Source organism: Streptomyces sp. NPDC052036, from assembly GCF_040680495.1.
Taxonomy (GTDB): Bacteria; Actinomycetota; Actinomycetes; order Streptomycetales; family Streptomycetaceae; genus Streptomyces.
In genome coordinates this window covers 57,672-283,316 of the sequence record NZ_JBFAWW010000004.1, presented here as the reverse complement: position 1 = coordinate 283,316, position 225,645 = coordinate 57,672, and the positions used below count along the sequence as shown (strand labels likewise).

The following is a 225,645-nucleotide window of genomic DNA, read 5'->3' as shown; positions in this document are numbered from 1 at the left end:
CGTCCGTGCGGCTCGGGGACGGCGCGCTGCGGCAGATCGCGGCGACCTGCGCCGCGTTCGAGGTGGACGGTATGCGGGCCGACATCGTGATGGCGCGTACGGCGACCGCGCTGGCCGCGTGGGCCGGGCGGACCGATGTGCTCGCCGAGGACGTACGGCAGGCCGCGCTGCTGGCGCTGCCGCACCGGCGGCGGCGCAACCCCTTCGATGCGCCGGGGCTCGACGAGGACAGGCTCGACGAGACGCTGGAGCAGTTCGGGGGCGGCGACGAGGACGACGACCCCGGTCCGGACGGGCCCGGTGGCGGGGGCGGGCAGCCCGCGCCGGACGACGGTCCCCAGAGCGGCGGTGACACGGCCGCGCGGCCCGAGGCCGGGGAGAGCGGGCAGCCGCAGTCCTCGGGTGCCGGGGAGCAGCAGGCCGTGCGGGCCTCGGAGCCCTTCCGCACCAAGGTGCTGACCGTGCCGGGGCTCGGCGACGGCGCCGCGGGGCGGCGCTCGCGGGCGCGCACCGAGCGCGGGCGGACCACCGGGGCCCGGCGGCCCCAGGGTGCGCTGACCAAGCTGCATCTGGCGGCCACCGTGCGGGCCGCGGCGCCGCACCAGCGGGCGCGGGGACGCTCGGGACCCGGGCTCGTGGTGCGCCGGGACGATCTGCGGCAGGCGACGCGGGAGGGGCGCGAGGGCAATCTCGTGCTGTTCGTGGTCGACGCCTCCGGGTCGATGGCGGCCCGGCAGCGGATGGGCGCCGTCAAGGGCGCCGTGCTCTCGCTGCTGCTCGACGCCTACCAGCGGCGGGACAAGGTGGGTCTGGTGACCTTCCGGGGCACCGCTGCGGAGGTGGCGCTGCCGCCGACGTCGTCGGTGGACGCGGCGGCGGCCCGGCTCGAGTCGCTGCCGACGGGCGGCCGGACGCCGCTGGCCGCCGGGCTGCTCAAGGCCCATGACGTGCTGCGGGTCGAGCGGCTGCGGGATCCCGCGCGGCGCGCCCTGGTCGTGGTGGTGACCGACGGGCGGGCCACCGGGGGCGCCGAGCCGGTGGCGCTCGCGGGGCGAGCGGCCTCCTTGCTGGCCGCCGGGGGTGTCGCGTCCGTGGTCGTGGACTGCGAGTCGGGGCCGGTGCGGCTGGGGCTCGCCGGGCGGCTCGCCGAGGAGCTGGGCGGTACGGCGGTGACGCTGGACGAGCTGCGTGCGGACAGCATCGCCGGGCTCGTACGGAACGTGCAGGGGACGCAGGGGACCGCCAGGAGGGCCGCGTAATGCCGCAGGGACAGCCGAGTGCCGTACCCGACGATGGACTGACGACCCGTCAGCGTCGTAACCGTCCGCTCGTCGTCGTGCACACGGGCATCGGCAAGGGGAAGTCGACCGCCGCCTTCGGGCTCGCGCTGCGCGCCTGGAACCAGGGCTGGCCGATCGGGGTGTTCCAGTTCGTCAAGTCGGCCAAGTGGAAGGTCGGCGAGGAGAACGCGCTGCGGGTGCTGGGGGCGTCCGGGCAGGGCGGGACCGTCGACTGGCACAAGATGGGCGAGGGCTGGTCGTGGGTGCAGCGGGACATTCAGGGTGACAACTCGACCAACGAGGAGAAGGCCCGGGAGGGCTGGGAGCAGGTCAAGCGTGACCTGGCCGCCGAGACGTACCGGCTGTACGTGCTGGACGAGTTCGCGTACCCGATGCACTGGGGCTGGGTCGACACCGACGAGGTCGTGGACGTGCTGCGGGCCCGCCCCGGCACCCAGCATGTGGTGATCACCGGGCGGAACGCGCCCGAGAAGCTCGTGGAGTTCGCCGACCTGGTGACCGACATGTCCAAGGTGAAGCACCCGATGGACGTGGGGCAGAAGGGCCAGAAGGGCATCGAGTGGTGATGTCCTCCCCGTCCTCCGTCCCCCGGCTGGTCATCGCCGCGCCCTCCTCGGGCAGCGGCAAGACCACCGTGGCCACGGGCCTGATGGCGGCCTTCGCCGAGCGGGGGCTCGCCGTGTCCCCGCACAAGGTGGGGCCCGACTACATCGACCCCGGCTATCACGCGCTCGCGACCGGACGCGCGGGACGGAACCTCGACGCGTATCTGTGCGGGCCGGAGCTGATCGCTCCGCTGTTTCTGCACGGCGCGCGCGGCTGCGACCTGGCCGTGGTCGAGGGCGTGATGGGGCTGTACGACGGGGCCGCCGGCGAAGGGGAGCTGGCGTCCACGGCGCAGGTGGCGAAGGCGCTGAGGGCGCCGGTGGTCCTGGTCGTCGACGCGTCCTCGCAGTCGCGGTCGGTGGCGGCGCTGGTGCACGGGTTCGCGTCCTGGGATCCGCAGGTGCGAATCGGGGGCGTGATCCTGAACAAGGTCGCCTCCGACCGGCACGAGGAACTGCTGCGGGACGCCCTGGACGCGTCCGGGGTGCCCGTGCTGGGGGTGCTGCGCAGGGTGGCCCAGGTGGACACGCCGTCGCGGCATCTGGGGCTGATACCGGTGGCCGAGCGGCGGGCGGAAGCGGTCGAGGCGGTCGCCGCCATGGCCGCGCAGGTGCGCCGGGGCTGCGACCTGGACGCGCTGTGGGCACTGGCGCACAACGCGAGTGCGCTGCCGGACGCGCCCTGGGAACCGCCGGTGCACGACACCGGCGCGCGGGAGGTGGTCGCCGTGGCCGGCGGTCCCGCCTTCACGTTCTCCTACGCCGAGCACACCGAACTGCTCAGCGCCGCCGGAGCCGAGGTCGTCGTGTTCGACCCCCTGCGGGACGAGCGGCTGCCGGAGGGTACGGCGGGGCTGGTGATCGGCGGCGGCTTCCCGGAGGTGTACGCCGCCGAGCTGTCCGCGAACGAGCCGCTGCGCAAGGCGGTCGCCGAACTGGCGCTCGGCGGCGGCCCGGTCGCCGCCGAGTGCGCCGGACTGCTGTACCTGTGCCGGGAGTTGGACGGACAGCCCATGTGCGGGGTGCTCGACGCGAGCGCCCGGATGAGCGAACGGCTGACCCTCGGCTACCGGGACGCGGTGGCCGTGAGCGACAGTGTCCTCGCCGCGGCCGGGACACGGATGCGGGGCCATGAGTTCCACCGGACCGTGGTGGAGCCCGCGGCGGGGGCGGCTCCCGCCTGGGGGATACGCGCCCCCGGACGGCGCGTCGAAGGTTTCGTAGAACAAGGTGTGCATGCCAGTTATCTGCACACGCACTGGGCCGCCGCGCCCGGTGCGGCCCGTCGGTTCGTGGAGAGGTGCCGGACGTCATGAGCAGCAGGCTGATCGGAGTCGGGGTGGGCCCCGGCGACCCCGAGCTGGTGACCGTCAAGGGCGTCAACGCGCTGCGTGAGGCCGACGTGGTCGTCGTGCCCGTGATGGGTGACGCCGCGGGAGGAGACGGCGGGGAGCGCGGGCGCGCCGAGGCGACCGTGCTGCACTACGTGCCCGAGGAGAAGGTCGTCCGGGTCGTGTTCGCGCTCAACGAGCGCAGCGACCGGGCGCGGCGCGAGGCGGCCTGGGACGCGGCGGGGGAGCGCGTGGCCGGGCTTCTCGGGCGGCATTCCACGGTCGCCTTCGCCACCATCGGCGACCCCAACGTGTACTCCACGTTCACTTATCTCGCGCACACCGTCCAGGAGTCGGTGCCGGGCGTCCGTATCGAGACCGTGCCCGGCATCACCGCCATGCAGGACCTGGCCGCGCGGTCGGGGGCCGTGCTGACCGAGGGCACCGAACCGCTCACGCTCGTGCCCGTCACGGCGGGTTCCGCGGTGCTCAAGGACGCCCTCAGCGGTCCGGGGACGGTCGTCGCCTACAAGTTCGGGCGGCAGGCGCACGAGGTGGCCGAGGCGCTGCGGGAGACCGGGCGCATCGACGACGCCGTGTGGGGGGCGTCGCTCGGGCTGCCGGAGGAGACCGTCCGGCCGGCCGCCGACCTCGACGAGGGTCCGCTCCCCTATCTGTCCACCCTGATCTCGCCGGCCCGCCGCGACGGCACCCGCGGCGGCAAGCTGTGACCGGCGAGGGACCGGCCCGTTCGCGTGCACCGCGAGGCCGTCGAACCGCAGGGGCCGACCGCGCGCGACGAAGGCCGCCCTGACCCTTGGCCGCCCGACCGCCCCGGAGCGCACCGGACGGGCGGCCGAGTGCGCACCCGTGTTCCGCACCGCCCGAGTTTCCGCAGGAGAGGACCGATTCCCCATGGCCGATGCCCCCACCGGCAAGGTGACCTTCGTCGGCGCCGGCCCCGGCGCCGCCGATCTGCTGACGTTCCGTGCCGCGCGTGCCATCGCCGAGGCCGACGTCGTGATCTGGGCGGCCAGCCTGGTGCAGGCGGAGGTCCTCGACCACGCGCGTGAGGGCGCCGAGATCCTGGACTCGGCGGCCATGTCCCTGGAGGACGTCGTCGCCGTGTACGAGCGGGCCCGTGCGCAGGGCCTGCGGGTGGCCCGTATCCACTCCGGCGACCCGGCCCTGTGGGGCGGTACGCAGGAGCAGCTGGACCGGTGTGCCGGGATCGGCATCGAGACCGAGGTCGTACCAGGTGTCTCCGCCTTCTCCGCGGTCGCCGCGCTCGCGCAGCGGGAGCTGACGATCCCCGAGGTCGCCCAGTCCGTCGTGCTGACCCGGCTCGGCGGCGGCAAGACGCCGATGCCGCCCGGGGAGGAGGTGCGCGAGTTCGCCCGGCACGGCACCACGATGGCGATCTTCCTGTCGGCGGCCCGCAGCGGCCAGCTGGTGCGGGAGCTGCTGGAGGGCGGCTATCCGACGACCACCCCGGTCGTGGTCGCCTACCAGGCGACCTGGCCGGAGGAGCTGATGGTCAGGTGCACCCTCGGCACGCTGGAGGAGACCGTCAAGGAACACAAGCTGTGGAAGCACACGCTGTTCCTGGTCGGCCCGGCGCTGGACGCGCACGGCACCCGTTCGCATCTGTACCACCCCGGGCACTTCCACGGTTACCGCAAGGCCGACCCCGAGGCCCGCAAGGCGCTGCGCTCCCAGGGCGCGAGCACATGATCACGGTCGTCGGTACGGGCACGGTGGCGCCCCTCCCCGCCGAGGCGGTCGCCGGGGCGGACGTGGTGGTGGGCGCCCGGCGGCATCTGGCGGCGGCCCGGCTGCCCGAGCAGGCGGAGCAGATCGTTCTCGGGCCGCTGGCGCCCGCCCTCGACGCGATCGAGCGGTACCTCGACAAGGGACGGCGGGTGGCCGTGCTCGCCTCCGGGGACCCCGCGTTCTTCGGGATCGTCCGCGCGCTGGCCGAACGGTTCGGGCCCGAGCGGCTGGACGTACGGCCGGGTGTCTCCTCCGTGGCCGCCGCCTTCGCGCGGCTCGGGCTGCCGTGGGACGACGCGGTGGTGGTGAGCGCGCACGGCCGCGCGCTGCGGACGGCGGTGCAGGTGTGCCGGGCGCGGCCGAAGGTCGCCGTGCTGACCGGTCCGGGCGCCGGCCCCGCCGAGCTGGGGGCGGCGCTCGCCGGCGGCCCCGGCGAGCGGCTGCTCGTCGTGGCGAGCGCACTCGGCGATCCGGAGCACGAGCGTGTCGAGCGGGTGACGCCCGCCGAGGCCGCGGGGCGTGACTGGGGTGCGGCGGTCAGCGTGGTGCTGTGCCTGGATCCGGCGGCGGCGCTCGGGCCGGTCCGTACGGTGGCGGGGCCGCCGCCCGGGCCGAGCGTCTGGGCCCTGGAGGAGAGTGCGTTCGCCCACCGCGACTCGATGATCACCAAGTTCGAGGTCCGTGCGCTGGCGCTGGCCCGGCTGGGGCCGCGCCTGGGCGATCTGGTCTGGGACATCGGCTCGGGCTCGGGGTCGGTGGCCGTGGAGTGCGCACGGCTGGGTGCGGCCGTCAGCGCGGTCGAGAAGACGGCGGACGGAGTCGCCCGGATCCGCGCCAACGCCACGGCGCACGGCGTCGACGTCCAGGTGGTGCACGGCGCCGCCCCGGACGCGCTGGCCGGTCTGGACGAGCCCGACGCCGTGTTCATCGGGGGCGGCGGACGCGAGCTGCCCGCCATCGTGACCGCGTGCGCGCGACGGGCCCGGCGGGCTGTGGTGATCGCCATGGCCGCGCTGGACCGCGTCCCCGCGGCGCGCGAGGCGCTGATCGCGGCCGGGTTCGACTGCGACGGGGTGCTGTTGCAGTCGTCGCGGCTCGCGCCGCTGCCGGGGGACGTGACCCGGCTCGCGGCGACCAACCCTGTTTTCCTGCTGTGGGGCACGCGGCCTCCGGCGCGTAGCGAAGGAGTTGCTCAGTGATCGGCCTCATTTCCGCCACCGCGGCGGGGGCGGCTGCGCGGGACCGGCTGGCGGCGGCCTGGCCCGGCCGGACGCGGGTGTACGACGGCCCGGTCGGGGACGCCGTACGGGCCGCGTTCGCGGAGTGCGAGCAGCTCGTGTGCCTCCTGGCGACCGGCGCGGTCGTCCGGCTTGTCGCCCCGCTGCTGGGCGACAAGGTGTCCGACCCGGGTGTGGTGTGCGTCGACGAGGGCGGACGGTTCGCGGTGTCCCTGGTCGGCGGGCACGCGGGCGGGGCCAATGATCTCGCCCGGGCGGTGGGCGAGGTGCTGGGGGCCGCGCCCGTGGTGACGACCGCGACGGACGCGGTGGGACTGCCGGGCCTGGACACGCTCGGGCTCCCGGTCGAGGGCGATGTCGCCGGGGTCTCGCGGGCGCTGCTCGACGGGGAGCCGGTGGCCCTGGCGGCGGAGGTGGACTGGCCGCTGCCGCCGTTGCCCCTCGCCGCGGCGGGCTCGTACACGATCCGGGTCACGGACCGGGCCGTCGCGCCCGCCGAGCGTGAGGTGGTGCTGCGGCCGCCGTCCCTGGTCGTCGGCGTCGGCGCCTCCCGGGGCGCTCCCGTCGCGGAGGTCCTGGAGCTCGTCGAGGGCGCGCTGCGGGAGGCCGGGCTCAGCGCCGCGTCGCTCGCCGCGCTCGCCACCGTCGACGCCAAGGCCGGCGAGCCCGGCATCGTGGCGGCGGCCGAGCGGCTCGGGGTGCCCGTGGTGACGTATCCCGCCGAGCAGTTGGCGAAGGTCGAGGTGCCCAACCCCTCCGACGCGCCGCTCGCCGCGGTCGGCACACCGTCCGTCGCGGAGGCCGCCGCGCTGGCGGCCGGCGGTCAACTCCTGGTCCCCAAGCGCAAGTCGGCCGGGACCCCGGCGACGGCGACCTGTGCCGTGGTCCGCAGGCCGGGGCGCGGGCGGCTCGCCGTCGTCGGCCTCGGCCCCGGTGCCCGGGACCTGCTGACGCCGCGCGCGAAGGCGGAACTGCGGCGCGCTTCGGTGCTGGTCGGGCTCGACCAGTACGTCGACCAGATCCGCGATCTGCTGCGGCCCGGCACCCGGGTCCTTCAGTCGGGGCTCGGCGCCGAGGAGGAGCGGGCCCGCACGGCGGTCGCCGAGGCCCGCAAGGGCCGCGCGGTGGCGCTGATCGGCAGCGGGGACGCCGGGGTGTACGCGATGGCGTCGCCCGCGCTGGCCGAGGCCTCCGACGACATCGACGTGATCGGGGTGCCCGGGGTCACGGCGGCGCTCGCGGCCGGGGCGATCCTCGGCGCGCCCCTGGGCCACGACCATGTGTCGATCAGCCTGTCCGACCTGCACACCCCCTGGGAGGTCATCGAGCGGCGAGTGCGGGCCGCGGCCGAGGCGGACCTCGTCGTGACCTTCTACAACCCGCGCAGCCGGGGCCGCGACTGGCAGCTGCCCAAGGCGCTCGCGATCCTCGCCGGACACCGGGCGGCGGCGACGCCGGTCGGTGTCGTACGCAACGCGTCCCGGCCGGACGAATCGAGCCGGGTGACGACCCTGGCCGGTCTCGACCCGGCGACGGTCGACATGATGACGGTCGTGACCGTGGGCAACACGGCGACCCGTGAGATCGCGGGGCGCATGGTCACGCCGCGCGGCTACCGCTGGCAGGAGGAGCCCCGGTGAACCGTGTGGTCCACCCGATCGAACAGGAGTCGTTCCGGCGGCTGCGCGCCCGCCTGGACACCTCGCACTTGCCGTCGCTGACCCGGGCGGTGGTGGAGCGGGTCATCCACTCGGCCGCCGACCTGGAGTACGCGAGCGATCTCGTGCTGGACGAGGCCGAGCTGGTCCGGGCGCACGCCGCGCTGCACGACGGGGCGCCGGTGGTCGTGGACGTGGAGATGGTGGCCGCCGGGATCACCCGGCGCGAGACCGTCTGCCGGCTGAAGGACGCCGGGTCCGGCCCCGGGATGACGCGTTCGGCGCATGCGATCCGGCTGGCGTACGAAGACGTGGGCCCCGGAGCGATCTGGGTGATCGGCTGTGCGCCGACCGCCCTGGAGGAGCTGCTGACCCTGGACGCCGCCCCCGCGCTCGTCATCGGTCTGCCCGTCGGCTTCGTCGGCGCCGCCGAGTCCAAGGCAGCGCTGCGCGAGAGCGGGCTGCCCGCCGTGAGCAACGTGTCCGAGAAGGGCGGCTCGGCGGTCGCCGCCGCCGCGCTCAACGCCTTGCTGTACCACCCCACTTCGAAGGAGACCCTGTGACCACCCCGCCGCCCGCCCTGCTCATCGCCGGCCATGGCACCCGGGACGAGGCCGGAGCCGAGGCGTTCCGCGACTTCGTACGGGAGCTGGGGCGCCGCCACCCCGAACTGCCTGTCGCGGGCGGCTTCATCGAGCTGTCGCCGCCGCCGCTGGGCGAGGCGGTGGCCGAGCTGGTGGAGCGGGGGGTGCGCCGGTTCGCCGCCGTGCCGCTGATGCTGGTGTCCGCCGGGCACGCCAAGGGCGACATCCCGGCGGCGCTGGCCCGCGAGAAGGAGCGGCACCCCGGGATCTCGTACACCTACGGCCGTCCGCTCGGCCCGCACCCGGCACTGCTGTCGGTGCTGGAGCGGCGGCTCGACGAGGCGCTGGGCGGCTCGGCCCGCGCGCCCGAGGACCGGGCCGCGGTGACCGTGCTGCTGGTGGGCCGGGGCTCCACCGACCCCGACGCCAACGCCGAGGTCCACAAGGCGGCGCGGCTGCTGTGGGAGGGGCGCGGGTACGCGGGCGTGGAGACGGCGTTCGTGTCACTGGCGGCTCCGGATGTGCCGAGCGGCCTCGACCGGTGCGCGCGGCTGGGCGCCAAGCGGATCGTCGTGCTGCCGTACTTCCTGTTCACGGGCATCCTGCCGGACCGGGTGCGGCAGCAGACCGAGGGCTGGGCGGCGGCGCACCCGGACGTCGAGGTGCGCTCGGCGGATGTCATCGGGCCGGAGCCGGAGCTGCTCGATCTGGTGATGGAGCGGTACCAGGAGGCGGTGCGCGGGGATCTGCGGATGAACTGCGACTCGTGTGTGTACCGGATCGCGCTGCCGGGCTTCGAGGACAAGGTGGGGCTGCCGCAGCAGCCGCACTTCCACCCCGACGACGATGGTCACGACCATGGGCATGGGCATCACCACCACCACGGTGGGCACACCCACTCCCATGCGCACTGAACACGACGGCGGCCCACATGATCTGCGGCACCACGGGGACGCCGAGGTCCGGGACGACGGGGCGGCGCTGACCGACCTCGCGGTGAACGTGCGCGCGGACACGCCCCCGGTGTGGCTGCGCGAGGTGATCGCCGGGTCGCTGGACGGGCTCGCGGCGTACCCCGACGGGCGGGCCGCCCGCGCGGCGGTGGCGGCGCGGCACGGCCTGCCCGTCGAGCGGGTGCTGCTCACGGCGGGCGCGGCCGAGGCGTTCGTGCTGCTCGCGCGGGCCCTGAAGGTGCGTCAACCGATCGTGGTGCACCCGCAGTTCACGGAGCCGGAGGCGGCGCTGCGGGACGCCGGGTATGCGGTGGGCCGGGTCCTGCTGCGGCAGCGGGACGGCTTCCGCCTGGATGCGTCGCTGGTGCCGGAGGACGCGGACCTCGTGCTGATCGGCAATCCGACGAACCCGACGTCGGTGCTGCACCCGGCGGCCTCGGTCATCGAACTTGCCCGTCCCGGACGCACGTTGGTGGTCGACGAGGCGTTCATGGACGCGGTGCCCGGGGAGCGGGAGGCGCTGGCGGGCCGCACGGACGTGCCCGGTCTGGTGGTCCTGCGCAGTCTGACCAAGACCTGGGGGCTGGCGGGCCTGCGCATCGGCTATGTCCTGGCCGACCCGGGGACGATCGCCGAGCTGGAACGGGCGCAGCCGCTGTGGCCGGTGTCCACGCCCGCGCTCGCGGCGGCCGAGGCATGTGTGTCGCCCCGGGCGCTGGCGGAGGCGGCGCACGCGGCGCACCGGGTGGCGGCGGACCGGGCGCATCTGGTGGCGGGGCTACGGGAGTTTCGGCCCGACGGACTGCAGGTGGTCGAGCCGGCCGAGGGCCCGTTCGTGCTGATCCGTCTGGCGCGGGCGGCGGCCGTGCGCCGCCATCTGCGGGACCTGGGCTTCGCGGTGCGGCGCGGGGACACGTTCCCGGGCCTGAACGAGGAGTGGCTACGGCTGGCGGTGCGGGACCGGGCGACGGTGAACCGCTTCGTGCAGGCCCTGGACCGTGCGGTGACGCTGGCGGGACGGTGAGTCCGGCGCGGGGCGGTCCGTCCGGCGATGGGCGGTAGGGCGGGCGCCGGACGGGCCGGCGCCGGACTGAGGTCAGCCGCGACGGCGGCGCGCCAGGCCCACCGCTCCGCCGCCCGCCACGAGCAGTACGACCGCGCCGCCCAGGACGTACGGGGTCACCGTGCTCGCTCCGGTCTCCGCGAGCCCGGACTTCTTCACGGGCGCCCCCTGCGGTTTCAGGTCCTCGGCGGGGTGGGTGCCGACGGCAGTGGGAGCAGCCGGTGCACCGCCGTTCGCGGTGGGGGCCGCGGGTGCGCCGCCGTCGGTGGCAGGGGCCCCGGGCGCCTCGCAGGTGACGCCGCCCAGCGTCATGGTCCCCTGCACCTCCGCCACGTTCAGCTTCAGCGGGTTCACGGTCACCGTCAGCCGCAGCGCGGCGGCCGCCGCCGTCCGTGAGGTCGTGCTGGTCGGCGACACCTCCAGCCGGACCTCCCCGACACCGGGCACCTTCACGTCCGAGGGGCCGCCCGCCGTCACCCTCACCTTTCGGCCGAGCACCGTCACCGCGCCCAGCAGGTCGGCTGCGGCGACCGGCTTCTTCCCGGCCTCGCACACGGCCTTCGAGGTGACGCCCTCGACCTCGATCAGGGACAGCAGGGGCAGTCCGGGCACATGGACCCGGGCGTGCACGAGGCGGGTGGAGCCCTCCGCCCTGGTCGCGGACACCGTGGCGTTCGCCGTGGCGACGTCGGCGGCGAGCACATTGAACGGTTGTCCGCCGTCGACGCCGTCGAGACGGGCCGACAGGGCGGTCCGGTCCGCGCTGTCCGGCGCCTCCACGGCGTTGAGGGAGACGGTGAGCGGGACGTTCACGGTCTTGTTGGCCAGGGACACCTCCAGCCCGGTGCGCAGAACGGCGGCGCTCGCCCGCCCGTGGTTCTCGGTGGCGGAGGCGGAACCGGCGCCGGCGAGCACGGTGGGACCGGCGGCGAGGGCGGTGGCCAGCGCGACGGTGGCCAGTCGGCAGGCGGGCAGGCGGGAAGTGGTGCCGTTCACGGGTGGGACCCCCAGGTAAGTCAGGCTAGAGCTGCGAACAAAATGGGAGCCGGGCGCCCATTTTGTTCGCAGCTCTTAGGACCCGGAAAGAATCGCGGCACCGCGAGCACACCGTCAGCGATACGGGACCACTTCACCCCATCGTGGATGTTTCGCGCATTTTTTCGAAAACGACGGCACGCCTGTTCACTCGCGCCTCCCGGACATCCCCCACACCGGGGGCGCGAAGGGGGCGTACGGGGTCGTCGGTGGCGAGGGCGACCCGGGGCCCGCCCAGCCCGCCCCTAACCGACGATCCGCCCGTTCAGCACCACGCGCCGCGGCGCCGCCAGCACCCGGACGTCCGCGCGGGGGTCCGCCTCGTACACCACGAGGTCGGCCGGCGCCCCCTCCTCCAGGCCGGGCCGACCCAGCCAGCGCCGGGCGCCCCACGCGGTCGCGGACAGGGCGGCCACCGGCGGGATGCCCGCCGTCACCAGCTCGGCCACCTCGCCGGCCACCAGACCGTGCGCCAGCGAACCGCCCGCGTCGGTGCCGACGTACACGGGGATCCCGGCGTCGTACGCGGCGCGCACGGTGTCGTAGCGCCGCTCGTGGAGCTGTCGCATATGGGCCGACCAGCGCGGGAACTTCGACTCCCCGCCCCGGGCGAGCCGCGGGAAGGTCGCGATGTTCACCAGGGTCGGGACGATCGCGACGCCCCGCTCCGCGAACAGCGGGATCGTCTCCTCCGTGAGACCCGTCGCGTGCTCGATGCAGTCGATGCCCGCCTCGACCAGATCGCGCAGCGAATCCTCCGCGAAGCAGTGCGCGGTGACCCGCGCCCCCAGCCGGTGCGCCTCCGCGATCGCCGCCAGGACGGCCTCGCGCGGCCAGCAGGCGGTCAGGTCCCCGGCATCCCGGTCGATCCAGTCGCCGACGAGCTTGACCCAGCCGTCGCCGCGCCCGGCCTCCTGGGCGACATAGGCGACCAGGTCCTCGGGCTCGATCTCCCAGGCGTAGTTGCGGATGTAGCGGCGGGTGCGCGCGATGTGCCGGCCGGCCCGGATGATCTTCGGCAGGTCGTCGCGGTCGTCGATCCAGCGGGTGTCCGACGGGGACCCCGCGTCACGGATCAGCAGGGTGCCGGCGTCCCGGTCGGTCAGCGCCTGCTTCTCGGCGACGTCCTCGGAGACGGGTCCATGGGCGTCGAGGCCGACATGGCAGTGCGCGTCGACGAGACCGGGCAGCGCCCAGCCCTCGACGGTACGGACGTCCCGGGCCCCGGACGGCCGGTCGTAGGAGATCCGGCCGTCGACCATCCACAGCTCGTCCCGGACCTCCTCCGGCCCGACGAGCACCCGCCCCTTCACGTGCAGCACCGCGTGATCGCTCATGTACCGCACCCTAGTCCGGCCCCCTGGTCCGCCCGCTAGGCCTTCCCGGCCGCCCGGTCGGAGGTCCCCTCCTCCACCTGGGCCATCGCGGGGTCGAGGAGCCGGGCCAGGAAGTGCCGGGTGCGCTCGTGCCGGGGGTCGCCGATGACCTGGTCGGGGGTGCCGTCCTCAACGACCACGCCGCCGTCCATGAACACGACCCGGTCGGCGACCTCCCGGGCGAAGGACATCTCGTGGGTGACGACCATCATCGTCATGCCCTCGTCGGCGAGCATCCGCATCACGGCGAGCACGTCGCCCACCAGCTCGGGGTCGAGGGCCGAGGTCGGCTCGTCGAAGAGCATCACCTCGGGGCCCATGGCGAGCGCGCGGGCGATCGCCACGCGCTGCTGCTGGCCGCCGGAGAGGGAGGAGGGGTAGGCGTCCGCCTTCTCGGCGAGGCCCACGCGCCGCAGGTTCTCGGCGGCGATCCGCGCGGCCTGCGCCTTGTCCCGCTTGAGGACGCGGCGCTGCGGCAGGGCGAGGTTCTGGGTCACCGTGAGGTGCGGGAACAGATTGAACTGCTGGAACACCATGCCGATGCGGCGGCGTGCGGCGTCGATGTCCACGTCGGGGTCGGTCAGCTCGGTGCCGCCGACGAAGACCTGCCCCCGGGTGGGCTCTTCCAGGAGGTTCACACAGCGCAGCAGGGTGGACTTGCCGGAGCCGGACGGGCCGATGACGCAGACCACCTCGCCCTGGCCGATCTCCAGGTCGATGCCGCGCAGCACCTCGTTGTCGCCGAAGGACTTGTGCAGGTCCTGGATCCGGATCTCTGGGGTAGGGCTCACTTGACGGCCTCCTGGGCCTTGGCCTCCATACGGCGTACGACGAAGCCGAGCGGGATCGTGACCAGCAGGTAGCACAGGCCGGCCACCAGGATCGGTGTGGAGTTGGCCGTCTGGCTGGCCAGGTCGCGGCCGAACTTGGACAGTTCGCGCTCTTCCAGGGTGACGCCGAGGAACAGCACCAGCGAGGAGTCCTTGAAGAGCAGGACGAGTTCGTTGGTCAGCGGCGGGAGGATGATCCGGAACGCCTGCGGGATGATGATCGAGACCATGGCCCGGGCGGGCGAGAAGCCCAGCGAACGGGCCGCCTCCAGCTGTCCCTTGGGCACCGCCTGGATGCCCGCGCGGATGGTCTCCGCCATATAGGCCGCCGACACCAGGCCGAGCGCGAGGGCCACCTTGCCGTAGGTGCCGCCGATGATCTCCATCCCGGGGAAGGCCAGCGGCACGGCGACCCCGACGAAGATGAAGATCAACAGGGCGGGCAGACCGCGGAAGATCTCGATGTAGATGCCGGCGACCCACCGGTAGGGCCCCACGGACGACAGCCGCATCAGCGCGATGACCATGCCGAGCACCAGGCCGACGACGAAGCCGGACAGGGTGTAGAGCACGGTGTTCTTCAACGCCAGCGTGATGACGTCGGGGAACATCTGCTTCGCGATGTCCGCCTGCGCGAACTGGTTCTGCAGCCGCCCCCAGTCCGCCGAGACCGCCAGAGCGATCACGGCGGCGACGAAGACGGTGTACTGCGCGCCGCGCGAGAGCCTGCGCTTCTGGCGCCGGGTCAGCCCCTTCCTGCGCGGCGCGAGGGTCGGGACGGCCGTGTCCGCGGGGTCGCTCATGAGGCCGACGGCGAGGCGGCGGACGGGGTGTACGGGCCGATCCACTGCTCGTACAGCTTCTTGTACGTACCGTCGGCCTTGGCACCGGCGATCGCCTTGTTCACGGCCGCGAGGAGCTTCTTGTTGCCCTTCTTCACCGTGAAGCCGTACTGCTCGCCGGTGTTGAGGTTGTCGACCACCTTGAAGGCGTTCGCGTTCGCCTTGTCCTTGAGCCAGCTCTGGACGACCGGGTAGTCGATGATGACGGCCTGTACCTGGCCGGTGCGCAGACCGTTGATGACGGCGTCGGAGGACTCGAAGGAGATGGGGTCGAAGCCCTGCTTCCTGGCGTAGTCCTCACCCGTGGTCTGAGCCTGGGCGCCGAGCTTCTTGCCCTTGGCCTTCAGGTCGGCCAGCGAGTTGACGCCGCTCTTCTTGTCGACCAGGACGGCCTGGGTGGCGTCGAAGTACGGGTCGGAGAAGTCGACGTTCTTCTTGCGCTCGGGGGTGATGGTCATGCCGGCCGCGGCCACGTCGCACTCGCCGGAGTTGAGGAACGCGCCGGTCTTGAAGTTCTCGAAGGGCGTGTCGAGGATCTGCTGCTTCACCCCGAGGTCCTTGGCGACCAGGTCGATCAGCGAGACGTCGAAGCCCTGCACCTTGCCGTTGATCTCCGACTGGAAGGGCGGGTACGGCAGGTGCGTGCAGGTGGTGATCTGACCCGCCTTGACGAGGTCGACCCCGCCGGCGGCCGACTTGCCTGCGCTGCCGCCGCTGCCGCTCGAGGTACAGCCGGCCACGAGCACGGCGCCGGCCGTCGCGGTGACGGCGGCCAGGAAGCGGGCCCGGCGCCCGAGGAGCGTCTTCACGGGGGACCTCTCTGTGGGGTGTGGGGTGATGTGCGGGTTCCGATTATAAGGAAATGTTTGGGTCTCTCAAATTATTCCGATGGCTCCGGGCCCGTCCGACCTAAGAACCAACCAGCCGAAAGGGTGAAAGACCCGCCGGTTACGCTCGACTCGTCCACTCCGCGATCTACCCCGTGATCCCCCTGGTGATCCGCCCCGCGATCCACCCGTGACCGAAGAGAGCACCGCCGTGACGCACCCCTTCCTGGACCTCCCTCCGCTGAGCGCCTCCCGCTTCGCCTCGATCGAGGACCGTGTGGCACGGCTCATGTCCACCGAGCAGAACGTCGTGATCATGCAGGGCGAGGCGCTGCTGCCGCTGGAGGGCGCGATCCGCGGATGCGCCGGCCCCGGCACGACGGCACTGAACGTGATCACCGGCCCCTACGGGCAGACCTTCGGCGACTGGCTGCGGGACTGCGGGGCGACCGTGCACGACCTGGCCGTGCCGTTCCACACGGCGGTCACGGCGGCGCAGATCCGTGAGGCCCTCGCCGAGCACCCGGAGATCGACTTCGTGTCGCTGGTGCACGCGGAGGCGGCGACCGGCAACACCAACCCGGTCGAGGAGATCGGCGCGGTGGTGCGGGAGCACGGCGCGCTGTTCTATCTGGACGCCGTCGCGTCCATCGGCGCGGAGCCGGTGCTGCCGGATGCCTGGGGCGTGGATCTGTGCGTCATCGGAGCGCAGAAGGCCATGGGCGGGCCGGCCGGAGTGTCGGCGGTGTCGGTGAGCGAGCGGGCGTGGGCCCGGATGGCGGCGAACCCGACGGCGCCGCGCCGCTCGTACCTGTCGCTCCTGGACTGGAGGGAGCGCTGGATCGACGGCGGCCGCACCGCGCTGCTGCATGCGCCCGCACAGCTGGAGATGCTGGCCCTGGAGGCCTGTGTGGAGCGGATCGAGACGGCGGGCCTGGACGCCGTGACGGCCCGGCACCGGCGCGCCGCCGCGGCCACCCGGGCCGGCGCGGCGGCGCTCGGCGGGGGTCTGGAGCCGTTCGTACACAAGGACGCGGAGGCGGCGCCGGTCGCCACGACGCTGCGGACCCCGTCCGGGGTGGTCGCGTCGGAGCTGGTCGCTGCGGCGCTGCGGTCGGATCCCACGCTGCCGCTGGCCGCGGGCGGTGGCGCGCTGGCGAAGGAGATGATCCGGGTCAACCACTACGGGGCCGACGCGAGGCCCGAGGTCGTCCAGGCGAGCCTGGCCGCACTGGGGGCCGCGCTGCGCGACTCCGGGGCCACGGTGGACCCGGCGGCGGCCCGGCGGGCGGCGGCAGAGGCCTGGCCGCAGGACTGACGACGGACGGCACCGCCGCCCGTGATCCACGCACGTTCCCGCCCCCTCCCCGAGCCGGGGGGCGGGAACGCGGGCGTGCCGTCCCGAGTATGCCGCTTCCCCGGGTATCGCGAACCGAATAGGCATTGCGCCCGGAATCTTTACGCGCAATTATCGAATTAGCGCGAGGATAGAACCCATATTCTCCTGCCCGCTCCTCCCGAACCTAAACGCAAAGATTTCGCGAACACAGAGCGGCACAATTCGAGCAGATCTCGTGATGATTACATGGGTGTGACCGACTCCACACCCCAACCATTTTGCCCCGGTATTTTCAATGCATACCGGGCAAAAACGCCCTCGATCTCGCATGCCTGCACGCGCCCGCGTGATAACACATCCCTCGCTCGTCCGTAACCGCATTCGGCGATGCAATTTTCCATTCCGCTGGGTAAGTTCCAACGGCATGACCGCCGCACAAGCAGACCTGCAAGCGGAATTTCTGGAAAAGCCGGAGGAGCCCCGGATCGACCGTCCGAAGGTGGCGGACGGGGCCGCGCTCTGGCGCATCGCCAGGGATTCCGGACAACTCGACCTGAACTCCTCCTACAGCTATCTGCTGTGGTGCCGTGACTTCGCCGGCACCTCGGCCGTGGCGCGCAGCGGCTCCGACGGCCGGCCCGTCGGCTTCGTCACCGCGTACCTCCGGCCCGACCGGCCGCGCACCCTTCTGGTGTGGCAGGTGGCCGTGGACGCCGACCAGCGCGGGCGCGGACTCGCGGCACGGCTGCTGGACGGGCTGACGGCACGGGTCGCGGCCGAGCACGGGGTCACCGGGATCGAGACCACGATCACCCCGGGCAACACCGCCTCCGAGCGCCTGTTCGCCTCGTACGCCCGGCGTCATGGCGCGGCCGTCGAGACCGAGGTCCTCTTCGAGCGGGGCCAGTTCCCCGACGGACCCCACGACCCCGAGGTGCTCTACCGCATCGGTCCCCTCCCCGTCTGACTCCCCCACGAGCCCGGACCGCCCGCCGGCACTCCGGACTCCGCACTCCCCGGACACCCCCCCACGCACGAGGAGCGATTTCGCCGTGACCATCACCCAGCCGGACCTCAGTGTCTTCGAGACTCTCGAGTCGGAGGTGCGCAGCTACTGCCGCGGCTGGCCCACCGTCTTCGACCGCGCGCAGGGCAGCCGTATGCACGACGAGGACGGCCACGAGTACCTGGACTTCTTCGCCGGCGCGGGCTCGCTCAACTACGGCCACAACAACCCCGTACTCAAACGGGCGTTGATCGACTACCTGGAGCGGGACGGCGTCACCCACGGTCTGGACATGTCCACCGTCGCCAAACGGTCGTTCCTCCAGACGTTCCAGGACCTCGTGCTGCGCCCCCGCGATCTGCCGTACAAGGTCATGTTCCCGGGGCCCACGGGCACCAACGCGGTCGAGTCCGCGCTCAAACTGGCCCGGAAGGTGAAGGGGCGCGAGGCCATCGTGTCCTTCACCAACGCCTTCCACGGGATGTCCCTGGGCTCCCTGGCCGTCACCGGCAACGCCTTCAAGCGCGCCGGGGCCGGGATCCCGCTGGTGCACGGGACGCCCATGCCCTTCGACCACTACCTGGACGGGAAGGTTCCCGACTTCCTGTGGTTCGAGCGGCTGCTGGAGGACCAGGGCTCGGGGCTCAACCGCCCGGCCGCCGTGATCGTCGAGACCGTGCAGGGCGAGGGCGGCATCAACGTGGCCCGGCCCGAGTGGCTGCGGGGACTCGCCGACCTGTGCGCACGCCGTGACATGCTGCTGATCGTCGACGACATCCAGATGGGCTGTGGCCGTACCGGCGCCTTCTTCTCCTTCGAGGAGGCCGGGATCGTGCCGGACATCGTCACCGTGTCCAAGTCCATCAGCGGCTATGGGCTGCCCATGTCGCTGTGCCTGTTCAAGCCCGGCCTGGACATCTGGGAGCCGGGCGAGCACAACGGCACGTTCCGCGGCAACAACCCCGCGTTCGTCACGGCCACCGCCGCGCTGGAGACGTACTGGGCCGACGGATCCGCCATGGAGAAACAGACCCGGGCGCGCGGCGAGCAGGTCGAGCAGTGGCTGATCTCGATCACCGAGGAGAACCTCGCCGACGTCAAGGAGTACCGCGGGCGCGGGCTGGTGTGGGGCCTGGAGTTCCACGACAAGCAGCGCGCCGGGCGGGTCGCCCACCGCGCATTCGACCTCGGGCTGCTCGTGGAGACCTCGGGCCCCGAGAGCGAGGTCGTCAAGCTGCTGCCCGCCCTCACCATCACCCCGGAGGAACTGGACGAGGGCATGAGCGTCCTCGCCCGCGCCGTCCGGGAAACCGTCTAGCAAGAAGGAAGAACACCACCGTGATCGTCCGCTCGTTCAAGGACATCGAAGGCACCGACCGGCATGTGAAGGCGGCGTCCGGGACCTGGGAGAGCAAACGCATCGTCCTCTCCAAGGAGCGGGTCGGCTTCTCCCTCCACGAGACGGTCCTGTACGCGGGCACGGAGACGTCGATGTGGTACGCCAACCACATCGAGGCCGTCGTCTGCGTCGAGGGCGAGGCCGAACTCACCGACCACGAGACCGGGGAGACGTACTCGATCACTCCCGGCACCATGTACCTCCTCGACGGGCACGAGCGGCACACGCTGCGCGTCAAGGAGGACTTCCGCTGCATCTGTGTGTTCAACCCGCCCGTGACCGGACGGGAGGACCACGACGAGAACGGCGTCTATCCGCTGCTGACCGAGGAGGTGTGAAGTGACCGTGACCACCAGTGATCTGTACCCCAGCCGCGGCACCACCGAGGTGTCCGTCCCCCGTCAGGACCCGGTCGTCTGGGGCTCTCCCGACACGCCCGGCCCGGTCTCGACCGCCGACCTCCAGGCGTACGAGCGTGACGGCTTCCTCGCCGTCGACCAACTGATCAGCCCGGACGAGGTCGAGGTCTACCGCCGTGAACTGGACCGGCTCGTGACCGACCCGGCGATCCGCACCGACGAGCGGTCGATCGTGGAGCCGCAGTCGAAGGAGATCCGGTCCGTCTTCGAGGTCCACCGGATCAGTGAGGTGTTCGCGCGGCTGGTCCGCGACGAGCGCGTGGTCGGGCGAGCCCGGCAGATCCTCGGCTCGGACGTGTACGTCCACCAGTCGCGGATCAACGTCAAGCCGGGCTTCGGGGCCAGCGGCTTCTACTGGCACTCGGACTTCGAGACCTGGCACGCCGAGGACGGCCTGCCGAACATGCGGACGGTGTCCGTCTCGATCGCCCTGACCGAGAACCACGACACCAACGGCGGGCTCATGATCATGCCGGGCTCGCACCGGACGTTCCTGGGGTGCGCCGGGGCCACGCCGACGGACAACTACAAGAAGTCGCTGCAGATGCAGGACGCGGGCACGCCCTCCGACGAGGCGCTCACCGAGATGGCGGGCCGGTACGGCATCAAGCTGTTCACGGGCAAGGCCGGTTCGGCGACCTGGTTCGACTGCAACTGTATGCACGGCTCGGGGGACAACATCACCCCGTTCCCGCGCAGCAACGTCTTCATCGTGTTCAACAGCGTGGAGAACGCGGCGGTGGAACCGTTCGCGGCACCGGTGCGACGTCCTGAGTTCATCGGCGCGCGGGACTTCACTCCGGTGCGCTGAGCCGGTGTCCGCGCCGCACCGACCGCCGGGCCGGGGCCTTCTCGTGTGGGACGGGAGGCCCCGGCCCGGTTCTCATCCGGCCAGCGCCGCCAGCAGCCGGTCGACGTCCTCCGGCGTGTTGTACAGGTGGAAGGCGGCGCGCAGATTGCCCGCGCGGTCGGAGACCTCGATGCCCGACCCGCTCAACTCGCCCTGCCTCGCGCCGAGTCCGGGCACGGAGACGATCGGGGAGGCCGGCGCCGGGAGCGGCTCGTGGCCGAGCGAGGTGAGGCCGGTGCGGAAACGCTCGGCGAGGGCGAGGTCATGGGCCCGTACGGTGTCCACGCCGAGTTCCTCCAGCAGTTCGAGGGAGCGGCGGGCGCCGGCGTAGGAGAAGAGGGCGGGGCTCTCGTCGAACCGCCGGGCGGAATGGGCGAGTTCGTCGACCGGGCCGTAGCAGCTGTCCCAGGGCCGCTCCCCCGCGACCCAGCCGGCGAACAGCGGGCTGAGGCCGCCGAGGTCCTCCGGGACGATCAGGAAGGCCACGCCCCGCGGGCACAGCAGCCATTTGAAGGCGACGGCGGCGACATAGTCGTACGCGCCCGCGTCGAGGTCCAGCCAGCCGGCGGCCTGTGACGCGTCAAGGTAGGTCCGAGCCCCGTGCTCCTGGGCCGCGGCCCGGATCGCGGACAGGTCCGCGATCCGGCCGTCCGCCGACTGGGCGGCGCTCACCGCGACCAGCGCCGTGCCGGGCCGCACGGCCTCGGCGATCTGCTCCAGGGGCACGCTGCGCACCTTCAGATCGCGGCGGACGTGGAAGGGGTTCACCACGGAGCTGAAGTCGCCCTCGGCGGTGAGCACCTCGGCCCCCTCGGGCAACGAGGCGGCGATCAGGCCCGTATAGACGGCGACCGAGGCGCCGGCCGCCACCCGGCCGGCGGTGACCCCGGCCAGCCGGGCGAAGGAGGCGCGGGCGGCCTCGACGTCCGCGAACATGTCGGTCGGCTGCCCGGCGGCCGCCGACTCCACGGCGGTGTGCATGGCGGCCACCGTGCGGGCGGGCAGCAGCCCGGTGCTCGCGGTGTTCAGATAGGTGTTCTTCGGGGCGAACTCCGTGCGGACGAGGGTCTCGAAGGTCTCCATGGGACCACTCTGCGGCCCAGGGAAGTCACAGTCCATCGCGGATTCCTATGGGGTTCCCCGAAGAAACGCTTATGCGACCGTCGTGACCTGCGTCTTCGCTCAGCTCTGCGGAACCGCGCACCCGTCCGGGCCGCAGGCCTCCGCTCCGCCGTCCTCGATGAGCCGCAGCGGGGAGCGCTCGCCCCAGGCCTGGGTGAGCGCCTGGGAGAAGAGCTCGGCGGGCTGGGCACCGGAGACGCCGTAGCGGCGGTCCAGGACGAAGAACGGCACGCCGTTCGCGCCCAGCTCGGCGGCCTCGCGCTCGTCGGCGCGCACGGCGTCCGCGTACGCGGTGGGGTCGGCGAGCACTCGGCGGACGTCCTCGGCGTCGAGTCCGGCCTCCACGGCCAGCCCGACCAGCCGCTCGTCGCCCTCGGAGAAGACGGAGCGCTCCTCGGCGAAGTTCGCCCGGTACAGGATCTGGATCAGCTCGTCCTGCCGGCCCTGCTCCTTGGCCAGGTGCAACAGCCGGTGCATGTCGAAGGTGTTGCCGTGGTCACGGCCGGCGGTGCGGTACTCCAGGCCCTCGGCGGCGGCCTGCGCGCCCAGGTTGTCCTCCCCGGCCTGCGCCTGTGCCTCGCTCATGCCGTACTTCTTGGACAGCATCGCGAGAACCGGCTGGACGTCGTCCTTGGCGCGATGCGGATCCAGTTCGAAGGAGCGGTGCACCACCTCGACCTCGTCGCGGTGGGGGAAGGCCTGGAGCGCCTTCTCGAAGCGGGCTTTTCCGACATAGCACCAGGGGCAGGCGATGTCGGACCAGATCTCCACGCGCATGTCTTCGGCTTCTCTCCAGGTCGTACGGGCGCGGAGACCTCCCCCGCGACCGTAGGTGAACGTTCAAGCGTCCACTTTCATTCCCCCGGCACGGCGTATCGGAGGAAGAGGTGGTGGTCGCCCTCGGCGGGCGGGTTCTCCGGGTCGGGGATCCAGCCGTGGCGGGCGTAGAAGGCCTGGGCGCGCCGGTTGTCCGTGTGCACGTCGAGGACCGCCGTGCGCCTGCCGTCGGCCTGCCACGCCTCGACGCAGGCCGCGTGCAGCTCGCTGCCGATGCCCCGGCGCCAGTGGTCGGGGTCGACATGGAACTGGAAGAGCTTGACGGTCTTCGCGGGAGAGCCCTCCGGGACACGGAAGGAGGCGACGGCGACGATACGGCCCTGTTCGACGGAGCACAGCACCTGGCCGTCCGGCCGCTGGACGGCGCTCAGCCAGGCGGCGGACCAGTCGATGCCGTCCTGCGGCAGTCCGTCCGGGTAGTAGGTCGCCCGGGCTCGTGCGTGCAGTGCGGCGACGGCCTGCGTGTCGGCGGACAGCGCGGTACGGATCACCCGGTGTCCGGTCACACGGTCTTCGATCATGCAACGGAGGACGTGCCGCCGCCGGGGAAGGTTCCCGGCCGGCTCACCGCCGAGGCGGGCGGCGCGTCAGGAACCGTCCCGCAGGCTCTCCGGCCAGGAGTCCCGGTAGGCCAGGTGGTCGAAGGTGACCACGCACCCCTCCCCCACCGGCGACTGCGCCATGAAGCCCACCAGGGCCGCACCCGTCTCCTTCTCCTCCGCCAGCGTGAACAGCCGGACGAACGTCCACCGCTGTCCGTCCCGGGAGGCGTGGAAGGCGAACGCCCGGCCCGTGCGGCTGACCCGCAGCCAGACCGAACTGCCCTCCACGGTGAAGGAGTTCGCGTCGTCGGAGTGCCCGCGCGTCACCACCGTGCAGACCGTGGGCACGTCCGGCGAATACTCCAGGCACAGCTTGGCCCATGCCCGCTCCCCCACGTGCACATAGAGCACGCCCGCGTCGAAGGACGCGTTGAAGCCGACGGTGACCCGGGCGATCAGCTGGAAGTCGCCCTCGGGCGCGCCGAGCAGCCGGGGCGCGTCCGAGGCCGGGTCCAGTCCCTCACCGGTGGGCGCAACGAAACGATCCTGCCGGGCCCCGGCCCAGCCGGTGAGGACCCCGTCCTCGTAGGACCAGTTGCCGTCGGGCCCGTAGGTGCGCAGCAGGAAGGGGAGTCCGGGAAGTTCGAGGTCCATGGGCAGAGTCTCCCAGGTCCTGACGAGGGCTCGCCCTTCCGGGGAGGCGGGACGCCACGCGGAGGACCGCACACGCCCCGCCCGCCCGAAACCCGTCAGCGCTCCAGCCGCCCGTCGAACCACCGCGGCAGCCCCAGCGGGTTGTCGTCCCGCAGCTCCGGCGGCAGCAGCGCCTCGGGGGCGCCCTGGTACGCGACGGGCCGCATCCAGCGCTCGATCGCCGTGCCACCGACCGAGGTGGAGGTGGAGGTCGTCGCCGGGTAGGGGCCGCCGTGGTGCTGGGCGGGCGCCACCGCCACCCCCGTGGGCCAGCCGTTCACCAGGACACGGCCCGCGAGCGGGGTCAGCTCCGCGAGGATCTCCGCGCCGCGGCCCTCACCGGCGGCCTCCTGCGCGGACAGGTGCACGGTCGCCGTGAGGTTGCCGGGAAGGCGGGACAGCACGCTGTGCGCCTCGGACTCGTCCTCGTACCGGGCCACCACGGTGACCGGCCCGAAGCACTCCTCCAGCAGCAGGTCGTAGGCGCCCTCGGCGGTCAGCTTCCCGGCCGGGACGGTCAGGAAGCCCGGGCTGACCGTGTGCTCGCCACCCGCGCCCGGCGCCACCGGGGACTCCACGTCCGGCAGTCCGGCGCGCTCGGCGATGCCGCTGAGGAAGTTGTCCCGCATCCGGTGGTCCAGCAGGACTCCGGCCCCGACGCCGTCGACGGCCTCCGACAGGGACTTCACCAGCCGGTCGCCCGCCGCGCCCGTGGGGGCGAGGACCAGACCGGGCTTCACACAGAACTGGCCGACGCCCAGCGTCATGGAGCCCGCGAGCCCCGTCCCGATCGCCTCGGCGCGCTCGGCGGCGGCGGCCTCGGTGACCAGGACCGGGTTGAGCGAGCCCAGTTCGCCGTGGAACGGGATCGGCACGGGGCGCGCGGCCGCCGCGTCGAAGAGCGCACGGCCGCCGCGCACGGACCCCGTGAACCCGGCCGCCGCCACCAGCGGATGCCGCACCAGCTCGACGCCCGCCTCGAAGCCGTGGACGAGCCCGATGACGCTCTCGGGGATCCCGTGCTCGGCGGCGGCCTCGCGCAGGGTCGCCGCGACCTGCTCGGACAGGGCCGGGTGGTCCGGGTGGGCCTTGACGACCACCGGGCAGCCGGCGGCCAGCGCGCTCGCGGTGTCCCCGCCGGCGACCGAGAAGGCGAAGGGGAAGTTGGAGGCGGAGTAGACGGCGATGACGCCGAGGGGGACCTTGTAGCGGCGCAGGTCCGGGATCGGCGGGGTCGCCGTGTCGTCGGGGTGGTTGATGATCACGTCGAGGAAGGCACCCTCGTCGACGATGTCCGCGAAGGCCCGCAGCTGGTAGCAGGTGCGGGCGAGTTCGCCGGTGAGGCGGGCCGGGCCGAGCGCGCTCTCGGCGTCGGCGGTCTCGACGAGCCGGTCCCCCGCGGCCTGCAGCCGGTCGGCCGCGGTGCGCAGGAAGGCCGCGCGGACCGTGCGGTCGGCGAGGGCTCCCCGCGCGGCGCGGGCCGCGCGGACGGCGGCGTCCACCGCCTCGGTCGTGGCCTCGACCGCAACCTGTTCCCGCTGCTTCCCGGTTCGGGGGTCGACGCTCCAGACTGGTGCTGCTGTCACGGCGGGTCCTCCAGTTGTCATGCCGCAGTTCGTCCGTCAGCCATCAGTGGCGTTCGATATACTGAACGCTGTCTCTGATGATGAATATGCTGCTCGGAGACTATATCTCCGGCTTCCCGTCGAACGAAGGGGTCAAGGGCGATGTCGGCAGGCGAGACAGGCGGCGGAGCACAGGTCAAGTCCGCGGTGCGGACGGTCGAGTTGCTCGAGTATTTCGCCGGACGCCCCGGAATGCACTCCCTGGCCGCGGTGCAGGAGGCGGTGGGCTATCCGAAGTCCAGCCTGTACATGCTGCTGCGCACGCTCGTGGAGCTGGGCTGGGTGGAGACGGACGCGACCGGCACGCGCTACGGCATCGGGGTGCGGGCGCTGCTGGTGGGCACGTCCTACATCGACGGCGACGAGGTGGTGGCGGCGGCCCGCCCCACCCTGGACCGGCTGTCGGACGACACGACGGAGACGATCCACCTGGCGCGGCTGGACGGCACGAACGTGGTGTACCTCGCCACCCGCCAGTCGCAGCACTATCTGCGCCCGTTCACCCGGGTCGGCCGCCGGCTGCCCGCCCACTCGACCTCCCTGGGCAAGGCGCTGCTGAGCACCTACGCCGACGAGCAGGTGCGCAAGATGCTCCCCGAGACGCTCCCCGCGCTGACCGAGCACACCATCACGGACCGGGAGAAGCTCATCGAGGAGTTGCACCAGGTCCGTGAGCAGGGCTACGCCGTCGACCGCGAGGAGAACACGCTCGGGCTGCGCTGCTTCGGGGTCGCCATCCCCTATCGCACCCCGGCCCGCGACGCGATCAGCTGCTCGGTGCCGGTGGCACGACTGACCCCGGCGCACGAACAGATGATCAAGGACGCGCTGTTCGACGCCCGGGACCGGCTGACACTGGCGACGCGGAGGCTGTGACATGCGCGGAGGCTGTGACGTGGAGGTCGTGCTGCGCGAGGTCCACGACAGCGACCTGCCGGTCTTCTACCGGCAGATGAACGACCCCGTGGCGCTCCGGATGGCCGCGTTCACACCCGAGGACCCGGCCGACCGGGCCGGCTTCGACGCCCACTGGGCACGGCTCCTGGACTCCGGTGACGTCGATGTGCGCACGGTCCTGGCGGACGGTGACGTGGTGGGTACGGCAGCGGTGTACGGAGAGCCGGGCGAACGCGAGGTGACGTACTGGATCGACCGCGCCCTGTGGGGCCGGGGCATCGCGACGGCCGCCCTGCGGATGCTGCTGAAGGAGGTCCCGGAGCGCCCGCTGTACGCCCGTGCCGCCGCCGACAACGTGGCCTCCGCCCGGGTCCTCGGCAAGTGCGGCTTCGAGGAGACGGCCCGGGCCAGGGGGTACGCCCAGGCCCGCGGGGAGGAGATCGAGGAGATCGTCCTCGTGCTGAGGGTGTGAGGGCGTGAGGACCGGTCCCTTGTTCCGAGGGCGTGAGGGCCGCGGCGGGCCGGTCCCTTCATGAAGTCCCGATGAGAAACGGGGCGGAATGGAACGTTCCGCCCGACCTTGTTCGTCTTCCGGGCGGGATGAACAAGACGATCAGACGTGCATCCGTCTTCGCGCTGCTCCTCGTGGTCTCTCTGCTGGTCAGGGCAACCTGGGTGCAGTTCTACGACGGCAAGGCGCTTGCAGACGACAAGAACAACCGGCGGAACGCGATCAAGACCTACGCGGGATCGCTCGGAAACATCATCGTGGGCGGTCGGTCGGTCACGGGCTCGGCGCGGACCGACGGCAGCGACCTCGCGTACAGACGCACCTACACGGACGGCAAGCTGTACGCGGCGGTGACGGGCTATGCCTCGCAGAGTTTCGCGCCGACCCAGCTGGAGGGCGTCTACCAGGACGTGCTCAACGGCACGGACACCCGTCTGAAGACCGTCCTGGACACGATCACCGACAAGCGGGCCGACCCGGGCAACGTGGTGACGACCATCGACCCGGACGTCCAGAAGGCGGGCTACCGGGCACTGGGCGACAAGAAGGGCGCGGCCGTCGCCATCGACCCCGCCACCGGCCGGATCCTCGCGGTCGTGTCGACCCCGTCCTACGACCCGTCGTCGCTCACCGACGCCAACACCGCCGGCGCGGCCTGGAAGCGGCTGAACAGCGACCCGGACAAGCCGCTCACCAACCGTGCGCTGCGCCAGCCGCTGCCGCCGGGCTCGACGTTCAAGCTGGTCGTCGCGGCGGCCGCGCTGGAGGACGGGCTGTACTCCTCGGTGAACCAGAGGACGGACAGCCCGAACCCCTACCGGCTGCCGGGCTCGACCCACCCCCTGGCCAACGAGAATCCCGCCGCCCCGTGCGCCGACGCCTCGATCCGGGTGGCCCTGCGCTACTCGTGCAACAACGTCTTCGGCAAGATGGCCGTCGACCTCGGCCAGGACAAGATCAGGGCGATGGCCGACAAGTTCGGCTTCGACGACGACCAGCAGGACGTGCCGGTGCGGGCGTACCCGAGCGTATACCCCAAGGGCATGGACCAGGCCCAGACGGCCCTGTCGGGCATCGGGCAGTTCGATGTCACGGCCACCCCGTTGCAGATGGCCATGGTGTCGGCGGCGATAGCCAACGACGGAAAGCTGGTCTCGCCGCACATGGTCGCGCAGCTCACCGACAGCGGTGGCGATGTGCTGAAGAACTACGACGACGACCCGGGGAGCCGGCGGATCATCAGCTCCTCGACCGCCGAGCAGTTGCAGTCCGCGATGCAGACGGTCGTCGAGCAGGGCACCGGCACGAACGCCCGGATCCCGGGCGCGACGGTGGGCGGCAAGACGGGTACGGCCCAGCACGGCGAGAACAACAGCAAGACGCCGTACGCCTGGTTCACGTCGTACGCCAAGTCCGACACGAGCGGCAAGGAGGTCGCCGTCGCGGTGCTGGTCGAGCAGTCGGACGCGGCCCGCTCGGAGGTCAGCGGCAACGGGCTCGCGGCACCGGTCGCCAAGGCCATGATGCAGGCGGCGCTGAAGAAGTAGGACGGGCTCCGGCGGGGACGGTCCCGGCGGGGCCGTCCCCGCCGGAGCCGTCCGCCCGTCTCACTTGACGCCCAGCAGCTGCTCCACCGGATCGATCGCGAAGAACACGAGGAACAGCGCCGACACTCCCCACAGCAGCCAGTTGACCTCCTTGGCCTTGCCGAGGACCGTCTTGATGACGACGTACGACAGGAACCCGGCACCGATGCCGTCGGTGATCGAGTACGTGAACGGCATGGCGGCGATGGTCAGAAAGGCCGGGACGGCGATCTCGTAGCGGTCCCAGTCGATGTGCTTGACATGCGTCATCATCAGAAAGCCCACGGCGATCAGGGCGGGTGCCGCCGCCTGGAGCGGCACGATCGTCAGCAGCGGGGCGAGGAAGAGCGCGAGGCCGAAGAGACCGCCGGTGATCAGATTGGCGAAGCCGGTGCGGGCGCCCTCGCCGACCCCGGCCGCGGACTCGATGTAGGCGGTGTTGGACGAGCCGGAGGCGACACCGCCGGCCACCGCGGCGGCGCCGTCGATGAACAGGACCCGGCCGATGCCCGGCACCGTGCCGTTCTCGTCGAGCAGCCCCGCCTCCGCGCTGATGCCGACGATGGTGCCCATCGCGTCGAAGAAGTCCGACAGGATCAGCGTGAAGACCAGCAGGACGACGGTGAGCGCCCCGGCCTTCCCGAAGGCGCCGAACAGGCTGAAGTGACCGAGGAGTCCGAAGTCGGGGGCGGCCACGATCGTGTCGGGCACCTTCGGGGTGGTCAGGCCCCAGCTCTTGATGTCCGCCGCGGAGTTGATGACGATGGCGACGACCGTCATGGTCACGATGCTGATCAGGATCGCGCCCTTGACCTTGCGGGCGAGCAGGGCGATGGTCAGCAGCACACCGAGGCAGAACACCAGCACGGGCCAGCCGGTCAGCCGTCCGACGGCGCCGAGTTGCACCGGCACCGTGGTGTCGGCGGCGTCCGGGATACGGCTGACGAACCCGGCGTCCACGAAGCCGATGAAGGCGATGAAGAGGCCGATACCGACGCCGATGGCCTGTTTCAGCTGCTGGGGGATAGCGTTCATGATCGCCTCCCGGAGTCCGGTGACGACCAGCACACAGATCAGCACCCCCTCGATGACCACCAGGCCCATGGCGTCGGCCCAGCTCATCAGCGGGGCGATCTGGAAGGCGACGACGGCATTGAGGCCGAGGCCCGCGGCGATGGCAAGCGGCAGATTGCCGCCGACGCCCATGATGACGGTCATCACACAGGCGACCAGGGCGGTCGCGGTGACCAGTTGCCCCGCGTCCAGGTGGTGGCCGAACTTGTCCTTGCCGCTGCCCAGGATGATCGGGTTCAGCACAAGTATGTAGGCCATGGTGAAGAACGTGGCGAAGCCGCCGCGTATCTCACGGCCGAAGGTGGAGCCCCGTTCCGAGATTGCGAAGAACCGGTCGACAGCGTTCCGCTCGGGGGGCGCTGCGTTCGACTGTTCGGCCACCTGTTGTCCGTCGGGCATGGCGACACTCCTTGTTGCCTGGTGAACCGGTGCGGGATGCTGGCTGGATTGTTCCCTCGGCGCATCGGTTTCAGGTTTTCGCCGTGTTACGGAATCGACGGGGGTGACGCGGGCAACGCCTCCCCGCTCGGCCGGACAGCGGAAACGCCCCCGCCGGTGACGACCGGCGAGGGCGTTCGCCAAGGCGAGCCGAAGAACTAGTGCCCCGACAGGTAACGGACGCCGCCCCTTGACGGGCAAACGCTACCTGCCGGGGTACTAGCTGACGAAGTACGTCGGGTTCGGCAGCTTGTACGTGCGGTCGGCGTGGCCCCCGTCGAGGTCCGAGTACTGGTCGCCGAAGTTGGCGATGATGTCGTACCCGAGGCTCTCGATGTGCCGGCGCGTGCCGGACTTGTACTGGACGGTCGTGCACTTCCAGCTGCCCGGGGCGGCGCAGTCCTTCAGGTACGCCGGCGGGTTGGCCGCGTCCTTGAGGAACATGTGGGCGGCGTCGAGGTTGATGTCGGCGCCGACCTTCTTCAGGTTGTCGACCGCGGCGGAGCGCTGGGCCTCCGTCAGACCCGAGTTGTAGAAGACCTCGACGCCCTTGGACTCGGCGTACCGGACGAGCTCCGGGGTGCCGGGGACGGCCGGGCGGTCGGCCTTGCCCACGTACGCGGCCCATGTGGCCGAGTTGTACGTGTAGTTGGTCTTCTTCTCGTAGTCGAGGCTGAGCAGCAGCGTGTCGTCGATGTCGAACACGACCGCGGGCTTCTCACCGTGGCGGTGCGCCTTGCGGGCCGCCTTGTCGATGTAGCGCTTCGCGGACGCCTCGGTGTGCGCCAGGTCCTTGGCGTACGGGCTGTCAGCAGAGGCCTGGTAGACGCCGTTGCTGTCGAGCGTGGCACCGTAATAGGCGTCGATGTCCTTGACCAGGAGCCCGATGTTGTACGGCTCGTGGGTGGAGTTCGCCGTCGACTGACCGGCGGTGGCCGCGCCGGCACCGTACAGGGCCCCGCCGGCGACGGCACAGGCGGCGACGAGGGCCGCGATGCGAAGTGGCTTATGCATGAGAAGTTTTCTACGCGCGTCACCCCTCCGAGCGCGAGGTCCGTTGCGCGATCGATACCTTCCTGAGGGGTATTCACCCCGCGTACGGGTCGGGCACGTTGCCGGGCCGCGCCAGGAACGCGAAGTCGCATCCGGTGTCCGCCTGGGTGATCTGGTCGGCGTAGAGCGCGCCGTAGCCCCGCTCGTATCGCTCGGGCGGCGGCGTCCACCGCGCCCTGCGGCGCTCCAGCTCCGCGTCGTCCACATCGAGCCGCAGGGTCCGTGCCTCGACGTCCAGGGTGATGGAGTCCCCCGTGCGCACCAGCGCCAGGGGTCCCCCGACATACGACTCGGGCGCCACATGCAGCACACACGCGCCGTAACTGGTTCCGCTCATCCGGGCGTCGGAGATCCGCACCATGTCCCGCACCCCCTGCCTGAGCAGATGGCCGGGGATGGGCAGCATGCCGTACTCGGGCATTCCCGGACCACCCTTGGGGCCGGCGTTGCGCAGCACCAGCACGCTGTCGGCGGTGATGCCGAGGGAGGGGTCGTCGATGGTCCGCTGCATGGTCCGGTAGTCGTCGAAGACGACCGCGGGGCCGGTGTGCCTGAGCAGCCGCGGCTCGGCGGCGATGTGCTTGATGACGGCGCCGTCCGGGCAGAGGTTGCCGCGCAGCACGGCCACCCCGCCCTCGCTCGCCACCGGGTTGTCCCGGGGCCGGATGACATCGTCGTCGTGCACCCGCGCACCGGCGATCTGTTCGCGCAGGGTGTCGTGCGACACGGTCGGCCGGTCCAGGTGCAGCAGATCAGGGATGCGGGAGAGGAACCCGGGCAGACCGCCGGCGAAGTGGAAGTCCTCCATCAGATGGGTCCGGCCGCCCGGGCGGACGTTGGCGAGCACCGGGACCGTGCGGGCGATGCGGTCGAAGTCGTCGAGGGTGAGCCGGACCCCGGCGCGGCCCGCCATGGCGATCAGATGGATCACGGCGTTGGTCGACCCGCCCAGTCCCAGGACGGTGGTGACCGCGTCCTCGAAGGCCTCGCGGGTCAGGATCCGGCTCAGCCGCCGGTCTCGGTGGACCAGTTCCACGATCGTCGTCCCGGCCCTGGCGGCCATCCGCTCATGGCCGGAGTCGACGGCCGGGATGCTGGACGCGCCGGGCACGGTGACGCCGAGCACCTCGGCGGCGGCCGTCAGCGTCGAGGCCGTCCCCATGGTCATGCAGTGCCCCGGCGACCGCGCGAGTCCGCTCTCCAGCTCCGCCATCTCGCAGTCGCCGAGCAGCCCGGCGCGCTTGTCGTCCCAGTACTTCCACATGTCGGTACCGGAGCCGAGGACCTCGCCCCGCCAGTGGCCGGGCAGCATCGGACCGGCCGGCACGAAGACGGTGGGCAGGTCGACGGAGGCGGCGCCCATCAGGAGCGCGGGCGTGGACTTGTCGCAGCCTCCCATCAGCACGGCCCCGTCGACCGGGTAGGACCGCAGCAGTTCCTCGGTCTCCATCGCGAGCAGATTGCGGTACAGCATCGGGGTCGGCTTCTGGAAGGTCTCGCTGAGCGTGGCGACCGGGAACTCCAGCGGGAAGCCGCCCGCCTGCCACACACCCCGCTTCACGGCCTGGGCGCGCTCGCGGAGGTGGACGTGACAGGGGTTGATGTCGGACCAGGTGTTGAGGATCGCGATGACGGGCTTGCCCAGGTGCTCCTCGGGCAGATAGCCGAGCTGACGGGTGCGGGCCCGGTGGCTGAAGGGGCGCAGCCCGTCGGTGCCGTACCACTGATGGCTCCTGAGATCCTCCGGACGCTTCCTCGAAAGGGTCATACCGGCCATCCGGCGACGAGGGCGGCGACCTCGGCCCGCGTTTCCTCGGGCAGCGGTGTGCTCGGCGGGCGCACATCGCGGCGGCACAGGCCGAGCGAGGCGAGGGCCTCTTTGACGACGCTGACGTTGTCGGCGGAACTGTTCGCGGCGCGCAGTTCCTCGAAGCGGCGGATCCGCTCCCAGACCTTCATGGCGCCCGGGTGGTCGCCGGACCGCAGCGCGTCGAGCATGGCGAGGGAGAGGGCCGGGGCGACGTTCACGAGCCCGGAGGTGAATCCGGTGGCACCGGCCGAGAAGTACGAGGGAGCGTACGGCTCGGCGAGGCCCGCCACCCAGGTGAAGCGCTCCAGCCCGGCGTCCCGGGCGAAGGCGGCGAAGCGGACGGCGTCGGGGACGGCGTACTTCACGCCGATGACGTTCGGGCAGTGGTCGGCCAGCTCGGCGAGCCGGGCGCCGGACAGCTGCGCGGCACGGATGTAGGGGACCACGCCCAGTTCGGGCACGGCCTCGGCGACGGCCCGGTGGTAGTCGATCCAGCCGCCGGGCGAGAGATAGGGGTGGACGGGCTGGTGGACCATCACCATCGACACGCCCAGCTCGCGGGCGTGCCGGGCGGAGGCGACCGCGGTGGGCACGTCGTGCCCCACTCCGACGAGGACCGCGGCCCGTTCGCCCGCCTCCGCCACGGTCAGTTCCGTGACGAGGCGCCGCTCCTCGGGGGTGAGGGCGTAGAACTCACCGGTGTTGCCGCCCGGGGTCACGGTGGTGATTCCGCCGTCGAGCAGCCGACGCAGCAGGGTGCGATGGGCGTCCCGGTCCACGGAGCCGTCCTCGGTGAACGGGGTCACCGGGATCGCCACCACACCGGCCAGGGCCGCGCGCCGGGTCGTGAACGTGGTCGTCATGCGGGACCGTCCTCTCCCCGGGTCCCGGCCTCGGGGAAGGCCCGTCGGACGAACGAGGCGATATGGGCGTGCAGGGCGGTGGCCGCTCCCTCGGCGTCGCCCTCCAGGGCCAACCGCAGGATCCGCCGGTGCTCGGCGGCCTCCCGCTGCCAGGAGGGATCTGCGGCCCAGGCGACGGCGGAGACGAGGGCGGCCTGGTCGCGGACCTCGTCGAGCATCCGGCCGAGCAGCGGGTTGCCGCACGGGGCGTACAGGGCGCGATGGAACTCCCGGTTGGCCAGGGAGCGTTCGGCGGTGTCGGCGGCCGCGTCCGCACGGTGCAGTGCGTCCAGTGCGGCGTCCAGCGAGGCGGCCCGGCGCACGGTCCGGCGCAGCGCCTCCGGCTCCAGCAGCAGCCGGACGTCGTAGACCTCACGGGCCATGTCGGCGTCCACCGTGCGCACCGTGACGCCCTTGTACTGGCTCATCACGACGAGCCCGGTCCCGGCCAGGGTCTTGAGCGCCTCACGCACGGGGGTCTTGGACACCCCGTACTGGGCGGCGAGTTCGGCCTCCACCAGCGCCTGTCCGGGCGTCAGCTGTCCGGCGAGGATGCGGTGCTTGATCCCCTCCAGCACGAACTGGGTGCGGGAGGGGATCGGTGTGGGCACAGAGGTCATGCGCGCCTCTCGTATGTCGCGTATCGCGTCTCATATATGACGTATGAAGTACGACGCGACGACGGTAGGCCCGTGCTGATGTCCCGTCAATGCCTCCGGCACGAGGCGGTCGTTCAGACGGTGGCCCGGTCCGGGGCGGCGGCGGGCCGCCCACCGCGGACGAGTTCGCGCAGCGAGGGCCCGCCGCGCAGGCACCACAGGGCGATCACCGGATCGCAGATCGCGCAGCCCAGCGACGAGCTGTGGGCGAAGGGGATGATGGGGCTGCCCTTGAAGTGGTGCAGGACGTCCCACACCGTGTGGAGCAGCCAGCCGATGCCGATGAAGGTCCAGGACTCCAGGCCCCGGTAGGCGACATAGGTGAGGAGCGCGGTGAACGCGAACTCCCAGCCCCCGAGGCCTCCGCCGCTGATGTAGACGGCGCCCGCCCCGGCGATCATGAGCGCGTTGACCCGCCGTCGGTGCGGTTCGCGGAGCAGGGAGTTCAAGAGCGCGTAGAGGACGCCGACGACGACCGGCATCACGTACTGCATGGGGTGCCTCTTCCTGGAGTGGTACGGGCTGCGCGGCCGGCCGGCGCGGGAACGGACACCCACGCTAGGACCGTGCGCCCGCACACCCCAGGGGCATTACTGACAGGTTCCGACGGGTTCCCGTCCGGTGGACCGGGAACCCCGCGACCGACCCGGTGCCGGTCCGTGGGGACGGATCAGAGCGCGGCGAGCGCCTTGCGTACGGCCTCCAGGTCGCCGTCGGAGGCCAGCCCGGCGTGATAGAGCCGCAGTTGGGTGGCGCCCCGCTCCGCCGCCGTCCGCGCGTCCCGCTCCAGGGTCGCCGGGCTGCCGCCCATGCCGGAGACCACGGTGAAGTTAGCCGCGAGGACGGCGTCCGCCCGGCGCTGCTCCGCGAACGGCGTCAGCGGGTCCGTGCCGCCCGTGCAGGGCACCACCACCCCGTCCGCGACGGACAGGATGTGCGCGGGGTCCACGCCGGCGTTCGCCCCGCAGTGGTACGACACCGGGTCCGCGTGCAGCAGCACCTCGAAGCCGTCCGGTGCGGCCGCACGGACCGCCGCCACGGCCGCCTCCTGGAGGGCCCGGGCGGTGTCGTCGCGCCACGCGCGCGTGGCGGACGCCCGGTCCTCGCCCAGGAGCTTCTCGATCTCCGCCCAGCCTGCCCCGGCCCCGCCCGCACCCCCGGCGGACGCGCCGCGCCACAGCGGCTCCAGTGCGGCCCGTACCGCCGCCGCCAGCTCGTCGGCGTCCAGGCCCCGCGCTCCGTAGCCCTCGCGACACACGGCGCAGAAGCACAGCGACATCAGGTACTGCCCGGCGTCCCCGAGCCCCACCCCGCCGATCTTGTCGTGGGCGTGCAGATGCGCGAGGCCATACCAGCCGAGCGACTCCAGTTCGGTGCCCCGGGAGCCCGGCCGCACGGCCGCCTCGGCGGCGAGGTCCACGAGGTACGCGCGCGTGGCGGGCTGCGCGATACAGGGTGCCCAGGGATAGCGGTCGCCGTAGGCGTTGACGACCGAGGTGTCCGGACGCTCCTCGCCGAGGCGGGAGTTGTGGGCGAGGACCACCCAGGAGTGCACCTCCAGCCCGGCGTCGGTGAGCGCCTTCGCCGCCTCGCCGAACGCGTCGCCCGGCGCCCAGTCCCCGGCCGGATACGGCCGCAGATCACTGCCGTCCCAGCGCCCGTCCGGCGGATAGAGCACGGCGGCGTGGCGGGCCGTCACCACACGGTGGCGCGGATGGCGGGGCGTGAGCGCGCGCGTGGAGTGGTACGCGGACGCGAGGGTCGCCTGGCGTACGCCGAGCGCGGTGACGCGCCCGGCCGCTTCCGGGTCCCCGACGACGTCCCAGGGGTAGAGGAACGCCGATGCCCTCACATGCCCTCCCGCAGCAGGGCGTGGCCACGCTCGATGAGGCGGGCGAGCCGTTCGATGTGTTCCGGGGCCGGCTCGTGCAGCGGCGGCCGTACCTCGCCGACGTCGAGGCCGCCCAGCCGGACGCCCGCCTTGACGAGCGAGACGGCGTAGCCACGGCCCTCGGCACGCAGTTCGACGAACGGGCGGTAGAAGCCGTCGAGGAGGCGGTGGACGGTGGTGTCGTCGCCGGCGTTCAGTGCCTTGTGGAAGGCGAGGGCGATCTCCGGCACGAAGCAGAACACGGCGGAGGAGTACAGCGTGATGCCGATGCCGCGGTAGGCGAGCTGGGTCTGTTCGGCGGTCGGCAGGCCGTTGAAGTAGAGGAAGTCGCCGGGGACCTCGGTCCGTACGGCGCTGACGATGCGCTGCATCAGGTCCAGGTCGCCGAGTCCGTCCTTGAAGCCGATGATGCCGTTCGTGCGGGCCAGTTCGACCACGGTGTCCGGGGTGAAGACCGCGTTGTCGCGCTGGTAGACGACGACCGGCAGCGAGGTCGCCGCAGCCAGTTCCCGGTAGTGCCGCAGCAGGCCCTCCTGACCGGCGACCACCAGATAGGGCGGCATGGCGAGCAGTCCGTCGGCCCCGGCCTCCTCGGCGAGCCGTGCGTAGCGCACGGCGAGCGCGGTTCCGTATCCGGCGCCCGCCACGACCGGCACCCGCCCGTCGGCCGCCTCGACGGCCGCCCGTACGCACTCCTCGAACTCCTCGGGGGTGAGCGCGTGGAACTCGCCGGTGCCGCAGCAGGCGAAGACGGCGGCGGCGCCCGCCTCCACCCCTTTGCGCACATGCGCGCGATAGGCGTCCAGGGCGAGGGAGCCGTCGGGCCCGTACGCGGTCACGGGGAAGAACAGCGGCCCGCTGGGGATGCTGAGTCGAGCGGCGAGAGGGGCTGACGTCACGGGCTCTCCCTTGAACAGGCGCTGACACGCGGACCGGTCCGCATCGTGCATGTTTCTGATCCATGTCCATATTTCTGAACGGGCCCACGCTAAGGCGCCACCTCAGGGCGGGTCAAGCGCGCAAACCGGCAACACAGAGGCGGATTCCGCGTCGGCGCGCGACACTTGACGGGCCGGACCGGAGATCCCTAGCGTGTCCATGAATGTGAATGCTGTACACGAATGCGGTCGACCAGAGGAGACCCGAGGATGTCCGCTCCCCGCACCGTTCTGCTCACCGGCGCCGCCGGCGGACTCGGCACCCTGATGCGGGACCTGCTGCCCGCGTACGGCTACCGGCTGCGCCTCCTCGACCTGCGGCGCATCGAGGACGAGCCGGACGCGATCACCGCGGACCTCGCGGACCGGAAGGCCCTGCGGGAGGCCGTGCGGGGTGTCGACGCGATCATCCACCTCGCGGGCATCTCCCTGGAGTCCACCTTCGAGAAGATCCTGAAGGCCAACATCGAGGGCACGTACCACCTGTACGAGGCGGCGCGCGAGGAGGGCGTACGCCGGATCGTGTTCGCCTCCTCCAACCACGCGGTCGGCTACACCCCGCGCCCCCAGGGCGACGATCCGCTGATCCCCGTCGACACCGCGCGCCGTCCGGACACCTTCTACGGCCTGTCGAAGTCCTTCGGCGAGGACCTCGCCCAGTTCTACTGGGACAAGCACGGCCTGGAGACGGTCTCCGTGCGCATCGGGTCCTGCTTCCCCGAGCCGACCAGCGTGCGCATGCTCTCCGTCTGGATGAGCCCCGAGGACGGCGCCCGCCTCTTCCACGCCGCCCTGACCGCCGAGAACGTCGGACACACCGTCGTCTACGGCTCCTCCGCCAACACCCGCCTGTGGTGGGACCTGACCACCGCACGGGCGCTCGGCTACGACCCGCGGGACGACTCCGAGCGCTATGCCGCGGGGCTCATCGCCGAGCAGGGCGAACTGGACCCGGACAACCCGGCCCATGCGTGCCTCGGCGGCCACTTCGTCACCGACCCGCCGATCTGGCCGTACTGACGGAACGCGCCGAGACGGGCGGGCGGGCACCGAACGGTCCCGCCCGCTCCGCTTTTCGGGCACGGAATGCGCCCGATCTCACCGACCACCCCGCTGCGCCGCAGGTCCGAGGCGGGCGTACTTTCCGCCATACGGGCCGGAACGGGCACACTCGGGCAAGCAACAGGCCTGGCCAGCGCCGCACGACCGCTGTAGAACTTTCCCCCATGGAGCCCACCGGGCCCGAACGGGCCCGAACGGGCCCGAACGGGCAACACCGGGTCGGGCGTCGCGAAGGCGCATGAGCACAAGGCGCACGAGCACAGGGCGTAGGGCGCAGCAGGGAGGTGACGGCGATGGCCGCGAAGAGTGCGGAAGAACGCCAGCGTGAGATCGTCAAGGCCGCCCGTCTCGCGGGCTCGGTCGACGTCACCGCGCTCGCCGCCGAGCTGGGCGTGGCCAAGGAGACCGTACGACGGGATCTGCGCGCCCTGGAGGACCACGGGCTGGTCCGCCGCACACACGGCGGCGCGTATCCCGTGGAGAGCGCCGGCTTCGAGACCACCCTCGCCTTCCGCGCCACCAGCCATGTGCCCGAGAAGCGCCGGATCGCGGCCGCCGCGGCGGAACTGCTCGGGGACGCCGAGACCGTCTTCGTGGACGAGGGCTTCACCCCGCAGCTGATCGCCGAGGCCCTGCCCCGGGACCGTCCGCTGACGGTAGTCACCGCATCCCTGGCCACCGCGGGCGCGCTGGCGGAGGCCGAGAACACCTCGGTCCTGCTGCTGGGCGGCCGGGTGCGGCCCGGCACCCTCGCCACCGTCGACCACTGGACGACGAAGATGCTCGCGGGGTTCGTCATCGACCTGGCGTACATCGGCGCCAACGGCATCTCCCGCGAACACGGGCTCACCACGCCCGACCCGGCGGTCAGCGAGGTCAAGGCCCAGGCGATCCGGGCCTCGCGCCGCACGGTCTTCGCGGGGGTGCACACCAAGTTCGGTGCGGTGAGCTTCTGCCGGTTCGCGGAGGTCGGCGCCCTGGAGGCGATCGTCACCAGCACGCTGCTGCCCACGTCCGAGGCCCACCGCTACTCGCTGCAGGGCCCCCATGTCATCCGCGTCTGACACCACCCGTCCAACGACCCGACACCGTCCCCCAGGGGGCACACCCACGCCTGTGTGACCCCGTCTCTCCCCAGACATCCAGGAGCACCCCATGGGAACCCAGAGCCGACGAACGCCCCGAACCCTGTATGCCGTGGCCGCCGCAGGGACGCTGATCACTCCTCTGCTCACCGGCTGCTCGGGCGCCGGCGGCGCCGGCGGAGGCTCCTCCGCCCACACGGTCAACGTCCTGATGGTGAACAACCCGCAGATGGTGGAGCTGCAGAAGCTCACCGCCGACAACTTCACCAAGGACACCGGGATCAAGGTGAACTTCACCGTCCTCCCGGAGAACGACGTCAGAGACAAGATCAGCCAGGACTTCGCCAACCAGGCGGGCCAGTACGACGTCGCCACGCTCAGCAACTACGAGATCCCGATCTACGCCAAGAACGGCTGGCTCCACCCGATCGACTCGTACGTCAAGAGCGACACCGCCTTCGACCAGCAGGACATCCTGGCCCCCATGCGGCAGGCCCTCACCGCCGCGGACGGCAAGCTCTACGGCGAGCCCTTCTACGGCGAGTCCTCCTTCCTGATGTACCGCAAGGACGTCTTCCAGAAGAAGGGCCTGACCATGCCGGCCAAGCCCACCTGGCAGCAGGTCGCCGACCTGGCCGCCAAGGCGGACGGCGCCGAGTCCGGGATGAAGGGCATCTGCCTGCGCGGACTGCCCGGCTGGGGCGAGGTCATGGCGCCGCTGACCACGGTCGTCAACACCTTCGGCGGCACCTGGTTCGACAAGGACTGGAAGGCGCAGGTGGACTCCCCGGAGTTCAAGAAGGCCACGCAGTTCTACGTCGACCTGGTCCGCAAGCACGGAGAGTCCGGGGCTGCCCAGTCCGGCTTCGCCGAGTGCCTGAACAACATGACGCAGGGCAAGACGGCCATGTGGTACGACGCCACGTCGGGCGCGGGTTCGCTGGAGGCCGCCGGTTCCCCGGTCAAGGGCAAGATCGGCTATGTCCCGGCCCCGGTCGTGAAGACGGAGAGCTCCGGCTGGCTCTACACCTGGGCCTGGGGCATCCAGAAGGCGTCCCAGCACCCCGACGACGCCTGGAAGTTCATCTCCTGGGCGTCCGGCAAGGGCTACGAGAACCTCGTGGGCAAGAAGGCGGGCTGGTCCAACGTGCCGGCCGGCAAGCGCTCGTCGACCTATGACATCCCGGAGTACCGCAAGGAGGCGTCCGCCTTCGCGGACGTCACCCGGAACGCCATATCCAGTGCCAAGCCGAACGACCCGGGCGTGCAGCCCCGCCCCGCCCCCGGCATCCAGTTCGTCGGTATCCCCGAGTTCACCGACCTGGGCACCAAGGTCTCCCAGGAGATCAGCTCCGCCATCGCCGGCCGGGAGTCCGTGGACAGCGCGCTGAAGAAGTCGCAGGCGCTCGCCGAGGCCGTCGCCAAGAAGTACGAGGGATCATGAGCATCACCACCTCCGCCCGGATCGCCGCCGCCTCCGCGCGGCCGGCGACCCGGCCGCCGAACCGCATGCGCGCGTGGGCCACCCGGGCCCCGCTGCTGCCCGCGCTGGTCTTCATGATCGTGGTGACCCAGCTGCCGTTCGTGGCGACCTTGGTGATCTCGTTCTTCGACTGGAACGCCCTCTACCCGAAGGACCGTCACTTCACCGGGGTCGACAACTACCGCCAGGTCCTGACCGACCCGGATCTGCGCCACTCGGTGTGGACGACGGTCCTGCTGACGGCCGCGGTGGTCCTGGTCAGCCTGATCCTGGGCCTGGGCATGGCGTTGCTGCTCAACCGGAGGTTCCGGGGCCGCGGCGTGGTCCGCACCCTGCTGATCGCCCCCTTCCTGGTGGTCCCGGTCGCCGCGGCCCTGCTGTGGAAGCATGTGCTCTACAACCCCGAATACGGTCTGCTCAACGGGCTGTTGCACTATGTGGGCGGCCCCCAGCCCGACTGGATCTCGAACACCCCGCTGCTCGCGGTCGAGGCCTCGTTGGTCTGGCAGTGGACGCCGTTCATGATGCTGATCCTGCTGGCCGGCCTGCAGAGTCGGGACCAGCAGCAGATCGAGGCCGCACGGGTGGACGGCGCGAGCGACTGGCAGACCTTCCGCTATCTCACTCTTCCGCATCTGCGCCGCTACCTGGAACTCGGCGCCCTGCTGGGTTCGATCTACATCGTCCAGAACTTCGACGCGGTGTTCACCCTCACCTCCGGCGGGCTGGGCACCGCGAACCTCCCCTACACCGTCTACCAGAGCTTCTACCAGGCCCACGAGAACGGCCTGGCCTCGGCCGCCGGCGTCCTGGTCGTCATCGGCTCGATCGTCATCGCGACCTTCGCCCTGCGCGTGGTGTCGTCCCTGTTCCGCGAGGAGGGGTCCCGCGCATGAGCGCCGTCGCCGAACGGACCGCCACCCGACGCACCGCCACCGTACGCACCCGGAGCCGCCGGGGAGCGGGGCTCGGCCTGCTGGCCTGGCTGGTCGCGCTGGTGTTCTTCCTGCCCATCGCCTGGATGGCCCTGACGTCGTTCCACTCGGAGGCCGACGCCGCGACCAATCCCCCGTCCTTCGGGGCCGCCCTGACCCTGGACAGCTACCGCGACTTCTTCGGCGCGGGCGGCGGCGCGAGCCCCTGGCCCGCACTGATCAACTCGATGACGGCGTCCCTGGTGTCGACGCTGTGCGTCCTGCTGCTGGCCCTCCCGGCGGCGTACGCGCTGTCCATCCGCCGGGTCAAGAAGTGGACGGACGTCCTGTTCTTCTTCCTGTCCACCAAGATGCTGCCGGTGGTGGCGGGACTGCTGCCCATCTACCTGTTCGCGAAGAACACCGGGATGCTCGACAACATCTGGCTGCTCGTCATCCTCTACACCTCCATCAACCTGCCGATCGCGGTGTGGATGATGCAGTCGTTCCTCGCCGAGGTCCCGGTGGCGGTGATCGAGGCGGCGCAGATCGACGGCGCCCGGCTGCCCACGATCCTCGCGCGCGTGGTGGCCCCCATCGCCCTGCCGGGCATCGCCGCCACCGCCCTGATCTGCTTCATCTTCAGCTGGAACGAGCTGCTCTTCGCCCGGGTGCTCACGGGAGTGGTCGCCGAGACCGCCCCCGTCTTCCTGACCGGCTTCATCACCAGTCAGGGCCTGTTCCTGGCGAAGGTGTGCGCCGCGTCGCTCGTCATCTCCCTGCCGGTGCTCGCCGCGGGGTTCGCCGCCCAGGACAAGCTGGTCCAGGGCCTGTCGTTGGGAGCCGTGAAATGAAGGCCGCCGTCATCGAGTCCGTGGGCCGCGCCGTCGTCACCGAGGTCCCGGACCCGACGCCCGGGCCTCGCGAGGTCGTCGTCGAGGTCGCGGCCTGCGGGCTGTGCGGCACGGATCTGCACATCCTCCAGGGCGAGTTCGCGCCCAAGCTGCCGATCGTGCCCGGGCACGAGTTCGCGGGCGTGGTGGTCGGCGTGGGCGCGCAGGTCACCGAGGTGTCGGTCGGTGACCGGGTGGCGGTGGATCCGTCCCTGTACTGCTTCGAGTGCCGCTACTGCCGTAGGGGACACAACAACCTCTGCGAACGCTGGGCGGCGATCGGGGTGACGACGGCCGGCGGGGCGGCACAGTACGCGGTCGCGCCCGTGGCCAACTGTGTGAAGCTTCCCGAGCACGTCCGCACCGAGGACGCGGCGCTCATCGAACCGCTGTCCTGCGCGGTACGCGGCTACGACGTGCTGAAGTCGCAGCTGGGTGCGCATGTGCTGATCTACGGCTCCGGGACGATGGGCCTGATGATGCTGGAGCTGGCCAAGCGCACCGGCGCGGCGAGCGTGGACGTGCTGGACGTGAACCCGACGCGTCTGGAGACCGCGCGCCGGCTCGGTGTCACGGCGTCCGCGGCGAACGCCGACGAACTGGACCGCCCGCAGGGCTGGGACCTGGTGGTGGACGCCACGGGCAACGCGGCGGCGATCCAGGACGGCCTGGGCCGGGTCGCCAAGGCGGGCACGTTTCTTCAGTTCGGCGTGGCGGACTACGCGACACGGGTCGCGATCGATCCGTACCGCATCTACAACCAGGAGATCACCATCACCGGTTCGATGGCGGTGCTGCACAGCTTCGAGCGGGCGGCCGAGCTGTTCGCGGGCGGGGTGCTCGACCCCGACGTGTTCATCAGTGACCGTATTCCGCTGGAGCGGTACCCGGAGGCGCTGGGGCAGTTCGCGGCGGGAGCGGGACGCAAGATCGTGGTCGTGCCGTAGCGGCGGAGATCGTGGTCGCGCCGTAGCGGCGCGGGCCGGGGGTCGGTCGTCTCAGCCATACGGCCGTCGGTAAGGGAACGGTAAAGCGGCCTCGTTCGTTCACGGGGCATGACAGCTATGACCCCCGGCTCGAACATCTCGCTCGGAGCCACCCGCGTGACGGTCGACGTCGCCGCCCCGGTGCGGCTCGATGTCTCGGCCCTGCTGCTCGCCGCCGACGGCAAGGTGCGCTCCGACGACGACTTCATCTTCTACAACCAGCCCTCGGGCCCGGGCGTCACCTACCGCTCCGGCGGCGGCACGAACCCCGACTCGATCACGGTGGACACGGCCGGCGTCCCCACGGGCATCGAGAAGATCGTCGTCACGGCGAGCCCCGACGCCGCAGGCCAGACCTTCCAGGGCATCGAGCCGACGGCCACCATCCGCAACGCGGACGACAACACCGTCCTGGCCACGTTCACACCGCCGCAACTGGGCACGGAGACGGCCCTGGTGGTGGTGGAGGTCTATGCGCGAGGCGGCGCGTGGAAGGCCCGCGCGGTCGGGCAGGGGTATGCGGACGGGCTGGCGGGCATCGCCACGGACTTCGGTGTCACGGTGGAGGAGCCGGCCGCGCCCCCGCAGCCGGTGGCCCCGCCCGCGCCCGCGGCACAGCCCCCGGCCGCCCCGCCGGCCGCGGCCGTCGCCGCTCCCCCGGCGCCGGCCGCACCACCGGCTCCGCCCGTCCCGGCTCCCGGCGCCGGGAAGATCAACCTCGACAAGGGCCGGGTCAGCCTGCAGAAGAACCAGACCGTGTCCCTGGTCAAGGCCGGCCGGCCGCTGCTGTCCCAGGTCAGGATGGGCCTCGGCTGGGAGCCCGCGTTCCGGGGCAAGGACATCGACCTGGACGCGTCGGTCATCGCCTACGGTCCGCAGCGCAATCACGTCGACAGCTGCTACTTCGGCAAGCTGACCATTCTGAACGGCGCGGTCCAGCACTCCGGCGACAACCTCACGGGAGAGGGCGGCGGCGACGACGAGGTCATCACGGTCGACCTCGGACGCCTTCCCCAGGAGGTCACGGGCCTGGTCTTCACCGTGAACTCCTTCTCCGGGCAGAAGTTCACGGAGGTCGCCAAGGCCTACTGCCGTCTCGTGGACGCCGCGACAGACGAGGAACTGGTCCGCTTCGACCTCACGAGCGCCGAGCCGCGGACCGGCGTGATGATGGCCAAGCTGATCCGGCAGTTCTCCGGGGAGTGGGACATGACCGCCCTGGGCGACTTCGTCGAGGCGCGCACGGTGCGGAACATGGTGAAGCCGGCGGCAGCGGCCCTGTAGACAGTCCTACGACCTCTGCGGGCCCTCGGCCGGGGCCCGCAGCACGGCGGAGGGCGCGGGCCGAGGGCCTCGGTGCTCTAGGGCCGCAATCCCTCGGTGAGCAGCGAGAGATAGCGACGGATGTGTGTGCCCTCCCCGTCCGCGAGTTCCGACGCCGTCGCCACTCCGTGCGTCAGCCTCAGCACCTCGATCGGCTCGATGTCCGCGCGCAGGGTCCCCTCTCGCTGCGCCGCCTCCACCAGCCGCGTCGCCGCCCCCTTGATCGAGGTGCCGCAGACCGTGAGCGCCGCCGAACCGCCGTCTGCGACGGCGGACCCCAGGAGGGCCTTGAGCCCGCGCACCTGGATCGTCCCGACGCACAGTTCGTGCAGCCACTGCGTCAGGGCCTCGCCCGGCGGCAGTTCCGCAGCGAGCGCGTCGGCCCTGGCCGCGATCACCTCGATCCGGTCGACGTAGGCCGCCTCCAGCAGCGCCTGACGCGTGGGGAAGTGCCGGTACAGGGTGCCGGATCCGACGCCCGCGCGCTTGGCGATGTCATCGAGCGACGCGTTCTCGCCGTGCTCGGCGAAGGCGACGGCCGCCGCCTTCAGCAACCGCTCGTAGTTGCGCCTGGCGTCCGCTCGCATGGGCCTGACCTGTGACATCCGGACACTCCTTGCGAACCGGGGATCCCTTCCGTACTTTAACGGGAACCAACCGGAGACACTCCCCGCTTATTCCCGGGACCGTACGCCATCGCCCCGGAACGGGACCGCTCCGCGACGACGACCGAAGGGGCCCGACGGCATGTCTCCCACTCCCCCGACCGTCCTCGGCCCTCTCGGCGTACTGGCCCGCTACCGCCGGGCGATCCTCGGCCGGTCCGCGGACGATCTGGCCGATCTGTACGCGGCCGACGCCGTGCACGAGTTCCCGTTCCTCTTCCCGGGCATGCCCGCCCGCTTCCTGGGGCGCGAGGAGGTGCGCGCGGGGTACAGGGCCGCCTGGCACGCGAGCCCGGCGCTGCCCGAGCAGATCCTGGAGGTGGCCGTCCATACCCCCACCGACCCCGAGGTGATCACCGTCGAGCGGACCGTCACGGGAACCGTGACCGGCACCGGAGAGCCGTTCGCGTTCCCGGGGCTTCTGGTGATGCGGGTCCGCGGCGGTGCGCTCGTGCAGGTGCGCGACTACATGGACGGTCTCGGCGTGGCCCAGGCGCTGGGCCGGCTGCCCACCCTGGCCGCCCTGCTCGACGGCCGCCGGTCCGGGTGACCGGATCGAGGCGGGCCGCCCCTCACGGGGCAGGGCCCGCATCGGAGTGCGGGCCCTGCGGGGAGCGGTGCGCCGGAGGTCAGTGGCGCTTGTGGCGCTTCCAGGGGCCGGTGACGGCCAGCATGATGCCGGGCTCCTGGATGTTGGCGAACAGGGTCTTCCCGTCGGGGGAGAAGGTGACGCCCGTGAACTCGCTGTACTCGGGCTCCTGCGCGGAGCCGATGTTCAGCTCGTTGCGGGCGATCGGGTAGGTGCGGCCGCTGTCGGTGGCGCCGAAGAGGTGCTGGACGCCCTCTCCGTCCTCGGCGATGACCAGGCCGCCGTACGGCGAGACGGTGATGTTGTCCGGACCGTCGAAGTTGCCCTTCTTCGCCGGGTCCGGGTTCACACCGAGCAGGACCTTCAGCGTCAGGGTGCGGCGCCGGGGGTCGTAGAACCAGACCTGGCCGTCGTGCTGGACGGGGCTCTCCTCGCGGGCGTAGGAGGAGACGATGTACGTGCCACCGTCGCCCCACCACATGCCCTCCAGCTTGCGGGCGCGGGTGACCTCCCCGGACGCGAACTGCTTGCGCACGGAGACGGTCGTGGCGTCGCGGTCCGGGACGTCGATCCAGTCGACGCCGTAGACCGTGCCGATCTTCGTGGCCCGGGAGAGGTCGTCCACGAACCGGCCGCCGGAGTCGAAGCACTTGAAGGCCTGGAGGCGGCCCGCGTCGTCGGCGAGGGTGCGCAGTCTGCCGCGGCCGTGGTGGAAGCCCTCGGGCGGGGTCCAGCGGTAGAGCAGGCCGTTCGGGCCGGAGGCGTCCTCGGTCAGATAGAGATGGCCGCGCTTGGGGTCGACGACGACGGCCTCGTGGGCGTAACGGCCCAGCGCCTTGAGGGGCTTGGGGTCGCGGTTGGCCCGGCGGTCCTCCGGGTCGACCTCGAAGACATAGCCGTGGTCCTTGGTCATGCCGTTCCGGCCGGCCTTGTCCTCGGTCTCCTCGCAGGTGAGCCACGTACCCCACGGGGTGTTGCCGCCCGCGCAGTTGGTGGAGGTGCCCGCGATGCCGACCCACTCGGCGACATGCTCGTGCCGGACCTCGACGACCGTGCAACCGCCGGACGCGGCCGGGTCGTAGACGAGTCCCTCGGTGAGCGGCACGGGGTGGGCCCAGTCGGCACGGGGGCCCTTCAGCTCATGGTTGTTGACGAGGAGGGTCGCGCCGCGCGGTCCGTCGAAGGCGGAGGTGCCGTCGTGGTTGGAGGGGGTGAACTCACCCGACTCCAGCTTGGTCTTCCCGCTGTAGGTGACGATCCGATAGGAGAACCCGGCGGGCAGCGCGAGGATGCCGTGGGGGTCGGGGATCAGCGGTCCGTAGCCGAGGCCGGGGTGCCGGTCCTCCGTCCGGTCGCCCGCTGTCTCGGTGTCCGTGGAGGCGAGCGCGCCCGGAGCGGTGGCGAGAGCACCGACGCTGCCGGCCAGGGCGATGCCCGCGCCGGTGAGCGCGGACTCTCTGGCGAAGTCCCTGCGGGTGAGCGACATGCTGGCTCCTGGGAGAAGGGAGTGAGTCGGTCGGGGGGGGTGGCTCGGCGGACCTCGTTGCCGGGCACACAGTTCCCCCCGGCCGTGAACTCCGGTTGAACACCGACCGACACCCGGGGGCGCTGTTCCATGAATCCCCCAAGCCCTCCCCAGGAAGAGGGCCCGCGTCTCAACAACGAGCCATGTCAGGGCAATGACGGCGGGGCCCGCCGCCCTCTCCTCCACGACGTCCACCGCCGCCACCGGACCGCGGTTTCAGCCGGCCCGCGGAGTCAACCAGAGGACCGACTCGGCCGACCAGCGAACTCAACCAAAGAACCGACTCGGCCGACCCGCGGACTCAACCGGGCACCCGCCCCCAACCGAACCCCCGCCCCTCAACCCCCTTGCTGGCTGCGCGCCTTGAACGCCGCCTTCCGGGCCTCCTTCGCCAGCTTCTTGTCCGGGTGCAGGCGCCCCATCGCCTCCAGGACGTCCGGAGTCGCGGGGTGGTCCACCCGCCACGCCGTGGCGAAGAAACCGCTGTGCTGTGCCGCCAGGCCCTCCACCAGGCCCTGCAACTCGGCGGAGTTGCCCTCCGCCGCCAGCTGCGCGGCCACGGTGTCGATGGTCAGCCAGAAGACCATCGACTCCGGCGGCGCGGGCACATCGGCCGCCCCGCACTCGGTGAGCCAGACCCGCGCCAGACCGCCCAGTTCGGCGTCGTCCAGCACCTCGCGCAGCGCGGGCTCCGCCTCCGGTCCGACCAGCGACAGCGCCTGCTGACAGCGCAGCCGGCGCAGCGGCGCACCCGCGTCCGTACCGCGCGCCGCACCGAGCAATTCCCGTGCGGCCGCGAGCGGTTCACGGCGGGCGAGCCACTGCTCGGTCTCGGCCTGCGCCGCCGCCGGGGGAAACACCGACGTGCTGTCGAGCAGCGCGTCCGCGCCCTTGTCCGCCAGTTCTCCGACCGCGGGGGCGGCCATCCCGGCCTCCAGCAGTCGCGCGCGCATCCCGTACAGACCGAGCGGGGTCAGCCGTACCATCCCGTACCGGCTGACGTCCGTCTCGTCGACGGGTGCGGCCGGGTCCTCCTCGGGGTCGGCCATCAGCGCCTCGTCGACCGGCTGGAAGTCGACGAGCCCGATCGGTTCGAGGATCCGGAACTGGTCGTCGAGCCGCATCATGGCGTCCGACACCTGTTCAAGCACGTCATTGGTGGGGTCGCCCATGTCGTCGGGCACGATCATCGACGCGGCGAGCGCGGGCAGCGGCACCGGGCCGTCGCCGGGCCCCTCCTCGCTGACCGCCAGCAGATAGAGGTTGGCGAGCACACCGTCGAGGAAGGCGGCCTCCGCCTCCGGGTCCCAGTCGAGGGACGAGAAGTCGATCTCGCCGCCCTCGTCCAGGGCGTCGACGAGGTCGTCGAGGTCGGGCACGCTCGCGTCGGCGAGCACGGTCTCCAGCGCGCCGAGCCACACACCGAGCACGTCGTTCGGGCTGCCGGAGGTGAGCAGCGCCAGGTCGGCGCCCGGGGCGACCGTCCCCTCCTCCTCGTCGACGATCTCGACCAGTCCGGTGTCGACGGCGACCTGCCAGGCCTCGCCGACGAGGGCGGCGGCGTCCTCGCCGGTCAGTCCGAGGGCCTCGGCCGCGGCGGGCAGCTGCTCCTCGACGAGTTCGCCTCCGACGCCGACGCGGGTGTCCGGCCCGGCCCAGCGGGCGAGCCGGGCGGCGTGGGAGAGCAGCGGTGCGGCGAGCGCGTCCCGTGCGAGCTCCGCTTCGGAGCGCAGCCGAACAGGCGGCAAGGGGGAGCTGTCTGACATCGGCTGGGTCTCCTTGGAACGTACGTAGTGGCCGAGGGGGGGCGCCCCGAAACACACGGCTCAGCCTAGACGGATATCCACCCATGCCGCCCGGTTCATCTCCCGGCCGGGCGCCGTACATGGCCGAAACCTTGACAACTGGCCTTGCCACACAGGAGATTGACGCGCGTAGAAGTCGGGGGACACTTGTTCACCAAGATGCGTTCGGTGATCGTGAGCGTGCGGTCCGTGTACGTCAGCGTTCATCGATGCCGTCGGTGCCCATGACGTTCACCGGTGCTCGCCATGCACTCACCGGTGCTCATCGGTGCCCTTCGCCTTCCTTCTGTTCCCTGCGTTCCACGCGTGCAACTTGCGCAACCTGTGTCGCCACCGGCCCACCGGTCGCGACCGCCACCGTTCCACGCTCCACTCTCGTCCCGGCGCCCACGCATGTCCCCGGAGGGATCCCGTTGCCGAGCAAGTCTTCCGCGCGTCTCGCCGCGCTCACCGTCGCTGCTGTCTGTTCCACGCTGTCCGGTGTGGTGCTCACCGCGCCGGCCCACGCGGACACCGTGCGTATCCATGACATCCAGGGCACCACCCGTATGTCGCCGCTCGCAGGCCAGAAGGTCACGGATGTGGCCGGAATCGTCACAGGTGTGCGGACGTACGGCTCGTCGAAGGGGTTCTGGATGCAGGACCCGAACCCGGACGACAACCCGGCCACCAGCGAGGGCGTCTTCGTCTTCACCAGCTCCACCCCGAAGGTCGCCGTGGGCGACTCGGTCACGGTGACGGGCACGGTCTCGGAGTACGTCCCGGGCGGCACCTCGTCCGGCAACCAGTCGGTGACGGAGATCACCAAGCCGACGGTGACGGTCCTCTCCAGCGGCAACGCCGTCCCGGCGCCCGTCGTCATCGGCGCGAGGTCGGTGCCCACCGCGTACACCCCGGCGGGCGACACCGCCGCGAGCGGCTCGGTCAACGGCCTCACCCTGCAGCCGTCCAAGTACGCCCTGGACTACTACGAGTCCCTGGAGGACATGAACGTCCAGGTCGCCGACGCCCGTGTGGTCACCGGCACCGACCCGTACACCGAGCTGTGGGTCACGGTGAAGCCGCATGAGCACGCCAACCGCCGCGGTGGCACGGTCTACGGCTCCTACACGTCCCAGAACTCGGGCCGGCTGCAGATCCAGTCGCTCGGCTCGACCGCCGACTTCCCGGCCGCCAACGTCGGTGACACGCTCACCGGCACGACCACCGGTCCGCTGGACTACAACCAGTTCGGCGGCTACACCGTCGTCGCGAGCAAGCTCGGCACCCTCAAGAGCGGGGGCCTCAAACGCGAGACGACCCGCAAGCAGGCGCGCGGCGAGCTGGCCGTGGCGACGTACAACGTGGAGAACCTGGACCCGTCCGACGCCACCTTCGCGGCCCACGCCTCCGCGATCGTGAACAACCTGCAGTCGCCGGACATCGTGTCCCTGGAGGAGATCCAGGACAACAACGGTGCCACGGACGACGGCACGGTCGACGCGAGCCAGACGGTGAACAAACTGATCGACGCGATCGTCGAGGCGGGCGGCCCGAAGTACGAGTGGCGCTCGATCGACCCGGTCAACGACCAGGACGGCGGCGAGCCCGGCGGCAACATCCGTCAGGTCTTCCTCTTCAACCCCGCGCGGGTCTCGTTCACCGACCGTCCCGGCGGCGGCTCCACGACCGCCGTGGGGGTCACCAAGGTGCACGGCAAGGCGCAGCTGACGGCCTCCCCCGGTCGGATCGACCCGGGCAGCGACGCCTGGAAGGCCAGCCGCAAGCCGCTGGCCGGCGAGTTCGTCTTCCGCGGCAAGACGGTCTTCGTGATCGCCAACCACCTCACCTCCAAGGGCGGCGACCAGGGCCTCACGGGGCAGTACCAGCCGCCGGCGCGCAGCTCCGAGACCCAGCGCCACCTTCAGGCGACCGAGGTGCACACCTTCGTCAAGAACATCCTCGACACCCAGAAGAACGCCGAGGTCATCACGCTCGGCGACATGAACGACTTCCAGTTCTCCGACACCACGAAGATCCTCGAGGGTCACGGCGAGCTGTGGTCGGCGATCAAGTCGCTGCCGAAGAGCGAGCGGTACACGTACGACTACCAGGGCAACAGCCAGGTCCTCGACCAGATCCTGGTGAGCCCGTCGATCCGCCGTGGCTGTGGCCTCGACTACGACAGCGTGCACATCAACTCGGAGTTCCACGACCAGATCAGCGACCACGACCCGCAGGTGCTGCGGTTCCGCCCGTAGTGCAGGCACCAGCACCCGCGGGGTGTGCTGGACGGGGTCAGGCGTAGGCCTCGTCCAGCCACTGCTGCCAGGCGAGTTCGTTCGCCTTGGCGTCGGCGTCCGGGGCGAAGTCATGGACGCTGATGCCCACCGGCGCGCCCCAGTGGTTGCGGCCGAAGAAGCGGATCAGGGCGTCCTCGGTGCGCAGCCCGATGAAGTACGGGTTGCGGAAGTCCAGCACGGCGTCCAGGGACTGTCCGCCGGGTCCCCGGACGCCGACCGGGGACCCCTCGGTGGCGTCCTCGGGCAGGCCGAGGGCCCCGGCGACGACGGTGAAGGCGTCGGCACCGGTGGACGCCTCGGGGCCGTTCAGGGTCGCGAAGGTCACCGGGCGCGGCGCGAAGTGGGTCAGATACTCGCGCAGGGTGTGCAGATAGAAGTCGGTGTGCTTGCTCGCCCCGTCGTACTGGTTGTCCCAGTCGTCGACGAAGATGCCGCTGTGCACGTACCGCACCCAGGCGCGACGGCCCTCGTCACGCGGCTCGATGGTGTGGTCGAGCTGGTTGAGGGTCTGCTGGGAGATGCCCTCGACGTTCGCGACGCGGTTGACGTAGCGGTGGGGCGGATCCCAGGCGATGACCTCGGAGCCGAAGGGTCCGGCGCCGCCCACCCGGGGCTCCGGGGGCTCCATCGGCCACAGATAGCCGCCGGTGCCGTGGGTGATCGCCTCCCACACCTCCTCGGGCGTGACGTCGACCTCGAACTCTCGGGCGATCTCGAATTCCTTGGACATGATGGCTCCTGCGTGAAGTGGGTGGGTCAGTCGGTGAGTTCGGCGGCCGGGGGCGCGGCGGACCCGGGTTCGGGTCCGGCCTCGGCAGGCCCCGGCTTGAGGGTGGGGTGGACGGCGACCACGATCCGGTGGTCACGGCCGCTCTCGGTGTCCGAGGCGTCGTACTTGCGGATCAGGGCGCTGACGCCCGCCGTCAGCTCCTGGATGAACGCGGCACGGTCGGCGGCCGAGGCGAACCGCACCTCGCCGTCCAGCGCATAGGTCGCGAGCGGCTTGCGGGCCTTCGCGGCGCCGGTGATCAGTGAGCCGACGTCCCGCACCAGGCGCGCGCCGAGGGCGAGCAGCCAGCGGGCGGAGAGCTGGTCGCGGAAGCGGTCCGGGTCCGGCTGCACGGAGGCGAGTGCCAGCGGGCTGATCACATACGAGGCGGCGGTGGCTTGCATCAGCCGCTCGGTGACATTGCCCTTGCGGCGCTCGCCGGCCAGTTCGACGAGGCCGTGCCGCTCCAGGGCCTTGAGATGGTAGTTGACCTTCTGCCGGGGCAGTCCGACCCGGCCGGCCAGCATGGCGGCCGACGCGGGCCCGGCCGCCAGTTCGGCGAGCAGCCGGGCCCGCACGGGGTCCAGCGACACGGCTGCGGCTTCGGCGTCCTCGATCACGGTCACATCCAGCATGAACCCCACCCTTCCACCGAAAACTTTTTTTGTCCAGACGGTTGAAGTGTTCGGCGATGGGCGCGGGTGCGGAAAACGGGACGGAGAGCGGGACGGAGAGCGACGGAGCCCGCCGGAGGCGGCTTACGACGCTGCGGCCGTCAGGGCCGGGAAGCCGCGCTCATCGCCGTCTCGACGTTGTGGGTCATACGTTCCAGGACAAGGACGGCCGCACGGAACTCGTCCGGAGTGATACCGGTCATGGCCGTGGCGCGGAACGTGTCGACGCGCTGGGCGACGGCGGTGAGACGCTCACGTCCGCTGTCGCTGAGGGCGAGCCGGTCCGGCGCGGGACGCATCGCCCAGCCGTCGGCGAGCACGGTGCCGACGGCGATGGTGAGCGTGTCCGTGTCGGCGTTGGCGGAGAGGGCCTCCAGGACATCGGCGTCGGCGGAATCGGGGGTCTCCCTCAGGGTGTTGAGGACCTGCCAGGCGATCCGGGTGAGACCGAACTCCTCCAGCGTGGCGTCCATGGAGCGGGTGAGTGCCCGGTCAGTGCGATTGAGCCAGTAGCCGATCGGCTTCATGGAGGTGTCGTGCCTTTCTGCGCGTTTCGGCGTGGTTGCCCTGCGGACTCTCTGCATAGATGCCGCGCGGACCCTCCGCACGGTTGCCACGCGCGAAGGATCCGCACGATTGCCCCGCCCAGACCTGCGGCCGGGCCGGGATGACGCCGGGGGTGCCTCGCCCCCGGGCGGGCGTCACCGGTGGGCGGACACGGAGGCGAGACGGGCGTTCCAGTCCTGGCCGACGGCCCAGTCGGTGAAGTCGTGCCAGCCGACCTCGGGGTAGTCACGGCGCAGCCCGGCCACATCGACGTCCAGACCGGAGGCGGTGATGTACTCGAACATGGCGGCCAGGTCGGTGGACCAGGTCCGCACATCGGTCACCGGCACCTCATGGTGGACGATCGGGCGCCCGATGGCCGAGGCGAGAGTCTCCGCGATCTGGCTCGGGGTACGCCTGTCGGAGGCGATGTCGATGCGCCGTCCGGTGAACTCGTCGCGGCGCTGGAGGGTCAGCGCGGCGAACGCCCCGATGTCCTCGGCGGGGACGAGCGTGAACGGCCGGCCGGAGGGCATGGGCCAGGCGAAGACGCCTTCGCGCAGGGTGTCGAGCGTCCAGCCGCCGGAGTAGTTGTCCATGAACGCCGCCGGAGCGATCACGGTCCAGGGCACGCCGGCCGTACGCAGATGCCGCTCGACCAGGTGCTTGCTCTCGTAGTGCGGAACACCGGTGCCGCGGTCGGCGTGCGCGGCGGAGGTCAGCACGATGTGCCCGAGGCGGGCGGCCGCCGCGGCGTCGACGAGGGCCTTGCCCTGCCGGGCCTCGGCGGCGGTGTCGGCGCCGAACGGGGTGGTGACGGCGAAGAGCGAGTCCGCTCCGGCGAGGGCCGCGTCGAGAGACGCGCGGTCGTCGAAGTCGGCGCGACGCATCTCGGCGCCGAGGGCGCGCAGGGTGTCGGCGGCGGACGAGTCGGGGTCGCGGGTGAGTGCGCGTACCCGGTGACCCGCAAGAAGGAGGGCTCGAACGGTGGCCCCGCCCTGGACTCCGGTGGCTCCGCTGACGGCAACGGTGAGCATGCTTCTCCCCCAGAATAGAATGACTGTGAGACACATTAACTGCGTCACGCAGCAGAATACTGAAACGCTGCGTCACGCAGCAAAGGGGAGTGTGAGCCGGATGGCGGAGTCGCGTCGGGAACGGCTGTCCGAGGAGTTGTCGTTGGAGTCCCGCCGCTACCTCGCGGCGTATGTGCTGTTCAACCAGGCCATCGCCGATCACCTCGGTCTGCATCCGACCGATGTGCAGTGTCTGAGCCTGCTGACGGCCGAGCCCGGGCCGCTGACCGTGCGGCAGATCGCCGACATGACGGGCCTGACCACGGGCTCGGCCACGCGGCTGGTGGACCGGCTCGAACGAGGGGGCTATGTGACCCGCACCCCCGACCGGCAGGATCGCCGGCGGGTGCTGGTCGCCCCGGTCCCCGAGCGCACCGCCCGGGTCACCGCGGTGTGGGACGACCTCGGCCAGGCCTGGCAGACCCTGCTCGACGGCCACACCGAGGACGAGCTGGAGGCGATCACCCGCCATATGCGGCAGGCCTACGACCTCAGCCACGCCCAGATGCGGCACCTGCGTTCCCTGCCCAAGCCGGACTGATCACCGGACCCCGGCCCCGGGGGCATGGACATGGCGCGGCAGCCCTACCCCTTCGGCCCCCGCTCCTCCAGCCGGGCCAACTGGATCTGGAACCAGTCGAGCCGCGCCTGGAGCAGAGCCGCCTCGGCGGCCAGCTCGGACACGTCGAGGCCGACGGGGCGGCCCCCGCCTCCCCGGCCTGTCCGCACCCGCAGCCCGTCACCGGCGAGCCGCGCGAACACCGCGGGCGACAGTGAGGTACGGCCGCGTACGCACCCCGCGCACGCCGGCCGGAGCGCGCGCCAACCCGGGCGCCCCCAGTCGGCGTCGGCCAGGGCGACCGCCGCTCCGCCGCACCCGCACGGGCCGACCGTCATGGTCCGCACCCGCTGGCTCGCATACCGGAAGCCCTGTTCGAAGCGGATGTACGAGCCGAGCACGGAGACCTCCAGCAGCACGGCCGCCTGGTGCTCCTCGGTGCACAGCAGCGCCTCGGCCTCCGTGCGGTCGTGCACACAGTGGAAGCCGCAGTCGCAGCGGCGGTGCGGCGCGCGATGCCGACGCCCGTACACACACCGGGCGTCGTCGAGTACTCCGTAGGGCAGTGCACCGCCCAGGGACACGCCGGTGAACCCGGCCCGGTCGCCATCCTGGGACAGCACCGGATGGGCGATCTTGTACCCGGTCGGCGGCTCCGTCGGGCGTTCCTCGGGGAGCCGCAGTCTCATCGGGCGGCCGGGACCTCTTCAGGGGCGGGCGCCGCGGACTCCTCGACGCCGTCGGCGACGTCCGCCGCGCGAAGACCCGTCTCCTCCTCGGGAACCTCCGGACGCTCCTCCGCGACCCCGGTGGCGAGTGCCTTGCCCAGCTTCATAACGCCTCCCACGGTTGGTGACCGTCCCCGCCATGGTGACCCACCCGGTGCGATTTGGCACCACCGCATGCCGCTCCGCGCCCCTCAACGCGCCCCGAGTGCCTCCGGCTCTCCGCGCTCGCCCCCCCCATACAGCAGAATCCCTGATCATTATCATGTAGAAGAATTAAGTGGAGCTTCACGATCGGCCTGTCGACACTACTCCCATGACGACGACTGCATCCGCGCCCCCGCCCTTCGGCCGCGCCCTCTGCGCCATGGTCACGCCCTTCACCGAGGCGGGCGCGCTCGACCTCGACGGGGCCCAGCGGCTCGCCGACCGGCTGGTGTCCGAGGGGTGCGACGGACTGGTGCTGAACGGAACGACGGGCGAGTCCCCGACCACGACGGACGCCGAGAAGTCGGCCCTCATCGGAGCCGTCCGGGAGGCTCTCGGCGACCGGGCGTCACTGGTGGCGGGCGTGGGCACGTTCGACACCCGGCACACCGTCGAGCTGGCCCTCGCGGCCGAGAAGGCGGGCGCGGACGGTCTGCTGGTGGTCAGCCCGTACTACAGCAAGCCCCCGCAGGACGCCCTCGCATGGCACTTCCTGGAGGTCGCGGACGCGTCGGGGCTGCCGCTGGCGCTGTACGACATCCCCGGCCGCACCGGCACCCGCATCGAGCCCGACACGATGCTCCGTCTCGCCGAACACCCCAGGATCGTGGCGGTCAAGGACTGCTCCTACGACTTCCTCGGTATCCAGAAGGTGCTCTCCCGGACGGCCCTGGCCTACTACGCGGGCTGCGACGAGCACAATCTCGCCCTGTACGCGGTGGGCGGCGCGGGCTGCATCAGCACGGTGGCGAACGTCGCCCCGCGCCGGATCCGGTCCGTGCTGGACGCCTTCGACGCGGGCGACACCGCGGGAGCCGCCCGGCTGCAGCACCGGGCCCTGCCCCTGATCGAGGCGATGATGGCAGCGGGCCTGCCCGGCACGGTCACGGCCAAGGCACTGCTCGGCGCCCTCGGCCTGCCCGCGGGCCCGGTCCGCGCACCGCTGCGGTCCGCGGACCGCGAGGCGGTAGAGCGGCTGATGACCGCGTACGAGCAGCTGACGGCCGGCTGATCAGCCACGGGCGGAGAAAAGCCCCCGGGGCGCGCGCCGCCGTTGCCGTACGGTGGCCGCGTGGACCGGCCTCTGCTCTTCCTCGATGTCGACGGCCCCCTCAACCCGTGGGCGGCCCGGCCGGAGCGCCGCCCGGAGGGCTATACGACGATCACGGTCGCCCTGCACCCGGGGCGGGCGCTGCGCGTCTGGCTGCACCCCGGACACGGCCCGGCGCTGCTGGCGCTCGGGTACGACCTGTGCTGGGCGTCCACGTGGATGGACGCCGCGAACCGCTGGATCGGCCCGGTCATCGGCCTTCCGGAGCTTCCCTACGTCGACTTCGGCGCGGGACTGTTCGCCCTGCGCCCGGACGGCGTGCACTGGAAGACCGAGGCGATCGTGGCGCACGCCCGGGGCCGTCCCTTCGCCTGGGTGGACGACGAACAGACCCCCGCGGACCAGGCGTACGTCGCCGCCCATCACCCGGGGCCGACCCTGCTGCACCAGGTGGACCCGCGGATCGGGCTGCGGCGGGAGGACTTCGCGGCGCTGACGGAGTTCGCGGCCTCCGTGACGACATGAACGAGCGCCCTGCCGAGGCGGCGGGGCGCTCTTCGGACGGGCCGCAGGCCGTCAGTTGTGGCTGTGCAGGATCTCGTTCAGGCCGCCCCAGACCGCGTTGTTGGGGCGGGCCTCGACCGCGCCCGTGACCGAGTTGCGGCGGAAGAGGATGTTGGAGGCGCCGGAGAGTTCACGGGCCTTGACGATCTGGCCGTCGGGCATGGTCACCCGGGTGCCCGCGGTGACGTACAGGCCGGCCTCGACGACGCACTCGTCGCCGAGGGCGATGCCGACGCCCGCCTCCGCGCCGATCAGGCAGCGCTCCCCGATGGAGATGATCACGTTGCCGCCGCCGGAGAGCGTGCCCATGGTGGAGGCGCCGCCGCCGATGTCCGAACCGTCGCCGACCACGACGCCCGCGGAGATACGGCCCTCGACCATGGAGGTGCCGAGCGTGCCGGCGTTGAAGTTCACAAAGCCCTCGTGCATGACGGTCGTGCCCTCGGCCAGGTGGGCACCGAGACGCACCCGGTCGGCGTCGGCGATCCGGACGCCCTTCGGGAGGACGTAGTCCGTCATACGCGGGAACTTGTCGACGGACGCCACCTGGAGGTGCAGACCCTCGGCGCGGGCGGTGAGGCGCACCTTCTCGACGTCGTCGACGGCGACCGGGCCGAGCGAGGTCCAGGCGACGTTGGCGAGGAAACCGAACATGCCGTCCAGGCTCAGACCGTGCGGCTTGACCAGGCGGTGCGAGAGCAGGTGCAGGCGCAGATAGACGTCGTGCGCGTCGATCGGCTTGTCGTCGACGGACGCGATGACCGTGCGGACCGCGATCACCTCGACACCCCGGCGGGCGTCCGGGCCGACCGCCCTGGCGGCGTCTTCGCCGAGCAGTTCGACGGCATGCTCGGGCGACAGCCGCTCGGTGCCGGACGGGCCGGGCTCGGCGGCCAGCTCGGGCGCGGGGAACCAGGTGTCGAGAACGGTGCCGTCGGTGGCGATGGTGGCGAGGCCGGCGGCCACGGCACCGGTGGTGCGGGGAGCAGTCGTGTCGGTCATGAGGGAAACCTAACGTGGCGGGGGGCGCGCGGGCGAACCGGTGAACGAGCCGTCTCACGAGCCGGGCCCGGCACCGCGCACGGGGTGCCCGCGGGGGTCAACCGTTCAGCACCCGTCGGAGCGTCTCCCGCGCGTACTCCTCGTCGTACTCCGCCCCCGTCAGCAGCACCTGGAGACAGATACCGTCCATCAGCGCGAGCAGCGCCCGCGCGGTGACGGGGTCGGTGCGGTGGGACAGCCGCTCGGCGGTCTCCTCCGTCCACTCGGCGGCGACCGGGCGCAGGGCGGGCCGACGCAGGGCCGCGAGGTACAGCTCGTACTCCAGCTCCACGCCCGTGCGGTCGCCGCCCAGCCACGCGCCCAGGGCATGGGCGAGGTCCGCCGCGAGGTCGCTCTCCGCGGACTGCGGCAGACCGCTCTCGGCGAGGGCCTTGGCGAAGCCCTCGTTCGTCTGCCGCAGTGCGGCGACCATCAGCTCGTCGAGGGTCTTGAAGTGGTACGTCGTGGAGCCGAGCGGCACGTCCGCCTCGGCGGCGACGGAGCGGTGGCTCAGTCCGGCCAAGCCCTTCTTCCCCACCACCCGGATCGCCGCGTCCACGATCCGCTGCCGCCGCTCGGGGTCGTAGCGCCGGGGCATCAGTGAGCACCTCCGAGGTTCAGGACCACCACGCCGCCGACTATCAGCACGATGCCGACGATCTTCGCGAGGTTCAGCCCCTCTCCGAAGAGCATCAGTCCGAGGCCGGCCACGGCCGCGGTGCCGACCCCCGCCCAGATCGCGTAGGCCGTGCCGATCGACAGGGTCTTCAGGCACTGGGCGAGCAGCGCGAAGGACACGATGTATCCGAGGAGGGTCACCAGGGACGGCCCCAGCTTGCTGAGGCCCTCGCTGTACTTCATGGCGGTGGTGGCGGCGACTTCGGCAGCGATCGCCCCGGCGAGGAACACATATCCCATGTGTACGAGTGTACGCACGATATGTACGCGCGTACACATCCCGGCCGGATGCCCGTCCCCGCCCAGTCCGAACCGGGCCGACCCGCAGCCGTCAGCGCATGAAAGACCTGGCCAACACGGCCTCGCTCAGGGCGGTCTGGTACGGCGTCAGCAACTGTTCGCCGACTGCCCGGGCGCGCAGATCACAGTGCGGAGAAACCGCTCTCTGAGAGGGTGCTACGAACCCGTCATGTCCACTACTGTTTCACCGGTTGCCCACCCGATATCCACGGCCGCCGCCTTCCGCACGCCCGTGACCGGGTCGCCTCTGCCTTTCCCCCTGCTCCCCTGTTGGGTCACACCCACTCGACGATTCCGCGTACGCCGTCAGGCGACGCCGAGGGAACCGCGCATGCCAGAACAGAACCCCCCACCCACCCTTGACCGCCCCGCCCACTCCCCCGTCTGGGAGACAGGGGTGACTCCGGGCGAGCCCCGCACGCCCGGAGGCCGCAGGCTCTGGGCGTGCGGCCTGATAGCCGTGGCCGTCTTCTCCTCCAGCGCGCTGGCGATCTCCTTGCTGGACAAGAACACTGACGGTCCGTCACCCGGCAGCGCCGGGGACACCGCAGTCGCCCTGAGCGGCCCGGACGGCCTCGGCTTCTCGCTGCCCGCCACGCCCGTCGCGGCCCCCAGCGGAAAGAGCGGCATGACCTCCGTCCGGTCGTCGGCCTCGGCGGACGGATCGGCCTCCGCGTCGCCCGGGACACCCACGGCCGGCTCAGGGTCCGCCGCCCATCCGTCGAAGGGCGGCGCACTCTCCTCCGGCACATCCACCACCTGGCGCTCGGTCCGATCCGTCAACTACCCGGACCGCTACTGGCAGGTGAACGGCGACATCGTGCGGCTCGACCCGGCCGGTTCCGCCTCCGCCCGGCGTGCCGCGACCTTCAAGCAGGTGAAGGGGCTGGCCGATGACTCGTGCTACTCCTTCGCCACGGCCGACGGCACCTATCTGCGGCACCGCGACTTCGTGCTGCGGGCCGAGACCGACGACCGCTCCGCGCTCTTCGAGCAGGACGCCACCTTCTGTCCCCGTGCCTCCTCCTACCCTGGCGCGATCATGCTGGAGTCGGTGAACTACCCGGGACGCTTCCTGCGCCACCAGAACTTCCGGCTGGAGCTGGATCCGTACCAGAACAGCGACCTCTACCGGGCGGACTCCGCGTTCCGGCTGGTGGACGGTCTGAGCTGAAAACAGGAAACGGCGACGCCCGTCGGGCGTCGCCGTTCTTCCGCGGCCGGGAAAGGCCGAAGTGGACCTCAGGGGTCGGTGTGACCGTGGAGGAGTCAGGGGATCTCAGACGTTGAAGCCGAGCGCCCGAAGCTGCTCACGGCCATCGTCCGTGATCTTGTCGGGACCCCACGGCGGCATCCAGACCCAGTTGATCCGCAGTTCGCTCACCAGACCGTCCGTGGCGGACTTGGCCTGGTCCTCGATGACGTCCGTCAGCGGGCAGGCCGCGGAGGTCAGGGTCATGTCGACAGTGGCGATGTTGGCCGACTCGTCGATGTGGATGCCGTAGATGAGGCCGAGGTTGACGACGTCGATGCCCAGTTCGGGGTCGACGACGTCCATCAGGGCCTCGCGGAGCTCCTCCTCCGAGGCCGGCTTCATCTCCACGGTGTCGCTCATGCCGTCTTCCTTTCGGCGTCGGCCCCGCCCAGAGCCTGGGCCGTCGCGTCCTTCCACGCCATCCAGCTCAGGAGGGCGCACTTGACCCGTGCCGGGTACTTGGAGACACCCGCGAACGCGACCGCGTCCTCCAGGACCTCCTCCATCGCGTCGTCGGGCTCGATCCTGCCCTTGGACTGCATCAGCTCCAGGAAGGTCTCCTGGACCTTCTGCGCCTCCGTCACGTCCTTGCCGACGAGGAGTTCGTTCAGTACGGAGGCCGAGGCCTGGCTGATGGAGCAGCCCTGGCCCTCGTACGACACGTCCTTGATCGTCGTACCGTCGTACTTCACACGCAGCGTGATCTCGTCGCCGCAGGTCGGATTGACATGGTGCACCTCGGCGTCGCCGTCCCGGAGACCACGCCCGTGCGGGTTCTTGTAGTGGTCCAGGATGACTTCCTGGTACATCGAATCCAGCTTCACGACCAGCCTCTCAGCCGAAGAAGTTCCGTACGTGCTCCAGCCCCTCGACCAGTGCGTCGATCTCGGCCGGCGTGGAGTACAGATAGAACGACGCTCGCGTGGTCGCAGGAATTCCGTACCGCAGGCAGACGGGACGTGCACAGTGGTGGCCGACCCGGACCGCGATGCCCTGCTCGTCCAGGACCTGGCCCACATCGTGGGGATGGATGTCGCCCAGCGTGAAGGAGATCGCCGCGCCCCGGTCCTCGGCCGTGGTGGGACCGATGATCCTCAGGTCGGGGACCTCGCGCAGCCGCTGCACCGCGTACTCGGTGAGCGCGTGCTCATGGGCGAGGATCTTGTCCATGCCGATCGAGGTCAGATAGTCGATCGCCGCACCCAGACCGACCGCCTGCGCGATCGGCGGGGTGCCCGCCTCGAACTTGTGCGGGGCGGGGGCGTACGTCGACGAGTGCATCGACACCGTCTCGATCATCTCTCCGCCGCCCAGGAACGGAGGAAGGTCCTCCAGCAACTCCTGGCGACCCCAGAGAACGCCGATACCCGTCGGACCGCACATCTTGTGGCCGGTGAAGGCCACGAAGTCGGCCCCGAGGGCCTGGACGTCCAGCGGCATGTGCGGCGCGGCCTGGGAGGCGTCGATGCAGACCAGCGCGCCGACCTCCTGGGCGCGGCGGACTATCGCGTCGACCGGGTTGACCGTGCCGAGGATGTTGGACACCAGCACAAAGGAGACGATCTTCGTCTTCTCCGTGATGATCTCGTCGATGTTCGACAGGTCCAGCCGGCCGTCGTCCGTGAGGCCGAACCACTTCAGCTTCGCTCCGGTGCGCTGCGAGAGCAGCTGCCACGGGACGATGTTGGAGTGGTGCTCCATCTCCGTGATGACGATCTCGGTGTCGTGGTCCACCCGGTAGGGCTCGTCGGCCCAGCCCAGCATGTTCGCCACGAGGTTGAGCGACTCGGAGGCGTTCTTGGTGAAGATGACCTCGTCACGGCTCGGCGCGTTGATGAACTCGGCGACCTTGTCACGCGCGCCCTCGTACAGCGCCGTGGCCTCCTCGGCGAGCACATGCACACCGCGGTGGACGTTGGCGTTGTAGCGCTCGTAGTACTCACTGAGGACATCGAGCACCTGGCGCGGCTTCTGCGAGGTCGCCGCGTTGTCCAGGTACACGAGCTTCTTGCCGTCGTGGACCAGTCGGTCCAGGACGGGGAAGTCCTTGCGGATCGCTTCGGTGTCGAGGAGGCCCGGCAGCTGTGTCACGCGGATGCGCCACCCTTCGTGTATGCCTCGTAGCCCTCGTCCTCCAGCTTGTCGGCGAGCTCGGCGCCGCCGGACTCGACGATCCGGCCGCCGGAGAAGACGTGGACGTAGTCGGGCTTGATGTAGCGCAGGATGCGCGTGTAGTGGGTGATCAGCAGGGTGCCGACCTCGCCGGTCTCGCGGACGCGGTTGACGCCCTCGGAGACGATGCGGAGCGCGTCGACGTCCAGACCCGAGTCGGTCTCGTCGAGGATCGCGACCTTCGGCTTGAGCAGCTCCAGCTGGAGGATCTCGTGGCGCTTCTTCTCACCGCCGGAGAAGCCCTCGTTGACGTTGCGCTCGGCGAAGGACGGGTCCATGTGGAGACGCTCCATGGCCTCCTTGACCTCCTTCACCCAGGTGCGCAGCTTCGGCGCCTCGCCGCGGACGGCCGTGGCGGAGGTACGGAGGAAGTTGGAGACCGAGACGCCGGGGACCTCGACCGGGTACTGCATGGCCAGGAACAGGCCCGCGCGGGCGCGCTCGTCGACGGACATCTCCAGGACGTCCTCGCCGTCGAGCAGCACGGTGCCGCTGGTGATCGTGTACTTGGGGTGACCCGCGAGCGAGTAGGCGAGGGTCGACTTGCCCGAGCCGTTGGGGCCCATGATGGCGTGCGTCTCGCCCTGCTTCACGGTGAGGTCGACGCCCTTGAGGATCTCCTTCGTGGCGTTGTCGGCCTCGACGGTGACGTGCAGGTCTCGGATTTCAAGCGTTGCCATGGGTGCCTCAGGACTCCTGGGTGAGGGAGACGAGCACGTCGTCCCCTTCGATCTTTACGGGGTATACGGGGACGGGGCGCGTCGCGGGAAGGGCGTCGGGCTTGCCGGACCGCAGGTCGAAGCGCGAGCCGTGCAGCCAGCACTCGATGTGGCAGTCGTCGACCTCGCCCTCGGACAGCGAGACGTTCGCGTGCGAGCAGATGTCGTTGATGGCGAACACCTCGCCCTCCGTGCGCACGACGGAGACCGGCGTGCCGTCGAGTTCCACCCGCTTCGGGGTGTCCTCCTCCAGCTCGCTGAGCCCACAGACGCGTACGAACTTCGACGAGTCAGTCATGCGACCGAGGCCTCCAGCTCCTCTTCGATCTTGGCGAGCAGCCGCTCCTCGATGTCCGCGACACCGATCTGCTGGACCAGCTCGGCGAAGAAGCCGCGCACCACCAGACGGCGGGCCTCGTACTCCGGGATACCGCGGGCCATCAGGTAGAAGAGCTGCTCGTTGTCGAAGCGGCCGGTGGCACTGGCGTGGCCGGCACCGACGATCTCGCCGGTCTCGATCTCCAGGTTGGGGACCGAGTCGACGCGGGCGCCGTCGGTCAGCACGAGGTTGCGGTTCATCTCGTACGTGTCCGTGCCCTCGGCCTTGGCCTCGATGAGCACGTCGCCGATCCACACGGCGTGCGCTTCGTCGCCCTGGAGCGCGCCCTTGTAGACGACGTTCGACTTGCAGTGCGGGGTGTTGTGGTCGACGAGGAGCCGGTGCTCCTGGTGCTGGCCCTTGTCGGTGAAGTAGAGCCCGAACAGCTCGGCCTCGCCGCCGGTGCCCGCGTAGGTCACCCGCGGGTGCAGGCGCACCACGTCGCCGCCGAAGGTCACGACGACGGACTTGAAGGAGGCGTCCCGGCCGACCAGCGCGTTGTGCTGGGACACGTGCACCGCCTTGTCGTCCCAGTCCTGGACGGAGACGACGGTCAGCTTGGCGCCGTCGCCCAGCAGGTAGTCGACGTTGGCGGCGAGCACCGCGTCACCGGTGTGGTCGATGACGACGACGGCCTCGGCGAAGGCACCGAGCTCGATCACCTGGTGGCCGAAGGCGGTCCCGCCCTGGCCGTGCACGGCGATCCGGATCGGATCGGTGAGGACGGTCTCCTTCGGGACGGTCACGACCGAGGCCTTCTCGAAGGCGGAGTACGCCTGGGCGGCGACGCGGTCCACCGGGGTGCCCGCCTTGCCGAGCCGGGCGTCGTCACGGCCGACGGTCTCGACGGTGACGCCCTCGGGGGCATCGACGGTCACCTTCACGCCGCCGCCGTTCGCGACGGCGGTGCCGTCGTGCAGACCGCGCAGGCGCTCCAGGGGCGTGAACCGCCATTCCTCCTCGCGGCCGTGCGGCACCGGGAAGTCCGCCACGTCGAAGGACGGCGGCGCACTCATGCGCGTGGCGACGGTCGACTCGGCGGCGACCGCGATCTGGCCCGCGGTGGTGGAGCCCACGGGGATGTTCTGAGCCTCAGCCATGGCTGTCGGTCTGCTCTCTTCCTACGTCAGAAATCTGCGTGCTGCTGTCGAGGGACGGGTCTTAACCGACCGCGCCTTCCATCTGCAGCTCGATCAGCCGGTTGAGTTCGAGTGCGTACTCCATGGGCAGTTCCTTGGCGATCGGCTCGACGAAGCCGCGCACGATCATCGCCATCGCCTCGAACTCGGAGAGGCCGCGGCTCATCAGGTAGAAGAGCTGGTCCTCGGAGACCTTGGAGACGGTCGCCTCGTGGCCCATGGACACGTCGTCCTCGCGGACGTCGACGTACGGGTACGTGTCGGAGCGGGAGATGGTGTCGACGAGCAGCGCGTCGCACAGCACGTTCGACTTGGAGCCGTGCGCGCCCTCGCCGATCTCGACCAGACCTCGGTAGGAGGTACGGCCGCCGCCGCGCGCCACGGACTTCGACACGATGTTGGACGAGGTGTTCGGCGCCATGTGGACCATCTTGGAGCCGGCGTCCTGGTGCTGGCCCTCGCCGGCGAAGGCGATGGAGAGCGTCTCGCCCTTGGCGTGCTCGCCCATCAGGTAGACGGCGGGGTACTTCATCGTCACCTTGGAGCCGATGTTGCCGTCGATCCATTCCATGGTCGCGCCCTCGTAGGCCACGGCGCGCTTGGTGACCAGGTTGTAGACGTTGTTCGACCAGTTCTGGATGGTCGTGTAGCGGCAGCGGGCGTTCTTCTTGACGATGATCTCGACAACCGCGGAGTGCAGCGAGTCCGACTTGTAGATCGGGGCCGTACAGCCCTCGACGTAGTGCACATAGGCACCCTCGTCGACGATGATCAGGGTCCGCTCGAACTGGCCCATGTTCTCCGTGTTGATGCGGAAGTAGGCCTGGAGCGGGATCTCCACATGCACGCCCGGCGGCACGTAGATGAAGGAGCCGCCGGACCACACGGCGGTGTTCAGCGCGGCGAACTTGTTGTCACCCGCCGGGATGACCGTGCCGAAGTACTCCTTGAACAGCTCGGGGTGCTCCTTGAGCGCCGTGTCGGTGTCCAGGAAGATGACGCCCTGCTCCTCCAGGTCCTCACGGATCTGGTGGTAGACGACCTCCGACTCGTACTGGGCCGCGACACCGGCCACGAGGCGCTGCTTCTCCGCCTCGGGGATGCCGAGCTTGTCGTACGTGTTCTTGATGTCCTCGGGCAGGTCCTCCCAGGACTCCGCCTGCTTCTCCGTGGAGCGCACGAAGTACTTGATGTTGTCGAAGTCGATGCCCGACAGGTCCGAGCCCCAGTTCGGCATGGGCTTCTTCTCGAAGAGCTTCAGACCCTTGAGGCGCAGCTTGGTCATCCACTCCGGCTCGGACTTCTTGCCGGAGATGTCACGGACGACGTCATCGTTCAGACCGCGCTTCGCCGCGGCACCGGCCTCGTCGGAGTCGGCCCAGCCGTATTCGTACTTGCCCAGGCCCTCGAGTTCAGGGTGGGCAGTCTCCGTGGGGAGAGTCATGCGGGGTTCCTCCCGGCCGTGCTGGCAGATGCGTTGTGGGTGGTCTTGGAAATCTCTGAGGCTTTGGCCGCCGGGGGCGCCTTGGGGATGAACGTCGTGCAGACGCCGTCACCGTGCGCGATCGTGGCCAGTCGCTGGACATGTGTGCCGAGCAGCTCGGAGAAGATCTCCGTCTCGGCCTCGCACAGCTGGGGGAACTTCTCCGCGGCGTGGGCGACCGGGCAGTGGTGCTGGCAGAGCTGCTCACCCCTTTGCGGCGGGGGCGCGCTGCGCGCCGTGGCAGCGTACCCGTCCGCGCTCAGCGCCTTGGCGAGGGCTTCGGTCCGCCGTTCGGGGTCGGCGGCCTCGATGGCCCGGCGGTAGGCGGCGGCCTGCTCGGCGATCCTCGCGCGCGCGAAGGCGACGACCGCCTCGTCCCCGCCGAACCGCTCCTGGATCCAGCGCAGCGCGTCCACGGCAAGTTTGTCGTACGACTGGTCGAAGGCGTCCCGGCCGCAGTCGGTGAGCGCGAAGACCTTGGCGGGACGGCCGCGCGTACGCGCCCCGTACACCCGCTGCTCGCGCGCCTGGACCACGGTGTCCGCGACCAGGGCGTCCAGATGCCGTCGTACGGCCGCCTGGGTGAGTCCCAGGCGTCCGGCGAGCTCGGCGACGGTCGACGGGCCGTGGTCCAGGATGGAGCGCGCGACCCGGTTGCGCGTGGAGCGCTCCCCGGTCCCGAGTTCCTCCTGAGGGGCCCCCGTGGGTGCCTCCCGGGCCTCGTCGACGTTTTTCACAACGCCATTGTTGCGTAATTCCCCGAGGACTGACAAGCGCCGCCGGAACACCCCGCCGGTGCGGTACATCACTTAGGCATACCTAAACTGACCTGCGCAAACGATCTCTGATCGATCAAACGGGTGGCGGTCCGCGGCGGTCTGCGCGAGACTCCCGAACCATGCCCACACCCCCTCCGACCGGCCCTCTTGTCACCCGGGACACGCTCTTCGCGCAGCTGCGCACACTCGGTGTCGAACCCGGCGAGACGCTCCTCGTGCACTCCTCTCTCAGCGCGCTCGGCTGGGTCTGCGGAGGCGCCGTCGCGGTCGTCCAGGGACTACTCCACGCGCTCGGCCCGGACGGCACCCTGGTGGTCCCCGCCCAGTCCGGGAACCTCTCGGACCCGGCGCTGTGGTCCCGTGCGCCGGTGCCCGAGGAGTGGTGGGACACGATCCGCGCCACGATGCCCGCGTACGACCCGCTCGTCACCCCCTCGTCCGGGGTCGGCGTGATACCGGAGACCGTCCGGCGGTGGCCGGGGGCCCTGCGCAGCGCGCACCCGCACGCCTCCTTCGCGGCCGTCGGGGCGCGAGCGGCGGAGGTGGTCGCGGGGCACGCGACCGACTGCCGGCTCGGTGAGCGCAGCCCGCTCGTCCGGCTGGAGGCGATGGACGCCCGGGTGCTCCTGCTGGGTACGGGCTACGACAGCTGTACGAGCTTCCATCTGGCCGAGTACCGGATCCCCTCCCCCCTGGTCGGCGTGGGACGGCCCGGACCCGACGGCTGGGAGGTGGTGACCGAGGTCTCGATCAGCTCGGAGCGGTTCGACGAGCTCGGCCACGACTTCGAGCGGGACCGTCCGGTGGTCCGCGGGACGGTGGGCGCGGCCCGCGCACGACTCTTCCCGGTGGCGGACGCGGTGGCCTACGCGCAGCGGTGGCTCACCGTGCACCGGCCACGCGAAGCGTAGTTTTCGGACCCCCTCGTCCGGCGCCCGGCGCGCCTACCTAGACTCTGGCCATGCGAACTGAGCCGGTCATCCAGGTGCAGTCCCTGGTGAAGCGGTACGGCACTAAGACCGCGGCGGACGGCCTCGACCTGGTGGCCGAAGCGGGTGTCACCGCCGTACTCGGCCCCAACGGGGCCGGCAAGACGACCACCGTCGAAACCTGCGAGGGATACCGGAAGCCGGACTCCGGCACCGTACGTGTCCTCGGCCTCGACCCGGTCCGCGACGCCGCCGCGCTGCGTCCCCGGATCGGCGTGATGCTCCAGTCCGGCGGCGTGTACGCGAGCGCCCGCGCCGAGGAGATGCTCCGCCACGTCGCGAAGCTGCACGCCCACCCGCTGGACGTGGACGCGCTCATGGAGCGGCTCGGGCTCGGCAGCTGCGGACGGACGCCCTACCGGCGGCTGTCCGGCGGCCAGCAGCAGCGGCTGGCCCTCGCGATGGCTGTCGTCGGCCGCCCGGAACTGGTCTTCCTGGACGAGCCCACCGCCGGCCTGGACCCGCAGGCCCGCCGCGCCACCTGGGACCTGGTACGCGATCTGCGCGCCGACGGCGTCTCCGTGATCCTGACGACCCACTTCATGGACGAGGCCGAACAGCTCGCCGACGACGTCGCGATCATCGACGCGGGCCGGGTCATCGCCCAGGGTTCCCCCGAGGAGCTGTGCCGCGGCGGAGCCGAGAACACGCTGCGCTTCACGGGCCGGCCGGGCCTCGACGTGGGGTCCCTGCTCAAGGCCCTCCCGATGGACTGCACGGCGGCGGAACTGACGCCGGGCGCGTACCGCGTCGCGGGCAAGGTCGACCCGCAGCTGCTCGCCACGGTCACCTCGTGGTGCGCGCAGCACGGGGTGATGCCGGACCGGATCTCCGTCGAACGGCACACCCTCGAAGACGTTTTTCTCGAGCTGACCGGCAAGGAGTTGCGCTCATGACGGCGGTACGCACGGCCTTCGGCCGGGGGTCCGGGGGTCGCCCCCCGGGAAAACACAGCCTCGAGCTGACCGGCAAGGAGTTGCGCTCATGACGGCGGTACGCACGGCCTTCGGCCGGGGGTCCGGGGGTCGCCTCCCGGGAAAACACAGCCTCGAGCTGACCGGCAAGGAGTTGCGCTCATGACCACCGCCGGTACCTACGCCCCCGAGCCCGGCGCCGCGCCGCTGCCGCGGATGATCGCGGCGCAGGCCGCGCTCGAGACGAAGATGCTGCTGCGCAACGGCGAGCAGTTGCTTCTCACGGTCGTCATCCCGACGTTGCTGCTGGTCCTCTTCAGCTCCGTCGACATCGTGGACACCGGCGCGGGCAAGGCCGTCGACTTCCTCACCCCCGGCATCCTCGCGCTCGCCGTGATGTCGACCGCGTTCACCGGGCAGGCCATCGCGACGGGCTTCGAGCGCCGCTACGGCGTGCTGAAGCGCCTCGCGTCCTCGCCGCTGCCCCGCTGGGCCCTGATGGCCGCGAAGACGGCCTCCGTCCTGGTCACCGAGGCCCTCCAGGTGATCCTGCTGACGGTCATCGCGTTCGCGCTGGGCTGGTCGCCGCACGGCAACCCGTTCGCCGTGCTGCTCCTGCTGGTCCTGGGTACGGCGGCCTTCTCCGGGCTCGGCCTGCTGATGGCGGGCACGCTGAAGGCGGAGGCCACCCTGGCCGCGGCGAACCTGGTCTTCCTGCTGCTGCTGGTCGGCGGCGGCGTGATCGTGCCGCTGGACAAATTCCCCTCCGGCGGGCAGGACGTCCTCGGCCTGCTGCCGATCTCCGCGCTCTCGGACGGCCTCCGGAGCGTCCTCCAGCACGGCACCAGCCTGCCCGTCGGGGACCTGGGGATCCTGGCCGTGTGGGCGGTCGTGGGACTGGCCGTGGCCGGCCGGTTCTTCCGCTGGGAGTGAGCGGCCGGGCCGTGGCCCGACCCACGTGAATTCATGCACAAGCGGCCCCCTACGATGAGAGGCGTGCCAAACGTGACCCGCGCCGACGCCGTAGCGGCCGTGCGCAACCCGCTCGCCTTCATCGCCGCACGCTGGACCCCGGAACCCCGGACGGTGCAGCGGGCGGCGTTCGCCGCGCTCGCCATGTCGGTGGTCCTCGTGGTCACCGGTGGTGCCGTGCGCCTGACCGGCTCGGGGCTCGGGTGCCCGACCTGGCCGGAGTGCACGAACAACTCGCTGACCACGACCAGCGCCATGGGCATGCACGGCGCCATCGAGTTCGGCAACCGCATGCTGACGTACGTCCTGTGCGCGGCCGTCGGCTGGGCGATCATCGCCGCGCGCTCGGAGAAGCCGCGGCGGCGCAGCCTCACCCGGCTCGGCTGGGCGCAGTTCTGGATCGTGATGAGCAACGCGATCCTCGGCGGCATCGTCGTTCTCGTCGGCCTCAACCCGTACACCGTCGCCGCCCACTTCCTGCTCACCACCGCGCTCATCACGGTGGCCGCGGTCATGTGGCAGCGCACCCGCGAGGGTGACGCGGCACCGCGTCCGCTGGTCGGCAAGGCCGTGCAGCAGCTGGTGTGGTTCCTGGTCGTCGCCTCGGCGCTGCTGATCACGGTCGGCACGGTGGTCACCGGTGCCGGACCGCACGCCGGTGACTCCAGCGACGTCAAGCGCATTCCGATCGACTGGGAGACCGTCAGCAAGCTGCACGCCGTGTTCGCCTGGATCGTGGTGACGCTGACCTTCGCCCTGTGGTTCGTCCTCAAGGCGGTCGACGCGCCCACGGGACCGCTGCACCGCACCCGCGATCTGTTCGTGGTGCTGCTGGCCCAGGGAGTGGTGGGCTATGTGCAGTACTTCACGCACCTCCCCGAGGTACTGGTCGGCGTCCATATGTTCGGCTCCTGCCTGGTGTGGATCGGAACGCTGCGCGTGCTGCTGTCGCTGCGCGAGCGACCCTCGGTGACGGCAGGTCTTCCGGGCCCCTCGGCAGAGTCGGCGCTCACCACCGCGTGACCACGGGCCCCGGAGCCGTGCGGCACCGCTGACCCGGCCCGCACGGCGGACGTACGGTCACGTCAGCCCGTACACCCGCCGTGCGTTCCCGGCGGCGATCATCCCCGCCACCCGCTGCGCGTCCTCCAGCGACCAGGCGCCCTCGGCGACCCAGCCGCCCAGCACCCGGGAGAGCGCCTCCCGGAACAGGCGGGCGCCGATCACATGCAGCTCGGGCAGGCCGTGGGCGCCGCTGGAGAAGAGGAGCTTGCCGAAGGGGGCCAGTTCCAGGAGTTCGGCCAGGACTGCGGCGGCCCGGGCGCCCGTGCGGGCGAGCACCGCGCCCAGGTCCGCGTAGACATGCGGGAACACCCCCGCCAGATGCGCCGCGTGCCGGTGGTACGGATAGCCGTGCAGCAGCACCAGGTCCGTGCCGAGCCCGGCCGTGGCGCGCACGAAGTCGGTGAGCAGCACCGGGTCGGTGCGGTCGATACGCAGCCCCGGTTCGCCGAGGCCCGCGTGGAGCTGGAGGGGGCGGCCCGAGGCCACCGCGCTCCACAGCAGATGGCGGAGCAGCACCGGGTCCGACAGGGCGCCGCCCACCCGGCGCCCGGCGAGCCAGCGGCCCGCCGCGCCCCGCACCTCCCCCGGCCCCGGCGGCTCCGGCGCGAGCGCCAGACCGTGCCGTACGCCCGCCAGGGACGTGAACGCCACCGCGTGGGCCGCCGCCCCGTGGATCGACTCGGCCAGATTGGCGAGGAACGCCTCGACCGTGCCGGAGGTGTCGGCCACCTGTTCGGCGAGCAGCTCCAGGCGGACGATCTCGTGGGCCTCGGCGTCGCCCGCGGTGGCCATCTCGGACGGCCCGGTCAGATCGCCGGGCAGCCCGGTGTCGACGAGATAGGTGGTGATGCCGCTGCCCCGCAGCAGTCTGCGGTCCGCCTCCAGGACGCCGAGTTCGCGGCGCCGGGCGAGATAGCGGGCGGGCAGGCAGTGCGGCTCCAGACCGAGCAGCGGCGGACACCAGCGGCGTACGGCGAAACCGGTCTGGGTGTCGAAGAGGGTGGTGCCCGCGGCCGGCGGGCCCTCGGTACGGGCCAGGTGGGCCTCGAACGTGCCGAGGCCCAGCTCCGTACGGAGCACTCCGTGGCAGTACTGGTCCACCAGGGACGGCGTTTCGATCATCCGGACTCCCCGCGACTGGACCGTGTCTCCGAAGGTCCTAACGGGTGAACCGGCGTGAGGTGTTGCTCTCAGGCGGTGTGCTTGCCGCCCAGCTGGATCCCCGCCATCCGCGTCCACTCGTACGGACCGGTCCTGACCTTGGCCGCGAACTCGCCGTCGAAGGCCTCGTGGACGGTGATTCCCGCCTTCTGCACCGCCTTCTCGGCGATGTCGTACGTAGGTGCGACGAGGTCACCCCAACCGCCGTCCTCGCCGACGAGCACGATCCGGGCGCCGCGCTCCCCGATGTACGCCACCTGGCCCTCGGCGCCGCCGTGCGCCTTGGCGAAGGCGTCGATCTCCTTGGCGAGCCGGGCTGCCCGGCGCTCGGCCTTGGCGGCCTGCTTGGCGTCGGTGCCCTCGTCAACCTGCTGCGTGTCGTCTGCCATGGCCAGGATGCTACCGACGAGTAGAACAAACGGCGACGGGAGGGGTGCGTGGCCTTGACCACGCCCCTCCCGTCAGTTGTCCGCAGAGGCAGTCAGCGCAGGAACGGGTCCACGGCCACCGCGACGAACAGCAGCGAGACATAGGTGATGCTCCAGTGGAAGAGGCGCATCTCCTTCAGCTTCCCGCCGGTCGACTCCGCCTTCGCGCGGTTCTGCAGCGCGTGCGCCTCCCACAGCCACCAGCCGCCGGCCGCGAGGGCGACCACCGTGTAGAACCATCCCGTGTAGCCGAGCGGGGTGAGCAGCAGCGAGACCGCGACCATCACCCAGCTGTAGATCACGATCTGCCGGGCGACCACCTTGTTGGAGGCGATGACCGGCAGCATCGGCACGCCCACGCGCGCGTAGTCCTCCTTGACCTTCATGGACAGCGGCCAGTAGTGCGGCGGCGTCCAGAAGAACATGACGAGGAAGAGGATGACCGGCGCCCACGACAGGGAGTCGGTGACGGAGGACCAGCCGATGAGGACCGGGAGGCAGCCGGCGATGCCACCCCACACGATGTTCTGCGACGTACGTCGTTTGAGGATCATCGTGTAGACGACGACGTAGAAGAGCAGCGCTCCGAGCGACAGCCAGGCGGACAGCCAGTTGACCGTAAATCCGAACAGCAGCGTCGAGACGACCGCCAGCGAGATGCCGAAGGCGAGGCACTCACGGGGGCTGACCATGCCGGTGACCAGCGGACGCTGCGACGTGCGCTCCATGAGCGCGTCGATGTCGCGGTCGATGTACATGTTCAGCGCGTTGGCGCCGCCCGCGGAGAGGTAGCCCCCGAGGCAGGTGAGCACCACCAGTCTCAGGCTCGGCACGCCCTGCTGGGCCAAGAACATCACCGGAACGGTGGTGATCAGCAGTAGTTCGATGATCCGCGGCTTGGTCAGCGCCACGAACGCCTTGACACGGGCCCCAAACGGCCGCTGGCCCCGGCTGCTGCTCGTCCCGAGCACTCCCGGCGGACGGGATTCGACGGCCGTCACGTACACCCCTGACAGAGACATCCCAGCGAGCCCGGGCTGTGAACTTGCGGTAAAGGCTCGCGCGTACCCACGCAACTTTAGACGTTGCCCCCAGCGCGCCCTTCGCGGGGGTCGGTCGTGTTGGGGCCGCCGCCCGGTACCCGGGTGAGCGGCGGTATCCCTCCATTGAGCGGACGGAATGACAAGGGAACGGCGGAAATACACGAGCCGCGGACCGCTCGATTGAGCAGTCGGATGAGCGGCTCCGTATTCATGTGTCGAATACCGTTCCGGCCGGTCGGGAGGCGGATCGGAGCGACTCCCGGCAGTCTGGAATGACTCGAAAAGACGCACGTACACACAGGGGTAGGCTCAGCAGCGGCCGGTGGGCGCCAAGTGCACCGGCATTCGACATGTGGAGAGGAGCCCTGACTCAGGGTGAGCACCAAGCCGACCACCACAGACCTCGAGTGGACCGAGTTGGACCAGCGGGCCGTGGACACCGCCCGCGTCCTGGCCGCCGATGCCGTACAGAAGGTCGGCAACGGCCATCCGGGTACGGCGATGAGCCTGGCTCCGGCCGCCTACACCCTCTTCCAGAAGGTGATGCGCCATGACCCGGCGGACGCCGACTGGGTGGGGCGCGACCGCTTCGTACTGTCCGCCGGTCACTCGTCCCTGACCCTCTACACCCAGCTCTACCTGGCCGGTTTCGGTCTGGAGCTGGACGATCTGAAGTCGTTCCGCACCTGGGGTTCGAAGACCCCCGGCCACCCGGAGTACGGGCACACCACAGGTGTGGAGACGACGACCGGCCCGCTGGGCCAGGGTGTCGCCAACGCGGTGGGCATGGCGATGGCCTCCCGGTACGAGCGTGGCCTGTTCGACCCGGACGCCGCGCAGGGCGCTTCGCCCTTCGACCACTTCATCTACTGCATCGCCGGTGACGGCTGTCTGCAGGAGGGCATCTCCGCGGAGGCGTCCTCGCTGGCCGGTCACCAGAGGCTCGGCAACCTGATCCTGCTGTGGGACGACAACCACATCTCGATCGAGGGCGACACCGAGACCGCGGTCTCCGAGGACACGGTCAAGCGTTACGAGGCCTACGGCTGGCACGTGCAGCGCGTGGCGCCGAAGCCGGACGGCGACCTGGACCCGCACGCGCTCTACGACGCGATCGAGGAGGCCAAGAAGGTCACCGACCGGCCGTCCTTCATCGCGATGCGCTCGATCATCGCCTGGCCCGCCCCGCACGCCCAGAACACCGAGGCCGCGCACGGCTCGGCGCTGGGCGAGGAGGAGGTCGCGGCCACCAAGCGCGTCCTCGGCTTCGACCCGGAGAAGACCTTCGAGGTCACCGACGAGGTCCTGGCGCACACCCGTAAGGCGCTGGAGCGCGGGCGTGAGGCCAAGGCCGAGTGGGAGAAGACCTTCGAGGAGTGGCGGGCCGGCAGCCCGGAGCGCGCCGCCGAGTTCGACCGCATCAGCAAGGGCGAGCTCCCCCTCGGCTGGGAGGAGCAGCTGCCGGTCTTCGAGACGGGCAAGGCGGTGGCCACCCGTGCCGCCTCCGGCAAGGTGCTGCAGGCCCTCGGCGCGGTGGTGCCCGAGCTGTGGGGCGGCTCGGCCGACCTGGCCGGCTCGAACAACACCACCATCGACAAGAACAGCTCGTTCCTGCCGGCGGACAACCCGCTGCCGGGGGCGAACCCGTACGGGCGCACGATCCACTTCGGCATCCGCGAGCACTCCATGGCCGCGGAGATGAACGGCATCACGCTGCACGGCAACACCCGCGTCTACGGCGGCACCTTCCTGGTGTTCTCCGACTACATGCGCAACGCCGTGCGTCTGTCGGCCCTGATGCACCTGCCGGTGACGTACGTGTGGACGCACGACTCCATCGGTCTGGGCGAGGACGGCCCGACCCACCAGCCCGTCGAGCACCTGGCCAGCCTGCGCGCCATCCCGGGCCTGAACGTCGTCCGCCCGGCCGACGCCAACGAGACCGCGATCGCCTGGCGCGAGATCCAGCGGCGCTGGACCAAGGAGTTCGGCAAGGGCGCTCCGCACGGTCTGGCGCTGACTCGTCAGGGCGTGCCGACGTACGAGCCCAACGAAGACACCGTCCGCGGCGGTTATGTGATGTTCGAGGCGGAAGGGTCCGAAGGGCAGAACGCAGAGCCGCAGGTGATCCTGATCGCCACCGGCTCCGAGGTGCACCTCGCCGTCGAGGCCCGGGAGCAGCTCCAGACCGAGGGCGTCCCGACCCGGGTCGTGTCGATGCCGTCGGTGGAGTGGTTCGAGGAGCAGGACCAGGGGTACCGGGACAGCGTCCTGCCGCCGTCGGTGAAGGCTCGGGTCGCGGTCGAGGCCGGGATCGGCCTCACCTGGCACCGGTTCGTCGGGGACGCGGGCCGCATCGTTTCCCTGGAGCACTTCGGCGCTTCGGCCGACGGCAAGGTGCTTTTCCGTGAGTTCGGCTTCACTGCCGAGAACGTCGCATCCGCCGCCCGGGAATCGATCGCCGCAGCCCAGCGCTGACGCTGATACACGACACGTAGGAGATGCATTTTCCATGACAGACGCACTCAAGCGCCTCTCCGAGGAGGGCGTCGCGATCTGGCTGGACGACCTGTCGCGCAAGCGGATCACGTCCGGCAACCTCGCCGAACTGATCGACCAGCAGCACGTCGTGGGCGTCACCACCAACCCGACGATCTTCCAGAAGGCGATCTCGTCGGGCGACGGTTACGAGCAGCAGCTCGCCGATCTCGCCGCCCGCAAGGTCACGGTCGAAGAGGCGATCCGCATGATCACCACGGCGGACGTCCGTGACGCCGCCGACATCCTGCGTCCGGTGTTCGACGCCACGCAGGGCCAGGACGGCCGCGTGTCGATCGAGGTCGACCCGCGTCTGGCGCACAACACCCGGGCCACCGTCGCCGAGGCCAGGCAGCTGGCCTGGCTGGTCGACCGGCCGAACACGCTCATCAAGATCCCGGCCACCGAGGCGGGTATCCCGGCGATCGCCGAGACGATCGCCAACGGCATCAGCGTCAACGTCACGCTGATCTTCTCGCTGGACCGCTACCGCAAGGTCATGGACGCCTACCTGACCGGCCTGGAGAAGGCCAAGGAGCGCGGCCTGGACCTGTCCAAGATCCACTCGGTGGCGTCCTTCTTCGTGTCCCGGGTGGACACCGAGATCGACAAGCGGATCGACGCACTCGGCACCCCCGAGGCCAAGGCGCTGCGCGGCAAGGCGGCCATCGCCAACGCCCGCCTCGCCTACGAGGCCTACGAGGAGGTGTTCAGCAGCGACCGCTGGCTCGCCCTGGACAAGGCGCACGCCAACAAGCAGCGCCCGCTGTGGGCGTCCACGGGCGTCAAGGACCCGGCGTACAAGGACACCATGTATGTCGAGGACCTGGTGGCGCCGAACACGGTGAACACCATGCCGGAGGCCACCCTGGTGGCCACCGAGGACCACGGCGCGATCACCGGCAACACCATCGCCGGCACCTACGAGCAGGCGCGCGCCGACCTGGACGCCGTCGAGAAGCTCGGGATCTCGTACGACGATGTGGTCCAGCTCCTGGAGGACGAGGGCGTCGAGAAGTTCGAGTCGTCCTGGATCGACCTCCTGAAGTCGACCGAGGCGGAACTCAAGCGCCTCGCCCCCTCGGAGGGCTGACACCTTGACATCCGTACACGGAGCGAACCCGCTTCGTGACGCCGCGGACCGACGGCTCCCGCGTATCGCGGGGCCGTCGGGCCTGGTCATCTTTGGCGTTACGGGCGATTTGTCACGTAAAAAGCTGATGCCTGCCGTTTACGACCTGGCCAACCGCGGCCTGCTGCCGCCGGGCTTCTCGCTCGTCGGCTTCGCCCGCCGCGAATGGCAGGACGAGGACTTCGCGAAAGAGGTCCACGACGCGGTCAAGGAGCATGCCCGCACCCCCTTCCGCGAGGAGGTCTGGCAGCAGCTCATCCAGGGCATGCGCTTCGTCCAGGGCACCTTCGACGACGACGACGCCTTCGAGCGGCTGCGCGCCACCATCGACGAGCTCGACAAGGCACAGGGCACGGGAGGCAACTTCGCCTTCTATCTCTCGGTGCCGCCGCGCTCCTTCCCGGTGGTCATCCAGCAGCTGAAGAAGCACGGCCTGGCCGACCAGACGGAGGACTCCTGGCGCCGGGCGGTCATCGAGAAGCCCTTCGGCCACGACCTGAAGTCGGCCGAGGAGCTCAACGCGATCGTGCACGAGGTCTTCGCCCCGGACCAGGTCTTCCGCATCGACCACTACCTGGGCAAGGAGACCGTCCAGAACATCCTGGCGCTGCGCTTCGCCAACCAGCTGTTCGAGCCGGTCTGGAACCGGTCCTTCGTGGACCATGTGCAGATCACCATGGCCGAGGACATCGGCATCGGCGGCCGGGCCGGCTACTACGACGGCATCGGCGCCGCCCGTGACGTCATCCAGAACCACCTGCTCCAGCTGATGGCGCTGACGGCCATGGAGGAGCCCTCCTCCTTCGGCGCGGACGCGCTCGCGGCCGAGAAGACCAAGGTGCTCGGGGCCGTCCGGCTGCCCAAGGACCTGGGCCGCGACACCGTGTTCGCCCAGTACGCGGCCGGCTGGCAGGGCGGCGAGAAGGTCACCGGCTACCTCCAGGAGGAGGGCATCGACCCACAGTCGAAGACCGACACCTACGCCGCGGTGAAGCTGGGGATCGACAACCGCCGCTGGGCGGGCGTCCCCTTCTATCTGCGCACCGGCAAGCGGCTCGGCCGCCGGGTCACCGAGATCGCGGTGGTCTTCCAGCGCGCCCCGCACTCCCCCTTCGACACCACCGCCACCGAGGAACTCGGGCAGAACGCGGTCGTCATCCGCGTGCAGCCGGACGAAGGCGTCACCGTGCGCTTCGGCTCCAAGGTGCCGGGCACGTCGATGGAGATCCGGGACGTGTCCATGGACTTCGCCTACGGCGAGTCGTTCACGGAGTCCAGCCCGGAGGCGTACGAGCGGCTGATCCTGGACGTCCTGCTCGGCGACTCCAACCTGTTCCCGCGCACCGAGGAGGTCGAGCTGTCCTGGAAGATCCTCGACCCGATCGAGGAGTACTGGGACAAGCACGGCAAGCCCGCGCAGTACCCGGCCGGCACCTGGGGGCCCGTACAGGCCGACAAGATGCTGGAACGAGACGGACGGAGCTGGCGCCGCCCATGAAGACAGACCTGACGGACACCACGGCCAGCAAGATCAACAAGGCGCTGGTGGAGGGCCGCCGCGCCATCGGCACCCCCGCCGTCGGCATGGTGCTCACGCTGGTCATCGTCACCGACGAGGAGAACGCCTACGACGCCCTGAGGGCCGCCAACGACGCGTCCCGCGAACACCCCTCGCGGACCCTGGTGGTCATCAAGCGCGTGTCGCGCTCCCCGCGCGACCGCACGTCCTCGCGGCTGGACGCCGAGGTGCGGCTGGGTGCCGAGGCGGGCACCGGCGAGACGGTCGTCCTGCGGCTGTACGGCGAGGTGGTCGACCACGCCGACTCGGTGGTGCTGCCGCTGCTGCTGCCGGACGCGCCCGTGGTCGTGTGGTGGCCGGTGAACGCCCCGCTCGACCCTGCCAACGACCCGCTGGGCGCGCTCGCCCAGCGCCGGGTCACCGACACCTACACGGCCGAGGCACCGGTGCGGGAGCTGAACGCCCGCGCCGACGCCTACACGCCCGGCGACACCGATCTGTCGTGGACCCGCATCACCCCCTGGCGCTCGATGCTGGCCGCCGCCCTCGACCAGGTCACCTGCAAGGTCAAGGCCGTCGAGGTGGAGGGCGAGGAGTTCAACCCGAGCTGTGAGCTGCTCGCGATGTGGCTCGCGGACCGGCTGGACGTCCCCGTCAAGCGCTCCCTGTCCGCCGGCCCCGGCCTCACGGCCGTCCGAATGGACACCAACTGCGGCCCGATCGCCCTGGACCGGGCGGACGGCGCGCTGGCCACGCTCTCGATCGAGGGTCAGCCGGACCGGGCGGTGGCGCTCAAGCGCCGCGACACGTCCGAGCTGATCGCGGAGGAGCTGCGCCGGCTCGACCCCGACGACACCTACGCGTCGGCGCTGCGGTACGGCGTGGACCGGCTGACCACCCCAGCCGCACCGGCCCCTGCCGGGGCGCCCCGGGCGGAGAAGTCCGCGGCCGGGGCACCCGGGCAGACCCCCGCGAAGCCGGCCCCGAAGCCGACCGCTCCGAAGGCGCCGGAGAAGAAGGCGGCGGCGAAGTGAGTACTCCCCAGCTCGTGGTGCACCGCGACAAGGAGCTGATGGCCCAGGCCGCGGCGGCCCGGCTGATCACCAAGATCGTGGACGCGCAGGCCTCACGGGGCTCCGCCTCGGTGGTGCTCACCGGCGGCCGCAACGGAAACGGGCTGCTCGCCGCGCTCGCCGCCGCGCCCGCCCGGGACGCGATCGACTGGGGCCGGCTCGACCTGTGGTGGGGCGATGAGCGCTACCTGCCGGAGGGCGACCCGGAGCGCAACCACACCCAGGCGCGCGAGGCGCTGCTCGACGCCGTCCCGCTCGACCCGAAGCGCGTGCACGCCATGCCCGCGTCCGACGGGCCGTACGGGGCCGACGTGGAAGCGGCGGCCGAGGCGTACGCGGCGGAGCTGGCCCGGGCCGCGGGTCCCGAGAACCATGGCTCGGTGCCCACCTTCGACGTCCTGATGCTGGGCGTCGGTCCGGACGCCCATGTGGCCTCGCTCTTCCCGGAGCTGCCCGCGGTGCGGGAGACGGAGCGGACGGTGGTCGGGGTGCACGGCGCGCCGAAGCCGCCGCCGACCCGGGTCTCCCTCACGCTGCCGGCGATCCGCTCGGCGCGGGAGGTGTGGCTGCTGGCGGCCGGCGAGGACAAGGCGCAGGCCGTGGCGATCGCGCTGTCGGGCGCGGGCGAGATCCAGGCTCCGGCGGCCGGCGCCTACGGCAGGTCCCGCACGCTGTGGCTGCTGGACGCGGCGGCGGCCGCCCAACTGCCGCGATCGCTGTATCCGCCGGCGTCCGCCTGAGACACGGACGGGATCGAACGCCGGACGGGCCGCATCACGGCCCGTCCGGCGTTCGCCTTTCCGGGGGCGGGGCTACTTGACCGAGCCCGCCATGACCCCCTGCACAAAGTGCCGCTGGAAGGCGAAGAACACCACCACGGGCACGATCAGGGACAGAAACGCGCCCGGCGCGAGCACGTCGATGTTGCTGCCGAACTGCCGTATCTGTGACTGGAGTTCGACGGTCAGCGGCTGGGAGGAGCTGTCGGCGAACAGCAGGGCCACCAGCATGTCGTTCCACACCCACAGGAACTGGAAGATCGCGAGGCTGGCGATGGCGGGCCGCCCCACCGGCAGCACGAGCCGGGTGAAGATGCGCCATTCGCTCCCGCCGTCCATCCGCGCCGCCTCCAGCATCTCCTTCGGCATCTCGGCGAAGTAGTTCCGCAGCAGGAACACGGCGAACGGCAGACCGTAGGCCACATGGAAGAGAACGACACCGGGAATCGTGCCGAACAGCCCCAGCTGCCCGAAGAGCTTGGCGACCGGCAGCAGACCGATCTGCACCGGCACCACCAGCAGCGCGACCACCAGCAGGAAGAGCGGCTCGCGCCCGGGGAAGTCCAGCCAGGCGAAGGCGTATCCGGCGAGCGCCGCGATGACCACGACGAGTGTCGTCGCCGGCACCGAGATCAGGACCGTGTTCCAGAAGGCCTGGGTCATCCCGGCGTTCTTCAGCAGCGCCGAGTAGTTGTCGAAGGACAGCTGCCCCGGGCTGGTCAGCGCGGTCCACCAGCCGCCCTTCGCGGTGTCCTCGGCCGACCGCAGCGACGAGACGAACAGCCCTGCCAGCGGGGTGAGCCAGACCAGGCCGATCACCACGAGGAAGGCCTGCACCAGCCCGTTGCCCAGGCCGCGCCTGACCGCGTTCATCGCTGACTCCTTCGGAAGCGGCGGACGTTGAACACCATCGCTGGGATCACCAGCAGCAGAAGCAGCACACCGAGCGCGCTGCCGAGGCCCTGGTTGTTGCCGCCGCCGAACGAGACCAGCCACATCTGGGTGGCGAGCACGGTCGCGTCCTCCTGCACCGGGCCGGGCGCGATGATGTAGACGAGGTCGAAGACCTTCATCACATTGATGACGAGGGTCACGAAGACGACGGTCAGCACGGGAGCGAGCAGTGGCACGGTGATGCGCCGGAAGATCTGCCACTCGTTCGCCCCGTCCATCCGCGCCGCCTCCAGCGCGTCCCGTGGCAGGGTCGCCAGACCCGCGCCGATCAGCACCATCGCGAAGCCCGTCCAGATCCAGAGGTACGCCCCGATGATCGCGGGGGTGACCAGGGCCGGCCCGAGCCAGGAGACGCCCTGGTACGGCGGCGCGAAGTTCGCCGCCGGCAGCTTCACCGTGTAGGTGCCGGACGCCAGCTTCGGGAAGCGGAAGGAGCCGTCGGACGCGGTCGCCGTACGCGCCACGGTCCGCCCGTCCCGCACCGCCTCGACCTTCATCCCCGGCAGACCGCTCTCCCGCGGGTCGACCTTGCCCTGCCGTCCTCCGCCGCCGGGTGTGAAGTCCAGGTAGACGACTCCGCGCAGTTCGTCGGGGGCGGCCCGGCGCCCGGCCGCCGCAGCGGCGGGAGCGGCGCCCTGGGGCAGGTCCTCGGGCAGCACGCCGACCATCGGGAGGGTCACCGAGGCGCCAGGTGACACGGCCTCGCTCGTGGCGTAGGAGCCGTCCCGGCCCAGGGTCAGTCCCTGCCCCTGGCGGGCGCGGGCGCTCGGGTACGAGGAGGTGCCCTCGAAGGCGTCGTGGACCGAGACCACGGCGGCGTTCAGCACGCCCTTGTCCGGGTCCTCGTCGTAGGCGAGCCGGAAGATGATGCCCGCGGCGAGGAAGGACACGGCCATCGGCATGAAGAGCAGCAGCTTGAACGCCGTGGCCCAGCGGACCTTCTCGACCAGGACGGCCAGGATCAGGCCCAGCCCGGTCAGCAGCGCCGGGGCGACGACGACCCAGATCGCGGTGTTGCGGACGGCCTTCAGCGTCGCCGGGTCGCGGAACATCTCGGTGTAGTTGTCGCCGCCCACGAAGCGGGTGCCCGAGGCGTCGAAGAAGCTCCGCCCGACGGAGAACAGCACCGGGTAGACGACGAGCGCGCCGAGCAGCAGCAGCGCGGGGAGGACGAACAGCAGGGCGACGGTCCGGCCGCGCCGTCGCGTGCGCCGCGTGCGGGCGGCGGACGCGACGGGCGGGGGGCTCGCCTCTGTCGCGAGCGTGGTGGCGGTCATGGCCGGTCAGCCCTGGTAGGCCTTGGCCGCGGCGGCCTCCAGCGCCGCGGCGGTCGCCTTCGGGTTCGACGGGTCGCGCAGGAAGTCCTGCAGCAGCTTCCACTCGCCCGTGCCCTTGGTGCCGCCGAAGGCCGCGGGCGCCTGGTCGGACATGTCGAAGCGAACCGAGTCCCCGGCGGTGACGAGGGACTTGGCGGTGGCGCGGGTGACGTCGTCGCCGTAGGAGGCGAGGTCGAGCTTCTTGTTCGGGGAGAGGAAGCCGCCCGCCTTCGCCCACACGGCCGCCGCCTGAGGGGTCGCCAGGTACTCCAGGAGCTGCATGCCGGCCTTGGCGTTCTTGCCGTCCTTGAGGACGACCGCCGCGTCACCGCCGCTGACCACCGGCGCGGTGCCGCCGTCGACGGCCGGGAACGGGAAGAAGTCCGCGTCCTTGCCGATCGTCTTTCCGAACTGGTCATGAGCGACCCCGGCGACGAAGTCTCCCTCGTAGACCATGCCCGCCTCGGGCTTGGGTCCGAAGACCTTCTCGACGGAGCCCGGGAAGTCGGTGTCCAGGGCCTCCTTCTGGCCGCCCGCGATCAGCTGCTTGTCCTTGAAGAGCTTGCCGAGGGTGGTGAGCGCCCTGACCACGCTCGGGTCGGTCCACTTCAGCCGGTGGGCGGCGAGGGCGTCGTACTTCTCGGGTCCGGCCTGGGAGAGGTAGACGTTCTCGAACCAGTCGGTGAGCGTCCAGCCGTCCTGTCCGGCGACGGCGAAGGCGGCGAGCCCGGAGTCGGAGACGGTGTGCCCGGCCTTGAGCATCTCGTCGTACGTCTTCGGTGCCTTGACGCCGGCCTGGTGGAGGGCGTCGGGACTGTACCAGACAGTCGACTTGTGGGCGGCCTTGAAGTACAGCCCGTAGAGAGTGCCGTCAACGCTGCCGTAGTTCTTCCAGACGGAGGCGTAGTCGGCGTCGACGGTCCCCCGCGCCGTCGCCGACAGGGGCTTGAGCCAGCCCTTCTTCGCGAACTGCTGGAGCACGCCGACCTGCGGGACCATCACCACGTCGGGGGCCTTACCACCCTCGATCTTGCTGCCGACGACGGTGGATACGTTGTCGCCGGTGGACACGAACTGCGTCTTGGCGCCGGTCTTCTCGGTGAACGCGTCCAGCACCTTCTGGAAGTTCTTCTGCTCGCTGCCCGACCAGACGCCGGCCACGGTGACCGTCTGGCCGCTGAGCGCCTTGTCGCCGCCGCCGGCGGCGACCGGTCCGCCGCCGCAGGCCGTCGCGCCGAGCGCCAGCGCCAGGGCGGTGCAGCCGGTGAGCAGGGTGGTACGTCGTCGCATCATCGTCGATGTCCCTTCGGAGAGTGGGAAACTGAGGGGTTCAGAGACCGGGCGCCTCGTCGCCGATCCACCAGGCGGCCGCGGAGCCGGCGAGCACACCGGGCGGGCAGGGGCCGCTGGCCAGCAGCGGGGTGCCGGAGACGGGGGCGGGGGTGGGGGCGGTACCGAAATTGACGGCGCAGACCAGGCCGTCACCGCGGACGAAGCCGAGGACGCCGGGCGGTGTGTCCAGCCAGCGCAGCCCGCCCTCGCCCAACTGGGGCAGCGTGGAGCGCAGATGCAGACCGTCGCGGTACAGGTGCCAGAAGGAGCGGGTGTCGGCGAGGGCCCGGTCGGTGGCGTGCTCGGCGAACCACTCGGGCTGCGGCAGCCAGGGCTTGGCGCCCTCGGTGCCGGAGGTGAAGCCGAACGGGGAGGCCTGCCCCGACCACGGCAGCGGCACCCGGCAGCCGTCGCGGATCTTGGCGCGGCTGCCGGTGCGGTGGAAGATCGGGTCGGTGAGGACGTCGTCGGGCAGATCGACGACCTCCGGCAGGCCCAGCTCCTCCCCCTGGTAGATGTACGCGGCCCCGGGCAGCGCCAGCATCAGCAGTGCGGCGGCGCGCGCCCGGGCGGTTCCCAGACCGCTGCCCTCGGTGGCGGGTTCTCCGTAGCGGGTGACCGTACGGACCTGGTCGTGGTTGTTGAGCACCCAGGTGACCGTGGAGCCCGTGCCGGCGATGTCCTGCATGGCCTCCGAGATCACCTTGCGGAAGGCGTCGGGGTCCCAGGGGGCGCTGAGCAGGTCGAAGAAGAACGCCTGGTGCAGCTCGTCCGGGCGGACGTACCGGGCGTGGTCACGGGCGGTCGGCACGGAGACCTCGCCGACCAGCAGGCGTTCGCGGCCGTCCCGTGCGGTGTACTCCTCGCACACCGCCCGCCAGTGCCGCCAGACCTCGTGCACCTCGGGCTGGTTCCAGGCGAGCGGGTTGACCGAGTCGCGGGTGCGGGCGTCGGCCTCCGGGTCCGGGGAGTCCGGCAGTGCGGGGTGCTTGAAGAGGCCGGCGGCGACGTCGATACGGAAGCCGTCGACGCCCCGGTCCAGCCAGAAGCGCAGCACCCGGTCGAACTCGGCGGGGACCTCGGGGGTGCGCCAGTTCCAGTCGGGCTGCTCGGACGTGAACATGTGCAGGTACCACTGGCCGGGGCGGCCGTCCGCCTCGGTGACGCGGGTCCAGGCCGGGCCGCCGAACATGGCGTGCCAGTTGTTGGGCGGCTGTGCGCCGTCCGGTCCCCGGCCGTCGGCGAAGTGGAAGCGGGCGCGGGCCGGGCCGCCGGGGGCGGCGGCGAGCGCCTCGCGGAACCACGGGTGCTCGCTGGAGCAGTGGTTGGGGACGACGTCGAGCAGGACCTTGAGGCCGAGCCGGTGGGCGGCCGCCGTCAGCCGGTCGAACTCGGTGAGATCGCCGAAGAGCGGGTCGACGTCGCAGTAGTCGGCGACGTCGTAGCCGTGGTCGTGCTGCGGTGAGGGGTAGAAGGGGCTCAGCCAGATCCCGTCCACGCCGAGCTTCTTCAGGTACGGCAGCCCGGCCCTGACCCCGGCGAGATCACCGATGCCGTCGCCGGTGCTGTCCAGGAAGCTGCGGACGTACACCTGGTAGATCACTGCGTCGCGCCACCAGCGGTGGGTGCGGATGCGCTCGAGACTCACCCCGTCGACCTGTCTGTGCGTGCTTATGGTTATGCATGCATGTTAAGTAGGCGTGTCGCGAGGGTGTCAACGAAGCGGCAGAAGATACTGAAGAGTTGGCCCTTTATATCCGGACTTATCGGGGTGTCGAGGCGTGAGATGAGATGCTCGCGTTACCTAACAGGTAACTATCATCGGGAGATGGCGGCCAGTTCCCGCGCCAGTCGTCGCACCGCGCTCTCGGGCGTCTCGTGCCCGGTCAGCGCGTCATGGACGACCGCCTGCACGGCCAGGCTCACCTGGTCGTAGCGCGGGCTCTTGGGGCGCGGCGCGGCGGCCAGCACACTCGCGCGCAGGGTCGGCAGGTACGGGAACCGCCGCACCAGTTCCGGGTCGTCGTAGAGCGCGGCCCGTACGGGCGGCAGGGCGCCGCGGGTGAGGACCTGGCGCTGGACCCGTTCGCCGGTCAGGTAGGCGATCAGGCGCTCGGCGGAATCCGGGTGCCGCGCACGCGTGTTGACGGCCAGATTGGAACCGCCGAGGACACTGGTCCCCGGCCCGTGCGGTCCCGGCAGCGGTACGGCCCCCACCTTGCCCGCGACCCGCGATCCCTTGGCGGAGGCGCCGACATACGCGTAGGGCCAGTTGCGCAGGAAGAGCAGCCGGCCGTCCTGGAAGGCCTGCTTGGACTCCTCCTCCTTGTACGTCAGCGCCGCCTTGGGTATCCAGCCCTCGCGCACCCCGCGGGCCAGGAACCCGATGCCCTCGCGGGCCGCGGCCGAGTCCACGGTGACGCGCTCGCCCTCGTCGCCGAGGATCGAGCCGCCCGCCGAGTACACGGCCTCGGCCGCGTTGACGGTGAGGCCCTCGTACGGCAAGAACTGGCCCGCGTAACCGCCCAGTCCGTACTTCGGGGCGATGGTCCTGGCGTCCCGCTCCAGCTCCGCCCAGGTGCGCGGCGGTGCCACGCCCTCCTTGGCGAGGATGTCCTTGCGGTACAGCAGCAGACCGGCGTTGGTGACGTACGGGACCGCGTACAGCTGTCCGTCGTAGGTCGCCGTGCCGACGACCGGCGGCAGGAAGCTCTTCAGCGGGAAACGGTCGCGCGGCAGCGGGCGGATCCAGCCCGCCGCCGCGAACTCGGAGGTCCAGGCGACATCGATGTTGAGGACGTCGAACCGGCTGCGGTCGCCGCCGCGCAGGTCCGTCGTCATCTGCGCATGGGTCTCGTCCGCGGAGTCCGGCAGCTCGACCAGGGTGACCTTCTCGCCGGGGTGGGTGCGGTTCCAGCCCTGAAGGAGCGGGCCGAGATAGCCGGTGAGATCGCCCGCGGTGGCCAGGGTGATCGGCCCGCGCCCGCTGCCGCTCCCGTCGTCGGCGCGGGCCCCCGAGGCGACGTAACCGGTCAGAACCACGGCGAGGACGAGGAGGCCCCTACCGGCGGCGCGCATCCACCGCATAGGTTCCTCCCTGTGCACCGGCACCGGGCACCCTCGCCCGGGGTCAGAGGCCATGTATACCCGTTAGGTATGGGCGATACTAGAGCGCTGGAGCACTTTACGAAGACGCGAGGAGGACTGCACGCGTGCGCCTGCCTCTCCTGGCACTCCTCGCCCGCGGCCCCGCCCATGGCTACGAGCTCAAGCAGGACCTTGAGCAACTGCTGGGCTCCGCGTACCCTCAGCCGAACGTCGGCCAGATCTACGTCACCCTCGGCCGCCTGGAGAAGTCGGGACTGATCGAGGGCGAGGAGGTCGAGCAGTCCAGCCGGCCCAACAAGAAGATCTACCACCTCACCGACGCCGGGCGAGAGGCGCTGAGCGCCTGGTTCGAGGAGACCGAGGACGAACCGCGGGTACGGGACGAGTTCTTCATGAAGCTGGCGCTCGCTCCGCAGACCGGTCTCGCCGACCAGATCGCCCTGATCAACAAGCAGCGGCGCCAGTACCTCAACACCATGCGCAGCCTGTCGAGACTGGCCGCCGCCGAAGACCGTGACAACCGGATCGCCCAGCTGCTGATCGAGGGCGCGATGCTGCATCTGCAGGCCGACCTCGACTGGCTGGAGCGGTGCCAGGAGGAACTGGAGGGGCTGCAGTGAGCGAGGGCTCCCCACCTCTGCTGCGAGCCGAGGGCCTGGTCAAGACCCATCACGGCGAGGGCGCGCCCGCGCATGCGGTGCGGGGGGTCGACCTGCGCGTCTCCCGGGGCGAGTTCGTGGCCGTCACCGGTCCCTCCGGCGCCGGCAAGTCGACACTGCTGCATCTGCTGGGCGGGCTGCAACGGCCGGACGCCGGCCGTATCTGGCTCGACGGCGAGCCTACGGACGCCTACACCGAGGCACGCTGGGCCGTAGAGCGCAGAAAGCGCATCGGGATCGTCTTCCAGTTCTTCAACCTGGTCTCCGGACTGTCGGTCGCGGACAACGTCGAGCTGCCCGCGCTGCTCGCCGGAGCGCCGCCGAAACAGGCGCGCGCCGGCCGGGAGGAACTGCTGGCGGAGCTGGGCCTCACGGGCAAGGAACGCAGCATGCCCGGCGAACTGTCCGGCGGTGAGCAGCAGCGGGTCGCACTGGCCCGAGCCCTGGTCAACCATCCGCCGCTGCTGCTCGCCGACGAACCCGCGGGCAGCCTCGACAGCAAGGGCACCCGCGAGGTGATGCGCCTGCTCACCCGCTTCCACCAGCGCGGCCAGACCATCGTGCTGGTCACCCATGACGCCCGGCTGGCGAGCGCCGCCGACCGGGTGATCAGCTTCTTCGACGGCCGGATCGTCGACGACGCGGAGCTGGACGGGACGCCCTCCGCGCGCGGCGGGACCTCCGGTGTGCTGGAACTGAAGGACTGATCGCGGTGCACGACCGTCCGACACCGGCCCGTTCCCCCCGCCACGGGCGGAGGGGCTGACGCCGTGCGGGCCACCCTGCGCTGGGCGCACTCCGATCTGCGGTCGCACCGCGGCGAGGCGCTGTTCATGGTGCTCGTCTCCGCCGGCATCGTCGCCTCGCTGCTCCTCGCCACCGCCCTGTTCGGGTACGCGACCAACCCCTGGCAGCGGATCTTCACCCAGGCGCACGGCGCGCATGTGTGGATCCACTCCGGCCGCTCGTCCGACGCCTCGGAACTGGCCCGGCTGGACGGTGTCGAGTCCGTCGCGGGCCCCTACCCCACCGAGTCCGTGACCGTCACCTCCCGCGGCACCCGGGCCTCGGTCGAACTGCGCGGCACGCTCCGGCCGCCGTCCGTCGGCCGGCCCCTGCTCACCGCGGGCCACTGGCTGGACCCGTCGGACCCCGCGGGCGTGGTGCTGGAGAGCCGGCTCGCGCGGGCGCTGCTGGCCGAGCCCGGCGACACCTTGAGCATCCCCGGCACGGCCCGGACCCTGACCGTCGCGGGCATCGCCGACAGCGCCGAACCCCGCTACCGCCCGGGTGAGCAGCCGGGGCTCGTCTGGGCGCTGCCGTCCGCCCTGCGCAGCGCCGACGGCCAGGTCACCGGGTTGCGCCTGACCGACCCCGGCGACACGGACTACGCCGTCCAGCGGGCCGTCACCGTGCTGGGTGCCGGTGCGATCAGCGAGGTCTCCACCTGGCAGCAGGCGCGGGCCGAGGCACAGGGCGAGAACCGGCTGCTGGGACAGGTCCTCGGCCTGTTCGGGCTGGGCGCGCTCGTCGCCGCCGGATGCGCGGTGCACGGGGCGATCGGCACCCGTGTCCGCGGACATCTGCGGGACATATCGGTCCTGAAGGCGATCGGTTTCACCCCGGGCCAGGTCGTGCGCGTCTTTCTGCTCCAGCATGTGGCGTACGCCCTGCTGGGAGCGGTGGTCGCGGCCGCGCTCACCCTGGGGCTGGGCGGCCGGATCCCGGGGCGCCTCGGGGACGCGGTCGGGGTGTGGCAGGGGCTGCCCGGGCACACCGTGGCCCTGCTCGCGGTGCCCGTGGCCGCGGTGCTGTTCATCGCCGCCACCACCGGGCTCGCGGCCTGGCGCGCGGGGCGGGTGCCTCCGGTGCCGGTGCCACGGCCCGCGGCGTCGGCCGGCGGCCGTCTGACGGGCGTGGCACGCGCGGCGCTCGGTCTGCGGCTGCCGCCCGCGCTGGTGCTGGGCTGGCGCCAGGCGTTCACACGCCCTGCCCGGTCGCTGGCGACGGTCGTGCGGCTCGCGCTGCCGCTGCTGCTGATCGTGGTGGCCATGAGCGCGTGGACCACCATCGACCGCATCCACTCACGGCCCGCGGACATCGGACTCGCCGCCGCCCTCACCGTCCGCCCCGACGCCGGCCTCGACGACGCGGCCACCCGCTCTCTGCTGGCGGACAACCCCCGGGTCGCCGCCGCCTACCCCGGTGTGGAGGTGGCCGCGCTGGTACCGGGCCAGACCGCGACAATCGCCCTGCGCGGCCTCGGCACCCGGCAGGATCCCTACCCCTACGCCCTGGCCGAGGGCCGTTCCGCGCACGGCCCCGACGAGGCGGTGGCCGGCCAGGGGCTGCTCGATCTGCTGGATGTGCGCGTCGGCGACTGGGTGCGGATGACGGTGGGCGACCAGCCGCAGATCCTGCACATCGTGGGCCGCAGCATCGAGCCGGAGAACGCCGGACGGGTCATCTCCACCTCGCTCGACACCCTGCGCGAGAACGACCCGGGGCTGCACCCCACCCTCTACCAGCTGCGGCTTCGTCCCGGCGCCGATCCCCACCAGGTCGCCGACGAGCTGTCCCGAGCCGCCCACGGGCACCTGGACGTGCATCCGGTGGCGAATCCCGCGGACGGGCTCTCGCCGCTGCGCGGCGTGGTCGTCGGTCTGATCGCCGTGCTCGCGCTCATCGGGATCACCGAGCTGCTGACCGCGATCGGCGGCACCGTCCGGGAGAGCGAGCGGGATCTGCTGGCGCTCAAGGCGATCGGGCTGTCCCCGCGGCAGATCACCGGGATCACGGTCACGGCGATGGTCTGCACCACCCTGGCCGCGGTCTGTGTCGGCACGGCGCTCGGCATTCCCCTGGCCCACTGGCTGATCGACGCCCAGGGCCGGTCCAGCGGCATCGGCGCCGGGCTCGCCCGGGGGCCGTCCCCGCTCCTGCTGGTCCCGTTCGGGGCGGTCGCCGTGCTCGGCGCCGGCGCTCTCGCCGCACTGCCCGCGTCGCGCGCGGCACGCCGACGGCTCGCGGACACGTTGAGCGCGGTGGCCTGACCGGGGAGCGCGCCGGACGACGCGACCCGCCGGGAGTCCACGGGAGGCGGACGGCAGCGTGCCGCCCGCCTCCCGGTCCGCGTCTACTGACGGCCGCGCAGCTCCCGGTACTTGGCGACCAGGGTCTTGGTGGACTCGTCCAGGCCCGGGACCTCGGCTCCCTCCGTCAGCGCGGGCTCCACGCGCTTGGCGAGTACCTTGCCGAGTTCGACGCCCCACTGGTCGAAGGAGTCGATGTTCCAGACCGCGCCCTGGACGAACACCTTGTGCTCGTAGAGCGCGACGAGCTGACCGAGCACCGACGGGGTGAGCTGGCCGCCGAGGATCGTGGTGGTCGGGTGGTTGCCCTTGAACGTCTTGTGCGGCACCAGCTCCTCCGGGACGCCCTCGGCGCGCACCTCGTCCGGGGTCTTGCCGAAGGCCAGCGCCTGCGTCTGGGCGAAGAAGTTGGCCATCAGCAGGTCGTGCTGGGCCTTGAGGTCACCGCTCAGCTCGTCGACGGGCCGGGCGAAGCCGACGAAGTCCGCCGGGATGAGCTTGGTGCCCTGGTGGATGAGCTGGTAGTAGGCGTGCTGGCCGTTGGTGCCCGGCGTGCCCCACACGACGGGACCGGTCTGCCAGTCGACCTCCTTGCCGTCCCGGTCCACGGACTTGCCGTTGGACTCCATGTCCAGCTGCTGGAGGTAGGCGGTGAACCTGGACAGGTAGTGCGCGTACGGCAGCACGGCGTGCGACTGGGCGTCGTGGAAGTTGTCGTACCAGATGCCCAGCAGGCCGAGCAGCAGCGGGACGTTCGACTCGGCGGGCGCGGTGCGGAAGTGCTCGTCGACGGTGTGGAAGCCGTCGAGCATCTCCCGGAAGCGGTCCGGGCCGATGGCGATCATCAGGGACAAGCCGATCGCCGAGTCGTAGGAGTAACGGCCGCCTACCCAGTCCCAGAACTCGAACATGTTGGCCGTGTCGATGCCGAACTCCTCGACCTTCGAGGCGTTCGTCGACAGGGCCACGAAGTGCTTGGCGACGGCTTCCTGACCGGCCTTCAGCTCGTCCAGCAGCCAGCCGCGCGCCGAGGTCGCATTGGTGATCGTCTCGATGGTGGTGAACGTCTTGGAGGCGATGACGAACAGCGTCTCGGCCGCATCCAGGTCCCGGACGGCCTCGTGCAGATCGGCGCCGTCCACGTTGGAGACGAAGCGGACCGTCAGATCGCGGGCGGTGTAGGCGCGCAGGGCCTCGTAGGCCATCGCCGGGCCCAGGTCGGAGCCGCCGATGCCGATGTTGACGACGTTCTTGATGCGCTTGCCGGTGTGGCCGGTCCACTCGCCCGAGCGGACCCGGTCGGAGAAGGCGCTCATCTTGTCCAGCACCGCATGGACCTTGGGGACGACGTTCTCCCCGTCGACCTCGATGACGGAGTCCCTCGGGGCACGCAGCGCGGTGTGCAGGACCGCGCGGTCCTCGGTGGTGTTGATCTTCTCGCCGCGGAACATGGCGTCCCTGAGGCCGAACACGTCCCGGGCGGCGGCCAGCTCACGCAGCAGCCGGAGCGTCTCGTCGGTGACCAGGTGTTTGGAGTAGTCGACGTAGAGATCGCCGGCCTCCAGGGTGTACCCGCTGCCGCGCCCGGGGTCCGCCGCGAACAGGTCGCGCAGCCGCACCTCGCCGAGTTCCTCGCGGTGCTTGGCCAGAGCGGTCCACTCGGGCGTCTGATTGAGCCTGGTACGGCTGTCTGCGTTCATCTCGGACTTCCGCCTTCTTCCTTGCCTGTGCTCGTGTGCCTCACCCCGCTGCCGGTCCCAACCTAGTTGATCAGGGGGTGCGATGACCTGGTGTCGCGCCGTCGTCCGGCACAACAACAGGTACGTCCGGCTTGCGCCGGGGTGTCAGCACGGCGACGGACAGAACAGAGGAAAGAAGGCGGCGGCGAGCGGGGCGGGCCCGGCAGGGAGGCAGCGGACCACAGCCGCGGTCGGCCGCGGGCGGTGTGCGCGCAGGGGCGTACGCCGGAGGGCACCACGGACACACGGGGCGGAGGCGGCCCGCCACCGGTTGGGACAGCGGCTCCGGCCGGGCACCGCAGGGTGCCGGCCGGACTCAGCTGCTAGATCTCGCCCCGCAGCTTGGCGAGCGCCTCGGCGAGGATCGCCTCGCCGTCCGCGTCGCTGCGCCGCTCCCGTACATAGGCGAGGTGCGTCTTGTAAGGCTCGGTACGCGGCGGAGCCGGCGGGTTGTCCTGGTCCTGACCGGCCGGAAAGCCGCAGCGCGGGCAGTCCCAGGTGTCGGGAACCTGCGCGTCGCTGGCGAAGCTCGGCTGGGTCTCGTGCCCGTTGGAGCACCAGAAGGAGACGCGCAGACGCGGCGCGGATTCGCCGCGCTCGGCCTCGCCCATCGGCCCCGCCCCGACCCGGCTTCCTCGGATCGCGTTGCCACTTGCCACGTCGTAACTCCCTGCGTGATGGTGCCGCGAAGCGAGTCGGCGTTTCGCTTCGCTGCGAGCGCCTCAGTCTACGTAAGGCCCAACGCGCGTCCAGTGATGGGAGTTACCCCCGCCCCTAGACGCACGCCCCATGATAGGCCGCGTCCGAAGACGCGCACCGGCCATGGGGCGTTACGTGCTTCATGCACGGTCCGGCGACACCGGCCCGCGCTCACTCTTGAGCTTCGGCTCTTGACCCTCAGCTCTTGACCTTCATCAGGATGCCGAGCACCACGATGCACGCCAACCAGAGCAGACCGACCACGATGGTGATCCGGTCGAGGTTGCGCTCGGCGACCGAGGAGCCGCCGACGGAGGACTGCATGCCGCCACCGAACATGTCGGAGAGGCCGCCGCCCTTCCCCTTGTGCATCAGCACCAGCAGCATCAGCAGCAGGCTGAAGACGATCAGGGCGATCGAGAACCCCAAAACCACGGCTGGACCAACTTCCTCGGACTCGGATGGACGACGGGGGCACGGTGGACGGCCACCATGCCCCCGCAAGGGTACGACGGATCGCCCCTAGGACACACTCACGGCTGCTCGGTTCGCCCGCGAAGCGCCGATCACTGGTCGCGGAAGCGGATGATCTTGACGAACTCGTCGGCGTCCAGCGAGGCACCGCCGACAAGGGCACCATCAATGTCCGGCTTTGCCATGATTTCGGCCACATTGCCCGACTTCACCGAGCCGCCGTACTGGATGCGGACCTTGTCGGCCACGTCCTGCGAGTACAGCTCGGAGATCTTGCCGCGGATCGCCGCGCAGACCTCCTGCGCGTCGTCGGCACCGCAGACCTTGCCGGTACCGATGGCCCAGACGGGCTCGTAGGCGATCACGATGGACTCGACCTGCTCGGCCGGGAGGTCCTTCAGACCACCCTCGACCTGCGCGAGCGTGTGCCCGACATGGTCGCCCGCCTCACGGATCTCCAGCTCCTCGCCGACGCACAGGATCGGGGTCAGACCGTGCTTGAAGGCCGCCTTGGCCTTGGCGTTCACCAGCTCGTCGCTCTCGTGGTGGTACTGCCGGCGCTCGGAGTGGCCGATCACCGCGTAGCTGCACTTCAGCTTGGCCAGCATCAGGCCCGAGATCTCGCCGGTGTAGGCGCCTGAGTCGTGGGCCGAGACGTCCTGGGCGCCGTACTTGATCTTGAGCTTGTCGCCGTCGACCAGCGTCTGCACGGAGCGCAGGTCGGTGAAGGGCGGCAGGACGGCGACCTCGACGGCCTCGTAGTCCTTGTCGGCCAGGGCGAAGGCGAGCTTCTGGACGTGGGCGATGGCCTCGAGGTGGTTGAGGTTCATCTTCCAGTTGCCCGCCATCAGCGGCGTGCGGGTACTCATCGAGGTTCAGTCCTCCAGTGCGGCGAGGCCGGGGAGCGTCTTGCCCTCGAGGTACTCGAGGGAGGCGCCGCCGCCGGTCGAGATGTGGCCGAACGCGGATTCGTCGAAGCCCAGGATGCGGACGGCCGCGGCGGAGTCGCCGCCACCGACCACAGTGAAGCCCTGGGAGTCGACGAGGGCCTGGGCGACCGCCTTGGTGCCCTCGGCGTAGTCGGGGTGCTCGAAGACGCCCATGGGGCCGTTCCAGAAGACGGTGGCGGCGTCGGCGAGCTTCGATGCATACAGCTTGCGGGTCTCCGGACCGATGTCCAGGCCCTCCTGGTCCGCCGGGATCGCGTCCGCGGCGACGACGGTGGGGTTGGCCGGGGCCTTGGTCTTCAGGTCCGGGAAGTCCGGCGAGACCAGCACATCCACGGGGAGGAGCAGCTCGACGCCGCGCTTCTCCGCACGCTCGATGTACTCGGTGACGGCCGGGATCTGGTCCTCCTGGAGGAGGGAGATGCCGACCTCGTAGCCCTTGGCCTTGAGGAAGGTGTACGCCATGCCGCCGCCGATGAGCAGCCGGTCGGCCTTGTCGAGCAGCTGGTCGATCACGGCCAGCTTGTCCGAGACCTTGGCGCCGCCCAGGACGACGACGTACGGGCGCTTGACGTCCTCGGTGAGCTTCGCCAGGACCTTGACCTCGGTGGCGATGAGGTAGCCGGCGTAGTGCGGCAGCCGGGCCGGGAGGTCGTAGACGGAGGCGTGCTTGCGGTGCACCGCGCCGAAGCCGTCACCCACGTACACATCGGCGAGGGCGGCGAGCCGGTCGGCGAACTCGCCGCGCTCGGTGTCGTCCTTGGAGGTCTCGCCGGGGTTGAAGCGCAGGTTCTCGATGACCGCGACCTGGCCCGGCTGGAGGCCGTTCACCGCGTCGTGGGCGGCGGGGCCGACGGTGTCCTGCGCGAAGGCCACGGGCGCGCCGAGCAGTTCGGCGAGGCGCTCGGCGGCGGGCAGCAGCGAGAACGCCGGGTCCGGGGCGCCCTTGGGGCGGCCCAGGTGCGAGGCGACAACCACCTTGGCGCCCCCCGCGGCGAGGGCCTTGACGGTGGGCAGGACGGCGCGGATACGGCCGTCGTCGGTGATGAGGCCGTCGGCCAGCGGGACGTTCAGGTCGGCGCGGACGAAGACCCGCCTGCCGTCCACGCCTTCGGCGAGAAGTTCGTCGATCGTCTTCATAGGGACTCCATGGAGAGGGCTCTTGATCGTACGAGGGCTGATCGTTGTGCACACAGGGGGCCCCGCTGTGCGCGGAGCCGCTCGCTGTACGTGAGTCAGGGCTCGGGCAGCGCGCGTGCGCTGCCCGAGCCCTGTTCTCACATCAGGTGCCTGCTTCGGCGATCAGAGCTGGTGGCCGACGAAGACCGTCAGGTCGACAAGGCGGTTGGAGTAGCCCCACTCGTTGTCGTACCAACCGATGACCTTCACGTTCTTTCCATCCTGGACCATGGTCAGGGAGGAGTCGAAGGTGCAGGACGCCGGGGCGTTGACGATGTCGGAGGAGACGATCGGGTCCTCCGTGTAGTCGAGCAGACCCTTCAGCTCGCCCTCGGCGGCCTTCTGGAAGGCGGCGTTGACCTCTTCCTTGGTGACCTCGCGGGAGAGCTCGACGACCAGGTCGGTGACCGAGCCGGTCGGGACAGGGACGCGCATGGCGATGCCGTCCAGCTTGCCCTTCAGCTGCGGCAGGACCAGGGCGGTGGCCTTGGCGGCACCGGTGGTGGTCGGGATGATGTTCTCGGCGGCGGCACGGGCGCGGCGCAGGTCCTTGTGCGGGAAGTCCAGGATGCGCTGGTCGTTCGTGTACGCGTGCACCGTGGTCATCAGACCCTTGACGATGCCGAAGTTCTCGTCGAGGACCTTCGCCATCGGCGCCACACAGTTGGTGGTGCAGGAGGCGTTGGAGATGACGTGGTGGTTCGCCGGGTCGTAGACGTCCTGGTTGACGCCCATGACGATGGTGACGTCCTCGTTCTTGGCCGGAGCCGAGATGATGACCTTCTTCGCGCCACCGGCGATGTGCTTCTCGGCGTCTTCCTTCTTGGTGAAGATGCCGGTCGACTCGATGACGATGTCGACGCCCAGCTCGCCCCAGGGGATGTCGGCCGGGTTGCGCTCGGACAGGACCTTGATGGTCTTGCCTCCGACGGTGATGGTGTCCTCGGTGTGGGACACCTCCTCCTTGAGGCGGCCGAGGATGGTGTCGTACTTCAGCAGGTGAGCCGTGGTCGCGGTGTCACCCAGGTCGTTGACAGCCACGATCTCGATGTCTGCACCCTGCTCCAGCAGCGCGCGGAAGTAGTTACGACCGATGCGGCCGAAGCCGTTGATTCCTACGCGGATCGTCACGAACCGATCTCCTCGTGGTACGCCGGCTTTCGACGCCGGCGAGCTTTATTTGGGATGTCCCCGACCGCCTACGACCCTACCTCCCTGAGGACCCCGGAGTGACATCGAGATGGCTCATACACGGCAGTGTGGTCCGTACCCGCCAGTAGGGGTACGGACCGCCCTGCCCCGAAGGCCCCATCACCCCTTCCGGCGATACGGAACCAACTGCCGTTGACTACAGGAGGTCAGCCGTCGAGCGCGGCGAGTGCCTTGCCGATCAACGCGGTCCGGTCGGCCGCCGAGACGATGTGTTCCAGGCCGAAGCCGAGAAGCACGGTGCGGTCCGTGGTGACCGCGCCGTAGGTCCGGAACAGCGCCCCGGTGCGCGCCCAGTCCCTGAGGACGGCGGGGCTGCCCGCGGGCGGGCCGGGCGCGCTCCAGGCGCCGAGGGACGTCTCGAAGCCCTCGGTCTCGGCGGCGCTGCCGCCGACGACGAGCGAGGCTTCGTCGGCGAGGACGCCTCGGCCGCCGGTGCTCGGGTCGGTGATATAGCTCAGCGAGACCTCGACCGTCCTGCCGGCGTAGGCGCTCAGGTCGAAGGCCACCTGCTGCCAGCCGTTCGAGGCGCCGGTGAGGCTGTGCCAGGCGCCGGTGGTGCCGGTCGCGGCGCAACCCCCTGCCGTCACGGTCAGATAGTGCTTCAGCCAGGGATGCTCGCCCACGAGGTACCCGGCCCCGCAGTCCGCCGGAACGGCGTCGCTCGTGGCGCCCCCGGCCTCCGGCAGCGTGGTCCAGTCGTCGGCCCCGAGGGTGTGGATCTCGGCCACGGCGTGGTCGTAGCCGGGCTCGGTGTCCCACAGCAGCCGGGTGCGCAGCGCGGGCCGGTCGGCGGCGGTCACCTTCGTGAGGTCGAGGGTGCGGGTGAGGCGCTTGTACGCGTCGTCGGTGTGGACGGCCGCCGCCATGGACGAGCCGGCGTAGGGCCCGTACGGGTTGACGGTGCCGGCGAACTGGCCCGCCCCGGCGCTCGCGAACTGGGGGTAGGTCCCGGCGGGCAGCTGGTCCGAGGTGATGCCGTAGGTGCCCGCCCTGTCCAGGGGGTTGCCGGGCGCTTCGCCGAGCGTCCCCGTGAATCCGTCGAGCGCGCCGGAGCCGGTGAATCCGGTGGCCCCCGGGGTCGAGGTGCGCGAGTAGGCGCCCAGGTAGTACTGGCTGAAGTCGTCCGAGAGAGTGCCGTCGCCGAGGTCGACGGCGCCACCCGCCTGCTCGCCCGCCTCGATCAGCCTGCCGCCCTCGTTGAGGAAGGCACGCAGCTGGAGCTGGGTGGCGTTGCCCGGGATGCCCGCGCCCGTGTAGTGGACGACCGTCCCGAAGTGGCCCAGCACGCCGAGCGCGTCGGGGGCGCCTTGGGTGGCGACGTCCCAGACGAGCGCCGTGCGGCCGCTCGCCCTCAGGGCGCCGACGTAGGTCCGCGCCCGAGTGGCCTTCGCGCCCTCCTCGGCGACCACGAGGACGTCCGCCTTCGGCCGGTCGGCCACGGTGTAGGTGAAGTGCGGGCTGGATGTCTTCCTGCCGCTCGCGGTCTCGCCGGTGAACCACACCTCGACCCGGTCGCCCCGGCCGCCGTCCTTCACCTCGGCCCGGTACTCGTCGAAGTAGAGGTTGTCCTCGCCGCCGTACGTCTCGCCGCCCTTCCAGGGCCGGAGTGCCATGTCCCGTGTACGGCCGCCGTTCACGCGGTACTTCAGTTCCTTGTCGCGCACCGACTTGCGGACGACGACGGAGACCTCCTGCTCCGCGCCGCGCGCGTAGGACGTGGGGAACGGGGCCGGGGTGAAGTCCGGCGCGTCGATGCCGACCGACGAGGAGGGCCGGTCGGGGTGGGAGGCGGTCTCGGCGACGGAGAGCGCGAACGGGACGTTCTTCTCGAACTCCTGCTGGATCAGCTTCTCGTCGTCGGGGAAGTTGAAGACCGACGCGCAGTCGGCCGCGTTCCAGGCGTCGTCCGGATCGGCGTTCGAGGCGGTCTGGCAGGTCGACATCTCGGGGGTGAACATCGCCATGCCGTTGACGTTGGCGGCATGGCCGTCCGCCTCGCCGTTCGTGGTGTACAACTCCGAGGAGACCTGGGAGTGGTAGCCGGGAATCGCCGGGTTGTCCGGGGTGCCGGCGAGCGCCTTGTACAGGACGTCGTCCGGGGTCGGCGTGGCCACCTGCCAGCCCACTCCGTACAGGAGCAGCTCGGCCGCCGAGTGGTAGTTGATGCCGTAGGTGAACCCGATGCGCTTCTCCAAGGCGTCCAGCGCACGGGTCTCGGGCTCCGAGGCGGGGCTCGGTCCGCGATAGGTCTGGCTGGTGGGGTTGGGGGACGAACCCTCGTCGTCGTAGCCCCACTTGTAGGCGAAGTTGCGGTTGAGGTCGACACCGTCGCCGACTCCGATGACGCCGTCGCCGTTGGCGTCCCGCAGGTTCTTGCGCCACAGGCGCGTGCCGGGGTCCTTGAAGGTGTAGTCGTAGCCGTCGGGGTTGGCCGAGAGCACGAACCACAGTTCCGTGGAGTCGACGATCTTCTTGATGCGCCGGTCGGTGGAGTAGTGGTCCAGGTAGTAGTGCATCAGCCGGCGGGTCATCTCCGGAGTGATCCACTCACGCGCGTGCTGGCCGGCCACGTAGAGCACGGAGTGCCGGGAGCCGTCCCGGGAGGTCTTCGCGTTCTTCGTCAGCTTGAGCGCGAGGATGTCCTGCCCGCGTACGGTCTTGCCGATGGAGACGACCTTCGTCAGACCGGGATGGCCCAGGCCGGTCGCGACGATCTCCTCCCCCAGGCCGCCCTTGCCGCTGTACGGGCGGAACACGCCCTGGGAGGCATCCTCGACCCGCTTCTCCGACTGGGCGGACAAGGTGTGCTCGGTGAGCGACACGCCCTGCTTCCTGAGCTTTCGGGCCTGCCGGCCGGTGAGGTAGACCTCGACGACGCTCCGCCCGTTCGCGGTCGTCCGCTGCCCGAGTTCACGGCCGTCCTGTCCGGCCTGGAGCAGCAGGGGTATCTGCTTCCGGGTGATGTCGGCCCGGTAGACCCCGACCTCGTCCGGGTCGGGCGCCGGGGACGTACCGGTCTGCGCCTGGGCTATGGGTGCGAGACCCGCTCCGCCGAGCAGGAGTGCGCCGACGGCGAGGATCGATCTCGCTCTCTGTCTCATGGACCCCCCTAGCAGTGGCTCGCCACGGCGGCGAGCACGTGCCAGGCTCATGACAATTCATGATCGAGTCAAGAGCGCCCCAAGGACACATAAACAGACCGGTGCCGACGCCCCGAGCGGGCGTCGGCACCGGTCTGCCGGGGGCGTGTACGTCAGCCCGCCAGGTTGTCCGCCATCTCCTCGCTGAGGTTGGACTCCGTCCCCGGGATCCCCAGGTCCGCGGCGCGCTTGTCGGCCATCGCCAGCAGTCGGCGGATACGCCCCGCGACCGCGTCCTTGGTCAGCGGCGGGTCGGCAAGGGCGCCCAGCTCCTCCAGGGAGGCCTGCTTGTGCTCCATGCGCAGACGCCCCGCCGCCGCGAGATGCTCGGGAACCTCCTCGGCGAGGATCTCCAGGGCACGGGCGACACGCGCGCCGGCGGCGACGGCGGCACGGGCCGAGCGGCGCAGATTGGCGTCGTCGAAGTTGGCGAGGCGGTTCGCCGTGGCCCTGACTTCGCGGCGCATCCGCCGCTCCTCCCAGGCCAGCACGGACTCGTGCGCGCCGAGCCGGGTCAACAGCGCACCGATCGCGTCACCGTCCCGGACGACGACGCGGTCCACACCCCGTACCTCCCGGGCCTTGGCGGCGATCGACAGCCGACGGGCGGCGCCGACCAGTGCGAGAGCGGCCTCCGGGCCGGGGCAGGTCACCTCCAGGGACGACGAGCGGCCGGGCTCCGTCAGCGAGCCGTGCGCCAGGAACGCGCCGCGCCAGGCCGCCTCGGCGTCACAGGTGGCCCCCGAGACCACCTGCGGGGGCAGGCCGCGGATCGGGCGGCCGCGGCCGTCCACCAGGCCGGTCTGCCGGGCCAGCTGGTCGCCGCCGCCCACCACGCGCACCACGTAGCGGGAACCGCGGCGCAGGCCGCCGGGTGCCATCACGATCAGTTCGGAACTGTGGCCGAAGATCTCCAGGATGTCCCGCTTGAGACGCCGGGCCGCCATCGCCGTGTCCAGCTCCGCCTCGATCACGATGCGTCCGCTGACCAGGTGCAGTCCTCCCGCGAACCGCAGGATCGCCGAGACCTCCGCTTTTCTGCAGCAGGTCCGGGTGACGGGAAGCCGGGAGATCTCGTCCTTCACCGCTGCCGTCATCGCCATGGGCCGATCCTTCCATGCATCCGAAAAATACGGTCGTACGCGGCGGCCAGCAGCTCCGGGTCGTGCCGCGGGGTTCCGTCGGTACGAGCGACCGGCGCCAGCTCGACCGCTGCGCCGAACCGCTTGGCGGCCTCGGTCAACGAGGCGCGGTCGGGCACCGCGGCCTGGTCGGCCAGCACCACGTCCAGGGCGAGTTTAGGGGCGTGTCGTCCCAAAACCTCCAAATGACGCTGCGGGGAGAACCCTTCGGTCTCACCCGGCTGCGGCGCGAGGTTCAAGGAGAGCACCCGACGAGCCTTGGTCTCCATGAGCGCGTCCAGGAGCTCGGGCACGAGCAGATGCGGGATCACGGAGGAGAACCAGGAGCCGGGACCGAGCACCACCCAGTCCGCGTCCAGGACCGCGGCGACGGCCTCCGGGACGGCCGGCGGGTCGGGCGGCACGAGGTGCACCGACTGCACCTCTCCCCGGGTGAGCGCGACGGTCGCCTGTCCCCGTACGGTGCCGACCTCGTCCGGGTGCTCCGGGTCGTGGCCCTTGACCAGGGCCTCGAGTTCCAGGGGGACGGCGGACATGGGCAGGACCCGGCCGTGGGCGCCGAGGAGCCTGCCGACCAGGTCGAGGGCCTGCACATGGTCGCCGAGCTGCTCCCACAGGGCGACGATCAGCAGATTGCCGACCGCGTGGTCGTGCAGATCGCCCCGGGAGTGGAAGCGGTGCTGGATGACACGGGCCCAGGTCTGGCCCCAGTCGTCGTCGCCGCACAGGGCGGCCAGCGCCTTGCGCAGGTCGCCCGGCGGCAGCACGCCCAGCTCGTCGCGCAGGCGCCCGCTGGAGCCGCCGTCGTCGGCGACGGTGACGACGGCGGTGAGGTCGCCGGTGATCCGGCGCAGAGCGGCGAGCGAGGCGGACAGGCCCATGCCGCCGCCGAGGGCGACCACCTTGGGCTGGGTGCCGCGGCGGCGCGCCCGGCCGCCGCGTCCCTCGGGCGCCACTCGGCGCAGCCTGCTCAGCCGCAGAGTACGTCCGGTCACTCGCGCCCCATGTCCCGGTGCACGACCACGGTCTCCACGCCCTCGGAGGCCAGACGAGCGGCCAGCTTCTCGGACATGGCGACGGAACGGTGCTTGCCCCCCGTGCAGCCGATGGCGATCGTCACATAGCGCTTGCCCTCACGCCGGTACCCGGCCGCAATGAGCCGGAGCAACTCGGCGTACCGGTCGAGGAACTCCTTGGCGCCGGGCTGGTTGAAGACATACGCGGCGACCTCCTCGTTGAGGCCGGTGTAGGGGCGCAGCTCCGGGACCCAGTGCGGGTTGGGCAGGAAGCGCATGTCCGCGACCAGGTCGGCGTCGACCGGCAGGCCGTACTTGAACCCGAAGGACATGACGGTGGCCCGCAGCTCGGGCTCCTCGTCGCCGGCGAACTGGGCGTCCATCTTGGCGCGCAGCTCGTGCACGTTCAGGCTGGAGGTGTCGATCACCAGGTCGGCGTCGCCGCGCAGCTCGCGCAGCAGCTCGCGCTCGGCGGCGATCCCGTCGACGATGCGGCCGTCCCCTTGCAGCGGATGCGGCCTGCGAACCGACTCGAAGCGGCGGACCAGGGCCTCGTCGGAGGACTCCAGGAAGACGATTCGCCGGGTGACGTGCTTGGCCTCCAGGTCGGCCAGGGACTCGCGGAGGTTGTCGAAGAAACGCCGGCCGCGGACATCCACGACGACCGCGATCCGGGCGACGTTGCCCTGGGAGCGGGCGCCCAGTTCCACCATGGTGGGGATCAGCGCGGGCGGCAGGTTGTCGACGACGAACCAGCCGAGATCCTCCAGACACTTGGCGGCCGTCGAACGGCCGGCGCCGGACATGCCGGAGATGATCACCAGTTCGGGGATGCCCGTGTCGGCGGCCCCGGCTGTTTCACTGCCCGTACTCACCTGTGCTCCGTTTTCCTGGACCGTCGCCTGCGTCCGGTCCTCGCTCGCCTCGCTCGGGGCGGTCTCGCCCTGGGCTGAGCGTTCTTCTGCGCGCTGGTCGTGCTCGGTCATGTCTCCTGCCCCCGTCGCTCGTCCGGGGCACCCGCGGACACGGGCTCCCCGGGGAAACCCGGCATCGTCCCGGATTCTTCCTCTTCCATGATCTCTCCAGTCGCCGTGTTCACGGCGGGTGCGGCCGGAGCCGCCTGGGCGAGGGCCACGGCGATCGTCTCGGCCGTCTTGCGGCCGATCCCGGGGACCTCCTGAATCTGGTCGATTGTCGCGGATCGCAGCTTTTTCACCGAGCCGAAATGCTTCACGAGCGCCTGTTTCCGGGTCTCGCCGAGCCCCGGCACCTCGTCCAGGGGACTCGACCGGACACGTTTGGCCCGCTTGGTGCGCTGATAGGTGATCGCGAAGCGATGGGCCTCGTCCCGGACGCGCTGGAGCAGATACAGACCCTCGCTGGTACGGGGCAGGACCACCGGGTCGTCCTCGTCCGGCAGCCAGACCTCCTCCAGGCGCTTGGCGAGACCGCACACGGCGATGTCGTCGATGCCCAGGTCGTCCAGGGCCCGCCGGGCGGCGGCGACCTGCGGCTGTCCGCCGTCGACCACCACGAGCTGCGGCGGGTAGGCGAACCGCCTCGGCCGCCCGTCGTCCTCGGTCAGGGCGATCTCACCGTCCGCCCACTCCCCGGTCTTCTCCTTCTCCGCCAGGTAGCGCCTGAAGCGGCGGGTGATGACCTCGTGCATGGAGCGGACGTCGTCCTGGCCCTCGAAGCCCTTGATCTGGAAGCGGCGGTACTCGCTCTTGCGCTGGAGTCCGTCCTCGAAGACGACCATGGAGGCCACCACGTCCTCACCCTGGAGGTGCGAGATGTCGTAGCACTCGATCCGCAGCGGGGCGCTGTCCAGGCCCAGGGCCTCGGCGATCTCCTCCAGGGCGCGGGAGCGGGTGGTCAGGTCGGAGGCACGCTTGGTCTTGTGCAGGACGAGCGCCTGCTGGGCGTTGCGCTCCACGGTCTCCATGAGCGCCTTCTTGTCGCCGCGCTGGGGGATGCGCAGCGACACGTTGGAGCCGCGGCGGCCGGTGAGCCAGTCCTGGACCGGCTCTATGGGGTCGGGCAGCGCGGGGACGAGGACCTCCTTGGGCACGGAGTCGCCCGTCTCCTCGCCGTAGAGCTGCTGGAGGGCGTGCTCGACGAGGGCGCCGGTGGTGACGTCCTCCACCTTGTCGGTGACCCAGCCCCGCTGACCGCGCACGCGCCCGCCGCGCACATGGAAGATCTGCACGGCCGCCTCCAGCTCGTCCTCGGCGACCGCGATGAGATCGGCGTCGGTCGCGTCGGTGAGCACGACCGCGTTCTTCTCCATGGCCTTCTTCAGGGCCTCGATGTCGTCGCGCAGCCGGGCGGCCCGCTCGTACTCCATGTCCTCGGCGGCCTCCGTCATCTGCTTCTCCAGACGGCGGAGGTACGCGCCCGTACGGCCGGCCATGAAGTCGCAGAACTCCTCGGCCAGTTCGGTGTGGTCCTCGGGCGAGATCCGGCCGACGCAGGGCGCGGAGCACTTGCCGATGTAGCCGAGCAGACAGGGGCGGCCGGTGCGGGCGGCGTTCTTGAAGACGCCCGCCGAGCAGGTACGCACGGGGAACACGCGCAGCAGCAGGTCCACGGTGTCGCGGATCGCCCACGCGTGGGAGTACGGTCCGAAGTAGCGCACGCCCTTGCGCTTCTGGCCGCGCATCACCTGCACGCGCGGGAACTCCTCGTTCATCGTCACCGCGAGGTAGGGGTAGCTCTTGTCGTCGCGGTACTTGACGTTGAACCGGGGGTCGAACTCCTTGATCCAGGTGTACTCCAGCTGCAGGGCCTCGACCTCGGTGGACACCACGGTCCACTCCACGGACGCGGCCGTGGTGACCATGGTGCGGGTGCGCGGGTGGAGGCCCGCCAGGTCCTGGAAGTAGTTCGCCAGGCGCTGGCGCAGGCTCTTCGCCTTTCCGACGTAGATCACCCGGCGGTGCTCGTCCCGGAACCTGTAGACCCCGGGAGAGTCCGGGATCTCGCCCGGCTTGGGTCGGTAGCTGGAGGGGTCGGCCATGTCTCACACCCTACTGGCGGGGGCCGACAGCGCGGCGCCCCTGTGGACAACCACCGGCGGGATCCCGCCCCGGCCTCGCGAGGCCGTCCGGCCCGCCCGGTCGCCCTCTTCAAGGCGGCGCGCCGGCGCGGAGTCGCCGTCCGGCCGGATCGCGGGGGCCGGCCTTGTCGGCCACACGCGCGCAGAGCCCCCGGCAGTCCGTTCTCGACACCTCCGCACAGCAGTCGGTGATCGCTCCACCGCAGCGGGTACAGCCTTCGGCCATGGTCCGCCGTCCATCGGGGCTCAGGTGTTGTCGGGGCTTGGTCAACACGCTTCAATGCGGGAAAACTTCGGGCCGCCGCCGGAGAGGTTCGCTTGTGAACGGACCTCACACGCCTCCGGCGCGGCCCGGTACGACCCCGCGCGCGGTCCGACCAGCCGCCGCGCACCTTCACAGAAAGGCCCCCTGTATGCGGCACGGCACACAGCACGCGGACGTCGTTCCGATCGTTCCGGCGGAGTTGGCGGCAGCCCTGCGCGGCGGCCCCTTCCATGTCGCGCTGCGCGCCGCGATCGCCGCCCGCGGACTGCCACTGCAGCGCGTGCAACACCATCTGTCGCGGTACGGGGTCAGGGTCGGGGTGACGAGCCTGAGCTACTGGCAGCAAGGGGCGCGCCGCCCCCAGCGCCCCGAGTCCCTGCGCGCCGTACGGGCCCTGGAGGAGATCCTCCAGCTGCCCGACGAGTCGCTCATCCGGCTGCTCGTCGAGTCCGCCGAGCCCACCGGCCCCGACCGTCCCACGGGCCGGTCCTACCGCTCCCTGGTGGAGGCCTCGGACGTACTGGAGCGGCTCCTCGCCGAGCTGGAGGCGCCGCTCGACAGCGGACTGCACATCATCGGCCATCAGGACCACGTCCGTATCGGCGCGCGCCGCGAGCTGCTCGCCAGGGAGTCCCAGCACATCGTGCGTGCCCATACGGACGGTGTGGACCGCTATCTCGCCGTCCACCACGGCGACCCGGGGTGCGCCCCCGAACGGATCGCGGTGCACGCGCTGGAGAACTGCCGCACCGGCCGGGTGCGCTGGCACCGCGACACCGGCATCCTCGTCGCCGAACTGCTCTTCGACACCCGGCTGCACACTGGCGATACGTTTCTCTTCCGCTACGCCTTCGAGGACGGCACCGCCGGCGCGTCCTGTGAATACGTCCGCGGGTTCGGCCTGGCGGGCGGGCAGTACGCACTTCAGGTGCGCTTCGACGAGGAGGCGCTGCCGGTGCGCTGTCACCGGTTCAGCCAGCACAACCCCGCCGCCCCCCGCAGCGGCCGCCAGGAGCTGCGGCTGAGCGGCAGCCACCGCTCGGTGCACCTGGTGGAGCCGAGGGTGCGGTCGGGGATGGTGGGGATCGGGTGGGACTGGGAATGATACGAAGCCGCTGAGCCCTCGGGCCCGGTGAGCCTGCTGGACCGTCGGGCGGGCGGGGGCGCTGGCCCCTCGGCCGCGCAGGCGCGCTGGACCGTCGGCCGGGCAGGCGCGCTGGCCCTTCGGCCGGCCAGGGGCGGACCTTGGGCGAGCGGGCGGGCGCGTCGTGACCTCGGTCGGGGGCGGGCCCGTCCGCTGGTCAGGCCGTCGGGCCTGCCACGATCCGGCCGTTCTTCACCTCGACGGACAGCTCGTGCAGCGGCTCGGTGGCCGGGTCCTGCACCACCTTGCCCGTGACGGCGTCGAACCGGCTTCCGTGGCAGGGACAGACCAGCGTCGTGCCCGCCAGCTTGTTGATGGCGCATCCCGCGTGCGTGCAGATGGTGCTGTACGCCTTCAAAGAGCCGTTCGCGGCGCGGCTCACGACGACGTTCTCGTCCCGGTACAGCTTCGCGCCTCCCACGGGGACCTCGCTCTCGGGTCCGAGCGCGACCGGGGCGGTGGGCGTGGCCGGCGTCGCGCCGGAGTCACCGCCGGGCGAACAGGCCGCGAGTCCCAGCCCGGCGACCGGGGTGAGCGCCGCCCCGCGCAGGACGGTACGACGGCTCGCGGAGGGACGGGCGGCCATGAGATCTCCACTGGTCAGGGGGCGCTGCACACCGGACGGGTGACGGGCCGACGATACCGGTGGCGGACATTCCACCCACGACCGGGGCGGCGGGCTCGGCGCCGAGTGCCGAGTGCCGAGTGCCGAGTCAAACGCTCGCGTAAGCGTTTACGTCGGGCCGCCGAATGGGATACGTTCCCGCCCTGACGGCCTGAGAAGGGGGACACGTTGGCAACGATGGCCGATGTCGCACGGAGCGCGGGTGTGTCCGTCGCGACCGTCTCCCACGTTCTGAACGACACCCGCCCGGTTCTGCCCCACACCCGCCAGGCGGTGCTGGACGCCATCGACGAGCTGGGCTACACCCCGAACACGCTCGCCCGCTCCCTGGTGACCTCCCGTACCCGGTCCATCGGGCTCGCGGTGTCGGCCATCAGCAACCCGTACTTCACGGAGATCCTCCAGGGTGTCGAGGCCCGCGCCCGGGAGCACGGCTACGGTCTGCTCATCGCCGATCCGCACGACGACCCGGAGCACGAGCGCGATGTCGTCCGGCTCCTGCACGAGCGCCGGGTCGACGGTGTGATCGTCGCCCCCTCCGCGGACCCGCGCGGCGTCCTCGCCCTTCTCGCACGCCACCGCGTCCCGACGGTGTTCCTCGACCGCCTGGTCTCTCCTGCCCCTGCTCCTGCGCCTGCGCCTGCGCAGGAGGACACCGCGGGCATCCCCACAGGGGACGAGGACACCCACGGCCCCTTCCGCTTCGACCAGATCTGCGCCGAGAACGCCGCCCCCATGGCCCGCCTGGTCACCCATCTCGCCGGACTCGGCCACCGGCGGATCGGCCTGGTCGCGGGTCTGCCCGGCTTCAGCACCACGACCGAGCGGATCAACGGGTACCGGCACGGACTCGCGGCCGCCGCACTCCCCCACGACGAGCGGCTGATCGTTCATGGCGACTCCGCGGCGGAGGGCGCTCAGCGCGCCACGGCCGCCCTGCTGTCGCTCGCCGCACCGCCCACGGCCCTGGTCACCGCCAACAACGCGATGACCATCGGAGCGCTGCGGGCGCTGCGGGATCACGGACTGTCCGTACCGGACGACCTGGCGCTCGTCTGTTTCGACGACTTCGCCTGGGCCGATCTGTTCTCGCCCCGGCTCACCGCCGTCGCCCAGCCCAGCACAGAGATCGGCGCGGAGGCCGTACGGCTTCTGCTGGAGCGTCTCGACGCGCCGGACCGCCCCTCCCGCACCGTGCGGCTCCCCTGCGCCTTCGTACACCGCACCTCGTGCGGATGCCCCGACACCCATTCCGCGAAGGGAACCGTCTCGTGATCGTCGTCGCCGGTGAGGCCCTGATCGACCTGGTCCCGCAGCATGCGGGCGCCCTCGCACCGCTGCGGCCGGCGCTCGGCGGCGGCCCCTACAACACCGCCGTGGCCCTCGGCCGGCTCGGCTCCCCGGCAGCCTTCTGCTCCCGTCTGTCCTCCGACTCCTTCGGAGAGGCCCTGCTCGACGGGCTGCGCGCGGCGGGCGTGGACGTGTCGGCGGTGCGGCGGGGCCCGGAGCCGACCACCCTGGCCGTCGCCACGATCGACGACCACGGCTCGGCCGCGTACTCCTTCTACGTCGACGGCAGTGCCGACCGGCTGTTCACGGCACCGGAACGCCTGCCGCACGACACGCGGGCGGTCTCGTTCGGCACCTGTTCCCTGGTTCTGGAACCGGGGGCGAGCGCCTACGAGGAGCTGATGCGCCGCGCCGCCGCCCAGGGCGTCTTCACCGCTCTCGACCCGAACATCCGCGCGGGCCTGATCCCGGACCCCGACGCCTACCGGGCCCGCTTCAAGAGCTGGCTGCCGTCGGTGTCCCTGCTCAAGCTCTCCGCCGAGGACGCTCAGTGGCTGGGCGGCACCCCGCGGGAATGGCTGGCCTCCGGGCCGTCCGCGGTGGTGATCACCCACGGGGGCGACGGGATGACGGCCTTCACCCGCGACGGAGCGGAGCATTCGGTGCCAGGGGTGCCGGTCGAGGTCGTGGACACCATCGGTGCCGGTGACACGGTGAACGCGGCGCTGCTGCACGGCTTGGCCGCGCGCGACGCCCTTTCCCCGGAGGCGGCGGCCGCCCTGGACGCCGACGACTGGCGTGAGCTGCTGCGCTTCGCAGCCCGTGCCGCGGCGGTCACCTGCTCGCGGGCCGGCGCGGAACCGCCGTACGCGTCCGAGCTGACCGCCCCGTAGCGCGCACGTCCAACGCGCGGCGCCCCGCGGGGAGTTCCGCGGGGCGCCGGGTTTCCTACGGGGTTCAGGCCTTGCGTGCCCGCGTGGTCTTCTTCGCGGGTGCCGCCTTCTTCGTGGCGCCGACGGCCTTCTTGGCCGCCGTGTTGTTGACGGTCTTCACAGTCTTGGCCGGCGCGGTCTTCTTCACCGTCCGGGCCGTCGCCGTCTTCCTGGCCGTCGACGTGGCCGCGACCGCCTTGGCCGCCGTCGCCTTGCGCGGCGCCTTCACCGAGGCCGCGTCGCTGACGCGGTCCGCGCCGAGGACCTCGCGCAGGAACTTGCCGGTGTGGCTGGCCGACTCCCCCGCGACCTCTTCGGGCGTGCCCTCGGCGACCACGAGACCGCCGCCCGCACCGCCCTCGGGACCCATGTCGACGATCCAGTCGGCGGTCTTGATGACGTCGAGGTTGTGCTCGATGACGATGACCGTGTTGCCCTTGTCGACCAGTCCGCCGAGCACCGTGAGCAGCTTGCTGATGTCCTCGAAGTGCAGACCGGTGGTCGGCTCGTCCAGCACATAGACCGTGCGTCCGGTGGACCGCTTCTGCAGCTCGCTGGCGAGCTTCACACGCTGGGCCTCACCACCGGACAGGGTGGTCGCGGACTGGCCGAGGCGGACGTAGCCGAGACCGACGTCGTGCAGCGTCTTCAGATGGCGGGAGATCGCCGGCACCGCCTCGAAGAAGTGCATGGCCTCCTCGATCGGCATGTTCAGGACCTCGGCGATGGACTTGCCCTTGTAGTGGACCTCCAGGGTCTCCCGGTTGTAACGGGCGCCGTGGCAGACCTCGCACGGGACGTAGACGTCCGGGAGGAAGTTCATCTCGATCTTGATGGTGCCGTCGCCCGCGCAGTTCTCGCAGCGGCCGCCCTTGACGTTGAAGGAGAAGCGGCCCGGCTGGTAACCGCGGACCTTCGCCTCCGTGGTCTCGGCGAACAGCTTGCGGATGTGGTCGAAGACGCCGGTGTACGTCGCCGGATTGGACCGCGGGGTGCGGCCGATGGGCGACTGGTCGACATGTACGACCTTGTCGACGAGGTCGTCGCCGTCCACGCGCGTGTGCCGCCCGGGAACGTTCCTCGCGCCGTTCAGCTCACGGGCGAGGTGGGTGTAGAGGATGTCGTTGACCAGCGTCGACTTTCCGGAGCCGGACACACCGGTGACGGCCGTGAACACGCCCAGCGGGAAGGACACGTCGATGTCCTGGAGGTTGTTCTCCCGGGCGCCGTGCACCGTGAGCTGCCGGGACGGGTCGCGCGGGCGTCGGATGTCGGGCAGCGGGATCGACTTCTTGCCCGAGAGGTACTGTCCGGTCTGCGACTCGTCGTTGGCGAGCAGCTCCTTCAGGGAGCCGCTGTGCACGACGTTGCCGCCGTGCTCGCCCGCGCCGGGGCCGATGTCGACGACCCAGTCGGCGACCTTGATGGTGTCCTCGTCGTGCTCGACGACGATGAGCGTGTTGCCCATGTCGCGGAGACGGACCAGGGTCTCGATCAGCCGGTGGTTATCGCGCTGGTGCAGGCCGATGGAGGGCTCGTCGAGGACGTACAGGACGCCGACGAGTCCGGAGCCGATCTGGGTGGCCAGGCGGATGCGCTGGGCCTCGCCGCCGGAGAGGGTGCCGGCCGCGCGGTTCAGCGACAGATAGTCCAGGCCGACGTCGACCAGGAACCGCAGCCGTTCGTTGACCTCCTTGAGGACCCGCTCGGCGATCTTCTTGTCACGGGCGTCGAGCCTGAGCTTGCCCAGGAAGTCCGCGCAGTCGCTGATCGACATCGCGGAGATCTCGGCGATCGACCTGTCCATGATCGTGACCGCGAGGACGATCGGCTTGAGCCGGGTGCCCTCACAGGTGGGGCAGGGCACCTCGCGCATATAGCCCTCGAAGCGCTCCCGGCTGGCGTCGCTCTCGGCCTCGCTGTGGCGGCGCTTCACAAAGGGGACGGCGCCTTCGAACGGCGTCGTGTACACGCGCTCGCGGCCGTACCGGTTGCGGTAGCGGACCTCGATCTGCGTCTTGTGGCCGTAGAGCAGCGCCTTCTTGGCGCGCTGCGGCAGGCCCGCGAAGGGGATGTCGGTCCGGAAGCCGAGGGCGTCCGCGAGGGCGCCGATGAGACGGCCGAAGTAGTCCTTGGTGTGCCCGTGCGACCAGGGGTGGATGGCGCCCTCGTCGAGGGTCTTCTCCTCGTCCGGGACGATCAGCTCGGGGTCGACCTCCATCCGCGTGCCGATGCCGGAGCACTCGGGACAGGCGCCGAAGGGCGAGTTGAAGGAGAAGGAGCGGGGCTCCAGCTCCTCGAAGGACAGGTCGTCGTACGGGCAGTACAGGTGCTCCGAGTACATGCGCTCGCGCTCGGGGTCGTCCTCGGGGAGGTCGACGAAGTCGAGCACGACCATGCCGCCGGACAGTCCGAGCGCGGTCTCCACGGAGTCGGTGAGACGGCGCTTGGCGGAGTCCTTGACCGTGAGGCGGTCGACGACCACCTCGATCGTATGCTTCTCCTGCTTCTTCAGCGTGGGCGGATTCGTCAGCTGGACCGTCTCGCCGTCCACCCGGGCACGGCTGTAACCCTTGGTCTGGAGGTCGGCGAACAGATCGACGAACTCTCCCTTGCGCTCGCGCACCAGCGGCGACAGCACCTGGAAGCGGCTGCCCTCCGGCAGCTCCAGGACCCTGTCGACGATGGCCTGCGGCGACTGGCGGGAGATCGGGCGGCGGCACTCCGGGCAGTGCGGCTTGCCGATGCGCGCGAACAGCAGCCGCAGGTAGTCGTAGACCTCGGTGATCGTGCCGACCGTGGAGCGCGGGTTGCGCGAGGTCGACTTCTGGTCGATCGACACCGCCGGCGAGAGGCCCTCGATGAAGTCGACGTCCGGCTTGTCCATCTGGCCGAGGAACTGCCGGGCGTACGAGGACAGCGACTCCACGTAGCGCCGCTGCCCCTCGGCGAAGATCGTGTCGAAGGCCAGCGAGGACTTGCCCGACCCCGACAGGCCCGTGAAGACGATGAGCGAGTCGCGCGGCAGGTCGAGCGAGACATTCTTCAGATTGTGCTCGCGCGCGCCACGGACGATGAGACGGTCGGCCACGCCGGTCCGCACCTTTCTTGAGAGAAGCGACAGGAGCCGGGGCCCCCGTGCTTTCTCAGACTAGGGGGAGCCACTGACAACGCCGGTCGGATTCCTGGGTTCATAACAATCCCCGGCCATCCAGCATGCCCGACGCCGCACTCGACCATATAGCACGTGCATTCGATTTGCGGCCGGAGTCCACCTCCTTCACCCGAAGGAGTGGGCGGACTAGGGTCGGGCCCATGATGGATCACGCGCGCGACCTGGCGTCTGTACGTGACGCTACCGAGCGACTTCTCACCGCAGTCGGCAAACTGGACAACGCGGCGGTGGCCGAGTCGTCACGGCTGCCCGGCTGGACTCGGGGCCATGTCCTCGCCCATGTCTCCCGCAATGCCGACGCCCTCGTGAACGTGCTGGAGGGACGTCCGATGTACGCCTCCGCCGAGGTACGGGACGCCGACATCGAGCGGGACGCCCCGCGCCCCCTGGACGCCCAGCTCGCCGACCTGCGCGCGAGCGGGGCCCGGTTCCAGAGGACCGGGGACGCGCCGGCGGACTGGTCCCGCACGGTGGAGCTGCGCAACGGCGTCACCGACGCGGCGGCCCGGGTGCCGTTCCGGCGGTGGGTCGAGGTCGAGCTGCACCATGTGGACCTCGGGATCGGCTACGAGCTTCAGGACCTGTCGGCGGAGTTCGTCGAGCGCGAGATCGTCTTCCTCACCGAACGGTTCACCGGGCTCACAGAGGTGCCGCACACCCGCGTCACGGACGGCACGCGCGCGTGGCGCACGGGCCGGGAGGCGGCGGAGCCCGAGGTCACGGTGCACGGACCCGCGCCGGTGCTGCTCGGGTGGCTCGCGGGCCGTCACGACGGTTCCCCGCTGCACGTCGAGGGCGGGCCGCTGCCGACGCTCCCGCCGTTGTAGGCCGACGCCTCCTTCGGCCCCGTCACCGCTATAGGCTGCCGCCATGACGTACAGCGGACAGGTGACGGTCGGCGGCCCGGCGGATGTGCACGAGCTCAAGGACCTGATGATCACCAAGATCGCGGTCGGCCCGATGGACAACAACGCCTATCTGCTGCGCTGCCGGGCCACGGACGAGCAACTGCTGATCGACGCGGCCAACGACGCCAGGGCGCTCCTCGGCATGATCGGTGACGACGGCATCGCGTCCGTCGTCACCACGCACCGGCACGGGGACCACTGGCAGGCGCTCGCCGAGGTCGTGGCGGCCACGGGCGCGCGGACGTACGCGGGCCGGGACGACGCCGAGGGCATCCCCGTGCCGACGAACGTGCCGGTCGCCGACGGCGACACGATCCGGGTGGGACACGTGGAACTGACCGCGCGCCACCTTGTGGGCCACACACCGGGCTCGATCGCCCTCGTCTACGACGACCCGCACGGACACCCCCATGTGTTCACCGGGGACTGCCTCTTCCCGGGCGGCGTGGGCAACACACACAAGGACCCGAAGGCCTTCGCCAGCCTGATCCACGACGTCGAGACGAAGATCTTCGACGTGCTTCCCGACGAGACCTGGGTCTACCCCGGGCACGGCAACGACACCACGCTGGGCGACGAGCGTCCGCACCTGCCGGAGTGGCACGCGCGGGGGTGGTGAGCGCCGTCCTCGCAACGCGCCCGGCGCACAAGGCCGGGCGCACGCGCCCCGTGTGAACCGTTCGCACACGCCGGTCCCCCACGCGCGCTCCCGGCACACACGTCGGCGCGGTCAACTGGAGGCAGCCCCGCTCAGGAAGACGGCTCCTGCGCGGCAACGGGCCGCCGGTCCCTCGTCTCCCGCCCTCGGCCGGCGGCCCCGGCGCGCGCCCACCGCCGGAGCGTTCACAAAGTTGCAACACCCGTTCCCACCATACGGACAGTTGCCCACGTGACCTCGACAAACAGTGTGCGGCGCTGTCACTCTCCCGCCATGCAACGTGTCCAACGCGCTCTGCGCCGCGCCGCGTCCGGCGCCACCGTCGCTCTGCTCGCCCTCGCCGTGGGGTGCGCCCCGCAGCCGGAGGGCAACGCTTCCGCCACGGCTTCCGGGACGGCCGCAGGCACCTGTGCGCAGGGCAAGTTGGCCACGAAGACCTCGGGAAAGCTGACCATCGCAACCGACGAGCCCGCCTACGAACCCTGGTTCAAGGACGACAAACCGTCCAACGGCAAGGGCTTCGAGTCGGCGGTGGCCTACGCGGTGGCGGGGCAGCTCGGCTACGGCAAGAGCGCCGTGGTCTGGCAGTCCGTCCCCTTCAACAAGGCCTTCGCGCCCGGTGAGAAGACCTTCGACTTCGACATCAACCAAGTCTCGATCAGCACCGAACGCAAGAAGGCCGTGGACTTCTCCTCCGGCTACTACGACGTCCGCCAGGCCGTCATCGCCCTGAAGGGGTCCAAGGCCGCGCAGGCGAAGAGCATCGCGGATCTGAGGGGTCTCAGGCTGGGCGCCCAGGTCGGCACCACCAGCCTCGACTACATCACCGACGTGGTGAAGCCGACCCGGCAGCCGGCCGCGTACGCCAAGAACGACCAGGCCAAGTCCGCCCTGAAGAACGGTCAGGTCGACGCCGTCGTCACCGACCTGCCGACCGCCTTCTACATCACCGCGGCCGAGGTGACCGACGCGCGGATCGTCGGTCAGTTCGAGAACCAGGGCGGTGCCCCGGAGCAGTTCGGGCTCGTTCTGGACAAGGGCAGTGCGCTCACCCCGTGCGTGACCTCCGCCGTGGACGCCTTGCGCAAGGACGGCACCCTGGCGAGGCTCGAGAAGCAGTGGCTGTCCGACGCCGTCGACGCCCCGGTGCTCAAGTGACCGTCACCGAGGAGGAGTCCGGGGACGGATCCGGCGAACACGGCAGGGCGGTCGCGGACGACGCGGCGGGCAGGGCCGGCGGGGACGACGCATACGCCCCCTCCCCGCGGCGGATCGAGCGCGAGCGGTACAAGCGTGTCCGCGCCCGCCGCGCCACCGCCGTCGCCGCCGTGTCGACCCTGGTCACCGGTGCCGTCCTCTACCTGATCGTCGTCAACGCGCCGGGCTGGCCGCGTACCAAGGAGACGTTCTTCAGCGCGCGTTACGCGCGCGAGGCCCTCCCGAAGGTCCTCGACGGTCTGTGGCTCAACGTCCGTCTGCTGCTGGTGTGCGGGGCCGCCGTCCTGGTCCTCGGCATGCTGATCGCGGTCGCCCGCACCCTGCGCGGGCCGGTGTTCTTCCCGCTGCGCGTGCTGGCCGCCACCTACACGGACTTCTTCCGCGGACTGCCCCTGATCGTCAACCTCATGATCGTGGTGCTGGGCGTGCCCGCGCTGCGTCTGCAGGGCGTGACCGTCGACCCGGTCCTCCTCGGCGGCACGGCGCTCACCCTGACGTATTCCGCGTATGTCGCCGAGGTGTTCCGCGCCGGTATCGAGTCGGTCCATCCCTCGCAGCGCGCCGCGGCCCGCTCCCTCGGGCTCACCAACCGTCAGGCGCTGCGCTACGTCGTGCTCCCGCAGGCCGTACGGCGTCAGGTGCCGCCCCTGCTCAACGACCTGGTGTCGTTGCAGAAGGACACCGGGCTCGTCTCGATCGGCGGTGCGGTGGATGCGGTGCGGGCCGCGGACATCATCGTGGGCCGCAGTCTCAACTACACGCCGTACATCGTCGCGGGGCTCGTCTTCGTGGCGCTGACCATTCCCATGACCCGCTTCGCGGACTGGGTGACCGCCCGGATGGACCGGCAGCGGGCGCAGGGAGGGAACCTGTGAACGACATCCTCCCCTCGGACGGCGCCGCCAAGGGCCCGGGACTGCCCGACTCCCCGGTGCTGCGTATGGAGTCGGTGCGCAAGACCTTCGGCGGTTCGGTCGTCCTGCGGGACGTCGATCTGGAGGTCGCACCGCACTCGGTGACGGCGCTGATCGGCGCCTCAGGCTCCGGCAAGTCGACACTGCTGCGCTGCGCGAACCTCCTCGAGGACATCGACGACGGGGCCATCTGGCTGGACGACGAGGAGATCACCGACCCGCGCGTCGACCAGGACGCCGTGCGCCGCCGGATCGGCGTGGTCTTCCAGGCCTACAACCTCTTCCCGCACATGACCGTCCTGGAGAACATCACCCTCGCCCCGCGCCGGGTGCACGGCGTGGACCGTGCCACCGCCGAGGAGCACGCCCATGGGTTGCTGGAGCGCCTCGGGCTCGGGACCAGGGCGGGCGAGTATCCGGACCGGCTGAGCGGCGGCCAGCAGCAACGCGTGGCGATCGCACGCGCGTTGGCCGTACGCCCCCGGCTGCTGCTCCTGGACGAGATCACCGCCGCCCTCGACCCGGAACTCGTCGGCGAGGTCCTCGCCGTCGTCCGGGACCTGAAGGACGAGGGCATGACCATGATGCTGGCCACCCATGAGATGGGCTTCGCCCGTGAGGTCGCGGACCAGGTCTGCTTCCTGGACGGCGGCGTGGTCCTGGAACGCGGCACGGCCGAGCAGGTCTTCGGCGATCCCCGGCAGGAACGCACCCTGCGCTTTCTGCACCGGATCGTGGAGGCGGGGCGGCTCTGAGGCACGGGTGCCCGAAGGCCCCGGAGGCCGGGCGTACGGCCTCACCGCCCGGCCTCAAGGCAGCAACGGGCTGCCTCGTCGTGGAAGACGGCGGCTCTGCGGTCGGCGTCCTCCTGGGCCGTGCGCTCCTCGGCGGTGAGCGGCACCGCGTTGGGCAGTCCCGCGAAGAGCGGGGCGAGTGCGGTGGTGAGCGCCAGTCTGCCGGGAGAGCGTCCGCCCAGACGCGGGCTCCAGGCGTCCGCGCCTTCGGCGAGCAGCAGTTCCACGGCCTCCCGCGCGCCGTGGCAGACCGCGTCCCACAGGGGTGTCCGGCCGTCGTCCGCGAGGGTGTCCACGTCCTCGACTCGAGGCAGAAACTCCGCGGCGACCTCGGGCGAGCCGTGCCGCGCGGCGAGGTGCAGCGGGGTCTCGCCGCTCCAGGATCCGAGCGGTGCGACGGGATCGGCGCCCCGGGCCAGCCGTGCTCCGACGACGCCGATGTCCTGTCGGCCGTGGTGGGTGATCCCCTCCCAGTCGTCGCGGTCGGGATCGGGACGCGGCGGATCGGTCGGCCCGTCGTCAGCTCCCCCGGCGGGGCCGACGACGGTGGTGATGATCTCCCCCGGCCCCGTGGCGAGGAGGAAGCCCTGCACACTCCGGGACCGCGGGCGGCCCGGGGGTTCCGGCGCGGTCGATCCGTCGAAGAAGTTCATGAGTTGAGCGTGGCACCCGCCACTGACAACCGGACTGAACCTCTCCGCTCAGACCCGGTGACGGGGCGTCACGCCTGCCTGCGTCGCGCCCCCGCGAGCGTCGCGACCCGCTCCACCGCGAAGGCGTATCCCTGCACACCGCACCCGGCGATGACGCCGTCGGCGCGCAGGGAGACGTACGAGTGGTGCCGGAACTGCTCGCGCTGGTGGATGTTGGAGATGTGGACCTCCACGACCGGCAGTCCGTCACAGGCGTTGAGCGCATCCAGGATCGCGACGGAGGTGTGCGAATAGGCGGCAGGATTGATCACGATCCCCGCGTGGTTCAGCCGCGCTTCCTGGATCCAGTCCACCAGCTCGCCCTCATGGTTGGACTGTCGGAAGTCCACCGTGCCCCCGTGGGCGGCCGCCGTCTTCACACACAGCGCCTCGACGTCCGCGAGCGTGTCGGAGCCGTAGATCTCCGGCTGACGCTGTCCGAGGAGGTTCAGGTTGGGGCCGTTGAGGACCATGATCGGGGCGTTGGCGAGGGTACGGGGCACGGTTCCTCCGGTCCGTTCGGATCTGCCGGCCCATGCAGGACCGTTGCTCAGCCCCCGGTCTATCACGATCGCCCGGCGCATCACCGTGGCGTACTGGTCCCCCTACGGCCCCGGGCGTACGCCCTCTCCCGTCACGGGGTGCACCGAGCCCCCATGCGCCCCCGTAGCCGCAGATCACGGTGGGTAATTGAGGCAGCATGCACCATGTACGCAATGTAAGGGCGCCGTCCCTGCTGCGGCTCGCGGCCGCCTCACTGGCGGGAACCGCCATCGAGTTCTACGACTTCTTCGTCTACGGCACCGCCGCCGCCCTGGTTCTGGGGCCTCTGTTCTTTCCGACCTTCTCGCCGCTCGGGGGCACGCTGGCGGCCTTCGGCACCTTCGGGGTGGGTTTTCTGGCCCGTCCGCTCGGCTCGGTGCTGTTCGGGCACCTCGGGGACCGGCGCGGAAGACGGCCGGTCCTCATCGCCTCCCTGGTACTGACCGGCGCCGCCACGGTTGCGGTCGGCTGCCTGCCGACGTACGGCACGATCGGCATGGCCGCGCCCCTGCTCCTTCTGGTGCTGCGCTTTCTTCAGGGGCTCGGGCTCGGCGGGGAGTGGGGCGGTGCGGTGCTGCTGACCCTGGAACACGCGCCACCCGGGCGGCGCGCCCTGTGGTCGAGCTTTCCGCAGATGGGCCCCTCACTGGGGTTTGTGCTGGCCAATGGCATGGTGCTCGGGCTGTCGGCGACGTTGTCGGACGCGCAGTTCGCCTCCTGGGGATGGCGCATCCCGTTCTGGGCCGCGGGGCTGCTGGCGACAGCAGGTCTGTGGCTGCGCTCCTCCGTGACGGAGAGTCCGCTCTTCCTGGAGATCGACGACCACGCGCGCGTGCCGCTCGCCGAGGTCGTGCGTGTCCACTGGAGGCTGGTACTGCTCACGGCCGGTGCGCTGGCGGTCGGGTACGCGGTCTTCTACTCCGTGACGACCTGGTCCCTGGCGTACGCGACGGAGCGGCTCGGCGTGAGCCGTCCGGTCATGCTGACGTGCGTCATGGCCACCGTCCTGGTGCAGGGCGCTCTGACGCCTCTCGCGGCCCTCCTGGGAGACCGCTACGGGCAGCGATCGCTGTGCCTCACGGGGTGCGCCGGTGTCGCCCTGTGGATGTTCCCGATGGTCGCGCTGCTGGCCACGGGTGAGCCTGTGCTGATGTTCCTGGGGTTCCTGGGAGCGATGCTCGCCTTCATCACGATGTTCGCCGTAACCGCCGCGTATCTGCCGGAGTTGTACGAGCCCCGGGTGCGGTGCACGGGCGCGGCCGTGGGCTACAACCTCGGAGGGGTGCTCGGCGGAGCCCTCACCCCGATCGTGGCCACGACGCTGGCCGGTTACGGGGGCCGGGTGCCCTGGGGGGTCGGCGCCTATCTGACGGCGGTGGCCCTGGTCAGCCTGGGGTGCTTCGCGCTGCTGCCGGAGACCGCTCCCGGGGCCGTCCCGGTGACGGAACCCGCACCCGGCTGAGCGGCCGAGAGCCCATCGGCGCCCGCGCGCCGGCCTGTCCGCCGGTCGTGGGCGCCGGGCTGTCTACGGGCTTACCGCCAGCTCCAGATACGCCCCGAACAGCACGAGGTGCACACCGCCCTGGAGCGGGGTGGCACGCCCGGGCACCACGGTCAGCGAACTCACCACCACCGTCAGGGCGAGCAGCACCATATGCAGCGGACCGAGGCCGAGGAGGAGCGGTCCGGACAGCCACACGGACGCGAGGGCGACGGCGGGAATGGTCAGGCCGATACTGGCCATAGCCGAGCCGAGAGCCAGGTTCAGACTCGTCTGGACCCGGTCGCGGCGTGCCGACCGCAGGGCGGCGATGGTCTCCGGCAGCAGCACCAGCAGTGCGATCACCACTCCGACGACGGACTGCGGCATGCCCGCCGCCGCCACGCCGGACTCGATGGCGGGCGAGACGCCCTTGGCGAGTCCGACGACACCGATGAGGGCCAGCGTGAGCAGACCCAGGCTGAGGGTGGCGGCACGGGCGGAGGGCACGCCGGCGTGGTCGTCCGCCCGGATCACCTCTCCCTGACGGGTGATCGGGAGGAAGTAGTCCCGGTGGCGCACCGTCTGGGTCGCCACGAACAGCCCGTACAGGATCAGTGAGGAGAGCGCGGCGAAGATGAGCTGGAACGAGGAGAACTGCGGACCGGGCTTGCTCGTGGTGAACGTCGGCAGAACCAGGCTGAGGGTGGCCAGGGTCGCGACGGTGGCGAGCGCCGCCCCGGTCCCCTCGGGGTTGAAGACCGCGATCCGGTGGCGCAGCGAGGCCACCAGGAGGCTCGCGCCGACCACGCCGTTGCAGGTGATCATCACGGCCGCGAAGACCGTGTCACGGGCCAGGGTCGCGCTCTTGGCGCCGCCGTCGGCCATGAGGGTGACGATCAGCGCGACCTCGATGACCGTGACCGCGATGGCAAGGACGAGTGACCCGAAGGGCTCACCGACCCGGTGAGCGACCACTTCGGCGTGGTGGACCGCGGCCAGGACGGAGCCCGCGAGGATCACCGTCACCAGGACGACGATCCCGCCGGGCAGAGCGCGTCCCCAGGTGAGGGCCAGCAGCACCACCGCGGCCACCGGCACGACGGCCGTCCATCGCGTCGCGAGTGATCGGAGCCGGACGACCATGCTAATGATCGTCGCAGACCCGTGCGGGCCCCGCATTCCAGGTCAGGCCGCCACCGAACCGCCCGGCGCTCGCCCTGGGGATGCGTGGCGCCGCGTCGCGCATCCCTTCCGGCCGCCTGGCTCGGTGCCGTGCCCTCGTCACGTCTCGACGCCGTCCTTTCGTGCCCCCTCGCCGACCTGGTGCGCCGTCTCGACCGCCTCCCGCTTCCTGGAGGCCGTCAGGCTGGTGATCGTCGTGACGACCAGTACGGCGGAGATGACGCCCAGAGAGACCGGTATGGAGATCTCGGGGACCTGCACACCGGACTCGTGGAGCGCGTGCAGCACCAGCTTGACCCCGATGAAGCCGAGGATGATCGACAGGCCGTAGGAGAGGTGGACCAGCTTCCTGAGCAGGCCGCCGATGAGGAAGTACAGCTGCCTCAGGCCCATCAGCGCGAACGCGTTGGCCGTGAAGACGATGTACGGATCCTGGGTCAGGCCGAAGATGGCGGGGATGGAGTCGAGGGCGAAGAGCACGTCCGTGGTGCCGATCGCCAGCATCACGACCAGCATCGGCGTCATGACCCGCTTGCCGTTCTGCTGGATCCACAACTTGGTGCCGTGGTACCGGTCGGCCACCCCGAAGCGGCGCTCGGCTGCCTTCAGCAGCTTGTTCTCCTCGTACTCCTCCTCTTCCTCCTTTCCGGACCTGGCCTCCTGGATCAGCTTCCAGGCGGTCCAGATCAGGAACGCGCCGAAGAGGAAGAAGACCCAGGAGAAGGACGCGAGGATCGCGGCGCCCGCGGCGATGAAGGCCGCCCGCAGGACCAGGGCTATGAGCACGCCGACGAGGAGCACACGCTGCTGGTACTGCGAGGGCACCGCGAACTTCGCCATGATCAGGACGAAGACGAAGAGATTGTCGACGCTGAGCGACTTCTCGGTGATGAAGCCCGCGAAGAATTCTCCGGCCGGCTGTCCGCCTCCGAAGACGAACAGGCCCAGGCCGAACAGTCCGGCCAAGGCGATCCAGACGATCGTCCAGATGCCGGCTTCCTTGATCGACACGTCGTGCGGTTTACGGCCGATGAAGAAGTCGACCGCGATGAGGGCAGCGAGGCCCACGATCGTGAAGACCCACAGGGTCAGGGAAACATTCACTGCGCCTCCGGCAGTACGTCACGGCGGATATCAGCGTCGTCGCTGCCGGAGGTCTCTTCCACCCGAGGATCCCGGGGCGCGTGCTGCGTCCGGTGCCTTTGGGCCGACGCCCCGGGATCTGGCCTGATCCGTATTGACGGGTGCGCCGCAGCAGATAGGGAGTACTCCCCTCCGTGGGAAAAACAGTACCCCAATCACCAAGGAAAGGTAAAGAACAAAGTAAAAATAGATCCAAATCCCCAGTTCACGGGGCCTTTACTTATCTTTGGCCAACAGGGGTCCGGTCAGTGGTCCCAGGCGCTGCGGGACTCCGCGACCCGGCTGAGCACCTGGGTGAGCACCTGGCTGCCCCGGGGCACCCGCGGGGGCTCGTAGGTCCACGCATGGCCGACCCAGGGGTCCGCGAGGTGGTCGTCGGGAACCGGGGTGAGCCGCAGCAGTGAGCGCCATAGCGGGTCGAGCAGCGGACCGTAGGAGGTGGCGTCCTCCCGGTCGGCGACCATCATCAGCTGCACGCCGACGGACGGGCCCTCGTCCGCGAGATAGCGCAGCTGGGTCACCGCCCGGTCGTCGAAGCCGTGCGGGAAGTCATGGACGATCAGCAGACGCCCTGCGATGTCGAGGCCCGGCGGCAGAGCCTCCGAGGCGCCGCCGCGCACGGCCATCTGCAGCAGGTCGACGTGCTGGGTCAGCCGGGTGAGCACATCGGAGACGCCCGCACCGCCGACCGCGGGCGGCTCGACGAGCACCCCGGACTGCACCAGGGGCGCGAGTGCCGGAGCGCCCGAGCCCGCCGGGTCGATCACCTGCACCGCGAACTCGCCGGGCGGGTACACCGCCAGCAGCCGTGCCGCGTGCACCACCGCCGCTTCCATGGCGAGCCGACGCAGTTCGTCGGAGTCCACCAGCGGGTCCAGGGATCCGGAGCGGCCGCTGTCGATCCACAGCCCGCGCTGCAACGGCAGCCTGACCAGCATGGGGATGCGCAAGGTCTCGCTCTCGGGGAGGTGCAGATCTCCGAGGCGCACAGCCATGGGGATCTCCGTCGGCGCCCGGTACCCGTGCCAGACCGGGCTGTCCCAGCCCGCGAACGCCGGGGGCAGCGCGGGCTCGACGACGTCCGACTCCGCGTTGAGCTGAGTGAGGTCGCGGTCGAGCGAGGCCCTGGCCTGAGTGACGAGTCCGGTGTGCTTGCTCCGGGCCGCCTCGCGCGCCGCGTCGCCCTGGCCGCCGATCCGGTTGCGTGGATCCGCCAGCGTATGGTCCAGCTCCCGCTCCAGGCGGGAGTCGGCGAAGTCGACGGCGCTGCGGTACGCGGCGGCCGCGCGCGCCAGGTCCTCGAACATGCCCCACACCTGGTTGTAGAGCCGCTCCTCCATGGTCCAGCCGGTGGCGTCGCCCGCGACGGGCTGCGCGGGCTGCCCCGGCGGGGTCGCAGGCGCGGTCGGCGGGGGCGTCTGCGGTGCCGCGCCACGCCGACGGGGGTGCACATAGTCGATCGAGCCGCCGGAGGCTGGTTGCGGGACCGGGTCGGGCGAGCCGGTGGCGTCGTACGGGGATCCCTGCCGGGGCACGCCGGGCGGATCCTGGTGGGGCTGTACGGCGCCGGAGGCCCCCTGGGGAGCCGCCGGGGCGGCCGTCTGCCGGGTGCGGTCGCCGTCCGGGAGGCGCGGCGGTGGCGGTGCGATCGAGCGGGCCAGGCCATGGGCCACCGCCTCGTTGATCCCGCCGGCGAGCGGCTCGGCCTCGGACAGGCCCTGGTCCGCGAGGAGCGCGGAGAGTCCGCCCGCATAGCCCTGGCCGATCGCGCGGACCTTCCAGGCACCCTGCCTGCGGTAGAGCTCCAGCGCGATGACCGCAGACTCGGAGTCCAGGCCGCTCATGGTGTAGTGCGCGACCCCTGAGCCGTCGATCCCGGTGACGGTGGCGACGGGGGCGGCGAGGCCCCCGAACCGCGCGGGGCCGCCGGTCCCCGTGGGCAGGGCGAGCAGCACGCTGACCCGGTGCACGCTCTCCGGCAGCGCATCCAGATCGAACGCCAGCCGGTGGTCTGCCGCGGCCTGCCGGGAGACCTCCAGGCCGGGCAGCGCGGGCGCGCCCGGGTGGGCCACCCACTCGACGCCGGGCACCCTGCCCTGTGCGTCAGCGAGCGTGGCCCCGGCCACGACCGGCGTGCAGGCCGACACCCGGACTTCGAGGCGGGCCTGCGGAAGCGGATGGTTCTGCCCCCGGACCAGCTCGGCCGTCATCGCCTCGTCCCCCTGTGTCGCTTTGTGTGTCCGGTGTCCGGACGTCTACAGGTGCGGCAGGATCGCCGGCATCAGGTCCTGGAAGGTACGGCCGTTGGCCGCAGTGCCCAGGGCCGTCATGGTCCAGTCCTCGCCCTGGCGGTGGACCTTGGCCATGATCTGCGCCGTGTACGCGCCCCCGCCGGCCAGTGTGTAACGGGCCAGCTCCTGGCCGTTGGTCTCGTCGACCAGACGGCAGAACGCGTTCTGCACCTCCTGGAACGTCTGGCCCGTGAACGAGTTCACGGTGAAGACGATCTGGTCGATGTGGACCGGAACACGCTGGAGATCGACAAGGATCGCCTCGTCGTCGCCGCCCTGTCCCGCTCCGCCGACGAGGTTGTCACCCGTGTGCCGCACGGATCCGTCGTCGCTCACCAGGTGGCGGAAGAAGACCACGTCGACGGGCTGCTTGTCCGCGAAGAGCACGGCGGACGCGTCGAGGTCGACCTCCCGGGTGCGCGAACCGAACAGCCCGCGCCGGGGAGCGGCCTGCCAGCCGAGCCCCATACGCACCGCGGTCAGCGTGCCTCCGTCGTTCTTCTGCAGGCTGATGGCCTGCCCCTTGGTCATATTGACGGTCACGCCGTTCCCCTCTCGAGCCATCCCCTGTGGCCGCGGACTCCGCGGCTGCCAAAACCCTACGCAGCGGCACTGACAGTGACGAACCCCGGACCGCGCTTTGTGTCGGTCTTGCAACACATCGCGCACATTCCGGGGTCCGCCAACGGGTGGCGGGGCCGTCAGGCCAGGCCCGCCTCCCTCATCTGACGCAGTTCCTTCTTCATCTCGGAGACCTCGTCGCGCAGCCGGGCCGCGATCTCGAACTGCAGATCCGCGGCCGCGGCCCGCATCCGCGCCGTCAGCTCCTCGATCTGCTCGGCGAGTTCGGCCGCGGGACGGTCGGTCGGGACCGTCTCCTTGGCCTTGCCCTTGGCGGGCTTGGCACCCTTCGCCGTCTGGCCGCCGAGCGAGGGGACGGGGGCCTTGGCGCCCTTGCCGTCCTTCGCCTTGCGGTACCCGCTGCCGAGCAGCTGCTCCGTGTCCACGTCCTCGCGGGCGATCTGCGCCACGATGTCGTTGATCTTCTTGCGGAGCGGCTGCGGGTCGATGCCTCTCGCCTTGTTGTACGCGATCTGCTTCTCACGGCGGCGGTTGGTCTCCTCGATGGCCTTCTCCATCGCCGGAGTGATCTTGTCCGCATACATATGGACCTGGCCCGAGACATTGCGCGCGGCACGGCCGATGGTCTGGATGAGGGAGGTCCCCGAGCGCAGGAAGCCCTCCTTGTCGGCGTCGAGGATCGCCACCAGCGAGACCTCGGGCAGGTCGAGGCCCTCCCTCAGGAGGTTGATGCCGACCAGGACGTCGTACTCACCGGCCCGCAGTTCGCGCAGCAGCTCGACCCGGCGCAGAGTGTCCACGTCGCTGTGCAGATAGCGCACCTGGATGCCGAGCTCCAGGAAGTAGTCGGTGAGGTCCTCGGCCATCTTCTTGGTGAGCGTGGTGACCAGGACGCGCTCGTCCTTCTCGGTGCGCTTGCGGATCTCGTGCACCAGGTCGTCGATCTGGCCCTCGGTGGGCTTGACCACGACCTCCGGGTCCACCAGTCCGGTGGGGCGGATGATCTGCTCGACCTGGCCGTCGGACCGGGACAGCTCGTACTGCCCGGGGGTCGCCGAGAGATAGACCGTCTGGCCGATGCGCTGCTGGAACTCCTCCCACTTCAGCGGGCGGTTGTCCAGGGCCGAGGGCAGGCGGAAGCCGTGCTCGACCAGGGTGCGCTTGCGGGAGGCGTCGCCCTCGTACATGGCACCGATCTGCGGCACCGTGACGTGTGACTCGTCGATGACGAGCAGGAAGTCCTCCGGGAAGTAGTCGAGCAGGGTGTTCGGCGCGGAGCCGGGCTCTCGGGCGTCGAAGTGCATCGAATAGTTCTCCACGCCGGAGCAGGTGCCGATCTGGCGGAGCATCTCGATGTCGTACGTCGTGCGCATGCGCAGCCGCTGGGCCTCCAGGAGCTTGCCCTGCTTCTCCAGCTCGGCCAGACGCACCTCCAGCTCCTTCTCGATGCCGTTGATCGCCCGCTCCATGCGCTCGGGTCCCGCGATGTAGTGGGAGGCGGGGAAGACGTACAACTGCTCGTCGTCGCTGATGACCTCGCCGGTGAGCGGGTGGAGGGTGGAGAGGGCCTCGATCTCGTCGCCGAACATCTCGATGCGGACGGCCAGCTCCTCGTAGACCGGGAAGATCTCGATGGTGTCGCCGCGCACCCGGAAGGTGCCGCGGGTGAACGCCATGTCGTTACGCGTGTACTGGATGTCGACGAAGCGGCGCAGCAGCTGGTCGCGGTCGATCTCGTCGCCGACCTTGAGGTTGACCATCCGGTCCACGTACTCCTGCGGGGTGCCGAGGCCGTAGATGCAGGAGACCGAGGCGACCACGATGACGTCACGTCGGGTGAGCAGCGAGTTGGTCGCGGAGTGGCGCAGGCGCTCCACCTCCTCGTTGATCGAGGAGTCCTTCTCGATGTAGGTGTCCGACTGCGGGACGTACGCCTCGGGCTGGTAGTAGTCGTAGTACGAGACGAAGTATTCGACCGCGTTGTTCGGCAACAGCTCGCGGAACTCGTTGGCCAGCTGGGCAGCCAGCGTCTTGTTCGGGGCCATCACCAGGGTGGGGCGCTGGAGCTTCTCGATCATCCACGCGGTGGTCGCGGACTTACCGGTACCGGTCGCGCCCAGCAGGACGACGTCCTTCTCACCTGCGCGGATGCGCTTGTCCAGTTCAGCGATGGCCGTGGGCTGGTCACCGCTGGGCTGGTAGGGGCTGACGACCTCGAGGGGCGCCACCGAGCGTTCGATCTGGGAAACGGGCCGCATGTTCTCCACCGTACGACCCCGCACTGACAACGGGGGCGGTCACCGGTTCTGCGGGGTCCGGAAGTTCCGCTGTGCGGTGCGCCGTCGGGGGCGGTAGGACGGATGCCCTCCGGTGTGGGTCACCTGCGGGTGCGCCGGGATCCCGGGCTTGCGCTCGACCGGGGTCCAGTCGGGCTTGCCCATGACCATCAGCGGGTCGAACATCACGACGACGCCGGCCAGGCAGAGGAAGGCGAGCGGACCGATCATCATCGGGGCGAGCAGGGCGGCGGCCTTCTCACCGTCCGGGCTTCCCCCGATGCCGTGCAGATGGACGCTGAGGGCGGCCATACCCGTGTAGTGCATGCCGGTGACGGCGAGTCCCATGACGAGGCTCGCTCCGACGCTCCAGAGGAAGCCGCGTATCTGTCCGGCCGCCCAGAGGGCGGTGGTCGCCGCGACGACCGCTATGACGACGGACGCGGCGACGGTGAGGGTGTTGTACTCCAGCACGCCGTTGAGACGCATCCCCGCCATACCGAGGTAGTGCATCGAGGCGATGCCCAGACCGGTGATGGTGCCTCCGGTGAACAGCGCCACTCCGGTCGCGCCCCGGTAGCCGACGATGAAGACGCCGACTCCGACCATGACGATGGCGACGGCAAGGCTCGCGAACGTGGTCGCTTTGTCGTAGTGGATCGGGGTCTGCTGGACGGTGAACCCCATCATCGCGATGAAGTGCATGGTCCAGATGCCGGACCCGATGGCGGCCGACCCCAGGGCGAGCCATCCGGCTCGCCAGGACTGGGCCATCATCATCGATCTCGTGGTGCAGCGCAGACCGAGCGCGCCGCCGAGGCAGGCCATGAGGTATGCCACCACCGGGGTGACCAATCCGTAGCTGAAGCCGTCGACGGTGCCCTGCATACGCGGCGGCCCTCCTCACCCTGTACGTCCCTGAAAATCCGGAAATGCCCCCCATCCCCAAGACCGCGACGACGGTCAGGGCTGTGGCAGAGAGTATGACTCCCACCGGAACGAACGAACGATTTTCCGGCAAAGAAGCACGACGCTGCCGCACTTGTGCGGCGCTTGTGAGCACTTCTGGGTAACGCCCGCCCAACTGTGCCTGTCTCGTTGCGTCACTTACTTGACTCCCTGCTGCCACTCTGATGCTGTGAGTGATCACCTCGATGCGGGAGTACGTATGCACGCGCGCGTTGCAGTCACCGCCACGGCCATCGCGTTCTTCGGAATCGGCATCGCCATACTGCCGACGCCGCACGCCGGTGCCGCCGGCAGCGACCGACTGGTCGTCGTGGCCCACCGCGGGGCCTCCGGCTATGCGCCCGAGAACACCCTGGCCGCCATCGACAGAGCGGCCGCCATGGGCTTCGGCTGGGTCGAGAACGACGTGCAGCGCACGAAGGACGGCCGGCTCGTCGTGATCCACGACGCCACGCTGGACCGGACGACCGACGTCAAGAAGCTGTTCCCGCACCGGGCGCCCTGGCGGGTGAAGGACTTCACCGCGAAGGAGATCGCGCGCCTGGACGCGGGCAGCTGGTACGGCCGTCGGTACGCGGGTGTGCGCGTACCGACACTGCAGCAGTACATGGAGCGCCTGTCGCACAACCACCAGAGCCTGATCCTGGAGATCAAGAATCCCGAGCTGTACCCGGGCATCGAGCGGCAGACCCTCGCCCTGCTGGACAAGGACGGCTGGCTCGACCCCGGCCATCTGAGGAACCGGCTGATCGTCCAGAGCTTCAGCGCGGCGAGTGTGCGCACGGTCCACGGCCTGCGACCGGAGATCAGGACCGCGTACCTGGGCACACCGCCGGTGTCGGAGCTACAGGCGTACTCCCGGTTCGCCGACCAGATCAACGGGGAGTACACCAAGCTCTCGTCCGGCTATGTCTCCGCGGTGCACTCGCTCAAGGGGCCGCACGACAAGCCGATGAGGGTCTTCGCCTGGACCGTCAACGGAGCGGACGAGGCTGAGCGGGTGGACGGCTTCGGCGTGGACGGCGTCATCACGAACGTCCCCGATGTGGTGCGGCGGGCGGTCACGGCCAGCTGACCTCGTGGCGCGCGTGCGCCGCCGTGGCCGGGCGCCCGCCCACGGCGGCGCTGTCGGTGGCGGGTCGTACGGTGGGCGCATGAACAGTGACGGGCAGGACGAGCAGTATCTGGTGTGGACCGTGGTCGCCACGGACATCGGACCCCTGCTGCTGGCCGCGACGCACGACGGCCTGGTGAACGTGGTGTTCCACGCGACGGAGGCCGTGCGCGACACGGCCCTGGCGCGACTGGCGTCCCGGTTCGGCACGGAGCCTGTCGAGGCGCCGGACGCTCCGCTCCTGACCGAGGCGAGACGCCAGCTGGCGGCCTACTTCACGGGTGAGCTGCGCGACTTCACACTGCCGTTGGACTGGTCCCTGATCACCGGCTTCAACCGGCAGGTGCTGCGCGCGCTGGCCTCGGGAGTGCCGTACGGCGCCGTGGTGGGGTACGGCGACCTGGCCCGCCGGGTCGGTCAGCCGGGCGCGGCCCAGGCCGTGGGGACGGCGATGGGTGCGAACCCGCTGCCGGTGGTCGTGCCGTGCCACCGCGTGGTCGAGAGCGACGGCGGCCTCGGCGGGTTCGGGGGCGGGCGGGAGACCAAACGCCAGTTGCTCGCCCTCGAAGGGGTGCTGCCGGAGCCACTCTTCTGACCCGCGCTGCGGGCTGCTCGTAGCGCCGCGCCTCGAAGACGCTCCCGAGCGCTTCCGGGCCGGCCGCCTCCTCGTGGAAGCCGGCGGCTGCGTCGGGGTCCCTGACGCACAGGACGACATGGTCGAAACATGGCGAATCGTCCGTCATGCGCCCAGGCTGGTGTTCTCCCCCCGCGGCTCGCTCGTGTTTGGTCCCGGGCGCCGCCCGCCAGAGATGAGGGAAGACCGAGAGACAGGAGGCACGCACGTGCTGATGGTGTCCGAAGAGGTGCGGGAGGCCCTCGCCGCCCGCCGACCGGTGGTGGCCCTGGAGTCGACGATCATCGCGCACGGGCTGCCCCGTCCGCGGAACCTCCAGATCGCGCTGGACCTGGAGGAGCTCGTACGACAGGAGGGCGCCGTACCGGCGACGATCGCCGTCCTGGACGGCCAGGCCCATGTCGGGCTGGGCAAGGAGCAGGTCGAGCGGATCGCGAACGAGGAGGGGATCCGCAAACTGGGCCATCGCGACCTGCCGCTCGCGGCCGCAGCGGGCGTGAGCGGGGCGACGACGGTGTCCGCGACGGCCCTGCTGGCCTCCCTCGCCGGGGTACGGGTCTTCGCGACGGGCGGCCTCGGCGGAGTGCACCGGCAGTGGACCGCGACCCAGGACGAGTCCGCCGACCTGGGGCTGCTGGCCAGGACGAGGATCACCGTGGTGTGCGCGGGCGTGAAGTCGATCCTGGACGTGCCGGCGACGCTGCAGCGTCTGGAGACTCTGGGCGTGGCGGTGGCCGGCTACCGCACCGACCGCTTCCCGGGCTTCTATCTCTCCGACTCGGGGCATCCGGTCGACTGGACCCTCGAGTCCCCGGAGGAGGTGGCGGACGTCATGCGGGCACAGGACGCGCTCGGCGGCCCGGAGTCGGCACTCGTCGTCGCCCATCCTGTTCCGCAGGAGGAGCAGCTCGATCCGCAGCTCCACGCGCGTGTGCTCTCCGCCGCGCTGCAGGCGTGCGAGGACGAGGGGGTCACCGGTCAGGCGGTCACACCGTTCCTGCTCGACTATCTGGTACGGCAGACCGAGGGGGCCTCGCTGAGCGCCAACCTGGCGGCGGTGCGCGGCAACGTACGCCTCGCCGCACGGATCGCGGCGGCCTGGGCGAAGGCGTGAGCGGGGCTCTGCTCGTCATCGGGGACGTCGTCACGGATGTCGTCGCCCGCCACCGCGGCCCGCTCGCCTCGGGCACGGACACGGCCGCCGTCATCCGTACGCTTCCCGGCGGCGCCGGTGCGAACGTGGCCTGCTGGGCGGCCCATTGGGGCTGCCCGGATGTGCGGCTGCTCGGGCGCGTCGGGGCCGACACGGCAGCCTGGCACGAACGGGAACTGACCGGGTCGGGTGTACGGCCCCACCTGGTCGTCGACGCCGAGGCGGCCACGGGAACGGTCATCTGTCTGGTGGACCGAAGCGCCTCGGCGGAGCGCACCTTCCTCACGGACAGCGGAGCCTGTCTGCGGCTGGACCCCGAGGACTGGTCGGACGCACTGCTCGACGGGGTCGCACGACTGCATCTGTCGGGCTATCTGCTGTTCTCCGAGCCGAGCCGGGCGCTGGTGAGGGTGGCCCTGGCGGCGGCACGCGCGCGTGACGTGCCGGTGAGTCTGGATCCGGCGTCGGCCGGGTTCCTCACCGAGCTGGGCGTGGGCCGGTTCCTGACGCTCGCCGAAGGCGTCGACGTGCTGCTGCCCAGCCGGGACGAGGCGCGTCTGCTGACCGGGCTGCCCGACCCCATGGACGCGGCCGCCAAACTGAGCCGCCATCTGCCCCTGGTCGTCGCCAAGCAGGGTGCGGAGGGGGCGCTGGTGGCCGTGTCGGGGACGGTCCGTGCCCGGATCCCGGCGGTGCCCGCCACCCCTCGGGACACGACAGGCGCGGGCGACGCCTTCACCGGCGCCTTTCTGGCTGCCCTCCTGTCGGGGGCGGAGCCGGAGGAGGCGACGGCGCAAGGGTGCAGGGCGGGGGCCATGGCGGTGGAGAGAGTAGGAGGCAGGCCCCCGGCAGGCGTCGGGTAGGCGGCCGGGAGCCGACCGGCTGTCCGTCTACTCCTTGCGGCCCCACGCCGAGATCAAGGGGGACGTGGCCAGATCCATCGTGCCGGACGCGACATGGGACAGATGGCGGTCGATCTCCTCGTCCGTGGCGAGGCCCGCGGCGACGAGCCGGTCGCGGATCTGCCGGACCGTCGCGGATTCGAGGGCCGAGCAGGCGGGCGAGGCGATCGGGAAGTACGCGTCGGCCTCCACCCGCTCCAGTCCCGCCTCGCGCAGCAGGCGCGGAAGTCGGCGGCCGTAGGAGAGATCGGCGCCGCGTTCGGCGAGGAGCGAGCGGAAGCCCTGGCGCAGACGGTTGGCGAGCTGTTGCTCGGGGCCGTACTCATCCGGGCAGATGAGGGGCTGGAGCGCAGGGTCGGCGTCCTCGATCAGCAGCCGTCCGCCGGGACGCAGGGCCTTGATCATCCATTGCAACGCCCTTTCCCGGTCCGGTACATGGACGAGGACGAGCCGGGCGTGCACCAGGTCGAATCCCTCCCCCGGCGGCTCTTCGGTGCCGACGTCGTGGGTGCGGATCTCGATCGGGGGCCGGGCGGCCGAGTCCGCCCACGAGGTGTCGATGTCGGTGGCGAGGACCTTTCCTGTCGGACCGACCTTCTCGGCCAGCCAGGAGGCCACGGAGGTGCCCCCGGCGCCGACCTCCCAGCAGCGCCAGCCGGGGCCGATACCGAGGTCCTCGATATGGCGGAACGTGGTGGGGTCGAAGAGGGCGGAGAGCGCGTCGAAGCGCCGACCCGCCTCGGCCTGCTGGTTGTCGAGGAGATATCCGTCGCTCGGCGTCATACAACGATCATCTCAGCCGGCCGTCCGGGCTGTGCCCGACAACGCTCCGTGCGACCGGTACAGGGTGACCGCCCACCTGCCCACCGAAGCGGAACTATCCGTTTCCACAGGCTTTTTCCGGCGATCGAGCCCGGCTGGCAGACTGGCTCGCGAAGGCGCGGAATGCGCGGTGCGAGGAGATCCACGCAAGGAGATCCAGATGTCCATGGCAGGGAATCTCCGGAAGGTCACGGGCCTCGACAGGGTCAATGGCCTCCGTAGGGTGGCGCGGTTGGCGCGGCGTCGAGGGCGCGTCGATCTGAGCCACCCTGCCCGGTCACCTTTGGGCTCCGCGGTGGTCAACTGCGTGACGTACCAGAAGGGCGTCCGCGTTCCCGACGCCGGGGATCTGGTCGACTCCGTGGAGCGGGTCCGCAAGAGCGCCGACGGGTTCGTCTGGCTCGGGCTGCACGAGCCGACAGACCAGGAGTTCGCGGGCATCGCCGAACTCTTCGATCTGCATCCGCTCGCGGTCGAGGACGCGATCGAGGCGCATCAGCGCCCGAAGCTGGAGCGGTACGGGGAGACGCTGTTCGCGGTCTTCAAGACCGTCTGCTACGTGGAGCACAAGGAGTTGACCGCGACGAGCGAGGTGGTGAGCACCGGCGAGATCATGGTGTTCATCGGTCCCGCCTTCGTCATCACGGTGCGGCACGGACGGCACGGCTCGCTGGGGCCTCTGCGTGAGGAGCTGGAGGCCCACCCCCAGCAGCTCGCGAAGGGCCCCGCCGCGGTGCTGCACGCGATCGCCGACCAGGTGGTGGACGACTATCTGAGCGTCACGGACGCGGTGCAGGGGGACATCGACCAGGTCGAGACGGACGTGTTCGCGGAGAACAGCGCGCGACTGGATCCGGGCCGCATCTACCAGCTCAAGCGGGAACTCCTCGAGCTGAAGCGGGCGGTGGCGCCCCTGGACCGCCCCATCCAGGAGCTGGCCACCAGGCCGATCCGAGTGATCGACCCGGAGATACAGGCGTACTTCCGGGACGTCTCCGATCATCTGCTGCGCGCCATCGAGCAGATAGCCGCCTTCGACGAACTGCTCAACTCGATCCTGCAGGCACATCTCGCGCAGGTGAGCGTCGCTCAGAACGAGGACATGCGCAGAATCACGGCCTGGGCCGCACTGATCGCGGTGCCGACGATGGTCACCGGTGTGTACGGCATGAACTTCACGTACATGCCCGAGCTGAACTGGAGATTCGGCTATCCGGCGGTTCTGGTCGTGATAGCCGTGGGCTGTCTCGTCCTGTACCGGGGATTCAAGCGCAACGGCTGGTTGTGACCCCACAGGCCCTTCACCCAGCCACGGCAAAACCTCGGGGGCGCTCAGCACCGCCGGTCCGAGCCGGTCGACGAGTGCCGACCGGCCGGCGGACGGGCCTTGGGCGGCCTTCGCCCCGGGCGAGGACGGTCGGCGGGCAGGTGGCGCCGCGTGGTCCGGGTCGGTGGGTCCGGATCGGAGTGGTCCGGGTCAGCGCGATGTGCTCCTCGCGTAGACGTTGCCAACCCATTCGACCATCTGACCTTCCGTCAGATGTTCGGCCAGGTCGACTTCGCTGATCATGCCGACGAGGCGCTTGTTGTCGATGACGGGAAGCCGGCGGATCTGGTGTCCCTCCATCTCCTGGAGAACCTCGCTGATGTCGGCCTGCGCGTCGACCCAGCGCGGTGTGCCCCGGGCCATCTCGCCCGCAGTCACACGTGCGGGGTCGTGGCCCGCGGCCACGCAGCCGACGACGATGTCGCGGTCGGTGAGGATGCCGCAGAGCCGCTCGTTCTCGTCGCTGATGGGCAGCGCACCGACGTTGAGTTCGCGCATCAGTTGGGCGGCACGGTCCAGGGTTTCATGCGCGGGGATCCACTGGGCACCACGGTGCATGATGTCTCCGGCGGTGGTCATGTAGTACCTCCCGTTGCCGGACGGCCGGCGCGGCACGGGACGCACCGCATGTCCCGGCGCCCTCAATTCTCGCCGTGCCCGCACGGTAGTGCACCCCGAGGCACAGGACGGGCGGATGCGGCCGGGCGGGCGGCAGGGTCGCCGGGCGTGGGTTCAACCGTTCCAGGCGGGGTGGCGCGGGTCGTCCGCGCGGACCAGGACGTCGGCGACGGCGCCCGGGCCGGTCTCCGCCTCGTAGCGCTCGAAGGCGGGAAGCGTCCAGTGCTCGGGCTCGGGGGTGCGTCGACGCAGGGCGCCGGCCGACAGGAGCACATGGACCGTCAGATCGAAGGGGAACCAGTGCCGAAGGAGGAGGGGGCCATGGAGCAACAGCAGGCCGCCGGGCGGAAGTTGGACGTAGGGGCTCCGAGTGGCACGGTCGGCGACCGGGTCCCACAGATCGGGCAGGACGTTGCCGTCGCCGCCGGGTTCGAGGGGGCCGAAGACCTCGCGCCACAGGGCGCGGGTGTCGAGCCATCCGTCGTAGTAGGACGCCGGGTCCCGGTGGCCGTACTCCAGGCGGACGGACGCGGGGCGCAGGAAGCCCTCCGCGCCGACGACGAGCGAGGAGCGGCCGCGTATCCGCAGGGCGTCGGACACGCGCTGGGCGAGGTCGCGGGGGCGCGCGGCCGGGGCTCCGTCGAAGGCGACGCGCGGCCAGGGGCTGCCGTCGACGGGCTTCAGATCGAGCAGCCGGTCGGCGAGGAGATCGCCGAGCCGTTCCCAGGTGATCGCTTCGAGTCGCACAGGGCCCATGATGCCGCGCCACCAGGGTGGAACCACGACACGGCCGGTGACCGCCCGCAGGGGCGGAGCGCGGCGAAGCCGACGCCGGGCGGGGGCGCGTCGAGGCCGGCGCCGGGCCGGCGTCCCTCGGGGTCGCCGCCGGGCAGGGTGGGGAATGACACGGGTATGGCACCGAGTGCAACTCCCTCGCCTGGTGGCGGGCTTCTGGTCTTCCAGTCGCTGAGACGGCGGCATTGCGCTGGGTGCCGCCGCGGGCCGTTGTCGTTGCTGGTGCTGGAGGAGGGAGCACCCCGGTGCCTGGACTGCGCGGATCTCGGGCATCTGGTGTTCCTGCCGCGCGGCGACACGGCACTGACCCGGCGGTCCCGGGAGGCGAGTGCGCTCTCGGCCGTGGTGGTGCGCTTCAACCGACGGCAGGGCCGGTACGAGCGGCAGGGGGTGCTCGTCGAGGAGGAGGCGCTCGCGCTCGCCGAGGAACGGTGCCTGGCGGATGCGGAGGCCCGGCGCAGACGCCGGGCGCGGGACGCACGACGGCGGGCGGCCGAGGACCTGCGGTTCACGGGGGCTTTCGCGCGGGAGATCCGTCGGTTGTTCCCCGGGTGCCCGGCCGGGCGCGCGGAGGAGATCGCGGCGCATGCCTCCCTGCGCGGGAGCGGACGCGTCGGCCGCAGTGCGGCGGGGCGGGCGCTGTCACCGGAGGCGGTTGCGGCAGCGGTGCGGGCGTCGATACGGCACCTGGAGACGCCGTACGACCAGCTGCTGATGAGCGGGGTGCCGAGACCCGAGGCACGTCGGCGCATCGCGGCGAGCGTGGAGGCGGTGTTGCGGGAGTGGGGGCTTCGAGAGGCGGCGTGACGGCGGGACAGGGGCGGCCAGAGGAGCCGGGGCGGGGGGCGAGACAGGGCGGGACAGGGCGGGCCCTGCCAGGAAAGGCCCCGACGGACCCCGAGGGGCCGTTGTCAGGCGCTCGGACAGGACGGGCCGGGGGCGTCGGGGGATCGTCGGGCCCTGTGGGAGGTCGGCTGGGCCTCGCGTAAGTCGTCCGCTGGGGCGAACACGTGGTCACTGGTCACTGGACTCATACGCGGTGTGACGTACGGCGACCGTAGGCCCTGAAGGTCAGCGGGTTCGTCCTCGCCGCCGCCCGGGCGGCGTCCTCGCCCCTGCCTGAGCGGCCCGCGCCCTGGTCAGGGGCCCTGATGACGAGGGGCGGAGCGGCGTAGGGAGTCGTACCCTGGCACGAAGCGACCCCGTACGCGTGAGCAAGGGGGAGGGCCATGGCCGATCCCAAGGGCTTTATGAGCACCCCCCGGGAGGAGTGGCCCCGCAGGCCCGTGGAGGAACGGGTGCGGGACTGGAACGAGGTGTACGTCCCGGGTGCGCTGCTGCCGATCATCAGCCGTCAGGCGAACCGGTGCATGGACTGCGGGATCCCGTTCTGCCACGAGGCCTGCCCCCTCGGCAACCTGATCCCCGAGTGGAACGGCCTCGTCTCGCGCGAGGACTGGCGCGCGGCCAGCGACCGGCTGCACGCCACCAACAACTTCCCGGAGTTCACGGGACGGCTGTGTCCGGCGCCGTGCGAGGCGGGGTGTGTACTTGCCATCAACCAGCCCGCGGTCACCATCAAGAACGTGGAGGCGGCCATCGCCGACCGGGCCTGGGCGGAGGGGTTCGTCCCGCCGTGTCCGCCGGAGCGGCTGTCCGGGCGGACGGTCGCGGTCGTGGGGTCGGGACCGGCCGGGCTCGCGGCGGCCCAGCAGCTCACCCGCGCCGGGCACACGGTGGCGGTGTACGAGCGGGCGGACCGGATCGGGGGGCTGCTGCGGTACGGGATACCGGCGTTCAAGATGGAGAAACGGCATCTCGACCAGCGCCTGGGGCAGATGCGGGCGGAGGGGACGAAGTTCCGTACGTCGACGGTCATAGGGAAGGACATCGGGGCCGTGGAGCTGCGGGCGCGTTACGACGCCGTGGTGATCGCGACGGGCGCCACCGCATGGCGGGATCTGGAGGTACCTGGGCGGGAGCTGGCCGGGATCCATCAGGCGATGGAGTACCTGCCGCTGGCGGACCGGGTGTGCGAGGGAGACCTGGAGGTCTCGCCGCTGTCGGCGGCGGGGAAGCACGTCGTGATCGTCGGCGGCGGGGACACGGGGGCGGACTGTCTGGGCACCGCGGTCCGCGAAGGGGCGGCGTCCGTGACCCAGCTCGACATCTACCCGCAGCCGGAACCGGGCCGGGACGAGGACACCGAGCCCTGGCCGACGTACCCGAAGATCTACCGGCTGTCCGCCGCGCACGAGGAGGCACGCGATCTGCGGACGGCGCCCGCAGCGGACGCGGACGCGCGCCTGTTCGCGGCGTCCACCCTGAGTTTCACGGGGGACGCCGAGGGGCACGTGCGCGCGCTGCATCTGACCGAGGTGGACGAGCGGCGGCGACCGGTGTCGGGCACCGGGCGAACGCTGCCCGCGGACCTCGTACTGCTCGCACTGGGGTTCTCCGGGCCCGACCGCGAGGACGGCCTGATCGACCAGCTCGGGATCGCGCTCGACGCGCGCGGGACCATCGCGCGGGACGAGGACTTCGCCACGAACGTCCCGGGGGTGTACGCCGCGGGGGACGCCGCGCGCGGACAGTCGCTGATCGTGTGGGCGATCGCTGAGGGGCGGGCCGCGGCGGCGGCGGTCGACCGACGACTGACGGGCGGCGCGTCGCGCCTGCCGGCCCCGATCGGGCCGTACGACCGGCCGATGACGGCGTAGAGCCGATGACGACGTAGAGCCGATGACGACGTAGAAGCGATGACGACGTAGAGCCGGTGACGGCGTAGAAGCGCGGCCGATGACGGGTGACCGGGCGGAGCCGGTGGGGAGCGGGCCGCGACGATGCCCGCTCCCCGAAGTGCGACGAACGACTGATGCCGGGGATCCCCAAGATCCCCGGCCCCCGGGGTTACAGCTTGCGGGCCACCGCGCCGTAACCGGGGATGACCCCGTCGTCCTGGCCCGGGATCGGCTCGCCCAGCTCCGGGTGCCACTTGTGGACCACCTCCACCCCGGGTTCGACGAGGTCGAGCCCGTGGAAGAAGCGGCCGAACTCGTCGCGGGAGCGAAGCGCGAGGGTGACCCCGGCCGCCTTGAGCTTCTCGGTGGCCGCCGCGGACTCCTCCGGGGTGAAGTCGGCGGTGGCGTGGGTCATCATCAGATAACTGCCGGAGGGAAGTACGGACAGCAGCCGGTGCACCAGGGCGTGCGCGCCGTCCTCGTCGGAGACGAAGTGCAGCAGCGCGACGAGGGACAGCGCGACGGGCTGGTCGAAGTTCAGAACCCGCTTGGCGCCTTCGATGATGGCGTCCGGGTCCCGCACGTCGGCCTGCAGGTACTCGGTGACTCCCCCGGACGTGCTGCGCAGCAGGGCCGCCGCGTGGGCCAGCACGATGGGGTCGTTGTCGCAGTAGACGACGCGCGCGTCCGGCGCGATCTCCTGCGCGACCTGATGCAGGTTCGGCTCGGTCGGAATGCCCGTGCCGATGTCCAGGAACTGCCGTACGCCGTGGTGTGCCAGCCAGCGCGTGGCACGGTGCATGAACGCACGGTTGACCCGCGCCATCACCGGCACCCTCGGGTCGAGGGCGAGCATCTGCCGGCCCATCTCCTCGTCGACGGGATAGTTGTCCTTCCCGCCGAGGTACCAGTCGTACATCCGTGCCGGGTGCGGCTTGCTCGTGTCGACGACGACGGCGTCCGGTGCGGGGTTCTGCCCGGTCATGAAGGAACTCCGTAATTCCATGGGAACGTCAATGATCAACTGAACTGAAAGGCTGAACGACAAGTCAGTGGCGCTGAGGACTCAGGAGCGCTGAGGACTCAGGAGCGCTGAGGACTCAGGAGCGCTGAGGACTCAGGAGTGCAGAGGGCTCAGTGGTGTCGACGACTCAGATGACTCAGATGACTCAGTGGTACAGACAACAACGTCGTGGAGCGACGGGCCGGTCACGAGAGCAGGAAGTCGGCCACCCCCGCCTTGGCCCCCTCGATGAACGCCGTCATCTCGTCGGAGGTGTAGATCAGCGCGGGCCCGTCCGGGTCGGTGGACTGACGGACGGCGATCCGGCCGTCGGCGAGCTTCATCGCCTCCAGACAGTTGCCGCCGTTGCCTCCGCTCCACGGCTTGTGCCAGCCCTCGCTGCCGAGTTCACGGGCGGGCATGCCGTTGTAGACGCGTTCGCGCGGCGTGATGCGGTCCATTCACAGCTCCTTGCGGAGATCCTCGAGGATCTCCTTCGTGCGTTGTGCCGTAGCGGCCTGGGCCGCCATGCGGTCCATGACCTCGAGGTGGGTCGCCACCTCGGTGCGCGCGTCGAGGTAGACCGCGCCGGTCAGGTACTCGCTGTAGACCATGTCCGGCAGTTCTGACATGGCAAATCGGAACAGGACGAAGGGTCCGTACGTGCCGGGATGCGGTCCCGAGGAGAACTCCAGTACCTGGAGCGTCACATGGGGCAGCTGCGTGATCTCCAGCAGCCTCTCGACCTGGGCACGCATGACGGCGGGCCCCACGACCGGTCGACGCAGCGCGGTCTCCTCCATCACGACCCAGATCCGGGGCGCGTCCTTGCGCGTGAGCAGTTCCTGGCGTTGCATACGCAACGCCACATGACGCTCGATGTCCTCGGGACTGGCCTGTCCGACGGCCCCCGACCTCAGGACACCCTGGGCGTACGCCTCGGTCTGCATGATGCCGGGCACGAAGTGCGGTTCGTACTGGCGGATGAGCGCGGCCGCGCCCTCGAGGCTGACGTACATCGAGAACCAGCCCGGCAAAATGTCGTGAAAACGCTGCCACCAGCCCGGTTTGTTGGCATCCTCGGCGAGTTGGACGAAGGCCTCGGCCTCCTCGTCGCTCACTCCGTACGCCTTCAGCAGGAGCTGAAGGTACGGGATCTTCAGGGCGACCTCGGCCGTCTCCATGCGGCGGACGGTGGTGGGCGCGACGCGCAGAATGCGTCCGGCCTCCTCCCGTTTGAGGCCCGCGCGTTCACGCAGGTCCAGCAGGCGCCGACCGAGGACGACCTGACCGACCGTCGGTGCTGACCGCGGCTCGCTCACCTCGCGCTCCTCCTGTCCCGATGTGTCCTGACAGCCCGGACGGCACCGTTCGGGGACCGTGCGGCGCTCCCGCCGCGCGCCCGTGTTCGGCTTCGATCCGTCACTGCCGGTTCGATCCGTTTCCCGTACTGGTGCGATCCGTTTTCGGTGTTGGTTCGATCCGCTTCGGTACTGGTTCGTTCCGTTCCCTACGGTTCGATCCGTTCGCAGCCGGTGTGGGTACCGCACTCGGCTGTCCGTGCTTCGGATCCCAACTGGCTCCGCTTCGCGGGCCGTTGCGAGCAGTGTGCCATGGCCTTTCGCCGAGTCACACTGCACTCTGCATTTTTCAGAGTGACCCTTGCCAAGTGTTCATGGCACAGCGATAGTGGCAGACGTGATTCCGTCCGCGCCGTTAGGAACAGACGCCGCCGCAGACCGGTTCGGCCGGGGCGGCGCCTCAGTGCCACGCCCTGCCGCGGCCGCCGAGCGCCGTTTCCGCTTCGAGCTGGTCGCACACCCAGGATCCGTCGGGCAGGCCCGGCGGTTGGCACGCGCCCGGCTGTCCGGCTGGGCCGTGTGCGAGGACACATGCGACACGGCTGCCCTGGTCGTCTCCGAACTCGTCACCAACGCGATCGTGCACACCGCCGGAGAACACGTCGTGTGTGAACTGCACGACACCGGCGACCTGGTGCGCATAGCCGTCCAGGACGAGGGATGCGCTCCGGGTGAGCCGCACACGGGTCCACAGCGCCCCGATGAGGAGCATGGGAGGGGACTGCTTCTCGTCGCGGCGCTGTGCCGGGCCTGGGGAGCCCAGGAGGCGGGGCCCGGGTTGCTGGTCTGGGCGGAGCTGGCACGGGATGCCGAACAATCGGCGTCCGGTGAGCCGTCCGGGCCCGAGCAGTCGCCCCGGGACCTGTCGTGTTCCGGCGACAGGTCCCGGGCGACCGAGGACACAGAGAACACAGAGGACACAGAGAACACAACGGCCCGGTCCGACCTCGGCTGGGGCGCCAAGAAGCCGTCGGCGGACGGCCAGACCCGGTGCGACCCGGGCTGGGGCTCGAAGCGCCCTCCGGCCGACGGCCGGGGTTCCGGGGCGGAGGCGTCCAGGGGAACGGGGACCGCGTGGGCGTGAGGGGCACTGAGGCCCTGGGGCAGGGAGCCGGAGGGCTGCTGTCCCTGGACTCACTGGTCCGCCTGGAGCGGGCACGGCGGACGTCCGGGGCGATGCCCAGAAGGCTTGCCCTGCCCGAGGACATGACGGCGCCGCTGGGCTGCGACGCGGTGACCGTACCCGCGTCCTACGGCCCGCTGTTGCTGTCCAGGCTGCCGAGGGTGGGCTGTGTCTACGCCGACCGCACCGACTGGTGGTGGATCGTGCCGACGGACTCCGACGTCGCACTGAGCTGGCCCGCGCCCGCGCGCTACGCGAAGGAAGCGCTCGTCCCGGAGGCGTCGGACGGCCCGGGGCTCATCCACCGGCCGGACGACACCGTGCCGTACACCCCGCCCATCCCGCTGTACCTGGCGCTGTGTCAGGTCACGGGCACGGCCCCGGCGTGGTCACGGCCGCTCACCGCCTGACCACAGGGGCGTCACTCGGCGGCGTCGGCCCCCCGCACGATCACCAGGAACGCGTCTGTGGCGAGGTCCATGACGACCTCCGCGGGCTGCCCCTCCAGCCGGCGCGCCTGCGCGTACTCCTCCGCGGGCCACGAGCCGCGCGGACCGCCTGCGGGAAAGCGCTCCAGAACCGTTCGCCCCATCACCCTGCACCTCCTTGCAACGCCGAGTCTCGGCGGCCGATCCCGATCGGCTCGTAGAGTTAAACGCCAATCCCCCGGTGAACGGCTCGTGAAGTGACGGTACTGAGACGTATTCGACACTCAGTCACGGTCCCCTGGTGAGGAAATTCCCGGAGCGCTCCGATTTGCCCGGCCACAGGAACATCTCAAGTCCCCCACGTCACCGGCGAACACGGACGGGCACCGGACCACGGCCTCACGCATCGGACCCATGGACGCACGGCATCACCCATGGACTTACGGCATCGGGCCCACGGGCTTACGCATCGGCTCCACGGACTCACCGGCTCGCGCACGCACCGGCGCACGAGACTGGCCGGAATACGGTCCTCCGGCCACCGCCGTCAGGCTGCCAAAGGCAGCCGCGGCGGTCGTGTCGCGCCGAGTCCCGCCTGCACGCGCCGCTCGGCGAGTTCGTCGAGGAGTCCGATGAGTCGTTCGCGATGACGGGGCGACAGCTGCCCGCTGTCGTCCAGGTGCACGGCGCACGCGGTGGTCGTGTCGACCAGCCGTTCGAGCGTGGCGGCCACCTCCGCCGCGCCCCGTGCGGGCCGGGCGAGAGCGGGCAGCTCGGCGGCGGCCAGATCGATCACGGCACAGGCCTCAGCGAGCGCACGATAGGCCTCGCGGCGCAACGCCCAGCGCCCGGCATGGTCGTCCGCGTGGGCCAGTACGTGCGCGAGATAGGCGTGTGCCGCCTCCACCGCCCGGACCAGCCGCGCCCGTACGGTGCCGCCGCGTTGCCCCGGAGCCGGCAGATGCCCGACGAGCAGCACGATCCCACAGGCCAGCAGCGTCTCCCCGATCCGGCTCCAGGAGGCCGCCGGCTCCCCGCCCGTCATGGCCAGGGCGAGGACAAGGACGGTCACTACGGCGGTCTGGGCGGCGAAGTGGCGTGTGGCGACGGGGATCAGCGCTCCGCACAGTGCGACGAGGGCGATGAGTCCTGCGGGCCGGGGCAGCACGGCGGCCGGCAGGGCGAAGACGACGGCGCCCAGCACCGTTCCGGCCGCCCGGGACAGCACCCGCGAGACGAGCGGCCCGAGATCGGGCTTGACCAGGAAGACGATGGTGACCGGCAGCCAGTACCAGTGCGTGTGCTGTCCGTGCCAGTGAGCGCGGTGGAGGAACTGTGCGACGGCCGCGCCCGCTCCGAAGCACAGGGCGACACGCAGTCCGTACTCGCGTCCGCCCTCGCCGAGGGCGGTGCGTACCGCGGATGCGGCGGTACGACGACGGGTGTGCAGGTCCCGTCCGTCGCCGCCCCGGTCGAAGGCGTCGGCGGCGTGCAGCAGTGCGTCGTCGAGGGCGCGCAGCGCGGGTACGTCGCGGGCGGGGGCGGGCAGCGGTCCGGCGGGCGTGTTCTCGCGCACCGCCGCGGCGAGCAGGCGCGGTCCCTCCTCGGTCCGCGCGGGCAGGGGGTCCCCGGCCCAGGCCAGCGCGGTGGCGGCCTCGGCGAGGGGCAGGGCCGCGGCGTACTGCGCGTGCAGGCGCCGCTCCACGGCGGAGGACGCGTACCGACGCAACCGGGGCCCGGCAAGGGCGTCCTGGGCATGGTCGAGGGCGGCGGTGAGCGCGGCCCTGCGCGCCGGGGCCTGCGGAGTGCCGGTGGCGACGAGGAGGTCGGTGATGGCGTCGTACACCCCGGCGACGGCATCGCGTTCCCCGTCGAAGCGGAAGTCGAAGCGGGAGTTGAAACGGGAGTCGGACCGGTAGCCGAGGCGGGAGTCGGACCGGTAGCCGAGGCGGGAGTCGGACCGGTAGCCGAGGCGGTGCTCGCGCGCGCTGGTGCCGCACGTCGGCAGCGCGAGCCGCAGCACGAGCAGCCAGCCGGCCCCGGCGAGAAAGAAGAGGACACGCTGCCATCCGGGCTCGGGCAGCGGCATCCCCGCACCGACGGCGGAGACGACCAGCAGCTGGGTACCGGCCGCGGACGCGACGGGCCCTACGGCGCTGACGGCACCGGCGACGAGGCCCAGTCCGGTGAGGACGAGGGTGAGGAGCACGGCTCCGGTGTGCTGCCCGGCATATGTGCCGACGAGGAGCCCGCCCGCTCCGGCGAGCGCGGGCACCCCGAGCCGCTGGACGGCGGCCCGTCGGCTGCCGGGCCGGTCGTTGATCCCCGCGAACATCGCGCCGAGGGCGGCGACGACACCGACCGAGGCGCGTTCGGCGAGCACAGCGGCGACCAGCAGGGGTCCGGCGGCGAGCGCGCCCCGGACGACGGCGCTCCAGGGCACCGGCCCGCGCTGGGCACGCAGGGCGTGGGCGAGCCAGGGAGGCGGGGAGAACGCGGGACGCGACACGGGGCTCCTGTCGGACGAGGGCGGTCCGCCTTCGGACGTCGGTGGCCGAGCGTGGGGGATCCACGGTAGATCGCGGCGTGGGGACGAAAGGGGCATAAACGTTTCCGCAATGTGAAAAGACGGGGCGCGACCGCGATCTTTATGAACGCAAGCGCCCGGGGCGGACAGGGGCGAGCGCAGTCGCGGGGCGCGGAGCCGTACGCCCCACACGGGCTACCCGGCCGCTGGTCCCCGTGCGGCGGCGAGGGCGTCCTCGAAGAGCTTCCCGGCTGCCACGACGGCCGCCACGAGCTCCTGGGCATCGGCCCGCAGCCCTGCCACGATCCCGTCCACGTCCCGCAGCCCCGCCCGCTCCAGCAGCCGCTTCTCGTTGGTCACCCATTCCCCGCGTGCCGCTAGCACCGCGTGCGCGGTGTGCGCGGCGGCGAGGGCGAGGGCGCCGGCGACCTCGGTGAGGCGGCCCTTCGGGGCGTGGTTGGCCTTCGCGTACGCGAGGGTGGCGCCGGCCGTGTCGTGCCAGCGGTCGGCGGCGGAGGCGCGCAGCTTCTGCGGGTACGACGCGGGGCGCGGAAGGGTACCCCGCAGCACCCGGTTGACGGCCAGTTCGGCGACCACCAGGTAGCTGGGGACGCCTGCGAGGTGGAAGAGCAGCGGCTCCACGCGGAAGCGGCCTTCCCCGGCCTCCGCCAGCTGACGTTCCACGACATCGAGGTCGCGGTAGTGCACGTCGACCCGGCGGCCCTCGACGGTCAGCCGGGCGCCGCCGTTGAACACGCCCCCGCCCCAGCCGCCGATCTCGGAGACCTCCCCCGGCCAGCCGATCGCCCGGAGGTCGGCCGGATCGAATCCGGGAGCCCGGTAGTAGACGGCCAGATCCCAGTCACTGTCCGGGCCGTGGACGCCCTGTGCGCGGGAGCCGCCGAGCGCGACGGCCCGCACGGCGGGCAGCGCGGCCAGACGGTCCGCCACGCCGTCGAGAAACGTCTCGTCTTCCGTGGGCTTCGGGGTCGTCGTGTTCATCGTGGCCGTCCGAGGGTGTTCTCGAGAACCGGGTTGCTCGCTGCCGGTGCCACGAGCGCGGTCGCTCCGGCCCTCGCCACCTCCGCCAACGCATCCATCAGGCCCCCTTGTTGAGGGGACGGAACCTACCTCAGTTCCGCGGCGGACCGGTGTGCGTCCGCGGGGACGTGACGACGTGGGGACGTGGCAACCGGAAATTCGGATGCACGGGCCGTGCCGCCCCTGCATGATCGGGGGTTGGCGTCGGACGGCGGATTGCCGCCGATCGACGGGTTGCCGCTCGGCCCGGCGCTCGGCCGGGCCGATACGAGGGATGTTTCCAGGAGGCCCGATGCTCAAGCGCGTCACCGTTCCCACCCTGTTCCCGCCGCCCCGCTACGCGCACGCGTCCGTCGTGGAGGCGGGGACCCGGCTGGCGTTTCTGGCCGGAGCCGTGCCCCTCGACGCCGACGGGAAGCTCATCGGCGAGGGCGATCCCGTACGGCAGGCGCAGCAGGTGCTCGCCAACCTCGACGAGCAGTTGCACGCGGTCGGCAGCGACATGGCGCATGTGGTGTCCACGGATGTGTATGTGGTGAGCGCCGAGCCGGCGGTGCTCTCGGCCGTGTGGGACGTCGTCGAGGCGTCAGGGCTCAGCACCGGGCCGCATTCCTCCACGCTGATCGGAGTGGCCTGCCTCGGCTACACCGGCCAGCTCGTGGAGATCACCGCGACCGCCGTCGTCCCCACGGAGCGCTGAACCGGCGGTGGACCGCGCCGGTCCGTCGCTACGATCCGGTCGGCAACCCCGCCACCCGTGCCGCCGTACGCAGCACGTCCCGCAGCATCTCGGGGGTGAGCCGTCCGGTGAACGTGTTGCGCTGGCTGACGTGGAAGCAGCCGAAGAGCTCCAGCCCGTCGAGCGGCACCCGGGCGCCGTGCCCGAATGCGGGCCGTGGCCGGGGCAGCGCCCAGCCCGCCTCGGCGAGCGCGGTCAGCGCGGCCTGCCAGCCGAAGCCGCCGAGCGCGACCACGGCGCGCAGTGAAGGGCGCAGCAGCCGCAGTTCCTGGACGAGCCAGGGCCGGCAGGTGTCCCGCTCCTCGGGGGTCGGCTTGTTGGCCGGCGGGGCGCAGTGGACGGGCGCGGTGACGCGTACACCGTAGAGTTCGAGCCCGTCGTCGGCGGACACCGACGTGGGCTGCGACGCCAGCCCGACAGCGTGCAGAGCCTCGTAGAGCACGTCCCCGGACCGGTCGCCGGTGAACATCCGTCCGGTCCGGTTCCCGCCGTGCGCCGCGGGTGCGAGTCCTACGACGAGCAGCCTCGCGTCGGGCGGCCCGAAGCCTGGTACCGGCCGTCCCCAGTACGTCCAGTCGGCGAACGCGGCGCGCTTGGTACGGGCCACCTCCTCACGCCAGGCGACCAGGCGGGGACAGGCACAGCACCCGGTGATCCGCTCGTCCAGCCTGGCGAGGCTGCTGTCTTCCATGCCTCCACGGTAGGTCTGGACGGCCAGGGCCCGGGCGGTCGGGGCCCGGCGGAAATGGCATCGGGGGCACGGGGCTCGGCGGGCTAAGGTCGGGGGCATGGCTTCCGAAGGCACGGACGACGAGAAGGCGGGCGGGACCGGGGGAACCCGCGCGACGGCGACGGACCAGGAGCCCGGGGCGCGCCGGGACGGCGAGACGGACTCCCGGGATTCCGGTGCGGGCGCGCCGGACCCCGATGGCGCCGCCCAGGGCTTGGACCCGAAGGCCGCCGCCGCGATGGCCGCCGCCGAGGCGGCCGGCCCGTCGCACGGCGAGAGCGTGCGCATCGACAGCTGGATCTGGTCCGTGCGGCTCATCAAGACCCGCTCGGCCGGCGCCACCGCCTGCAAGGGCGGCCACGTCCGGGTGAACGGCGAGCGTGTGAAGCCCGCGTACGCCGTGCGGATCGGCGACGAGGTACGGCTGCGGCACGAGGGCCGGGAGCGGGTCGTCGTCGTGAAGCGTCTGATCCGCAAGCGGGTGGGGGCCCCGGTGGCGGTTCAGTGCTACGTCGACAACAGCCCGCCTCCGCCGCCCCGCGAGGCCGTGGCCCCGGCGGGCGTCCGCGACCGCGGTGCCGGCCGTCCCACCAAGCGCGACCGCCGCGAGATGGAACGCCTCCGCGGTCTGGGCACGGCACCGGGAACGCCGTACGGCGGCTACGCCGAGGCACTCGGCACCCAGAGCCGGGCCGAAGGCCGGGACCGAGCGGAGGTCCGGGACCGGACCGGCGGCAAGGGCGGGTCCGACGGCCGGGACCGTTCCGGTGCCCAGGGCGGGTCCGGTGCCCAAGGCGGGTCCGGTGCCCAAGGCGGGTCCGGTGGCCGTAGCCGGCCTCAGGGGCGGAGGGGCGCCGGCGGTCGCTGAGGAGGCGACTGAGCCCCGGGCAGAGACAGGGCCCGATGCCGAGGCGTCGCAAGTGACTCGGCCGGCAGCGGGTCCTATCGCTCCCGGGCCGGCCGCAGCACCCGGCTCACAGGGCGAACCAGCCGTGACCCGTGTACCAGTGCCCGCCCGCGCGCAGATGGTCCACCACCGCCCGCTCGACGCCGGAGCGCCGCGGTAGGTTCTCCACCGGCAGATCGGGATCGCCGAAGACGAAGCCGATGGGCACCCCGTCGTCGGGGGTCGCTTCCTCGTACGCGAGCTCAAAGCGGTCCTGGAAGCGGATGATGTTGGAGTCGGCGGGCAGGTACCGCTTGAGCTGCGGATCCAGCAACCACGAGTGGCACACGGCGATCTCATGGCGTTCGTCGGGGTAGTGACGCGCGAAGAACTCCCGTGCCAGGGCCAGGGACCGCTCGCAGGCGCACGGTGACAGCGGGCCCCGGAAGTCGGGTATGTGCAGTTCCAGGCAGGGATCGCCGGGCCCCAGCCCGTGGCCCGCCGCCGCGACGGCCCGGCCCGTGCGCTCGCTCAGCCGTCCGCGCTGGAACTGCAGCCGCCCCAGCTGGAACAGCTCCCCGTGGAAGTGCAGGGCCGGCCACCACGGGAACAGCAGTCCCCCGGTGCCGCGTCGTCTTCGGTGCACCGCGACCTGGCGTCCGAGATCCGCGAGCGTACGACGGGTCACCTCCTCCGGAACACCGCGCTCCCGGTGGTAGGCGCGCACATACGGGAGCGAGGCGACAAAGACGTAGAGATGGAAGAACCGCCCGAGCGCCCCGGCCGAGTCCGGGAACGGGGGCGGCTCACAGGCCTTGCCGATCTCCCCCATGTCCCGCACGAAGCGGGTGACGCATCGCGCCAGCAGCGTCATCGCCTCGGCATCCCGAGCCAGCCGGACGCGCAACGCGACCGCTTCGTTGATGTCCTCATGGGGTACGGCCAGGTCGAGCAGGACGTCAGGCAGCTCGTCCGCATCGGGCAGGACGACAGCCACCCACGCGCCGTCCTCGCGCTCCAGGTCTTTCAGCCATTCGGCGAGCCTCGCGTCCGCCCGCACCGCGTCCAGCAGCACCATCGCCTCCCCGGGTGACCTCGGCCGCGCCCCCGCGCCACCGGATTCTGGTCGCCGTTCCATGGTGAACATGCACCACGAAGGGTACGTGTCGTGTCGGAAGTGGGTGATGGCGATGCGTACAGGCAGTGAACCGGCGACGGCACGCAGTGCACTGCGGATGCGCTTCTGGCTGAGCCTCTGGGGCCTGGCTTGGGCGACCTTCGGAACGGTCGTCTTCGCGCTCGTGGGACGACCGGGCTGGGCGGCGGCGTGCGGCGTGCTGTGGCTGGTGATCGGCGCGGACCTGACGATGATCGTGCGGCACATCCGGCAGGGGCCCCACTGGCAGCCGGGCCGCGACGTCCCGCCGTATCCGCCGTCGGACCGGCGCCGCTGGTAGCGACCGCCGCGCATCCGCACCATCCTGACACGAACCGAAGCCCGAGCCCGCCGTATCGGGACTACGAGCCGAAGCCCGAGCCCGCCGCATCCGACCACGAACCGAAGCCCCGCCCCGCCGCGTTCCGACCACGCCCCGCAGCCCGCCGCATCCGCGCTACGAGTCGAAGCCCGCCGCCTTCAGATACTGCGGTTTCGGGTCCAGCGCAGCCGCCAGCCGGAAGTGCCGCTTCGCCTCCTCGGGCCGCGCCTGGCGTTCATAGGTGCGGGCCAGCGCGAAGTGCGCGAACGCGTTGTCCGGCTCGCGCTCCAGCACGATGCTGAACTCCAGCTCGGCAGGGCGCAGTTGCGCGGCGGCGAAGAAGGCACGCGCGCGCAGCAGCCGCGCGGCCGTGTTCTCGGGGTGCGCGGCGATCACACGGTCCAGCAGTTTGACCGCGCCCCTCGGATCCCGTGCGGCGAGCAACTGCTCGGCGGCACGGAAGTCGATCACATGGGTCTCCGGAGTACGTCCGGTCGGATCGCTGATCTCGGGCACGGCTGAGTCCTTCCCTCACTGGAGCGATTCAACGCTCCTCACTGCGATCGCTATTCCGGCGAACGCCCGGCCCTGCGTACGAGATCCGCCCATACCTCCCCCACCCGGCGCCGCAGCTCTTCCAGGGGGACGTCGTTGTCGATGACGATGTCCGCGATCTCCCGGCGCTTCTCGCGCGGCGCCTGGGCGGCCATCCGGGCCCGTGCGTCCCCTTCCGTCATACCGCGCAGCCGGACGAGCCGGTCGAGCTGGGTGCCGGGGCTCGCGTCGACGACGACCACCACGTCGTAGAGCGGGGCGAGTCCGTTCTCCGTGAGGAGGGGCACGTCGTGGACGACTACGGCGTCCTCGGACGCGGCGGTCTCCAGCTCACGGGAGCGGGCGCCGACCAGCGGGTGCACGATCGAGTTGAGGACGGCGAGCTTCTCGGGATCGGCGAAGACGAGGGAGCCCAGTCCGGGGCGGTCCAGGGTGCCGTCCGGCGTGAGGACGTCCTCCCCGAAGGCCTCGACGATCGCCGCGAGCCCGGGAGTGCCGGGCGCGACGACCTCGCGCGCGATACGGTCCGCGTCGATCAGCACGGCCCCGCGCTCCACGAGCAGCCGCGACACCTCGCTCTTGCCGGCGCCGATACCGCCGGTCAGGCCCACCTTCAGCATGACGGGAAGCCTACGGCCTGCCACTGACAGTCTCGGTGGCAGGCCCGTGCGCTCAGCCCTCGCCCTCGCGCTCCGCCAGGAAACGCTCGAATTCCTGCCCGATCTCGTCCGCGGACGGGATCTCGACGGGCTCCGCGAGCATGTTGCCGCGCGTCTCGGCACCCGCGGCGGCGTCGTACTGGTGCTCAAGACCCTGGACGAGAGCGACCAGTTCCTCGTCGCCCTCCTGGATCTGGCGTTCGATCTCCGTCTGGGTGCGGTGCGCCTCCGTGCGCAGCGAGTGCGCGATCCCCGGGAGGACGAGCCCCGTCGCGGCCGTGATGGACTCCAGAACGGTCAGCGCGGCGTCCGGGTACGGGGAGCGGGCGATGTAGTGCGGGACATGCGCAGCGACGCCCAGGACGTCGTGTCCGCCCTCCATGAGCCGGTACTCGACCAGGGACTCGGCGCTGCCGGGGACCTGCGCCTCCTCGAAGGGGCTGCGGTGGCCCGGCACCAGGTCGGTGCGGTTGCCGTGCGGGGTGAGCCCCACCGGGCGGGTGTGCGGCACGCCCATGGGGATGCCGTGGAAGTTGACGGCCAGACGCACCCCGAGCCGCTCCACGATCTGCCCGACGGCCGCGGCGAACCGCTCCCACTCCACGTCCGGTTCGGGGCCGGACAGCACCAGGAAGGGCGCCCCGGTCGCGTCCTGGACAAGGCGCACCTCGATGGACGGGACCTCGTAGTCCGTCCATCGGTCCCGCTTGAAGGTGAGCAGCGGACGGCGCGCGCGGTAGTCCACGAGCCGGTCGTGGTCGAAGCGGGCCACCACCTGGTGAGGCAGCGAGTCGAGGAGCCGGTCGACGATCTGGTCGCCGGTCTCGCCCGCGTCGATGTATCCGTCGAAGTGGTAGAGCATCACCAGGCCCGCCGACTCCTGGGCGAGCGCCATGTCGACCACGGCGAGCCCCTTCGGCTCCCATGCGTACAAACCCTGCGGATCAAGCACTGTGACCGCTCCTCCTCGTGTTCTTTCAGGCACAACGCGCTCCGGGGCGCGGGCATTCCCGGACCGCGCCCTTCCGCCTGCCTCTCCTGCCGGTTCGGGCGGTCGCCTCGGGGTCACGGGGTCTGTACGAGGTCTGTCACGCGCGCGTGGAGGGGGCCGTCACCGCCCGGGGAAGGGCAGACATGCCGAGGGCCCGCCCCCCAGGTGGGGGACGGGCCCTCGGTCAGCGGCTAATGCCTAGCGACGCGCGCTCAGCTCTGGCCGCCGGCCAGCTTCTCGCGCAGGGCAGCCAGCGCCTCGTCCGACGCCAGGGCGCCGGAGGTGTCGCCACCCTCGGAGGAGTACGAACCGCCGGTCGCGGCCGGAGCGGCGGCCTCGCCACCCTCCTCGGCAGCGGCAGCGTCGGCCTCGCGGGACTTGATGACCTGCTGCTGGTGCTGCTCGAAGCGGGACTGCGCCTCGGCGTACTGGCGCTCCCACTCCTCGCGCTGCTTCTCGTAGCCCTCGAGCCAGTCGTTGGTCTCGGGGTCGAAGCCCTCGGGGTAGATGTAGTTGCCCTGGTCGTCGTAGGACGCGGCCATGCCGTACAGGGTCGGGTCGAACTCGACCGAGGCCGGGTCGGCACCAAAGGACTCGTTGGCCTGCTTCAGCGAGAGGCTGATGCGACGGCGCTCGAGGTCGATGTCGATGACCTTGACGAAGATCTCGTCGTTGACCTGGACGACCTGCTCCGGGATCTCCACGTGGCGCTCGGCCAGCTCGGAGATGTGGACCAGACCCTCGATGCCCTCGTCCACGCGGACGAACGCACCGAACGGAACCAGCTTCGTGACCTTGCCGGGCACGACCTGGCCGATCTGGTGGGTGCGGGCGAACTGCTGCCACGGGTCTTCCTGGGTCGCCTTCAGCGACAGGGAGACGCGCTCGCGGTCCATGTCGACGTCGAGAACCTCGACGGTGACCTCCTGGCCGACCTCGACAACCTCGGACGGGTGGTCGATGTGCTTCCAGGACAGCTCGGAGACGTGGACCAGACCGTCGACGCCACCCAGGTCCACGAAGGCACCGAAGTTGACGATCGAGGAGACCACACCGGAACGGACCTGACCCTTCTGGAGGGTCGTGAGGAACGTCTGGCGGACCTCGGACTGGGTCTGCTCCAGCCAGGCGCGACGGGACAGGACCACGTTGTTGCGGTTCTTGTCCAGCTCGATGATCTTGGCCTCGAGCTCCTTGCCCACGTAGGGCTGGAGGTCGCGGACACGGCGCATCTCGACCAGGGAGGCCGGGAGGAAGCCGCGGAGGCCGATGTCGAGGATGAGACCACCCTTGACGACCTCGATGACGGTACCGGTGACGATGCCGTCCTCTTCCTTGATCTTCTCGATGGTGCCCCAGGCACGCTCGTACTGGGCGCGCTTCTTCGAGAGGATCAGGCGGCCTTCCTTGTCCTCCTTCTGGAGGACGAGGGCCTCGATCTCGTCACCGACGGCGACGACCTCGTTCGGGTCGACGTCGTGCTTGATCGAGAGCTCGCGGCTCGGGATAACACCTTCGGTCTTGTAACCGATGTCGAGCAGGACCTCGTCCCGGTCGACCTTCACGATGACGCCGTCGACGATGTCGCCGTCGTTGAAGTACTTGATCGTCTCGTCGATCGCGGCGAGGAAGGCTTCCTCGTTACCGATGTCGTTGACCGCAACCTGCGGGGTGGTGGCGGTGGTCTCGGTGCTGCTCGTCATGTGGGAAAGGGCTCCGGTACGGACATTGAAGTCGTAGGTACTGCTTACGCCGGGAGCCCGTTTCGCTCTGTAGAAGCCGGACAGCCAAGGAAGCGCCCCACCATTCACTGGTGATGGCGCCTCGAGAACCGAGGGGACATACAACAGATGCGAGCGCAGCCTGCTACGTCTGAGGTGCGCAGGCCCGCAGCGCAACTTGTAGCATACGGGGGCAGCCGGACGGGGTCAATGCGCGAAGGCGCACACCCGGGGCGGATCGCCGCATTCCAGGCACAAGACGGCGTGTGACACCACCCATATACCGGACACGCCGCGAGGCCGCGCAGGCCTGAGAGACCTCTTCCGTGACTCCGCCGAAGCGAGATGGACGGAAGAGTACGACGAGGGAGCCGATCATCCAAGAGCCCGAGCAGTCCGAACCGGAAGCCACCCGACGCACGGCGGGCACCACGGAGAGTTCCCGGGCCAACCGGGGCTGGTGGGACCGGAACGCGGACGAGTACCAGGTCGAGCACGGCACGTTCCTCGGCGACGACCGCTTCGTCTGGGGCCCGGAGGGGCTCGACGAGGTCGAGGCCGAGTTGCTCGGCCCGCCGGAGGACCTCAAGGGCAAGGACGTCCTGGAGATCGGAGCCGGCGCGGCCCAGTGCTCCCGCTGGCTGGCCGGACAGGGCGCCCGACCGGTGGCCCTGGACCTCTCTCACCGCCAGCTCCAGCACGCCCTGCGCATCGGCGGAAGCTTCCCCCTGGTCCAGGCCGACGCGGGCGTGCTGCCCTTCCGGGACGGCTCCTTCGACCTCGCGTGCTCCGCGTACGGCGCGCTGCCCTTCGTCGCGGACCCGGGCCTGGTCCTGCGCGAGGTGCACCGGGTGCTGCGTCCCGGCGGCCGCTTCGTCTTCTCGGCGACGCACCCGATCCGCTGGGCGTTCCCCGACGAGCCGGGTCCCGAGGGTCTGACGGTGTCGGCCTCGTACTTCGACCGCACGCCGTACGTCGAGCAGGACGAGCAGGGCCGGGCGGTCTACGTGGAGCACCACCGCACGCTCGGCGACCGGGTGCGGGACATCGCGTCCTCCGGCTTCCGGCTGGTCGATCTGGTCGAGCCCGAGTGGCCCGCCTGGAACAGCTCGGAGTGGGGCGGCTGGTCACCGCTGCGCGGCGGCCTGATCCCGGGCACGGCGATCTTCGTGTGCGAGCGGGACTGAGGGAGCGGGTTCGAGGGCCGGCGCGGGGGGCGGTTCCGGTCAATCAGCGGTGCGGGCCGCCGTCCGCGTGTGCCCGCCGTACGGGCCGGGCACAACCGATGAGTCGACAAGTCGTCGCCCTCAGGGCTGCGGTCAGCAGTGCCACGCGGTGGGGGGTACGCGCATGCACGTCTGTCATGTCTGTCCGGTCTGCGGGCGAGGCGACAGGACCACGAAGCTCAGCGCGCACTGGAGGGCGCTGTCGGCCGGCCAGCGGGCCGGGGCACCGCACCTGGCGCGCCCCGCGCTCCGCGACGAGCGCTGGAGCGCACCGCTGGGCCTGCTCACCCTGGGCTGCGCCCTCCTCGTCTCCGAGGCGTGGCTGGGGTTCGTCGGGGTGGCCGGCGGGGGCGTCTGGCTGGTGTCGCTGCGCGACGAGGTGGCCCAGGCGGCCAGGCTACGGGCCGACTGGCACCGCAAGCAGTTCTGCCGTCGCTGCCATCACGCCTTCCTCCCGTGACAGCTCCCGTGACGTGGCCACCACGTCGGTGACATCCCGCGGCTTCTCCCACGACAGCGCGCCGGCGTCGCCTGGAACACTGGTGCGGTGATCCGCCACGACGCCCTCGACCGCCTTCCCGTCCGCTCCGCCGTGCCCGCGCTCGGGAACGCGCTCGACGAGCACGGGGTCGCGGTGCTGTGCGCTCCGCCCGGTACCGGCAAGACGACCCTCGTGCCGCTGGTCCTCGCCGGGCTCGTCGGCGGCGGCCCGGCCCGCCGTGTGGTGGTCGCCGAGCCGCGCCGGATCGCCGCGCGGGCCGCGGCCCGGCGGATGGCGTGGCTGCTCGGGGAACAGCCCGGCCACAGCGTCGGCTACACGGTGCGCGGGGAGCGGGTGACGGGGCGGCACGCGCGCGTGGAGGTCGTCACGACCGGTGTGCTGCTGCAGCGGCTGCAGCGGGACCAGGAGCTCGCGGGCGTCGACGTGGTCGTGCTCGACGAGTGCCACGAACGACACCTGGACGCGGACACGGTCGCCGCCTTTCTGCTCGACGTACGGGAGGCCCTGCGGCCCGAGCTGCGGCTCGTGGCGGCCTCGGCGACGACGGACGCGGAGGGCTGGGCCCGGCTGCTGGGCGGGGCCCCGGTCGTCCAGGCGGAGGGCGTGTCGCACCCCGTGGAGGTGGTGTGGGCACCGCCTCCGCGTCCGGTGCGGCCACCGCACGGGTTGCGCGTGGACCCGGCGCTGCTCGCGCATGTGGCGTCGGTGGTGCGGCGGGCGCTCGCCGAGTGCGAGGGCGACGTCCTCTGCTTCCTGCCCGGGGTCGGGGAGATCGCGCGGGTGGCGGGACAGCTCGGGAACCTGGGGGACGTCGGAGTGCTCCAGGTCCACGGGCGGTCTCCGGCGGCCGTGCAGGACGCGGTGCTGTCCCCCGGTGCCGGACGGCGGGTGGTGCTGGCGACGGCCGTCGCGGAGTCGTCGCTGACGGTGCCCGGGGTGCGGGTGGTCGTCGACTCCGGGCTCGCGCGGGAGCCGCGGGTGGACCACGCGCGCGGGCTGAGCGCGCTGACGACGGTACGGGCCTCGCAGGCGGCGGGGCGGCAGCGAGCGGGCCGGGCGGGGCGTGAGGCACCGGGCCGGGTCTACCGCTGCTGGTCCGAGGCGGAGGACGCGCGACTGCCCCGTTTCCCGGCGCCCGAGATCAGGCTCGCCGATCTGACGGGGTTCGCGTTGCAGACGGCGTGCTGGGGCGACCCGGACGCGTCCGGGCTGGCACTCCTGGATCCGCCGCCGGGCGGGGCGATGGCGGCGGCGCGGTCGGTGCTGACGGCGGTCGGCGCCGTGGACGCGACGGGACGGGCCACGGAACGGGGCGTGCGGATGTCCCGGCTCGGTGTGCATCCACGGCTGGCCCGGGCCCTGCTGGACGCGGCGCCGGAGGCCGGCGCGGACCGGGCCGCCGAGGTGGTCGCCCTGCTGAGCGAGGAGCCGCCGCGGGAGTACGGGGACGATCTGGCGGCGGCCCGGCGGGCGGCCCGGCGCGGGAACGACGCGTACGCGGCCCGCTGGCGGGACGAGGTGCGCCGGCTGCGGTCGGCGGCGGACAGCCTCCCCGCACGGGCGGACGGAGCCCGGCCCCACGACACGGAGCGGCCGACGAGGCCCACGGACGATCAGGTGGCCGGTCTCGTCGCCGCCCTCGCCTTCCCCGAGCGGGTCGCGCACACCGACGGCGGCTCCTACCTCATGGTGAACGGCACCCGTGCCGCACCGGCGGACGGGTCGGGACTGCGCGGGGCTCCCTGGCTGGCGGTCGCCGTGGCCGACCGGCCCGTCGGCGCGGTCCACGCGCGCGTGGGGCTCGCCGCGGTGGTGGACGAGGACGTGGCGCGACGGGCCGCCGCCACCCTGCACGCCGAGGGCGAGGAGGTCCGCTGGGCCGACGGGGACGTCGTGGCCCACCGTGTCGAGCGGCTCGGGGCCGTGGAGCTGGCGGTGCGGCCGCTGCGGGACCCGGACCCTGACCTCGTACGGGATGCGCTGCTCGCGGGACTCCGGGAGGAGGGCTTCGGTCTGCTGCGGTGGTCACCGGGGGCGCATGTGCTGCGGCAGCGGCTCGCCTTCCTGCGGCTGCACCTGGCCGGTCCCTGGCCGGACGTCTGCGACGATGCGCTCCACGCGCGCGTGGAGGAGTGGCTGGAGCCCGAGCTGAGCCGTGCGCGGCGGCGCACCGATCTCGCGCGGATCGACGCGGGACAGGCGCTCTCCCGGCTGCTGCCCTGGTCCACCGGGGACGCGGCCCGGCTCGACGAGCTGGCGCCCGAGCGGATCACCGTCCCGAGCGGGTCCGCCGTCCGGGTCGACTACGGCGACCCCGAGCGGCCCGTCCTCGCCGTGAAGCTCCAGGAGATGTTCGGACTCCAGGAGTCGCCCACGATCGCCGGTGTGCCCGTGCTGGTCCATCTGCTGTCCCCGGCCGGTCGGCCGGTCGCCGTCACCGCCGATCTCGCCTCCTTCTGGCGGGACGGCTACCGGACCGTACGGGCCGAGCTGCGCGGCCGGTACCCCAAGCACCCCTGGCCCGAGGACCCCGCCTCCGCGGAGCCGACCCGGCACACCAACGCGCGGCTCAGGCGGTGACCGGCTCGGGCTCGGCGGGCGCCGGGCCGGCCGGACGGCGGCCGCGCGCCTCCAGGTGGAGCGACAGCGCCAGCAGACAGAGGCCCAGGGAGAGGAAGCCCCAGGGCAGATACGACGTCAGCAGCAGGATGGGCAGGCGGTTGTGCTTGACGAGCGCGACGGTCGACCTGATGTAGTCCTCGCGCATCTTCACATCGCCCGCGAACGCCGTGACCTTGGCGCGGCCCCCGAGGAGCGTGCCGCCGCGCAGTTCCTCCTTGTGGATCTCCTCCCCGTAGATCGGCGCCCCGGTCAGGGGTTCGACCCAGAACCTGCGGACCGTGGTGTACCAGCGGGTGGTGCCGGTCTTCGCGACCCACTCGGGGGTGATGCCCTTGACGGGCATGACCTTCGGGAAGGGAACCCTGGTCCAGGGGATGGTCTGTTCGAAGTAGTAGACCGTCACTCCGCGGAAGGTCCGGGTGTCCTTGTAGTGGATGGGAGCGGTGACGCGCGCCTGGGCGTCGAAGTACTCGTAGTCCCTCTTCTGGGTCAGAAACGGCCACTTGAACTCGATGCCGTCGCGCCGGACGGGGTCCTGGTCGACCGACTCGCCGGCGGCGTGGACGGGTTGCTGGCTGTGCGCGTCGAAGATGTAGCGCTCGGGGATGCGGGAGACCATCTGCCCGTCGGGGCCCTGGGCGTAGGACAGGCCGTCCCAGACCACCACGTCCCGGCCTGTCGTCTTCCGAGCCTTCCGCGCGGCCTCCACGTTGCCCTTGATGGTCTGCACCACGGTGACCTCGGGGACGGTGCGGGAGGTCATGGTGGCGTAGTCGAGGAGGGTGGCGTTCTTCGCCTGGAGGACCATGGTCTGGTACTGGTTCGCGGGGACCTTGACCAGGCGCGGGAAGACATACCAGCGCAGCAGGGGCGACAGCGCCGTGAAGAACACGGCGAGGGCGAGCAGGATCAGACCGGCCTTGCGTCGCATGTCGGCGTCCTCCCTGTGCGCGCGGTGCGGGCGTCCGGGGCCCGCTCGTCCGTCACGGATGGCTGGGGACGGTCGTCAGCAGCGGTTTCGGGGACGTACTGCCCGAGGGCGGACCCAGGGCCGACAGCGCGAACACCAGGGCGAGCGCCGCGGCGAGACCGATCGCGGCGGCGACGAGGGCGCGCATACGGGCCTCCCCGGGCTGAGCTGACAACCCATCAGGTCCGGCACCGTAGCAACGGGCGCGCGAGATGAGAACACGTTCTGCAAGAAGGCGGCGGCGCCCCTCCGTGACGGAAGGGCGCCGCCGTCGTACACGGGCCGGTGCGGTGCTACGCGCTGGGGCTCGGCGACGGGCTGTCCGAGGAACTCGGGCTGGGCGACGGCGAGGCCTGCGCGACGTTCAGCTCGACCGTGAGGGTCGCGCCGCCCGCGGTGGTGATGCGGAGCAGGAACGTGCCGGTGGTGTCGTCGGCGTACAGCTTCGGGAGCTTCAGCAGACCCTTGGCGTCGGTCCGCAGACCCGTGAGGGTGCGTACGGTCTTGCCGTCGGCGTCCTTGAAGTAGGGGCCCTTGTCGTTCTCGGTCGGGTCGTCGGCCGACTTGACGAGGGTCGCGGTGGCGGCGACACCGTCCGCGACGGCGCCCTTGTACGTGGCCTTCACCTCGACCTGGTCCGCGAACTCGCCTCCCGGGGTGCAGGTCAGCGCAGTGTCGCCGGTGCGGGCGAGGGTGTCGGCCTGGCGTTCGGTGACGGTGGCCGTGTACTCGGTGGCCACGGTGCGGCCCACGAGGAGGGCACGGACCTTGAAGTCGCCGGTCTTCTGGCCGGCCACGAGCGCCGGTGCGGTGGCCTTGCCCGATGCGTCGGTGATGACGGTCGCCACGGTCTCGCCGCCCGTGAAGGTGGCGTCCGTGCCGTCCTCGATGGTGAACCGCACACGGACCTTCGGCACCGCCTTGCCGGCCTTCGTCACGGCCGTCACCGCGATCTTCCGGTCGAACGTGTCGCCCGTCCTGGCCGAGAGCGTGCCGGTGGCGGCGTCCGCCAGACGGTCCACCGTGTCGCTCGCGGTGGGCGGCTCGGACGGGGGCTTGCTCGGCGTCGACGGGTCCGAGGGCGGGGTGGTCGGGCCGCCGGGCTTGTGGGGTCGGCCGGGCTTGTGCGGGCGGCTCGGCTGGTGGGTGCCGGAGTTCCCGGTGCCCCCCGGCTTCGGGTCGTGGTTCGCACCGGAGTCGCTGCGGTGCCTGGGCACCGTCCCCGCGCCGTCCGGGACCGAGTGGGTGCCCTTGAGGTAGTACTCGTACCAGGACAGAACGGTGTGCAGATAGTCCTGCGAGGCGTTGTAGCCGAGGATCGCCTCGTTCATGTCGGCCTGGACCGACAGATCACGGCCGGAACGGCACAGATAGTGACCGGCGGCGAGGGCGGCGTCGTAGATGTTGTTGGGGTCCTTGACGCCGTCGCCGTTGCCGTCGCGGCCGGCCCATGCCCAGGTGGACGGGATGAACTGCATCGGGCCGACGGCGCGGTCGTAGGTGGCGTCGCCGTCGTAGGCACCGTGGTCGGTGTCCTTGATGTTCGCGAAGCCGTTGCCGTCCAGGAGCGGGCCGAGGATCTTCGAGAACGTCGTGCCCTCCGCGTCGACCTCGCCGCCGCGGGCCTGGCCGGACTCGACCTGGCCGACGGCGGCGAGCAGTTGCCAGGGCAGATTGCAGCCCGGCTTGGACTGCTGGAGCTCCGCGGCCGCCTTCTTGTAGGCGTCCAGGACGGTGGCCGGAATACCGGCCTCCGCTGTGCCCGCGGGGCCCCCGGGCGTGGGCCCGGCGGTCGGACCGGGCGACTCGGTGGGGCTGTTGAGCGGCGGGAGGTCGGTGTAGTAGCCGCCGTTGCCGGTGGCGGTGCCGTCACCGCCGTCGGGGGCGGTGGCGTCCGCCTCGGGTGTGGCCTGGGCACCGGTGGTCTGTCTGCCCTGGTCGTCGGTGGTCACTCCCGGAGCCTGGGACGCGGCCAGAGCCGCGACCGCGGCCGCGGCCACAGCTGTGGTGGCTGCCCCCTTGCGCAGCCTCCTGCCGAAATGCGCCGCCATTGAGTGAACCCCTCCTGTCGACGACCTTATGTAGTGGTGCGTCCGTGTGTACGACCGTGTCCCCCGGCACAGCGACCAAGTGACCCTACGACAACTTCTGCCGCCCCGGCACCCGTTGGCGCCCGGTTTTCACCAGTTGGTCATGTGCCCTTGGGCTGCGACACAGGAACCGGGCAGCTCGCCTCACCCGTTTCATGCGTCCCTCATACTGGACATCAGTGATCGCCGGGTGGTTGTGCCCGGTCCACCTCTGCCGAGGGAGCCGACTTGCCGTTCACCCTCAGCCATGCCGCGGCGGTACTGCCCGCCGTACGCGGGGACGGATCCGGGCGCGGACGCCTGGTGCCCGCGGTCCTCGTCGCGGGTTCGTTCGCGCCCGACATGACCTATTTCGCGGCGAGCGTGGTGTCCGGGGCGATGGACTTCGGTGCCGTCACCCATTCCGTCGCCGGGGTGTTCACGGTGGACGTGCTCATCGCGTGGGCGCTGGTGGGGGCATGGCTGCTGCTGCGGGAGCCGGTGGTGGCGCTGCTGCCGGCGGCGGCCCAGGGACGGGTGGCGGCCCTGGTGCGCTGTGGCGCACCGCGCCGTAAGGTCTCGTTCACGCTGTTCGTGCAGTGGTACGTGTCCGCGGCACTGGGTGCGCTGACCCATGTCGTCTGGGACGCGTTCACCCATCTCGACCGGTGGGGGACGCGGTTGTTCCCGGTGCTGCTGAGGCCGGTCGCGGGAACGCCCCTGTACACGTATGTGCAGTACGGCAGCTCCGCGGTGGCGGCGGTGGTGATCGCGGTGTTCGTGACGGTCCTGCTCCGGCGGATGCCGGCCGCTCCGGCCGCGGGGTCGGGGGTGCCGGTGCTGTCCTGGGCCGACCGGTGGCTGGCGGGTGCGGTGATCGGCGGCTGCGCGGCGGTGGGTGCGGTGCAGCGGGCCTCCCGGTGGTGGGCCTACTGGGGGGCGGCGGCGAAGCCGTGGGACATGATCCCCCCGGTGTGCTTCGGGGCGGGCGCCGGGCTCGCCGTCGGGCTGGCGGTGTATGTGGCGGGGGTCAGGGCGCTCCGCCCGGCCCCCGCCGACCCGTCGGCCCCCCGACCGGAACGCAGCCGGCCCACCGCCCGCTGACCCCGGCCGCCGACGCGGACCGGGGCCATGACGGCCGAGCCCGGGGGGGGCGCGGGCGCCCGGCGGGCTAGTGCGCCGCCGACTCCCAGTCCGCTCCGTCCCCCACCGACACATCCAGCGGCGCCCTCAGCTGGACCGCGCCCGCCATCTCGCGGCGGACCAGTTCCTCCGCCTTGCGGCGCTCGCCGGGAGCGATCTCCAGCACGATCTCGTCGTGCACCTGGAGGAGCATGCGGGAGGCGAGGCCCTCCTCGTGCAGAGCCCGGCCCACGTTCAGCATGGCGATCTTGACGATGTCCGCCGCCGTGCCCTGGATCGGGGCGTTCAACGCCATGCGTTCGGCCATCTCCCGGCGCTGACGGTTGTCGCTGTTCAGGTCCGGCAGGTAGCGACGACGGCCGAAGAGCGTCTCGGTGTAGCCGGTGGCCCGGGCCTCGTCCACCACCCGGCGCAGATAGTCCCGCACTCCGCCGAAGCGCTCGAAGTACGTGTCCATGAGGACCCGGGCCTCCGCCGCCTCGATGTTCAGCTGCTGGGACAGACCGAAGGCCGACAGACCGTAGGCCAGACCGTACGACATGGCCTTGATCTTGCGCCGCATCTCCGCGTCGACCGCGTCCCGGGCCACCCCGAACACCTGGGAGGCCACTGTGGTGTGCAGATCCTCACCGGAGGTGAACGCCTGGATCAGGCCCTCGTCCTCCGACAGGTGCGCCATCACACGCAGCTCGATCTGGCTGTAGTCCGCCGTCATCAGGGACTCGAACCCCTCGCCCACCACGAAGCCGCGGCGGATCGCCCTGCCCTCGTCCGTGCGCACCGGGATGTTCTGCAGGTTCGGGTCCGTCGACGACAGCCGGCCGGTCGCCGCGACCGTCTGGTTGAACGTCGTGTGGATCCGGCCGTCCGCGGCGATCGTCTTGATGAGACCCTCGACGGTCACCCGCAGCTTCGCCTGCTCACGGTGGCGCAGCATGATCACCGGCAGCTCGTTGTCCGTCTGGGTGGCGAGCCACGCGAGAGCGTCCGCGTCCGTCGTGTAGCCCGTCTTGGTCTTCTTCGTCCTGGGCAGACCCAGCTCGCCGAAGAGGACCTCCTGAAGCTGCTTGGGCGAGCCCAGGTTGAACTCGTGTCCCGCCGCCGCGTGCGCCTCCTTCACCGCCTGCTGGGCGGCGGCCGCGAACAGCTGCTCCATGGCCTCCAGATGTGTGCGGTCCGCCGCGATGCCGTGCCGCTCCATGCGGGCGAGCAGCGAGGAGACGGGCAGCTCCATGTCGCGCAGCAGATCCGCCGCGCCGACCTCGCCGAGCTTCTCCTCGAACGCCTGGCCGAGGTCGAGGATCGCGCGGGCCTGGATCATCAGCGCCTCGGCCTCGGCACCCTCGTCGGCACCGAACGCGAGCTGGCCGTCCGCGGTGGCCGCGGGCGCCAGCTCCCGGCCGAGGTACTCCAGCGACAGCGCGTCCAGCGCGAACGAACGGCGGCCCGGCTTCACCAGGTACGCGGCGAGCGCCGTGTCCATGGCCACGCCCTCCAGGGGCCAGCCGTGCTCGGGGAAGACCCGCATCGCTCCCTTGGCGTTGTGCAGCACCTTGGGCCTGGCCGGGTCGGCGAGCCACTGCACGAACGCCTTCTCGTCCGCCTCATCCAGCTCCGTCGGGTCGAACCAGGCCGCCGTCCCGTCGGCCGCGGCGAGCGCGACCTCCGCCACCGAGCCCGCGCCCAGTCCCCATGAGTCGACCGTGGCCAGGCCGAGGAGCTGATCGCCGTGCTCGGCGAGCCACGGCTTCAGCTCGCCCGCGCCCAGCACCGCGCCCTCCACCTCGACGCCGGCCGCCGCGGCCGGCGTCGTCTCGGCCTCCTCGGCCCCGGGGTCGACGGCGAAGAGCCGCTCGCGCAGCGAGGGGTTCCTGATCTCCAGGGTGTCCAGGACCATCGTGACGCCCGTGCGGTCGTACGCGGCCCGCTCCAGGTCGATGACCGACTTCGGCAGCTCCACCTGCCGCTCCAGCTCCGTGAGCCGGCGGTTCAGCTTCACCGACTCCAGGTGGTCGCGCAGGTTCTGCCCGGCCTTGCCCTTGACCTCGTCGACGCGCGCCACCAGCTCCGCGAACGAGCCGAACTGGTTGATCCACTTCGCGGCCGTCTTCTCACCGACGCCCGGGATGCCCGGCAGGTTGTCCGACGGGTCGCCGCGCAGCGCCGCGAAGTCGGGGTACTGCGCGGGCGTCAGCCCGTACTTCTCGAAAACCTTCTCCGGGGTGAACCGGGTCAGCTCCGAGACACCCTTCGTCGGGTACAGCACCGTCGTGTTCTCGGTGACCAGCTGGAAGGAGTCACGGTCACCGGTGACGATCAGCACCTCGAAGCCCTCGGCCTCGGCCTGGGTGGCGAGCGTGGCGATCACGTCGTCCGCCTCGAACCCCTCGACCGCGAAACGGGGGGCCCGCATCGCGTCCAGCAGCTCGCCGATCAGCTCGACCTGGCCCTTGAACTCGTCCGGGGTCTTCGACCGGTTCGCCTTGTACTCCGTGAACTCCTCGGAGCGCCAGGTCTTGCGTGAGACGTCGAACGCCACGGCGAAGTGCGTGGGCGCCTCGTCGCGCAGCGTGTTCGCCAGCATCGACGCGAAGCCGTAGATCGCGTTCGTCGGCTGGCCCGTCGCGGTCGTGAAGTTCTCCGCGGGCAGCGCGAAGAACGCGCGGTAGGCCAGTGAGTGCCCGTCCATGAGCATCAGCCGGGGACGGCCGCCGCCGGAGGTCTTCTCGGTCTTCTTCGATGCTGTTTCTGCCACGTCCCCGATCCTGCCACGCTCCACTGACACTCGGACCCGCCCCGGCCCGAGGGCCCACCTCGCCCGAGGGGCCGCCCTCACCCGCGAGGCCGCCCCGGGTCGCCGCCCTCCGCCTCCGCACCCCGGCCCGCCGCCCTCCCGCCCGACGATGGCCGCCCTCCGCACGACCGGGCGCAGTCCTTGTCGGCGGCGCGTGCGAGGATCGGAGACGTACCTCACAGGTGGACGCGAAGGGGAGGACCGCGATGGCCAGCAAGCCGCCCACAGGTGACCCGGTTCAGGACGCGCCGCAGGTCGCCGAGCCGAAGCACGCGGCGGCGGGACTGCCCGCCATCGGTCACACCCTGCGCATCGCCCAGCAGCAGATGGGAGTGCGCCGCACCGCGCTCACCCTCCTCCGGGTCAACCAGAAGAACGGCTTCGACTGCCCGGGCTGCGCCTGGCCGGAGCCCGAGCACCGGCACACGGCGGAGTTCTGTGAGAACGGCGCGAAGGCGGTCGCGGAGGAGGCCACCCTGCGCCGGGTCACCCCGGAGTTCTTCGCCGCGCACCCCGTGGCCGACCTCGCCACCCGCAGCGGCTACTGGCTGGGCCAGCAGGGGCGCCTCACGCACCCCATGTACCTCCCCGAAGGTGCGGACCGCTACGAGCCGGTCACCTGGGAGCGCGCCTTCGACATCATCGCCGAGGAGATCGCCGCGCTGGGCTCCCCCGACGAGGCCGTCTTCTACACCTCGGGCCGCACCAGCAACGAGGCCGCGTTCCTCTACCAGCTCTTCGCCCGCGAGCTGGGCACCAACAACCTGCCCGACTGCTCCAACATGTGCCACGAGTCGTCCGGTTCCGCGCTCTCCGAGACGATCGGCATCGGCAAGGGCAGTGTTCTGCTTGAGGACCTCTACCAGGCGGACCTGATCATCGTCGCCGGGCAGAACCCCGGCACCAACCACCCGCGCATGCTGTCGGCCCTGGAGAAGGCCAAGGCCAATGGCGCGAGGATCATCAGCGTCAACCCGCTGCCCGAGGCGGGTCTGGAGCGCTTCAAGAACCCGCAGACACCCCAGGGCATGCTCAAGGGCGCCGCCCTGACCGACCTGTTCCTGCAGATCCGCCTCGGCGGTGACCAGGCCCTCTTCCGCCTTCTGAACAAACTGGTCCTCCACACCGAGGGTGCGGTCGACGAGGAGTTCGTCCGCGAGCACACCCACGGCTTCGAGGAGTTCGCCGAGGCCGCGCGCGCCGCCGACTGGGACGAGACGCTCACCGCGACCGGGCTCACCCGCGCCGAGATCGAGCAGGCCTTGGGGATGGTCCTTGCCTCGCAGCGCACCATCGTCTGCTGGGCCATGGGCCTCACCCAGCACAAGCACGCCGTACCGACCATCCGCGAGGTCGTGAACTTCCTGCTGCTGCGCGGCAACATCGGCCGCCCGGGCGCGGGCGTGTGCCCGGTGCGCGGCCACTCGAACGTGCAGGGCGACCGCACGATGGGCATCTTCGAGCGGCCCGCGCCCGCCTTCCTGGCCGCCCTGGAGAAGGAGTTCGGGTTCACCCCGCCGCACGAGCACGGCTACGACGTCGTGCGGGCCATCCGCGCGCTGCGTGACGGCGAGGCGAAGGTCTTCTTCGCGATGGGCGGCAACTTCGTGTCCGCGTCACCCGACACCGAGGTGACCGAGGCGGCCATGCGCCGGGCCCGCCTCACCGTGCACGTGTCGACCAAGCTGAACCGCTCGCACACGGTCACCGGCGCGCGTGCCCTGATCCTGCCCGCCCTGGGCCGCACCGAGCGTGACCTCCAGGGCAGCGGTGAGCAGTTCGTGACCGTCGAGGACTCCATGGGCATGGTGCACGCCTCCCGTGGCCGGCTGGACCCCGCGAGCCCGCACCTGCTGTCCGAGCCGGCGATCGTGTGCCGCCTGGCACGCCGCGTGCTCGGTGACGGCAGCGTGGTGCCGTGGGAGGAGTTCGAGAAGGACTACGCGACCGTCCGCGACCGCATCGCCCGCGTGATCCCGGGTTTCGAGGACTTCAACGCGCGCGTGGCCCGCCCCGGGGGCTTCGCGCTCCCCCACGCGCCGCGCGATGAGCGCCGCTTCCCCACCGCCACCGGCAAGGCCAACTTCACGGCGGCCGCCGTGGAGTACCCGAGGCTGCCCGAGGGCCGGCTGCTGCTGCAGACCCTGCGCTCGCACGACCAGTACAACACCACGATCTACGGCCTCGACGACCGCTACCGGGGCATCACCAACGGCCGCCGGGTGGTGCTGGTGAACCCGGAGGACGCCCGGGCCCTGGGCGCGGCCGACGGGTCGTACGTCGACCTGGTGAGCGAGTGGAAGGACGGCGTCGAGCGGCGCGCCCCGGGCTTCCGCGTCGTCCACTACCCGACGGCCCGCGGCTGCGCGGCCGCCTACTACCCCGAGACGAACGTCCTGGTCCCGCTGGACGCCACGGCCGACACGAGCAACACCCCCGCGAGCAAGTCCGTTGTGGTGCGCCTGGAACAATCGGCGGCCGACTGAGCGTTTGCTCAGTCGGAGGCGAGTGACCGATCACCGACGAACGGAGCCATGTCCCATGGGCGAGCAGCACACCGTGAAGTTCCCGCAAGAGGTCGTCGACGAGTACGCCGCGCTCGGCGTCGACCTGCCCGCCCTCTTCTCCGCCGGACACCTCGGCACCCGTATGGGCGTCCAGATCATCGAGGCCTCACCGGAGCGGGTCGTCGGCACGATGCCCGTGGAGGGCAACACCCAGCCGTACGGACTGCTCCACGGCGGCGCCTCCGCCGTACTCGCGGAGACCCTCGGCTCGGTCGGCTCCATGCTCCACGGCGGCAGCTCCAAGATCGCCGTAGGCGTCGACCTGAACTGCACCCACCACCGGGGGGTGCGCTCCGGTCTGGTCACCGGCGTCGCCACCCCCGTCCACCGGGGCCGCTCGACGGCGACGTACGAGATCGTGATCAGCGACGAGGACGGCAAGCGGGTGTGCACGGCCCGGCTGACCTGTCTGCTGCGCGATGTGCGGCCGGGCGACGGGGACAACATCCCCAACGCGGGCTGAGAGCTCCGGCGCCCGGCTCGCGGCGTCCGCACCGACGTTGCTCCTGGGCCACCGGCCCCTTAGCGTCATGGCATGGCGACGGGCAGAGCCCCCAGGCCGGGGCTGACGGTGCGTGGGCTGTGGATCGGGCTGGCCCTGTTGACGGGTGCGACGACGGTCGCCTGCTCCCACGCAGGCGCCGCCGGCCCGACGAGCGCCGAGGCGGCCGTCTCCGCCTCGGCGTCCCCCCGGCCCACGCCTCCCGAGGAGTTGTGCGCGCGGGTCGTCGTGTACTGGTCCCGCAAGGTGCTGGACAGCGGCACCTACGGGGACTACCAGTCGATGGGGCTGTCCAACGGGCAGTACGAGATCCTGCGGACGGTGGTGGACGCGGCCCGCGATGTGAAGCAACGTCAGGGCATGTCTGCCGCAGAGCAGTTGATGGGCCGTCGGGCGCGTGAGGGCTGTGCCGACTGGTATCGCACCGGCGGCCCGAGCAAGGGCCCATGGCAGTGAGCGGGGTCGGTCCGGTCGAGCCCGGCGAGGGCACGCGCGCGGGCGACGACGACCCGGACCCCGGACCCACGCATCCCCGCGGACGCCTCGCCCGGCTGTACGGCCCGCACCGCCGGATGTTCCTCACGACGACGACGGTGGCCGCCCTCCTCGCGGGCGGCGGCTACCTCTACGCCACCCGCCCGCAGAAGCCCCCGCCACCGCCGCCCCCTCCCCCGCCGTACCCCTCCCAGGTCGTCGACATCAGCTACCTGGACGCGGAGCCCGCGCCTCCGAACGCCTCGCCTCGAAGCTTCGGCCTGTCGGTGGTGCTGAGCGTGCAGTCGGGGCCGCCTGTCACCGTGACCCGGATTGCCCAGCCCTATGCGGGCCTTTCCGTGACCTCGTCCCCGCGGCCCCCTTTCCGCACTAAGGCGGGCTCTGCCCGCAAGATCGACATCGCCATGCATGTGACCGAATGCGGAAAAGTACCCGAGAACGCCGGACTGCCTTTCCTGGACGTAACTCTGCGTAATACGCGCGCAATAGAGCCCCACAGTTACATCCTCGGATCACGCTATGCGCACGACCTCTCGGCAGCCCTGCACGTCGCCTGCGGCAACCGTTCCCGGTAATCACCAAAACGGCCGACACACCTGAACGCACCACCGCGCGTCCTGCGGATTCTCAGCATGCGGACCGGGCGAATCGGCTGGAATTCCGCTGTTCCACCCGTGCAGTACCGCTCTGCATTACCTCGTGTCATAACAAGAGCGTCACAGCCTCGGTCAGACCCTCCTCCATGTTCCCCACGCGCGCTTAGAGTCACGGCCAGTCACCGCGCGGTCTGAATGTCACTTCGGCCCAGCGCTCGACTCGGCTCCTTCCAGGGGGGAGGGGCCGTGCCAGGGAAAGGACTGATCGTGCGTCAACGTTCGCTCATCGCCATCACCGCCGCGCTGGCGGCAGGTGCACTGACCCTCACCGCCTGTGGCTCGCGCGACAACGGCAAGAGCTCGGATTCCGGCAAGGGTGGCGGCACCACCGTCACCATCGGAGTCGACGCGCCGCTGACCGGCGACCTGTCCGCGCTGGGCCTGGGCATCAAGAACTCGGCGGACCTCGCGGTCAAGACCGCCAACAAGCAGAACTACGTCAAGGGCATCACCTTCAAGCTGGAGCCGCTCGACGACCAGGCGCAGCCCTCCGCGGGCCAGCAGAACGCCACCAAGTTCGTCGCCGACAGCAGCGTCCTCGGCGCCGTGGGCCCGCTCAACTCCTCCGTGGCCGAGTCGATGCAGAAGGTCTTCGACGACGCCAAGCTGGTCGAGGTCTCCCCGGCCAACACCGGCCCCGGCCTCACCCAGGGCACGGACTGGCAGAAGAAGAAGGTTCGCCAGTACAAGTCGTACTTCCGCACCGCGACCACGGACGCCATCCAGGGCCCGTTCGCCGCGCAGTACATCTACAACGACGCCAAGAAGAAGAAGGTCTTCGTCATCGACGACAAGAAGACCTACGGCGCGGGCCTCGCCGCCACCTTCACCGAGGAGTTCAAGAAGCTCGGCGGCAGCGTCGCCGGCACCGAGCACATCAACCCCGACACCAAGGACTTCTCCGCGGTCGCCACCAAGGTGAAGAACTCCGGCGCGGACGTCGTCTACTACGGCGGCGAGTACCCGCAGGCCGGCCCGCTCAGCAAGCAGATCAAGGCCGCCGGCGCCAAGATCCCCGTGGTCGGCGGCGACGGCATCTACGACCCGACGTTCATCAAGCTGGCCGGCTCCGACAGCGCCGGCGACCTCGCCACCTCGGTCGGCGCCCCGGTCGACCAGCTCCCCTCCGCCAAGGAGTTCGTGGCCAACTACAAGGCCGGCGGATACAAGGAGGACTACGCGGCGTACGGCGGCTACTCCTACGACTCCGCGTGGGCCATCATCGAGGCCGTGAAGAAGGTCGTCGACGACAACGGCGGCAAGCTTCCCTCCGACGCTCGCGCCAAGGTCACCGCCGCGATGCAGAACGTCACCTTCGACGGTGTGACCGGCAAGGTCTCCTTCGACGAGTTCGGTGACACGACGAACAAGCAGCTCACCGTGTACGCCGTGAAGAACGGTGCCTGGGCGGCCGTCAAGTCCGGTACCTACACCGGCTGATCCCCACCCCGCACCACTCACGAGCCGCGCGGGGCGCTGTTCCACTGGCGCCCCGCGCGGACTCGCATCCGGCCACATCCGTCGAACGTCCGAAAGTCTCGGAGGACATGCGGTGAACGAACTGCCGCAGCAGCTGGTCAACGGCCTGCTACTAGGATCCATGTACGGGCTGGTCGCCATCGGCTACACGATGGTCTATGGCATCGTCCAGCTCATCAACTTCGCCCACGGCGAGATCTTCATGACCGGGGCCTTCGGCGCCCTCACGGTCTACGCATACATCCTGCCCGACGGCACCTCCATGTGGGTCGCCCTGCCACTGATGCTCATCGGCGCCGTCCTGGTCGCCGTCATCGTGGCCGTGGGAGCGGAGCGGTTCGCCTACCGGCCTCTGCGCAACGCACCCCGTCTGGCCCCTCTCATCACGGCGATCGGCCTCTCTCTCGCCCTCCAGCAGGCGGTCTGGGCCTGGTACCCCGACGCCAAGTCCGCCCGCACTTTCCCGCAGATCGGCGGAGGCCCCTTCCACCTCGGCAATGTCACCATCCAGACCGGTGACATCTTCCTCCTCGTCGCGGCCCCCATCAGCATGGCCGTCCTCGCCTACTTCGTCATGAAGACCCGCACCGGACGCGGCATGCAGGCGACCGCCCAGGACCCCGACACCGCCAAGCTCATGGGCATCAACACCGACCGCATCATCGTCGTCGCCTTCGCCCTCGGCGCCGCCTTCGCCGCCATCGGCGGTGTCGCCTACGGTCTGAAGTACGGTCAGATCGACTTCCGCATGGGCTTCATCCTCGGCCTCAAGGCCTTCACCGCGGCCGTCCTCGGTGGCATCGGCAACATCTACGGAGCCATGATCGGCGGCATCGTCCTCGGCGTCGCCGAGACCCTGGCCACCGCCTACATCGCCGACCTCCCGGGCATGGAGAAGTTCGGCAGCCAGTCCTGGGCAGACGTCTGGGCGTTCGTACTCCTCATCCTCGTGCTGCTGTTCAGGCCACAGGGCCTGCTCGGCGAGCGCGTCGCGGACAGGGCGTGACACCGATGACCACACAGACCACCGCACCCGACACCCCGAGCACCCCCGCCGCGGGCACCCCGTCCGGTCTCATCGGCATCCCGCCGCACATCGGCCGCGCCCTCGCCACCGCCGGCGGCGCCCTCACCATCATCTCCACCTTCCTCTCCTGGACCTGGACCGCCGACTTCCCCGGCGACCTCACCGTCTACGGCTACCCGGGCGGCCTCCAGGTCCTCGTCCTCATCGGCGGCGTCCTCACCACCCTGTTCGCCCTCGCCTCCTACGACATCAAGGGCCTGGGCTGGCTCGTGCCCGCCGGCGCCGACGGGGCCCTCAAGTTCGCCGCCCTCACCACCTTCGCCACCGCCTGGTACACGGTCCTGGCGATCAGCGTCGAACTCGGCGGAGTCGTCAACCTCGAACCCGGCGGCTACCTCGTGGCCGTCACCAGCCTCGCCACCCTGATCGGCGCCCTGGCCCTGCCCTTCCAGCGGCCCGTGCCCGACCCCGCCGACCCCGACGAGACCTCCGGGGAACGCTTCAGGCGCAAGGCCGCCCACCAGTGGGAGACGGTCAAGGCCGCCTTCGCCTCGGGCACTCCGCGTCCCCTCGGCACACTGCCCGCCTACGCCGAGATCCTGATCATCGTCGGGATCCTGGCCCTGGGACTGATCGTCTTCACCTACGGCATCGGCACCGAGTACGACGAACTCTTCATCGGCTTCCTGCTCACCGCCGGCTTCGGCTTCGCCGCCCTGAACAAGGCCGGCCTGATCAACCAGGCCTCCCAGCTCACCGCCCGCCACCAGAACATCACCACCTGCGGGGCGTTCGTCGCGGCGGCGCTGTTCCCCTTCACCCAGACCGACGACCAGTACGCGACCCTCGGCGTCTACATCCTCATCTTCGCCACCGTCGCCCTCGGCCTGAACATCGTCGTCGGCCTCGCCGGCCTCCTCGACCTCGGTTACGTCGCCTTCCTCGGCGTCGGCGCCTACGCCGCGGCCCTGGTCTCCGGCTCCCCCAACTCGCCGTTCCACGTCCACTTCCCCTTCTGGGCCGCCGTCCTCATCGGCGCCGCCGCCTCCCTCGTGTTCGGCGTGCTCATCGGCGCCCCCACACTGCGTCTGCGCGGCGACTACCTCGCCATCGTCACGCTCGGCTTCGGTGAGATCTTCCGGATCACAGCGAACAACCTGGACGGCACCTCCGGTCCGGACATCACCAACGGCTCCAACGGCATCGCGTCGATCCCGAACCTCGACATCCTCGGCTTCGACTTCGGCGCCCAGCACGACATCGTCGGGTTCACCATCGGCCGCTTCGCCAACTACTTCTTCCTGATGCTGATCATCACCGCCGTCGTCGTGCTCGTCTTCCGGCGCAGCGGCAACTCCCGCATCGGCCGCGCCTGGGTCGCGATCCGCGAGGACGAGACCGCCGCCCTCGCCATGGGCATCAACGGCTTCCGGGTCAAGCTGATCGCCTTCGCCGTCGGCGCCTCCCTCGCCGGCCTCGCCGGCACCGTGCAGGCACACGTCACCTACACGGTCACCCCCGAGCAGTACCTCTTCGCCGGCCCCATCCCGCCCAACTCGGCCTTCCTGCTCGCCGCGGTCGTCCTCGGCGGCATGGGCACCATCAGCGGACCCCTCATCGGCGCCGCACTGCTCTTCCTCATCCCCAACAAGCTCCAGTTCCTCGGCGACTACCAGCTCTTCGCCTTCGGTGTCGCCCTCATCCTGCTGATGCGCTTCCGTCCGGAGGGCCTCATCCCCAACCGGCGCCGCCAGCTGGAATTCCACGAAGAGGCGGAAGCGCCCACAGTCCTCAGCACGACAGGGGCCTGACCACCATGACCACCGACACCACCACCCAGGACGCCACCCCGGGCGCCACCGCCCCCGGCGAGGTCGTGCTCGACGCACGCGGCGTCACCATGCGCTTCGGCGGCCTCACCGCCGTACGAAGCGTCGACCTCACCGTCAACAGCGGCGAGATCGTCGGCCTCATCGGCCCCAACGGCGCCGGCAAGACCACCTTCTTCAACTGCCTCACGGGCCTGTACGTCCCCACCGAGGGCGAGGTCCGCTACCGGGGCAACGTCCTGCCGCCCAAGTCCTTCAAGGTCACCGCCGCCGGCATCGCCCGCACCTTCCAGAACATCCGTCTCTTCTCCAACATGACGGTCCTGGAGAACGTGCTGGTCGGCCGGCACACCCGCACCAAAGAGGGCTTCTGGTCCGCCGTGCTGCGCGGACCCGGCTTCCACCGGGCGGAGGCCGCCTCCCGCGAACGCGCCATGGAACTCCTGGAGTTCGTCGGCCTCGCCGGCAAGGCCGAACACCTCGCCCGCAACCTCCCCTACGGCGAACAGCGCAAGCTCGAGATCGCCCGCGCCCTCGCCAGCGAGCCGGGCCTGCTGCTCCTCGACGAGCCCACCGCCGGCATGAACCCGCAGGAGACCCGGGCCACCGAGGAACTCGTCTTCGCGATCCGCGACAAGGGCATCGCCGTCCTCGTCATCGAGCACGACATGCGCTTCATCTTCAACCTCTGCGACCGCGTCGCCGTCCTCGTCCAGGGCGAGAAGCTCGTCGAGGGCGACAGCGCGACCGTCCAGGGCGACGAGCGTGTCATCGCCGCCTACCTCGGCGAGCCCTTCGAGAACGCCCCCGGCGACGAGGAGGCCGCCGAGGTGGAGGCTGCCGAGGCGCAGGCCGAGGCCCAGACGGATGCCGCGCCCGGCAAGGAGAACGACCGATGACCGCACTGCTCGAAGTCGAGGACCTCCGGGTCGCCTACGGCAAGATCGAAGCCGTCAAGGGCATCTCCTTCAAGGTCGACGCCGGCGAGGTCGTCACCCTCATCGGTACCAACGGCGCCGGCAAGACCACCACCCTGCGCACGCTCTCCGGCCTGCTCAAGCCGGTCGGCGGCCAGATCAGGTTCAACGGAAGATCGCTCAAGAAGGTCCCCGCCCATCAGGTGGTCTCCCTGGGGCTCGCCCACTCCCCCGAGGGGCGGCACATCTTCCCCCGGATGGCCATCGAGGACAATCTGCGGCTCGGGGCGTTCCTGCGCAGCGACAAGCCCGGCATCGAGAAGGACATCCAGCGGGCCTACGACCTCTTCCCCATCCTCGGGGAACGCAGGAAGCAGGCCGCGGGCACCCTCTCCGGCGGCGAGCAGCAGATGCTGGCGATGGGCCGGGCCCTGATGTCCCAGCCGAAGCTGCTCATGCTCGACGAACCGTCGATGGGCCTCTCCCCCATCATGATGCAGAAGATCATGGCGACCATCGCCGAGCTGAAGTCCCAGGGCACGACGATCCTCCTGGTCGAGCAGAACGCCCAGGCGGCGCTGTCGCTCGCCGACCACGGTCATGTCATGGAGGTCGGGAACATCGTGCTCTCCGGCACCGGGCAGGACCTGCTGCACGACGAGTCGGTGCGCAAGGCGTACCTCGGCGAGGACTGACCGCAGGCCCGGACCGATACGGCGAGGCCCGCACCCCTCCTCAGGGGGTGCGGGCCTCGCCGTATGCAGTACGCGTCGTTCAGCCCTTGGAGGTCTTCTTCTCCTGGGCGTCCTGGATGACGGCCTCGGCGACCTGCTGCATCGACATCCGGCGGTCCATGGAGGTCTTCTGGATCCAGCGGAAGGCGGCGGGCTCGGTCAGCCCGTACTCCGTCTGGAGGATCGACTTCGCGCGGTCCACCAGCTTGCGGGTCTCCAGCCGCTGAGTGAGGTCCGCGACCTCCTTCTCCAGCGTCTTCAGCTCGTTGAACCGCGAGACGGCCATCTCGATCGCCGGCACGACGTCGCTCTTGCTGAACGGCTTGACGAGGTACGCCATGGCACCGGCGTCGCGCGCACGCTCGACGAGGTCGCGCTGCGAGAAGGCGGTCAGCATCAACACCGGGGCGATGCGCTCCTCGGCGATCTTCTCGGCCGCCGAGATGCCGTCGAGCTTCGGCATCTTCACATCGAGGATGACCAGGTCGGGCCGGTGCTCACGGGCCAGCTCCACGGCCTGCTCGCCGTCACCGGCCTCCCCGACGACGTCGTAGCCCTCTTCCTCGAGCATCTCTTTGAGGTCGAGCCGGATGAGCGCCTCGTCCTCCGCGATGACAACACGGGTCGTCATCGGGGGCACGTGCGACTTGTCGTCGTCGGCAACGGGCTGGGGCGACTCGGGGGCGGTCACTCGGGCTCCTTGTTCCAGGGCAGGCAATTACTGCTCCCAGAAGCCTACCTAGCTACGGTATGGTGGACAGGCAGCGGGTCGGGGTCAACCTTCGATTCGTTGGGCCCCGGTAGCCCAATCGGCAGAGGCAGTGCTCTCAAACAGCATACGGTGTGGGTTCGAATCCCACCCGGGGCACTTTTCTTAAGATTCCAAGGTCACTATCCAGAGGTGGACGTTCTCGTTCTCGTGAACGTCCACCTTTTGCTGCACACAGAGATGACCGGTCACACAGAGTGGACCCATGTACGACATGGGCACACGCGAGCTTTGGTGACTGAGGGACGCAGTCTGAACTCTGTCAGCAAGGCGACGGGGATTTCCCGGTATGCGATCCGCTCTTGGCGGACGCGCAGCGAAGCCGGCCCCCGCGCGGGCAATCCCTGCCCCAGGTGTCAGGACGTCCCGGGTTCACCGGAAACCCCTGCGACATACGCCTCCCTTCTCGGCCTCTATCTCGGCGACGGCTGCATCAGTCCTCACCGCAGAGACGTCTACCTCCTGCGCGTCGTCCTGGACAGGGCCTGGCCGGGCATCATCGACGCATGTGAGGAAGCGATGCGTGCCGTGCGCCCGTCGAACAGCGTCTTCCGTGTCGGGAGACAGGGTTGCGTAGCGGTCAGCTGCTCCAGCAAGCACTGGCCCTGCCTCTTCCCTCAGCACGGCCCCGGCAAGAAGCACGAGTGCCGGATCGTCCTGGAGTCCTGGCAGCGGGACATCGTCGATGCCCACCCCTGGGAGTTCATCCGCGGTCTCATCCACTCCGACGGCTGCCGCACCATCAAAGCCTCCGTCGCCCTCCTCGACGCCCACGTCGGCCTCAAGTTTTGACGATATGCGCAAAGGGCCCCATCAAAAAGAGGGGCCCTTCGTGTGCGCGCCGCTCATCTCGGGCCGTCGTCCTCCCCGATGTGGTGGACCCGGACCATGTTCGTCGAGCCCGACACTCCGGGCGGGGAGCCCGCCGTGATCACCACGGTGTCGCCCCGCTCGCAGCGGCCGTACTTCAGCAGCAGCTCGTCGACCTGCTCGACCATCGCGTCCGTGGAGTCGACGTGCGGCCCCAGGAAGGTCTCCACGCCCCAGGTGAGGTTCAGTTGGGAGCGCGTGGCCGGCTCGGGGGTGAAGGCGAGGAGCGGGATCGGGGAGCGGTAGCGGGACAGCCGGCGGGCGGTGTCGCCCGACTGGGTGAAGGCGACCAGGAACTTCGCACCGAGGAAGTCGCCGATCTCCGCCGCGGCGCGGGCGACGGCGCCACCCTGGGTGCGCGGCTTGCTGTTCTCGGTCAGCGGCGGCAGCCCCTTGGCGAGGATGTCCTCCTCGGCCGCCTCGACGATGCGGGCCATCGTCCGGACCGTCTCGATGGGGTGGTTGCCGATGCTGGTCTCGCCGGAGAGCATCACCGCGTCGGTGCCGTCGATGACGGCGTTCGCGACGTCCGAGGCCTCGGCGCGCGTGGGGCGCGAGTTCTCGATCATCGAGTCGAGCATCTGGGTGGCGACGATGACGGGCTTGGCGTTGCGCTTGGCGAGCTTGATCGCACGCTTCTGGACGATGGGCACCTGTTCGAGCGGCATCTCGACGCCCAGGTCGCCGCGGGCCACCATGATGCCGTCGAAGGCCGCCACGATCTCGTCGATGTTCTCGACGGCCTGCGGTTTCTCCACCTTGGCGATGACGGGGAGGCGGCGGCCCTCTTCCTCCATGATGCGGTGGACGTCCTTGGCGTCCCGGCCGCTGCGGACGAAGGAGAGCGCGATGACGTCGAAGCCGGTGCGCAGGGCCCAGCGCAGGTCGTCCTCGTCCTTCTTGGAGAGCGCGGGGACGGAGACGGCGACGCCGGGCAGGTTCAGCCCCTTGTGGTCCGAGACCATGCCGCCCTCGACGACGGTCGTGCGGACCCGGGGGCCGTCGACGGAGGTGACCTCCAGGCACACCTTGCCGTCGTCGACGAGGACGCGTTCTCCGGGGGTGACGTCGGAGGCGAGACCGGCGTAGGTGGTTCCGCAGGTCTGGCGGTCTCCTTCGACGCCTTCCTCCACGGTGATGGTGAAGGTGTCCCCGCGTTCAAGGAGTACGGGTCCTTCGGCGAATCGACCGAGTCTGATCTTCGGGCCCTGAAGGTCGGCGAGGATTCCGACGCTGCGGCCGGTCTCGTCGGAAGCCTTGCGTACGCGCTGGTAGCGCTCCTCGTGGTCGGCGTAACTGCCGTGGCTGAGGTTGAAGCGGGCGATGTCCATTCCGGCCTCGACCAGTGCCTTGATCTGGTCGTACGAGTCGGTGGCGGGCCCCAATGTACAAACGATCTTCGCTCGGCGCATGCTTCGAGCGTATGCCTTACCGGCGGGTAGAGAATTCGTTGCGCGTGACTACTCAACAACCTTTGCGTGAAGCCTTATTGACAAGTGTTGAATTGTGCGGTGGCGCGCTCCGATGAGCATCCCGGAGCGAAATACGGATGGTTTTCCCTCGCGCCTCGTATTTCGATGATCCCCGTGATGCCGGGTGGCTGCCGGGTGGTCACAGTCGCGGCGGCGCCATGATGAATCGCGCGTCGATCCGGGCGTGGACATGTTGCCGCCGGGGTTCGAGAGCGAGGGCGGCGCCCCCGTCCCCGAGGTCCGTGCCGTCGAGGGCGGTCCGGCGCGCGGACCGGGCCGCGTAGGCGGGCCGCTCGGCGTTCTCCGCGCCGATGTCGGCGAGTTCGACGAGGGCCGTGAGGGTGGTGCCGAGGGCGTCGGCGTATGCGCGGGCGCGTCGCACCGCGTCGTGCACGGCTTGCCGGCGGGCTTCGCCGTGGGCGGGTGAGTCGGGGTGGAGGTCCCACCAGGGGCCGTCCACCTGGGTGAGTTCGAGGGCGGCCAGACGGGTGGTCAGTTCGCCGAGCGCCGTGAAGTCGGTCAGCTCGGCGGTGATGTGGACGCGGCCGTGGTAGGCGTGGACGCGTTCGCCGTGGCCGCCCTCGGTCAGTTCGGGGCTGAGGGTGAAGTGCCCGGTCTCCAGCCGCCGGACGGTGTCGGAGCAGGTCCGGACGAGGTCGAGGGCCGTGGTGTTGCGCCGGGTGAGGTCGTCAAGGGTGGTGTGGCGGTCCGTGCCGCGTGCGCCGACGGTGATGCCGAGGCGGGCGATGTCGGGGTCGACCTCGAGATGCGCCTCGCCGCGGACGGCGAGGCGGGGGGCGTCCGGGGTGCCGTAGGGGACGGGGGCCGGCTGGGGTTCCACGGGGGTGGAGGTCATGCGCCCCACTCTGTCACCGGTGGCCTGACGTGGCGCCATGTAGCGGTCACCGGATCGAGACCTCCGGGGTCTGTTTCGGCTGGCCATGAACGGGTCAAAATCTACGCGCGTCGTTGACCATGTGCCGAGGAGTGCAAGAGATGCCGTTGAATCGCCGGAAGTTCCTGAAGAGATCCGCTATGACCGGGGCGGGAGCGGCGCTGGCCGGCGCCGCGGCGGCTCCGGCGGCCCAGGCGTCGCCCGCGGCCTCGGCGAGGAAGGGCCCGAAGCGGTACGCGCTGACGGTGATGGGGACGACGGATCTGCACGGTCACGTCTTCAACTGGGACTACTTCAAGGACGCGGAGTACACGGACACCGCGCGTAACGCGATGGGCCTGGCCCGGATCTCCACCTTGGTGAACCAGGTCAGGAAGGAGAAGGGCCACTGCAACACGCTGCTGCTGGACGCGGGTGACACGATCCAGGGCACTCCGCTGACGTACTACTACGCGAGGGTCGACCCGATCACGGCCAAGGGCGGCCCGGTGCACCCGATGGCGCAGGCGATGAACGCGATCGGGTACGACGCGGTGGCGCTCGGGAACCACGAGTTCAACTACGGCATCGAGACGTTGCGGAAGTTCGAGTCGCAGTGTCACTTCCCGCTGCTCGGCGCGAACGCGCTGGACGCGAGGACGCAGCGCCCGGCGTTCCCGCCGTACTTCATCAAGCGGTTCCGGGTGCCGGGCGCCCCGCCGGTGAAGGTCGCGGTGCTCGGTCTGACCAACCCGGGCATCGCGATCTGGGACAAGGCGTATGTGCAGGGGAAGCTGACCTTCCCGGGGCTGGAGGAGCAGGCGGCGAAGTGGGTGCCGAAGCTCAGGTCGATGGGCGCGGACGTGGTGGTGGTGTCGGCGCACTCCGGTGCCTCCGGGACGTCGTCGTACGGTGACCAGCTGCCGTACGTCGAGAACGCGGCCGCCGATGTGGCCCGGCGGGTGCCGGGCATCGACGCGATCCTGGTGGGCCACGCGCACGTGGAGATCCCGGAGTTGAAGGTCGTCAACGAGCGCACGGGGAAGGCGGTCGTGCTGTCCGAGCCGCTGTGCTACGGGGAGCGGCTCACCCTCTTCGACATCGAGCTGGTCTTCGAGAAGGGTAGGTGGCAGGTCGAGTCCGTCGCCGCCTCCCTGCGCAACGCGGGCACGGTCGCCGACGACCCGAAGATCACCACGCTGCTGTCCGACGAGCACGCGGCCGTGGTGAAGTACGTCAACCAGGTGGTCGGCCGGGCGACGGACACACTGACGACGGTGGTGGCGCGTTACCAGGACGCTCCGATCATCGACCTGATCGCCAAGGTGCAGGAGGACGTCGTCAGGGCGGCGCTGGCGGGCACGGAGTACGCGTCGCTGCCGGTGATCGCGCAGGCGTCGCCGTTCTCGCGCACCTCGCAGATCCCGGCGGGCGAGGTGACGATCCGGGATCTGTCGAGCCTGTACGTCTACGACAACACGCTGGTGGCGAAGCTGATGACGGGTGCGCAGATCCGGGCGTACCTGGAGTACTCGGCGGAGTACTTCGTGCAGACGGCCGCGGACGCTGCGGTCGACGTGGAGAAGCTGACCAACGCCGGCGGCCGTCCGGACTACAACTATGACTATGTGTCGGGGCTGCGCTACGACATCGACATCGCGCAGGCGGCGGGGTCCCGCATCAAGAACCTGACCTACGGCGGTGCCCCGCTGGACGACGACCGGCAGTTCGTGCTCGCGGTGAACAACTACCGTGCCAACGGCGGCGGCGCCTTCCCGTATGTGGCCTCGGCCAAGGAGTTGTGGTCCGAGTCGACCGAGATCCGGACCCGGATCGCGGAGTGGGTGACCGCGAAGGGTGTGCTGGACCCGAAGGACTTCGCGTCGGTGGACTGGCGGCTCACGCGGGGCGGCACGTCGGTCTTCTGAGGTTCGGGACTGTTCGGGTCCGCGGAGCGGGACGGATCGGCGGCGTCGGCGCGGTGGTTGCGTGTCGGCGCCGCCGGCGTTCGGGGGGTGTGGGAGGCGGGCCGGGTTCGCCGGCACCCGCGGCTTCCGGTCCGCCTACCGTCCCTCGGCGAGCGGGGTGAGGCCTCGGGCCGCGGGGACGGACGGCCTCGAAGCGGGGTGGCGCAGTCCGAAGGTGGTGAAGGCGGTGCGCCGGGGCAGCGGGTAGGGCTCCTTGCCGGTGAGGGAGTTGAGGATGGTGGCGCTGCGCCAGGCGGCGAGGCCGAGGTCCGGGGTGCCGACGCCATGGGTGTGGAGTTCGGCGTTCTGGACGTAGAGGCGGCCGGTGACCGCGGGGGCGAGGAGCATGCGGAACTGGTCGTCGATGTGAGGCCGTTCGTTGTTGTCGCGGCACAGGTGGGGGGCGAGTCCGGCGAGGATGCGGTCCAGGGGGCGTTCGCGGTAGCCCGTGGCGAGCACGACGGCGTCGGTGGTGAGGCGGGAGCGGGCGTTCTGCTGGGGGTGTTCCAGGTGCAGCTCGATCGTGCCGGTGGGAAGGCGTTGCGCGGTGCGGACATGGACGCCTGGGGTGAGGACGGCGTCGGGCCAGCCACCGTGCAGGGTGCGGCGGTACAGCTCGTCGTGGATGGCTGCGCTGGTGCCGGCGTCGATGCCCTTGTGGAGCTGCCACTGGGTGGAGACGAGGTGGTCCCGCACGGGTTCGGCGAGGGCGTGGAAGTAGCGCGTGTAGTCGGGCGTGAAGTGTTCGAGGCCCAGCTTGGAGTACTCCATGGGGGCGAACGCCTCGGTGCGGGCGAGCCAGTGGATCCTCTCGCACCCGACGGGCCGGTGGCGCAGCAGGTCGAGGAAGATCTCGGCGCCCGACTGGCCCGCGCCGACGACGGTGATGTGGCCGGCGGTGAGGAACTGCTCGCGGTGGCGCAGGTAGTCGGCGGCGTGGATGACGGGGACACCGGGTGTGTCGACGAGGGGGCCCAGCGGCTGGGGGACGTGCGGTTCGGTGCCGACGCCCAGGACGACGGCGCGCGCCCGGGTGCGGCCGAGGGCCTCGTCCTCGCCGTCCGGGCCTAGGCGGGTGAAGTCGATCTCGAAGAGCTCGTACTCCGGGTCCCAGCGGACGCTGTCGACCCGGTGGCCGAAGTGGAGTCCGGGGAGGTGGCCGGCGACCCAGCGGCAGTAGGCGTCGTACTCGGCGCGCTGGATGTGGAAGCGCTCGGCGAAATAGAAGGGGAAGAGGCGGTCGAGGCTCTTGAGGTAGTTGAGGAAGGACCAGGGGCTGGCGGGGTCGGCGAGGGTCACCAGGTCGGCGAGGAAGGGGACCTGGAGGGTGGCGCCGTCGATGAGGAGGCCGGGGTGCCAGTCGAAGCCGGGGCGCTGTTCGTAGAAGGCGGTATCGAGTTCGGCGAGGGGGTGGGCGAGGGCGGCGAGGGAGAGGTTGAACGGGCCGATGCCGATGCCGACCAGGTCGCGGGGGGCCTGGGGGTCGTGGTGCGGGAGGTGGATCATCGGGGCGTGCTTCCTTCCACCAGGTTCAGGAGCGCGGCCAGGTCGCCGGGCCGGGTGTGGGGGTTGAGGAGGGTGGCCTTGAGCCAGAGGCGGCCGTCGAACCGGGCGCGGCCGAGGACGGCGCGGCCGTCGTGGAGAAGGATGCGGCGGACGGCGGCGACGGTGTCGTCGCGGGCTCCGGCGGGCCGGAACAGGACGGTGCTGATGGTGGGCGGGGCGTACAGCTCGAAGGCGGGGTGTGCCGAGATGAGCTGTGCGAGGTCCTGTGCGCGGGTGCAGACGTGGTCGACGAGGGCGCCGAGTCCGTTGCGGCCGAGGGTCTTGAGGGTGACGGCGATCTTGAGGATGTCGGGGCGCCGGGTGGTGCGCAGGGAGCGTCCGAGGAGGTCGGGCAGGCCGGCTTCGGTGTCGTCGTCGGCGTTGAGGTAGTCCGCGCGGTGGCGCAGGGCCCGCAGGTCGTGCGGGTCGTGGACGGCGAGGAGGCCGGCGGCGACCGGCTGCCAGCCGAGTTTGTGCAGGTCGAGGGTGACCGTGTGGGCGCGGTCCAGGCCGGTGAGCTTCGGGCGGTGGCGGTCGCTGAAGAGGAGTCCGCCCCCGTACGCGGCGTCGATGTGGAGGCGGGCGCCGTGGGCGGCGCAGACGTCCGCGATGGCGGGCAGGGGGTCGATGAGTCCGGCGTCGGTGGTGCCGGCGGTGGCGGCCACGAGGACGGGTCCGCGCGGATGGGGCAGGCCGGTGAGGGCCGCGGCGAGGGCGGTGGGGTCGAGGGTGCCGCGCGGGGTGGGGAGGACGACGGGTTCGGGCAGGCCGAGGAGCCAGGCGGCGCGGGTCAGGGAGTGGTGGGCGGCTGTTCCGCAGACGAGACGGACCGTGCCGTGGGCTTCGCGGGCCAGGAGGAGGGCGAGTTGGTTGGACTCGGTGCCGCCGGTGGTGACGAGGGCGGTGGCCGCGCCGGCCTCCTGGGCGAGGGCCGCGGTGACCAGGGACTCCAGTTCGGAGGCCGCCGGGGCCTGGTCCCAGGAGTCGAGGGAGGGGTTCAGGGCGGAGGCGGCGAGGTCGGCGGCGGTGGCGACGGCGAGGGGCGGGCAGTGCAGATGGGCGGCGCAGTGGGGGTCGGCGGGGTCGGCGGCGCCCTCGGCGAAGGCGCGTACGAGGGTGTGGACGGCGTCCGGGTCGCCCGTGTGCGGCAGTACGTCGCCGACGGCGTCGCGGACCCGTGCGGCGACCGCAGCGGGACCGCCCGCGGGCAGCGGCCCGCCACGCAGCCGTACGCCTTCGTGGAGGGCGTCGAGGACGGTGGCGAGCAACGGCCCGAGGGCGCTGGGGCCTTCGGGGCCTGAGGCGAGGGGTGGCAAGCTCATGGGACGTCCTCCGGGCATGGGGCGGGGGAATCAGGCCTGCATGCGAGGGAGTTCGCCCGCTCGCAGAGGACAACGATCCGGCCGGGAGGGGGTATCGCCGTGAGCGGGAAACGTCGGGTTGAGGTGCCGCGGGGTGGTGCCGGGTGGGGCGCGAGGCGGGTGTGCTCGGGCCGGCCGGCGCCCGGTGAGGGGCGCCGGCCAACCGATGCGGACTACGCCTCGCGGACGCGCAACGCGCGTGCCAGGTCGTCGAGTTCGTCGACGAGCCTGCGGTGCAGGGACGGGACGAGGTCCTTCTTGCGCAGGCACTTCTCGCCTCGGCGGAGGGTGTCCGCGTCGATGGCGTAGCGGGGGAAGGCCCAGCGGCCCGCGGCAACGGCGATGGCAGGGCCGCGACGGGCGGCGAGGGCGGGTGCGTCGGTCCAGTAGCGGTCGACGTACTCGGCGACGAGGTCGGCCTGTTCGGGCTGCCAGAAGCCCTTGGCGGTGGCCGTGAAGAGGTAGTTGGACAGATCGCTCTGCTCATCGGTCGTGAACATCGCGTCCCAGGCGCGCCGTTTGGCCTCGGGGTCGGGCCGGGCGGCGCGGCAGTGGGCGGCGCCTTCCTGGCCGGTGGCGCTGGGGTCGCGCGCCAGTTCGCCGTCGATGGTGGCCTCGTCGACGGCGCCGAGGACGGCGAGGCGCCCCAGGATGCGCCAGCGCAGCTCGGGGTCGAGTTCGGGTCCGCCGGGCACCGTGCCGTCGGCGAGCCAGGCGGCGATGGTGTCGGGATGGGCGGCGGCGTCGATGAAGTGGCGTACGGCGATCAGCCGCAGCCCGGGGTGGGAGCCGTCCTCGGTGCGGCGGATGAGGTCGCGGCACAGGCGGGTGAGGGCGGCGACGGCAGCGGGCCGCTCCTCGGGGGGCAGGTAGCGGTCGGCGACCTGGGCGGAGGCGAAGGCGAGGACTCCTTCGGCGAGGGCCAGGTCGGTTTCCTGCGGGAGGTGGGTGCGGGCGGTGTCCAGGTAGGCGGTGGCGGGGAGACGGCCGTCGCGTACGGCGTCGCGCAGGGCGTTCCACACGACCGCGCGGCTCAGCGGCTCGGGCAGGGCCGACAGGGCGCTCTGGACGGTCTGGAAGGAGTCGGGGTCGAAGCGGACCTTGGCGTAGGTCAGGTCGTTGTCGTTGAGCAGGAGCAGGGCGGGGCGTTTGCCGAGGGGCTGCGGCGCGGTCTGCGGGATGTCCAGCTCGATGCGTTCGCGCAGGGTGAGGGCCCCGTCGTCGGCGAGGTCCTGGTCGTAGAGGCCGACGGCGATGCGGTGGGGGCGGCTGCCGTCGCGGTCGACGGTGAGGGAGCAGGTGCCGTCGTCGGCCTGGGTGAGGCGCGGGGTGAGGGTGTCGACGCCGGTGGTGCGCAGCCAGGACTCGGCCCAGGCGTGCACGTCCCGTTCGGTGGCGGCGGCCAGGGAGTCGACGAAGTCGGCGAGCGTGGCATTGCCGAAGCGGTGGCGGGCGAAGTGGGTGTTGATACCGGCGAGGAAGTCCTTCTCGCCGAGCCAGGCCACCAGCTGCCGCAGCGCGGAGGCGCCCTTGGCGTAGGAGATGCCGTCGAAGTTGAGGAGCGCGGAGGCGGTGTCGTCGACCGCGTCGGGGGCCACCGGGTGGGTGGAGGGGCGCTGGTCGGCCTCGTATCCCCAGGCCTTGCGGGCGACGCCGAAGTCGGTCCAGGTGTCGGTGAAGCGGGTGGCTTCGGTGAGGGTCTGGTAGCCCATGTACTCGGCGAAGGACTCGTTCAGCCAGATGTCGTCCCACCAGCGCAGGGTGACGAGGTCGCCGAACCACATGTGGGCCATCTCGTGGGCGATGACCATGGCGCGGGTCTGGCGCTGGGCGTCGGTGACGGCGGAGCGGTAGACGAACTCGTCGCGGAAGGTGACGAGGCCGGGGTTCTCCATGGCTCCGGCGTTGAACTCGGGGACGAACGCCTGGTCGTAGGAGTCGAAGGGGTAGGGCTCCTCGAACTTCTCGTGGTAGCGGTCGAAGCACTGGCGGGTTATGTCGAGGAGCTCGTCCGCGTCGGCGTCGAGGTACGGCGCGAGGGAGCGGCGGCAGTGGATGCCGAAGGGCAGTCCGCGGTGCTCGGTGCGCACGGAGTGCCAGGGGCCGGCGGCGACGGCGACCAGGTAGGTGGAGATGAGGGGGGTCTCGGCGGCGCGCCAGATGCCGTCGCCCGCGTGGGTGGCGATGCCGTTGGCCAGGACGTTCCAGCCTTCGGGGGCCTTGACGGTCACGTCGAAGACGGCCTTGAGGTCGGGCTGGTCGAAGGCGGCGAAGACCCGCTGGATGTCGTCCAGGAACAGCTGGGTGTAGGTGTAGGTCTCGCCGTCGGTGGGGTCGGTGAAGCGGTGCATGCCCTCGCCGGTGTGCGAGTAGCGCATGGCGGTGTTGATACGCAGCTCGTGCTCGCCCGGCGCGAGGCCCCTGAGCGGCAGCCGGTTCTCGACGAGGGTCTTCGGGTCGAGGGGGTGTCCGTCCAGCGTGGCGGAGCGCAGCTCGGCGGGCTTGAGCTCGACGAAGGTGTCCGCCGCCGGCCCGTCGCCGCGCACCGTGAAGCGGATGACGGTACGGGAGTCGAAGGTCTCGTCGCCGCAGGTCAGATCGAGTTCGATCGCGTAGCGGTGGACGTCGAGGAGCCGGGCACGGGTCTGCGCTTCGTCGCGCGTCAGTACGGACATGAGGGACATGCTGCCTGATGCCGCCGACAGCGCACAGAGGCGGTCCGGTACGCGTCCTTTGTTCGCCCCCGGCACCACCTGCTTGCGTCCCTCGTACGGCGCGCACGCCCCCTCCTCGGCGTGCCGCGCGCCTCGCGCCGCCTATGCGTGCCTCTCGTGGCGGGCCGCGGTGATCTCGGGGGACGGGTCGGCCAAGGCGTCCTCGCGCTGGCCCGGCACATGTGCGTCCGGGTGGGGAAGGGCGCGGCTGGGGGGCGCGCCGGACGCCTTGAGCCGGGCGCGCAGGGCGCGCACCTCCTGTTCGAGGGCCTGGGAGCGCTGGTGGGCGCCGTAGAGGTAGCGGACCTTGGTGCGCAGGGCCCAGGGGTCGACGGGTTTCAGCAGCAGGTCGGCGACGCCGAGGCCGAAGGCGGCGGAGGTGAGTTCGGCGTCGGTGCCGAAGCCGGTGAGCAGGACGACCGGAATGTGCTGGGTCTGCTCCACGCGCCGCATGTACCGCACCACGTCGAGTCCGCTCACCCTGGGCATGCGCACATCGAGGAGGAGAAGGCCCACCTGGCCGCGCAGGACCTCCTTGAGCGCATCGTCGCCGCTGGTCGCGCAGGTCAGCCGGTAGCCCAGCGGGGCCAGTGCGCTCTCCAGGGCGTAGAGCGTGTCCTCGTGGTCGTCGACGATGAGAATCCTCGCATCAGACGGCATGGCCCGACGTCCCCTCGTTTGGGCAACCAGCTTATGCCCGATCCGTCCTACCGTGTGTTCCTTTGACCTGACAAAGAGTCACTCGGCCGAACGGGCGACCGGACGTCCGGAGGGCCTGCACGGGCGGGTGGGCGCGGGAGGCCCGACGGTGCGGGAGCCGGGTCGGCGCGGGGAGAGCCGCCCACGCGCGTGGGAACTCGCTCGGCGCAGGAAGAGCCGCCCACGCGCGGGAGGCCTCATCGGCGTCCGGCGGTCACTTCCCCGCTGTGTCGGCGGTGGACGTGGCGTCGTCGGCGATGCGTTCGTGGTGGCGGATGACCTCCGCGATGATGAAGTTGAGTAGCTTCTCGGCGAAGGCGGGGTCGAGCTTGGCGCTCTCGGCGAGCCGGCGGAGCCGGGCGATCTGGGCGGCCTCGCGAGCCGGGTCGGCGGGCGGCAGCTGATGCGCGGCCTTGAGGTGGCCGACCTGCTGGGTGCACTTGAAGCGTTCGGCGAGCATATGGACGACGGCGGCGTCGATGTTGTCGATGCTGTCGCGAAGCCGGTCGAGTTCGGCACGGACGGCCGGGTCGACATCGCCGGTGGCGGTGTTGCGGGTGGTCATGGGCGTCCACCCTACGGGGCGCGCGGGCGCCCTCCCATTCCTGTCCGGACTGCGGATCGTCTCCTCGGGGCCGCCGGAACTCCGCCGCCCGCGCGTGCACCGCGGTGCACGCGCGCGTGGGAGCCGTCCGGGGGCCTGCACGGCCGGAGAGCGGCGGTCCGCGGGAGGGCCCCCGCGGCACGGCGCGGGCCGCGGGCGCCCTCTTCAGGGAGTGCGTTATGTCATATGCCTGTCCTCCGCTAGAGGCCGGCGGCAGCCCGCGCTATGTCCGCCGCGAACGTCGAGACCTCGCTGTAGACGCCGGGGTAGCCGGCCCGGGCGCAGCCCTCGCCCCAGCTGACGATGCCGACCTGGAGGTACGCGCCCGTGGCGTCCTTGCGGAACATGGGCCCGCCGGAGTCGCCCTGGCAGGTGTCGACGCCGCCCTGCGGGAACCCGGCGCAGATCTCGTCGCCGGGCACCAGATCGTTGCCGTACGCCCGCTGACAGGTGGCGTCGTCGACGAAGGGGACCTGCGCCTTGAGCAGATAGCGCTGCTGGCCTGCGCCCTCGCGCGCCGCGCCCCAGCCGGCGACGGTGAAGTCGCCGTTGTTGTACGCGGTGCCGGTGGCGATCGGCAGCGTGGGCAGGTCGACGGCCCGGGCGAGCTTGATCAGCGCCCAGTCCTTGCCCTTGCCGTTGTAGCCCGGGGCCTGGAGCACCTTGGCCGACTTCACCTTGATCGCGCTGCTGCTCTGCAGGTCCACTACGCCGGCGGTCGCGGTGATGGAGGTGTTGGTGCCGGATCCGTTCACGCAGTGCGCGGCGGTCAGGACGATGTTCTTGGCGTAGAGGGCCCCGCCGCAGCCCATGGAGAGCCGCACCATGAACGGGAACTCCCCCTGGGCGGCGCGTGTCCCGCCGACGACGGGCCGGGGAGCCGCCTGCGCCGACAGGGGCTGGAGCGAGAGGGCTGCGAGCGCGACCGCGACGGCCGCGAGGCCTCTCCTGAGGATGCCGGTCTTCTTCAGAAGCTTCACCGTGCTTCCTTTCGTGGGGGGTTGATCGCCCGGCGGCAGCCCGCGACTATCATTTATGACATGCTCCCGCCAAGCCTTTACGGATTATTGAGAGAACCGGGCGGGGCGGCAAGAACCGCTTCCGGCCAGCTCGCGTACGCCGCGACGGCCGTCCGCCCGCGCGCGCCCCACAGCCGACAGGAAGCGCGCCTACAGTGGAGGCAGAGCTGGCGTCTTCAGGGGGTGCGGACGTGGCGAACGGCGGACCGGTGGAGCACGGCTATCCGCATCTGGACACGGTGCGGGCGGCCGTCACCGCGCTGTACAAGCGGCTCTCGTACGACACCGTCCGCACCTTCGCGACCAGCGTGGCCCCCGCCGATGTGGCCTTCTCCGACCAGGACGACCTGCATCTGGGCGCGCAGCGCGTGGCGCACGAGATGGTGCGCCACTACGGGCTGCCGGACGCCCGGATGATCGTCAGCTTCCGCGAGATGACCCACGCGGCGCATGTCGAACTCGCCGCCGGTCCCGAGTACTTCGTGGAGCTGAACGACCGCTTCCGCACCCACCGCCGGGACATCGGCGCGGCCCTCGCGCACGAGGTGATGCATGTGTATCTGCACCGCCTCGACCTGTCCTTTCCCGGCACGCGCGACAACGAGATCCTCACCGACACGGCGGCGACCTACCTGGGCGCGGGCTGGCTGCTCCTCGACGCCTTCCGCGAGGACGGCGCGTCGTCGCAGAAGCTCGGCTATCTCACCCCGGAGGAGTTCGGCTACGTCCTCGCCAAGCGCGCGCTGCTGTTCGGCGAGGACCCCGCGATCTGGTTCACCAGCCCGCAGGCGTACACGGCGTACACCAAGGGCCTGGCCCAGGCCCGCCGCGACGAGCAGCAGCCCCCGTTGACGGCGGCCGGCTGGGCGGGCCGCCGCCGCTATGCCAGGGACCGCCGGCACGCCCAGGACCACTCCGCGCCCGGCTCACATCCCGGCGTGCCCTACTCCTTCACCTCGGACGGCCGTGGCCCGCTGGGCGTCTGCTTCCCCTGCCCGACCTGCCACCAGCGGATCCGAGTGCCCGTGCGGGGTCGGGTGCGGGCCCGCTGCGGGCTGTGCCGGACCGTGCTGGAGTGCGACACCTGACCTGAGGCCCGGCCGCTGCCGCAGGGGACGGGGAAGCACCGCGGAGGTGGCACAGAACACCCGAAATGCCTTTGCCCGCGGGCCCCTTGGCGAGCGAGGGTCGAGGCATGAACACGCACCAACCGCCCGGACTGTTCGCGCCGGTGTACGCAGGGGACGAGAACGCGGTCCTACGGCTGCTGCGCTCGGGCGCCGATCCCGAGTCGGTGGACGCCGACGGCCAGACCCCCCTGTACCTGGCGGCGGTGAGCGACGCACCGGGAATCGTACGGCTGCTGCTGGCGGCGGGCGCCGACCCCGACCGCCTCAGCTCGGGCGCCGACGCGCCGCTGTGCGGGGCCGCCTGCGGGGGCCACGTTGAGGCCGTAGGGGCGCTGCTGGCCGCCGGGGCCGCGCCGGACCTGCGGGAGGAGTACGGATTCCGGGCGCTGACCTGGGCGGTGCATGGCGGACACACCGCAGTCGTACGGGCGCTGCTGGCGGCGGGCGCGGACCCGGACCTGCCCGGTCCCGGCGGCGATCCCCCGCTGGTGGCGGCCGCCCGGCGCGGCTCTCCTGGCTGCGTAGGGGAGTTGCTGGCGCACGGGGCACGGGCGCGGCAGGAGGCCCTGGCCGAGGCCCGGCGGTGGCTGACGCTGGACGTCGAGGAGGAACTCCGCGCGGGCCTGGAGGAGGCGTACGGACCCGGGTACGAGTACGTCACCAGCCGCCGGGAGGACGAGCCCGGCACGATGACCGTGGAGGTGGCGCTCCTGCGCGACGGCCGGCCGGCGGCGGGCAACAACCGTCAGACGGGGCACCGCGCGATAGTGGCGCTGCTGGAGGGGGATCCCGGCCCGCTCAGGGGTTAGCCGACCCGACCCGGCCTGGCCAGGGGGTAGCCGCCGCGACCCGGCCCGCCACTCCCTCCCGTACACGGCCCGGGCAGCTCTACTCCGCCCCGTACACCGCCCCCGGGGGCTCGGCCCGGGCCAGCAGTCTCCGGGCCGCCTCCCCGGTCTCGGCCGGTGTCCGCCGCGCCCCCGCGTCGGCGGTCGGGCCCGGCCGCCATCCCTCCATCACGGTGATCCGTCCCCCCTCGGCCTCGAAGACTCGGCCCGTGACACCGGCGCTCGCGGCGCAGCCGAGCCAGACGACCAAGGGCGAGACGTTCTCCGGGGCCATCGCGTCGAAGCCCGAGGCGGGGGCACTCATCGTCTCGGCGAATGTACGCTCGGTCATCCTTGTGCGTGCGGCGGGCGCGAGGGCGTTGACCTGTACGCCGTAGCGTCCGAGTTCCGCCGCCGCGACCAGGGTCAGGGCGACGATCCCGGCCTTGGCGGCGCTGTAGTTCCCCTGCCCGACCGAGCCCAGCAGCCCCGCGCCGCTGCTGGTGTTGACGACCCGGGCACACGGCACGCGCCCTGCCTTCGCCTCGGCCCGCCAGTGCGCCGCGGCGTGCCTCAGCGCCAGGAAGTGACCCTTGAGATGGACGCGCAGTACGGCGTCCCAGTCGTCCTCGTCGAGGTTCACCAGCATCCGGTCCCGCAGGAAACCGGCGTTGTTGACGAGGGTGTCGAGGCGTCCGTACGCCTCCAGGGCGGTCGCCACCAGGGAGGCCGACCCGGCGCCGGTCGCGATGTCGCCGCCGTGCGCGACCGCCTGGCCGCCGGCCGCGCGGATCTCCTCGACGACCCGCCCGGCCGGGCTGGCACCGGGGGCGCCGTCGAGGCCGACCCCGAGGTCGTTGACGACGACTCTCGCACCCTCGGCGGCGAACGCGAGGGCGTGCGCACGGCCCAGACCACGGCCCGCCCCGGTGACGATCACCACCCGGCCGTCGGCGATACCCGTCACGTCGTACCCCCTTCTTTTTCTGCACTTTCTCCGCCGCCCTCGTTCCTTGAGGGGCCGTGGCGAGTGCGAGTGACTCGTGGTGATGGATCGACTTGTCTCTATGTCGCTTCTACCGTCCGTTCCGTCCGTTCCGTCCGTTCCATCTGTGCCGCCTGTTCCGTCTGTTCCGTCCGCGCCGCCTGTTCCGTCCATGTCGTCGCAGCCTGCCGTCTCGATCCGCTGTCTCAACCTGGCGCCCCAAGTCCCCTGTTGACCGTCGCAGCGTCCAGGAACGCGGGCCGCTCTCCTCCCCCGTGCACGAGCAGGCTGGCGCCGGTGATGTACGCGGCGGCGTCCGAGGCGAGGAAGACTGCGGCCTCGCCGATGTCGGACGGCTCGGCTAGTCGTCCGAGCGGGACGGTCCGGGAGACGGCCGCGACACCATCCTCGTCGCCGTAGTGGAGATGGGACAGCTCGGTGCGGACCATGCCTACGACGAGGGTGTTGACCCGCACCTGCGGAGCCCACTCCACGGCCATGGAGCGGGCCAGGTTCTCAAGGCCTGCCTTGGCCGCGCCGTACGCGGCGGTGCCCGGTGAAGGGCGGCCCCCGCTCACGCTGCCGATCATGACGATCGATCCCCGCGCACGCCTGAGGTGGGGGTACGCGGCGAGGGAGACGGTCAGCGGTGCGACGAGGTTGAGTTCGAGGACCCGGACGTGCCGTTCGGGTCCGACGTCGGTGAGGAGCCGGTAGGGGGCGCCACCCGCGTTGTTGACCAGCACGTCGAGGCGGGGCAGCGCGTCGAAGAACTGCCGTACGGCGGCAGGGTCGCGAACGTCCAGCCGGGCGAACCGGCTTCCCGGCAGGAGGGTTTCGGGTGGCCGGCGGGCGCACACCAGCACATCGGCCCCGGCCGCGACGAACGACCGGGTGATCCCCGCCCCGACGCCGCGCGTGCCGCCGGTGACGACGGCGACCCTGCCCCGCAGGCTCGCGCCGGTCGCGCTGTTCGTACCAGCTGTACCGGTCTCACCGGTCATACCGGCCGTGCCGTCCGAGTTGTCCACAGGGCCTCCCGGCGGAATCCGATGGCTGCTAGCTTCGAGGCACCTAACAAATGTTTGGTGGAAAGGTAGCTGATGCGCCCATGGGTGTCTCCACCTCGTGCCCGGAAAAAGGGGTCGCCGTCGTCACGGTCGACTTCCCGCCGGTGAACGCAGTGCCGGTGACCGGCTGGTTCTCCCTGGCCGACGCGGTGCGGTCGGCTGGCCGCGACCCCCAGGTCCGCTGTGTCGTGCTGGCCGCGGAGGGACGCGGTTTCAACGCGGGTGTGGACATCAAGGAGATACGGGCGCAGGGCGGCCCCGCGCTGATCGGGGCCAACCGCGGATGCTCCGCTGCGTTCGCCGCGGTGTACGAGTGCGAGGTGCCGGTCGTGGCGGCGGTGCAGGGGTTCTGCCTGGGCGGCGGGATAGGACTCGCGGGCAACGCGGACGCCATCGTGGCGAGTGAGGACGCCGTCTTCGGGCTGCCCGAACTGGAGCGGGGTGCGCTGGGCGCGGCCACGCATCTGGCCCGCCTGGTGCCCCCGCATCTGATGCGCACCCTGTACTACACCTCGCGCACGGTGACGGCGGCCCAGCTGCGGGCGCACGGTTCGGTGTGGCGGGTCGTGCCACGGGACGGCCTGCGTGCCGCCGCGCTGGAACTGGCCCGTGAGATCGCCGCCAAGGACGGAGAGCTGCTGCGGCTCGCCAAGGAGGCCATCAACGGCATCGACCCGGTGGACGTACGCCGCAGCTACCGCTTCGAGCAGGGCTTCACCTTCGAGGCTCAGACCGGCGGCGTCGCCGACCGGGTCCGGAACGCCTTCGGGAAGGAGGGCACCTAGATGAGGGACAAGACGATGACCGCGGACGAGGTCGTCTCCCGGCTGGAGAGCGGCATGACCCTGGGCATCGGCGGCTGGGGCTCGCGCCGCAAGCCGATGGCCCTGGTGCGGGCGCTGCTCCGCTCCCGGATCACCGATCTCACGGTCGTCTCCTACGGCGGCCCGGACGTCGGCATGCTCGCCGCCGCGGGACGGATCCGCAGACTGGTCGCCGCGTTCGCGACCCTCGACTCGATCCCGCTCGAACCGCACTACCGCGCGGCGCGTGAGGGCGGCGCACTGGAGTTGGTGGAGGTCGACGAGGCGATGTTCATGTGGGGGCTGCACGCGGCGGCGAACCGGCTGCCGTTCCTGCCGGTGCGGGCGGGCGTCGGCTCGGACGTGCTGCGGGTCAACCCCGGGCTGCGGACGGTCACTTCGCCGTACGGGGACGGGTGGCTGTTCGGCGAGCAGCCGACCGGCGCGTCCGGCGGGCCGGAGCACGCCATCAGGGAAGCCGCTGGGGAGGCCACCGGCGCGGGCATGCGGGAGCCGGACGGCGGCGAGGAGTTCGTCGCCATGCCGGCGCTGCGACTGGACGCCGCCCTGGTCCATGTCAACCGCGCCGACCGGCTGGGCAACGGCCAGTATCTGGGCCCGGACCCGTACTTCGATGATCTGTTCTGCGAGGCGGCCGACGCGGCCTATGTCTCGTGCGAGCGGATCGTGGACACGGCGGAGCTGACGAAGGAGGCCGCACCGCAGACCCTGCTGATCAAACGGCACACCGTGACCGGTGTGGTCGAGGCCCCCCATGGCGCGCACTTCACGTCCTGCGCGCCCGACCACGAACGGGACGAGGCCTTTCAGCGGCACTACGCGACCACCGCTTGGCCCGAGTTCGCCGACCGGTTCCTCACCGGCGACGAACACGCCTACCAGTCGGCGGTACGGGCCTGGCACCGGGAGCGGTCATGAACGCGGTCACCCGCGCCGAGTACTGCGTCATCGCCTGCGCCGAGGCCTGGCACGGTGCGGGCGAGATCCTCGCGAGTCCCATGGGTGCCGTCCCCTCCGTCGGGGCGCGGCTCGCCCGGGGCACCTTCTCGCCGGAGCTGCTGCTCACCGACGGTGAGGCGATGCTCGTGGGCGCCGACGGGACGGTGGAGGGCTGGCTGCCGTACCGGCAGCATCTGGCGCTGGTCACCGGCGGCCGACGGCATGTGATGATGGGCGCCGCCCAGATCGACCGCTTCGGAAACCAGAACATCTCGTGCATCGGGGACTGGGCGAGGCCTCGCCGACAGCTGCTGGGGATGCGCGGGGCACCGGTCAACACCCTCAACAACCCGACCAGTTACTGGATAGCGAGGCACTCCCGGCGGGTGTTCGTGGAGCGGGTCGACCTGGTCTGCGGCGTGGGGTACGACCGCGCGGCTCGCTCGCCCGCCACGGCCCGCTTCCATGACATCCGGCGTGTGGTCTCCGACCTCGGCGTCTTCGACTTCGCCACCCCGGACCGCTCGATGCGGCTGGCCTCGCTGCACCCGGGAGTGACGGTGGAGGAGGCGCGCACGGCGACGGGTTTCGAGCTGACGGTGCCGGACGAGGTACCCCGCACGCGGGAACCGACGCCCGAGGAGCTGCGGTTGATCCGTGAAGTGATCGATCCGGAGGGGATACGGGAGCGGGAGGTCCCGGATCGCGTTGCCGAGGGCGGGGGGCGCTGATGGACACGGCGCTCACCCGGCTGGTGGGGGTGCGGCATCCGGTGGTCCAGACGGGGATGGGCTGGGTGGCGGGGCCACGTCTGGTCTCCGCCACGGCTAGCGCGGGAGCGCTGGGAATCCTGGCGTCCGCAACCATGACGGCCGACCGGTTGCGGGAGGCGATACGGGAGGTGAGGGAGCGGACGGACGCGCCGTTCGGGGTGAATCTGCGCGCGGACGCCGGGGACGCGGGCGCCCGGGTGCGGATCCTCATCGAGGAGGGCGTGCGGGTGGCGTCCTTCGCACTGGCGCCGTCCCGGGAGCTGATCGCCGAGCTGAAGGCGGCGGGGGTGGTCGTGATCCCGTCAGTGGGTGCCCGGCGGCATGCGGAGAAGGTGGCCGCCTGGGGTGCGGACGCGGTCGTCGTACAGGGCGGCGAGGGCGGCGGTCACACCGGCGAGGTGGCGACGAGCGTGCTGCTGCCGCAGGTGGTGGACGCCGTGGACATCCCGGTGGTGGCGGCGGGCGGCTTCCACGACGGGCGCGGCCTGGTCGCGGCGCTGGCGTACGGAGCGGCGGGGGTCGCGATGGGCACCCGGTTCCTGCTGACCTCGGACTCGACGGTCCCGGACGCGGTGAAGGCGCGATATCTGGCGGCGGCGGTGCAGGACATCACGGTGACGAGGGCCGTGGACGGCCTGCCGCACCGTATGCTCCGCACCCCGTTCGTCGAGTCGCTGGAGCGCGCGGGCCGGGCCCGGGCGCTGGCACGCGCGGGGCGCCGGGCGGCGCGCTTCCGGAAGCTGTCGGGGCTGACATGGACGGACATGGTCCGCGACGGCCTCGCCCTGAGACACGGCAGGCATCTGGCCTGGAGTCAGGTCCTGCTGGCCGCGAACACGCCGATGCTGCTGAAGGCCGCGATGGTGGACGGACGCACGGACCTGGGAGTGATGGCGTCGGGGCAGGTCGCCGGGGTGATCGACGATCTGCCGTCGTGCGCCGAGCTGGTGGACCGGATCATGAGTGAGGCAGAGGAGGCGCTGAAGACCTTGACGCGGTGCGACGCTCCCGGCCACTGACGGCCCGGGGAGGAGGGGGTGGGGGCAGGGGGAGGGGGGCGGGGCGGGGGAGGTTGTCGAGCCGGGCGGGGGCGGTGTCTGACCCACGGCTCCCCCATCCGCCGTCCGCCACCCGCCACCCGCCGCCCGCCGCCCGGCCGGGCTGCTCCCACCGGTCGGCCGCTCGGAGGCAGTCGGGCCGTCGGCCGCTCAGAGGCGTTCGATGATCGTCACGTTGGCCTGGCCTCCGCCCTCGCACATCGTCTGGAGGCCGAAGCGGGCGCCGGTGCGCTCCAGTTCGTGGAGCAGGGTGGTCATCAGTCTGGCGCCGGTGGCGCCCAGGGGGTGGCCGAGGGCGATCGCGCCGCCGTTGGCGTTGACCTTCCCCGGGTCGGCTCCGGTCTCCTTGAGCCAGGCCAGGACGACCGGGGCGAAGGCCTCATTGATCTCGACGAGGTCTATGTCGTCGATCGTGAGTCCGGTCTTCTTGAGGGCGTGCACGGTCGCCGGGATCGGCGCCGTCAGCATCCGGATCGGGTCCTCTCCGCGTACCGAGAGATGGTGGACCCGGGCGCGCGGGGTGAGCCCGTGTTCTCGTACCGCCCGTTCGGACGCCAGCAGGAGGGCCGCCGCGCCGTCGGAGACCTGCGAGGAGCAGGCGGCGGTGACGGTGCCGCCCTCCAGGACCGGCTTCAGCTCGGCCATCTTCTCCAGGGAGGTGTCCCGTCGGGGGCCCTCGTCGACCGCGACGTCCCCGTAGGGGACGGTCTCCCGGTCGAAGCGGCCCTCGTCGATCGCGCGGACCGCCCTGCGGTGCGAGCGCAGCGCGTACTCCTCCTGGTCGTGGCGGCTGATGCCCCATTTCGCTGCGATCAGCTCGGCGCCGTGGAACTGGTTGACGGGCAGGTCACCGTAGCGGGCCCGCCATCCCTCACTGCCCGCGAAAGGCCCCTCGGTGAGTCCCAGCGGTGCGGCGGCCTGGCGGGAGGCGAAGGCGATGGGGATCTGCGACATGTTCTGCACGCCGCCCGCGACCACGAGGTCCTGGGTTCCGGACAGCACCGCCTGCGCCGCGAAGTGCACGGCCTGCTGGGAGGATCCGCACTGCCGGTCGACCGTCACACCCGGCACCTCCTCGGGCAGCCCGGCCGCGAGCCAGCAGGTGCGGGCGATGTCCCCGGCCTGCGGCCCGACGGTGTCCAGGCAGCCGAAGACGACGTCCTCCACGGCGGCCGGGTCCACGCCGGAGCGCGCCATCAGGGCTTTGAGCACATGCGCGCCCAGATCGGCCGGATGGATCCCGCTCAGCCCGCCCCGGCGCCGTCCGACGGGCGTGCGGAGCGCTTCGACGACATAGGCCTCGGCCATGGTCAACTCCCTCACATAGGGCTAGGTGCGTACAGCGATCCCGTCGAGCACCATCGACAGGTACTGCCGGGCGATCTCCTCCGGGCTGTGCTGTCCGCCGGGCCGGTACCAGGACGCGGCGACCCACACGGTGTCGCGCACGAACCGGTAGGTGAGCCGGACGTCGAGGTCGGACCGGAAGACCCGGGCGGCGACCCCGCGCTCCAGCGTCGACAGCCACGCCTTCTCGAACTTGCGCTGTGACTCGGCGAGGAATGCGAACCGTTGCTGCGCGGCGAGTTGCCGGGACTCCTTCTGATAGATCGCGACGGCGGCGCGGTGCCGGTCGATCTCCCTGAAGGACTCGGTGACCAGCGCCTCCAGGGTTTCGCGCGGGTCGAGTTCGGAGTCCAGGACGGTGTCGTAGCCGTTCCAGAGCTCGTCGAGGAACGTGCGCAGGATCTCCTCCAGCATCGATTCCTTGGAGTCGAAGTGGTAGTAGAGGCTGCCCGCGAGCATCCCGGCGTGGTCCGCGATCGTGCGGACGGTGGTGGCGTTGTAGCCCTGTTCGGCGAAGACCTCGGCGGCGGTGTCGAGGAGTTCACGGCGGCGCGCGGGCGCGGCGGTCGCCTGAGGTTTCTTCTTGGTCGGCACGGATCCATTGTGATCCCGGGGGTGCTGGTCCATCGCACGGCGCTACGCGTGCTGGCTGCTGACGGCGACGACCTCGCCGGTCATGTAGGAGGAGTAGCCGGAGGCCAGGAAGACGATCACGTTGGCCACCTCCCATGGTTCCGCATAGCGTCCGAAGGCCTCTCGGGCGGTCAGTCCCCGCAGCAGTCCGGGTGTCGTCACCTTCGCCAGGTGGGGGTGCAGTGCCAGGCTCGGCGAGACGGCGTTGACCCGTACCCCGTACTCGGCGGCCTCGATCGCCGCGCAGCGGGTCAGGGCCATCACCCCTGCCTTCGCGGCGGCGTAGTGGGCCTGTCCGGCCTGGGCGCGCCAGCCGAGCACGGAGGCGTTGTTGACGATCACGCCGCCGCCCGTCTCCCTCATCGATCTGAGGGCCGCGCGGGTGCACCGGAAGGTGCCGTTCAGTGTCACGTCGAGCACTCTCGACCACTGCTCGTCGGTCATGTCGGCGAGTTCGGCGGTGCCGCCGAGGCCAGCGTTGTTGACGACGATGTCGAGCCGGCCGTGCAGCCGGACGGCCGTGTCGAAGAGGGCGCCCACCTGGGCCTCGTCGGTGACATCGCAGACGGCGTGGGCCACTGCCCCGGCGAACTCCCGGTCGAGTGCGGCCGCGTGCTCCTCCAGTCGGCGCGCATGGGCGTCGCTGATCAGCACGCGTGCGCCCTCCTCCAGGAACCGCCGCGCGGTCGCGCCCCCGATGCCCGCACCGGCCGCCGCCGTGATGACGGCGGCGCGGCCCTTGAGCAACCCGTGGCCGGGCACATACGCCGGACTCTCGACGCCTGTCATAGGTCCACGCTAACCTACCAAACACTTGTTAGGGAAGCCTGCAAGAGTCCGCCCGAGCCCCGCCTGAGCCGCCCAAGCCGTCCCCAGCCCGCACCGAGCTGCCCCGAGCTGCCCCGAGCCCACCCCAAACCATCCTGAGCCCATCCCGAACCGTCCCGATTCCGCCCGAGTCCGTCTTCGAAGGGTGCCGCCCGTGGATCTCACCCACTCGCCCGCCGACGAGGCCTTCCGCGCCGAGACCCGGTCCTGGCTGGCCGCACATGCCCCTTCGGTGGCGCTGCCCTCCCTGGAGACCGCCGAGGGGTTCGCGGCCCACCGCGCCTGGGAGGCCGAACTCGCCCAGGGCCGCTGGTCGGTGGTGTCCTGGCCGGCCCGTTTCGGCGGGCGGGACGCGGGGCTGGTGCGGTGGCTGATCTTCGAGGAGGAGTACTACGGGGCGGGCGCCCCGGGACGGGTCGGCCAGAACGGCATCGGCCTGCTGGCGCCGACCCTGTTCGAGCACGGCACCGAGGAACAGCGCGCCCGGGTGCTGCCGCCGATGGCCGCCGGCGAGGTGGTCTGGGCGCAGGCGTGGTCGGAGCCCGAGGCCGGCTCCGACCTGGCCGCCCTGCGGTCCAGGGCCGTGCGCACTCGAGGCGGCTGGCTGCTCAGGGGCCAGAAGACCTGGTCGTCACGGGCGGCCTTCGCGGACCGCGCGTTCGGGCTGTTCCGCAGCGATCCGGACGCCCCGAGACCGCATCAGGGCCTGACGTACGTCATGTTCGACCTGCGTGCCCCCGGGGTGACGGTCCGTCCGATGGGACGTCTCGACGGCAAGCCGGCCTTCGCCGAACTCTTCCTGGACGACGTGTTCGTGCCCGACGAGGACGTGATCGGCGAGCCGGGTCAGGGCTGGCGGATCGCCATGTCGACGGCCGCCGACGAGCGCGGGCTCACCCTCCGCTCCCCGGGCCGCTATCTGGCCGCCGCCGACCGGTTGTTCGGGCTCTGGCAGGCTCACGGCAGCCCGGCGTCGATGAGCGAGCGGGTGGCCGACGCGCTGATCGGCGCCCGCGCCTACCAGTTGTTCGCCCATGCGGCGGCCACCCGCCTCACAGAGGGCACGCCGATCGGTCCGGAGGCCAGTCTGAACAAGGTGTTCTGGTCCGAGTACGACATCGCGCTGCACGAGGCCGCACTCGATCTCCTGGGAGAGGAGGGCGAGCCGGCGGACACGAACTGGTCGCAGGGGTACGTCTTCTCCCTGGCGGGCCCTCTCTACGCGGGCACGAACGAGATCCAGCGCGACATCATCGCCGAGCGGCTGCTCGGCCTGCCGAAGGGCCGACGCTGATGCGTTTCCTGCTGACCGACGAACAGCGCGCGTTCGCCGAGTCGTTGGACGCCCTGCTGACCGCCGCCGGCACCCCGTCGGTCGCCCGCGCCTGGGGCGCGGGCGAGCACGGGGCCGGGCGGGCGCTGTGGTCGCGGATCGCCGAGGCCGGCGTGTTCGCACCGGTGGTCCCGGAGGCGTACGAGGGAATGGGCCCGCTCCCCGTGGAACTCGCCGTGGCCTTCGTGGAACTGGGGCGCCACGCGGTGCCGGGCCCGGTGGTGGAGACAGTGCTCGCGGCGGCCCTGCTGGCCGGGGTGCCCGGGCATGCCGCGCGGCTGCTGCCGTCGCTGGTCTCCGGCAAGGTCATGGCCACGGTGGGCGGGGCGTACGCGCTGGACGGGGATGTGGCGGATGTCGTCCTGGTCCTCGCGGACGGGCAGGTGCGGCTGGCGCCCGGCTGCCGTCCCGAGGTGCGGCCGTCGCTGGATCCCGCCCGTCGGCTCGCCGTCCCGCTGCCGGGCGGGGAGCTGCTGTGCTCCGCCGTCCCTTCGGGTGCTCTCGACTGGGCGCGTCTGGCCACGGCCGCGCAGGCCCTGGGGGTGGGGCTCGCCCTTCTGAGCCGGACGGTCGGGTATGTGAGGCAGCGGGTCCAGTTCGGTGTGCCCATCGGCTCGTTCCAGGCGGTCAAGCATCGGCTGGCCGACGCCGCGATCGCCCTGGAGTTCGCGCGGCCGCTGCTCTTCGGGGCCGCTCTGTCGATGGCTCCGGCGGACATCGCCGCCGCCAAGGTCGCGGCGTGCGAGGCGGCGTACGGGACGGCCCGGACCGCGCTCCAGTTGCACGGCGCGATCGGCTACACCGCCGAGTACGACCTGTCCCTCTGGCTGACGAAGGCGCGAGTGCTGCGCGGGGTGTGGGGGACGCCGACGGAGTGCCGGGCCGCCGTCCTCAGCGGCCGGCGTCCGGGCCCTTGAGACGGTGTCCGTCGGACTGTCGCGTGAGACGGTGTCCGTCGGACTGTCGCATGAGACGACGTCCGTCGAACTGTCGCAGCGGGGTTTCCCGCGTCTGAACTGCGGCGGCGAGGGTGTCTACGTCACGCCGCTGCTCCCCCTCGTCGATCACCGTTCCGATGAGTTCGCTATTTTGTTCGCCGCCGACCCCACCGGCTCATCTTCATCCATCCCCCGACCGAGGAGCCGGCCGTGGAACCCGAGTCCGCCGTCACCACCTGCTACCGCCATCCCAAGGTGGAGTCCTACGTCCGCTGCACCCGCTGCGACCGCTACATCTGCCCGGACTGTATGCGCGAGGCGGCCGTCGGCCACCAGTGCGTGGAGTGTGTCAAGGAGGGTGCGCGGTCGATCCGTCAGGCGCGCACGGCGTTCGGCGGTCGGATCACCACGGCGCCCGTGGTGACGTATGTGCTGATCGGCCTCAATGTGCTCGCCTACCTCGGCGAGTTGGTGCGTCCGGCGATCGTCGACCGGTTCGCGATGCTGGGCGCCGGTCTGCGGGGGCCGGACGGCGGCCACTATCTGTGGCAGTACCCGTACCCGCTGGAGCTGCATGCGGAGGGTGTGGTCGGCGGACAGTGGGAGCGGCTGCTGACCGGTGCGTTTCTGCATCTGCCGCCCACCCAGGGCACGTTCGGCATTCTGCACATCGTGATGAACATGGTGTCGCTGTGGAACATCGGCCGGGTGGTGGAGGCGCAGCTGGGCCGCGTCCGCTACATCACGCTCTATCTGCTGTCGGCTCTCGGCGGCTCCGTGCTCGTCCTGCTGATCGCGCCCGACAACCCCACGATCGGCGCGTCCGGCGCGATCTTCGGTCTGGGCGCCGCCTACTACGTGATGGCCCGCCGTCTCGGCGCCGACATGAGCACCGTCAACCGCTACATGGGAGGCCTGCTGCTCTGGCTGGTGATCTCGGCGGGGCTGACCTCCTGGCAGGGGCATCTCGGCGGTCTGCTGTCGGGCGGGGTGGTGACCCTCGTGTACGCGTACGTCCCGCGCGGCCCACGTAGGGGCCTGATCCAGGCCGCTGTCTGTGGGGGACTGCTGGTGCTGCTGGTGCTGCTGGCGGTCGGCAAGGTCACCCAACTGACGAGCTGAGCGGTGCGGCACGGGCGACGGCGCCCGCCCCATGGTCCGGTCGGGGACTGGGGGCAGGCGCCGTCTGTGTTCCGTACGCCTTTGTACGGGACGTGTTTGCGTGACCGTGAGGTCACGTCCGGGGGGCTCAGACCGTCAGGGCGCGGTCCGTCGGGCGGATGGGGGCCGGCAGGTCGCTGACGCCCGTGAGGTAGCGGTCCACGCCACGGGCCGCCGAGCGGCCCTCGGCGATCGCCCACACGATCAGGGACTGGCCGCGGCCGGCGTCGCCCGCCACGAACACACCCGGGACGTTGGTCTGGAATTCGGCGTCACGGGCGATGTTGCCGCGCTGGTCCAGCTCCAGGCCGAACTGCTCGACCAGCCCGTTCCGCTGGTCGGTGCCGGTGAAGCCCATGGCCAGGGTGACCAGCTGTGCGGGGATCTTCCGCTCGGTGCCCGGCTTCTGGGTCAGCTTGCCGTCCACGAACTCGACCTCGGCGATGTGCAGCCACTGCACATTGCCGTCCTCGTCGCCCTCGAAGTGGGTCGTGGAGGCCGAGTAGATGCGCTCGCCGCCCTCCTCGTGGGCCGAGGTGACCTTGTAGAGGATCGGGAAGGTCGGCCAGGGCTGGCTGACCGGGTGCCGCTCGTCGCTCGGGCGCGGCATGATCTCCAGCTGGGTGACGGAGGCCGCGCCCTGGCGGTGGGCGGTGCCCACGCAGTCCGCGCCGGTGTCACCGCCGCCGATCACGACCACGTGCTTGCCCTCGGCCGAGATCGGCGCGGTGACGTAGTCGCCCTCCTGCACCTTGTTGGACAGGGGCAGGTACTCCATGGCCTGGTAGACGCCCTTGAGCTCGCGGCCGGGGACCGGGAGGTCGCGTGCGGTCGTCGCGCCCGCGGCGATCACCACGGCGTCGTACCGCTTGCGCAGGTCGGTCGCCTTGAGGTCGCGGCCGACCTCCACGCCGGTGCGGAAGCGGGTGCCCTCCGCGCGCATCTGCTCGATACGGCGGTTGATGTGCCGCTTCTCCATCTTGAACTCGGGGATGCCGTAGCGCAGGAGGCCGCCGACGCGGTCCGCGCGCTCGTACACCGCGACCGTGTGACCGGCACGGGTCAGCTGCTGGGCGGCGGCCAGACCGGCCGGGCCCGAGCCGATGACCGCGACCGTCTTGCCGGACAGGCGCTCGGGGGCCTGCGGCTTGACGGTGCCGCCGTCCCACGCCTTGTCGATGATCGAGACCTCGACGTTCTTGATGGTGACCGGCGGTTGGTTGATGCCGAGCACACACGCCGACTCGCACGGGGCGGGGCACAGCCGACCGGTGAACTCCGGGAAGTTGTTGGTGGCGTGCAGCCGCTCGGAGGCCTCGGTCCAGTCCTCGCGGTAGGCGTAGTCGTTCCACTCGGGGATCAGGTTCCCGAGCGGACAGCCGTTGTGGCAGAACGGGATGCCGCAGTCCATGCACCGGCTGGCCTGCTTGCTGATGATCGGCAGCAGCGAGCCGGGAACGTAGACCTCGTTCCAGTCCTTGACGCGCTCGCCCACCGGGCGGGACGTGGCGACCTCGCGGCCGTGCGTCAGGAAGCCCTTGGGATCAGCCATTGGTCGCCGCCTCCATCATCTTCTCGGTGATCTCGGTCTCGGTGAGACCGGCTCGCTCGGCGGCGTCCTTGGCGGCGAGCACTGCCTTGTAGGCGCTGGGGATGATCTTGCTGAAGCGGTCCACGGCCTTGTTCCAGTCGGCGAGCAGCTTGCCGGCGACCGTGGAGCCGGTCTCCTCGGCGTGGCGGCGCACCACGTCGTGCAGCCACTGCCGGTCGGCGTCGTCCAGGGCCTCGACGGCGCCCTGGTTGCCGGCGTTGACGTTGTCCCGGTCCAGGTCGATGACGTAGGCGACACCGCCCGACATACCGGCCGCGAAGTTGCGGCCCGTCTCGCCGAGCACGACCGCGTGGCCACCGGTCATGTACTCGCAGCCGTGGTCGCCCACGCCCTCGGACACCACCAGCGCGCCGGAGTTGCGGACGCAGAACCGCTCGCCGGTACGGCCGCGCAGGAACATCTCGCCGCCGGTCGCGCCGTAGGCGAGGGTGTTGCCGGCGATCGTGGAGTACTCGGCGAGGTGCTCGGCCGCGCGGTCCGGGCGCACGACGAGCCGGCCGCCGGACAGGCCCTTGCCGACGTAGTCGTTGGCGTCGCCCTCCAGGCGCAGGGTGATGCCGCGTGGCAGGAAGGCGCCGAAGGACTGGCCCGCCGAGCCCGTGAAGGTGATGTCGATCGTGTCGTCGGGCAGGCCCGCGCCGCCGAACTTCTTCGTCACCTCGTGGCCGAGCATGGTGCCGACCGTGCGGTTGATGTTGCGGATCGCGACCTGGGCACGCACCGGCTGGGCCTCGGCCTGGGAGTTCGCGGCCAGGGCGTCGGCGGCGAGCTTGATCAGCTCGTTGTCGAGGGCCTTCTCCAGACCGTGGTCCTGGGCGACGACCTGATGGCGCATCGCGCCCTCGGGCAGCTGGGGCACGTGGAACAGCGGCTCCAGGTCCAGGCCCTGTGCCTTCCAGTGGTCGACCGCGCGGGCCACGTCGAGGGCCTCGGCGTGGCCGACGGCCTCCTCGATGGAGCGGAAGCCCAGCTCGGCGAGCAGCTCGCGGACCTCCTCGGCGATGAACCGGAAGAAGTTCACGACGAACTCGGCCTTGCCGGCGAAGCGTTCGCGCAGCACCGGGTTCTGGGTGGCGATGCCGACCGGGCAGGTGTCCAGGTGGCAGACACGCATCATGACGCAGCCGGAGACGACGAGCGGCGCGGTCGCGAAACCGAACTCCTCGGCGCCGAGCAGCGCGGCGATGACGACGTCGCGGCCGGTCTTGAGCTGGCCGTCGGTCTGCACGACGATGCGGTCGCGCAGTCCGTTGAGCAGCAGTGTCTGCTGGGTCTCGGCGAGGCCGAGCTCCCAGGGGCCGCCGGCGTGCTTGAGGGAGGTGAGCGGGGAGGCGCCCGTGCCGCCGTCGTGGCCGGAGATCAGGACGACGTCGGCGTGTGCCTTCGACACACCCGCCGCGACCGTGCCGACGCCGACCTCGGAGACCAGCTTCACGTGGATCCGCGCCTGCGGGTTCGCGTTCTTCAGGTCGTGGATCAGCTGGGCCAGGTCCTCGATGGAGTAGATGTCGTGGTGCGGCGGCGGGGAGATGAGGCCGACGCCCGGGGTCGAGTGCCGGGTCTTGGCGACCCAGGGGTAGACCTTGTGGCCGGGCAGCTGGCCGCCCTCGCCGGGCTTGGCGCCCTGGGCCATCTTGATCTGGATGTCGTCCGCGTTGACCAGGTACTCGGAGGTCACGCCGAACCGGCCGGAGGCGACCTGCTTGATCGCCGAGCGGCGGGCCGGGTCGTACAGGCGCTCGGGGTCCTCGCCCCCCTCACCGGTGTTGGACTTGGCGCCCAGCTGGTTCATGGCGATGGCGAGGGTCTCGTGCGCCTCCTGGGAGATGGAGCCGTACGACATGGCGCCCGTGGAGAAGCGCTTGACGATCTCGGAGACCGGCTCGACCTCGTCGACGGGGATCGGCTGCCGGCCGGACCGGAAGCCGAACAGGCCGCGCAGCGTCATCAGGCGCTCGGACTGCTCGTTCACCCGGTCCGTGTACTTCTTGAAGATGTCGTAGCGGCCGGTGCGCGTGGAGTGCTGGAGACGGAAGATCGTCTCGGGGTCGAACAGGTGCGGTTCGCCCTCGCGGCGCCACTGGTACTCGCCGCCGATCTCCAGCGCGCGGTGCGCGGGAGCGATGCCGGAGGCCGGGTAGGCCTTGGCGTGGCGGGCGGCGACCTCCTGGGCGATGACGTCGATGCCGACGCCGCCGATCTTGGTGGCCGTGCCGTTGAAGTACTCCTCGACGAAGGCCTCGTCCAGTCCGACGCCCTCGAAGACCTGCGCGCCGCGGTAGGAGGCGACGGTCGAGATGCCCATCTTGGACATGACCTTCAGGACGCCCTTGCCGAGGGCGTAGATCAGGTTGCGGATGGCCTTCTCGGGCTCCATGCCCGGCAGGAACGTTCCGGCCCGGACCAGGTCCTCGACGGACTCCATCGCCAGGTAGGGGTTGACGGCCGCGGCGCCGTAGCCGATGAGCAGGGCGACATGGTGGACCTCGCGGACATCGCCGGCCTCGACCAGCAGGCCCACATGGGTGCGCTGCTTGGTGCGGATGAGGTGGTGGTGCACGGCCGCGGTGAGCAGCAGCGAGGGGATCGGCGCGTGCTCGGCGTCCGAGTGCCGGTCGGAGAGCACGATCAGGCGGGCGCCGTTGTCGATGGCCGCGTCGGCCTCGGCGCAGATCTCCGCCAGGCGCGCGGCGAGCGCGTCACCGCCGCCGGAGACCCGGTAGAGGCCGGAGAGGGTCGCGGCCTTCATGCCGGGCATGTCGCCGTCGGCGTTGATGTGGATGAGCTTGGCCAGCTCGTCGTTGTCGATCACCGGGAAAGGCAGCAGGACACTGCGGCAGGAGGCCGCGGTCGGCTCCAGCAGATTGCCCTGCGGACCCAGCGACGAGCGCAGGGAAGTGACCAGCTCCTCGCGGATCGCGTCCAGCGGCGGGTTGGTGACCTGCGCGAACAGCTGGGTGAAGTAGTCGAAGAGCAGACGCGGACGCTCGGAGAGCGCGGCGATCGGCGAGTCGGTGCCCATGGAGCCGATCGGCTCGGCGCCGGTCCTGGCCATCGGCGCGAGGATGACGCGCAGCTCCTCCTCGGTGTAGCCGAAGGTCTGCTGGCGGCGGGTGACCGAGGCGTGGGTGTGCACGATGTGCTCGCGCTCAGGCAGGTCGCCCAGCTCGATCTCGCCGGCCTCCAGCCAGTCCTGGTACGGCTGCGCGGCGGCGAGGGTCGCCTTGATCTCGTCGTCCTCGATGATGCGGTGCTCGGCGGTGTCGACGAGGAACATCCGGCCCGGCTGCAGCCGGCCCTTGCGGACGATCTTGGCGGGGTCGATGTCGAGGACGCCGACTTCGGAGCCGAGGACGACGAGGCCGTCGTCGGTGACCCAGTAGCGGCCGGGGCGCAGACCGTTGCGGTCGAGCACGGCGCCGACCTGGGTGCCGTCGGTGAAGGTGACGCAGGCGGGGCCGTCCCAGGGCTCCATCATCGTGGAGTGGAACTGGTAGAACGCGCGCCGGGCCGGGTCCATGGAGTCGTGGTTCTCCCACGCCTCCGGGATCATCATCAGCACGGAGTGCGGCAGGGAGCGGCCGCCGAGGTGCAGGAGTTCGAGCACCTCGTCGAAGGAGGCGGAGTCGGACGCGTCCGGCGTGCAGATCGGGAAGATCCGCTCCAGGCTCTCCTGGGCGCCGCCCTGTCCGTTGTCGGCCGGGCCGAACAGGTCGGACAGCAGCTGCGACTCGCGGGCGCGCATCCAGTTGCGGTTGCCCTTGACCGTGTTGATCTCGCCGTTGTGGGCGACGAAGCGGTACGGGTGGGCGAGCGGCCAGCTCGGGAAGGTGTTGGTGGAGAAGCGCGAGTGGACCAGCGCGATGGCCGTGGCGAAGCGGCGGTCGGACAGGTCCGGGAAGAAGGGCTCCAGCTGGCCGGTGGTCAGCATGCCCTTGTATACGATCGTGCGCGCGGACAGCGACGGGAAGTACACGCCGGCCTCGCGCTCGGCGCGCTTGCGCACCACGAACGCCTTGCGGTCGAGGTCGATGCCCTGGCTCGCGTTGTCCGTGACGAACAGCTGGCGGAAGACGGGCATGGTGGAGCGGGCGGTGGCGCCCAGCAGCTCGGGGGCGACCGGGACCTCACGCCAGCCGAGGACGGTCAGGCCCTCGTCCGCGGCGATCGTCTCGATCTGTGAGACGGCCTCGGCGGTCGTCGCCTCGGGCAGGAAGGCGATACCGACGGCGTAGCCGCCCGCCTCGGGCAGTTCGAAACCGGCCACCTCGCGGAAGAAGGCGTCGGGCACCTGGGAGAGGATGCCGGCGCCGTCACCGGAGTCGGGCTCGGAGCCGGTGGCACCGCGGTGCTCCAGGTTGCGCAGAACCGTGAGCGCCTGTTCGACCAGCGCATGGCTCGCCTCACCGGTGAGGGTGGCCACGAAGCCGACGCCGCAGGCGTCATGCTCATTGCGGGGGTCGTACATACCCTGCGCAGCAGGGCGAGCATCCATGAAGGACCAGTTCTGGCCATTCGTGGAATGCTGGGACGGCTGGCGCGGCGTACGCATCGGCTCTCCCGTCGTCGTCATGTGGCATGTGCAGTGCCGAGGGACGACGTTGGCCCTCTGCGTCAGGTGCAAAATTTCGTGCAGGTTACATGATGGGGGCGTTCTCGGAAAGCGGGATAGACCGTTCCACCATGCGGACATCAGCGGGGCGCGGGGCGGGTTCGGGTTCCACGCACGGCGATGAAGTCAGGGGGCGCAAGCGGACAGATCGATGTCCGTCGGGCCAGGAGGCGGGGCGGGCGTCGTCACCCACCGCTGAGGTGCGGCGCAGGCGTCATTGCCCGCGGTGCTTACGGCTCATGCCCGGTGGTCAGGCGGTCGAAACCGTCGAGTAACAACTACTTATACGGTCCCTCGTATAAATGTTGTGCTCTCTATCCTACGGCGGTACCGAACAGGCTGCCCAGGACGTACGTCACACCCGCCGCCGCGCCACCGAGGGCGAGCTGCCGCAGTCCGCTGTACCACCAGGTCCTTGCCGTCACCTTGGCCACGACCGCGCCACAGGCGAAGAGCCCGAGCAGGGCGAGCAGCACCGAGGGCCACAGGGCGTGGGCGCCGAGCAGGAACGGCAGGACGGGCAGCAGGGCACCGAGGGCGAAGGAGCCGAAGCTGGAGACGGCTGCCACCAGCGGGGAGGGCAGGTCGCCCGGGTCGATGCCGAGTTCCTCGCGCGCGTGTATCTCCAGGGCCTGCTCCGGGTCGCGGGAGAGCTGGCGGGCGACCTCGCGGGCGAGTTCGGGCTCGACGCCGCGGGCCTCGTACAGCGCCGCGAGTTCCGCCTCCTCGTCCTGCGGATGCTTGCGCAGTTCGCGGCGCTCGACATCCAGCTCGGCCTCGACCAGCTCACGCTGCGAGGCGACGGAGGTGTACTCGCCCGCGGCCATGGAGAAGGCCCCGGCGGCCAGGCCCGCGAGACCGGTGATGATGATGGTCTGCTGGCCGACGAAGCCGCCGGCCACACCGGTCATGAGGGCCAGGTTGGACACCAGTCCGTCCATCGCGCCGAAGACGGCGGGGCGGAGCCAGCCGCCGTTCACATCGCGGTGGGTGTGGTTGTCCCGGTGCGCCTCGTGCAGAGTCGCCTCGGTCTCGATGATGGCCATGCCCGGTTCCCCCAGGTGTGCTTGCTTGGACTGTTTCCACTTTTCGACAACGCCCAAAGTACGTCGTATATTGCCCGGGCGCCAGCAAGGAAAGGCTGGGCTAACCTGCACTTTTGGCGCTGAGCGCTCATCCGTGTATGCCTCTGCACAGATGTCGGAAGGGTGATGCTGAGGCCGGCGAGGCTCGTCGGGACGGCTCCCGTGGCACAGATCCGCAAAGCGGTTCCGTGTCCCGGACCGGGGAGGGGCGTCCTGAGAGAAGAGGCTCCGTATGGCATCCACCGCCTGCACTCCCCCGGCCCCGGCCCCCGGGAACGCCTCCGGCCTGCGGGAACGGGCCCGCGGCGCACTGCTCGGCCTCGCCGTCGGGGACGCGCTGGGCGCGCCCGCCGAGAACATGCGGCCGTCCGAGATCCGCGCCCGCTGGGGCCGCATCACGGGGTACGTCGTCGAGCAGCCCTGCGGCACGGACGACACCGAGTACGCGATCTTCTCGGGGCTGCTGCTGGCCCGGTACGGCTCCGCGCTCACCGCGGCGCACGTGGAGGCGGCCTGGCACCGGTGGATCGCGGACCGCGACGAGGGCCCGTTCCGCGGGGCGGGCTTCAGTGAGCGGGGCACGCTGGAGAACCTGCGCAGAGGCCTCGCAGCACCCATTTCGGCGCAGCACCGGCACGCCTGGAGCGACGGCCTGGCCATGCGGGCGGCTCCCTTCGGCGTCTTCGCCGCGGGACGCCCCGTGGAGGCGGCCCGGCTGGTGGCCGTCGACGGCTCGGTGAGCCACGAGGGGGAGGGCATCTACGGCGGCCAGGCGGTCGCCGCCGGGGTGGCGGCGGCGATGGCGGGCGCGCCGGCGACCGCCGTGGTGGCCTCGGCCCTGGCGGTCGTCCCCGACGACTCGTGGACCGCCCGCTCCCTGCGCCGCGCGGTGACGGCAGCGCGCCGGGGCGCCCTCGCGGTCCGCTCGGCGGTGGTGATCGGCGGCTATCCCTGGACGGACCTCGCCCCCGAGGCGGTGGCCCTGGCCTTCGGCGCGTACGCGGCGGCGGACGGCGGCTTCGAGGAGTCGGTGCTCACCGCGGTGAACATGGGCCGCGACGCGGACACCACGGCGGCGGTCGCGGGTGCGCTGGCCGGCGCGACCTGCGGTGTGTCGGCGATCCCGGCCGCGTGGGCGGCGGCGATCGGGCCGGTCCGCGGGCGGTGTCTGCCGTCCGTGGCGGGCCACCATGTGCTCGATGTGGCGGACCTGCTGACGCCTCGGGACAGCGGGACACCGGCGACCGGGACGACACCCCCGGCACGGAGCGCCACGACCCACGCGCGACGGGGCCGGCCCGCGGACGAGGGCGATACGGCTCCGCCCAGGGACAGCAGCCAGTCGGTCCGGTCCACGGACAACAGTCATTCGGTCCGATCCAGGTTCGACAGTCACCCGGCCCCGCCCGACGACGGCAAGGAACCCGTACCCCTCGCCGCCGGCACCGCGCCGGTGGCGCCCGCGACCCGCCTCGATCCGGCCCCGCCCGACGACGGCAAGGACCTGGTGCCGCTCGCCACCCCCGACGCGCCCCTGGCACCCACAACCACCCGCGACCCTGTGCATCCCAACGGCCCGCCGCTGCAGGACGCCCGGGCGCAGCCCGATCCCGCGGCCTATGCCGAGGCGGCGTACGTGGCCGTGGCGGACGAGGACGAGGCGGAGTCATGAGCGCGGCCACCGGTCCCCGCCGGGTCGAGGGGCTGCTGCTCGGGCTCGCCGCGGGCGACGCCGCCGGATGGCCGGCCGCCCGGCACCGGGCCGCCCGGATGCCCGAGTGGACCCGGCGGCTGACCCGGGAACTGGACACCTTCGCCGAGCAGAACGCGACCACCACCCTGCCCGTGCCGATCGCGCTCAACCAGCCGCCGGAACCCCTGCGGCTGGGGCCGTCGGACGACGCCGAGTGGGCGGCGTTCGCGGCGGAGGCCGTGCTGCGGGCCGGGGACGGCAGCGCGCTCGGCGACCTCGGCCGGCAGCGCAGGATGCGCGCGGCCATCGATCTGTCCTGGAACGCCGTCGCCGCCGAGGTCGCCGCCGCGGCCGACCGGGCGCCCGAGGTCGAGTCGGCGGTTCCGCCGCTGCGCGCCCGTATCTCCGTACGCGCGGGACTCGGCAATCTCGCCACCGGTCTGCGCCCGCCCGCCACCGGCCACGACAACCCGCACTACTTCGACGACGCGGCCTGCGTACGGGCCTGTGTGCTGGCCGTGGCGCACCCCGGGGATCCCCGACTCGCCGCGGAACTGGCCGAGTTCGACGCCCGCTACACCCAGGACGGCGACGGGGTGCACGGGGCGCGCGCCATGGCCGCGGCCCTCTCGCTCGCCCTGTCCGGGGAGGGGGTCGAGGCCTGCGTGGCGGCCGCCCTGGCCGAACTTCCGGAGTCCACCGAGATCGGCCGCAACGCCCGGCACGCGCTGACGCTGGCCCGGGACGGCGACCGTGCCTTCTCCGTCGTACCGCTGCTGGAGCACCAGATCGTCGACCACGTCTACAGCTACGGTGTCGCGGCCGCGGAGACCGTCCCGGTCGCGCTCGCCCTGGCGACGGCCGCCCGCGGCCGGATCGTCGAGGCCGTGCCCGCCGCCGCGTGTCTGTCGCGGGTCGCCGACTCCGCCCCGGCCCTGGCCGGTGCGCTGACCGGGGCGATCGGAGGCGGCGCGGCGATCCCGCCCGCCTGGCGGGACGCCTGCCGCACCCTGTCCGGCTGCGCGCTCCCCCGGCTGACCGGTACCGATCTCGTACACCTCGCCGAACTCCTGGAGGCGACGGAACTGACCGCTCCAGGTGGATGATTCGGGACATGACGCCCACTTCTGACGAGACGATCCCTCTCGACGAACGCATCACCGGCGCCCTGGTCGGTGCCGCCGTCGGCGACGCCCTCGGCGGACCCGTCGAGGGCCACTCGCCCGCGCAGATCGTCGAACGGCACGGCGGCCGCGTGCACGGAATCGTCGGACCCTGGCACGGCGACGACTGGCGCACCGCCCGTCCCGTGGCCCCATACCACAAGGGCGACGGCCATGTCACCGACGACACCTTGATGACCCATGCGCTGGTACGGGTGTACGCGGCCGTCCGCGACCACCTCGACGCGTACGCGATCGCCGAACACCTGGTCCCGGACCTGATGACGAACCCGCGCTGGATCCCGGAGCTGGAGGCGGAGACGATCCCCCTCCAGCGGATCTTCCTCGCGGAGAAGTGGCTGGTGACCAGGCTGCACTACGGCCATGTCGATCCGCGCGAGGCGGGCACCGGCAACATCGTCAACTGCGGTGCGGCAATGTACATGGCGCCGGTCGGCCTGGTCAACGCGGCCCATCCGGCGGGCGCGTACGCCGAGGCGCTGGATGTGGCGGGGGCGCACCAGTCGTCGTACGGCAGGGAGGCGGCCGGGGTGTTCGCGGCGGCGGTGGCGGCCGCGTGCGTGCCGGGGGCTACCGCCGACTCGGTCGTGGGCGCGTGTCTGTCCCTGGCGAAGGACGGTACGCGTGCCGCCATCGAGACGGTCTGCGACACGGCGTCCCGCTACTCGGACTTCGAGTCCGCACTGCGTCCGCTGCGGGAGGCGGTGGCCCCCTACGACACGGTCGGCCCGGACTACCGCGCCCCGTCCCTGGGCGCCCGCCGGCCCTCCCGGCTGCATGCGATCGAGGAACTACCGGTGGCGCTCGGCATGGTGGTGGTGGCACGCGGCGACTACCGGCACGCGGTGCTCGGCTCGGTCAACTACGGCCGGGACTGCGACTCCATCGCGACGATGGCGGGCGCGATCACGGGCGCGCTGGGGTCGGAGGTGCCGTCCTACTGGGCGAAGGAGGTCGCCGAGGCCAGCCGTCTGGATCTGCACGCGCCGGCCCGGACGCTGACGGAGGTCACCCGGGAGATCTTCGCCCGGGACGTGTACCGCCGCCGGTCCCATGAGGCGGCGTTCGCCGGGATGGGAGGCCCGAGGTGCTCCGAGTGACCTGGGTCCAGCCGGAGGACCTCCTCGGGCACGAGCTGCGCCAGGCGGAGCTGGAGGGCCGCGAGACCTCGGCCGTCGCAGCGCGGTGGTACCGGGCGGGCGGGCCCGAGGCTCCGGTGCGGGCGGGCGCGTCGTCCGCGCCGGTGTCCCCGTATCTGCGGGTGCTGGCGAAGGATCTGCTGGACGAACTGGCCGATCTGCCCCGCCGGTCGGCGGAGCACGAACCGACCTGTCTGGAGCGCATCAGGGCCCTGTGTCCGGACTGGCCCGAGCGGGCCGGGAGCGTGCGGGCCCCGGCCGTGGCGCGTCTGGAGGCCGCCTGGCTGGGCCGGGCCGTCGGCTGTCTGCTCGGCAAGCCCGTCGAGAAGCTCCCCCTGGACGGCATCCGTGCGCTCGCCCGCGCCACGGGCAACTGGCCCCTGCGCACCTGGTTCACGGCCCGCGGAGTACCGGACGACCTCGCCGAGCGGTACCCCTGGAACCGCCGATCCTCCGCGAACTCCCTGGCCGAGAACATCGACGGCATGCCCGAGGACGACGACCTCAACTACCCGCTTCTCAACCTGCTGTTGCTCGGCCGCCACGGCAAGGCCTTCACCACCGGGGACGTGGCCCGGCTCTGGCTCGACGAACTGCCCGCCGGGCGCACCTTCACCGCCGAGCGCGTCGCCTACCGCAATCTGCTCTGCGGCATCGAACCCCCGCGCACGGCCCGCCACCGCAACCCCTTCCGCGAGTGGATCGGCGCCCTGATCCGCGCGGACGTCCACGGCTGGACCAACCCGGGCGACCCGGCCGCCGCGGCCGGACAGGCCCACCGCGACGCCACCCTCACACACACCGCGAACGGCGTGTACGCGGCCATGTTCACGGCCGCAGCTCTCGCCGAGGCGGCCACCGGCGTCCATGATGTCCACCGCTGCCTGCGCACCGGCCTCTCCGTGGTCCCACCCGGCTCCCGGCTGGCCCGCGCCGTCCGCCACGCGATCCGGCTCGCGCGGACGACATGGGACTTCGACGCGGTCGTCGACGAACTGCACGCCACTCATCGCGCCTGTCACTGGGTCCACGCCGTGCCCAACACCGCCCTGATCGCCGCCGCCCTCACCCACGCAGACGGCGACTTCACCGGCTCGGTCTGCCGTGCGGTGTCCGGGGGCTGGGACACCGACTCGAACGGTGCGACGGCGGGCAGCGTGGCGGGCCTGCTGGCCGGACACCCCGGTGCGCTGCCCGACCGCTGGACGGCCCCGCTCAAGAACCGGCTGACCACGTCCGTCGGCGACTTCAACGGCATCGGCTTCGACGCCCTGGCCCATCTCACCCACCGGGAAGCCCACCGCTCATGACCGCGCCCCTCACCGGCCTCCGCGTCCTCGATCTCGCGACCCTCTTCGCCGGCCCCCTCGCCGCCACCCTGCTCGGTGACTTCGGTGCCGAGGTCATCAAGGTGGAGCATCCGGTCCGGCCGGACCCCTCGCGCGGTCACGGCCCGACGAAGGACGGGGTGGGCCTGTGGTGGAAGCTGCTGGGCCGCAACAAGCGCACGATGACCCTGGACCTGTCCCGGCCGGGCGGGCGGACGACGCTGCTGCGCCTGGCCGCGACCGCCGACGTGGTGATCGAGAACTTCCGCCCCGGCACGCTGGAGAAGTGGGGTCTGGGCTGGGACGAGCTGTCGGCCGCGAACCCCCGGCTGGTCCTCGCCCGGGTGACCGCGTTCGGCCAGTTCGGGCCCTACGCGCACCGCCCCGGCTTCGGCACGCTCGCGGAGGCGATGAGCGGGTTCGCGGCGATCACCGGGGAGCCGGAGGCGCCCCCGACGCTCCCGCCGTTCGGGCTGGCCGATTCGATCGCGGCCCTGACGACGGCGTACGCGGTGCTGACCGCCCTCACGGGCCGGGACCGCACCGGCGCGGGACAGGTCGTGGACCTGGCGATCATCGAACCGATCCTCACGGTCCTCGGGCCGCAGCCGATCTGGTACGACCAGCTGGGCCACGTCCAGGGGCGCACCGGCAACCGCTCCCAGAACAACGCCCCGCGCAACACCTACCGCACCGCGGACGGCGGCTGGGTCGCCGTGTCCACCTCCGCGCAGTCCGTCGCCGAGCGGGTGATGCGTCTGGTGGGCCGTCCGGAGGTGATCGAGGAGCCGTGGTTCGCGAGCGGCGAGGACCGGGCCCGGCACGCCGATGTGCTCGACGAGGCGGTCGGCGGCTGGATCGCCCGCCACACCCGGGCGGAGGTGCTCAAGGAGTTCGAACAGGCGGAGGCGGCGGTCGCCCCGGTGCAGGACGTACGGGATGTCATGACCGACCCCCAGTACACGGCGCTGGACACGATCACCACGGTCCCCGACCCGGAGCTGGGCCGGCTGCGGATGCAGAACGTGCTCTTCCGGCTGTCCGCCACGCCCGGCGCGATCCGCTGGGCGGGCCGTCCGCACGGCGCGGACACCCGGGTGATCCTCGGCGAGCTGGGCCTCACGGACGGGGAGATCGCCGCGCTCGAGGCGGAGGGCACCCTGTGAGCGCGGGCCCGGGCTTCCCCCCGCTCACCTTGCTGTACGCCCCCGGGGACCGTCCGGAGGTGGTCGGCAAGGCGCTGCTGTCGGGGGCCGATGTGGTGCTGGTCGACCTGGAGGACGCGGTCGCCCCGGACCGCAAGGAGTTCGCGCGGGCGGCGACGGCGGAACGGCTGTCCGAGCGTGTGCCGGTGCCGGTCCATGTCCGGATGAACGCGCTGGACAGCCCGTGGGCCGAGGCGGATCTCGCGGCGCTGTCGGCCCTGCCCGGTCTGTCGGGCCTCAGGCTGCCGAAGGTGACGTCACCGTCGGACGTGGTGCAGGTCGCGCGGCGGGCCGCTCGCGCGGCGGGCGGGGCGGTCCCCCTCTACGCGCTGTTGGAGACGGCCCTGGGGGTGGAGCGCGCGTACACGATCGCGTCGGCGCACCCGGCGCTGCGGGGCATCGCGCTGGGCGAGGCGGATCTGCGGGCGGATCTCGGGGTACGGGAGGACGCGGGCCTGGACTGGTCGCGGGCCCGGGTGGTGGTGGCCGCACGGGCCGCCGCGCTGCCGCCGCCCGCCCAGTCGATCTACCCGGACACCAGGGATCTGGAAGGGCTGGCGGCCTCCTGTGCCCGTGGCCGGACCCTGGGCTTTCTGGGGCGGGCGGCGATCCACCCCCGCCAGCTCCCCGTGATCGAGCGGGCCTACGCGCCCACCGCGGAGGAGATCTCGTGGGCGGAGGAGGTCCTGAAGGCGGCGGCCAGGGAGCCGGGCGCCCTGGCCCTCCCAGACGGTCGGTTCGTCGACACGGCGGTGGTCAGGGAGGCGCACACCACGCTGTCCCTGGCCCGCCGCAGGCGCTGAGGGCGGGCGGTGCCCCGCAGCACGTCGGGGGCGCCGTATCCCGTGATACGGCGCCCCCGACGGTGGGAAAGCGTTTCTCAGCTCTTCTTCGCCGACCGGGCCTCGTCCGCCGCCGGAGCCTTCGCGTCCTGCGGGGTGCCGGGGTCCTCGGTGGTCTTCTCCGCCCCGGACGCGCCCGGAGCCGGTGCCGCGGGCTCGTCCTTGGCCTGGTCCGGCTCGTCCTCGGCCTGGTCCGGCTTCTCGTCGGACTGCCCGCGCTTCACGTCTGCGGACTCCGGCTTCTCGTCGGACTGCTCCGGCTTCTTCTCCAGAGCCGCGGAACCGCCGTCCTCCCCGGTCTCGCCGTCGGAGGCGCCCCGCTCCACGATCTCCTCGCGGCCCGGCCGCAGCCGCGACGAGACCACGATGTACACGACCGCGCCCAGGAACACCAGCATGGCGGTCCAGTCGTTCAGCCGCAGGCCGAGGATGTGGTGCGCGTCGTCGACCCGCATGTACTCGATCCAGCCGCGGCCCACGCAGTACGCGGCCACGTACAGCGCGAAGGCCCGGCCGTGCCCCAGCCGGAAGCGGCGGTCCGCCCAGATCACCAGGAACCCGACCCCGACGCACCACAGCGACTCGTACAGGAACGTGGGGTGGTAGTAGCCGGGCACCCGGCCGCCCGCCGAGGACGTGATGTGCAGCGCCCACGGCAGGTCCGTCGGCCGGCCGTACAGCTCCTGGTTGAACCAGTTGCCCCAGCGGCCGATCGCCTGCGCGAAGGCGATACCGGGGGCGACGGCGTCGGCGTACGAGGGCAGGGTGATGCCCCGACGGCGGCAGCCGATCCAGGCGCCGATCGCCCCGAGCGCGATGGCGCCCCAGATGCCGAGTCCGCCCTCCCAGACCTTGAACGCGTTCACCCAGTCACGGCCGTCGCTGAAGTACAGCTCGTAGTCCGTGATCACGTGGTAGAGCCGTCCGCCGACGAGGCCGAAGGGCACCGCCCAGACCGCGATGTCGGCCACGGTGCCCGGGCGGCCGCCGCGGGCGATCCAGCGTTTGTTGCCGAGCCACACGGCTACGAAGACACCGATGATGATGCAGAACGCGTAGCCGCGCAGCGGAATGGGGCCGAGGTACAGCACTCCGCGCGAGGGGCTGGGGATGTAGGCAAGTTCCATGGCAGGAACGACGCTACCGTGCCGGACGCGCAGCACGGCAATTCACCTGGCTACGGGTCCATAACGTACGCCGCCCCCGGCGTGGCGGGCCGGGGGCGCGCCGGGCGTGGCCCGCCTCAGGACTTGTTCGCCGATTCCACCAACTGCTTCAGCTTCGCGGGGGTCATCGTCCGGTCGGTGTAGATGTTCTTGCCGTCGAGGAGCACGGTCGGGGTGCCGCTGAAGCCACCGCTCTGGAACGCGTCGTTCGACTTCGCCACCCAGCCGTCGTGTGTGCCGTCGTTCACACAGGTCTGGAAGGCGGGCGTGTCGAGACCGGGGACCTTGCCCGCCAACTCGATCAGCTTCGCCTTGTCGGAGAAGCCGTCCTCGGTCTCGCTCGGCTGGTTCTCGTACAGCACGTCGTGGTAGTCGCGGAACTTGCCCGCGTCCTGGGCGCACGCGGCGGCGTTGGCCGCGCGGTGGGAGCCGCTGCCGCCGGTGTTTCCGTCGATGAGCGTGACCAGGTGGTACTCGGCTCTGAGCTTTCCGGCGTCGGTCAGCTGGCGGATCGTCGGGCGGTAGGTGGTCTCGAAGGCCTGGCAGGCCGGGCAGCGGAAGTCCTCCCACACCGTGAGGGTGGACTTGGCGGAGTCCTGGCCCACCGGGATCGCGAGGCTGTCCTTGCCCGTCGCCCCCGAGGGCGCCACGGCGGGACCGGCGGCGCCGCTCTTGCCGCTCTTCCCGGCGTTCGCCGCCAGGAGGCCCACCACCGTCGCCAGGCCCAGGACGCACACGATCGACGCGCCCACGATCAGCGCCCGGCGGCGCCTGTCCGCGCTCCTCTGCCTCTGTCGCTCGTCCGCCAGCCGCTCACGGGCGGTGCGCTTTCCGTCACGGTTCTTCTCGCTCACATCCGGCAGAACGAACCGGGGAGGCGCAGCGCGCCTCCCCGGTCCCAGGTCCACCCGTTCGAGCGAGAAATGATCAGGGACTCCCGGAATTCATCCTCTCGGGTGAATTCCCTCGGGTGTCCCGTGGTGCCGTGTCACCCGGTGCGGCGCACGCCCTCGGCCAGTTCGCCCGCCAGTGTCCGTACGGCCTGGAGGGCCGCCGCCTCGTCCTCCGCGTCCAGCATCCGCTTCACGAACGCGGAGCCGACGATCACTCCGTCGGCGAAACCGGCCACCTCGGCGGCCTGCGCGGCGTCGGAGACGCCGAGGCCGACGCAGACGGGCAGGTCGGTGGTCGCCCGGGTGCGCCGGACCAGGTCCTGGGCCTGGGTGCCGACCGACTCACGGGTGCCGGTGACGCCCATGAGGGAGGCCGCGTAGACGAAGCCGGAGCCCGCAGCGGTGATCTCGGCGAGCCGCCCGTCCCTGCTGCTCGGCGCGACCACGAAGACCGTGGCGAGCCCGTGCTTCTCGGCATGCTCCCGCCACAGCGCCGACTCCTGCACGGGCAGGTCCGGCAGGATGCAGCCGGCGCCGCCCGCCTCGGCCAGCTCGGCGGTGAAGCGCTCCACGCCGTAGCGGTCGATGGGGTTCCAGTACGTCATCACGAGCACCGGCTTCCCGGTCGCCCCGTGCGCCTCGCGGACCGTACGCAGGACGTCGGCGATCCTGACGCCGCCGCGCAGGGCGATGTCGTCGGCGGTCTGGATGACGGGGCCGTCGAGGACCGGGTCGCTGTGCGGCAGCCCCACCTCGACGATGTCGGCGCCGCCGTCCAGAACCGCCTTGATCGCGGCGATGCCGCCGTCGACGGTGGGGAAGCCGGCCGGCAGATAGGCGATGAGCGCGGTCCGTCCCTCGGCCTTCGCGGCGGCGAGGGTGTCGGACAGCAGTCGGATGTTCCCGCTCACTTGACGTCCCCCTCGATCTCGGCGGTGTCGCTGTCGGCGTCCGCCTCGACGGACGCGTCGGTGTCGTACAGGCCGAAGTACCGGGCGGCCGTGTCCATGTCCTTGTCGCCGCGCCCGGACAGGTTGACGACGATCAGCCCGTCCGTGCCCAGCTCCCGGCCGATCTCCAGGGCGCCGGCGAGGGCGTGGGCGCTCTCGATGGCCGGGATGATGCCCTCGGTGCGGGACAGCAGGCGCAGGGCCTGCATCGCCGCGTCGTCGGTGACGGCCCGGTACTCGCCGCGGCCGCTGTCCTTGAGGTAGGCGTGCTCGGGGCCGATGCCCGGGTAGTCGAGACCCGCGGAGATCGAGTACGGCTCGGTGATCTGGCCCTCGTCGTCCTGGAGGACGTAGGACCGCGAGCCGTGCAGGATGCCGGGTTCGCCCGCGGTGAGGGTGGCGGCGTGCTCGCCGGTCTCGACACCGTGGCCGGCGGGCTCGCAGCCGATGAGGCGGACGGAGGCGTCGGGGATGAAGGCGTGGAAGAGCCCGATGGCGTTGGAGCCGCCGCCCACGCAGGCGACGGCGGCGTCGGGCAGGCGCCCGGCGCGCTCCAGGATCTGCCGCCGCGCCTCGACGCCGATCACTCGGTGGAAGTCGCGCACCATGGCGGGGAAGGGGTGGGGGCCGGCCACGGTGCCGAACAGGTAGTGGGTGCGGTCGACGTTGGCGACCCAGTCGCGGAACGCCTCGTTGATGGCGTCCTTGAGGGTGCGGGAGCCGGACTTCACGGCGATGACCTCGGCGCCGAGCATCCGCATCCGGGCGACGTTGAGGGCCTGCCGCTGGGTGTCGATCTCGCCCATGTAGATGGTGCAGTCGAGCCCGAAGAGGGCGCAGGCCGTGGCGGTGGCGACGCCGTGCTGGCCGGCTCCGGTCTCCGCGATGACCCGCGTCTTGCCCATCCTCTTGGTCAGGAGGGCCTGGCCGAGGACGTTGTTGATCTTGTGGGATCCGGTGTGGTTGAGGTCCTCGCGCTTGAGGAACATCCGGGCGCCACCGGCGTGCCGGGCGAAGCGCGGCACCTCGGTGAGGGCGCTGGGCCGGCCGGTGTAGTTCACGAGCAGGTCCTCGAGCTCGCGGGCGAACTCGGGGTCGGCCTTGGCCTTGTCGTACTCGACGGCGACCTCGTCCACGGCGGCGACGAGGGCCTCCGGGATGAACTTGCCGCCGAACGCGCCGAAGTACCCCTCGGCGTTGGGAACCTGACCCTGGGGGTCGGGAACGAAGAATTCGCTGGGCATACGGAATACCTCACAGGGGCGGAGCCCCGGGTGGGTCGGAACGGGAATCATCTGCGGTCGCGTGCGCGCGCTGATCCCGGGTGGCCGCAGCCGGAGGCCCATGGCGCCGCCGCTGCCACTGCGCCGCCGGTCCATGGCCCGCCGCAGTGCGGCGGGACGGCCGGGGCGCCGCCGTCGGCGGTGCGGGCCGGGCATCCCCTCATGGGCCGGTGGCCGGTGAGGGCACCCGGCCGACGGGGCGGATCCGGTTTCAGGTCACCACGAGTGGCGCGCACACGGGCGACGCCATCGCATCCCGTTCACTTGCCCCGGCTCGTCACCGATGACGTACCGCACCCGCCGCCCGTGCACCCGCCGCGCGGGCGCCCGGCAGCCACGCGGCCGGCACCCACGGGCGAGCCGGGCATACGGATCCCTGGTCGCCATGGTGATCGAAAGCATCATCGAGGCCAACCCTACCGGGCCGGGGCCGTCCGGATGACCCGCGCGAGGCGCGGGGCACGGGGCCGGTCCCGGCGTCATGTCAGTCCCGGCCGTGCCGCAGCGCCGGGTGCGCGCCCGCCGCCACCAGGTCGGCGACCGCGGTCTTCGGGTCGCGCCCGGTCACCAGGGACTCGCCCACGAGCACCGCGTCGGCGCCCTCGTTGGCGTATGCGATCAGATCGTGCGGTCCCCGGACGCCGGACTCGGCGATCTTCACGATCCCCTCGGGGATCTCCGGGGCGACCCGCTCGAACGTCGTGCGGTCGACCTCCAGGGTCTTCAGGTTGCGCGCGTTGACACCGATCACCTTCGCGCCGGCGTCCACCGCCCGCTCGACCTCGTCCTCGTCGTGCACCTCCACGAGCGGGGTGAGCCCGATGGACTCGGCACGCTCGATGAGAGACTCCAGGGCGGGCTGGTCGAGGGCGGCGACGATCAGCAGCGCAAGGTCGGCGCCGTAGGCCCTGGCCTCCCAGAGCTGGTACGAGGTGACGATGAAGTCCTTGCGCAGCACCGGGATGTCGACCCGGGCGCGGACGGCCTCCAGGTCGGCCAGCGAGCCGCCGAAGCGGCGCTGTTCGGTCAGCACGGAGATGACGGCCGCGCCGCCCGCCTCGTAGTCCGCCGCGAGGGCAGCCGGGTCCGCGATCGCGGCGAGCGCGCCCTTGGAGGGGCTGGACCGCTTCACCTCGCAGATCACCTTGACGCCGTCGCCCCGCAGAGCCGCGACGCCGTCCTTGGCGGGGCGTGCCTTCGCCGCGCGCTCCTTGAGCTCGTCGAGGCTGACGCGCGCCTGCCGCTCCGCGAGGTCGGCACGGACTCCGTCGATGATCTCGTCGAGCACACTCACGCGAGCGGCCCCCTTCCTGACGGTTGAGGATTGAAGAAGCTGATATCGCCTCGGGGCTCGGTCCACCGGGACCGCCCCGCGGGCGGAACCACTGGTCACTGCGATGGTATCCGGAGGATGGGGCAGATCTCGCATCAGGTTGACGGCCGTCCCTCTACCTGGGCATTCACCCATCGGTCAAGGGTGCAGCCAGCCACCGAAGGGCAGATTGCGGACAACGGTGAAGACCAGCAGCAGGGCGCCCAGGCCCCACAGCGGGACCGGGCCGGGGTCGAAGCGCAGCCGCCGACGCCGCGGTCCTCGTACCGCGTGCACGGCCCACAGGGTCCAGACCACGGCGAAGCCCAGATAGCCGGCGACGGCGAGCGCGTTGTCCTGGAGCGCCGTCAGGAAGTCCCCGTGCACAAAGGCGTGCGCGCTGCGCAGTCCTCCGCAGCCGGGGCAGTACAGGCCCGTGTAGCGCAGCAGCGGGCAGACCGGGTAGTGGCCGGGTTCGTTGGGGTCCACGGCCCCGACGTACACGAAGGCGCCGACGACGCCCGCGAGCACCCCGGCCGGCGTGGCGGTCCGCCGGAGCACGGCGGCGGCTCCGGTTCGCGCGCGGGGCGGCACCACGCTGGGGTTCTCGGCGTTCACGGGAGGCATTCTGCCTGCCCCGCCGCCCCCGTGCCGCAGGAACCACATGAGGCGGCCGCCGGACCGGTCGGGGCCGCCTCACCGAGGAGAGCGTACGAGCCGTGGCAGATGCGCGCCCTGCCGGCCCTACGGGTTCAGCTGGTCGAGCTCGCGCTCGCGGGCTCGTGCGCCGAGTGCGCCGGGGTCTTCGGCTGGCCGAAGCCCATCTGGCGCATGAGGCCGCCCACGACGCCGCCGAGGACGACGATCACCAGGCCCGCCCAGAAACCGATCGGCTGGGCCATCACGGTGAAGGCGCCCGAGACACAGAAACCGACGAAGGCGACGATGACACCGGCCCAGGCGGCCGGGGTGTGACCGTGATTGTTGCCCGCCATGACTTGCTCCTTGCTGGCTGTACGTGAGTTGGGTGAGCCGCGCGCTCGGGCCTCATTGTCCCGCACCCGCGCGGATGAGGTGAGCTCGGGGTCGCTCCCGGGAGAGCCGGACCCGCCTGCGACACGCCCCTGCGGCACGCTCGCCGCGGGGCGGTGGCGCGGGTCAGGCGCCCGTGGGGTCCTCACCCCGGTCGAGGGCCTTCCAGAGATCCTCGGGACGGTCGGGG

The 225,645-nt window shown here is 71.2% G+C and carries 204 protein-coding genes, 1 tRNA gene and 1 pseudogene (2 of these 206 running past the window's edge); 95 read left to right on the top strand and 111 right to left on the bottom strand.

What is annotated here, in order from left to right:
• The 10 genes from AB0L95_RS09565 to cobC form a co-directional block, all read left to right on the top strand.
• Nucleotides 1-1,259, top strand: the 3' portion of a protein-coding gene (locus AB0L95_RS09565) for a putative cobaltochelatase (RefSeq protein ID WP_365159455.1). The gene continues 748 nt to the left of window position 1, outside the view; 1,259 of the gene's 2,007 nt are visible here — the last part of the coding sequence; its start codon lies off the left edge, out of view; it ends in the stop codon at nucleotides 1,257-1,259.
• Nucleotides 1,259-1,867 (top strand): cob(I)yrinic acid a,c-diamide adenosyltransferase, encoded by a 609-nt coding sequence (gene cobO, locus AB0L95_RS09560; RefSeq protein ID WP_365159452.1) that lies wholly within the window; start codon nucleotides 1,259-1,261, stop codon nucleotides 1,865-1,867. The genes AB0L95_RS09565 and cobO overlap by 1 nt, the downstream gene beginning before the upstream one ends.
• Entirely contained in the window at nucleotides 1,867-3,222 is a 1,356-nt protein-coding gene (locus tag AB0L95_RS09555; RefSeq protein ID WP_365159449.1) for a cobyrinate a,c-diamide synthase, read from the top strand. The genes cobO and AB0L95_RS09555 overlap by 1 nt, the downstream gene beginning before the upstream one ends.
• Nucleotides 3,219-3,968 carry a precorrin-2 C(20)-methyltransferase gene (cobI, locus tag AB0L95_RS09550; RefSeq protein ID WP_365159446.1) on the top strand — a complete coding sequence of 250 codons (750 nt, stop codon included), beginning with the start codon at nucleotides 3,219-3,221 and terminating at the stop codon, nucleotides 3,966-3,968. The genes AB0L95_RS09555 and cobI overlap by 4 nt, the downstream gene beginning before the upstream one ends.
• Nucleotides 3,969-4,152: 184 nt before the next feature.
• A complete protein-coding gene (cobM, locus tag AB0L95_RS09545) occupies nucleotides 4,153-4,971 on the top strand; it encodes a precorrin-4 C(11)-methyltransferase (protein ID WP_365159443.1) in 819 nt (272 codons plus the stop codon).
• Nucleotides 4,968-6,209, top strand: a complete 1,242-nt coding sequence (gene cbiE, locus AB0L95_RS09540) for a precorrin-6y C5,15-methyltransferase (decarboxylating) subunit CbiE (RefSeq protein ID WP_365159440.1) — start codon at nucleotides 4,968-4,970, stop codon at nucleotides 6,207-6,209. Before cobM ends, cbiE begins: the two co-directional genes overlap by 4 nt.
• A complete protein-coding gene (gene cobJ / locus AB0L95_RS09535; RefSeq protein ID WP_365159437.1) occupies nucleotides 6,206-7,888 on the top strand; it encodes a precorrin-3B C(17)-methyltransferase in 1,683 nt (560 codons plus the stop codon). The genes cbiE and cobJ overlap by 4 nt, the downstream gene beginning before the upstream one ends.
• Nucleotides 7,885-8,469 carry a precorrin-8X methylmutase gene (locus AB0L95_RS09530; protein WP_365159434.1) on the top strand — a complete coding sequence of 195 codons (585 nt, stop codon included), beginning with the start codon at nucleotides 7,885-7,887 and terminating at the stop codon, nucleotides 8,467-8,469. Before cobJ ends, AB0L95_RS09530 begins: the two co-directional genes overlap by 4 nt.
• Entirely contained in the window at nucleotides 8,466-9,404 is a 939-nt protein-coding gene (locus AB0L95_RS09525) for a sirohydrochlorin chelatase (RefSeq protein ID WP_365159431.1), read from the top strand. Before AB0L95_RS09530 ends, AB0L95_RS09525 begins: the two co-directional genes overlap by 4 nt.
• Nucleotides 9,394-10,467, top strand: coding sequence for an Rv2231c family pyridoxal phosphate-dependent protein CobC (gene cobC, locus AB0L95_RS09520; protein WP_365159429.1), 1,074 nt, complete (start codon nucleotides 9,394-9,396; stop codon nucleotides 10,465-10,467). The genes AB0L95_RS09525 and cobC overlap by 11 nt, the downstream gene beginning before the upstream one ends.
• Nucleotides 10,468-10,539: 72 nt before the next feature.
• Here cobC and AB0L95_RS09515 read toward each other — a convergent pair whose 3' ends face one another.
• From AB0L95_RS09515 to AB0L95_RS09495, 5 genes are all read right to left on the bottom strand, one after another.
• Nucleotides 10,540-11,502 (bottom strand): SCO1860 family LAETG-anchored protein, encoded by a 963-nt coding sequence (locus tag AB0L95_RS09515; protein ID WP_365159426.1) that lies wholly within the window; start codon nucleotides 11,500-11,502, stop codon nucleotides 10,540-10,542.
• 284 nt (nucleotides 11,503-11,786) lie between these two features.
• Nucleotides 11,787-12,878, bottom strand: a complete 1,092-nt coding sequence (locus tag AB0L95_RS09510; protein WP_365159423.1) for an amidohydrolase family protein — start codon at nucleotides 12,876-12,878, stop codon at nucleotides 11,787-11,789.
• Between the two features lie 35 nt (nucleotides 12,879-12,913).
• Complete coding sequence (locus AB0L95_RS09505; RefSeq protein ID WP_365159420.1) at nucleotides 12,914-13,708, bottom strand: amino acid ABC transporter ATP-binding protein; 795 nt, start codon at nucleotides 13,706-13,708, stop codon at nucleotides 12,914-12,916.
• The gene (locus AB0L95_RS09500) at nucleotides 13,705-14,550 is read right to left on the bottom strand and encodes an amino acid ABC transporter permease (RefSeq protein ID WP_365159418.1); all 846 of its coding nucleotides are present in this window, start codon (nucleotides 14,548-14,550) and stop codon (nucleotides 13,705-13,707) included. Before AB0L95_RS09500 ends, AB0L95_RS09505 begins: the two co-directional genes overlap by 4 nt.
• Entirely contained in the window at nucleotides 14,547-15,398 is an 852-nt protein-coding gene (locus tag AB0L95_RS09495) for a transporter substrate-binding domain-containing protein (protein ID WP_365159415.1), read from the bottom strand. The genes AB0L95_RS09500 and AB0L95_RS09495 overlap by 4 nt, the downstream gene beginning before the upstream one ends.
• A gap of 229 nt (nucleotides 15,399-15,627) precedes the next feature.
• On the opposite strand from AB0L95_RS09495, the gene AB0L95_RS09490 reads away from it, so the two are divergent.
• The 5 genes from AB0L95_RS09490 to thpD all read left to right on the top strand — a co-directional run bounded on the left by AB0L95_RS09490 (nucleotide 15,628) and on the right by thpD (nucleotide 20,390).
• Nucleotides 15,628-16,734 carry an aminotransferase class V-fold PLP-dependent enzyme gene (locus AB0L95_RS09490; RefSeq protein WP_365159654.1) on the top strand — a complete coding sequence of 369 codons (1,107 nt, stop codon included), beginning with the start codon at nucleotides 15,628-15,630 and terminating at the stop codon, nucleotides 16,732-16,734.
• 445 nt (nucleotides 16,735-17,179) lie between these two features.
• A complete protein-coding gene (ectA, locus tag AB0L95_RS09485; protein WP_365159412.1) occupies nucleotides 17,180-17,722 on the top strand; it encodes a diaminobutyrate acetyltransferase in 543 nt (180 codons plus the stop codon).
• Between the two features lie 85 nt (nucleotides 17,723-17,807).
• Entirely contained in the window at nucleotides 17,808-19,079 is a 1,272-nt protein-coding gene (gene ectB / locus AB0L95_RS09480) for a diaminobutyrate--2-oxoglutarate transaminase (RefSeq protein WP_365159409.1), read from the top strand.
• 20 nt (nucleotides 19,080-19,099) lie between these two features.
• Complete coding sequence (locus tag AB0L95_RS09475; RefSeq protein WP_365159406.1) at nucleotides 19,100-19,498, top strand: ectoine synthase; 399 nt, start codon at nucleotides 19,100-19,102, stop codon at nucleotides 19,496-19,498.
• Between the two features lies 1 nt (nucleotide 19,499).
• Nucleotides 19,500-20,390, top strand: coding sequence for an ectoine hydroxylase (thpD, locus tag AB0L95_RS09470; protein WP_365159403.1), 891 nt, complete (start codon nucleotides 19,500-19,502; stop codon nucleotides 20,388-20,390).
• Nucleotides 20,391-20,462: 72 nt separating this feature from the next.
• Here thpD and AB0L95_RS09465 read toward each other — a convergent pair whose 3' ends face one another.
• The 5 genes from AB0L95_RS09465 to AB0L95_RS09445 all read right to left on the bottom strand — a co-directional run bounded on the left by AB0L95_RS09465 (nucleotide 20,463) and on the right by AB0L95_RS09445 (nucleotide 25,209).
• Nucleotides 20,463-21,512, bottom strand: a complete 1,050-nt coding sequence (locus AB0L95_RS09465; protein ID WP_365159400.1) for an aminotransferase class V-fold PLP-dependent enzyme — start codon at nucleotides 21,510-21,512, stop codon at nucleotides 20,463-20,465.
• Between the two features lie 99 nt (nucleotides 21,513-21,611).
• Complete coding sequence (locus tag AB0L95_RS09460) at nucleotides 21,612-22,328, bottom strand: DsbA family oxidoreductase (protein WP_365159397.1); 717 nt, start codon at nucleotides 22,326-22,328, stop codon at nucleotides 21,612-21,614.
• A 77-nt stretch (nucleotides 22,329-22,405) separates the two neighbouring features.
• On the bottom strand, nucleotides 22,406-22,909 hold the full coding sequence (locus AB0L95_RS09455) for a GNAT family N-acetyltransferase (protein ID WP_365159394.1): 504 nt from the start codon (nucleotides 22,907-22,909) through the stop codon (nucleotides 22,406-22,408).
• A gap of 66 nt (nucleotides 22,910-22,975) precedes the next feature.
• Nucleotides 22,976-23,584: a DUF1349 domain-containing protein gene (locus tag AB0L95_RS09450; protein WP_365159391.1), complete on the bottom strand. Its 609-nt coding sequence runs from the start codon at nucleotides 23,582-23,584 to the stop codon at nucleotides 22,976-22,978.
• 95 nt (nucleotides 23,585-23,679) lie between these two features.
• The gene (locus AB0L95_RS09445) at nucleotides 23,680-25,209 is read right to left on the bottom strand and encodes an aldehyde dehydrogenase (NADP(+)) (RefSeq protein ID WP_365159389.1); all 1,530 of its coding nucleotides are present in this window, start codon (nucleotides 25,207-25,209) and stop codon (nucleotides 23,680-23,682) included.
• 141 nt (nucleotides 25,210-25,350) lie between these two features.
• Here AB0L95_RS09445 and AB0L95_RS09440 point away from each other — a divergent pair, with 141 nt between their 5' ends.
• The 3 genes from AB0L95_RS09440 (at nucleotide 25,351) to AB0L95_RS09430 (ending at nucleotide 28,203) form a co-directional block, all read left to right on the top strand.
• Nucleotides 25,351-26,124, top strand: coding sequence for an IclR family transcriptional regulator (locus AB0L95_RS09440; RefSeq protein WP_365159386.1), 774 nt, complete (start codon nucleotides 25,351-25,353; stop codon nucleotides 26,122-26,124).
• 19 nt (nucleotides 26,125-26,143) lie between these two features.
• Nucleotides 26,144-26,617, top strand: coding sequence for a GNAT family N-acetyltransferase (locus AB0L95_RS09435; RefSeq protein ID WP_365159651.1), 474 nt, complete (start codon nucleotides 26,144-26,146; stop codon nucleotides 26,615-26,617).
• Nucleotides 26,618-26,745: 128 nt separating this feature from the next.
• Nucleotides 26,746-28,203 carry a penicillin-binding transpeptidase domain-containing protein gene (locus tag AB0L95_RS09430; protein ID WP_365159383.1) on the top strand — a complete coding sequence of 486 codons (1,458 nt, stop codon included), beginning with the start codon at nucleotides 26,746-26,748 and terminating at the stop codon, nucleotides 28,201-28,203.
• A gap of 60 nt (nucleotides 28,204-28,263) precedes the next feature.
• On the opposite strand, the gene AB0L95_RS09425 is transcribed toward AB0L95_RS09430, so the two are convergent.
• The 8 genes from AB0L95_RS09425 to AB0L95_RS09390 form a co-directional block, all read right to left on the bottom strand.
• On the bottom strand, nucleotides 28,264-29,715 hold the full coding sequence (locus AB0L95_RS09425; RefSeq protein ID WP_365159380.1) for an NCS2 family permease: 1,452 nt from the start codon (nucleotides 29,713-29,715) through the stop codon (nucleotides 28,264-28,266).
• 258 nt (nucleotides 29,716-29,973) lie between these two features.
• Nucleotides 29,974-30,768 (bottom strand): HAD family acid phosphatase, encoded by a 795-nt coding sequence (locus tag AB0L95_RS09420; protein WP_365159378.1) that lies wholly within the window; start codon nucleotides 30,766-30,768, stop codon nucleotides 29,974-29,976.
• Between the two features lie 73 nt (nucleotides 30,769-30,841).
• Nucleotides 30,842-32,575, bottom strand: coding sequence for an L-arabinonate dehydratase (gene araD / locus AB0L95_RS09415; RefSeq protein ID WP_365159375.1), 1,734 nt, complete (start codon nucleotides 32,573-32,575; stop codon nucleotides 30,842-30,844).
• Entirely contained in the window at nucleotides 32,572-33,480 is a 909-nt protein-coding gene (locus AB0L95_RS09410; protein ID WP_365159373.1) for a dihydrodipicolinate synthase family protein, read from the bottom strand. The genes araD and AB0L95_RS09410 overlap by 4 nt, the downstream gene beginning before the upstream one ends.
• A complete protein-coding gene (locus AB0L95_RS09405; protein WP_365159371.1) occupies nucleotides 33,477-34,139 on the bottom strand; it encodes a GntR family transcriptional regulator in 663 nt (220 codons plus the stop codon). The genes AB0L95_RS09410 and AB0L95_RS09405 overlap by 4 nt, the downstream gene beginning before the upstream one ends.
• Nucleotides 34,140-34,252: 113 nt before the next feature.
• Complete coding sequence (locus AB0L95_RS09400) at nucleotides 34,253-34,672, bottom strand: DUF6010 family protein (protein WP_365159368.1); 420 nt, start codon at nucleotides 34,670-34,672, stop codon at nucleotides 34,253-34,255.
• Nucleotides 34,673-34,848: 176 nt separating this feature from the next.
• Entirely contained in the window at nucleotides 34,849-36,030 is a 1,182-nt protein-coding gene (locus tag AB0L95_RS09395) for a hypothetical protein (RefSeq protein WP_365159366.1), read from the bottom strand.
• Complete coding sequence (locus tag AB0L95_RS09390) at nucleotides 36,027-36,968, bottom strand: 5-dehydro-4-deoxyglucarate dehydratase (protein WP_365159363.1); 942 nt, start codon at nucleotides 36,966-36,968, stop codon at nucleotides 36,027-36,029. Before AB0L95_RS09390 ends, AB0L95_RS09395 begins: the two co-directional genes overlap by 4 nt.
• Before the next feature lie 249 nt (nucleotides 36,969-37,217).
• Here AB0L95_RS09390 and AB0L95_RS09385 point away from each other — a divergent pair, with 249 nt between their 5' ends.
• From AB0L95_RS09385 to AB0L95_RS09355, 7 genes are all read left to right on the top strand, one after another.
• On the top strand, nucleotides 37,218-38,027 hold the full coding sequence (locus tag AB0L95_RS09385; protein WP_365159360.1) for an NAD(P)-dependent oxidoreductase: 810 nt from the start codon (nucleotides 37,218-37,220) through the stop codon (nucleotides 38,025-38,027).
• Between the two features lie 335 nt (nucleotides 38,028-38,362).
• On the top strand, nucleotides 38,363-39,133 hold the full coding sequence (locus tag AB0L95_RS09380; protein WP_365159357.1) for a DeoR/GlpR family DNA-binding transcription regulator: 771 nt from the start codon (nucleotides 38,363-38,365) through the stop codon (nucleotides 39,131-39,133).
• A 91-nt stretch (nucleotides 39,134-39,224) separates the two neighbouring features.
• A complete protein-coding gene (locus AB0L95_RS09375; protein ID WP_365159354.1) occupies nucleotides 39,225-40,598 on the top strand; it encodes a sugar ABC transporter substrate-binding protein in 1,374 nt (457 codons plus the stop codon).
• The gene (locus AB0L95_RS09370) at nucleotides 40,595-41,533 is read left to right on the top strand and encodes a sugar ABC transporter permease (RefSeq protein WP_365159351.1); all 939 of its coding nucleotides are present in this window, start codon (nucleotides 40,595-40,597) and stop codon (nucleotides 41,531-41,533) included. Before AB0L95_RS09375 ends, AB0L95_RS09370 begins: the two co-directional genes overlap by 4 nt.
• The gene (locus tag AB0L95_RS09365; RefSeq protein WP_365159348.1) at nucleotides 41,530-42,405 is read left to right on the top strand and encodes a carbohydrate ABC transporter permease; all 876 of its coding nucleotides are present in this window, start codon (nucleotides 41,530-41,532) and stop codon (nucleotides 42,403-42,405) included. Before AB0L95_RS09370 ends, AB0L95_RS09365 begins: the two co-directional genes overlap by 4 nt.
• Nucleotides 42,402-43,391, top strand: coding sequence for a zinc-dependent alcohol dehydrogenase family protein (locus AB0L95_RS09360; protein ID WP_365159346.1), 990 nt, complete (start codon nucleotides 42,402-42,404; stop codon nucleotides 43,389-43,391). The genes AB0L95_RS09365 and AB0L95_RS09360 overlap by 4 nt, the downstream gene beginning before the upstream one ends.
• A 117-nt stretch (nucleotides 43,392-43,508) precedes the next feature.
• Entirely contained in the window at nucleotides 43,509-44,714 is a 1,206-nt protein-coding gene (locus AB0L95_RS09355) for a TerD family protein (RefSeq protein WP_365159648.1), read from the top strand.
• Between the two features lie 77 nt (nucleotides 44,715-44,791).
• Here AB0L95_RS09355 and AB0L95_RS09350 read toward each other — a convergent pair whose 3' ends face one another.
• Nucleotides 44,792-45,358: a helix-turn-helix domain-containing protein gene (locus AB0L95_RS09350; RefSeq protein WP_365159343.1), complete on the bottom strand. Its 567-nt coding sequence runs from the start codon at nucleotides 45,356-45,358 to the stop codon at nucleotides 44,792-44,794.
• Between the two features lie 142 nt (nucleotides 45,359-45,500).
• On the opposite strand from AB0L95_RS09350, the gene AB0L95_RS09345 reads away from it, so the two are divergent.
• Nucleotides 45,501-45,968, top strand: a complete 468-nt coding sequence (locus tag AB0L95_RS09345) for a nuclear transport factor 2 family protein (protein ID WP_365159340.1) — start codon at nucleotides 45,501-45,503, stop codon at nucleotides 45,966-45,968.
• A gap of 79 nt (nucleotides 45,969-46,047) precedes the next feature.
• Here the strand turns inward: AB0L95_RS09345 and AB0L95_RS09340 are convergent, their stop codons facing one another.
• Together AB0L95_RS09340 and AB0L95_RS09335 are read right to left on the bottom strand one after the other, a co-directional pair.
• Nucleotides 46,048-47,493: an alkaline phosphatase PhoX gene (locus tag AB0L95_RS09340; RefSeq protein WP_365159337.1), complete on the bottom strand. Its 1,446-nt coding sequence runs from the start codon at nucleotides 47,491-47,493 to the stop codon at nucleotides 46,048-46,050.
• 377 nt (nucleotides 47,494-47,870) lie between these two features.
• On the bottom strand, nucleotides 47,871-49,298 hold the full coding sequence (locus AB0L95_RS09335; RefSeq protein WP_365159334.1) for a hypothetical protein: 1,428 nt from the start codon (nucleotides 49,296-49,298) through the stop codon (nucleotides 47,871-47,873).
• A 452-nt stretch (nucleotides 49,299-49,750) separates the two neighbouring features.
• On the opposite strand from AB0L95_RS09335, the gene AB0L95_RS09330 reads away from it, so the two are divergent.
• Nucleotides 49,751-51,577 carry an endonuclease/exonuclease/phosphatase family protein gene (locus AB0L95_RS09330; protein ID WP_365159331.1) on the top strand — a complete coding sequence of 609 codons (1,827 nt, stop codon included), beginning with the start codon at nucleotides 49,751-49,753 and terminating at the stop codon, nucleotides 51,575-51,577.
• 37 nt (nucleotides 51,578-51,614) lie between these two features.
• On the opposite strand, the gene AB0L95_RS09325 is transcribed toward AB0L95_RS09330, so the two are convergent.
• From AB0L95_RS09325 to AB0L95_RS09310, 4 genes are all read right to left on the bottom strand, one after another.
• Complete coding sequence (locus AB0L95_RS09325) at nucleotides 51,615-52,349, bottom strand: SRPBCC domain-containing protein (RefSeq protein ID WP_365159328.1); 735 nt, start codon at nucleotides 52,347-52,349, stop codon at nucleotides 51,615-51,617.
• Nucleotides 52,350-52,375: 26 nt separating this feature from the next.
• Nucleotides 52,376-53,023, bottom strand: a complete 648-nt coding sequence (locus AB0L95_RS09320) for a helix-turn-helix domain-containing protein (protein WP_365159326.1) — start codon at nucleotides 53,021-53,023, stop codon at nucleotides 52,376-52,378.
• Between the two features lie 140 nt (nucleotides 53,024-53,163).
• On the bottom strand, nucleotides 53,164-53,589 hold the full coding sequence (locus AB0L95_RS09315) for a MarR family winged helix-turn-helix transcriptional regulator (protein WP_365159323.1): 426 nt from the start codon (nucleotides 53,587-53,589) through the stop codon (nucleotides 53,164-53,166).
• 174 nt (nucleotides 53,590-53,763) lie between these two features.
• Entirely contained in the window at nucleotides 53,764-54,645 is an 882-nt protein-coding gene (locus AB0L95_RS09310; RefSeq protein ID WP_365159320.1) for an NmrA/HSCARG family protein, read from the bottom strand.
• A gap of 100 nt (nucleotides 54,646-54,745) precedes the next feature.
• On the opposite strand from AB0L95_RS09310, the gene AB0L95_RS09305 reads away from it, so the two are divergent.
• Nucleotides 54,746-55,225, top strand: coding sequence for a MarR family transcriptional regulator (locus tag AB0L95_RS09305; protein WP_365159317.1), 480 nt, complete (start codon nucleotides 54,746-54,748; stop codon nucleotides 55,223-55,225).
• Between the two features lie 44 nt (nucleotides 55,226-55,269).
• Here the strand turns inward: AB0L95_RS09305 and AB0L95_RS09300 are convergent, their stop codons facing one another.
• Nucleotides 55,270-55,932, bottom strand: coding sequence for a hypothetical protein (locus tag AB0L95_RS09300; RefSeq protein WP_365159314.1), 663 nt, complete (start codon nucleotides 55,930-55,932; stop codon nucleotides 55,270-55,272).
• Nucleotides 55,929-56,078 carry a hypothetical protein gene (locus AB0L95_RS09295; protein ID WP_365159311.1) on the bottom strand — a complete coding sequence of 50 codons (150 nt, stop codon included), beginning with the start codon at nucleotides 56,076-56,078 and terminating at the stop codon, nucleotides 55,929-55,931. The genes AB0L95_RS09300 and AB0L95_RS09295 overlap by 4 nt, the downstream gene beginning before the upstream one ends.
• A gap of 206 nt (nucleotides 56,079-56,284) precedes the next feature.
• Here AB0L95_RS09295 and dapA point away from each other — a divergent pair, with 206 nt between their 5' ends.
• Both dapA and AB0L95_RS09285 read left to right on the top strand, forming a co-directional pair.
• The gene (gene dapA, locus AB0L95_RS09290; RefSeq protein ID WP_365159308.1) at nucleotides 56,285-57,187 is read left to right on the top strand and encodes a 4-hydroxy-tetrahydrodipicolinate synthase; all 903 of its coding nucleotides are present in this window, start codon (nucleotides 56,285-56,287) and stop codon (nucleotides 57,185-57,187) included.
• Between the two features lie 60 nt (nucleotides 57,188-57,247).
• Nucleotides 57,248-57,751 carry a hypothetical protein gene (locus tag AB0L95_RS09285; RefSeq protein WP_365159305.1) on the top strand — a complete coding sequence of 168 codons (504 nt, stop codon included), beginning with the start codon at nucleotides 57,248-57,250 and terminating at the stop codon, nucleotides 57,749-57,751.
• Between the two features lie 51 nt (nucleotides 57,752-57,802).
• Here AB0L95_RS09285 and dapD read toward each other — a convergent pair whose 3' ends face one another.
• From dapD to AB0L95_RS09270, 3 genes are all read right to left on the bottom strand, one after another.
• On the bottom strand, nucleotides 57,803-58,792 hold the full coding sequence (gene dapD / locus AB0L95_RS09280) for a 2,3,4,5-tetrahydropyridine-2,6-dicarboxylate N-succinyltransferase (RefSeq protein WP_365159302.1): 990 nt from the start codon (nucleotides 58,790-58,792) through the stop codon (nucleotides 57,803-57,805).
• A gap of 97 nt (nucleotides 58,793-58,889) precedes the next feature.
• Nucleotides 58,890-59,429, bottom strand: a complete 540-nt coding sequence (locus tag AB0L95_RS09275; protein ID WP_365159299.1) for a TetR family transcriptional regulator — start codon at nucleotides 59,427-59,429, stop codon at nucleotides 58,890-58,892.
• Nucleotides 59,429-59,749: a multidrug efflux SMR transporter gene (locus AB0L95_RS09270; protein WP_365159296.1), complete on the bottom strand. Its 321-nt coding sequence runs from the start codon at nucleotides 59,747-59,749 to the stop codon at nucleotides 59,429-59,431. Before AB0L95_RS09270 ends, AB0L95_RS09275 begins: the two co-directional genes overlap by 1 nt.
• 391 nt (nucleotides 59,750-60,140) lie before the next feature.
• Here AB0L95_RS09270 and AB0L95_RS09265 point away from each other — a divergent pair, with 391 nt between their 5' ends.
• Nucleotides 60,141-60,983 carry an AbfB domain-containing protein gene (locus AB0L95_RS09265; protein ID WP_365159293.1) on the top strand — a complete coding sequence of 281 codons (843 nt, stop codon included), beginning with the start codon at nucleotides 60,141-60,143 and terminating at the stop codon, nucleotides 60,981-60,983.
• Nucleotides 60,984-61,088: 105 nt separating this feature from the next.
• Here the strand turns inward: AB0L95_RS09265 and AB0L95_RS09260 are convergent, their stop codons facing one another.
• The 8 genes from AB0L95_RS09260 to AB0L95_RS09225 form a co-directional block, all read right to left on the bottom strand.
• Nucleotides 61,089-61,424, bottom strand: coding sequence for a metal-sulfur cluster assembly factor (locus AB0L95_RS09260; protein ID WP_365159290.1), 336 nt, complete (start codon nucleotides 61,422-61,424; stop codon nucleotides 61,089-61,091).
• The gene (gene sufU / locus AB0L95_RS09255; RefSeq protein WP_365159287.1) at nucleotides 61,421-61,888 is read right to left on the bottom strand and encodes a Fe-S cluster assembly sulfur transfer protein SufU; all 468 of its coding nucleotides are present in this window, start codon (nucleotides 61,886-61,888) and stop codon (nucleotides 61,421-61,423) included. The genes AB0L95_RS09260 and sufU overlap by 4 nt, the downstream gene beginning before the upstream one ends.
• 10 nt (nucleotides 61,889-61,898) lie before the next feature.
• Nucleotides 61,899-63,155 (bottom strand): cysteine desulfurase, encoded by a 1,257-nt coding sequence (locus tag AB0L95_RS09250; RefSeq protein WP_365159284.1) that lies wholly within the window; start codon nucleotides 63,153-63,155, stop codon nucleotides 61,899-61,901.
• The gene (gene sufC / locus AB0L95_RS09245) at nucleotides 63,152-63,916 is read right to left on the bottom strand and encodes a Fe-S cluster assembly ATPase SufC (protein WP_365159281.1); all 765 of its coding nucleotides are present in this window, start codon (nucleotides 63,914-63,916) and stop codon (nucleotides 63,152-63,154) included. The genes AB0L95_RS09250 and sufC overlap by 4 nt, the downstream gene beginning before the upstream one ends.
• Before the next feature lie 7 nt (nucleotides 63,917-63,923).
• Entirely contained in the window at nucleotides 63,924-64,253 is a 330-nt protein-coding gene (locus AB0L95_RS09240; protein WP_311699442.1) for a non-heme iron oxygenase ferredoxin subunit, read from the bottom strand.
• Nucleotides 64,250-65,434, bottom strand: coding sequence for a Fe-S cluster assembly protein SufD (gene sufD / locus AB0L95_RS09235; RefSeq protein ID WP_365159278.1), 1,185 nt, complete (start codon nucleotides 65,432-65,434; stop codon nucleotides 64,250-64,252). The genes AB0L95_RS09240 and sufD overlap by 4 nt, the downstream gene beginning before the upstream one ends.
• 61 nt (nucleotides 65,435-65,495) lie before the next feature.
• Nucleotides 65,496-66,917 (bottom strand): Fe-S cluster assembly protein SufB, encoded by a 1,422-nt coding sequence (gene sufB, locus AB0L95_RS09230; protein ID WP_365159275.1) that lies wholly within the window; start codon nucleotides 66,915-66,917, stop codon nucleotides 65,496-65,498.
• Nucleotides 66,914-67,693, bottom strand: coding sequence for a metalloregulator ArsR/SmtB family transcription factor (locus tag AB0L95_RS09225; protein ID WP_365159272.1), 780 nt, complete (start codon nucleotides 67,691-67,693; stop codon nucleotides 66,914-66,916). Before AB0L95_RS09225 ends, sufB begins: the two co-directional genes overlap by 4 nt.
• Before the next feature lie 161 nt (nucleotides 67,694-67,854).
• Here AB0L95_RS09225 and AB0L95_RS09220 point away from each other — a divergent pair, with 161 nt between their 5' ends.
• The 4 genes from AB0L95_RS09220 to AB0L95_RS09205 all read left to right on the top strand — a co-directional run bounded on the left by AB0L95_RS09220 (nucleotide 67,855) and on the right by AB0L95_RS09205 (nucleotide 71,633).
• Nucleotides 67,855-68,646, top strand: a complete 792-nt coding sequence (locus AB0L95_RS09220; protein ID WP_365159269.1) for an AAC(3) family N-acetyltransferase — start codon at nucleotides 67,855-67,857, stop codon at nucleotides 68,644-68,646.
• Nucleotides 68,647-68,696: 50 nt separating this feature from the next.
• Complete coding sequence (locus tag AB0L95_RS09215) at nucleotides 68,697-69,620, top strand: ABC transporter ATP-binding protein (protein ID WP_365159267.1); 924 nt, start codon at nucleotides 68,697-68,699, stop codon at nucleotides 69,618-69,620.
• 180 nt (nucleotides 69,621-69,800) lie between these two features.
• Entirely contained in the window at nucleotides 69,801-70,571 is a 771-nt protein-coding gene (locus tag AB0L95_RS09210) for an ABC transporter permease (protein WP_365159264.1), read from the top strand.
• A 54-nt stretch (nucleotides 70,572-70,625) separates the two neighbouring features.
• The gene (locus AB0L95_RS09205; protein WP_365159261.1) at nucleotides 70,626-71,633 is read left to right on the top strand and encodes a COX15/CtaA family protein; all 1,008 of its coding nucleotides are present in this window, start codon (nucleotides 70,626-70,628) and stop codon (nucleotides 71,631-71,633) included.
• A 57-nt stretch (nucleotides 71,634-71,690) separates the two neighbouring features.
• Here AB0L95_RS09205 and AB0L95_RS09200 read toward each other — a convergent pair whose 3' ends face one another.
• The 3 genes from AB0L95_RS09200 to AB0L95_RS09190 form a co-directional block, all read right to left on the bottom strand.
• Nucleotides 71,691-72,797, bottom strand: a complete 1,107-nt coding sequence (locus AB0L95_RS09200; protein ID WP_365159258.1) for an amidohydrolase family protein — start codon at nucleotides 72,795-72,797, stop codon at nucleotides 71,691-71,693.
• A gap of 68 nt (nucleotides 72,798-72,865) precedes the next feature.
• A complete protein-coding gene (locus tag AB0L95_RS09195; RefSeq protein ID WP_365159255.1) occupies nucleotides 72,866-73,225 on the bottom strand; it encodes a hypothetical protein in 360 nt (119 codons plus the stop codon).
• A gap of 92 nt (nucleotides 73,226-73,317) precedes the next feature.
• Nucleotides 73,318-74,271 (bottom strand): heme o synthase, encoded by a 954-nt coding sequence (locus AB0L95_RS09190; RefSeq protein ID WP_365159645.1) that lies wholly within the window; start codon nucleotides 74,269-74,271, stop codon nucleotides 73,318-73,320.
• Between the two features lie 411 nt (nucleotides 74,272-74,682).
• On the opposite strand from AB0L95_RS09190, the gene tkt reads away from it, so the two are divergent.
• Genes tkt through pgl form a run of 5 tightly spaced genes read left to right on the top strand, consistent with a single transcriptional unit; the run spans nucleotide 74,683 to nucleotide 81,309 of the window.
• Nucleotides 74,683-76,785 (top strand): transketolase, encoded by a 2,103-nt coding sequence (gene tkt, locus AB0L95_RS09185; RefSeq protein ID WP_365159252.1) that lies wholly within the window; start codon nucleotides 74,683-74,685, stop codon nucleotides 76,783-76,785.
• A 34-nt stretch (nucleotides 76,786-76,819) separates the two neighbouring features.
• A complete protein-coding gene (tal, locus tag AB0L95_RS09180; RefSeq protein WP_365159249.1) occupies nucleotides 76,820-77,938 on the top strand; it encodes a transaldolase in 1,119 nt (372 codons plus the stop codon).
• Nucleotides 77,939-77,942: 4 nt separating this feature from the next.
• Complete coding sequence (zwf, locus tag AB0L95_RS09175) at nucleotides 77,943-79,475, top strand: glucose-6-phosphate dehydrogenase (RefSeq protein WP_365159246.1); 1,533 nt, start codon at nucleotides 77,943-77,945, stop codon at nucleotides 79,473-79,475.
• On the top strand, nucleotides 79,472-80,530 hold the full coding sequence (opcA, locus tag AB0L95_RS09170; protein WP_365159243.1) for a glucose-6-phosphate dehydrogenase assembly protein OpcA: 1,059 nt from the start codon (nucleotides 79,472-79,474) through the stop codon (nucleotides 80,528-80,530). Before zwf ends, opcA begins: the two co-directional genes overlap by 4 nt.
• A complete protein-coding gene (gene pgl / locus AB0L95_RS09165) occupies nucleotides 80,527-81,309 on the top strand; it encodes a 6-phosphogluconolactonase (RefSeq protein WP_365159240.1) in 783 nt (260 codons plus the stop codon). Before opcA ends, pgl begins: the two co-directional genes overlap by 4 nt.
• Nucleotides 81,310-81,381: 72 nt before the next feature.
• Here the strand turns inward: pgl and AB0L95_RS09160 are convergent, their stop codons facing one another.
• The 5 genes from AB0L95_RS09160 to AB0L95_RS09140 all read right to left on the bottom strand — a co-directional run bounded on the left by AB0L95_RS09160 (nucleotide 81,382) and on the right by AB0L95_RS09140 (nucleotide 88,037).
• Nucleotides 81,382-82,221: a carbohydrate ABC transporter permease gene (locus AB0L95_RS09160; protein ID WP_365159237.1), complete on the bottom strand. Its 840-nt coding sequence runs from the start codon at nucleotides 82,219-82,221 to the stop codon at nucleotides 81,382-81,384.
• Nucleotides 82,218-83,579 carry an ABC transporter permease subunit gene (locus AB0L95_RS09155; protein WP_365159235.1) on the bottom strand — a complete coding sequence of 454 codons (1,362 nt, stop codon included), beginning with the start codon at nucleotides 83,577-83,579 and terminating at the stop codon, nucleotides 82,218-82,220. The genes AB0L95_RS09160 and AB0L95_RS09155 overlap by 4 nt, the downstream gene beginning before the upstream one ends.
• 6 nt (nucleotides 83,580-83,585) lie before the next feature.
• Nucleotides 83,586-84,911, bottom strand: coding sequence for an ABC transporter substrate-binding protein (locus tag AB0L95_RS09150; RefSeq protein WP_365159232.1), 1,326 nt, complete (start codon nucleotides 84,909-84,911; stop codon nucleotides 83,586-83,588).
• 37 nt (nucleotides 84,912-84,948) lie between these two features.
• Nucleotides 84,949-86,583, bottom strand: a complete 1,635-nt coding sequence (locus AB0L95_RS09145; RefSeq protein WP_365159642.1) for a glycoside hydrolase family 13 protein — start codon at nucleotides 86,581-86,583, stop codon at nucleotides 84,949-84,951.
• Between the two features lie 185 nt (nucleotides 86,584-86,768).
• Nucleotides 86,769-88,037 (bottom strand): ABC transporter substrate-binding protein, encoded by a 1,269-nt coding sequence (locus AB0L95_RS09140; RefSeq protein ID WP_365159229.1) that lies wholly within the window; start codon nucleotides 88,035-88,037, stop codon nucleotides 86,769-86,771.
• 125 nt (nucleotides 88,038-88,162) lie between these two features.
• On the opposite strand from AB0L95_RS09140, the gene AB0L95_RS09135 reads away from it, so the two are divergent.
• From AB0L95_RS09135 to AB0L95_RS09125, 3 genes are all read left to right on the top strand, one after another.
• Nucleotides 88,163-88,678 carry a PadR family transcriptional regulator gene (locus AB0L95_RS09135; RefSeq protein ID WP_365159227.1) on the top strand — a complete coding sequence of 172 codons (516 nt, stop codon included), beginning with the start codon at nucleotides 88,163-88,165 and terminating at the stop codon, nucleotides 88,676-88,678.
• Complete coding sequence (locus AB0L95_RS09130; RefSeq protein ID WP_365159224.1) at nucleotides 88,675-89,424, top strand: ABC transporter ATP-binding protein; 750 nt, start codon at nucleotides 88,675-88,677, stop codon at nucleotides 89,422-89,424. The genes AB0L95_RS09135 and AB0L95_RS09130 overlap by 4 nt, the downstream gene beginning before the upstream one ends.
• A 63-nt stretch (nucleotides 89,425-89,487) precedes the next feature.
• A complete protein-coding gene (locus tag AB0L95_RS09125; protein ID WP_365159222.1) occupies nucleotides 89,488-91,770 on the top strand; it encodes an FtsX-like permease family protein in 2,283 nt (760 codons plus the stop codon).
• Nucleotides 91,771-91,853: 83 nt separating this feature from the next.
• On the opposite strand, the gene pgi is transcribed toward AB0L95_RS09125, so the two are convergent.
• The 11 genes from pgi to uvrC form a co-directional block, all read right to left on the bottom strand.
• Nucleotides 91,854-93,509, bottom strand: coding sequence for a glucose-6-phosphate isomerase (gene pgi / locus AB0L95_RS09120; RefSeq protein WP_365159219.1), 1,656 nt, complete (start codon nucleotides 93,507-93,509; stop codon nucleotides 91,854-91,856).
• A 362-nt stretch (nucleotides 93,510-93,871) separates the two neighbouring features.
• Entirely contained in the window at nucleotides 93,872-94,159 is a 288-nt protein-coding gene (locus AB0L95_RS09115; RefSeq protein ID WP_365159639.1) for an RNA polymerase-binding protein RbpA, read from the bottom strand.
• A gap of 286 nt (nucleotides 94,160-94,445) precedes the next feature.
• Nucleotides 94,446-94,682, bottom strand: a complete 237-nt coding sequence (gene secG / locus AB0L95_RS09110; protein ID WP_365159216.1) for a preprotein translocase subunit SecG — start codon at nucleotides 94,680-94,682, stop codon at nucleotides 94,446-94,448.
• Between the two features lie 131 nt (nucleotides 94,683-94,813).
• Nucleotides 94,814-95,590, bottom strand: coding sequence for a triose-phosphate isomerase (tpiA, locus tag AB0L95_RS09105; RefSeq protein ID WP_365159214.1), 777 nt, complete (start codon nucleotides 95,588-95,590; stop codon nucleotides 94,814-94,816).
• Nucleotides 95,591-95,596: 6 nt separating this feature from the next.
• Nucleotides 95,597-96,808 (bottom strand): phosphoglycerate kinase, encoded by a 1,212-nt coding sequence (locus tag AB0L95_RS09100; protein WP_365159211.1) that lies wholly within the window; start codon nucleotides 96,806-96,808, stop codon nucleotides 95,597-95,599.
• Nucleotides 96,809-96,970: 162 nt separating this feature from the next.
• Nucleotides 96,971-97,978, bottom strand: coding sequence for a type I glyceraldehyde-3-phosphate dehydrogenase (gap, locus tag AB0L95_RS09095; RefSeq protein ID WP_365159208.1), 1,008 nt, complete (start codon nucleotides 97,976-97,978; stop codon nucleotides 96,971-96,973).
• A 227-nt stretch (nucleotides 97,979-98,205) separates the two neighbouring features.
• Nucleotides 98,206-101,160, bottom strand: a complete 2,955-nt coding sequence (locus tag AB0L95_RS09090; RefSeq protein ID WP_365159205.1) for a M14 family zinc carboxypeptidase — start codon at nucleotides 101,158-101,160, stop codon at nucleotides 98,206-98,208.
• A gap of 152 nt (nucleotides 101,161-101,312) precedes the next feature.
• Nucleotides 101,313-102,302 (bottom strand): DNA-binding protein WhiA, encoded by a 990-nt coding sequence (whiA, locus tag AB0L95_RS09085; RefSeq protein WP_365159203.1) that lies wholly within the window; start codon nucleotides 102,300-102,302, stop codon nucleotides 101,313-101,315.
• On the bottom strand, nucleotides 102,293-103,336 hold the full coding sequence (gene yvcK, locus AB0L95_RS09080) for a uridine diphosphate-N-acetylglucosamine-binding protein YvcK (RefSeq protein ID WP_365159200.1): 1,044 nt from the start codon (nucleotides 103,334-103,336) through the stop codon (nucleotides 102,293-102,295). Before yvcK ends, whiA begins: the two co-directional genes overlap by 10 nt.
• The gene (gene rapZ / locus AB0L95_RS09075) at nucleotides 103,333-104,343 is read right to left on the bottom strand and encodes an RNase adapter RapZ (protein WP_365159197.1); all 1,011 of its coding nucleotides are present in this window, start codon (nucleotides 104,341-104,343) and stop codon (nucleotides 103,333-103,335) included. Before rapZ ends, yvcK begins: the two co-directional genes overlap by 4 nt.
• Nucleotides 104,340-106,376 (bottom strand): excinuclease ABC subunit UvrC, encoded by a 2,037-nt coding sequence (gene uvrC, locus AB0L95_RS09070; protein WP_365159194.1) that lies wholly within the window; start codon nucleotides 106,374-106,376, stop codon nucleotides 104,340-104,342. The genes rapZ and uvrC overlap by 4 nt, the downstream gene beginning before the upstream one ends.
• A 452-nt stretch (nucleotides 106,377-106,828) precedes the next feature.
• On the opposite strand from uvrC, the gene AB0L95_RS09065 reads away from it, so the two are divergent.
• The gene (locus AB0L95_RS09065; RefSeq protein WP_365159192.1) at nucleotides 106,829-107,785 is read left to right on the top strand and encodes a hypothetical protein; all 957 of its coding nucleotides are present in this window, start codon (nucleotides 106,829-106,831) and stop codon (nucleotides 107,783-107,785) included.
• A gap of 196 nt (nucleotides 107,786-107,981) precedes the next feature.
• On the opposite strand, the gene AB0L95_RS09060 is transcribed toward AB0L95_RS09065, so the two are convergent.
• On the bottom strand, nucleotides 107,982-108,410 hold the full coding sequence (locus tag AB0L95_RS09060) for a Rieske 2Fe-2S domain-containing protein (RefSeq protein ID WP_365159190.1): 429 nt from the start codon (nucleotides 108,408-108,410) through the stop codon (nucleotides 107,982-107,984).
• A gap of 207 nt (nucleotides 108,411-108,617) precedes the next feature.
• Here AB0L95_RS09060 and AB0L95_RS09055 point away from each other — a divergent pair, with 207 nt between their 5' ends.
• Both AB0L95_RS09055 and AB0L95_RS09050 read left to right on the top strand, forming a co-directional pair.
• Nucleotides 108,618-109,724, top strand: a complete 1,107-nt coding sequence (locus AB0L95_RS09055) for a LacI family DNA-binding transcriptional regulator (RefSeq protein WP_365159187.1) — start codon at nucleotides 108,618-108,620, stop codon at nucleotides 109,722-109,724.
• Nucleotides 109,721-110,632, top strand: a complete 912-nt coding sequence (locus tag AB0L95_RS09050; RefSeq protein ID WP_365159184.1) for a carbohydrate kinase — start codon at nucleotides 109,721-109,723, stop codon at nucleotides 110,630-110,632. Before AB0L95_RS09055 ends, AB0L95_RS09050 begins: the two co-directional genes overlap by 4 nt.
• A gap of 64 nt (nucleotides 110,633-110,696) precedes the next feature.
• On the opposite strand, the gene uvrA is transcribed toward AB0L95_RS09050, so the two are convergent.
• Nucleotides 110,697-113,762 carry an excinuclease ABC subunit UvrA gene (gene uvrA / locus AB0L95_RS09045; RefSeq protein WP_365159182.1) on the bottom strand — a complete coding sequence of 1,022 codons (3,066 nt, stop codon included), beginning with the start codon at nucleotides 113,760-113,762 and terminating at the stop codon, nucleotides 110,697-110,699.
• Between the two features lie 224 nt (nucleotides 113,763-113,986).
• On the opposite strand from uvrA, the gene AB0L95_RS09040 reads away from it, so the two are divergent.
• The 5 genes from AB0L95_RS09040 to AB0L95_RS09020 all read left to right on the top strand — a co-directional run bounded on the left by AB0L95_RS09040 (nucleotide 113,987) and on the right by AB0L95_RS09020 (nucleotide 118,299).
• Complete coding sequence (locus AB0L95_RS09040) at nucleotides 113,987-114,673, top strand: maleylpyruvate isomerase family mycothiol-dependent enzyme (protein WP_365159179.1); 687 nt, start codon at nucleotides 113,987-113,989, stop codon at nucleotides 114,671-114,673.
• A gap of 43 nt (nucleotides 114,674-114,716) precedes the next feature.
• Nucleotides 114,717-115,373, top strand: coding sequence for an MBL fold metallo-hydrolase (locus tag AB0L95_RS09035; protein ID WP_365159176.1), 657 nt, complete (start codon nucleotides 114,717-114,719; stop codon nucleotides 115,371-115,373).
• A gap of 312 nt (nucleotides 115,374-115,685) precedes the next feature.
• Nucleotides 115,686-116,570 carry an ABC transporter substrate-binding protein gene (locus AB0L95_RS09030; RefSeq protein WP_365159173.1) on the top strand — a complete coding sequence of 295 codons (885 nt, stop codon included), beginning with the start codon at nucleotides 115,686-115,688 and terminating at the stop codon, nucleotides 116,568-116,570.
• Nucleotides 116,567-117,505 (top strand): amino acid ABC transporter permease, encoded by a 939-nt coding sequence (locus AB0L95_RS09025; protein WP_365159170.1) that lies wholly within the window; start codon nucleotides 116,567-116,569, stop codon nucleotides 117,503-117,505. Before AB0L95_RS09030 ends, AB0L95_RS09025 begins: the two co-directional genes overlap by 4 nt.
• A gap of 65 nt (nucleotides 117,506-117,570) precedes the next feature.
• Entirely contained in the window at nucleotides 117,571-118,299 is a 729-nt protein-coding gene (locus tag AB0L95_RS09020) for an amino acid ABC transporter ATP-binding protein (RefSeq protein WP_365159636.1), read from the top strand.
• A 41-nt stretch (nucleotides 118,300-118,340) separates the two neighbouring features.
• Here AB0L95_RS09020 and AB0L95_RS09015 read toward each other — a convergent pair whose 3' ends face one another.
• Together AB0L95_RS09015 and aroQ are read right to left on the bottom strand one after the other, a co-directional pair.
• Nucleotides 118,341-118,991, bottom strand: a complete 651-nt coding sequence (locus AB0L95_RS09015; RefSeq protein WP_365159167.1) for an ankyrin repeat domain-containing protein — start codon at nucleotides 118,989-118,991, stop codon at nucleotides 118,341-118,343.
• A gap of 68 nt (nucleotides 118,992-119,059) precedes the next feature.
• On the bottom strand, nucleotides 119,060-119,533 hold the full coding sequence (gene aroQ, locus AB0L95_RS09010; RefSeq protein ID WP_365159164.1) for a type II 3-dehydroquinate dehydratase: 474 nt from the start codon (nucleotides 119,531-119,533) through the stop codon (nucleotides 119,060-119,062).
• Nucleotides 119,534-119,730: 197 nt separating this feature from the next.
• Here aroQ and AB0L95_RS09005 point away from each other — a divergent pair, with 197 nt between their 5' ends.
• On the top strand, nucleotides 119,731-121,035 hold the full coding sequence (locus tag AB0L95_RS09005) for an MFS transporter (protein ID WP_365159161.1): 1,305 nt from the start codon (nucleotides 119,731-119,733) through the stop codon (nucleotides 121,033-121,035).
• Between the two features lie 63 nt (nucleotides 121,036-121,098).
• On the opposite strand, the gene AB0L95_RS09000 is transcribed toward AB0L95_RS09005, so the two are convergent.
• The 6 genes from AB0L95_RS09000 to AB0L95_RS08975 all read right to left on the bottom strand — a co-directional run bounded on the left by AB0L95_RS09000 (nucleotide 121,099) and on the right by AB0L95_RS08975 (nucleotide 129,418).
• Nucleotides 121,099-122,199: an ionic transporter y4hA gene (locus AB0L95_RS09000; protein ID WP_365159158.1), complete on the bottom strand. Its 1,101-nt coding sequence runs from the start codon at nucleotides 122,197-122,199 to the stop codon at nucleotides 121,099-121,101.
• Between the two features lie 138 nt (nucleotides 122,200-122,337).
• Nucleotides 122,338-123,342 (bottom strand): TerC/Alx family metal homeostasis membrane protein, encoded by a 1,005-nt coding sequence (locus AB0L95_RS08995; RefSeq protein WP_365159156.1) that lies wholly within the window; start codon nucleotides 123,340-123,342, stop codon nucleotides 122,338-122,340.
• Nucleotides 123,343-123,626: 284 nt separating this feature from the next.
• A complete protein-coding gene (locus tag AB0L95_RS08990) occupies nucleotides 123,627-125,591 on the bottom strand; it encodes a TerD family protein (RefSeq protein WP_365159153.1) in 1,965 nt (654 codons plus the stop codon).
• Between the two features lie 45 nt (nucleotides 125,592-125,636).
• Complete coding sequence (locus AB0L95_RS08985; RefSeq protein WP_365159150.1) at nucleotides 125,637-126,215, bottom strand: TerD family protein; 579 nt, start codon at nucleotides 126,213-126,215, stop codon at nucleotides 125,637-125,639.
• A gap of 158 nt (nucleotides 126,216-126,373) precedes the next feature.
• A complete protein-coding gene (uvrB, locus tag AB0L95_RS08980) occupies nucleotides 126,374-128,512 on the bottom strand; it encodes an excinuclease ABC subunit UvrB (RefSeq protein WP_365159147.1) in 2,139 nt (712 codons plus the stop codon).
• A gap of 39 nt (nucleotides 128,513-128,551) precedes the next feature.
• Nucleotides 128,552-129,418 (bottom strand): MHYT domain-containing protein, encoded by an 867-nt coding sequence (locus AB0L95_RS08975; RefSeq protein ID WP_365159144.1) that lies wholly within the window; start codon nucleotides 129,416-129,418, stop codon nucleotides 128,552-128,554.
• Nucleotides 129,419-129,698: 280 nt separating this feature from the next.
• On the opposite strand from AB0L95_RS08975, the gene AB0L95_RS08970 reads away from it, so the two are divergent.
• From AB0L95_RS08970 to AB0L95_RS08955, 4 genes are all read left to right on the top strand, one after another.
• Nucleotides 129,699-130,574, top strand: a complete 876-nt coding sequence (locus tag AB0L95_RS08970; protein ID WP_365159141.1) for a glycerophosphodiester phosphodiesterase family protein — start codon at nucleotides 129,699-129,701, stop codon at nucleotides 130,572-130,574.
• Nucleotides 130,575-130,653: 79 nt separating this feature from the next.
• Entirely contained in the window at nucleotides 130,654-131,208 is a 555-nt protein-coding gene (locus AB0L95_RS08965) for a methylated-DNA--[protein]-cysteine S-methyltransferase (protein ID WP_365159138.1), read from the top strand.
• A 247-nt stretch (nucleotides 131,209-131,455) separates the two neighbouring features.
• Nucleotides 131,456-132,361 carry a pseudouridine-5'-phosphate glycosidase gene (locus AB0L95_RS08960; RefSeq protein WP_365159135.1) on the top strand — a complete coding sequence of 302 codons (906 nt, stop codon included), beginning with the start codon at nucleotides 131,456-131,458 and terminating at the stop codon, nucleotides 132,359-132,361.
• Nucleotides 132,358-133,263: a sugar kinase gene (locus AB0L95_RS08955; RefSeq protein ID WP_365159132.1), complete on the top strand. Its 906-nt coding sequence runs from the start codon at nucleotides 132,358-132,360 to the stop codon at nucleotides 133,261-133,263. Before AB0L95_RS08960 ends, AB0L95_RS08955 begins: the two co-directional genes overlap by 4 nt.
• Nucleotides 133,264-133,290: 27 nt before the next feature.
• On the opposite strand, the gene AB0L95_RS08950 is transcribed toward AB0L95_RS08955, so the two are convergent.
• On the bottom strand, nucleotides 133,291-134,085 hold the full coding sequence (locus AB0L95_RS08950) for a methyltransferase domain-containing protein (protein ID WP_365159129.1): 795 nt from the start codon (nucleotides 134,083-134,085) through the stop codon (nucleotides 133,291-133,293).
• Nucleotides 134,086-134,284: 199 nt separating this feature from the next.
• On the opposite strand from AB0L95_RS08950, the gene AB0L95_RS08945 reads away from it, so the two are divergent.
• Nucleotides 134,285-135,412 carry a magnesium and cobalt transport protein CorA gene (locus AB0L95_RS08945; RefSeq protein WP_365159126.1) on the top strand — a complete coding sequence of 376 codons (1,128 nt, stop codon included), beginning with the start codon at nucleotides 134,285-134,287 and terminating at the stop codon, nucleotides 135,410-135,412.
• A gap of 189 nt (nucleotides 135,413-135,601) precedes the next feature.
• Here the strand turns inward: AB0L95_RS08945 and AB0L95_RS08940 are convergent, their stop codons facing one another.
• Both AB0L95_RS08940 and AB0L95_RS08935 read right to left on the bottom strand, forming a co-directional pair.
• The gene (locus AB0L95_RS08940; protein WP_365159123.1) at nucleotides 135,602-136,030 is read right to left on the bottom strand and encodes a CBS domain-containing protein; all 429 of its coding nucleotides are present in this window, start codon (nucleotides 136,028-136,030) and stop codon (nucleotides 135,602-135,604) included.
• 153 nt (nucleotides 136,031-136,183) lie between these two features.
• A complete protein-coding gene (locus AB0L95_RS08935) occupies nucleotides 136,184-136,825 on the bottom strand; it encodes a uridine kinase (RefSeq protein WP_365159120.1) in 642 nt (213 codons plus the stop codon).
• A 156-nt stretch (nucleotides 136,826-136,981) separates the two neighbouring features.
• On the opposite strand from AB0L95_RS08935, the gene AB0L95_RS08930 reads away from it, so the two are divergent.
• Together AB0L95_RS08930 and AB0L95_RS08925 are read left to right on the top strand one after the other, a co-directional pair.
• Nucleotides 136,982-137,671: a DUF2293 domain-containing protein gene (locus AB0L95_RS08930; protein WP_365159118.1), complete on the top strand. Its 690-nt coding sequence runs from the start codon at nucleotides 136,982-136,984 to the stop codon at nucleotides 137,669-137,671.
• A gap of 422 nt (nucleotides 137,672-138,093) precedes the next feature.
• Entirely contained in the window at nucleotides 138,094-139,584 is a 1,491-nt protein-coding gene (locus tag AB0L95_RS08925) for a glutamate synthase subunit beta (protein ID WP_365159115.1), read from the top strand.
• Nucleotides 139,585-139,774: 190 nt separating this feature from the next.
• On the opposite strand, the gene AB0L95_RS08920 is transcribed toward AB0L95_RS08925, so the two are convergent.
• The 3 genes from AB0L95_RS08920 to AB0L95_RS08910 form a co-directional block, all read right to left on the bottom strand.
• On the bottom strand, nucleotides 139,775-140,590 hold the full coding sequence (locus AB0L95_RS08920; protein ID WP_365159113.1) for an SAM-dependent methyltransferase: 816 nt from the start codon (nucleotides 140,588-140,590) through the stop codon (nucleotides 139,775-139,777).
• 224 nt (nucleotides 140,591-140,814) lie between these two features.
• The gene (locus tag AB0L95_RS08915) at nucleotides 140,815-141,069 is read right to left on the bottom strand and encodes a DUF397 domain-containing protein (protein WP_365159110.1); all 255 of its coding nucleotides are present in this window, start codon (nucleotides 141,067-141,069) and stop codon (nucleotides 140,815-140,817) included.
• Complete coding sequence (locus AB0L95_RS08910) at nucleotides 141,070-141,930, bottom strand: helix-turn-helix transcriptional regulator (protein ID WP_365159107.1); 861 nt, start codon at nucleotides 141,928-141,930, stop codon at nucleotides 141,070-141,072.
• Nucleotides 141,931-142,297: 367 nt separating this feature from the next.
• Here AB0L95_RS08910 and AB0L95_RS08905 point away from each other — a divergent pair, with 367 nt between their 5' ends.
• Together AB0L95_RS08905 and AB0L95_RS08900 are read left to right on the top strand one after the other, a co-directional pair.
• Nucleotides 142,298-143,053, top strand: a complete 756-nt coding sequence (locus tag AB0L95_RS08905; protein ID WP_365159104.1) for an ATP-binding protein — start codon at nucleotides 142,298-142,300, stop codon at nucleotides 143,051-143,053.
• A 35-nt stretch (nucleotides 143,054-143,088) separates the two neighbouring features.
• Complete coding sequence (locus tag AB0L95_RS08900) at nucleotides 143,089-143,502, top strand: hypothetical protein (protein WP_365159633.1); 414 nt, start codon at nucleotides 143,089-143,091, stop codon at nucleotides 143,500-143,502.
• A gap of 11 nt (nucleotides 143,503-143,513) precedes the next feature.
• Here AB0L95_RS08900 and AB0L95_RS08895 read toward each other — a convergent pair whose 3' ends face one another.
• From AB0L95_RS08895 to AB0L95_RS08885, 3 genes are all read right to left on the bottom strand, one after another.
• Nucleotides 143,514-143,684, bottom strand: coding sequence for a hypothetical protein (locus tag AB0L95_RS08895; RefSeq protein WP_365159659.1), 171 nt, complete (start codon nucleotides 143,682-143,684; stop codon nucleotides 143,514-143,516).
• 383 nt (nucleotides 143,685-144,067) lie between these two features.
• Complete coding sequence (locus tag AB0L95_RS08890) at nucleotides 144,068-146,029, bottom strand: FUSC family protein (RefSeq protein WP_365159101.1); 1,962 nt, start codon at nucleotides 146,027-146,029, stop codon at nucleotides 144,068-144,070.
• Nucleotides 146,030-146,242: 213 nt separating this feature from the next.
• The gene (locus AB0L95_RS08885) at nucleotides 146,243-147,049 is read right to left on the bottom strand and encodes a nucleotidyltransferase domain-containing protein (protein ID WP_365159098.1); all 807 of its coding nucleotides are present in this window, start codon (nucleotides 147,047-147,049) and stop codon (nucleotides 146,243-146,245) included.
• Between the two features lie 331 nt (nucleotides 147,050-147,380).
• Here AB0L95_RS08885 and AB0L95_RS08880 point away from each other — a divergent pair, with 331 nt between their 5' ends.
• Complete coding sequence (locus tag AB0L95_RS08880; RefSeq protein ID WP_365159095.1) at nucleotides 147,381-147,788, top strand: RidA family protein; 408 nt, start codon at nucleotides 147,381-147,383, stop codon at nucleotides 147,786-147,788.
• Between the two features lie 28 nt (nucleotides 147,789-147,816).
• On the opposite strand, the gene AB0L95_RS08875 is transcribed toward AB0L95_RS08880, so the two are convergent.
• Nucleotides 147,817-148,518: a uracil-DNA glycosylase gene (locus AB0L95_RS08875; protein WP_365159093.1), complete on the bottom strand. Its 702-nt coding sequence runs from the start codon at nucleotides 148,516-148,518 to the stop codon at nucleotides 147,817-147,819.
• A 277-nt stretch (nucleotides 148,519-148,795) separates the two neighbouring features.
• Between AB0L95_RS08875 and AB0L95_RS08870 the strand changes: the two genes are divergently transcribed.
• On the top strand, nucleotides 148,796-149,425 hold the full coding sequence (locus AB0L95_RS08870; protein WP_365159630.1) for an RNA-binding S4 domain-containing protein: 630 nt from the start codon (nucleotides 148,796-148,798) through the stop codon (nucleotides 149,423-149,425).
• A gap of 106 nt (nucleotides 149,426-149,531) precedes the next feature.
• Here AB0L95_RS08870 and AB0L95_RS08865 read toward each other — a convergent pair whose 3' ends face one another.
• The gene (locus AB0L95_RS08865) at nucleotides 149,532-150,518 is read right to left on the bottom strand and encodes an acyltransferase domain-containing protein (protein ID WP_365159627.1); all 987 of its coding nucleotides are present in this window, start codon (nucleotides 150,516-150,518) and stop codon (nucleotides 149,532-149,534) included.
• A gap of 109 nt (nucleotides 150,519-150,627) precedes the next feature.
• Between AB0L95_RS08865 and AB0L95_RS08860 the strand changes: the two genes are divergently transcribed.
• The gene (locus tag AB0L95_RS08860) at nucleotides 150,628-150,900 is read left to right on the top strand and encodes a DUF6343 family protein (RefSeq protein ID WP_365159090.1); all 273 of its coding nucleotides are present in this window, start codon (nucleotides 150,628-150,630) and stop codon (nucleotides 150,898-150,900) included.
• A 156-nt stretch (nucleotides 150,901-151,056) separates the two neighbouring features.
• Here the strand turns inward: AB0L95_RS08860 and AB0L95_RS08855 are convergent, their stop codons facing one another.
• The 4 genes from AB0L95_RS08855 to rpsA form a co-directional block, all read right to left on the bottom strand.
• A complete protein-coding gene (locus AB0L95_RS08855; RefSeq protein WP_365159088.1) occupies nucleotides 151,057-151,437 on the bottom strand; it encodes a tetratricopeptide repeat protein in 381 nt (126 codons plus the stop codon).
• A gap of 50 nt (nucleotides 151,438-151,487) precedes the next feature.
• Nucleotides 151,488-152,096: a dephospho-CoA kinase gene (coaE, locus tag AB0L95_RS08850; RefSeq protein ID WP_365159085.1), complete on the bottom strand. Its 609-nt coding sequence runs from the start codon at nucleotides 152,094-152,096 to the stop codon at nucleotides 151,488-151,490.
• 52 nt (nucleotides 152,097-152,148) lie between these two features.
• Complete coding sequence (locus tag AB0L95_RS08845; RefSeq protein ID WP_365159083.1) at nucleotides 152,149-153,087, bottom strand: PAC2 family protein; 939 nt, start codon at nucleotides 153,085-153,087, stop codon at nucleotides 152,149-152,151.
• A 251-nt stretch (nucleotides 153,088-153,338) separates the two neighbouring features.
• Nucleotides 153,339-154,829 carry a 30S ribosomal protein S1 gene (rpsA, locus tag AB0L95_RS08840; RefSeq protein WP_365159080.1) on the bottom strand — a complete coding sequence of 497 codons (1,491 nt, stop codon included), beginning with the start codon at nucleotides 154,827-154,829 and terminating at the stop codon, nucleotides 153,339-153,341.
• Between the two features lie 344 nt (nucleotides 154,830-155,173).
• On the opposite strand from rpsA, the gene AB0L95_RS08835 reads away from it, so the two are divergent.
• The 3 genes from AB0L95_RS08835 to hrpB all read left to right on the top strand — a co-directional run bounded on the left by AB0L95_RS08835 (nucleotide 155,174) and on the right by hrpB (nucleotide 159,155).
• The gene (locus tag AB0L95_RS08835) at nucleotides 155,174-156,034 is read left to right on the top strand and encodes a class I SAM-dependent methyltransferase (protein ID WP_365159077.1); all 861 of its coding nucleotides are present in this window, start codon (nucleotides 155,174-155,176) and stop codon (nucleotides 156,032-156,034) included.
• Between the two features lie 163 nt (nucleotides 156,035-156,197).
• Entirely contained in the window at nucleotides 156,198-156,533 is a 336-nt protein-coding gene (locus tag AB0L95_RS08830) for a hypothetical protein (RefSeq protein ID WP_365159075.1), read from the top strand.
• An 87-nt stretch (nucleotides 156,534-156,620) separates the two neighbouring features.
• Entirely contained in the window at nucleotides 156,621-159,155 is a 2,535-nt protein-coding gene (hrpB, locus tag AB0L95_RS08825; protein WP_365159072.1) for an ATP-dependent helicase HrpB, read from the top strand.
• Here the strand turns inward: hrpB and AB0L95_RS08820 are convergent.
• The 3 genes from AB0L95_RS08820 to AB0L95_RS08810 all read right to left on the bottom strand — a co-directional run bounded on the left by AB0L95_RS08820 (nucleotide 159,145) and on the right by AB0L95_RS08810 (nucleotide 162,218).
• A complete protein-coding gene (locus AB0L95_RS08820; RefSeq protein ID WP_365159069.1) occupies nucleotides 159,145-160,128 on the bottom strand; it encodes a DUF3068 domain-containing protein in 984 nt (327 codons plus the stop codon). The genes hrpB and AB0L95_RS08820 overlap by 11 nt on opposite strands.
• A gap of 52 nt (nucleotides 160,129-160,180) precedes the next feature.
• A complete protein-coding gene (locus tag AB0L95_RS08815) occupies nucleotides 160,181-160,315 on the bottom strand; it encodes an SPW_0924 family protein (RefSeq protein WP_365159066.1) in 135 nt (44 codons plus the stop codon).
• 145 nt (nucleotides 160,316-160,460) lie between these two features.
• Complete coding sequence (locus AB0L95_RS08810) at nucleotides 160,461-162,218, bottom strand: lytic murein transglycosylase (protein WP_365159063.1); 1,758 nt, start codon at nucleotides 162,216-162,218, stop codon at nucleotides 160,461-160,463.
• Nucleotides 162,219-162,485: 267 nt separating this feature from the next.
• On the opposite strand from AB0L95_RS08810, the gene AB0L95_RS08805 reads away from it, so the two are divergent.
• Nucleotides 162,486-163,340 (top strand): DUF4184 family protein, encoded by an 855-nt coding sequence (locus AB0L95_RS08805; RefSeq protein WP_365159060.1) that lies wholly within the window; start codon nucleotides 162,486-162,488, stop codon nucleotides 163,338-163,340.
• A gap of 67 nt (nucleotides 163,341-163,407) precedes the next feature.
• On the opposite strand, the gene polA is transcribed toward AB0L95_RS08805, so the two are convergent.
• Nucleotides 163,408-166,134, bottom strand: a complete 2,727-nt coding sequence (gene polA, locus AB0L95_RS08800; RefSeq protein WP_365159057.1) for a DNA polymerase I — start codon at nucleotides 166,132-166,134, stop codon at nucleotides 163,408-163,410.
• A 245-nt stretch (nucleotides 166,135-166,379) separates the two neighbouring features.
• Here polA and AB0L95_RS08795 point away from each other — a divergent pair, with 245 nt between their 5' ends.
• From AB0L95_RS08795 to AB0L95_RS08755, 9 genes are all read left to right on the top strand, one after another.
• Complete coding sequence (locus tag AB0L95_RS08795) at nucleotides 166,380-168,659, top strand: FdhF/YdeP family oxidoreductase (protein ID WP_365159055.1); 2,280 nt, start codon at nucleotides 166,380-166,382, stop codon at nucleotides 168,657-168,659.
• 55 nt (nucleotides 168,660-168,714) lie between these two features.
• Nucleotides 168,715-169,203: a hotdog fold thioesterase gene (locus AB0L95_RS08790; protein WP_365159052.1), complete on the top strand. Its 489-nt coding sequence runs from the start codon at nucleotides 168,715-168,717 to the stop codon at nucleotides 169,201-169,203.
• Nucleotides 169,204-169,275: 72 nt separating this feature from the next.
• On the top strand, nucleotides 169,276-169,698 hold the full coding sequence (locus tag AB0L95_RS08785) for a hypothetical protein (protein ID WP_365159049.1): 423 nt from the start codon (nucleotides 169,276-169,278) through the stop codon (nucleotides 169,696-169,698).
• Nucleotides 169,695-170,312 carry a Tat pathway signal sequence domain protein gene (locus AB0L95_RS08780; RefSeq protein WP_365159624.1) on the top strand — a complete coding sequence of 206 codons (618 nt, stop codon included), beginning with the start codon at nucleotides 169,695-169,697 and terminating at the stop codon, nucleotides 170,310-170,312. The genes AB0L95_RS08785 and AB0L95_RS08780 overlap by 4 nt, the downstream gene beginning before the upstream one ends.
• A gap of 288 nt (nucleotides 170,313-170,600) precedes the next feature.
• Nucleotides 170,601-171,833: a branched-chain amino acid ABC transporter substrate-binding protein gene (locus tag AB0L95_RS08775; protein WP_365159046.1), complete on the top strand. Its 1,233-nt coding sequence runs from the start codon at nucleotides 170,601-170,603 to the stop codon at nucleotides 171,831-171,833.
• A gap of 112 nt (nucleotides 171,834-171,945) precedes the next feature.
• Entirely contained in the window at nucleotides 171,946-172,878 is a 933-nt protein-coding gene (locus AB0L95_RS08770; protein WP_365159043.1) for a branched-chain amino acid ABC transporter permease, read from the top strand.
• 5 nt (nucleotides 172,879-172,883) lie between these two features.
• On the top strand, nucleotides 172,884-174,710 hold the full coding sequence (locus AB0L95_RS08765) for a branched-chain amino acid ABC transporter permease (protein ID WP_365159040.1): 1,827 nt from the start codon (nucleotides 172,884-172,886) through the stop codon (nucleotides 174,708-174,710).
• A 5-nt stretch (nucleotides 174,711-174,715) separates the two neighbouring features.
• On the top strand, nucleotides 174,716-175,627 hold the full coding sequence (locus tag AB0L95_RS08760; protein ID WP_365159038.1) for an ABC transporter ATP-binding protein: 912 nt from the start codon (nucleotides 174,716-174,718) through the stop codon (nucleotides 175,625-175,627).
• The gene (locus AB0L95_RS08755; protein WP_365159035.1) at nucleotides 175,624-176,340 is read left to right on the top strand and encodes an ABC transporter ATP-binding protein; all 717 of its coding nucleotides are present in this window, start codon (nucleotides 175,624-175,626) and stop codon (nucleotides 176,338-176,340) included. Before AB0L95_RS08760 ends, AB0L95_RS08755 begins: the two co-directional genes overlap by 4 nt.
• 79 nt (nucleotides 176,341-176,419) lie before the next feature.
• Here the strand turns inward: AB0L95_RS08755 and AB0L95_RS08750 are convergent, their stop codons facing one another.
• Complete coding sequence (locus AB0L95_RS08750) at nucleotides 176,420-177,070, bottom strand: response regulator (protein ID WP_365159032.1); 651 nt, start codon at nucleotides 177,068-177,070, stop codon at nucleotides 176,420-176,422.
• 103 nt (nucleotides 177,071-177,173) lie between these two features.
• Here AB0L95_RS08750 and AB0L95_RS08745 point away from each other — a divergent pair.
• Together AB0L95_RS08745 and AB0L95_RS08740 are read left to right on the top strand one after the other, a co-directional pair.
• A tRNA-Leu gene (locus AB0L95_RS08745) sits at nucleotides 177,174-177,247 on the top strand.
• A 420-nt stretch (nucleotides 177,248-177,667) separates the two neighbouring features.
• Nucleotides 177,668-177,940 (top strand): hypothetical protein, encoded by a 273-nt coding sequence (locus AB0L95_RS08740; protein WP_365159030.1) that lies wholly within the window; start codon nucleotides 177,668-177,670, stop codon nucleotides 177,938-177,940.
• Between the two features lie 53 nt (nucleotides 177,941-177,993).
• Here the strand turns inward: AB0L95_RS08740 and pyk are convergent, their stop codons facing one another.
• Nucleotides 177,994-179,430, bottom strand: a complete 1,437-nt coding sequence (pyk, locus tag AB0L95_RS08735; RefSeq protein WP_365159027.1) for a pyruvate kinase — start codon at nucleotides 179,428-179,430, stop codon at nucleotides 177,994-177,996.
• Nucleotides 179,431-179,629: 199 nt separating this feature from the next.
• Nucleotides 179,630-180,346, bottom strand: coding sequence for an SIMPL domain-containing protein (locus AB0L95_RS08730; RefSeq protein ID WP_365159024.1), 717 nt, complete (start codon nucleotides 180,344-180,346; stop codon nucleotides 179,630-179,632).
• A gap of 140 nt (nucleotides 180,347-180,486) precedes the next feature.
• On the opposite strand from AB0L95_RS08730, the gene AB0L95_RS08725 reads away from it, so the two are divergent.
• Nucleotides 180,487-182,292 (top strand): 5'-nucleotidase C-terminal domain-containing protein, encoded by a 1,806-nt coding sequence (locus tag AB0L95_RS08725; protein ID WP_365159021.1) that lies wholly within the window; start codon nucleotides 180,487-180,489, stop codon nucleotides 182,290-182,292.
• Nucleotides 182,293-182,427: 135 nt separating this feature from the next.
• Here AB0L95_RS08725 and AB0L95_RS08720 read toward each other — a convergent pair whose 3' ends face one another.
• The 6 genes from AB0L95_RS08720 to AB0L95_RS08695 form a co-directional block, all read right to left on the bottom strand.
• Nucleotides 182,428-183,837 carry a SidA/IucD/PvdA family monooxygenase gene (locus tag AB0L95_RS08720; RefSeq protein ID WP_365159018.1) on the bottom strand — a complete coding sequence of 470 codons (1,410 nt, stop codon included), beginning with the start codon at nucleotides 183,835-183,837 and terminating at the stop codon, nucleotides 182,428-182,430.
• The gene (locus AB0L95_RS08715) at nucleotides 183,834-185,198 is read right to left on the bottom strand and encodes an aminotransferase class V-fold PLP-dependent enzyme (RefSeq protein ID WP_365159015.1); all 1,365 of its coding nucleotides are present in this window, start codon (nucleotides 185,196-185,198) and stop codon (nucleotides 183,834-183,836) included. Before AB0L95_RS08715 ends, AB0L95_RS08720 begins: the two co-directional genes overlap by 4 nt.
• Before the next feature lie 212 nt (nucleotides 185,199-185,410).
• Nucleotides 185,411-187,921: an aminopeptidase N gene (gene pepN, locus AB0L95_RS08710; RefSeq protein ID WP_365159013.1), complete on the bottom strand. Its 2,511-nt coding sequence runs from the start codon at nucleotides 187,919-187,921 to the stop codon at nucleotides 185,411-185,413.
• Between the two features lie 132 nt (nucleotides 187,922-188,053).
• Nucleotides 188,054-188,611, bottom strand: a complete 558-nt coding sequence (locus AB0L95_RS08705) for a response regulator (protein WP_365159010.1) — start codon at nucleotides 188,609-188,611, stop codon at nucleotides 188,054-188,056.
• A gap of 253 nt (nucleotides 188,612-188,864) precedes the next feature.
• Nucleotides 188,865-189,215 carry a chorismate mutase gene (locus AB0L95_RS08700; RefSeq protein ID WP_365159007.1) on the bottom strand — a complete coding sequence of 117 codons (351 nt, stop codon included), beginning with the start codon at nucleotides 189,213-189,215 and terminating at the stop codon, nucleotides 188,865-188,867.
• Between the two features lie 239 nt (nucleotides 189,216-189,454).
• Nucleotides 189,455-190,234, bottom strand: coding sequence for a serine protease (locus AB0L95_RS08695; RefSeq protein ID WP_365159005.1), 780 nt, complete (start codon nucleotides 190,232-190,234; stop codon nucleotides 189,455-189,457).
• Nucleotides 190,235-190,464: 230 nt separating this feature from the next.
• Here AB0L95_RS08695 and AB0L95_RS08690 point away from each other — a divergent pair, with 230 nt between their 5' ends.
• The gene (locus AB0L95_RS08690) at nucleotides 190,465-191,361 is read left to right on the top strand and encodes a hypothetical protein (RefSeq protein WP_365159002.1); all 897 of its coding nucleotides are present in this window, start codon (nucleotides 190,465-190,467) and stop codon (nucleotides 191,359-191,361) included.
• 107 nt (nucleotides 191,362-191,468) lie between these two features.
• Nucleotides 191,469-192,212, top strand: a complete 744-nt coding sequence (locus AB0L95_RS08685; protein ID WP_365158999.1) for an ankyrin repeat domain-containing protein — start codon at nucleotides 191,469-191,471, stop codon at nucleotides 192,210-192,212.
• Nucleotides 192,213-192,291: 79 nt separating this feature from the next.
• Here the strand turns inward: AB0L95_RS08685 and AB0L95_RS08680 are convergent, their stop codons facing one another.
• Complete coding sequence (locus AB0L95_RS08680; RefSeq protein WP_365158996.1) at nucleotides 192,292-193,197, bottom strand: SDR family oxidoreductase; 906 nt, start codon at nucleotides 193,195-193,197, stop codon at nucleotides 192,292-192,294.
• A 224-nt stretch (nucleotides 193,198-193,421) separates the two neighbouring features.
• Nucleotides 193,422-194,219, bottom strand: a complete 798-nt coding sequence (locus AB0L95_RS08675) for an SDR family oxidoreductase (RefSeq protein WP_365159621.1) — start codon at nucleotides 194,217-194,219, stop codon at nucleotides 193,422-193,424.
• 107 nt (nucleotides 194,220-194,326) lie between these two features.
• On the opposite strand from AB0L95_RS08675, the gene AB0L95_RS08670 reads away from it, so the two are divergent.
• Genes AB0L95_RS08670 through AB0L95_RS08655 form a run of 4 tightly spaced genes read left to right on the top strand, consistent with a single transcriptional unit; the run spans nucleotide 194,327 to nucleotide 197,840 of the window.
• Entirely contained in the window at nucleotides 194,327-195,070 is a 744-nt protein-coding gene (locus AB0L95_RS08670) for an enoyl-CoA hydratase family protein (protein ID WP_365158993.1), read from the top strand.
• Nucleotides 195,071-196,027, top strand: a complete 957-nt coding sequence (locus tag AB0L95_RS08665; protein ID WP_365158990.1) for a CoA-transferase — start codon at nucleotides 195,071-195,073, stop codon at nucleotides 196,025-196,027.
• On the top strand, nucleotides 196,024-196,779 hold the full coding sequence (locus tag AB0L95_RS08660) for a CoA-transferase (protein ID WP_365158987.1): 756 nt from the start codon (nucleotides 196,024-196,026) through the stop codon (nucleotides 196,777-196,779). Before AB0L95_RS08665 ends, AB0L95_RS08660 begins: the two co-directional genes overlap by 4 nt.
• Complete coding sequence (locus AB0L95_RS08655) at nucleotides 196,779-197,840, top strand: nitronate monooxygenase (protein WP_365158983.1); 1,062 nt, start codon at nucleotides 196,779-196,781, stop codon at nucleotides 197,838-197,840. The genes AB0L95_RS08660 and AB0L95_RS08655 overlap by 1 nt, the downstream gene beginning before the upstream one ends.
• Nucleotides 197,841-198,029: 189 nt before the next feature.
• Here AB0L95_RS08655 and AB0L95_RS08650 read toward each other — a convergent pair whose 3' ends face one another.
• From AB0L95_RS08650 to AB0L95_RS08640, 3 genes are read right to left on the bottom strand one after another with little or no spacing between them, the layout of a single operon-like run.
• A complete protein-coding gene (locus AB0L95_RS08650; protein WP_365158980.1) occupies nucleotides 198,030-199,187 on the bottom strand; it encodes an acetyl-CoA C-acetyltransferase in 1,158 nt (385 codons plus the stop codon).
• 21 nt (nucleotides 199,188-199,208) lie between these two features.
• On the bottom strand, nucleotides 199,209-199,820 hold the full coding sequence (locus AB0L95_RS08645) for a TetR/AcrR family transcriptional regulator (RefSeq protein WP_365158977.1): 612 nt from the start codon (nucleotides 199,818-199,820) through the stop codon (nucleotides 199,209-199,211).
• A 42-nt stretch (nucleotides 199,821-199,862) separates the two neighbouring features.
• On the bottom strand, nucleotides 199,863-200,648 hold the full coding sequence (locus tag AB0L95_RS08640; protein WP_365158974.1) for an SDR family oxidoreductase: 786 nt from the start codon (nucleotides 200,646-200,648) through the stop codon (nucleotides 199,863-199,865).
• 193 nt (nucleotides 200,649-200,841) lie between these two features.
• On the opposite strand from AB0L95_RS08640, the gene AB0L95_RS08635 reads away from it, so the two are divergent.
• From AB0L95_RS08635 to AB0L95_RS08625, 3 genes are all read left to right on the top strand, one after another.
• The gene (locus tag AB0L95_RS08635) at nucleotides 200,842-201,981 is read left to right on the top strand and encodes an acyl-CoA dehydrogenase family protein (RefSeq protein ID WP_365158971.1); all 1,140 of its coding nucleotides are present in this window, start codon (nucleotides 200,842-200,844) and stop codon (nucleotides 201,979-201,981) included.
• On the top strand, nucleotides 201,981-202,937 hold the full coding sequence (locus AB0L95_RS08630) for an acyl-CoA dehydrogenase family protein (protein ID WP_365158968.1): 957 nt from the start codon (nucleotides 201,981-201,983) through the stop codon (nucleotides 202,935-202,937). The genes AB0L95_RS08635 and AB0L95_RS08630 overlap by 1 nt, the downstream gene beginning before the upstream one ends.
• A gap of 231 nt (nucleotides 202,938-203,168) precedes the next feature.
• Nucleotides 203,169-204,080 (top strand): rhomboid family intramembrane serine protease, encoded by a 912-nt coding sequence (locus AB0L95_RS08625; protein WP_365158965.1) that lies wholly within the window; start codon nucleotides 203,169-203,171, stop codon nucleotides 204,078-204,080.
• Between the two features lie 127 nt (nucleotides 204,081-204,207).
• Here AB0L95_RS08625 and AB0L95_RS08620 read toward each other — a convergent pair whose 3' ends face one another.
• The 3 genes from AB0L95_RS08620 to AB0L95_RS08610 all read right to left on the bottom strand — a co-directional run bounded on the left by AB0L95_RS08620 (nucleotide 204,208) and on the right by AB0L95_RS08610 (nucleotide 211,389).
• Complete coding sequence (locus tag AB0L95_RS08620; RefSeq protein ID WP_365158962.1) at nucleotides 204,208-205,671, bottom strand: glutamate synthase subunit beta; 1,464 nt, start codon at nucleotides 205,669-205,671, stop codon at nucleotides 204,208-204,210.
• Nucleotides 205,664-210,283 carry a glutamate synthase large subunit gene (gltB, locus tag AB0L95_RS08615; RefSeq protein ID WP_365159618.1) on the bottom strand — a complete coding sequence of 1,540 codons (4,620 nt, stop codon included), beginning with the start codon at nucleotides 210,281-210,283 and terminating at the stop codon, nucleotides 205,664-205,666. The genes AB0L95_RS08620 and gltB overlap by 8 nt, the downstream gene beginning before the upstream one ends.
• 374 nt (nucleotides 210,284-210,657) lie before the next feature.
• Nucleotides 210,658-211,389, bottom strand: coding sequence for a VIT1/CCC1 transporter family protein (locus AB0L95_RS08610; RefSeq protein WP_365158959.1), 732 nt, complete (start codon nucleotides 211,387-211,389; stop codon nucleotides 210,658-210,660).
• Between the two features lie 271 nt (nucleotides 211,390-211,660).
• Between AB0L95_RS08610 and AB0L95_RS08605 the strand changes: the two are divergent.
• The 6 genes and pseudogenes from AB0L95_RS08605 to AB0L95_RS08580 all read left to right on the top strand — a co-directional run.
• Nucleotides 211,661-212,659 (top strand): annotated as a pseudogene (locus tag AB0L95_RS08605) (ADP-ribosylglycohydrolase family protein); the annotation flags it as partial.
• Nucleotides 212,660-213,096: 437 nt separating this feature from the next.
• On the top strand, nucleotides 213,097-214,227 hold the full coding sequence (locus tag AB0L95_RS08600) for an ADP-ribosylglycohydrolase family protein (protein WP_365158953.1): 1,131 nt from the start codon (nucleotides 213,097-213,099) through the stop codon (nucleotides 214,225-214,227).
• A gap of 8 nt (nucleotides 214,228-214,235) precedes the next feature.
• Nucleotides 214,236-215,405 carry an ADP-ribosylglycohydrolase family protein gene (locus AB0L95_RS08595; protein WP_365158951.1) on the top strand — a complete coding sequence of 390 codons (1,170 nt, stop codon included), beginning with the start codon at nucleotides 214,236-214,238 and terminating at the stop codon, nucleotides 215,403-215,405.
• Nucleotides 215,393-216,754, top strand: a complete 1,362-nt coding sequence (locus AB0L95_RS08590; RefSeq protein ID WP_365158948.1) for an ADP-ribosylglycohydrolase family protein — start codon at nucleotides 215,393-215,395, stop codon at nucleotides 216,752-216,754. Before AB0L95_RS08595 ends, AB0L95_RS08590 begins: the two co-directional genes overlap by 13 nt.
• Nucleotides 216,751-217,938, top strand: coding sequence for a CoA transferase (locus AB0L95_RS08585; protein WP_365158945.1), 1,188 nt, complete (start codon nucleotides 216,751-216,753; stop codon nucleotides 217,936-217,938). Before AB0L95_RS08590 ends, AB0L95_RS08585 begins: the two co-directional genes overlap by 4 nt.
• The gene (locus AB0L95_RS08580) at nucleotides 217,935-218,780 is read left to right on the top strand and encodes a CoA ester lyase (RefSeq protein WP_365158942.1); all 846 of its coding nucleotides are present in this window, start codon (nucleotides 217,935-217,937) and stop codon (nucleotides 218,778-218,780) included. The genes AB0L95_RS08585 and AB0L95_RS08580 overlap by 4 nt, the downstream gene beginning before the upstream one ends.
• A 77-nt stretch (nucleotides 218,781-218,857) precedes the next feature.
• Here the strand turns inward: AB0L95_RS08580 and lgt are convergent, their stop codons facing one another.
• The 8 genes from lgt to AB0L95_RS08540 form a co-directional block, all read right to left on the bottom strand.
• A complete protein-coding gene (lgt, locus tag AB0L95_RS08575; RefSeq protein ID WP_365158939.1) occupies nucleotides 218,858-219,946 on the bottom strand; it encodes a prolipoprotein diacylglyceryl transferase in 1,089 nt (362 codons plus the stop codon).
• Nucleotides 219,947-220,062: 116 nt separating this feature from the next.
• Complete coding sequence (locus AB0L95_RS08570) at nucleotides 220,063-220,839, bottom strand: thioredoxin domain-containing protein (RefSeq protein ID WP_365158936.1); 777 nt, start codon at nucleotides 220,837-220,839, stop codon at nucleotides 220,063-220,065.
• A gap of 134 nt (nucleotides 220,840-220,973) precedes the next feature.
• Nucleotides 220,974-221,789: a tryptophan synthase subunit alpha gene (trpA, locus tag AB0L95_RS08565; protein ID WP_365158933.1), complete on the bottom strand. Its 816-nt coding sequence runs from the start codon at nucleotides 221,787-221,789 to the stop codon at nucleotides 220,974-220,976.
• Nucleotides 221,786-223,072, bottom strand: a complete 1,287-nt coding sequence (trpB, locus tag AB0L95_RS08560) for a tryptophan synthase subunit beta (protein WP_365158930.1) — start codon at nucleotides 223,070-223,072, stop codon at nucleotides 221,786-221,788. Before trpB ends, trpA begins: the two co-directional genes overlap by 4 nt.
• Nucleotides 223,073-223,595: 523 nt before the next feature.
• The gene (trpC, locus tag AB0L95_RS08555; protein WP_365158927.1) at nucleotides 223,596-224,405 is read right to left on the bottom strand and encodes an indole-3-glycerol phosphate synthase TrpC; all 810 of its coding nucleotides are present in this window, start codon (nucleotides 224,403-224,405) and stop codon (nucleotides 223,596-223,598) included.
• Between the two features lie 177 nt (nucleotides 224,406-224,582).
• On the bottom strand, nucleotides 224,583-225,050 hold the full coding sequence (locus tag AB0L95_RS08550; protein ID WP_365158924.1) for a DUF2752 domain-containing protein: 468 nt from the start codon (nucleotides 225,048-225,050) through the stop codon (nucleotides 224,583-224,585).
• Nucleotides 225,051-225,175: 125 nt separating this feature from the next.
• Nucleotides 225,176-225,418 (bottom strand): HGxxPAAW family protein, encoded by a 243-nt coding sequence (locus AB0L95_RS08545; RefSeq protein WP_365158921.1) that lies wholly within the window; start codon nucleotides 225,416-225,418, stop codon nucleotides 225,176-225,178.
• A 163-nt stretch (nucleotides 225,419-225,581) separates the two neighbouring features.
• Nucleotides 225,582-225,645 carry the end of a TIGR02234 family membrane protein gene (locus AB0L95_RS08540; protein WP_365158918.1) on the bottom strand. Its footprint extends 575 nt past the window's final position, so 64 of the gene's 639 nt are visible here — the last part of the coding sequence; its start codon lies off the right edge, out of view; the stop codon is at nucleotides 225,582-225,584.

What these genes read in the sequence shown, in the direction of transcription:
- AB0L95_RS09065 (WP_365159192.1), top strand. Translation starts at nt 106,829, where the DNA reads ATGCGGCACGGCACACAGCACGCGGACGTCGTTCCGATCGTTCCGGCG.
- sufD (WP_365159278.1), bottom strand. Translation starts at nt 65,434, where the DNA reads ATGGCTGAGGCTCAGAACATCCCCGTGGGCTCCACCACCGCGGGCCAG.
- AB0L95_RS08930 (WP_365159118.1), top strand. Translation starts at nt 136,982, where the DNA reads ATGGCACCGAGTGCAACTCCCTCGCCTGGTGGCGGGCTTCTGGTCTTC.
- AB0L95_RS09410 (WP_365159373.1), bottom strand. Translation starts at nt 33,480, where the DNA reads ATGACGACCACGTTCACGACCCGGCGCGCGGCCCTGGCCGGTGTGGTG.
- AB0L95_RS09015 (WP_365159167.1), bottom strand. Translation starts at nt 118,991, where the DNA reads ATGAACTTCTTCGACGGATCGACCGCGCCGGAACCCCCGGGCCGCCCG.
- AB0L95_RS08760 (WP_365159038.1), top strand. Translation starts at nt 174,716, where the DNA reads ATGACCACCGACACCACCACCCAGGACGCCACCCCGGGCGCCACCGCC.
- AB0L95_RS09160 (WP_365159237.1), bottom strand. Translation starts at nt 82,221, where the DNA reads ATGAACGCGGTCAGGCGCGGCCTGGGCAACGGGCTGGTGCAGGCCTTC.
- tal (WP_365159249.1), top strand. Translation starts at nt 76,820, where the DNA reads ATGACAGACGCACTCAAGCGCCTCTCCGAGGAGGGCGTCGCGATCTGG.
- AB0L95_RS09265 (WP_365159293.1), top strand. Translation starts at nt 60,141, where the DNA reads ATGCCAGAACAGAACCCCCCACCCACCCTTGACCGCCCCGCCCACTCC.
- cobM (WP_365159443.1), top strand. Translation starts at nt 4,153, where the DNA reads ATGGCCGATGCCCCCACCGGCAAGGTGACCTTCGTCGGCGCCGGCCCC.
- AB0L95_RS08875 (WP_365159093.1), bottom strand. Translation starts at nt 148,518, where the DNA reads ATGGAAGACAGCAGCCTCGCCAGGCTGGACGAGCGGATCACCGGGTGC.
- AB0L95_RS08740 (WP_365159030.1), top strand. Translation starts at nt 177,668, where the DNA reads ATGCGTGCCGTGCGCCCGTCGAACAGCGTCTTCCGTGTCGGGAGACAG.
- uvrC (WP_365159194.1), bottom strand. Translation starts at nt 106,376, where the DNA reads ATGGCCGACCCCTCCAGCTACCGACCCAAGCCGGGCGAGATCCCGGAC.
- AB0L95_RS09215 (WP_365159267.1), top strand. Translation starts at nt 68,697, where the DNA reads ATGCGAACTGAGCCGGTCATCCAGGTGCAGTCCCTGGTGAAGCGGTAC.
- AB0L95_RS09420 (WP_365159378.1), bottom strand. Translation starts at nt 30,768, where the DNA reads ATGCATAAGCCACTTCGCATCGCGGCCCTCGTCGCCGCCTGTGCCGTC.
- cobI (WP_365159446.1), top strand. Translation starts at nt 3,219, where the DNA reads ATGAGCAGCAGGCTGATCGGAGTCGGGGTGGGCCCCGGCGACCCCGAG.
- AB0L95_RS08670 (WP_365158993.1), top strand. Translation starts at nt 194,327, where the DNA reads ATGGGTGTCTCCACCTCGTGCCCGGAAAAAGGGGTCGCCGTCGTCACG.
- AB0L95_RS09000 (WP_365159158.1), bottom strand. Translation starts at nt 122,199, where the DNA reads ATGGTCGTCCGGCTCCGATCACTCGCGACGCGATGGACGGCCGTCGTG.
- cbiE (WP_365159440.1), top strand. Translation starts at nt 4,968, where the DNA reads ATGATCACGGTCGTCGGTACGGGCACGGTGGCGCCCCTCCCCGCCGAG.
- AB0L95_RS08820 (WP_365159069.1), bottom strand. Translation starts at nt 160,128, where the DNA reads ATGCGACGCAAGGCCGGTCTGATCCTGCTCGCCCTCGCCGTGTTCTTC.
- AB0L95_RS09430 (WP_365159383.1), top strand. Translation starts at nt 26,746, where the DNA reads ATGAACAAGACGATCAGACGTGCATCCGTCTTCGCGCTGCTCCTCGTG.
- AB0L95_RS09115 (WP_365159639.1), bottom strand. Translation starts at nt 94,159, where the DNA reads ATGGGCGAGGCCGAGCGCGGCGAATCCGCGCCGCGTCTGCGCGTCTCC.
- AB0L95_RS08870 (WP_365159630.1), top strand. Translation starts at nt 148,796, where the DNA reads ATGGCCGCCGCCGAGGCGGCCGGCCCGTCGCACGGCGAGAGCGTGCGC.
- AB0L95_RS09210 (WP_365159264.1), top strand. Translation starts at nt 69,801, where the DNA reads ATGACCACCGCCGGTACCTACGCCCCCGAGCCCGGCGCCGCGCCGCTG.
- AB0L95_RS08990 (WP_365159153.1), bottom strand. Translation starts at nt 125,591, where the DNA reads ATGACGGCCGAGCTGGTCCGGGGGCAGAACCATCCGCTTCCGCAGGCC.
- AB0L95_RS08965 (WP_365159138.1), top strand. Translation starts at nt 130,654, where the DNA reads ATGAACAGTGACGGGCAGGACGAGCAGTATCTGGTGTGGACCGTGGTC.
- lgt (WP_365158939.1), bottom strand. Translation starts at nt 219,946, where the DNA reads ATGGAACTTGCCTACATCCCCAGCCCCTCGCGCGGAGTGCTGTACCTC.
- AB0L95_RS08665 (WP_365158990.1), top strand. Translation starts at nt 195,071, where the DNA reads ATGAGGGACAAGACGATGACCGCGGACGAGGTCGTCTCCCGGCTGGAG.
- AB0L95_RS08935 (WP_365159120.1), bottom strand. Translation starts at nt 136,825, where the DNA reads ATGGGCCCTGTGCGACTCGAAGCGATCACCTGGGAACGGCTCGGCGAT.
- AB0L95_RS09320 (WP_365159326.1), bottom strand. Translation starts at nt 53,023, where the DNA reads ATGCTGGATGTGACCGTGATCGAGGACGCCGAAGCCGCAGCCGTGTCG.
- AB0L95_RS08940 (WP_365159123.1), bottom strand. Translation starts at nt 136,030, where the DNA reads ATGACCACCGCCGGAGACATCATGCACCGTGGTGCCCAGTGGATCCCC.
- AB0L95_RS08550 (WP_365158924.1), bottom strand. Translation starts at nt 225,050, where the DNA reads ATGCCTCCCGTGAACGCCGAGAACCCCAGCGTGGTGCCGCCCCGCGCG.
- AB0L95_RS08650 (WP_365158980.1), bottom strand. Translation starts at nt 199,187, where the DNA reads ATGGCCGAGGCCTATGTCGTCGAAGCGCTCCGCACGCCCGTCGGACGG.
- AB0L95_RS08675 (WP_365159621.1), bottom strand. Translation starts at nt 194,219, where the DNA reads ATGACCGGTGAGACCGGTACAGCTGGTACGAACAGCGCGACCGGCGCG.
- ectA (WP_365159412.1), top strand. Translation starts at nt 17,180, where the DNA reads ATGACCGCCGCACAAGCAGACCTGCAAGCGGAATTTCTGGAAAAGCCG.
- AB0L95_RS09205 (WP_365159261.1), top strand. Translation starts at nt 70,626, where the DNA reads ATGAGAGGCGTGCCAAACGTGACCCGCGCCGACGCCGTAGCGGCCGTG.
- AB0L95_RS08620 (WP_365158962.1), bottom strand. Translation starts at nt 205,671, where the DNA reads ATGGCTGATCCCAAGGGCTTCCTGACGCACGGCCGCGAGGTCGCCACG.
- AB0L95_RS09020 (WP_365159636.1), top strand. Translation starts at nt 117,571, where the DNA reads ATGGAGTCGGTGCGCAAGACCTTCGGCGGTTCGGTCGTCCTGCGGGAC.
- AB0L95_RS09510 (WP_365159423.1), bottom strand. Translation starts at nt 12,878, where the DNA reads ATGAGCGATCACGCGGTGCTGCACGTGAAGGGGCGGGTGCTCGTCGGG.
- AB0L95_RS08925 (WP_365159115.1), top strand. Translation starts at nt 138,094, where the DNA reads ATGGCCGATCCCAAGGGCTTTATGAGCACCCCCCGGGAGGAGTGGCCC.
- AB0L95_RS08920 (WP_365159113.1), bottom strand. Translation starts at nt 140,590, where the DNA reads ATGACCGGGCAGAACCCCGCACCGGACGCCGTCGTCGTCGACACGAGC.
- AB0L95_RS09090 (WP_365159205.1), bottom strand. Translation starts at nt 101,160, where the DNA reads ATGAGACAGAGAGCGAGATCGATCCTCGCCGTCGGCGCACTCCTGCTC.
- AB0L95_RS09150 (WP_365159232.1), bottom strand. Translation starts at nt 84,911, where the DNA reads ATGATGCGACGACGTACCACCCTGCTCACCGGCTGCACCGCCCTGGCG.
- AB0L95_RS09270 (WP_365159296.1), bottom strand. Translation starts at nt 59,749, where the DNA reads ATGGGATATGTGTTCCTCGCCGGGGCGATCGCTGCCGAAGTCGCCGCC.
- AB0L95_RS08765 (WP_365159040.1), top strand. Translation starts at nt 172,884, where the DNA reads ATGACCACACAGACCACCGCACCCGACACCCCGAGCACCCCCGCCGCG.
- AB0L95_RS08585 (WP_365158945.1), top strand. Translation starts at nt 216,751, where the DNA reads ATGACCGCGCCCCTCACCGGCCTCCGCGTCCTCGATCTCGCGACCCTC.
- dapA (WP_365159308.1), top strand. Translation starts at nt 56,285, where the DNA reads ATGACGACGACTGCATCCGCGCCCCCGCCCTTCGGCCGCGCCCTCTGC.
- sufC (WP_365159281.1), bottom strand. Translation starts at nt 63,916, where the DNA reads ATGGCAACGCTTGAAATCCGAGACCTGCACGTCACCGTCGAGGCCGAC.
- AB0L95_RS08880 (WP_365159095.1), top strand. Translation starts at nt 147,381, where the DNA reads ATGCTCAAGCGCGTCACCGTTCCCACCCTGTTCCCGCCGCCCCGCTAC.
- whiA (WP_365159203.1), bottom strand. Translation starts at nt 102,302, where the DNA reads ATGGCGATGACGGCAGCGGTGAAGGACGAGATCTCCCGGCTTCCCGTC.
- gltB (WP_365159618.1), bottom strand. Translation starts at nt 210,283, where the DNA reads ATGCGTACGCCGCGCCAGCCGTCCCAGCATTCCACGAATGGCCAGAAC.
- rapZ (WP_365159197.1), bottom strand. Translation starts at nt 104,343, where the DNA reads ATGACCGAGCACGACCAGCGCGCAGAAGAACGCTCAGCCCAGGGCGAG.
- AB0L95_RS09140 (WP_365159229.1), bottom strand. Translation starts at nt 88,037, where the DNA reads ATGCGGTGGATGCGCGCCGCCGGTAGGGGCCTCCTCGTCCTCGCCGTG.
- cobC (WP_365159429.1), top strand. Translation starts at nt 9,394, where the DNA reads ATGCGCACTGAACACGACGGCGGCCCACATGATCTGCGGCACCACGGG.
- pyk (WP_365159027.1), bottom strand. Translation starts at nt 179,430, where the DNA reads ATGCGCCGAGCGAAGATCGTTTGTACATTGGGGCCCGCCACCGACTCG.
- AB0L95_RS09300 (WP_365159314.1), bottom strand. Translation starts at nt 55,932, where the DNA reads ATGAGACTGCGGCTCCCCGAGGAACGCCCGACGGAGCCGCCGACCGGG.
- AB0L95_RS09195 (WP_365159255.1), bottom strand. Translation starts at nt 73,225, where the DNA reads ATGGCAGACGACACGCAGCAGGTTGACGAGGGCACCGACGCCAAGCAG.
- AB0L95_RS09305 (WP_365159317.1), top strand. Translation starts at nt 54,746, where the DNA reads ATGGCGGAGTCGCGTCGGGAACGGCTGTCCGAGGAGTTGTCGTTGGAG.
- uvrB (WP_365159147.1), bottom strand. Translation starts at nt 128,512, where the DNA reads ATGCGGCCCGTTTCCCAGATCGAACGCTCGGTGGCGCCCCTCGAGGTC.
- AB0L95_RS09035 (WP_365159176.1), top strand. Translation starts at nt 114,717, where the DNA reads ATGACGTACAGCGGACAGGTGACGGTCGGCGGCCCGGCGGATGTGCAC.
- AB0L95_RS08725 (WP_365159021.1), top strand. Translation starts at nt 180,487, where the DNA reads ATGCCGTTGAATCGCCGGAAGTTCCTGAAGAGATCCGCTATGACCGGG.
- AB0L95_RS08830 (WP_365159075.1), top strand. Translation starts at nt 156,198, where the DNA reads ATGCACGTCTGTCATGTCTGTCCGGTCTGCGGGCGAGGCGACAGGACC.
- AB0L95_RS09360 (WP_365159346.1), top strand. Translation starts at nt 42,402, where the DNA reads ATGAAGGCCGCCGTCATCGAGTCCGTGGGCCGCGCCGTCGTCACCGAG.
- AB0L95_RS09240 (WP_311699442.1), bottom strand. Translation starts at nt 64,253, where the DNA reads ATGACTGACTCGTCGAAGTTCGTACGCGTCTGTGGGCTCAGCGAGCTG.
- AB0L95_RS08810 (WP_365159063.1), bottom strand. Translation starts at nt 162,218, where the DNA reads ATGGCGGCGCATTTCGGCAGGAGGCTGCGCAAGGGGGCAGCCACCACA.
- pgi (WP_365159219.1), bottom strand. Translation starts at nt 93,509, where the DNA reads ATGAACGCAGACAGCCGTACCAGGCTCAATCAGACGCCCGAGTGGACC.
- rpsA (WP_365159080.1), bottom strand. Translation starts at nt 154,829, where the DNA reads ATGACGAGCAGCACCGAGACCACCGCCACCACCCCGCAGGTTGCGGTC.
- AB0L95_RS09380 (WP_365159357.1), top strand. Translation starts at nt 38,363, where the DNA reads ATGGCCGCGAAGAGTGCGGAAGAACGCCAGCGTGAGATCGTCAAGGCC.
- AB0L95_RS08640 (WP_365158974.1), bottom strand. Translation starts at nt 200,648, where the DNA reads ATGACAGGCGTCGAGAGTCCGGCGTATGTGCCCGGCCACGGGTTGCTC.
- sufB (WP_365159275.1), bottom strand. Translation starts at nt 66,917, where the DNA reads ATGACTCTCCCCACGGAGACTGCCCACCCTGAACTCGAGGGCCTGGGC.
- AB0L95_RS08975 (WP_365159144.1), bottom strand. Translation starts at nt 129,418, where the DNA reads ATGCAGGGCACCGTCGACGGCTTCAGCTACGGATTGGTCACCCCGGTG.
- coaE (WP_365159085.1), bottom strand. Translation starts at nt 152,096, where the DNA reads ATGCTGAAGGTGGGCCTGACCGGCGGTATCGGCGCCGGCAAGAGCGAG.
- AB0L95_RS08795 (WP_365159055.1), top strand. Translation starts at nt 166,380, where the DNA reads ATGGCCAGCAAGCCGCCCACAGGTGACCCGGTTCAGGACGCGCCGCAG.
- AB0L95_RS08755 (WP_365159035.1), top strand. Translation starts at nt 175,624, where the DNA reads ATGACCGCACTGCTCGAAGTCGAGGACCTCCGGGTCGCCTACGGCAAG.
- AB0L95_RS09400 (WP_365159368.1), bottom strand. Translation starts at nt 34,672, where the DNA reads ATGCAGTACGTGATGCCGGTCGTCGTCGGCGTCCTCTACGCGCTCTTG.
- AB0L95_RS08720 (WP_365159018.1), bottom strand. Translation starts at nt 183,837, where the DNA reads ATGATCCACCTCCCGCACCACGACCCCCAGGCCCCCCGCGACCTGGTC.
- AB0L95_RS09100 (WP_365159211.1), bottom strand. Translation starts at nt 96,808, where the DNA reads ATGAAGACGATCGACGAACTTCTCGCCGAAGGCGTGGACGGCAGGCGG.
- araD (WP_365159375.1), bottom strand. Translation starts at nt 32,575, where the DNA reads ATGACCCTTTCGAGGAAGCGTCCGGAGGATCTCAGGAGCCATCAGTGG.
- AB0L95_RS09500 (WP_365159418.1), bottom strand. Translation starts at nt 14,550, where the DNA reads ATGAGCGACCCCGCGGACACGGCCGTCCCGACCCTCGCGCCGCGCAGG.
- AB0L95_RS08660 (WP_365158987.1), top strand. Translation starts at nt 196,024, where the DNA reads ATGAACGCGGTCACCCGCGCCGAGTACTGCGTCATCGCCTGCGCCGAG.
- AB0L95_RS09275 (WP_365159299.1), bottom strand. Translation starts at nt 59,429, where the DNA reads ATGCCCCGGCGCTACGACCCCGAGCGGCGGCAGCGGATCGTGGACGCG.
- AB0L95_RS09425 (WP_365159380.1), bottom strand. Translation starts at nt 29,715, where the DNA reads ATGCCCGACGGACAACAGGTGGCCGAACAGTCGAACGCAGCGCCCCCC.
- AB0L95_RS08600 (WP_365158953.1), top strand. Translation starts at nt 213,097, where the DNA reads ATGAGCGCGGCCACCGGTCCCCGCCGGGTCGAGGGGCTGCTGCTCGGG.
- AB0L95_RS09465 (WP_365159400.1), bottom strand. Translation starts at nt 21,512, where the DNA reads ATGGAGACCTTCGAGACCCTCGTCCGCACGGAGTTCGCCCCGAAGAAC.
- dapD (WP_365159302.1), bottom strand. Translation starts at nt 58,792, where the DNA reads ATGACCGACACGACTGCTCCCCGCACCACCGGTGCCGTGGCCGCCGGC.
- AB0L95_RS08595 (WP_365158951.1), top strand. Translation starts at nt 214,236, where the DNA reads ATGACGCCCACTTCTGACGAGACGATCCCTCTCGACGAACGCATCACC.
- AB0L95_RS08610 (WP_365158959.1), bottom strand. Translation starts at nt 211,389, where the DNA reads ATGGCCATCATCGAGACCGAGGCGACTCTGCACGAGGCGCACCGGGAC.
- AB0L95_RS09200 (WP_365159258.1), bottom strand. Translation starts at nt 72,797, where the DNA reads ATGATCGAAACGCCGTCCCTGGTGGACCAGTACTGCCACGGAGTGCTC.
- AB0L95_RS08705 (WP_365159010.1), bottom strand. Translation starts at nt 188,611, where the DNA reads ATGCCGTCTGATGCGAGGATTCTCATCGTCGACGACCACGAGGACACG.
- cobO (WP_365159452.1), top strand. Translation starts at nt 1,259, where the DNA reads ATGCCGCAGGGACAGCCGAGTGCCGTACCCGACGATGGACTGACGACC.
- AB0L95_RS09555 (WP_365159449.1), top strand. Translation starts at nt 1,867, where the DNA reads ATGTCCTCCCCGTCCTCCGTCCCCCGGCTGGTCATCGCCGCGCCCTCC.
- AB0L95_RS09370 (WP_365159351.1), top strand. Translation starts at nt 40,595, where the DNA reads ATGAGCATCACCACCTCCGCCCGGATCGCCGCCGCCTCCGCGCGGCCG.
- AB0L95_RS09355 (WP_365159648.1), top strand. Translation starts at nt 43,509, where the DNA reads ATGACCCCCGGCTCGAACATCTCGCTCGGAGCCACCCGCGTGACGGTC.
- AB0L95_RS08545 (WP_365158921.1), bottom strand. Translation starts at nt 225,418, where the DNA reads ATGGCGGGCAACAATCACGGTCACACCCCGGCCGCCTGGGCCGGTGTC.
- AB0L95_RS08785 (WP_365159049.1), top strand. Translation starts at nt 169,276, where the DNA reads ATGGCGACGGGCAGAGCCCCCAGGCCGGGGCTGACGGTGCGTGGGCTG.
- AB0L95_RS09460 (WP_365159397.1), bottom strand. Translation starts at nt 22,328, where the DNA reads ATGCGCGTGGAGATCTGGTCCGACATCGCCTGCCCCTGGTGCTATGTC.
- AB0L95_RS08815 (WP_365159066.1), bottom strand. Translation starts at nt 160,315, where the DNA reads ATGCGCGCCCTCGTCGCCGCCGCGATCGGTCTCGCCGCGGCGCTCGCC.
- tpiA (WP_365159214.1), bottom strand. Translation starts at nt 95,590, where the DNA reads ATGAGTACCCGCACGCCGCTGATGGCGGGCAACTGGAAGATGAACCTC.
- AB0L95_RS09340 (WP_365159337.1), bottom strand. Translation starts at nt 47,493, where the DNA reads ATGTCGCTCACCCGCAGGGACTTCGCCAGAGAGTCCGCGCTCACCGGC.
- AB0L95_RS09325 (WP_365159328.1), bottom strand. Translation starts at nt 52,349, where the DNA reads ATGTCCAAGGAATTCGAGATCGCCCGAGAGTTCGAGGTCGACGTCACG.
- AB0L95_RS08950 (WP_365159129.1), bottom strand. Translation starts at nt 134,085, where the DNA reads ATGACGCCGAGCGACGGATATCTCCTCGACAACCAGCAGGCCGAGGCG.
- AB0L95_RS09405 (WP_365159371.1), bottom strand. Translation starts at nt 34,139, where the DNA reads ATGACCTCTGTGCCCACACCGATCCCCTCCCGCACCCAGTTCGTGCTG.
- AB0L95_RS09350 (WP_365159343.1), bottom strand. Translation starts at nt 45,358, where the DNA reads ATGTCACAGGTCAGGCCCATGCGAGCGGACGCCAGGCGCAACTACGAG.
- AB0L95_RS08885 (WP_365159098.1), bottom strand. Translation starts at nt 147,049, where the DNA reads ATGAACACGACGACCCCGAAGCCCACGGAAGACGAGACGTTTCTCGAC.
- AB0L95_RS08630 (WP_365158968.1), top strand. Translation starts at nt 201,981, where the DNA reads ATGCGTTTCCTGCTGACCGACGAACAGCGCGCGTTCGCCGAGTCGTTG.
- AB0L95_RS09060 (WP_365159190.1), bottom strand. Translation starts at nt 108,410, where the DNA reads ATGGCCGCCCGTCCCTCCGCGAGCCGTCGTACCGTCCTGCGCGGGGCG.
- AB0L95_RS08700 (WP_365159007.1), bottom strand. Translation starts at nt 189,215, where the DNA reads ATGACCACCCGCAACACCGCCACCGGCGATGTCGACCCGGCCGTCCGT.
- AB0L95_RS09040 (WP_365159179.1), top strand. Translation starts at nt 113,987, where the DNA reads ATGATGGATCACGCGCGCGACCTGGCGTCTGTACGTGACGCTACCGAG.
- AB0L95_RS08945 (WP_365159126.1), top strand. Translation starts at nt 134,285, where the DNA reads ATGTCCATGGCAGGGAATCTCCGGAAGGTCACGGGCCTCGACAGGGTC.
- AB0L95_RS09375 (WP_365159354.1), top strand. Translation starts at nt 39,225, where the DNA reads ATGGGAACCCAGAGCCGACGAACGCCCCGAACCCTGTATGCCGTGGCC.
- AB0L95_RS09155 (WP_365159235.1), bottom strand. Translation starts at nt 83,579, where the DNA reads ATGACCGCCACCACGCTCGCGACAGAGGCGAGCCCCCCGCCCGTCGCG.
- opcA (WP_365159243.1), top strand. Translation starts at nt 79,472, where the DNA reads ATGAAGACAGACCTGACGGACACCACGGCCAGCAAGATCAACAAGGCG.
- AB0L95_RS08730 (WP_365159024.1), bottom strand. Translation starts at nt 180,346, where the DNA reads ATGACCTCCACCCCCGTGGAACCCCAGCCGGCCCCCGTCCCCTACGGC.
- pepN (WP_365159013.1), bottom strand. Translation starts at nt 187,921, where the DNA reads ATGTCCCTCATGTCCGTACTGACGCGCGACGAAGCGCAGACCCGTGCC.
- AB0L95_RS09365 (WP_365159348.1), top strand. Translation starts at nt 41,530, where the DNA reads ATGAGCGCCGTCGCCGAACGGACCGCCACCCGACGCACCGCCACCGTA.
- AB0L95_RS09315 (WP_365159323.1), bottom strand. Translation starts at nt 53,589, where the DNA reads ATGAAGCCGATCGGCTACTGGCTCAATCGCACTGACCGGGCACTCACC.
- AB0L95_RS09005 (WP_365159161.1), top strand. Translation starts at nt 119,731, where the DNA reads ATGCACCATGTACGCAATGTAAGGGCGCCGTCCCTGCTGCGGCTCGCG.
- AB0L95_RS09455 (WP_365159394.1), bottom strand. Translation starts at nt 22,909, where the DNA reads ATGATCGAAGACCGTGTGACCGGACACCGGGTGATCCGTACCGCGCTG.
- AB0L95_RS09295 (WP_365159311.1), bottom strand. Translation starts at nt 56,078, where the DNA reads ATGAAGCTGGGCAAGGCACTCGCCACCGGGGTCGCGGAGGAGCGTCCG.
- AB0L95_RS08895 (WP_365159659.1), bottom strand. Translation starts at nt 143,684, where the DNA reads ATGGGGCGAACGGTTCTGGAGCGCTTTCCCGCAGGCGGTCCGCGCGGC.
- AB0L95_RS09220 (WP_365159269.1), top strand. Translation starts at nt 67,855, where the DNA reads ATGCCCACACCCCCTCCGACCGGCCCTCTTGTCACCCGGGACACGCTC.
- trpB (WP_365158930.1), bottom strand. Translation starts at nt 223,072, where the DNA reads ATGCCCAGCGAATTCTTCGTTCCCGACCCCCAGGGTCAGGTTCCCAAC.
- AB0L95_RS09030 (WP_365159173.1), top strand. Translation starts at nt 115,686, where the DNA reads ATGCAACGTGTCCAACGCGCTCTGCGCCGCGCCGCGTCCGGCGCCACC.
- AB0L95_RS09450 (WP_365159391.1), bottom strand. Translation starts at nt 23,584, where the DNA reads ATGGACCTCGAACTTCCCGGACTCCCCTTCCTGCTGCGCACCTACGGG.
- AB0L95_RS08970 (WP_365159141.1), top strand. Translation starts at nt 129,699, where the DNA reads ATGCACGCGCGCGTTGCAGTCACCGCCACGGCCATCGCGTTCTTCGGA.
- AB0L95_RS08715 (WP_365159015.1), bottom strand. Translation starts at nt 185,198, where the DNA reads ATGAGCTTGCCACCCCTCGCCTCAGGCCCCGAAGGCCCCAGCGCCCTC.
- AB0L95_RS09385 (WP_365159360.1), top strand. Translation starts at nt 37,218, where the DNA reads ATGTCCGCTCCCCGCACCGTTCTGCTCACCGGCGCCGCCGGCGGACTC.
- AB0L95_RS09440 (WP_365159386.1), top strand. Translation starts at nt 25,351, where the DNA reads ATGTCGGCAGGCGAGACAGGCGGCGGAGCACAGGTCAAGTCCGCGGTG.
- AB0L95_RS08790 (WP_365159052.1), top strand. Translation starts at nt 168,715, where the DNA reads ATGGGCGAGCAGCACACCGTGAAGTTCCCGCAAGAGGTCGTCGACGAG.
- AB0L95_RS09260 (WP_365159290.1), bottom strand. Translation starts at nt 61,424, where the DNA reads ATGAGCGACACCGTGGAGATGAAGCCGGCCTCGGAGGAGGAGCTCCGC.
- AB0L95_RS09335 (WP_365159334.1), bottom strand. Translation starts at nt 49,298, where the DNA reads ATGTCAGACAGCTCCCCCTTGCCGCCTGTTCGGCTGCGCTCCGAAGCG.
- AB0L95_RS09310 (WP_365159320.1), bottom strand. Translation starts at nt 54,645, where the DNA reads ATGCTCACCGTTGCCGTCAGCGGAGCCACCGGAGTCCAGGGCGGGGCC.
- AB0L95_RS08685 (WP_365158999.1), top strand. Translation starts at nt 191,469, where the DNA reads ATGAACACGCACCAACCGCCCGGACTGTTCGCGCCGGTGTACGCAGGG.
- AB0L95_RS08655 (WP_365158983.1), top strand. Translation starts at nt 196,779, where the DNA reads ATGGACACGGCGCTCACCCGGCTGGTGGGGGTGCGGCATCCGGTGGTC.
- AB0L95_RS09345 (WP_365159340.1), top strand. Translation starts at nt 45,501, where the DNA reads ATGTCTCCCACTCCCCCGACCGTCCTCGGCCCTCTCGGCGTACTGGCC.
- AB0L95_RS08860 (WP_365159090.1), top strand. Translation starts at nt 150,628, where the DNA reads ATGGCGATGCGTACAGGCAGTGAACCGGCGACGGCACGCAGTGCACTG.
- AB0L95_RS08915 (WP_365159110.1), bottom strand. Translation starts at nt 141,069, where the DNA reads ATGGACCGCATCACGCCGCGCGAACGCGTCTACAACGGCATGCCCGCC.